The sequence below is a fragment of the Bacillus sp. WC2503 genome, assembly GCF_052682895.1.
In genome coordinates, this window is sequence record NZ_JBQYMD010000001.1 from 3714032 (window position 1) to 3944717 (window position 230686).

At 36.6% G+C, this 230686-nt stretch carries 243 protein-coding genes, 6 pseudogenes and 6 other annotated features (2 of these 255 cut by a window edge); of the genes and pseudogenes, 66 read left to right on the forward strand and 183 right to left on the reverse strand.

What is annotated here, in order from left to right:
* The 5 genes from racE to ACUN26_RS19065 form a co-directional block, all read right to left on the reverse strand.
* On the reverse strand, positions 1–450 hold the 5' portion of the coding sequence (gene racE, locus ACUN26_RS19045) for a glutamate racemase (RefSeq protein ID WP_000773999.1). 357 nt of this gene lie to the left of the window's left edge; the window shows 450 of its 807 coding nt (coding positions 1–450); its start codon is at positions 448–450; the stop codon falls past the left edge of the window.
* Positions 451–774: 324 nt separating this feature from the next.
* Positions 775–1446, reverse strand: a complete 672-nt coding sequence (locus ACUN26_RS19050; protein ID WP_002039695.1) for a type 1 glutamine amidotransferase domain-containing protein — start codon at positions 1444–1446, stop codon at positions 775–777.
* A 107-nt stretch (positions 1447–1553) separates the two neighbouring features.
* Positions 1554–1778 carry a spore germination transcription factor GerE gene (gerE, locus tag ACUN26_RS19055; protein ID WP_000659484.1) on the reverse strand — a complete coding sequence of 75 codons (225 nt, stop codon included), beginning with the start codon at positions 1776–1778 and terminating at the stop codon, positions 1554–1556.
* A 165-nt stretch (positions 1779–1943) separates the two neighbouring features.
* The gene (locus ACUN26_RS19060) at positions 1944–3239 is read right to left on the reverse strand and encodes a purine/pyrimidine permease (protein ID WP_000792687.1); all 1296 of its coding nucleotides are present in this window, start codon (positions 3237–3239) and stop codon (positions 1944–1946) included.
* A gap of 98 nt (positions 3240–3337) precedes the next feature.
* Complete coding sequence (locus ACUN26_RS19065; RefSeq protein ID WP_000219581.1) at positions 3338–4579, reverse strand: amidohydrolase family protein; 1242 nt, start codon at positions 4577–4579, stop codon at positions 3338–3340.
* Between the two features lie 189 nt (positions 4580–4768).
* On the opposite strand from ACUN26_RS19065, the gene ACUN26_RS19070 reads away from it, so the two are divergent.
* Positions 4769–4954 (forward strand): PspC domain-containing protein, encoded by a 186-nt coding sequence (locus ACUN26_RS19070; RefSeq protein WP_000038412.1) that lies wholly within the window; start codon positions 4769–4771, stop codon positions 4952–4954.
* Between the two features lie 68 nt (positions 4955–5022).
* Here ACUN26_RS19070 and ACUN26_RS19075 read toward each other — a convergent pair whose 3' ends face one another.
* Positions 5023–5595, reverse strand: a complete 573-nt coding sequence (locus ACUN26_RS19075; RefSeq protein WP_000658047.1) for a helix-turn-helix domain-containing protein — start codon at positions 5593–5595, stop codon at positions 5023–5025.
* A 100-nt stretch (positions 5596–5695) separates the two neighbouring features.
* Between ACUN26_RS19075 and ACUN26_RS19080 the strand changes: the two genes are divergently transcribed.
* Positions 5696–6661, forward strand: coding sequence for a DMT family transporter (locus tag ACUN26_RS19080; protein ID WP_001201663.1), 966 nt, complete (start codon positions 5696–5698; stop codon positions 6659–6661).
* Between the two features lie 141 nt (positions 6662–6802).
* Positions 6803–7468 (forward strand): aquaporin, encoded by a 666-nt coding sequence (locus ACUN26_RS19085; RefSeq protein ID WP_000913214.1) that lies wholly within the window; start codon positions 6803–6805, stop codon positions 7466–7468.
* A 59-nt stretch (positions 7469–7527) separates the two neighbouring features.
* Here ACUN26_RS19085 and ACUN26_RS19090 read toward each other — a convergent pair whose 3' ends face one another.
* The 3 genes from ACUN26_RS19090 to ACUN26_RS19100 form a co-directional block, all read right to left on the reverse strand.
* Positions 7528–7959 carry an Rrf2 family transcriptional regulator gene (locus ACUN26_RS19090; RefSeq protein ID WP_000512996.1) on the reverse strand — a complete coding sequence of 144 codons (432 nt, stop codon included), beginning with the start codon at positions 7957–7959 and terminating at the stop codon, positions 7528–7530.
* Positions 7960–8077: 118 nt separating this feature from the next.
* The gene (locus tag ACUN26_RS19095) at positions 8078–9304 is read right to left on the reverse strand and encodes an ABC transporter permease (protein ID WP_001224994.1); all 1227 of its coding nucleotides are present in this window, start codon (positions 9302–9304) and stop codon (positions 8078–8080) included.
* A gap of 2 nt (positions 9305–9306) precedes the next feature.
* Entirely contained in the window at positions 9307–10191 is an 885-nt protein-coding gene (locus ACUN26_RS19100; RefSeq protein WP_000058105.1) for an ABC transporter ATP-binding protein, read from the reverse strand.
* 342 nt (positions 10192–10533) lie between these two features.
* Between ACUN26_RS19100 and ACUN26_RS19105 the strand changes: the two genes are divergently transcribed.
* On the forward strand, positions 10534–11361 hold the full coding sequence (locus ACUN26_RS19105; RefSeq protein WP_000782780.1) for a 5'-nucleotidase, lipoprotein e(P4) family: 828 nt from the start codon (positions 10534–10536) through the stop codon (positions 11359–11361).
* A 29-nt stretch (positions 11362–11390) separates the two neighbouring features.
* Here ACUN26_RS19105 and motB read toward each other — a convergent pair whose 3' ends face one another.
* Positions 11391–12176, reverse strand: a complete 786-nt coding sequence (gene motB / locus ACUN26_RS19110; protein ID WP_001256739.1) for a flagellar motor protein MotB — start codon at positions 12174–12176, stop codon at positions 11391–11393.
* Complete coding sequence (motA, locus tag ACUN26_RS19115; protein WP_000344856.1) at positions 12166–12960, reverse strand: flagellar motor stator protein MotA; 795 nt, start codon at positions 12958–12960, stop codon at positions 12166–12168. Before motA ends, motB begins: the two co-directional genes overlap by 11 nt.
* A 264-nt stretch (positions 12961–13224) precedes the next feature.
* Between motA and ACUN26_RS19120 the strand changes: the two genes are divergently transcribed.
* The gene (locus ACUN26_RS19120; RefSeq protein WP_000720189.1) at positions 13225–14004 is read left to right on the forward strand and encodes a M15 family metallopeptidase; all 780 of its coding nucleotides are present in this window, start codon (positions 13225–13227) and stop codon (positions 14002–14004) included.
* A 38-nt stretch (positions 14005–14042) separates the two neighbouring features.
* Here the strand turns inward: ACUN26_RS19120 and ACUN26_RS19125 are convergent, their stop codons facing one another.
* From ACUN26_RS19125 to sdhC, 4 genes are all read right to left on the reverse strand, one after another.
* Positions 14043–14489: an acyl-CoA thioesterase gene (locus ACUN26_RS19125; RefSeq protein ID WP_000822752.1), complete on the reverse strand. Its 447-nt coding sequence runs from the start codon at positions 14487–14489 to the stop codon at positions 14043–14045.
* 90 nt (positions 14490–14579) lie between these two features.
* Positions 14580–15341, reverse strand: a complete 762-nt coding sequence (gene sdhB / locus ACUN26_RS19130; RefSeq protein WP_001291830.1) for a succinate dehydrogenase iron-sulfur subunit — start codon at positions 15339–15341, stop codon at positions 14580–14582.
* Positions 15334–17127 carry a succinate dehydrogenase flavoprotein subunit gene (sdhA, locus tag ACUN26_RS19135; protein ID WP_000676745.1) on the reverse strand — a complete coding sequence of 598 codons (1794 nt, stop codon included), beginning with the start codon at positions 17125–17127 and terminating at the stop codon, positions 15334–15336. Before sdhA ends, sdhB begins: the two co-directional genes overlap by 8 nt.
* Positions 17128–17140: 13 nt before the next feature.
* The gene (sdhC, locus tag ACUN26_RS19140; RefSeq protein WP_000678354.1) at positions 17141–17767 is read right to left on the reverse strand and encodes a succinate dehydrogenase cytochrome B558; all 627 of its coding nucleotides are present in this window, start codon (positions 17765–17767) and stop codon (positions 17141–17143) included.
* A 299-nt stretch (positions 17768–18066) separates the two neighbouring features.
* On the opposite strand from sdhC, the gene ACUN26_RS19145 reads away from it, so the two are divergent.
* Entirely contained in the window at positions 18067–18516 is a 450-nt protein-coding gene (locus tag ACUN26_RS19145; RefSeq protein ID WP_000042215.1) for a YslB family protein, read from the forward strand.
* A gap of 114 nt (positions 18517–18630) precedes the next feature.
* On the opposite strand, the gene uvrC is transcribed toward ACUN26_RS19145, so the two are convergent.
* The 8 genes from uvrC to ACUN26_RS19185 all read right to left on the reverse strand — a co-directional run bounded on the left by uvrC (position 18631) and on the right by ACUN26_RS19185 (position 27225).
* Positions 18631–20415 (reverse strand): excinuclease ABC subunit C, encoded by a 1785-nt coding sequence (uvrC, locus tag ACUN26_RS19150; protein ID WP_000544283.1) that lies wholly within the window; start codon positions 20413–20415, stop codon positions 18631–18633.
* A gap of 148 nt (positions 20416–20563) precedes the next feature.
* Positions 20564–20878: a thioredoxin gene (trxA, locus tag ACUN26_RS19155; RefSeq protein WP_000974757.1), complete on the reverse strand. Its 315-nt coding sequence runs from the start codon at positions 20876–20878 to the stop codon at positions 20564–20566.
* 211 nt (positions 20879–21089) lie between these two features.
* Positions 21090–22067 (reverse strand): electron transfer flavoprotein subunit alpha, encoded by a 978-nt coding sequence (gene etfA, locus ACUN26_RS19160; protein ID WP_000101960.1) that lies wholly within the window; start codon positions 22065–22067, stop codon positions 21090–21092.
* 36 nt (positions 22068–22103) lie between these two features.
* A complete protein-coding gene (gene etfB / locus ACUN26_RS19165; RefSeq protein WP_001029031.1) occupies positions 22104–22877 on the reverse strand; it encodes an electron transfer flavoprotein subunit beta in 774 nt (257 codons plus the stop codon).
* 79 nt (positions 22878–22956) lie between these two features.
* Positions 22957–23733 (reverse strand): enoyl-CoA hydratase, encoded by a 777-nt coding sequence (locus ACUN26_RS19170; protein ID WP_000911298.1) that lies wholly within the window; start codon positions 23731–23733, stop codon positions 22957–22959.
* 11 nt (positions 23734–23744) lie between these two features.
* Positions 23745–24332 (reverse strand): TetR/AcrR family transcriptional regulator, encoded by a 588-nt coding sequence (locus ACUN26_RS19175; protein WP_000742218.1) that lies wholly within the window; start codon positions 24330–24332, stop codon positions 23745–23747.
* A 106-nt stretch (positions 24333–24438) separates the two neighbouring features.
* A complete protein-coding gene (locus ACUN26_RS19180) occupies positions 24439–26124 on the reverse strand; it encodes a long-chain-fatty-acid--CoA ligase (protein WP_000414725.1) in 1686 nt (561 codons plus the stop codon).
* Between the two features lie 189 nt (positions 26125–26313).
* Positions 26314–27225, reverse strand: coding sequence for a BclA C-terminal domain-containing protein (locus ACUN26_RS19185; protein ID WP_000100314.1), 912 nt, complete (start codon positions 27223–27225; stop codon positions 26314–26316).
* Positions 27226–27581: 356 nt separating this feature from the next.
* On the opposite strand from ACUN26_RS19185, the gene ACUN26_RS19190 reads away from it, so the two are divergent.
* Positions 27582–28556 (forward strand): ABC transporter substrate-binding protein, encoded by a 975-nt coding sequence (locus ACUN26_RS19190; protein ID WP_000722817.1) that lies wholly within the window; start codon positions 27582–27584, stop codon positions 28554–28556.
* Between the two features lie 7 nt (positions 28557–28563).
* A complete protein-coding gene (fhuB, locus tag ACUN26_RS19195; protein ID WP_001087100.1) occupies positions 28564–30600 on the forward strand; it encodes a Fe(3+)-hydroxamate ABC transporter permease FhuB in 2037 nt (678 codons plus the stop codon).
* A gap of 36 nt (positions 30601–30636) precedes the next feature.
* Here the strand turns inward: fhuB and ACUN26_RS19200 are convergent, their stop codons facing one another.
* The gene (locus tag ACUN26_RS19200) at positions 30637–31305 is read right to left on the reverse strand and encodes a hypothetical protein (protein ID WP_001031134.1); all 669 of its coding nucleotides are present in this window, start codon (positions 31303–31305) and stop codon (positions 30637–30639) included.
* On the reverse strand, positions 31298–31852 hold the full coding sequence (locus ACUN26_RS19205) for a sigma-70 family RNA polymerase sigma factor (protein WP_033657338.1): 555 nt from the start codon (positions 31850–31852) through the stop codon (positions 31298–31300). The genes ACUN26_RS19200 and ACUN26_RS19205 overlap by 8 nt, the downstream gene beginning before the upstream one ends.
* A gap of 185 nt (positions 31853–32037) precedes the next feature.
* On the opposite strand from ACUN26_RS19205, the gene ACUN26_RS19210 reads away from it, so the two are divergent.
* Together ACUN26_RS19210 and ACUN26_RS19215 are read left to right on the forward strand one after the other, a co-directional pair.
* Complete coding sequence (locus tag ACUN26_RS19210) at positions 32038–32541, forward strand: DinB family protein (RefSeq protein WP_000284956.1); 504 nt, start codon at positions 32038–32040, stop codon at positions 32539–32541.
* 137 nt (positions 32542–32678) lie between these two features.
* Positions 32679–33011 (forward strand): YfjL-like protein, encoded by a 333-nt coding sequence (locus ACUN26_RS19215; protein WP_001093291.1) that lies wholly within the window; start codon positions 32679–32681, stop codon positions 33009–33011.
* Between the two features lie 62 nt (positions 33012–33073).
* On the opposite strand, the gene ACUN26_RS19220 is transcribed toward ACUN26_RS19215, so the two are convergent.
* The 7 genes from ACUN26_RS19220 to ACUN26_RS19250 all read right to left on the reverse strand — a co-directional run bounded on the left by ACUN26_RS19220 (position 33074) and on the right by ACUN26_RS19250 (position 38276).
* The gene (locus ACUN26_RS19220) at positions 33074–33769 is read right to left on the reverse strand and encodes an ABC transporter permease (protein WP_000902921.1); all 696 of its coding nucleotides are present in this window, start codon (positions 33767–33769) and stop codon (positions 33074–33076) included.
* Positions 33770–33795: 26 nt separating this feature from the next.
* Positions 33796–34668, reverse strand: a complete 873-nt coding sequence (locus ACUN26_RS19225; protein WP_000239293.1) for a DUF4097 family beta strand repeat-containing protein — start codon at positions 34666–34668, stop codon at positions 33796–33798.
* A 35-nt stretch (positions 34669–34703) separates the two neighbouring features.
* Positions 34704–35408, reverse strand: coding sequence for an ABC transporter permease (locus ACUN26_RS19230; RefSeq protein ID WP_000475553.1), 705 nt, complete (start codon positions 35406–35408; stop codon positions 34704–34706).
* A gap of 34 nt (positions 35409–35442) precedes the next feature.
* Complete coding sequence (locus ACUN26_RS19235; protein ID WP_000931273.1) at positions 35443–35604, reverse strand: hypothetical protein; 162 nt, start codon at positions 35602–35604, stop codon at positions 35443–35445.
* Positions 35597–36520: an ABC transporter ATP-binding protein gene (locus ACUN26_RS19240; protein ID WP_000221074.1), complete on the reverse strand. Its 924-nt coding sequence runs from the start codon at positions 36518–36520 to the stop codon at positions 35597–35599. The genes ACUN26_RS19235 and ACUN26_RS19240 overlap by 8 nt, the downstream gene beginning before the upstream one ends.
* 126 nt (positions 36521–36646) lie before the next feature.
* Entirely contained in the window at positions 36647–37582 is a 936-nt protein-coding gene (locus ACUN26_RS19245) for a HAMP domain-containing histidine kinase (protein WP_000183220.1), read from the reverse strand.
* 1 nt (position 37583) lies between these two features.
* Positions 37584–38276 (reverse strand): response regulator transcription factor, encoded by a 693-nt coding sequence (locus ACUN26_RS19250; protein ID WP_000018038.1) that lies wholly within the window; start codon positions 38274–38276, stop codon positions 37584–37586.
* A gap of 168 nt (positions 38277–38444) precedes the next feature.
* Between ACUN26_RS19250 and ACUN26_RS19255 the strand changes: the two genes are divergently transcribed.
* Entirely contained in the window at positions 38445–38618 is a 174-nt protein-coding gene (locus ACUN26_RS19255; RefSeq protein ID WP_001293579.1) for a hypothetical protein, read from the forward strand.
* Positions 38619–38813, forward strand: coding sequence for a YwbE family protein (locus ACUN26_RS19260; protein ID WP_001014310.1), 195 nt, complete (start codon positions 38619–38621; stop codon positions 38811–38813).
* Between the two features lie 39 nt (positions 38814–38852).
* On the opposite strand, the gene ACUN26_RS19265 is transcribed toward ACUN26_RS19260, so the two are convergent.
* Complete coding sequence (locus ACUN26_RS19265) at positions 38853–40052, reverse strand: class I SAM-dependent rRNA methyltransferase (RefSeq protein WP_001255942.1); 1200 nt, start codon at positions 40050–40052, stop codon at positions 38853–38855.
* A gap of 286 nt (positions 40053–40338) precedes the next feature.
* Here ACUN26_RS19265 and isdG point away from each other — a divergent pair, with 286 nt between their 5' ends.
* Complete coding sequence (gene isdG / locus ACUN26_RS19270) at positions 40339–40662, forward strand: heme oxygenase (protein WP_000587821.1); 324 nt, start codon at positions 40339–40341, stop codon at positions 40660–40662.
* Positions 40663–40728: 66 nt separating this feature from the next.
* Here the strand turns inward: isdG and srtB are convergent, their stop codons facing one another.
* From srtB to zapA, 13 genes are all read right to left on the reverse strand, one after another.
* The gene (gene srtB / locus ACUN26_RS19275; RefSeq protein WP_002093213.1) at positions 40729–41493 is read right to left on the reverse strand and encodes a class B sortase; all 765 of its coding nucleotides are present in this window, start codon (positions 41491–41493) and stop codon (positions 40729–40731) included.
* Between the two features lie 32 nt (positions 41494–41525).
* Positions 41526–42296, reverse strand: a complete 771-nt coding sequence (locus tag ACUN26_RS19280; RefSeq protein ID WP_000403763.1) for an ABC transporter ATP-binding protein — start codon at positions 42294–42296, stop codon at positions 41526–41528.
* Complete coding sequence (locus tag ACUN26_RS19285; RefSeq protein ID WP_001036848.1) at positions 42286–43269, reverse strand: FecCD family ABC transporter permease; 984 nt, start codon at positions 43267–43269, stop codon at positions 42286–42288. Before ACUN26_RS19285 ends, ACUN26_RS19280 begins: the two co-directional genes overlap by 11 nt.
* A gap of 27 nt (positions 43270–43296) precedes the next feature.
* Positions 43297–44178, reverse strand: coding sequence for a heme ABC transporter substrate-binding protein IsdE (isdE, locus tag ACUN26_RS19290; protein WP_002093211.1), 882 nt, complete (start codon positions 44176–44178; stop codon positions 43297–43299).
* A gap of 69 nt (positions 44179–44247) precedes the next feature.
* Positions 44248–47082 carry an NEAT domain-containing protein gene (locus tag ACUN26_RS19295; protein WP_001046178.1) on the reverse strand — a complete coding sequence of 945 codons (2835 nt, stop codon included), beginning with the start codon at positions 47080–47082 and terminating at the stop codon, positions 44248–44250.
* A 29-nt stretch (positions 47083–47111) separates the two neighbouring features.
* On the reverse strand, positions 47112–47570 hold the full coding sequence (locus ACUN26_RS19300) for an NEAT domain-containing protein (protein ID WP_000476169.1): 459 nt from the start codon (positions 47568–47570) through the stop codon (positions 47112–47114).
* A 23-nt stretch (positions 47571–47593) separates the two neighbouring features.
* The gene (gene isdC, locus ACUN26_RS19305) at positions 47594–48292 is read right to left on the reverse strand and encodes a heme uptake protein IsdC (protein WP_000714737.1); all 699 of its coding nucleotides are present in this window, start codon (positions 48290–48292) and stop codon (positions 47594–47596) included.
* A 488-nt stretch (positions 48293–48780) separates the two neighbouring features.
* Positions 48781–50106 (reverse strand): branched-chain amino acid transport system II carrier protein BrnQ6, encoded by a 1326-nt coding sequence (gene brnQ6, locus ACUN26_RS19310; protein ID WP_000842670.1) that lies wholly within the window; start codon positions 50104–50106, stop codon positions 48781–48783.
* 114 nt (positions 50107–50220) lie between these two features.
* Positions 50221–50476, reverse strand: a binding site (T-box leader).
* A gap of 108 nt (positions 50477–50584) precedes the next feature.
* Positions 50585–51274: a 23S rRNA pseudouridine(2604) synthase RluF gene (locus ACUN26_RS19315; protein ID WP_445540904.1), complete on the reverse strand. Its 690-nt coding sequence runs from the start codon at positions 51272–51274 to the stop codon at positions 50585–50587.
* 193 nt (positions 51275–51467) lie between these two features.
* Positions 51468–53828, reverse strand: a complete 2361-nt coding sequence (locus ACUN26_RS19320; protein ID WP_000893740.1) for an endonuclease MutS2 — start codon at positions 53826–53828, stop codon at positions 51468–51470.
* 19 nt (positions 53829–53847) lie between these two features.
* Entirely contained in the window at positions 53848–55566 is a 1719-nt protein-coding gene (gene polX, locus ACUN26_RS19325; protein ID WP_000867537.1) for a DNA polymerase/3'-5' exonuclease PolX, read from the reverse strand.
* A 55-nt stretch (positions 55567–55621) separates the two neighbouring features.
* Positions 55622–56161, reverse strand: a complete 540-nt coding sequence (locus tag ACUN26_RS19330; protein WP_000565405.1) for a CvpA family protein — start codon at positions 56159–56161, stop codon at positions 55622–55624.
* Between the two features lie 2 nt (positions 56162–56163).
* Positions 56164–56433 carry a cell division protein ZapA gene (gene zapA / locus ACUN26_RS19335; RefSeq protein WP_000082703.1) on the reverse strand — a complete coding sequence of 90 codons (270 nt, stop codon included), beginning with the start codon at positions 56431–56433 and terminating at the stop codon, positions 56164–56166.
* A 123-nt stretch (positions 56434–56556) separates the two neighbouring features.
* Between zapA and rnhC the strand changes: the two genes are divergently transcribed.
* Complete coding sequence (gene rnhC / locus ACUN26_RS19340) at positions 56557–57492, forward strand: ribonuclease HIII (RefSeq protein WP_000071616.1); 936 nt, start codon at positions 56557–56559, stop codon at positions 57490–57492.
* Between the two features lie 168 nt (positions 57493–57660).
* On the opposite strand, the gene ACUN26_RS19345 is transcribed toward rnhC, so the two are convergent.
* From ACUN26_RS19345 to ACUN26_RS19370, 6 genes are all read right to left on the reverse strand, one after another.
* Positions 57661–57795, reverse strand: a complete 135-nt coding sequence (locus ACUN26_RS19345; protein WP_000039591.1) for a YuzL family protein — start codon at positions 57793–57795, stop codon at positions 57661–57663.
* Positions 57796–57877: 82 nt separating this feature from the next.
* Positions 57878–58780, reverse strand: a complete 903-nt coding sequence (locus tag ACUN26_RS19350) for an SDR family oxidoreductase (RefSeq protein ID WP_000503914.1) — start codon at positions 58778–58780, stop codon at positions 57878–57880.
* A 177-nt stretch (positions 58781–58957) separates the two neighbouring features.
* Positions 58958–60349 (reverse strand): asparagine--tRNA ligase, encoded by a 1392-nt coding sequence (asnS, locus tag ACUN26_RS19355; RefSeq protein WP_000432186.1) that lies wholly within the window; start codon positions 60347–60349, stop codon positions 58958–58960.
* 52 nt (positions 60350–60401) lie between these two features.
* Positions 60402–60653, reverse strand: a binding site (T-box leader).
* Positions 60654–60829: 176 nt separating this feature from the next.
* The gene (gene pheT, locus ACUN26_RS19360; protein ID WP_000498202.1) at positions 60830–63250 is read right to left on the reverse strand and encodes a phenylalanine--tRNA ligase subunit beta; all 2421 of its coding nucleotides are present in this window, start codon (positions 63248–63250) and stop codon (positions 60830–60832) included.
* Positions 63251–63268: 18 nt separating this feature from the next.
* A complete protein-coding gene (gene pheS / locus ACUN26_RS19365) occupies positions 63269–64303 on the reverse strand; it encodes a phenylalanine--tRNA ligase subunit alpha (protein WP_000388224.1) in 1035 nt (344 codons plus the stop codon).
* A 43-nt stretch (positions 64304–64346) separates the two neighbouring features.
* Positions 64347–64575, reverse strand: a binding site (T-box leader).
* 62 nt (positions 64576–64637) lie between these two features.
* Entirely contained in the window at positions 64638–65435 is a 798-nt protein-coding gene (locus tag ACUN26_RS19370; protein ID WP_002039772.1) for a TrmH family RNA methyltransferase, read from the reverse strand.
* A gap of 82 nt (positions 65436–65517) precedes the next feature.
* Between ACUN26_RS19370 and sspI the strand changes: the two genes are divergently transcribed.
* The 3 genes from sspI (at position 65518) to ACUN26_RS19385 (ending at position 67314) form a co-directional block, all read left to right on the forward strand.
* Complete coding sequence (gene sspI / locus ACUN26_RS19375) at positions 65518–65727, forward strand: small acid-soluble spore protein SspI (protein ID WP_000009509.1); 210 nt, start codon at positions 65518–65520, stop codon at positions 65725–65727.
* 176 nt (positions 65728–65903) lie between these two features.
* Entirely contained in the window at positions 65904–66461 is a 558-nt protein-coding gene (locus ACUN26_RS19380; RefSeq protein ID WP_001189005.1) for an HD domain-containing protein, read from the forward strand.
* 139 nt (positions 66462–66600) lie between these two features.
* The gene (locus ACUN26_RS19385) at positions 66601–67314 is read left to right on the forward strand and encodes a CPBP family intramembrane glutamic endopeptidase (protein WP_001183253.1); all 714 of its coding nucleotides are present in this window, start codon (positions 66601–66603) and stop codon (positions 67312–67314) included.
* 27 nt (positions 67315–67341) lie between these two features.
* Here the strand turns inward: ACUN26_RS19385 and ACUN26_RS19390 are convergent.
* Positions 67342–67506: pseudogene (locus ACUN26_RS19390) on the reverse strand (DUF4179 domain-containing protein); the annotation flags it as partial.
* 62 nt (positions 67507–67568) lie between these two features.
* Between ACUN26_RS19390 and ACUN26_RS19395 the strand changes: the two are divergent.
* Positions 67569–67929 (forward strand): annotated as a pseudogene (locus tag ACUN26_RS19395) (ammonia permease).
* Positions 67930–67942: 13 nt separating this feature from the next.
* Positions 67943–68305 (forward strand): hypothetical protein, encoded by a 363-nt coding sequence (locus ACUN26_RS19400; RefSeq protein WP_000446231.1) that lies wholly within the window; start codon positions 67943–67945, stop codon positions 68303–68305.
* 22 nt (positions 68306–68327) lie between these two features.
* Here the strand turns inward: ACUN26_RS19400 and ACUN26_RS19405 are convergent, their stop codons facing one another.
* Positions 68328–70127: a DHA2 family efflux MFS transporter permease subunit gene (locus ACUN26_RS19405; RefSeq protein WP_000094769.1), complete on the reverse strand. Its 1800-nt coding sequence runs from the start codon at positions 70125–70127 to the stop codon at positions 68328–68330.
* Between the two features lie 12 nt (positions 70128–70139).
* Positions 70140–70793: an HlyD family secretion protein gene (locus ACUN26_RS19410; RefSeq protein ID WP_001071409.1), complete on the reverse strand. Its 654-nt coding sequence runs from the start codon at positions 70791–70793 to the stop codon at positions 70140–70142.
* 296 nt (positions 70794–71089) lie between these two features.
* Here ACUN26_RS19410 and ACUN26_RS19415 point away from each other — a divergent pair, with 296 nt between their 5' ends.
* On the forward strand, positions 71090–71707 hold the full coding sequence (locus ACUN26_RS19415) for a TetR/AcrR family transcriptional regulator (protein WP_000023657.1): 618 nt from the start codon (positions 71090–71092) through the stop codon (positions 71705–71707).
* A gap of 41 nt (positions 71708–71748) precedes the next feature.
* Here ACUN26_RS19415 and ACUN26_RS19420 read toward each other — a convergent pair whose 3' ends face one another.
* The 19 genes from ACUN26_RS19420 to ACUN26_RS19510 all read right to left on the reverse strand — a co-directional run bounded on the left by ACUN26_RS19420 (position 71749) and on the right by ACUN26_RS19510 (position 92068).
* The gene (locus ACUN26_RS19420) at positions 71749–72834 is read right to left on the reverse strand and encodes a M42 family metallopeptidase (RefSeq protein WP_000163548.1); all 1086 of its coding nucleotides are present in this window, start codon (positions 72832–72834) and stop codon (positions 71749–71751) included.
* 69 nt (positions 72835–72903) lie between these two features.
* Positions 72904–73395 (reverse strand): dUTP diphosphatase, encoded by a 492-nt coding sequence (locus ACUN26_RS19425; protein ID WP_000365050.1) that lies wholly within the window; start codon positions 73393–73395, stop codon positions 72904–72906.
* A gap of 441 nt (positions 73396–73836) precedes the next feature.
* Positions 73837–74193, reverse strand: coding sequence for a 50S ribosomal protein L20 (gene rplT, locus ACUN26_RS19430; RefSeq protein WP_001138362.1), 357 nt, complete (start codon positions 74191–74193; stop codon positions 73837–73839).
* A gap of 37 nt (positions 74194–74230) precedes the next feature.
* The gene (gene rpmI / locus ACUN26_RS19435; protein ID WP_001125945.1) at positions 74231–74431 is read right to left on the reverse strand and encodes a 50S ribosomal protein L35; all 201 of its coding nucleotides are present in this window, start codon (positions 74429–74431) and stop codon (positions 74231–74233) included.
* A 21-nt stretch (positions 74432–74452) separates the two neighbouring features.
* Positions 74453–74956 carry a translation initiation factor IF-3 gene (gene infC, locus ACUN26_RS19440; RefSeq protein ID WP_000973214.1) on the reverse strand — a complete coding sequence of 168 codons (504 nt, stop codon included), beginning with the start codon at positions 74954–74956 and terminating at the stop codon, positions 74453–74455.
* Between the two features lie 62 nt (positions 74957–75018).
* Positions 75019–75139 (reverse strand) — a sequence feature (ribosomal protein L20 leader region).
* Positions 75140–75349: 210 nt separating this feature from the next.
* Complete coding sequence (gene thrS / locus ACUN26_RS19445; RefSeq protein WP_000786076.1) at positions 75350–77287, reverse strand: threonine--tRNA ligase; 1938 nt, start codon at positions 77285–77287, stop codon at positions 75350–75352.
* 47 nt (positions 77288–77334) lie between these two features.
* Positions 77335–77563 (reverse strand) — a binding site (T-box leader).
* Between the two features lie 31 nt (positions 77564–77594).
* Positions 77595–78476 (reverse strand): putative sporulation protein YtxC, encoded by an 882-nt coding sequence (gene ytxC / locus ACUN26_RS19450; protein ID WP_000569605.1) that lies wholly within the window; start codon positions 78474–78476, stop codon positions 77595–77597.
* Positions 78477–78752: 276 nt separating this feature from the next.
* A complete protein-coding gene (gene dnaI, locus ACUN26_RS19455) occupies positions 78753–79691 on the reverse strand; it encodes a primosomal protein DnaI (RefSeq protein ID WP_000400118.1) in 939 nt (312 codons plus the stop codon).
* 33 nt (positions 79692–79724) lie between these two features.
* Entirely contained in the window at positions 79725–81125 is a 1401-nt protein-coding gene (locus ACUN26_RS19460; RefSeq protein ID WP_001171837.1) for a replication initiation and membrane attachment family protein, read from the reverse strand.
* 292 nt (positions 81126–81417) lie between these two features.
* The gene (gene nrdR, locus ACUN26_RS19465; RefSeq protein WP_001203687.1) at positions 81418–81879 is read right to left on the reverse strand and encodes a transcriptional regulator NrdR; all 462 of its coding nucleotides are present in this window, start codon (positions 81877–81879) and stop codon (positions 81418–81420) included.
* Between the two features lie 287 nt (positions 81880–82166).
* Positions 82167–82550: an adenosylmethionine decarboxylase gene (gene speD / locus ACUN26_RS19470; RefSeq protein ID WP_002003660.1), complete on the reverse strand. Its 384-nt coding sequence runs from the start codon at positions 82548–82550 to the stop codon at positions 82167–82169.
* A gap of 388 nt (positions 82551–82938) precedes the next feature.
* On the reverse strand, positions 82939–83967 hold the full coding sequence (locus ACUN26_RS19475; protein ID WP_000198973.1) for a glyceraldehyde-3-phosphate dehydrogenase: 1029 nt from the start codon (positions 83965–83967) through the stop codon (positions 82939–82941).
* 109 nt (positions 83968–84076) lie between these two features.
* Positions 84077–84679 carry a dephospho-CoA kinase gene (gene coaE / locus ACUN26_RS19480; RefSeq protein WP_000219291.1) on the reverse strand — a complete coding sequence of 201 codons (603 nt, stop codon included), beginning with the start codon at positions 84677–84679 and terminating at the stop codon, positions 84077–84079.
* A gap of 54 nt (positions 84680–84733) precedes the next feature.
* Positions 84734–85366, reverse strand: a complete 633-nt coding sequence (gene ytaF / locus ACUN26_RS19485) for a sporulation membrane protein YtaF (protein WP_000281731.1) — start codon at positions 85364–85366, stop codon at positions 84734–84736.
* Between the two features lie 72 nt (positions 85367–85438).
* Positions 85439–86269 carry a DNA-formamidopyrimidine glycosylase gene (mutM, locus tag ACUN26_RS19490; protein WP_001114492.1) on the reverse strand — a complete coding sequence of 277 codons (831 nt, stop codon included), beginning with the start codon at positions 86267–86269 and terminating at the stop codon, positions 85439–85441.
* A 12-nt stretch (positions 86270–86281) separates the two neighbouring features.
* Positions 86282–88915 carry a DNA polymerase I gene (gene polA, locus ACUN26_RS19495; protein WP_000412835.1) on the reverse strand — a complete coding sequence of 878 codons (2634 nt, stop codon included), beginning with the start codon at positions 88913–88915 and terminating at the stop codon, positions 86282–86284.
* A 281-nt stretch (positions 88916–89196) separates the two neighbouring features.
* Positions 89197–90960 carry a sensory box histidine kinase PhoR gene (gene phoR, locus ACUN26_RS19500; protein ID WP_001032137.1) on the reverse strand — a complete coding sequence of 588 codons (1764 nt, stop codon included), beginning with the start codon at positions 90958–90960 and terminating at the stop codon, positions 89197–89199.
* Positions 90953–91672 carry a two-component system response regulator PhoP gene (gene phoP / locus ACUN26_RS19505; RefSeq protein ID WP_001065218.1) on the reverse strand — a complete coding sequence of 240 codons (720 nt, stop codon included), beginning with the start codon at positions 91670–91672 and terminating at the stop codon, positions 90953–90955. The genes phoR and phoP overlap by 8 nt, the downstream gene beginning before the upstream one ends.
* Before the next feature lie 159 nt (positions 91673–91831).
* Positions 91832–92068, reverse strand: a complete 237-nt coding sequence (locus tag ACUN26_RS19510) for a hypothetical protein (protein ID WP_001267375.1) — start codon at positions 92066–92068, stop codon at positions 91832–91834.
* A 100-nt stretch (positions 92069–92168) separates the two neighbouring features.
* On the opposite strand from ACUN26_RS19510, the gene ACUN26_RS19515 reads away from it, so the two are divergent.
* Positions 92169–92300 (forward strand): hypothetical protein, encoded by a 132-nt coding sequence (locus tag ACUN26_RS19515; RefSeq protein ID WP_001241584.1) that lies wholly within the window; start codon positions 92169–92171, stop codon positions 92298–92300.
* Positions 92301–92356: 56 nt separating this feature from the next.
* Here ACUN26_RS19515 and ACUN26_RS19520 read toward each other — a convergent pair whose 3' ends face one another.
* The 5 genes from ACUN26_RS19520 to ACUN26_RS19540 form a co-directional block, all read right to left on the reverse strand.
* Positions 92357–92830 carry a MaoC family dehydratase gene (locus tag ACUN26_RS19520; RefSeq protein ID WP_000914174.1) on the reverse strand — a complete coding sequence of 158 codons (474 nt, stop codon included), beginning with the start codon at positions 92828–92830 and terminating at the stop codon, positions 92357–92359.
* Positions 92831–93046: 216 nt separating this feature from the next.
* Positions 93047–93985 carry a malate dehydrogenase gene (gene mdh, locus ACUN26_RS19525; protein ID WP_000153227.1) on the reverse strand — a complete coding sequence of 313 codons (939 nt, stop codon included), beginning with the start codon at positions 93983–93985 and terminating at the stop codon, positions 93047–93049.
* 19 nt (positions 93986–94004) lie between these two features.
* Entirely contained in the window at positions 94005–95297 is a 1293-nt protein-coding gene (icd, locus tag ACUN26_RS19530) for an NADP-dependent isocitrate dehydrogenase (RefSeq protein ID WP_000206907.1), read from the reverse strand.
* 160 nt (positions 95298–95457) lie between these two features.
* Positions 95458–96573 carry a citrate synthase gene (gene citZ / locus ACUN26_RS19535; protein WP_000216095.1) on the reverse strand — a complete coding sequence of 372 codons (1116 nt, stop codon included), beginning with the start codon at positions 96571–96573 and terminating at the stop codon, positions 95458–95460.
* A 421-nt stretch (positions 96574–96994) separates the two neighbouring features.
* Positions 96995–97456, reverse strand: coding sequence for a DUF441 domain-containing protein (locus ACUN26_RS19540; RefSeq protein ID WP_000625507.1), 462 nt, complete (start codon positions 97454–97456; stop codon positions 96995–96997).
* Positions 97457–97889: 433 nt separating this feature from the next.
* Between ACUN26_RS19540 and ytvI the strand changes: the two genes are divergently transcribed.
* Positions 97890–99014 carry a sporulation integral membrane protein YtvI gene (ytvI, locus tag ACUN26_RS19545; RefSeq protein ID WP_001081386.1) on the forward strand — a complete coding sequence of 375 codons (1125 nt, stop codon included), beginning with the start codon at positions 97890–97892 and terminating at the stop codon, positions 99012–99014.
* A gap of 533 nt (positions 99015–99547) precedes the next feature.
* Here ytvI and ACUN26_RS19550 read toward each other — a convergent pair.
* From ACUN26_RS19550 to dnaE, 8 genes are all read right to left on the reverse strand, one after another.
* Positions 99548–99937, reverse strand: coding sequence for an FxsA family protein (locus ACUN26_RS19550; protein ID WP_000871649.1), 390 nt, complete (start codon positions 99935–99937; stop codon positions 99548–99550).
* Positions 99938–100135: 198 nt separating this feature from the next.
* A complete protein-coding gene (pyk, locus tag ACUN26_RS19555; protein WP_001232683.1) occupies positions 100136–101893 on the reverse strand; it encodes a pyruvate kinase in 1758 nt (585 codons plus the stop codon).
* A gap of 53 nt (positions 101894–101946) precedes the next feature.
* Complete coding sequence (gene pfkA / locus ACUN26_RS19560; protein ID WP_000821156.1) at positions 101947–102906, reverse strand: 6-phosphofructokinase; 960 nt, start codon at positions 102904–102906, stop codon at positions 101947–101949.
* A gap of 128 nt (positions 102907–103034) precedes the next feature.
* Positions 103035–104009: an acetyl-CoA carboxylase carboxyl transferase subunit alpha gene (gene accA / locus ACUN26_RS19565; protein ID WP_000818790.1), complete on the reverse strand. Its 975-nt coding sequence runs from the start codon at positions 104007–104009 to the stop codon at positions 103035–103037.
* Positions 103997–104866 carry an acetyl-CoA carboxylase, carboxyltransferase subunit beta gene (gene accD / locus ACUN26_RS19570; RefSeq protein WP_000942864.1) on the reverse strand — a complete coding sequence of 290 codons (870 nt, stop codon included), beginning with the start codon at positions 104864–104866 and terminating at the stop codon, positions 103997–103999. Before accD ends, accA begins: the two co-directional genes overlap by 13 nt.
* Positions 104867–105051: 185 nt before the next feature.
* On the reverse strand, positions 105052–105696 hold the full coding sequence (locus ACUN26_RS19575; protein WP_000204451.1) for a FadR/GntR family transcriptional regulator: 645 nt from the start codon (positions 105694–105696) through the stop codon (positions 105052–105054).
* 14 nt (positions 105697–105710) lie between these two features.
* Positions 105711–106919, reverse strand: coding sequence for an NAD(P)-dependent malic enzyme (locus ACUN26_RS19580; protein ID WP_162148121.1), 1209 nt, complete (start codon positions 106917–106919; stop codon positions 105711–105713).
* 133 nt (positions 106920–107052) lie between these two features.
* A complete protein-coding gene (gene dnaE / locus ACUN26_RS19585; protein ID WP_000673709.1) occupies positions 107053–110379 on the reverse strand; it encodes a DNA polymerase III subunit alpha in 3327 nt (1108 codons plus the stop codon).
* A 42-nt stretch (positions 110380–110421) separates the two neighbouring features.
* Between dnaE and ACUN26_RS19590 the strand changes: the two genes are divergently transcribed.
* Positions 110422–110835 (forward strand): YtrH family sporulation protein, encoded by a 414-nt coding sequence (locus ACUN26_RS19590; protein WP_002034291.1) that lies wholly within the window; start codon positions 110422–110424, stop codon positions 110833–110835.
* Positions 110832–111335, forward strand: coding sequence for a sporulation membrane protein YtrI (gene ytrI, locus ACUN26_RS19595; protein ID WP_001265738.1), 504 nt, complete (start codon positions 110832–110834; stop codon positions 111333–111335). Before ACUN26_RS19590 ends, ytrI begins: the two co-directional genes overlap by 4 nt.
* Positions 111336–111386: 51 nt before the next feature.
* Here the strand turns inward: ytrI and ACUN26_RS19600 are convergent, their stop codons facing one another.
* Positions 111387–112319 carry a DHH family phosphoesterase gene (locus tag ACUN26_RS19600; RefSeq protein WP_000545156.1) on the reverse strand — a complete coding sequence of 311 codons (933 nt, stop codon included), beginning with the start codon at positions 112317–112319 and terminating at the stop codon, positions 111387–111389.
* A gap of 160 nt (positions 112320–112479) precedes the next feature.
* On the opposite strand from ACUN26_RS19600, the gene ACUN26_RS19605 reads away from it, so the two are divergent.
* Positions 112480–112785: a YtpI family protein gene (locus ACUN26_RS19605; RefSeq protein ID WP_001144760.1), complete on the forward strand. Its 306-nt coding sequence runs from the start codon at positions 112480–112482 to the stop codon at positions 112783–112785.
* 7 nt (positions 112786–112792) lie between these two features.
* Here ACUN26_RS19605 and ACUN26_RS19610 read toward each other — a convergent pair whose 3' ends face one another.
* On the reverse strand, positions 112793–113056 hold the full coding sequence (locus tag ACUN26_RS19610; RefSeq protein ID WP_000051060.1) for a DUF3949 domain-containing protein: 264 nt from the start codon (positions 113054–113056) through the stop codon (positions 112793–112795).
* A 154-nt stretch (positions 113057–113210) separates the two neighbouring features.
* Complete coding sequence (locus ACUN26_RS19615; RefSeq protein ID WP_000201581.1) at positions 113211–114524, reverse strand: DRTGG domain-containing protein; 1314 nt, start codon at positions 114522–114524, stop codon at positions 113211–113213.
* 244 nt (positions 114525–114768) lie between these two features.
* Here ACUN26_RS19615 and ACUN26_RS19620 point away from each other — a divergent pair, with 244 nt between their 5' ends.
* Positions 114769–114930, forward strand: coding sequence for a hypothetical protein (locus ACUN26_RS19620; protein ID WP_000976100.1), 162 nt, complete (start codon positions 114769–114771; stop codon positions 114928–114930).
* A 40-nt stretch (positions 114931–114970) separates the two neighbouring features.
* Here the strand turns inward: ACUN26_RS19620 and ACUN26_RS19625 are convergent, their stop codons facing one another.
* Positions 114971–115654, reverse strand: a complete 684-nt coding sequence (locus tag ACUN26_RS19625; RefSeq protein ID WP_000868935.1) for a metal-dependent hydrolase — start codon at positions 115652–115654, stop codon at positions 114971–114973.
* 149 nt (positions 115655–115803) lie between these two features.
* Between ACUN26_RS19625 and pepQ the strand changes: the two genes are divergently transcribed.
* Entirely contained in the window at positions 115804–116901 is a 1098-nt protein-coding gene (gene pepQ / locus ACUN26_RS19630) for a Xaa-Pro dipeptidase (RefSeq protein ID WP_000994035.1), read from the forward strand.
* Positions 116902–116930: 29 nt separating this feature from the next.
* On the opposite strand, the gene ACUN26_RS19635 is transcribed toward pepQ, so the two are convergent.
* Positions 116931–117293, reverse strand: a complete 363-nt coding sequence (locus ACUN26_RS19635) for a DUF3221 domain-containing protein (protein WP_000089306.1) — start codon at positions 117291–117293, stop codon at positions 116931–116933.
* A gap of 23 nt (positions 117294–117316) precedes the next feature.
* Positions 117317–117670 (reverse strand): hypothetical protein, encoded by a 354-nt coding sequence (locus tag ACUN26_RS19640; protein ID WP_002039748.1) that lies wholly within the window; start codon positions 117668–117670, stop codon positions 117317–117319.
* Positions 117671–117849: 179 nt separating this feature from the next.
* Between ACUN26_RS19640 and ACUN26_RS19645 the strand changes: the two genes are divergently transcribed.
* Positions 117850–118677, forward strand: coding sequence for a DUF2785 domain-containing protein (locus ACUN26_RS19645; protein ID WP_000941466.1), 828 nt, complete (start codon positions 117850–117852; stop codon positions 118675–118677).
* 13 nt (positions 118678–118690) lie between these two features.
* Here ACUN26_RS19645 and ACUN26_RS19650 read toward each other — a convergent pair whose 3' ends face one another.
* From ACUN26_RS19650 to ACUN26_RS19685, 8 genes and pseudogenes are all read right to left on the reverse strand, one after another.
* The gene (locus tag ACUN26_RS19650; protein WP_001248905.1) at positions 118691–118897 is read right to left on the reverse strand and encodes a hypothetical protein; all 207 of its coding nucleotides are present in this window, start codon (positions 118895–118897) and stop codon (positions 118691–118693) included.
* A 63-nt stretch (positions 118898–118960) separates the two neighbouring features.
* Positions 118961–119077, reverse strand: a pseudogene (locus ACUN26_RS19655) (anti sigma factor C-terminal domain-containing protein); the annotation flags it as partial.
* A gap of 143 nt (positions 119078–119220) precedes the next feature.
* Complete coding sequence (locus ACUN26_RS19660; RefSeq protein ID WP_002039747.1) at positions 119221–119565, reverse strand: DUF6176 family protein; 345 nt, start codon at positions 119563–119565, stop codon at positions 119221–119223.
* Between the two features lie 2 nt (positions 119566–119567).
* Complete coding sequence (locus tag ACUN26_RS19665) at positions 119568–120356, reverse strand: GNAT family N-acetyltransferase (protein ID WP_001208745.1); 789 nt, start codon at positions 120354–120356, stop codon at positions 119568–119570.
* Positions 120353–120685 carry a cupin domain-containing protein gene (locus ACUN26_RS19670; protein WP_000411489.1) on the reverse strand — a complete coding sequence of 111 codons (333 nt, stop codon included), beginning with the start codon at positions 120683–120685 and terminating at the stop codon, positions 120353–120355. The genes ACUN26_RS19665 and ACUN26_RS19670 overlap by 4 nt, the downstream gene beginning before the upstream one ends.
* 152 nt (positions 120686–120837) lie before the next feature.
* Positions 120838–121047: a hypothetical protein gene (locus ACUN26_RS19675; protein WP_000540692.1), complete on the reverse strand. Its 210-nt coding sequence runs from the start codon at positions 121045–121047 to the stop codon at positions 120838–120840.
* A 107-nt stretch (positions 121048–121154) separates the two neighbouring features.
* Positions 121155–122288: an alanine dehydrogenase gene (gene ald, locus ACUN26_RS19680; RefSeq protein ID WP_001219394.1), complete on the reverse strand. Its 1134-nt coding sequence runs from the start codon at positions 122286–122288 to the stop codon at positions 121155–121157.
* A gap of 214 nt (positions 122289–122502) precedes the next feature.
* Positions 122503–123294, reverse strand: coding sequence for an SDR family oxidoreductase (locus ACUN26_RS19685; protein WP_002039744.1), 792 nt, complete (start codon positions 123292–123294; stop codon positions 122503–122505).
* A 147-nt stretch (positions 123295–123441) separates the two neighbouring features.
* Between ACUN26_RS19685 and ACUN26_RS19690 the strand changes: the two genes are divergently transcribed.
* On the forward strand, positions 123442–123900 hold the full coding sequence (locus ACUN26_RS19690) for a universal stress protein (RefSeq protein WP_001066671.1): 459 nt from the start codon (positions 123442–123444) through the stop codon (positions 123898–123900).
* Between the two features lie 252 nt (positions 123901–124152).
* Here ACUN26_RS19690 and ACUN26_RS19695 read toward each other — a convergent pair whose 3' ends face one another.
* Together ACUN26_RS19695 and ACUN26_RS19700 are read right to left on the reverse strand one after the other, a co-directional pair.
* A complete protein-coding gene (locus tag ACUN26_RS19695; RefSeq protein ID WP_000250794.1) occupies positions 124153–124575 on the reverse strand; it encodes a VOC family protein in 423 nt (140 codons plus the stop codon).
* A 98-nt stretch (positions 124576–124673) separates the two neighbouring features.
* Positions 124674–125369 (reverse strand): hypothetical protein, encoded by a 696-nt coding sequence (locus ACUN26_RS19700; RefSeq protein ID WP_001252904.1) that lies wholly within the window; start codon positions 125367–125369, stop codon positions 124674–124676.
* A 95-nt stretch (positions 125370–125464) separates the two neighbouring features.
* Between ACUN26_RS19700 and ACUN26_RS19705 the strand changes: the two genes are divergently transcribed.
* Positions 125465–125644, forward strand: a complete 180-nt coding sequence (locus ACUN26_RS19705; protein ID WP_000342760.1) for a hypothetical protein — start codon at positions 125465–125467, stop codon at positions 125642–125644.
* Positions 125645–125688: 44 nt separating this feature from the next.
* Here the strand turns inward: ACUN26_RS19705 and ACUN26_RS19710 are convergent, their stop codons facing one another.
* The 3 genes from ACUN26_RS19710 to ACUN26_RS19720 all read right to left on the reverse strand — a co-directional run bounded on the left by ACUN26_RS19710 (position 125689) and on the right by ACUN26_RS19720 (position 128730).
* On the reverse strand, positions 125689–126030 hold the full coding sequence (locus tag ACUN26_RS19710; RefSeq protein WP_000470005.1) for a DUF3139 domain-containing protein: 342 nt from the start codon (positions 126028–126030) through the stop codon (positions 125689–125691).
* Positions 126031–126139: 109 nt separating this feature from the next.
* The gene (gene argH / locus ACUN26_RS19715; RefSeq protein WP_000041284.1) at positions 126140–127528 is read right to left on the reverse strand and encodes an argininosuccinate lyase; all 1389 of its coding nucleotides are present in this window, start codon (positions 127526–127528) and stop codon (positions 126140–126142) included.
* The gene (locus tag ACUN26_RS19720; protein ID WP_000412333.1) at positions 127525–128730 is read right to left on the reverse strand and encodes an argininosuccinate synthase; all 1206 of its coding nucleotides are present in this window, start codon (positions 128728–128730) and stop codon (positions 127525–127527) included. The genes argH and ACUN26_RS19720 overlap by 4 nt, the downstream gene beginning before the upstream one ends.
* A 167-nt stretch (positions 128731–128897) precedes the next feature.
* Between ACUN26_RS19720 and ACUN26_RS19725 the strand changes: the two genes are divergently transcribed.
* Entirely contained in the window at positions 128898–129215 is a 318-nt protein-coding gene (locus tag ACUN26_RS19725) for a hypothetical protein (protein ID WP_000417202.1), read from the forward strand.
* Between the two features lie 28 nt (positions 129216–129243).
* On the opposite strand, the gene ACUN26_RS19730 is transcribed toward ACUN26_RS19725, so the two are convergent.
* On the reverse strand, positions 129244–129438 hold the full coding sequence (locus ACUN26_RS19730) for a hypothetical protein (protein ID WP_000910296.1): 195 nt from the start codon (positions 129436–129438) through the stop codon (positions 129244–129246).
* Positions 129439–130276: 838 nt separating this feature from the next.
* Between ACUN26_RS19730 and ACUN26_RS19735 the strand changes: the two genes are divergently transcribed.
* A complete protein-coding gene (locus ACUN26_RS19735) occupies positions 130277–130939 on the forward strand; it encodes a YitT family protein (RefSeq protein ID WP_001244520.1) in 663 nt (220 codons plus the stop codon).
* 31 nt (positions 130940–130970) lie between these two features.
* On the opposite strand, the gene ACUN26_RS19740 is transcribed toward ACUN26_RS19735, so the two are convergent.
* Positions 130971–131804, reverse strand: coding sequence for an EcsC family protein (locus tag ACUN26_RS19740; protein WP_001256857.1), 834 nt, complete (start codon positions 131802–131804; stop codon positions 130971–130973).
* Between the two features lie 137 nt (positions 131805–131941).
* Here ACUN26_RS19740 and ACUN26_RS19745 point away from each other — a divergent pair, with 137 nt between their 5' ends.
* Positions 131942–132577, forward strand: coding sequence for a DUF1796 family putative cysteine peptidase (locus ACUN26_RS19745; RefSeq protein WP_001054282.1), 636 nt, complete (start codon positions 131942–131944; stop codon positions 132575–132577).
* 73 nt (positions 132578–132650) lie between these two features.
* Positions 132651–133085 (forward strand): NUDIX hydrolase, encoded by a 435-nt coding sequence (locus tag ACUN26_RS19750; RefSeq protein ID WP_000283515.1) that lies wholly within the window; start codon positions 132651–132653, stop codon positions 133083–133085.
* A gap of 23 nt (positions 133086–133108) precedes the next feature.
* Here ACUN26_RS19750 and ackA read toward each other — a convergent pair whose 3' ends face one another.
* The 5 genes from ackA to ACUN26_RS19775 form a co-directional block, all read right to left on the reverse strand.
* Positions 133109–134302 (reverse strand): acetate kinase, encoded by a 1194-nt coding sequence (gene ackA, locus ACUN26_RS19755; protein ID WP_000034585.1) that lies wholly within the window; start codon positions 134300–134302, stop codon positions 133109–133111.
* Between the two features lie 299 nt (positions 134303–134601).
* Positions 134602–135588, reverse strand: a complete 987-nt coding sequence (locus tag ACUN26_RS19760) for a class I SAM-dependent methyltransferase (RefSeq protein ID WP_000084373.1) — start codon at positions 135586–135588, stop codon at positions 134602–134604.
* 199 nt (positions 135589–135787) lie between these two features.
* Complete coding sequence (gene tpx, locus ACUN26_RS19765; protein WP_000024525.1) at positions 135788–136288, reverse strand: thiol peroxidase; 501 nt, start codon at positions 136286–136288, stop codon at positions 135788–135790.
* Positions 136289–136422: 134 nt separating this feature from the next.
* Positions 136423–136818 carry a GerW family sporulation protein gene (ytfJ, locus tag ACUN26_RS19770; protein WP_000350003.1) on the reverse strand — a complete coding sequence of 132 codons (396 nt, stop codon included), beginning with the start codon at positions 136816–136818 and terminating at the stop codon, positions 136423–136425.
* Positions 136819–136830: 12 nt separating this feature from the next.
* Positions 136831–137469 carry a DUF2953 domain-containing protein gene (locus ACUN26_RS19775; RefSeq protein WP_002093186.1) on the reverse strand — a complete coding sequence of 213 codons (639 nt, stop codon included), beginning with the start codon at positions 137467–137469 and terminating at the stop codon, positions 136831–136833.
* A 205-nt stretch (positions 137470–137674) separates the two neighbouring features.
* Here ACUN26_RS19775 and ACUN26_RS19780 point away from each other — a divergent pair, with 205 nt between their 5' ends.
* On the forward strand, positions 137675–138478 hold the full coding sequence (locus tag ACUN26_RS19780) for an NAD kinase (RefSeq protein ID WP_000785174.1): 804 nt from the start codon (positions 137675–137677) through the stop codon (positions 138476–138478).
* A 153-nt stretch (positions 138479–138631) separates the two neighbouring features.
* Here ACUN26_RS19780 and ACUN26_RS19785 read toward each other — a convergent pair whose 3' ends face one another.
* The 8 genes from ACUN26_RS19785 to ACUN26_RS19820 form a co-directional block, all read right to left on the reverse strand.
* The gene (locus ACUN26_RS19785; protein WP_000504002.1) at positions 138632–140203 is read right to left on the reverse strand and encodes an amidohydrolase; all 1572 of its coding nucleotides are present in this window, start codon (positions 140201–140203) and stop codon (positions 138632–138634) included.
* 87 nt (positions 140204–140290) lie between these two features.
* The gene (locus ACUN26_RS19790; protein WP_000600354.1) at positions 140291–140722 is read right to left on the reverse strand and encodes a VOC family protein; all 432 of its coding nucleotides are present in this window, start codon (positions 140720–140722) and stop codon (positions 140291–140293) included.
* A gap of 102 nt (positions 140723–140824) precedes the next feature.
* Positions 140825–142411 carry an acyl-CoA synthetase MbcS gene (gene mbcS, locus ACUN26_RS19795; protein WP_000817729.1) on the reverse strand — a complete coding sequence of 529 codons (1587 nt, stop codon included), beginning with the start codon at positions 142409–142411 and terminating at the stop codon, positions 140825–140827.
* Positions 142412–142587: 176 nt separating this feature from the next.
* Positions 142588–142785 (reverse strand): alpha/beta-type small acid-soluble spore protein, encoded by a 198-nt coding sequence (locus tag ACUN26_RS19800; protein ID WP_000124490.1) that lies wholly within the window; start codon positions 142783–142785, stop codon positions 142588–142590.
* Positions 142786–142865: 80 nt separating this feature from the next.
* On the reverse strand, positions 142866–144080 hold the full coding sequence (gene thiI, locus ACUN26_RS19805) for a tRNA uracil 4-sulfurtransferase ThiI (RefSeq protein ID WP_000989269.1): 1215 nt from the start codon (positions 144078–144080) through the stop codon (positions 142866–142868).
* A 6-nt stretch (positions 144081–144086) separates the two neighbouring features.
* On the reverse strand, positions 144087–145229 hold the full coding sequence (locus ACUN26_RS19810) for a cysteine desulfurase family protein (RefSeq protein WP_000638980.1): 1143 nt from the start codon (positions 145227–145229) through the stop codon (positions 144087–144089).
* A 234-nt stretch (positions 145230–145463) separates the two neighbouring features.
* On the reverse strand, positions 145464–147176 hold the full coding sequence (gene ezrA / locus ACUN26_RS19815; RefSeq protein WP_000377321.1) for a septation ring formation regulator EzrA: 1713 nt from the start codon (positions 147174–147176) through the stop codon (positions 145464–145466).
* A gap of 210 nt (positions 147177–147386) precedes the next feature.
* Positions 147387–148226, reverse strand: a complete 840-nt coding sequence (locus ACUN26_RS19820) for a LysR family transcriptional regulator (RefSeq protein WP_000362578.1) — start codon at positions 148224–148226, stop codon at positions 147387–147389.
* A gap of 124 nt (positions 148227–148350) precedes the next feature.
* Between ACUN26_RS19820 and ACUN26_RS19825 the strand changes: the two genes are divergently transcribed.
* Entirely contained in the window at positions 148351–149295 is a 945-nt protein-coding gene (locus tag ACUN26_RS19825; protein WP_001036046.1) for a DMT family transporter, read from the forward strand.
* An 11-nt stretch (positions 149296–149306) separates the two neighbouring features.
* Here the strand turns inward: ACUN26_RS19825 and refZ are convergent, their stop codons facing one another.
* Positions 149307–149945, reverse strand: a complete 639-nt coding sequence (refZ, locus tag ACUN26_RS19830) for a forespore capture DNA-binding protein RefZ (protein WP_000814925.1) — start codon at positions 149943–149945, stop codon at positions 149307–149309.
* Between the two features lie 147 nt (positions 149946–150092).
* Between refZ and ACUN26_RS19835 the strand changes: the two genes are divergently transcribed.
* Positions 150093–150572, forward strand: a complete 480-nt coding sequence (locus ACUN26_RS19835; RefSeq protein ID WP_000494323.1) for a GAF domain-containing protein — start codon at positions 150093–150095, stop codon at positions 150570–150572.
* Positions 150573–150631: 59 nt separating this feature from the next.
* Here the strand turns inward: ACUN26_RS19835 and megL are convergent, their stop codons facing one another.
* Positions 150632–151810, reverse strand: coding sequence for a methionine gamma-lyase (gene megL / locus ACUN26_RS19840; RefSeq protein WP_000726615.1), 1179 nt, complete (start codon positions 151808–151810; stop codon positions 150632–150634).
* Between the two features lie 399 nt (positions 151811–152209).
* Here megL and rpsD point away from each other — a divergent pair, with 399 nt between their 5' ends.
* Positions 152210–152812, forward strand: coding sequence for a 30S ribosomal protein S4 (rpsD, locus tag ACUN26_RS19845; protein ID WP_000135316.1), 603 nt, complete (start codon positions 152210–152212; stop codon positions 152810–152812).
* 244 nt (positions 152813–153056) lie between these two features.
* Complete coding sequence (locus ACUN26_RS19850) at positions 153057–154205, forward strand: type I restriction endonuclease (protein ID WP_000395709.1); 1149 nt, start codon at positions 153057–153059, stop codon at positions 154203–154205.
* An 87-nt stretch (positions 154206–154292) separates the two neighbouring features.
* On the opposite strand, the gene ACUN26_RS19855 is transcribed toward ACUN26_RS19850, so the two are convergent.
* On the reverse strand, positions 154293–154421 hold the full coding sequence (locus tag ACUN26_RS19855; RefSeq protein WP_000050940.1) for a hypothetical protein: 129 nt from the start codon (positions 154419–154421) through the stop codon (positions 154293–154295).
* A 150-nt stretch (positions 154422–154571) separates the two neighbouring features.
* Between ACUN26_RS19855 and ACUN26_RS19860 the strand changes: the two genes are divergently transcribed.
* The gene (locus ACUN26_RS19860) at positions 154572–154874 is read left to right on the forward strand and encodes a YjdJ family protein (protein ID WP_000154643.1); all 303 of its coding nucleotides are present in this window, start codon (positions 154572–154574) and stop codon (positions 154872–154874) included.
* A 78-nt stretch (positions 154875–154952) separates the two neighbouring features.
* Here the strand turns inward: ACUN26_RS19860 and tyrS are convergent, their stop codons facing one another.
* From tyrS to acsA, 6 genes are all read right to left on the reverse strand, one after another.
* Entirely contained in the window at positions 154953–156209 is a 1257-nt protein-coding gene (gene tyrS / locus ACUN26_RS19865; protein WP_000512079.1) for a tyrosine--tRNA ligase, read from the reverse strand.
* A 70-nt stretch (positions 156210–156279) separates the two neighbouring features.
* Positions 156280–156508 (reverse strand) — a binding site (T-box leader).
* Positions 156509–156585: 77 nt separating this feature from the next.
* The gene (locus ACUN26_RS19870; protein ID WP_001293783.1) at positions 156586–156831 is read right to left on the reverse strand and encodes a hypothetical protein; all 246 of its coding nucleotides are present in this window, start codon (positions 156829–156831) and stop codon (positions 156586–156588) included.
* The gene (locus tag ACUN26_RS19875) at positions 156812–157357 is read right to left on the reverse strand and encodes an RNA polymerase sigma factor (RefSeq protein ID WP_445540885.1); all 546 of its coding nucleotides are present in this window, start codon (positions 157355–157357) and stop codon (positions 156812–156814) included. Before ACUN26_RS19875 ends, ACUN26_RS19870 begins: the two co-directional genes overlap by 20 nt.
* Entirely contained in the window at positions 157338–157793 is a 456-nt protein-coding gene (locus tag ACUN26_RS19880) for a hypothetical protein (RefSeq protein WP_000066428.1), read from the reverse strand. The genes ACUN26_RS19875 and ACUN26_RS19880 overlap by 20 nt, the downstream gene beginning before the upstream one ends.
* A 66-nt stretch (positions 157794–157859) precedes the next feature.
* Positions 157860–158420 (reverse strand): maltose acetyltransferase domain-containing protein, encoded by a 561-nt coding sequence (locus tag ACUN26_RS19885; protein WP_002039724.1) that lies wholly within the window; start codon positions 158418–158420, stop codon positions 157860–157862.
* Positions 158421–158504: 84 nt separating this feature from the next.
* Positions 158505–160223 (reverse strand): acetate--CoA ligase, encoded by a 1719-nt coding sequence (gene acsA, locus ACUN26_RS19890; RefSeq protein ID WP_000862061.1) that lies wholly within the window; start codon positions 160221–160223, stop codon positions 158505–158507.
* Positions 160224–160399: 176 nt separating this feature from the next.
* Here acsA and acuA point away from each other — a divergent pair, with 176 nt between their 5' ends.
* From acuA to ACUN26_RS19910, 4 genes are all read left to right on the forward strand, one after another.
* The gene (gene acuA / locus ACUN26_RS19895; protein ID WP_000581398.1) at positions 160400–161032 is read left to right on the forward strand and encodes an acetoin utilization protein acetyltransferase AcuA; all 633 of its coding nucleotides are present in this window, start codon (positions 160400–160402) and stop codon (positions 161030–161032) included.
* A 17-nt stretch (positions 161033–161049) separates the two neighbouring features.
* Positions 161050–161694 carry an acetoin utilization AcuB family protein gene (locus ACUN26_RS19900; protein WP_000634566.1) on the forward strand — a complete coding sequence of 215 codons (645 nt, stop codon included), beginning with the start codon at positions 161050–161052 and terminating at the stop codon, positions 161692–161694.
* Entirely contained in the window at positions 161691–162857 is a 1167-nt protein-coding gene (gene acuC / locus ACUN26_RS19905; protein WP_000092817.1) for an acetoin utilization protein AcuC, read from the forward strand. Before ACUN26_RS19900 ends, acuC begins: the two co-directional genes overlap by 4 nt.
* A 198-nt stretch (positions 162858–163055) precedes the next feature.
* The gene (locus tag ACUN26_RS19910; protein ID WP_002093169.1) at positions 163056–163877 is read left to right on the forward strand and encodes an alpha/beta fold hydrolase; all 822 of its coding nucleotides are present in this window, start codon (positions 163056–163058) and stop codon (positions 163875–163877) included.
* Between the two features lie 122 nt (positions 163878–163999).
* On the opposite strand, the gene ACUN26_RS19915 is transcribed toward ACUN26_RS19910, so the two are convergent.
* The 3 genes from ACUN26_RS19915 to ACUN26_RS19925 all read right to left on the reverse strand — a co-directional run bounded on the left by ACUN26_RS19915 (position 164000) and on the right by ACUN26_RS19925 (position 166580).
* On the reverse strand, positions 164000–164287 hold the full coding sequence (locus ACUN26_RS19915; protein WP_000503083.1) for a hypothetical protein: 288 nt from the start codon (positions 164285–164287) through the stop codon (positions 164000–164002).
* A gap of 147 nt (positions 164288–164434) precedes the next feature.
* Positions 164435–165124, reverse strand: a complete 690-nt coding sequence (locus ACUN26_RS19920) for a response regulator transcription factor (RefSeq protein ID WP_002039721.1) — start codon at positions 165122–165124, stop codon at positions 164435–164437.
* A gap of 1 nt (position 165125) precedes the next feature.
* Entirely contained in the window at positions 165126–166580 is a 1455-nt protein-coding gene (locus ACUN26_RS19925; protein WP_000023853.1) for a sensor histidine kinase, read from the reverse strand.
* A 243-nt stretch (positions 166581–166823) separates the two neighbouring features.
* On the opposite strand from ACUN26_RS19925, the pseudogene ACUN26_RS19930 reads away from it, so the two are divergent.
* From ACUN26_RS19930 to mscL, 3 genes and pseudogenes are all read left to right on the forward strand, one after another.
* Positions 166824–167505 (forward strand): annotated as a pseudogene (locus ACUN26_RS19930) (ankyrin repeat domain-containing protein).
* 79 nt (positions 167506–167584) lie between these two features.
* Positions 167585–168511, forward strand: a complete 927-nt coding sequence (locus ACUN26_RS19935; RefSeq protein WP_001039683.1) for a Gfo/Idh/MocA family protein — start codon at positions 167585–167587, stop codon at positions 168509–168511.
* 128 nt (positions 168512–168639) lie between these two features.
* Positions 168640–169038: a large-conductance mechanosensitive channel protein MscL gene (gene mscL, locus ACUN26_RS19940; RefSeq protein WP_000267005.1), complete on the forward strand. Its 399-nt coding sequence runs from the start codon at positions 168640–168642 to the stop codon at positions 169036–169038.
* 50 nt (positions 169039–169088) lie between these two features.
* Here mscL and ACUN26_RS19945 read toward each other — a convergent pair whose 3' ends face one another.
* Positions 169089–169361, reverse strand: a complete 273-nt coding sequence (locus ACUN26_RS19945; RefSeq protein ID WP_000585028.1) for a DUF3917 domain-containing protein — start codon at positions 169359–169361, stop codon at positions 169089–169091.
* 225 nt (positions 169362–169586) lie between these two features.
* On the opposite strand from ACUN26_RS19945, the gene ACUN26_RS19950 reads away from it, so the two are divergent.
* On the forward strand, positions 169587–169823 hold the full coding sequence (locus tag ACUN26_RS19950; RefSeq protein ID WP_000637896.1) for a DUF3949 domain-containing protein: 237 nt from the start codon (positions 169587–169589) through the stop codon (positions 169821–169823).
* A gap of 13 nt (positions 169824–169836) precedes the next feature.
* Complete coding sequence (locus ACUN26_RS19955) at positions 169837–170199, forward strand: DUF4288 domain-containing protein (protein WP_000271416.1); 363 nt, start codon at positions 169837–169839, stop codon at positions 170197–170199.
* Between the two features lie 34 nt (positions 170200–170233).
* Here the strand turns inward: ACUN26_RS19955 and ccpA are convergent, their stop codons facing one another.
* The 5 genes and pseudogenes from ccpA to ACUN26_RS19980 form a co-directional block, all read right to left on the reverse strand.
* Positions 170234–171232 carry a catabolite control protein A gene (gene ccpA / locus ACUN26_RS19960; RefSeq protein ID WP_001103299.1) on the reverse strand — a complete coding sequence of 333 codons (999 nt, stop codon included), beginning with the start codon at positions 171230–171232 and terminating at the stop codon, positions 170234–170236.
* Between the two features lie 594 nt (positions 171233–171826).
* Positions 171827–172045 (reverse strand): annotated as a pseudogene (locus tag ACUN26_RS19965) (bifunctional 3-deoxy-7-phosphoheptulonate synthase/chorismate mutase); the annotation flags it as partial.
* A gap of 95 nt (positions 172046–172140) precedes the next feature.
* Positions 172141–173157 carry a CamS family sex pheromone protein gene (locus ACUN26_RS19970; protein WP_000738035.1) on the reverse strand — a complete coding sequence of 339 codons (1017 nt, stop codon included), beginning with the start codon at positions 173155–173157 and terminating at the stop codon, positions 172141–172143.
* A 117-nt stretch (positions 173158–173274) separates the two neighbouring features.
* Positions 173275–173601 carry a bacillithiol system redox-active protein YtxJ gene (ytxJ, locus tag ACUN26_RS19975; protein ID WP_001057464.1) on the reverse strand — a complete coding sequence of 109 codons (327 nt, stop codon included), beginning with the start codon at positions 173599–173601 and terminating at the stop codon, positions 173275–173277.
* Positions 173601–174113 (reverse strand): DUF948 domain-containing protein, encoded by a 513-nt coding sequence (locus tag ACUN26_RS19980; protein ID WP_033657337.1) that lies wholly within the window; start codon positions 174111–174113, stop codon positions 173601–173603. Before ACUN26_RS19980 ends, ytxJ begins: the two co-directional genes overlap by 1 nt.
* Positions 174114–174301: 188 nt before the next feature.
* Here ACUN26_RS19980 and ACUN26_RS19985 point away from each other — a divergent pair, with 188 nt between their 5' ends.
* Positions 174302–175417, forward strand: a complete 1116-nt coding sequence (locus ACUN26_RS19985) for an aminopeptidase (protein ID WP_000654730.1) — start codon at positions 174302–174304, stop codon at positions 175415–175417.
* 47 nt (positions 175418–175464) lie between these two features.
* Here the strand turns inward: ACUN26_RS19985 and ACUN26_RS19990 are convergent, their stop codons facing one another.
* From ACUN26_RS19990 to ACUN26_RS20065, 16 genes are all read right to left on the reverse strand, one after another.
* On the reverse strand, positions 175465–175647 hold the full coding sequence (locus ACUN26_RS19990; protein ID WP_044810179.1) for a hypothetical protein: 183 nt from the start codon (positions 175645–175647) through the stop codon (positions 175465–175467).
* Positions 175644–176048, reverse strand: coding sequence for a PH domain-containing protein (locus ACUN26_RS19995; RefSeq protein WP_001025037.1), 405 nt, complete (start codon positions 176046–176048; stop codon positions 175644–175646). Before ACUN26_RS19995 ends, ACUN26_RS19990 begins: the two co-directional genes overlap by 4 nt.
* Positions 176049–176113: 65 nt before the next feature.
* Positions 176114–176617 carry a GNAT family N-acetyltransferase gene (locus ACUN26_RS20000; RefSeq protein WP_001003144.1) on the reverse strand — a complete coding sequence of 168 codons (504 nt, stop codon included), beginning with the start codon at positions 176615–176617 and terminating at the stop codon, positions 176114–176116.
* Entirely contained in the window at positions 176614–177162 is a 549-nt protein-coding gene (locus ACUN26_RS20005; RefSeq protein WP_000494651.1) for a GNAT family N-acetyltransferase, read from the reverse strand. The genes ACUN26_RS20000 and ACUN26_RS20005 overlap by 4 nt, the downstream gene beginning before the upstream one ends.
* 56 nt (positions 177163–177218) lie before the next feature.
* Positions 177219–178124 (reverse strand): DMT family transporter, encoded by a 906-nt coding sequence (locus ACUN26_RS20010; RefSeq protein WP_000792466.1) that lies wholly within the window; start codon positions 178122–178124, stop codon positions 177219–177221.
* Positions 178114–178527, reverse strand: a complete 414-nt coding sequence (locus tag ACUN26_RS20015) for a MerR family transcriptional regulator (protein ID WP_000276596.1) — start codon at positions 178525–178527, stop codon at positions 178114–178116. Before ACUN26_RS20015 ends, ACUN26_RS20010 begins: the two co-directional genes overlap by 11 nt.
* A 170-nt stretch (positions 178528–178697) precedes the next feature.
* On the reverse strand, positions 178698–180008 hold the full coding sequence (murC, locus tag ACUN26_RS20020) for a UDP-N-acetylmuramate--L-alanine ligase (protein ID WP_000219459.1): 1311 nt from the start codon (positions 180006–180008) through the stop codon (positions 178698–178700).
* Positions 180009–180259: 251 nt separating this feature from the next.
* Complete coding sequence (locus tag ACUN26_RS20025) at positions 180260–181378, reverse strand: nicotinate phosphoribosyltransferase (RefSeq protein ID WP_000658377.1); 1119 nt, start codon at positions 181376–181378, stop codon at positions 180260–180262.
* A gap of 61 nt (positions 181379–181439) precedes the next feature.
* Positions 181440–185396: a DNA translocase FtsK gene (locus ACUN26_RS20030; protein ID WP_023441086.1), complete on the reverse strand. Its 3957-nt coding sequence runs from the start codon at positions 185394–185396 to the stop codon at positions 181440–181442.
* Positions 185397–185551: 155 nt separating this feature from the next.
* Positions 185552–186508 (reverse strand): N-acetylmuramoyl-L-alanine amidase, encoded by a 957-nt coding sequence (locus ACUN26_RS20035; protein ID WP_000874075.1) that lies wholly within the window; start codon positions 186506–186508, stop codon positions 185552–185554.
* A 40-nt stretch (positions 186509–186548) separates the two neighbouring features.
* Positions 186549–186893 carry a hypothetical protein gene (locus ACUN26_RS20040; RefSeq protein ID WP_000813345.1) on the reverse strand — a complete coding sequence of 115 codons (345 nt, stop codon included), beginning with the start codon at positions 186891–186893 and terminating at the stop codon, positions 186549–186551.
* A 270-nt stretch (positions 186894–187163) separates the two neighbouring features.
* On the reverse strand, positions 187164–187778 hold the full coding sequence (gene ytpR / locus ACUN26_RS20045; RefSeq protein WP_001006772.1) for a YtpR family tRNA-binding protein: 615 nt from the start codon (positions 187776–187778) through the stop codon (positions 187164–187166).
* Entirely contained in the window at positions 187775–188587 is an 813-nt protein-coding gene (locus ACUN26_RS20050; protein WP_000784599.1) for a DUF1444 domain-containing protein, read from the reverse strand. The genes ytpR and ACUN26_RS20050 overlap by 4 nt, the downstream gene beginning before the upstream one ends.
* Positions 188588–188666: 79 nt before the next feature.
* Complete coding sequence (locus ACUN26_RS20055) at positions 188667–188981, reverse strand: thioredoxin family protein (protein ID WP_000838192.1); 315 nt, start codon at positions 188979–188981, stop codon at positions 188667–188669.
* Between the two features lie 84 nt (positions 188982–189065).
* Positions 189066–189575, reverse strand: coding sequence for a DUF84 family protein (locus tag ACUN26_RS20060; RefSeq protein ID WP_000869945.1), 510 nt, complete (start codon positions 189573–189575; stop codon positions 189066–189068).
* Between the two features lie 268 nt (positions 189576–189843).
* On the reverse strand, positions 189844–190917 hold the full coding sequence (locus ACUN26_RS20065; RefSeq protein ID WP_001031519.1) for a M42 family metallopeptidase: 1074 nt from the start codon (positions 190915–190917) through the stop codon (positions 189844–189846).
* Positions 190918–191065: 148 nt separating this feature from the next.
* Between ACUN26_RS20065 and ACUN26_RS20070 the strand changes: the two genes are divergently transcribed.
* On the forward strand, positions 191066–191377 hold the full coding sequence (locus ACUN26_RS20070; protein WP_000118536.1) for a PepSY domain-containing protein: 312 nt from the start codon (positions 191066–191068) through the stop codon (positions 191375–191377).
* Between the two features lie 239 nt (positions 191378–191616).
* Here the strand turns inward: ACUN26_RS20070 and ACUN26_RS20075 are convergent, their stop codons facing one another.
* The gene (locus tag ACUN26_RS20075) at positions 191617–192471 is read right to left on the reverse strand and encodes a YtnP family quorum-quenching lactonase (RefSeq protein WP_000391955.1); all 855 of its coding nucleotides are present in this window, start codon (positions 192469–192471) and stop codon (positions 191617–191619) included.
* A 70-nt stretch (positions 192472–192541) separates the two neighbouring features.
* Entirely contained in the window at positions 192542–193195 is a 654-nt protein-coding gene (trmB, locus tag ACUN26_RS20080) for a tRNA (guanosine(46)-N7)-methyltransferase TrmB (protein ID WP_001239372.1), read from the reverse strand.
* A 231-nt stretch (positions 193196–193426) separates the two neighbouring features.
* On the opposite strand from trmB, the gene ACUN26_RS20085 reads away from it, so the two are divergent.
* Positions 193427–193705 carry a YtzH-like family protein gene (locus ACUN26_RS20085; RefSeq protein ID WP_001122853.1) on the forward strand — a complete coding sequence of 93 codons (279 nt, stop codon included), beginning with the start codon at positions 193427–193429 and terminating at the stop codon, positions 193703–193705.
* Positions 193706–193708: 3 nt separating this feature from the next.
* Here ACUN26_RS20085 and ACUN26_RS20090 read toward each other — a convergent pair whose 3' ends face one another.
* From ACUN26_RS20090 to pepV, 4 genes are all read right to left on the reverse strand, one after another.
* Positions 193709–194506 carry a phosphotransferase family protein gene (locus ACUN26_RS20090; RefSeq protein WP_002039786.1) on the reverse strand — a complete coding sequence of 266 codons (798 nt, stop codon included), beginning with the start codon at positions 194504–194506 and terminating at the stop codon, positions 193709–193711.
* 229 nt (positions 194507–194735) lie between these two features.
* Positions 194736–196877, reverse strand: a complete 2142-nt coding sequence (gene pulA / locus ACUN26_RS20095; RefSeq protein WP_002039785.1) for a type I pullulanase — start codon at positions 196875–196877, stop codon at positions 194736–194738.
* Positions 196878–197089: 212 nt separating this feature from the next.
* Entirely contained in the window at positions 197090–197635 is a 546-nt protein-coding gene (thpR, locus tag ACUN26_RS20100; RefSeq protein WP_000433244.1) for an RNA 2',3'-cyclic phosphodiesterase, read from the reverse strand.
* Between the two features lie 103 nt (positions 197636–197738).
* Positions 197739–199145: a dipeptidase PepV gene (pepV, locus tag ACUN26_RS20105; protein ID WP_001274245.1), complete on the reverse strand. Its 1407-nt coding sequence runs from the start codon at positions 199143–199145 to the stop codon at positions 197739–197741.
* A 357-nt stretch (positions 199146–199502) separates the two neighbouring features.
* Here pepV and ACUN26_RS20110 point away from each other — a divergent pair, with 357 nt between their 5' ends.
* Positions 199503–199724, forward strand: a complete 222-nt coding sequence (locus ACUN26_RS20110; RefSeq protein WP_000805512.1) for a DeoR family transcriptional regulator — start codon at positions 199503–199505, stop codon at positions 199722–199724.
* A gap of 82 nt (positions 199725–199806) precedes the next feature.
* Here ACUN26_RS20110 and ACUN26_RS20115 read toward each other — a convergent pair whose 3' ends face one another.
* Together ACUN26_RS20115 and ACUN26_RS20120 are read right to left on the reverse strand one after the other, a co-directional pair.
* Positions 199807–200535 carry a pseudouridine synthase gene (locus tag ACUN26_RS20115; RefSeq protein ID WP_001234943.1) on the reverse strand — a complete coding sequence of 243 codons (729 nt, stop codon included), beginning with the start codon at positions 200533–200535 and terminating at the stop codon, positions 199807–199809.
* A 41-nt stretch (positions 200536–200576) separates the two neighbouring features.
* Entirely contained in the window at positions 200577–202229 is a 1653-nt protein-coding gene (locus tag ACUN26_RS20120; protein WP_001284037.1) for a putative polysaccharide biosynthesis protein, read from the reverse strand.
* A 154-nt stretch (positions 202230–202383) separates the two neighbouring features.
* On the opposite strand from ACUN26_RS20120, the gene ACUN26_RS20125 reads away from it, so the two are divergent.
* Together ACUN26_RS20125 and ACUN26_RS20130 are read left to right on the forward strand one after the other, a co-directional pair.
* Positions 202384–203655 carry a BaiN/RdsA family NAD(P)/FAD-dependent oxidoreductase gene (locus tag ACUN26_RS20125; protein ID WP_000558856.1) on the forward strand — a complete coding sequence of 424 codons (1272 nt, stop codon included), beginning with the start codon at positions 202384–202386 and terminating at the stop codon, positions 203653–203655.
* A 171-nt stretch (positions 203656–203826) separates the two neighbouring features.
* Complete coding sequence (locus ACUN26_RS20130; protein WP_001228037.1) at positions 203827–205266, forward strand: MDR family MFS transporter; 1440 nt, start codon at positions 203827–203829, stop codon at positions 205264–205266.
* 31 nt (positions 205267–205297) lie between these two features.
* On the opposite strand, the gene ACUN26_RS20135 is transcribed toward ACUN26_RS20130, so the two are convergent.
* Both ACUN26_RS20135 and ACUN26_RS20140 read right to left on the reverse strand, forming a co-directional pair.
* Positions 205298–205621, reverse strand: coding sequence for an ArsR/SmtB family transcription factor (locus ACUN26_RS20135; protein ID WP_000098843.1), 324 nt, complete (start codon positions 205619–205621; stop codon positions 205298–205300).
* Complete coding sequence (locus ACUN26_RS20140; protein WP_000193760.1) at positions 205622–206053, reverse strand: SRPBCC family protein; 432 nt, start codon at positions 206051–206053, stop codon at positions 205622–205624. It abuts the gene before it with no gap.
* Positions 206054–207108: 1055 nt separating this feature from the next.
* Here ACUN26_RS20140 and ACUN26_RS20145 point away from each other — a divergent pair.
* Both ACUN26_RS20145 and ACUN26_RS20150 read left to right on the forward strand, forming a co-directional pair.
* Positions 207109–208240: pseudogene (locus ACUN26_RS20145) on the forward strand (RNA-guided endonuclease InsQ/TnpB family protein).
* Positions 208241–208393: 153 nt separating this feature from the next.
* Entirely contained in the window at positions 208394–208621 is a 228-nt protein-coding gene (locus ACUN26_RS20150; protein WP_000498976.1) for a DUF3973 domain-containing protein, read from the forward strand.
* A 186-nt stretch (positions 208622–208807) separates the two neighbouring features.
* Here the strand turns inward: ACUN26_RS20150 and ACUN26_RS20155 are convergent, their stop codons facing one another.
* Both ACUN26_RS20155 and ACUN26_RS20160 read right to left on the reverse strand, forming a co-directional pair.
* Positions 208808–208990 carry a sporulation protein Cse60 gene (locus ACUN26_RS20155; RefSeq protein WP_000621749.1) on the reverse strand — a complete coding sequence of 61 codons (183 nt, stop codon included), beginning with the start codon at positions 208988–208990 and terminating at the stop codon, positions 208808–208810.
* Positions 208968–209228 carry a DUF2553 family protein gene (locus ACUN26_RS20160; RefSeq protein ID WP_000510186.1) on the reverse strand — a complete coding sequence of 87 codons (261 nt, stop codon included), beginning with the start codon at positions 209226–209228 and terminating at the stop codon, positions 208968–208970. The genes ACUN26_RS20155 and ACUN26_RS20160 overlap by 23 nt, the downstream gene beginning before the upstream one ends.
* A gap of 264 nt (positions 209229–209492) precedes the next feature.
* Between ACUN26_RS20160 and ACUN26_RS20165 the strand changes: the two genes are divergently transcribed.
* Entirely contained in the window at positions 209493–209987 is a 495-nt protein-coding gene (locus tag ACUN26_RS20165) for a CarD family transcriptional regulator (RefSeq protein WP_000451448.1), read from the forward strand.
* Between the two features lie 71 nt (positions 209988–210058).
* On the opposite strand, the gene ACUN26_RS20170 is transcribed toward ACUN26_RS20165, so the two are convergent.
* From ACUN26_RS20170 to moeA, 7 genes are all read right to left on the reverse strand, one after another.
* Positions 210059–210844: a glucose 1-dehydrogenase gene (locus ACUN26_RS20170; protein WP_000286691.1), complete on the reverse strand. Its 786-nt coding sequence runs from the start codon at positions 210842–210844 to the stop codon at positions 210059–210061.
* Between the two features lie 12 nt (positions 210845–210856).
* Positions 210857–211714 (reverse strand): glucose uptake protein GlcU, encoded by an 858-nt coding sequence (gene glcU, locus ACUN26_RS20175; RefSeq protein WP_000350876.1) that lies wholly within the window; start codon positions 211712–211714, stop codon positions 210857–210859.
* A gap of 33 nt (positions 211715–211747) precedes the next feature.
* Positions 211748–212170: a DUF3888 domain-containing protein gene (locus ACUN26_RS20180; RefSeq protein ID WP_000717664.1), complete on the reverse strand. Its 423-nt coding sequence runs from the start codon at positions 212168–212170 to the stop codon at positions 211748–211750.
* A 93-nt stretch (positions 212171–212263) separates the two neighbouring features.
* Entirely contained in the window at positions 212264–212497 is a 234-nt protein-coding gene (gene moaD / locus ACUN26_RS20185; protein WP_000621781.1) for a molybdopterin converting factor subunit 1, read from the reverse strand.
* Between the two features lie 2 nt (positions 212498–212499).
* Positions 212500–212964: a molybdopterin synthase catalytic subunit MoaE gene (gene moaE, locus ACUN26_RS20190; RefSeq protein WP_000611223.1), complete on the reverse strand. Its 465-nt coding sequence runs from the start codon at positions 212962–212964 to the stop codon at positions 212500–212502.
* The gene (mobB, locus tag ACUN26_RS20195) at positions 212961–213482 is read right to left on the reverse strand and encodes a molybdopterin-guanine dinucleotide biosynthesis protein B (protein WP_002093154.1); all 522 of its coding nucleotides are present in this window, start codon (positions 213480–213482) and stop codon (positions 212961–212963) included. The genes moaE and mobB overlap by 4 nt, the downstream gene beginning before the upstream one ends.
* Entirely contained in the window at positions 213446–214735 is a 1290-nt protein-coding gene (gene moeA, locus ACUN26_RS20200) for a molybdopterin molybdotransferase MoeA (protein WP_000229711.1), read from the reverse strand. Before moeA ends, mobB begins: the two co-directional genes overlap by 37 nt.
* 83 nt (positions 214736–214818) lie before the next feature.
* On the opposite strand from moeA, the gene moaC reads away from it, so the two are divergent.
* Positions 214819–215304 (forward strand): cyclic pyranopterin monophosphate synthase MoaC, encoded by a 486-nt coding sequence (gene moaC / locus ACUN26_RS20205; protein WP_000094155.1) that lies wholly within the window; start codon positions 214819–214821, stop codon positions 215302–215304.
* Between the two features lie 35 nt (positions 215305–215339).
* Here moaC and ACUN26_RS20210 read toward each other — a convergent pair whose 3' ends face one another.
* From ACUN26_RS20210 to ACUN26_RS20235, 6 genes are all read right to left on the reverse strand, one after another.
* Entirely contained in the window at positions 215340–216353 is a 1014-nt protein-coding gene (locus ACUN26_RS20210) for a molybdopterin-synthase adenylyltransferase MoeB (protein ID WP_001158073.1), read from the reverse strand.
* Positions 216354–216369: 16 nt separating this feature from the next.
* Positions 216370–217383 (reverse strand): GTP 3',8-cyclase MoaA, encoded by a 1014-nt coding sequence (moaA, locus tag ACUN26_RS20215; protein ID WP_001157121.1) that lies wholly within the window; start codon positions 217381–217383, stop codon positions 216370–216372.
* Positions 217384–217584: 201 nt separating this feature from the next.
* Positions 217585–220365, reverse strand: a complete 2781-nt coding sequence (locus ACUN26_RS20220) for a BclA-related collagen-like exosporium protein (RefSeq protein ID WP_000796074.1) — start codon at positions 220363–220365, stop codon at positions 217585–217587.
* Positions 220366–220481: 116 nt separating this feature from the next.
* Positions 220482–220805 (reverse strand): hypothetical protein, encoded by a 324-nt coding sequence (locus tag ACUN26_RS20225; protein ID WP_001110863.1) that lies wholly within the window; start codon positions 220803–220805, stop codon positions 220482–220484.
* Positions 220806–220825: 20 nt separating this feature from the next.
* Positions 220826–221050 (reverse strand): spore germination protein, encoded by a 225-nt coding sequence (locus ACUN26_RS20230; RefSeq protein ID WP_000512461.1) that lies wholly within the window; start codon positions 221048–221050, stop codon positions 220826–220828.
* A gap of 78 nt (positions 221051–221128) precedes the next feature.
* Positions 221129–221434, reverse strand: a complete 306-nt coding sequence (locus tag ACUN26_RS20235; protein ID WP_000141215.1) for a rhodanese-like domain-containing protein — start codon at positions 221432–221434, stop codon at positions 221129–221131.
* A 199-nt stretch (positions 221435–221633) separates the two neighbouring features.
* Here ACUN26_RS20235 and ACUN26_RS20240 point away from each other — a divergent pair, with 199 nt between their 5' ends.
* Positions 221634–221816 carry a hypothetical protein gene (locus ACUN26_RS20240; protein ID WP_000171892.1) on the forward strand — a complete coding sequence of 61 codons (183 nt, stop codon included), beginning with the start codon at positions 221634–221636 and terminating at the stop codon, positions 221814–221816.
* Positions 221817–221865: 49 nt separating this feature from the next.
* Here ACUN26_RS20240 and ACUN26_RS20245 read toward each other — a convergent pair whose 3' ends face one another.
* Entirely contained in the window at positions 221866–222990 is a 1125-nt protein-coding gene (locus ACUN26_RS20245; RefSeq protein ID WP_001167598.1) for a homoserine O-acetyltransferase family protein, read from the reverse strand.
* A 153-nt stretch (positions 222991–223143) separates the two neighbouring features.
* Between ACUN26_RS20245 and ACUN26_RS20250 the strand changes: the two genes are divergently transcribed.
* The 5 genes from ACUN26_RS20250 to ACUN26_RS20270 all read left to right on the forward strand — a co-directional run bounded on the left by ACUN26_RS20250 (position 223144) and on the right by ACUN26_RS20270 (position 228512).
* A complete protein-coding gene (locus ACUN26_RS20250) occupies positions 223144–225345 on the forward strand; it encodes a spore germination protein (protein WP_080990484.1) in 2202 nt (733 codons plus the stop codon).
* A 16-nt stretch (positions 225346–225361) separates the two neighbouring features.
* On the forward strand, positions 225362–226456 hold the full coding sequence (locus ACUN26_RS20255; protein ID WP_000049096.1) for a spore germination protein: 1095 nt from the start codon (positions 225362–225364) through the stop codon (positions 226454–226456).
* A complete protein-coding gene (locus ACUN26_RS20260) occupies positions 226432–227511 on the forward strand; it encodes a Ger(x)C family spore germination protein (RefSeq protein WP_000411381.1) in 1080 nt (359 codons plus the stop codon). The genes ACUN26_RS20255 and ACUN26_RS20260 overlap by 25 nt, the downstream gene beginning before the upstream one ends.
* Positions 227512–227601: 90 nt before the next feature.
* Entirely contained in the window at positions 227602–227787 is a 186-nt protein-coding gene (locus ACUN26_RS20265; protein ID WP_000038783.1) for a hypothetical protein, read from the forward strand.
* Between the two features lie 302 nt (positions 227788–228089).
* Entirely contained in the window at positions 228090–228512 is a 423-nt protein-coding gene (locus tag ACUN26_RS20270) for a hypothetical protein (RefSeq protein ID WP_000180546.1), read from the forward strand.
* Between the two features lie 44 nt (positions 228513–228556).
* On the opposite strand, the gene ACUN26_RS20275 is transcribed toward ACUN26_RS20270, so the two are convergent.
* Entirely contained in the window at positions 228557–229450 is an 894-nt protein-coding gene (locus tag ACUN26_RS20275; protein WP_000677560.1) for a hypothetical protein, read from the reverse strand.
* Between the two features lie 160 nt (positions 229451–229610).
* Here ACUN26_RS20275 and ACUN26_RS20280 point away from each other — a divergent pair, with 160 nt between their 5' ends.
* Positions 229611–230039 carry a GNAT family N-acetyltransferase gene (locus ACUN26_RS20280; protein WP_001246766.1) on the forward strand — a complete coding sequence of 143 codons (429 nt, stop codon included), beginning with the start codon at positions 229611–229613 and terminating at the stop codon, positions 230037–230039.
* A 25-nt stretch (positions 230040–230064) separates the two neighbouring features.
* On the opposite strand, the gene leuS is transcribed toward ACUN26_RS20280, so the two are convergent.
* Positions 230065–230686: the final stretch of a leucine--tRNA ligase gene (leuS, locus tag ACUN26_RS20285; protein ID WP_000009469.1), read on the reverse strand. Its footprint extends 1787 nt past the window's final position; only the last 622 of its 2409 coding nucleotides appear in the window; its start codon lies beyond the right edge, outside the window; its stop codon occupies positions 230065–230067.

Sequence of the window (230686 nt, forward strand, 5' to 3'; positions counted from 1 at the left end):
TTCGACGAAAGGCGGACATGCTAAACTTTCTACCATAACACGGTTATTAATAGACTTTAACGCTTCTTCGTATGCACCACTTTTCACCGTTCCAATCGTACCAATAATCCCAACATGATACGTATTTGTCACTTTTAAAGCTGTACGTGATCCTGGGTGAATAACTCCCACTACCGGAATTGGTAATTGTTTCTGCATTTCTTCTAATACAACCGCAGTTGCTGTATTACACGCAATAACTAACATCTTGATATTTAAATCTAGTAAATGCTCCGTCATTTCCCACGTAAATTGACGCACTTCTTCTCGAGAACGTGGACCATAAGGGCAACGCGCTGTATCCCCTAAATATATAATACGCTCTTTCGGCAACTGACGAATTAATTCCTTCGCTACAGTTAAACCACCAACTCCTGAATCGATAACACCGATTGCTCTATTCAACTTCATCACCCGTTTTCTCATTCATCATCTTATTTTATCATTATATTTTACACACTTTAAGTTCGCTCACTTAAACTGCTTCTGTATGAAAATTTTCATTTGTACCTGTATAGACTAGGACCTTTTTTATTTTGCTCCTTTTTTTCATAATTTGCAAGACAGAAAAATAACCGACCTTCTATACGAAAGTCGGTTTCTTCTATATAAAGTGCATATTTACCTCGCTATTTGCCGGGCAGTAAGACCCCCACTAATTAAAGTTTCACTTTATTGCTCCATCTTTTTTTTGGAAAGAAGACATTCCTATTAATAAGAAGAAATGAGCAGAAATTAAAAGGACGATAATTTATTTACAGCCCTTTTTATAGCCTTACCTATTTCCACGCTAGACTGCGGATTTTGCCCTGTAATTAAACGACCATCCACTACAACATGTGGCGTAAAATTAGGAGCGACATAAAACAAAGCCCCTTCTTCTTTCAATTTACTTTCTAGCAAAAATGGAACTCGCTTTTCTAAATGTACAGCTTTTTCTTCATCGTTTGTATAACCTGTTATACGCTTACCGGCAACAAAAAACGAACCATCTTTATTTTTCACACCAACTAAAGAACTTACCCCGTGACAAACAGCCGCTACAATCCGGTTATTGTTATACATATTCTCAATTAAATTTGCTACATATGGATTACCTGGAAAATCTACAATCGCCCCGTGTCCACCACCAAATAATACCGCATCATACTCTGAAGAATGGACAGTTGAAATCACCCTCGTATTTTGCAATAAAGAAGCGACATGCTTAAATTCACGAGGTATGCCATTCGGAATAGATACTCTATCAATCGGCACTCTTCCGCCTTTTATAGAAACAATATCAACATCGAACTTAGCTTTTTTAAATAAAAGATAAGGAGCTGCGAGCTCTTCCAGCCACAAACCAGTCGGGTGTCCATTCATATCATGAGCACTTGTTGAAACTAACAGTATCCTTTTCAACATATCCCCTCCTTATTACCTATTTATGTATGAAACGTTTTTATCATTCATATAGCACGTGAAACAAACAGAAAAATAGCCGACCTTTCATATAAAAGTCGGCTGCTTTCTTATAGTTCGAGCTCTCCCATGCGAAGAAGCTCAACAACTGCTTGTGAACGTCCTTTAACCCCTAGCTTTTGCATTGCGTTTGAGATGTGGTTGCGAACTGTCTTTTCACTTATAAAAAGTTCACCTGCAATTTCTTTCGTTGTTTTATCTTGAACCAGTAATTCAAATACTTCTCTCTCTCTCTTTGTGAGTAAAGGTTTAGATTGATACGCTTTTTCCTTCAACTGGTATAACCCTCCTTGCTTAAGCCAGAGCTGTGTATGTGTAAGTTGGGTGTTTATTTAGTCAAGATATTGTATGAACGAAATGTGCAGGTGGTGAATAAAAATGGGCTTTATTTCCTATGTTATTTTAGACTTTTATACAGTGCGGACACTCTTTTTATCCATTTACTTTCCAGTACGCCATATTTGTTCTAGCAATATACTTACAACTGTACCTACAAATAAACCATTCCCGAATATATATTGCATAACAGACGGCAATGATTGGAGTGCTCCAGACGGTAAAAACATAACGCCGCTGCCAAATAATACTGCAACGCCTAAAATCGTTATATTCCTTTCACTCATCGGCACTTGTTTTATATTATTAAATCCAATTCCAATTAACTGTACGAACGAAGCCATTAACACTGCAGATGCGACAGCGGATGGCAACGATGCTAAGTAACGAATAATACTCGGAAACAGCGACATTACGACTAGTAATATGCATGCTAGTAAGAACGATCGTATATACTTTTGTTTTGTTAAACGTATAAATCCCGCTGTCGCCGGTAGCGGCACGACACCTACAGTTGAAAATACGGAAGAAATGATATGTGAAATCCCTCCAACCCACGTACCATCCTTCAACTGTTTTTGTTCAATAGTCGCTTTATGAATCGTAGCTTGATTAATCGCTATAATAGCTGCCACTGTATTTGAAACTAAAATACATACCATAACGAAACTCGATACAGCCATCCCTGTATTCCACTTCGGAAGACCCCAAGCAAATATTTGTGGAAGTTGCACAAAATGAGTTACTTGAGATGGGATTGTCACTTTCCCTGCAATGAGAAAAATAATCCACCCACTAATTAATCCTATTAAAACGGCATAACTTTTAACGAAACCTTTTCCAAAATTAGATAGTATAATAACGAACAGAAATATACCAAACGCGATTATTGCTGTAAATCCATCAATTTGAGAAATAGTAGCTGTAATTCCTAGCATTCCTTTTAAAAATACACCACTTAATTGTAAACATAATAAAAGTAAAAACGTCCCTGTCACAACCGGCGTAAATAAAAATAAAATACGTCCAATAAAACCAGTTACTCCTAATCCTATTAAAATAACACCGGAAATGATCATTCCTAATTCCAAAATTTGCAGTGTACTATGTAATTGATCCTGTCCGGCCGTTGCATAAGCAAGTACGGTAAATACACCAACCCAAGATCCAGCTGGCCCATCCGCAATTGGTAGTCTATGTCCAATCCATCCTTGTAAAAAAGAAGATATACCAACTACAAAAAACGTACGCTGCATTAAATAAAATATTTCTTCCGTCGTAAGATGAAATAACCCACCAACGACAATTGGTAGTGCGATTGAATTCGCTAATAAAAATATAAACCATTGCAAAGTTCCCATAATATGATTTTGGTTATGTTGATTGTCCAAATTTTTCATCCCTTCTAGCTTTCCTATACGAAATATATTGTAAGAATAAAAAAGAAGAGTTCTATATTCTCAATTAGAACCCTCCTCAAATTATTTAAACGATTCTTCTACACAAGATTATTTAATTCCACCTCATTTAAACTTCCAACAACAATATCCCCTTTATACACGACTAAACGCTTTTCTGTTTGACACGCTACCGCTTCAGCAGTACATGTTGCATTCGTTAAAACAAAGCTCGCTTCATCTCCTACATTTGGCCAAGCTCGTTTCCCTTCCTTGTTTAACGTTTCTTTTCCTCCCGTAATAAAGCGAAGTGCTTTTCCTAAAGACCTTTCGTCACTCCACCCAAAACGCTCTGCTAATCGATTTGCCTTTTGAAGCATATCGCCAGTTCCAAACGGCGACCAATGATCTGTAATACTATCATTTCCTAATGAAACTTTAACACCTTTTTTATCTAATAATGGAATTGGAATTACTTGTTTACCAATTGGCACCGTTGAAGTAATATCAATATTTAAAGCTGCTAGTCTTTCTGCCACTTCTTCAGCTTCTTTATCAGTAACACCACCAAGTCCAAGCGCATGACTAATTGTTACACGACCTTGCCACCCTGCTTCTTCTGTTAAGCTTGCCAACCTCTTCATCGTAAACGTTCCTAGATTATTCGCATCATGCAAATGAATATCAACATCTGCATTAAATTCTACTGCGATATCCATAATCGTATGTAATGATTTTTCGATATCATTATCCACTGTAGCTGGATCCACTCCACCGACTAGATTCGCACCCATACGCATCGCATCTTTCACAAGTTGTACAGAATTACTGCGCAATAATCCATGTTGCGGAAAAGCAACGATTCTACCAGACATCCGATTTTTATATGTTTCTAATGCAGCTAACGTCGCCTCCAAATTATGAAGTCCAATAATTGGATCAACATTACAATGCGTTCTAATATTCGTTGTACCATTTCGAAGTAGTAACTCTAGCATATTTTCCGCCCTGTCTTGAGCAGTTATTACTTGCTTTGGCAAAATCTTCTCTTCCTCATTAAAACGTGTAAAAATACTGTCTGCTGGCATACAAGCTTTCCAAGGCCCACTATAATATGTTTTATCAATATGAATATGCATCTCTTCGAAAGACGGCAAAATTAATAAGCGATTCACATCAAGAGTTACTATCCCTTCCTCTTGAACAATCCCTTCTATAATTTTTTTAATTCGTCCATCTTCAATGAGTAAACTACATAATTCTGTTTCTGTTCGTGAAATTGCCCCTTCTTCATATGTATACCTTGATTCAAGCATTACATTAGTCAACCAATATACTGTCATTTCTATTTCCCCACCCTTTATTAAAAATCGCCTCATACCTCTTACTATAAGTTTAATATCCGCTGAAAATTAAGACAATTAATATGATCGTTTCTCTAAAAAAATGTAATACAACCTCATAGTCTTCTCATAAATTTCCATATAGAATAGAAGTATATAGCTTCATATAAAAAAGGAGTTGATCGTTATATGTCAAAAAAATTATGTAAATCCGAAACTGATAAAATGCTATTTGGTATATGTGGTGGTTTAGGAGAATATTTTGATATTAGTTCTACTCTCATTCGTATCCTTTGGGTCATTGCTATTTTATGTTTTGGAACGGGATTTTTAGTTTACTTTATTTGTTTATTACTTATGCCACGTTCGTACTAATGGCATCACTTCCTATACTTAAGAAGAGCATATAAAAAATCACCTATAGAATTCTATAGGTGATTTTTTCATGAAGAGTATTTCATCGTTAAATGTAATACAGCCACTTCATCGTCTTCATTTTTATAGCTATGTTTCTTATTCGCTTCAAATTGAATGGAGTCAAACTCGTTTAATTCGTATACATCATTCTCCACTTGAATGGATACTTTCCCTTTCATTACCGTTACAAGCTCAATAGCACCTTCATGATGAGCTTCCGGTTCATATATACTATTCGCTCTTAAACAAGCACGGTGCATTTCCATCCCTGTTTCTTTCGTGTAACGGAACATCGTTTCTAAATGCCATGCTTGTCCTACATCTACTGCAAATCCTTCTCCGCAGCGCGCAACAGCTACAGGTTCTCCAACAACCATTAATCTCGATAAAGGTATCGATAACCCTTTCGTTATTTTCCAAATGACAGCTAACGTTGGATTCGTTTCACCTCTCTCAATTTTCCCTAATGTTAATTTACTAACTCCTGTTTTTTGGGCTAATTCTTCTAAACTTAATTTTTGTTCATTTCGAATTTGTCTTAATAGCTGACCTACTTGCTGAATGACTTCTTTCGTTTGCATATCTTCATGTTCTTTCATCTATAAAACCACCTCAAAGTATAAAATAGTTTACTTTTATTATCTTAAAGTATATTATACTATACATAATTATTTATTTCCAAAAGGAGTGTTATATTTCATGCGTGCAATATTATTAGGCCTCTTATCATCAGCCTTTTTTTCTGCAACTTTTATTATTAATAGAGCAATGAATGTATCTGGAACGAGCTGGGCTTGGACAGCTTACTTCCGCTTTTTATTCGCTCTCCCTATTTTATTCCTTATCGTTTTATTTCGCAAAAACTTAGGTGGGTTATGGGCAGAGTTAAAAAAACATCCATTCGCATGGATCGGATGGGGTTCCGTTGCAGGGATTGGTTTCTATTCTTTATTAAGTTTCGCAGCTGTCTTCTCTCCGGCTTGGCTCGTTGCCGGAACTTGGCAAGTTACGATATTAGCAGGTTTACTTTTATCACCACTATTTTTCGTAAAAATAGAAACGAAGTCAGGTACAAAACTTGTACGCGGAAAAATTCCGCTTCGTAGTTTATATGTAGCATTATTTATTTTACTAGGTGTAATTTGTATGCAAACAACTGCAGCTGGACACATTACAATAACTCAGTTCATTTCAGGGTTTTTACCTGTCGTATTAGCTGCTTTTTTATATCCGTTCGGCAACCGAAAAATGATGGAACTTGTGGGGGGACGTCTTGATACATTCCAGCGTGTATTAGGAATGGCAATAGGCAGTCTTCCTATTACAATTTTACTTGGTATATACGGATTTTCTACTACTGGTATTCCAACATCCAGCCAAATGCTGCAAGGATTTTTGTTAGCTTTATGTTCCGGCGTCATTGCGACGATGACATTTTTCTTTGCCACTGACTTAGCAAAAGACAACCTCGCTTTACTTGGTGCCGTTGAAGCAACACAAGCTGGAACGATGGTCTTTACAGTACTTGGTGAAATTGTGTTCTTGAACGGTTCATTCCCTGGTGGCCTTTCCCTATTTGGAATGATTATTATTATGTTAGGAATGGTTGCAAATAGTATTTTAAACCGTTCTGTTCCAGTCATTAAACAGAAAAAGTCAGCATAACAAAAGATATGGTTCTTCTTCATAGAACCATATCTTTTTTATTGTCCCCCTATTTCGCCTTATCAGAATAGTATTTCATTGGCTGTTTATACGAAAACCTATGTTATAATACGTTTCATGCGCATTAATAGGAGGTAAATTATGTTAAAAAAAGCAATCGCTGAATTTATTGGTACATTTGTACTTGTATTATTCGGAACTGGAGTAGCTGTCACTGGCGGCGGAATTGAAGGAATTGGAACATTAGGAATCGCTATGGCTTTCGGTCTATCTATTGTAGCTATGGCATATAGCATTGGAACAATTTCTGGATGTCACATTAACCCAGCAGTATCGGTAGCTATGTTCATTAACAAAAGAATGAACGCTATGGAACTTTGTTATTATGTATTAGCTCAAATTTTAGGTGGTTTATTAGGAACTGCAACGTTAGTAACGATTTTACGCTCTGCTAAAACACCTTTAGATAATTTAGGACAAAATGGTTTCGGAACTCTTGGTTTATCTGGAGCATTTTTAGTTGAGTTCGTTTTAACTTTCGTATTTATTTTAGTTATCATGGCTGTAACAGGTAAAAAAGGAAGTTCTTCTTTAGCGGGACTAGTAATTGGTTTCACATTAGTTTTAATTCACTTATTAGGAATTCCTTTAACTGGAACATCTGTTAACCCTGCTCGTAGTATCGCACCAGCTTTATTTGTTGGTGGAGAAGCACTTTCTCAACTATGGGTATTCATCGTAGCACCAATTCTTGGTGGTATCGTAGCAGCTATCGTAGGTAAATTCATTTTAAATACTGAAAAATAGAATTTTCAATATTTCTGAATAAAAAAAGGCGAGCCCTCATTATGAGGAAGCTCGCTTTTTTATTCTTTTATTTTAGACTTTAAATTTGTAACTAATTGCTCTACCGTTACATTTGCAAGTACGTTTTCCATCGCTTCTTGCGCTTGCATTAAAATAATTTCTAATACTGATTGAATATTAGCTCCTACTGGACATTCAATGTTGGGATTTTCATGGAAGGAAAATAGATGTCCTTCTTCTACAACTTCCACTGCTTTATATACATCAAGTAATGTAATTTCTTCTAAATCACGAGCAAGTGTCGTACCACCTTTACCGGCTTGTACATCAACAAGTCCTGCTCTCTTCAACATTCCTGTAATGCGACGAATCACAACTGGATTTGTATTCACACTACCAGCAATCCATTCAGAGGTACAGCGAGAGTTTCGATCTATCGCAAGTAAAGTCAACATATGAACACCTACTGTAAAACGACTACTAATTCCCATCTGCACACCCTCCTTTGTATTCATTCTATTAAAAGACAACTCTTACTATTATATACTATTTTTAATTTATACATAAAGAAAAAGCATGATTTCAATAGAAAATCATGCTTTTCTCTCATTATTGACGCTTAATAAATTTTGCTAAATCTTTAAATTTCACTTTGTCTGAGTAATTCATTACACCATTTACATAGATACGACTTGTAACAGCGTTTAATATACCAATCGTCGCCAATAAGACTACTAATGTTATCGTAATTTCTAACATGCCTGCTTCACCGGCTACAATACGTGAGAAGGTAACCATCGGTGTAAAGAACGGAACGTAAGAACTTACAACAACGATAGTACTATTCGGATCACTTAATGATTTAATACTAATGAAGAATGCAGCCATAATTAAAATCATTATCGGGAAAGATACAGCTTGTAAATCCTCCGTCTTAGAAACAACAGCGCCAGCTGCAGCGTACATCATCGCATAAAGTAAATATCCCGTAATGAAATAAACAAGGAACATACTTATAACTTTTGCATCTAATTTTGTAAAGTCAATTGGAATTCCAAATAATGAGGCGTTTTCTAAATCGACCCACCCTAACAAATAAGGAATAAGATAACCGCACGCTAATATGACCAGTTGTAATAAAGCTGTTGAAACAACTGCTAATATTTTCGCATACATCATCGTAAGCGGTTTTACTTTCGGCAGCATGACTTCCATTACACGTGACGCCTTTTCTGATGCAATATTCATTGCAATTGTATTTCCGAACGCGACAATAAACATATATAAAGCAAATGTAAAGAAATAGGCAATTCCGAAAGAAGAAGAGCGATCTTTTATTGCTTCTTGTTTCACTGAAATTTCAGTTTGCAATTGCTGTGCAATTTTTGGTGAAACATTATGCTTTGCAATTGTCACCATTGTATATTGTTGTTTGAAATAACTTGCCATGATTGCAGAAGTTGCTTGGCTAGGAAATCCATTATACATATACGTAACCTCTGGAGCTCCATTCTTTTCTATTACATGAAACAAGCCATCCAGCTCACCGTCTTCTACTTGTTTATGCAGTTTATCAAAATCTGCTTTTGAACCAACCGTTATTTTTGCTGATGGTAATAGCTTAGTTAACTCTTCTTTTTGTACGTTGTATGTGGAACTTTCTGTTACAACTGCAATTTTATCTTTATCCTTACTTTTATCATTCCCTGAAGTAAAATGATTAAATGCAAAAATCCCAAATACAACTAAAAATAATATAGCACTCGTAATTAATGATTTTTTAGATAAAAACGCTTCTCTAAAATAAAATGAAAATACATGAGAAAATTTACGCATCGTTATTTCGCCCTCTCTACAAAGATTTCATTTAACGTCGGCTCTAACATTTTAAATTGGCGCAAGGTAACACCTTGTTCTTGCAATTGTTGTAAAATCTTTAGAGCTTCTGCATCGTCTTGTACTTTTATATAAAGAAGGCCTTGTTGTTTTTCATATGAAACATGTATAGCTTCTAATCCCTTTTCATTCTCTGCTGTATCTTCAATCGTTAAATTACGGAAACCATATTCTTTCTTAATATCACTTAACTGTCCTTTGACAACTGCTTCGCCTTTTTTCAAAATACATACATGTTGGCAAAAAGCTTCTACTTGTTCCATACGATGACTGGATAAAATAATTGTCTTCCCGCTCTGTACTTGTTCTTCAATAATGCTAGCTAACATCCCAGCATTGACTGGGTCAAGTCCGCTAAACGGTTCATCTAAGATGAGAAGTTCAGGATTATGAAGAAGAGCAGCAATTAATTGAATTTTTTGCTGATTCCCTTTTGAAAGCTCTCCTGCCGTTTTAAATTTGTATTCTGGAATTGCTAATCGCTCTAACCAGTGGTCAATGGCAAGATCTACTTCTTTTTTCGTCATTCCTTCTAATCTACCAAAATATCGTAGCTGGTCTATTACTCTACTTTTTGTATATAAACCTCTTTCTTCTGGTAAATAACCAATCGTTACCCCACTAGTCCCAAATGATTTTCCATCCCATGTAATAGAGCCTTCATTAGGCGTTAATAATCCGAGAAGCATTTTGATTGTAGTTGTTTTCCCTGCACCATTTCGTCCAAGTAATCCTAGCACTTCACCTTTTGGTAACGAAATTTGCAAACCGTTAACTGCTTTTGATTCCCCAAATAGTTTCGTTAAGTTTTGAATTTGTAAACTCAAAGTATAAAGCCTCCCCTTTATTATCATTCGTACTCTCTTTCAAAGATTATGTTTATTTAGGATAAAATATAGCACTACGCTTCATCCTCTTATATATAACATTACCTTTAATCCATCATTTGTTCTATTTAGTTAAAATTGTAAATAATAAAGGTTTATTTGTCAATTATAATTGTCATTACGACAATAAAACCTGTCAAAATGACTATCATTATTTTGCTCATCTTTCTAATATAGGACACACTACTATATATACAAAAGACAATATGCAAATGTTCATAAAAAATTTTTATATTTTAATATATAATATAAGATGATTTTCTAACATCAAGGAGGATACATATGAAGATGAAGAGGGGCATTACCACTTTATTATCTGTAGCGGTTCTATCTACATCGCTTGTAGCATGTTCAGGAACGACAGAGAAAACAGCGGCCAAAGAAGAAAAAGTAAAATTAACAGAACAGCAATTAATGGCTGATTTATGGTATCAAACAGCTGGCGAAACGAAAGCACTTTACTACCAAGGGTACAATATCGGTCAATTGAAGCTGGATGCAGCTCTTGCAAAAGGGACAGCAAAAAAACCTGCTATCGTACTTGATTTAGATGAAACTGTTTTAGACAACAGTCCTCATCAAGCAATGAGTGTAAAGACAGGAAAAGGCTATCCTTACAAATGGGATGATTGGATTAATAAGGCTGAAGCTGAAGCCCTTCCAGGCGCAATTGATTTCTTAAAATATACAGAGTCTAAAGGTGTAGATATTTACTACATCTCAAATCGTAAAACGAACCAACTAGATGCAACTATTAAAAATCTTGAGCGCGTAGGTGCTCCTCAAGCAACGAAAGAACATATATTATTACAAGATCCGAAAGAAAAAGGGAAAGAGAAACGCCGTGAACTCGTTTCTCAAACACATGATATTGTCTTATTCTTCGGTGATAACTTATCTGATTTCACTGGTTTTGATGGTAAATCGGTAAAAGATCGCAATCAAACAGTTGCAGATTCAAAAGCACAATTTGGTGAGAAATTCATCATTTTCCCTAATCCAATGTACGGTGATTGGGAAGGCGCTTTGTATGACTATGATTTCAAAAAATCAGATACGGAAAAAGATAAAGTCCGTCGTGACAACTTAAAATCATTTGAAGCAAAATAAAAGAGGATGGCATTTGCCATCCTCTTTCTTTATTGCATATTTCTCGTTAAAGGTAAAATAAACACTTCTACACGTCTATTTTTTGCTTTTCCTTCCGGTGTATCATTTTGTGCAATCGAACGGTATTCTCCATAACCAATTGCACTAAATTTTCCTGGTTGCAAATCTTTATTTTGAAGTAATACCTGCATAAAATTAACGGCACGCTGTGTACTTAACTCCCAGTTTGATGCAAACTGAGCATTTGCGATAGGAACAGTATCTGTATGACCAGATACTGTAATCTCACGAGGTGATGCGGAAACAAGCAGGTTAGACATCTCTTTTGCAATCCCTAACGATTCTAATTTCACATCTGCTTTCCCCGAGTCGAATAGTACATTTTCTAATATTGTTACCATTAATCCTTTTTCAGTTAAATCGGTTTTAAAAGAAGACGATAATTGCTTTTCCTCAATATATTTATCAATACCTTTTTGTACCGCTTTTAATTCATTCATTTCTTGCTGCTTTACTTCAGCCTCAGCATTCTTTTTAATCTGCTCAGATTCTAAACTATTTGCTGACAACTCTTTCTCTTCATTCGGCTTCTGGTCACTTAAAAACTCTTTATTTCCTGTTCCACCTGCTAGTTCACTCCGAAAAGCTACTGCCATCTGTTTAAACTTCGCAGCATCTATACTACTCATTGCGAATAATACGATGAATAATGCAAATAACAACGTTAACATATCAGAATACGGAATTAACCACGTTTCATCGATATGCTCATCATGTTTTTTCTTTTTACCTCTTCTATTTTTTTTACTCCGCATTTTTTTCTGCTCCTATTTCTAGCTTTTTACGCTCAGTTGCAGAAAGTGCACCTAAAATACGGTTCTTCATAATAAACGGATATGTACCTTCTTGTAACATTAATAAACAATCAATAATTAAACGTTTTTTCTCGATTTCAGCTGCAGATTTTTGCTTTAACTTATTTGCAAATGGATGCCATAGTACATAACCTGAAAAAATACCAAAAATCGTTGCAATAAACGCACCTGAAATAGCATGTCCTAACTTGTCAATATCAGTTAAATTACCAAGCGCAGCTACAAGACCAATAACAGCACCTAAAACCCCTAATGTCGGTGCATACGTACCAGCTTGTGAAAAAATCGCCGCTCCTTTTGCATGCCTTTCTTCAATTGCTTCTAATTCAGCTTCTAAAATCTGCTCTAAATCTTCTGCGGATACGCCATCAATCACAAATTTCATACCACGTAAAAGAAATTCATCTTGAATTTTGTCTAATTGTTGCTCTAAAGACAAAATACCGTATTTTCTACTTTCAGATGTCCAATGAACAAATAATTCTAGCAACTGTTCGTAACTTAAATCCTTTTTATTTGAACCAAAAAGAACTTTAAATAATTTTGGAACCCTTTTTAGTTGATTCATCGGAAATGCAATACAAACTGCGGCAAATGTACCGATGAAAATAATTAATGCTGCGGCAGGATTCAATAAGGCTGTTACGTCAGCGCCCTTGACGACCATCCCTACTACTACCGCTACAAATCCTAAAATGAGTCCAATAATTGTTGCAAAATCCATTCTCATTCACTCCTAGTCTATACAAGAAGTTCTTTATTCTCGATAATCGCTACATCTTCTTATGTATATATATTACATAAAAAATTCAATTCATGAAAGATAAGAAATGAATTATATGAAAAAATACTACAATTTCACACATTTTCTGACATTTTCTTTGCATTTTCATTACGTTACGGCTCTTATATTTCTTTTTCAACAAACTAAACTTATAATAAAAACAATACATATTTTATTAAGAAAGGACTGTGATTACAAGGCATCATGAAAAAAATAATAATTATTTCTGCCGCTACTATTGTAATCGGTATCACATCTTTCGCTTATTTCAGTTCTGAATCACCATTACAAAATGGGGCGAAAGCTGTCGAAAGTCAAAAACATAGTAATCATCCAAAAGAAGAGATTCCTGCTTTTCCAAAAGCTGATCATAATGAAAAAAAACTAGATGATAATTTTTCCGTTGTAACAAATCCGGATTCTGCTCTTGTATTAGTCAATAAACATCGTAAATTACCAGATGGGTATATTCCAGAAGATTTAAAGAAACCGAACGTACCATTTACTAGTCCAAAAGATAAAGAGAAAACATTACTTCGTAAAGATGCTGCAGATGCGCTTGAGAAAATGTTCCAAGCAGCGAAAAACGAGGGGATAGAACTTACAGCAGTTTCAGGTTACCGTTCTTACAAACGTCAACAGTCATTACATAATACCTATATTAAGCGCCAAGGAAAAACTGAGGCTAATTCGGTAAGTGCAATTCCAGGAACAAGTGAGCATCAAACTGGTCTAGCAATGGATATTAGCTCAAAATCTGCTAAATTCCAATTAGAACCAATCTTTGGCGAGACAACAGAAGGGAAATGGGTTGCAAAACACGCCCATGAGTTTGGATTTGTCATTCGTTATTTAGAAGATAAAACAGAAACAACAGAGTACGCATACGAACCATGGCACTTACGCTACGTTGGTAATCCATATGCCACATACATATATAAACACCATCTAACATTAGAAGAGGCAATGAAGGATAAAAAATAAGAGAGCGATTCGCTCTCTTATTTTTGTATTCTCTTCTATTATTTTAGTAATTTCATCTTCCATTCTTCAGGCCATGGCTCGCCTCTTCCTGTTTTTTTCGATGCTTGTACCATCATACCGCGTCCAACTAAACAAACTTCCCCTTCTGCATTTTTGACCATATAGTGCAAATCTAAAGAAGAATTCCCAACTGTTTCTGCCTTTACATATACTTTCAACTGCTCATCAAAATATATTTGTTTGATGAAATTACATTGTAAATCTGCAACAACGATCATCGTTTCTGATGATTCATTTGTCCATTCTTGCATAAATCCAAGTTCTTTAAACAATGCGATACGTGCTTCTTCAAAATATGTAAAAGCAATGACATTATTTACATGTCCAAACATATCTACTTCACCGAAACGAACTTTTACAGGATTGTAAAACGAAAAACCACTTTCCCATTTCTTAAAGTCTTCAATATAAGAAATTCTCTTCATCGTTTTCTCTCCTTTTCAATTACTAATATACAGAATAAACTGAAAAATAATCTTATAAATATTGCCCCTTCAAATGAAGAGGCATATTTATTAATAGTTATTATCGCTACCAAAGAAATCTTTGAACGATTGAATTGTTGTATCACGGTTTAATGCTGCGATTGAAGTTGTTAATGGAATACCTTTCGGACATGATTGCACACAGTTTTGAGAGTTACCACAGTTTGCAAGCCCTCCATCTCCCATAATTGCACGTAAGCGATCTGCTTTGTGCATTTCACCTGTTGGATGCGAGTTGAATAAACGAGCTTGTGATAACGGTGCTGGTCCAATAAAGTCAGATTTACTGTTTACGTTTGGACATGATTCTAAGCAAACACCACATGTCATACATTTTGAAAGCTCATAAGCCCATTGACGTTTCTTCTCCGGCATTCTTGGTCCTGGACCTAGGTCATACGTACCATCGATTGGAATCCAAGCCTTAACGCGTTTTAATGCGTTAAACATACGACTACGGTCAACTTGTAAATCACGTACAACCGGGAATGTCTTCATCGGTTTTAAGCGAATTGGCTGTTCTAATTGATCAATAAGCGCTGTACATGATTGACGTGGTTTTCCGTTAATAACCATCGAGCAAGCGCCACATACTTCCTCTAAACAGTTCATATCCCATGCAATCGGAGTTGTTTGGTTCCCTTTTGAATCAACAGGATTACGGCGAATTTCCATAAGTGCCGAAATAATATTCATATTTGGACGATATGGAATTTCAAACTCTTGGTCAAACTCTTGTGCATCTGGTCCATCTTGTCTCGTAATGATGAGGCGGATTGTTTTCTCAGACATGTTGCTTATCCCCCTTCTCTTCACCCTTAGCAGCTACATCATGTTTTGAAGAATAGTCACGTTTACGTGGTTTAATTAATGAAACATCCACTTCTTCGTAATGGAATGCTGGTGCATTTCCTTCTCCCTCAAATTTTGCCATTGTAGTTTTTAAGAAGTTTGCATCATCACGATTTGGGAATTCCGGTTTGTAATGCGCTCCGCGGCTTTCATTACGGTTATATGCCCCAATTGTAATAACACGAGCTAGCTCAAACATATTTGCAAGTTGACGTGTAAATGAAGCACCCTGGTTACTCCATCTTGCTGTATCGTTAATGTTAATGCGTTTGTAACGCGCCATTAACTCTTCAATTTTTGCATCTGTTTCTAATAACTTTTTATTTTCACGAACTACTGTAACGTTATCTGTCATCCATTCTCCCAGCTCTTTGTGAAGAACATATGCATTTTCGTTACCATCAAGCGTTAAAATATTGTTAAATTTCTCTGTTTCGATTAATTCATTTTGCTCATATACACTAGAAGAAACAGCATCAGATGATTTAGAAAGACCTTTCATATACTCAATTGCGTTCGGTCCTGCTACCATACCACCGTAAATTGCTGATAATAGTGAGTTCGCACCAAGGCGGTTACCACCGTGCATAGAATAATCGCACTCACCTGCTGCAAATAAACCTGGAATGCTTGTCATTTGCTTATAATCAACCCATAGCCCGCCCATTGAATAGTGAACCGCTGGGAAGATTTTCATTGGTAGTTTACGAGGATCATCTCCTGTAAACTTCTCATAGATTTCAATAATTCCACCAAGTTTAATATCTAGTTCTTTCGGATCTTTATGAGAAAGATCTAGGTACACCATGTTTTCACCGTTAATACCTAGTTTTTGCTCTACGCAAACATCAAAGATTTCACGCGTTGCAATATCACGAGGTACAAGGTTTCCGTAAGCAGGATATTTCTCTTCTAAGAAGTACCATGGCTTACCATCTTTATATGTCCAAACACGCCCACCTTCACCACGTGCAGATTCACTCATAAGACGTAACTTATCGTCTCCAGGAATTGCCGTTGGATGGATTTGAATAAACTCACCGTTCGCATAATATGCACCTTGTTGATATACAGCAGACGCTGCTGTACCTGTATTGATAATAGAGTTAGTTGATTTTCCAAAGATGATACCAGGGCCCCCTGTTGCCATAATCACGGCATCAGCTTGGAAACTTTTAATCTCCATAGTTTGTAAGTCTTGTGCAACGATTCCTCGGCACACACCTTCATCATCAACAACAGCTCGTAAGAAATCCCAACCTTCATATTTCGTTACAAGTCCTGCTACTTCGTGACGACGTACTTGCTCATCTAATGCGTATAGTAATTGCTGTCCAGTTGTTGCACCAGCAAATGCTGTACGGTGATGTTGTGTTCCACCAAAACGACGGAAATCAAGAAGTCCTTCTTCCGTACGGTTGAACATAACACCCATACGGTCCATTAAATGAATAATACCAGGTGCTGCTTCACACATTGCTTTAACTGGTGGTTGGTTCGCTAAGAAATCCCCACCATAAATTGTATCGTCAAAGTGGATCCATGGAGAATCCCCTTCACCTTTCGTATTTACGGCACCGTTAATTCCGCCCTGAGCACATACAGAATGTGAACGTTTTACTGGTACTAATGAAAACAGTTCAACATTTACTCCTGCTTCTGCCGCTTTAATCGTTGCCATTAAGCCAGCCAAGCCACCGCCGACTACTATAAGTTTCCCTTTCATGCTCTCCCACTCCTTACTGGTTTGCTAGCTGTGGATCGATGAACGCTAATAATGCACTCACACCTACATAAGATAGACCTAAGAAAATAGCTAATGTTACATAAGTAGAGATTCTTTGTGAACGTGGAGACACTGTAATTCCCCAGCTAATGCAGAATGTCCATAGTCCATTTGCAAAGTGGAAAATTGTTGAAACAACACCAACTAAATAGAATGCAAACATAGCTGGATTGTTTAAAATATCTGCCATCATATCGTAGTTTACCTCTTTACCTAACATTGCTTGAATACGAGTTTCCCAGACATGCCAAGAAATGAAGATCAGCGTAACGATACCTGAAATTCGTTGGAAGACGAACATCCAGTTACGGAAATAACCGTAAGATACCGCATTGTTCTTAGCTGTAAATGCAATATATAAGCCATATATAGCATGGTACAGTATAGGTAAAAAGATGATGAAAATTTCTAGCGCATACCGGAATGGAAGGAGCTCCATAAAGCCTGCAGCTTTGTTAAAAGCCTCTGCTCCTCTTGTTGCAAAGTTGTTTACAATTAGATGTTGCGTCAAAAAGACACCAACCGGGATGACCCCCATTAATGAGTGCCACTTACGAAACGTATACTCGCGGCCTTTCATGTCCCCATTACCCCCTTGAATGTTTGACTGCTGTTTTCAGATTAATTTACAACAATAATGTTTTTTCACTATTGGCATAAGAAAAACTGAAAAAATTATTCGAAATATTTCAGCATAATTTGATACCAAGTTCATTTTACTCCTATTTTTGTCGAAGCGTCAAGAAAACGTATACATAATTTGCATATAATTTGCCAATTCTTTTTTTCTTCTTATATATTCAGATTTTCCTAAAGAAAAATCTGTTTTTATAAATGAGAAATGTTATATAATAAGCCCTATAGAAAGAGGGGAATATTGTGAGCAAAAATACAATCGATATAACATCTTTAGAAGATGTTTCATTGAACGCCTTCGCTTATGAATTGCTACGTGAAGAATTACTACCTGATTTAATTGGTAACGATTTAGATGGTATTTTATACTGGTCCGGTAGAAACCTTGCAAGAAAATATCCGCTAGAAACAATTGAAGAAGTCATTCAGTTCTTTGAAAAAGCTGGTTGGGGCACTTTAAGTATTATTGAGCATAAACGTCGTGAAATGCAGTTCCAACTTAAAGGCACTCTCATTGCTGAACGTCAAAAACAAAACAGACATTCTTCTTATCAATTAGAAGCTGGATTCATTGCTGAGCAAATTCAGAAGCAACGAAACGTCGTAGCAGAGTCATACGAAGAAAAGAAAAAACGTTCAGACTCTATTACATTTCTTGTGAAATGGGATATAAAAGATCTCATTGAAGTGTAGCCTTACCTACAGTCAACTAGACATATAAGTTTAGTTGACTTTTTTGTATTTTCATTCAGATGCGTTTATTTTAAATCTTCAGAAATTATACCAAAAAACAGAAGACGTTGTAAACTACAACGTCTTCTTATCTGTTAAATACGTATAAATTGTTTCTGCGACATTTTTCGGCATACCCGCTTCGACAAATTCTGCTACAGAAGCTTCTTTCATCTTCTTTAATGAACCAAAATGTTTTAACAATACCTTTTTCCGTTTATCACCGATTCCTGGAATATCGTCCAGTGCTGATTGAATGACAGATTTCCCGTGTAATTGACGATGGAATGTAATCGCAAATCGATGCACTTCATCTTGAATGCGCTGCAATAAATAAAATTCTTGGCTATTCCTCTCAAGTATCACCGGTTCAGGTGGATCCCCAATAATTAAATGGGATGTTTTATGTTTGTCATCTTTTACAAGGCCTGCCATCGGAATATATAACCCAAGCTCATTTTCTAGAACATCACTTACAGCTGCCAGATGACCTTTTCCCCCGTCAATAATGATTAAATCTGTTAATGGTAAATTCTCTTTAAGCGCCCTTGTATAACGGCGCCTCACAACTTCTCTCATAGACTCATAATCATCTGGTCCTTGAACCGTTTTAATTTTATATTTCCTGTACTCTTTCTTCGCTGGTTTCCCATCGATAAAAGCAATCATTGCAGAAACGGGATTTGTTCCTTGAATATTTGAGTTATCAAACGCTTCAATACGATACGGTGTTTCAATCCCGAGCTGCTTTCCTAACTGATCTACAGCTTTAATCGTTCGCTCTTCATCACGTTCAATTAAGTAGAATTTCTCTTCAAGTGCAATTTTCGCATTTTTATTTGCTAATTCTACAAGATCTTTTTTCTTACCACGTTTCGGCTGCGTCGCTTCAACTTCTAAAAAGCGCTCTACTAATTCTGAGTCTATACTTCCTGGAACAACAATTTCTTTCGGTTTAAAATGACTGCTGTTTTCATAAAATTGACCGATAAACGTTAAAAACCCCTCTTCTGGTTCATCATAGATTGGAAACATAGAAACATCACGTTCAATTAGCTTTCCTTTTCGAACGAAGAAAACTTGAACGCACATCCATCCTTTATCAACTGCATATCCAAATACATCACGGTCCACTAAGTCACTCATAATCATCTTTTGTTTTTCCATAATTGCATCTATATGAGCAATTTGATCTCGCAATTCTTTCGCACGTTCAAATTCTAGTTTCTCTGAAGCCTCATACATCTTTATTTCTAATTCTGAACGAATTTCTTTATGTCCACCATTTAAAAACTTAATAATTTCATCCACAATTTCTTTATTTTGTTCTTCCGTCACTTCTTTCACACAAGGTGCTAAACATTGGCCCATATGATAATATAAACACACTTTATCGGGCATGTTTGAGCATTTGCGAAGCGGATACATGCGATCTAATAGTTTTTTCGTTTCATGAGCTGATTGTGCATTCGGATAAGGGCCAAAATACTTTCCTTTATCCTTTTTTACGTTACGCGTAATGAGTAAGCGCGGCTGTTTTTCAGCGGTAATTTTAATAAAAGGATATGTTTTATCATCTTTTAATTGAATATTATATTTTGGATCATACTTTTTTATTAAATTTAACTCTAAAATAAGAGCCTCCAAATTTGAAGAGGTTACGATATATTCAAAATCTACAATTTCTCCTACAAGCCGAAGTGTTTTCCCATCATGCGAACCAGTAAAGTACGAGCGCACACGATTTTTTAACACTTTTGCCTTCCCGACATATATAACCGTTCCTTGCTTATCTTTCATTAAATAACAACCAGGTTGATCTGGTAAAATAGCCAATTTCTCTTTCAAATGTTCGTGCACTCGCCTACCTCCATTTCTACATGCTTATCATTGCAAATTCAAAATAAAAACATACAATGACAAAACACCCAACATACGTTCTTTTATTGTAACGGAAAGGTTTAAAAAAGGAAAATAAAAAAAGCTACCAAATGGTAGCTTCTTTCTTTTAGAAGTGTTTAGAAACTAATTCTACTAACGCTTCTTTCGGTTTGTAACCTAACGCTTGATCAACTACTTTACCGTCTTTTAATACGAAAAGAGCTGGAATGCTCATTACTTCAAATTGACGAGCAGTTTCTTGGTTTTCATCAACGTCTACTTTTACTACTTTTACTTTTTCACCTAATTCTGAATCGATTTCCTCTAATACAGGAGCGATCATTTTACAAGGTCCACACCAAGGTGCCCAGAAATCTAATAATACAACACCTTCGCTAGTTTCAGCTGCGAAGCTTTGGTCATTTGCGTTTATAATTGCCATTTTATTTCCTCCTTCAAGTATATTCTACCAAGAGTATATCATTAACTTATATACGTGGCGAATAATATGTATCGTTATGTATTGTAACAAAAAAATGTTCCTTTATACTATATAAAAATATGGATGAAATACTAAAAAGGTGAGGGACAGGGGATCCCTCACCTTTTTCTATATATAGGGGTACTTCACTTGGAACTCAAGGGTACTCAAATCATGAATGTACTTTTAACTTTTTAAACTCTTCTGTTAAAAGAGGTAAAACTTCGAATAAGTCACCAACAATACCATAGTCAGCTACTTTGAAAATACTTGCTTCTGGATCTTTATTAATTGCAACGATTATTTTTGAGTTAGACATACCAGCTAAATGCTGAATCGCACCAGAAATACCGCATGCAATGTATAGATCTGGCGTAACGACTTTACCCGTTTGACCAATTTGTAATGAGTAATCGCAATACTCAGCGTCACAAGCACCACGAGATGCTCCAACAGCGCCGCCTAGTACATCAGCTAACTCTTTTAATGGCTTAAATCCATCTTCACTCTTCACACCACGTCCGCCAGCGATAATAACTTTCGCTTCTGAAAGATCAACGCCTTCTGCAGTTTTACGGACAACATCTTGAATAATTGTACGTAAATCTTTCACATCTACTGTAATAGAAGACACGTCACCTGTGCGAGACTCGTCTTTTTCAAGAGTTGCAATGTTATTTGGACGCACTGTCGCAAATAAGATACCATCTGTTACAATCTTCTTCTCAAACGCTTTACCAGAGTAAATCGGGCGAGTGAAGATAACATTTCCACCTTCAACTTCTAAAGCAGTTACGTCAGAAATTAGACCAGCTTCAAGCTTCGCTGCTAATTTTGGTGATAAATCTTTACCAAGTGCTGTATGTCCAAATACGATACCTTCTGGCTTTTCTTCAGCATATACAGCTAAAAACGCTTGTGCGTAACCATCAGATGTATATGATTTTAATTTATCATTTTCAACTGTCACAACGCGATCTGCACCGTAATGAATCAATTCATTTGCAAAAGAGGCAACGCTGTCTCCAACTAGAAGACCTACCACTTCACCGCCTTCTGCAATTGTTTTTGCTGCTGCTACCGCTTCAAACGAAACGTTACGTAGCGATCCGTCACGAACTTCACCCATTACTAATACTTTACGAGCCATAGATTTTCCCTCCTGCATATATAATTTCGTATTTTATTAGATTACTTTCGCTTCTGTATGGAGCAACGATACAAGTTCTTTTACTTGATCTTGCAGCTCGCCTTGTAACACTTTTCCTGCATCTTTCTTAGGAGGCAAATAGATTTCAATTGTTTTTGTCTTTGCTTCCACATCATCTTCTTCTAAATCTAAATCATCTAATTCTACTTCTTCCAGTGGCTTTTTCTTCGCTTTCATAATACCCGGAAGCGATGGATAACGCGGTTCGTTTAAACCTTGTTGTGCTGTTACTAAAACTGGTAATGACGTTTCAATAACTTCTGTATCACCTTCAACGTCACGCTCAATCTTCACGTTTGTACCATCAATCTCAAGTTTTGTAATTGTCGTTACGTACGGAATATTTAGCGCTTCAGCTACGCGTGGACCAACTTGTCCAGATGCACCGTCAATCGCAACGTTTCCGCCTAAAATTAAATCTGCATCTTTATCTTTTAAATATTCAGCAAGTACTTTTGCTGTTGTAAACTGATCGCCATTTTCAACATCATCTTCAATATTAATTAATACCGCTTTATCACAGCCCATCGCTAATGCTGTACGAAGTTCTTTCTCACTATCTTCGCCACCAACTGTTACGACAGTAACTTCTCCACCTTGTGCGTCTCTTACTTGAATTGCTTCTTCAATCGCATATTCATCGTAAGGGTTGATGATGAATTCCGCTTCGCCATCGTAAATTGCACCGTTTTTAATTACGATTTTTTCTTCTGTATCAAATGTTCGTTTCATGAGTACGTAGATGTTCATTCCATTTACCCCCTTATTTTTTCAGAAAGATTCTATCAATTTTAAAGTTCTGTTAATTTATATTAAAAAAATAATTGAACTACCTACCACTAAACGAAGGCTTACGTTTTTCTAAAAACGCTGCTACACCTTCTCTTCCATCTTCACTCGTAAATACTTCACCGAAGATTTGAGCTTCGCGCTGTACACCTTCGTAATAATGAGACGATTTTGTCGTTTGCAATAACTCTAACACAGCACGAGTTGTTGCTAGACTTTTTCCAGCAATTTGTTTTGCAACTTTAAGTGTATCGTCTAAAAGTGTTTCTTCAGAAAACACTCCGTTAACAAGTCCCCATTTTAATGCTTCTGCACCAGTAATTGGTGTACTCGTTAACATCATTTCACAAGCTTTCGCTTTCCCAACATAACGTGGTAAGCGCTGTGTACCTGCAAAACCAGGAATTAATCCAAGTGTTAATTCAGGTAAACCAAGTTTTGCACTTTCAGTTACAAAGCGCATGTGGCAAGACATAGCAAACTCAAGGCCGCCGCCAAGTGCCGCTCCATGAATTGCCGCGATAACTGGTTTTGAACATTTTTCAACACGCTCAAATGTAACTTGTCCAAGCTGTGCTAATTCTGTCGCTTGCTTCGCTTCAGTAACAGATGTAAATTCTTTAATATCTGCTCCAGCTGAGAAGAAGCGCCCTTCACCGTGAATAACAACAACACGAATGTTATCATCCTTCTCCACTTGATCAATTAACTCAGTAACGTCATGCATAACTTGTGAAGACATCGCATTCGCTGGCCCGTGATTTAACGTCGCCACCGCAATATGGTCTTCAACTCTTACAGATAGGAATTTCAACATGATCCCTCCCATTATTGACGATAACCACAAGCCGCAATAAGTAGCCCATGTACCGTTTTTGAAAGTGCGACCAGATCATACTTATGATCGCTCATTACCCAATTGGTCACAACTTCATCTACTGTTCCAAAGATCATTTGTCTTGCCACACGAACATTTAAGTCCGCCTGAAACTCACCTTGCTTTATACCTGTCTCTAAAATTTCATCCATAACTTGTAAGTAGCCTTTTAATACTTCATTTATTTTAAGGCGCAAGTCTTGATTGGACTGTCTTAGCTCTAATTGCGTAACGATAGCAAGAGGATCATTTTGTGATAACAGCAAGAAGTGCGTTTCTACCAACATGAATAACTTCGCTACAGCGCTTTCAATTCCTGCTGTTTTTTGACGAATTGTTTCAACAAATTCTCCCATCTTCTCTTGGAATAAGGATATTAATATATCTTCTTTATTTTTAAAATATAAATAAATCGTGCCATCAGCTACCCCAGCTTGCTTTGCAATTTTAGAAACTTGCGCTTGATGGTATCCATTCTCTGCAATCACAATGACTGCCGCATCAATAATTTGATTGTATTTCGGTCTATTTTTCTTCACTTTACTGTCCCCTTCAAGAAGATGACTGAATGAATAGTCATTCATATTCTTATAATACTGACTATTTAGAAAAGTGTCAATCCTATTTTTTCAAAAAGAAAGGGCCTTAGCCCGTTTGCTCATCCTCATTCTTTCTCTTCTCTTCATCTATTAGGACGCGGCGCAAAATTTTCCCTACTGTCGTTTTCGGCAATTCATCTCTAAACTCGTATACTTTCGGTACTTTATAAGCCGCTAAATATTTACGTGCAAACTGATCTAATTCCTCTTCAGAACATTCAGCGCCTTCTTTCAAAACAACAAATGCTTTTACAGTTTCCCCTCTGTACGGATCAGGAACACCGATCGTCACTACTTCTTGCACCTTTTCGTGTTCATATAACACTTCTTCTACTTCACGAGGATATACGTTAAAACCGCTAGCAACAATCATATCTTTCTTACGATCTTTCACATAGAAAAAGCCATCCTCATCCATGTATCCTACATCACCTGTATGAAGCCAGCCATCTTGCAATACAGCCGCCGTTTCTTCTGGCTTATTCCAATACCCTTTCATAATTTGTGGGCCTTTAACAACTATTTCACCGATTTCACCTGGAGGTAATGCCTCTCCTGTTTCAAGTGACATGATGATTGACTCCGTATCTGGCCACGGTACCCCAATACTTCCTGGCACACGTTTTTCCCACAAGAAATTCCCATGTGTAACGGGTGATGACTCCGTTAATCCATAACCTTCTACCAGTTTACCACCTGTAACGCTCTCAAACTCCTCCTGTACTTCTACAGGAAGCGGTGCAGAGCCACTAATACAAGCCTGAATAGAAGAAATATCATATTCTTTTAAAAGAGGGCTATTTAATAGAGCAATATAAATGGTCGGCGCTCCTGGAAATAGTGTAACTTTATGTTTTTTAATTGCTTCAAAAACCATTTTCATATCAAACTTCGGAATAAGCACCATTTTATACCCTTGCATAATACTTAAATTCATTACAGCTGTCATTCCGTATACATGAAAAAACGGAAGGACACCAAGGATCACTTCTTCTCCCTCTTTACAATTATATAACCAATGTGCTCCCATTAAAGTGTTCGAAACGAGGTTTTTATGCGTCAGCATAACCCCTTTTGGAAATCCTGTCGTTCCCCCCGTATACTGCAAAAGAGCTAGATCATTTTCAGGATCACAGGGAACCTCAACATCAGCAGTACTTTCCCTTTCTACTGATTTCCATAGATGAATCGTTTCGCTTTCCGACACATTCACAACAAGATTCGCCTGCTTTTTTTGTACAAATGGATAAAGTAAATTTTTAGGGAATGGTAAGAAATCTGCAATACGAGTTACGATAATGTGCTCCAGCTTTGTGGCATTTTGAACATTAGTAACTCTCGGAAACACTAAATCAAGGCAAAGAATGACTTTTGCCCCAGAGTCATGAAGTTGGTACTCAAGCTCTCTTTCTGTATAAAGAGGATTCGTTTGTACGACAATCCCCCCCGCAAGCAAAGTACCATAATAACCGATTACAGATTGCGGACAATTCGGCAACATAATCGCAACTCTATCTCCCTTTTCAACACCAAGCCTTTGCAGATAATTCGCAAACTTCTTTACCTTGTCATGGAAATCTGAAAATGTAACATCTTTACCTAAAAAATGAAGCGCTTTCTTTTCTGGATAACGAGAAGCTATTTTCTCTAAATATCCATGAAGTGGCTGAATATCATAAGAAATAGTACTAGGAATTTCCTCTGGATAACTTTTCAACCAAGGTTTTTCCACCTTCATTCCCCCTTCAAATACATAAAAAATAAATGAATGTTCATTCATGATGGTTGTTTTCATTATATTATAGTCATAACAACGTTACAATCATAATATTCTGACTTTTATATAACTATGCTTTACCTCATTAACTTCTTATTATATGTACAAACTCTCTTACTCTTAAAAGAGTAAGAGAGTTATTATTTAACTTAGTCTTATAATTGTTAATACCGCTCCTGGAGTAGTCGTTGATAACGTCGCAACAGCTAACAAGCCAAATAATTGCAAACTAATTGCACTCCCCACCGCAAGAGTCGTAATAATTGTTGCACTAAACGATGTGGTTGCTAATGCAGGGGAATTGATCGTCCCAGCAAGCGGTGCCCCATTAATTGTAATTCGCGAACTGACTAATAATGAAGCCGTTATATTAATCGAATATGAAATATAATAATTCCCTGCATTTGCAGCCGTAAATACTGTGTTCCCCCCAGACACTGTAATACCTGGACCGATATTCTGATTGTTTGGAAGCGGGACATTTGTTCCACCAAGTAATACCGATATTGCTGTACCCGACGTATTATTTGCAAATGCGTATGTTGCCGTTATACTTGTGCCGGTTGCTCCTGTTGCTCCTGTTATCCCTGTCGCTCCCGTTGCTCCTGTTGAGCCTGTATCACCGGTTGCTCCCGTTGCTCCTGTTGAACCTGTTGAACCTGTTACTCCCGTCGGACCCATTGCTCCTGTTGAACCTGTTACTCCCGTCGGACCCGTTGCTCCTGTTGAACCTGTCGCTCCTGTTGCCCCCGTTGCTCCTGTCGCTCCTGTTGCTCCTGTTGCTCCTGTTGCCCCCGTTGGACCTGTTGCTCCTGTTATTCCTATCGCTCCTGTTGGACCCGTTGCTCCTGTTATCCCTGTCGCTCCCGTTGCTCCTGTTGGGCCTGTATCACCGGTTGCTCCCGTTGCTCCTGTTGAACCTGTTGCCCCCGTTGGACCTGTTGGATCAAGCTTAGGTACTGTCCCATCGCAACTAAAACAACATGAATCAACATGTACACCATTTTGATTATTACACCCACAATATCCATTTGTATTATTGAGCCATGAAGACATGTTGATCCCTTCCTTCAAATTCAATCTTTTCAGTACAAACAACGAATTATAAAACAACTATCCAATAATAAAGAAATACTTTATTCCGTACATTCTAATAATTATTACATGCGACACCCTTCCCTTTTGCTTGTACATTCGCCTTCCTGCTTAAACGAAATTCCTTTTCTGCATTTTCATATACATATAGATTTCAACCTCATATATTGAAATCTGTATAATTCGTTATTTTTCGTCAAAATTTTAAAAATATATTGACACTTAAAATATCATCATAGTATGATTTGGATGTTGTAATTGATAACGATTTTCAATATCGTACATTGCAAATTAAATAATTTATTTGGGGGCAGAAGATGAAGAAAATTCTCAGTATTTTCATAGTAATTCTTCTATTCGCTGTTGGATGCGGACAGCAAAAAGAGGAGAAAAAGGAAACAAAAGCGGACAATAAAAATCAAACTATAACAATTAAACACGCTGAAGGGGAAACGAAGTTAGATAAACCAGCGAAAAAAGTTGTTGTACTTGAGTGGGTATATTCAGAAGACTTATTAGCACTTGGTGTTCAGCCAGTAGGGATGGCAGACATTAAGAATTATAATAAATGGGTAAATACAAAAACAAAACCGAGTAAAGATGTTGTAGATGTAGGGACACGTCAACAACCAAACTTAGAAGAAATTAGCCGTCTAAAACCAGATTTAATTATCACAGCATCATTCCGCGGTAAAGCAATTAAAAACGAATTAGAGCAAATTGCTCCTACAGTTATGTTTGATCCATCAACTAGCAACAACGATCACTTTGCTGAAATGACAGAAACATTTAAACAAATTGCAAAAGCTGTTGGAAAAGAAGAACAAGGTAAAAAAGTATTAGCTGATATGGATAAAACATTTGCTGATGCAAAAGCAAAAATTGACAAAGCAGGCTTAAAAGATAAAAACATTGCAATGGCACAAGCATTTACTGCTAAAAACGTGCCAACATTCCGCATCTTAACTGACAATTCTACAGCTTTACAAGTTACAAAAAAATTAGGTTTAACAAACACTTTTGAAGCGGGTAAATCAGAGGCAGATGGTTTCAAACAAACAACTGTAGAATCATTACAAAGTGTACAAGATTCAAACTTCATTTACATTGTAGCGGATGAAGATAACATTTTTGACACTCAACTAAAAGGCAATCCTGCTTGGGAAGAATTAAAGTTCAAAAAAGAAAACAAAATGTATAAATTAAAAGGCGACACTTGGATTTTCGGTGGTCCTGAGTCTGCAAAATCTTTAGCAACACAAGTAGCAGATGTAATGACAGCGAAGAAGTGATTACACGATGAATAGCTTACAACATACACTTCGAGCAAGTCTTGTATTCGGAGGAGGAGCAGCTCTCTTGCTCCTCCTTTTCTTTATTCATATCGGACAAGGTCAAGCAAATATTTCCTATAGTATGATTATCGATGCTCTTATCTCACCGAACCAATCACTAGAGCACCAAACTTTAATCATGCTTCGATTACCTAGAGCCGTAATTGCTATTTTAGCTGGAGGTGCTCTTGCTGCATCTGGGGTCATTTTGCAAACATTAACAAAAAACCCACTTGCTGAATCAAGTACAATGGGAATTCACTCTGGCGCATATTTCTTTCTAGTAGCGGCTACAATTTTCTTACCGAAAGGTCTGCAAATTAACTCACTTCTTTTCACATTTATCGGTGGTGCTATTACTGCTTTATTTGTATACCGTATTTCTGGTGGGAAAAAGGGAACCCCACTTAGAATGGCATTAGCTGGGATGGTCGTTACATTAATGCTTTCTGCTTTTACTGGAACGATGCAGCTTTTCTATGAAAATGAAACGGCTGGTTTATTTTTATGGGGAGCTGGCTCTCTTATCCAAAATAACTGGGATGGCGTTCAATTTGCTTTTCCATTTATCATTATTTCTTTCCTAGTTTTACTATTTATGTCTCGTAAACTCAACATCCTCTTACTTGGTGACGATGTTGCTGTTTCTCTTGGTGAAAAAACAGCAGTAACACGTCTTATCGCCTTCATTGCTGCAATCTTTTTAACAGCAGTAATTGTCACTGTCGTTGGACCGATTGGGTTTGTTGGCTTAGTTGCACCACACTTAATGCGCCTTATTGGTTACCGGCAACACTTTACTCTTCTTCTTTCCTCATTCTTATGGGGAGCAGTATTATTACTTGGGGCAGATGTCGTCGGTAGATTAATAGATCCAACTGGTGCAGAACTTCCTGTTGGAGCAGTCACAGCAATGATTGGGTCACCTTGGCTTATTTATTTAGTGTATCGTATGATGAAGTCGAAACAATATATGAATGATAACGGTGCGAATGCAGCTGGAGCTAGTTCCCGCTATTACTCTTATAAAAAGGTAATCATCATATCTATCACGCTTTGTATTGTGACGATTGCTCTTGGTGTTACAATCGGTAGTAATGCTTATATCGAAAGCATTACAAATGTTATAACAGGGCAATTAACGCAATTTGATAAAAATATGATGATGAACCTTCGTTTACCAAGAATGCTCGTTGCCGCTATTGCTGGCGCATGCCTTGCAATAAGTGGGCTTGTCTTCCAAGGAATATTACGAAACCCACTTGCCGACCCTTCGATTATTGGTATTTCGTCTGGAGCAGGTGTCGGTGCTTTAACTATTATGTATGTTTTCCCTGCACTTCCAGGTTTCTTCCTACCAATTGGTGCATTTATCGGCGGACTACTTGCAGTTGGAATTGTCCTCTTCTTCTCATGGAAAGCAGGATTTAGTCCAACAGCTCTTGCTTTAATAGGGATTGGTATTTCGGCTCTCGGCTCAGCAATTATTCAAATCTTTATCGTTAGAGCGAATTTGAATGTTGCTGCTGCTTTAACATGGCTATCAGGCAGTACGTATGCAAGAGGATGGAATCACTTAGAAAATATCATTCTATATCCATCACTTATTCTTATACCAATTATCTTTTTCTTAATGAAACAACTTGATGTCCTTGTACTTGGAGACGATTTAGCAACTGGACTCGGACAGCCTGTAAATAAAACGCGTCTTGCTCTAATTGTACTAGCGACACTTCTTGCATCTATAAATATCGCGGCTGTCGGTACAATCGCCTTTTTAGGCCTTGTCGCTCCTCACTTAGCAAGAATTGTTGTTGGTATGAATCATCAAAGATTATTCGTTTGTTCCGCTCTGTTTGGAGCAATCCTTCTTTCTGTTGCTGACTTACTTGGACGTACAATCGCATATCCGAAAGAAATTCCCTCTGGCCTTGTCGTTGCTGTACTTGGGGCACCTTATTTCTTATGGTTGATGAGGAAGAGTGGGAAGAAAGTTAATTAAAAGACGGCTTCATATATATGAAGCCGTCTTTTCCTATTATGGCATAAAATTAATATAAGCTTTGTACAGAATATACATAACAAGTGCATACATGATTATATTGAATACACTTCGTTTTAAAGTTAACTTTCTCTTTAATTTCTTATCCTGTAATTTTAGTTCTATTCCATTTGCTACTTTCAGTCTACCTACCATTTTAAATAACTCTCTGTAATCATCAGCATTTCCCAATAATACGTACTCCTTATCATTTTTATACTTTATATGTAGAAATTCACTCCCACCTTTACGGTCTAATATTGTTCTCATAGAAGCTATTTCATTTAATACACATACTTTTATATCAACTTCATTATAATAACGATCCACAAAAAATACATACAACCGTTTATTTGTAACGATTAGCACAGTATTAATACCGAAGTTCATCGCAAGAACGCCTACCCCTAATGTCATGGCTGTGCCTGTCTGCCAATTTTTCACACGAGGATTTTCGACAAGCATACTATATAAAATCTCTTCGCTTCCCTGTAACTCTTCTTGTACAACCTCATAACAACGTTTCATTAAAATTGTTTTTGTTACAACTTCTTTTGTACGATTTATTTTCTTTTTATCTATTTTCTCATCATTTCTATAATCATCTACAAAATTATCGCTATACTGCAAGTTATTTAATTCCTGAAGTAACTTTTCTTTATTCATTTCTTCCCCCCCCCAACAGCTTCTTCAATTTCTTTCTCCCTCTTGAAAGCCTGCTATATACCGTATCTCGTGTCATACCGAATTCAAGCGCTATTTCTTGTACGCTATATTCATCTAAATACCTTTTTATAAAAATTTTCTTATCTTCTTCATTCAATTCTTTAATTAAAACGTAAAAATTATAATCTCGCTCTTCTTTTGTTAAATTGACATTTTTTCTATCTTCATATATTTCTTGCTGAAGCTCTTGTAATTGATAAGCCTTATTACTTTTTCGTTTATAATCAATAGCTTTAAACTTAGCGACAGATATAAGCCAGTTTCTAAACTTCCCACGATTTTCATCATAACTACTAATGTTGTACCAAACGATTAATAAAATATCGTCAACACATTCGTCCACTAATACCTTGCTCTGTGCCGTATCTAAAACACTATGAACCACCTTATAAATTAAATCCCCATATCGATCAATTGCTGTATGTAATGCTAACATGTCTTGTTTTCGAAGACCTTCTACTATTTCTATATCCTTCACCCTTATCACCACTCTTTATCCCCTTCTTTATTCATTATATATACGAATGAACACATTCGTTTCCTGACACTTTTACAAATATTTTCTAATTGTTTTCATATTGTAGCAAATACTTAATTAATTATTTCTTGTGGAACAGGGATTATATTATCTCTCACGAATTTAATCTATGAACAAAAATAGGAGGGATAACAATGTACCAAACAATTGAAGGCTTCTTTCAATCATGGACTTACGAAGCAGAGTCTACTCAGAAAATGCTTAATTCATTAACCGATGCATCTTTATCACAAGAAATTGCGCCTGGGCATTGGACATTAGGAAGAGTTGCTTGGCATATCGTAACGGCAATTCCTGTTATACTATCTGGCACAGGCCTAAAGTTTGAAGGAGAAACGAAAGATTATCCTGTTCCAACTTCTGCAAAAAAAATTGCAGATGAATACCATAAAGTGAATGCAGCTTTCGTTGAAGCACTTCAAAACGAATGGAATGATAAAGATTTAGCAACGATTAATGATTTCTTTGGTCGTCCTATGCCGAATTCTATATTTTTAATGACACTTATTAATCATCAAAATCACCACCGCGGACAAATGACGGTTTTAATGAGGCAAGCTGGCTTAACAGTTCCTGGCGTATATGGTCCTGCAAAAGAAGAATGGGCTGCCGCTGGAATGGAAGTTCCTAAAATGTAAAAACAAAAAAAGACAAGGTGTTTACACATCTTGTCTTTTTCTGTAACTTGTTTCATGTGAAACTATTTTTTCTAAATGGTTGTTTTATGGAAAAGATAGATTAAAATGAATATATATTACGAAGAGGAGTAACCAAATTGAATACAAAAAATAAAAAAATAGCTATGGGAACTATTTTACTAACTTCTATTATTGGAGTGATTAGTGTATCTCTTTATTTCACCTATTATGGCACCCCTTGGGGAAAACAAGCAGCAATTACGGAATCAAAAGAATATATTACAAAATATTTTAATCTAGATGCAGAAGTCAAAAATACTTCTTACGATGCTAAAATGAATAGCCATGCAATCTCCTTTGAAACAAGTACCGACGGAGAGTTTACTATCGAATATAAAAGTCCTAATAACTTTAACATTTCTCCAGGAGTGCAAGAGTATTTAAGCACACACTCTAAATTTACAGAGTAGTAACGAAGCATACATATACAAAAAAGAGTTGGTGTAACGCCAACTCTTTTTTCTTATTCTTGTCATACAGTTATATCTTCCTTCTCTATATTTTTAATTCCGTAATATGCAATCACAACTCCAATTGCTGCGAGTGCTAGTTGAAGGGGAAGAAAAGTTGCTATAGGAAACATTGGGTTGCCATTCATTGCAATTGATACAACGATAAGAGATGAAACAATTGTAGTTGGCACTGAACGTTTACGCATTCCAAAATATAATGGGATTAAACTCATTCCCGCAGTTGCAACGGCTAAAGGAACCAGTTTTATTCCTTCTTGCATCAATTGATCTACTGTAAATGAATTAGGAAGAATTGAAAAATAACTATCTATACCAAAGAAAACTCCTACTACTAAAATGTTAGATACAATAACTGTTATAAATGTTACTATTGCTGCAATAGCCAACTTACTAATCATCAATTTCTTCCGATTAATAGGATAAGAAAACATAAGTAGTATTGTTTTATTTTTATATTCACCAATTATTAGCCTTGCGATTAATACACTACCAAAAACAATAAACGTTGCTCTTACTATTGTGCTAGCCATTAACAATATCGTCTCTGGATTCCTTATTTCTGCATCACCTTCTACTTGAGCGATGATGCTCACAAAGATCATTAATGCCAGTATAACAATATTTGCAATAATTGCTCTCTTCACGTACCAACCAAGCTTAAACTTTTTCAATTCTAGCTTCATTAAATGTAGCATGATAGTGTCCTCCTTCCTCCTAAGATTTAATCAATATAAATGACTCCTGTTTCATTTAAAATCTTCGCTTCATTTTTTGCCTCACCAATGGTTCCTACTTTTATTTTTTCTGTACTTTTATCTTTCTTAAATCCTTTTAAATCCACTATTACGTCAGCCGAATTACTTTTAGCCATAAGCTTCAATGATGCCGGGACACCTTTATACCGTACGCCAATATCCCCTGATTTTGTTTCTACAAATAATGATTTTCCTTCTGTCATATCTTTCAGTAATACTTCCCCAGATGTTGAAGTGATGTTCATATTTTCGTTTTTTACATTTTTTACATAATTATCACCAGTAGTGGAAGTTATATTTACTTCTTGTAATGAACTATCTTTTAACATTAAATCCCCGCTTTCGGATGTAAATTCACCCTTCTCTGCCGATAGTCCTGTAATCATTCCATCTCCAGATTTGCCTCTTGTCACGATGCTTTTTACTACTATATCGTTTATTTTCACATCACCCGATTTATTATTTAATACAATTTTATCTATTTCTTTCTTCGGAATAGCTATAGATATACTATTTTTCTTCCTAAACGTAAAACCATAAAAAAATCTGTTCACCTTTTGTTTTTGCTTAATCACAAGTTTATTTTCATCATTTTCTATTTTGACGGGATCTATCTCTTTATCTGCTTGTTCACCTTGAGCGGAAATTACTATTTTATTAGCGTCTGTACTTTTGAATTCAATATCCCAGTTTTCATTGTCTACTTCTATTTCTTTTATATTATTGATTTCAAAAGACTTTTCTTTCTTAAAATCTTTCCCCTGAAATACCTTAATACCAAAAACTATACTAGCAATTGTAATGAATAATATTGCAATTACTATTATTTTTTTCACCATTCATACCCCAGTTCGTTTTTTGTTTTAGGCTTGCTTCACGCCACATCGATCTTGTCGATTTTACGAAACGATAGATAACTAATGAAAATTCCTAATAAACAGAGCACGATTGGGATAGCTATAAAATCAAACATACTTACTTGACCGTTTCCAGAACCAAAGTTACCACTAATCACCATACCAATTATTACTGCCGAAGTAATCGTTGTCGGTGTCGATTTCTTTCTCATTCCAAAAAACAAAGGAATTAAACTTATCCCAGATATCATAAATGCACTTATAATAGTACCTGGAACGATAGCTATTATTTCACCTATCGTAGCAGGTGTTTCAATCAGTCCCATCATTGGACTCACAAAATATACGAGCAAACTAATAATGAAAGTCGCGATAATCGTGCTCACAAAACAAAAACAAAAAACAATTGTTAATTTCGCACTCATTAGCATTTTCCTTTGTAGCGGATACATAAATGATAGTTGTATCGTTTTGTTCTTATACTCATCAATTACTAAACGTGATAAAATGACCGAACTAAAAATAATGAATGTTATCCTAATAAAAATATTTGCTAAAGCCATGTTCTGTGTGAAGTCAGAGAAGAGCACGTCTCCCTCGGCTTTCATTCCCAATGCCATAAGGCTTACTACAGCGAAAATTGCTATAATACAAATTGCTACACTTTTAAAGTAACTAGATAATTGATGTTTCTTCCATTCGAGCTTCATTAATTTAAACATATAAACCACGCCTCCATTCTTTATATACCTGTCTCTACACTGCTAACATTCTAATTCCAGCAGTAACTACGCTTAACATTCCTATCACTAGTAGAATTAACAACCATTTCCGCTCTGGTTTCCTATAATATAAAATTCCACTTATAAACATTACGATTAATCCACTTACCAGGTTCAGCCACAATTCATTAAGCATGAATGCCCTCTCCACCCATTACATTTAAGAAATATTCCTCTAAGGAACTATGTTTCTTATTAATACTTTCAATTTCCACATCATTCATAATAAGTGCTTTTGAAATGGCTTGCTGAGACACTGCCGTATCATACACACGAATCATGGTTCCACTCATTATTTTGTAGTTTTTTATACCAAGTTTATCTTCTAAAATATAAGCTGCACGTTTCACATCAGGAACAGTGATTTCAATGTACTCTGTTTGTTTTCCGTTAATACTCTTCATTGAAACTTCTTTTATTAGTTTTCCATTTTGAATCACACCAATTGTATCCGCCATTAGTTCCATCTCACCTAAAATATGACTAGAAACTAATAATGTAATACCGTATTCTTTGCAGAGCATTTTAAATAAGTCTCGTAACTCTTTAATACCAATTGGATCTAAACCGTTAATTGGTTCATCTAAAATGAGCAATTCTGGCTTTGTCACGATTGCCCTTGCAATACCGAGTCGTTGTTTCATCCCTAATGAAAAATCTTTTATTTTTTTATTGTCTATGCCGTGTAGTTTCACTAAATGTAAAGCATGATCAATGCCGTTTTTATCGTAATAGCCCATATATTCACAATGTAATTCTAGGTTTTCCTTCGCCGTTAATTTATCATAAAAGATTGGATATTCGATAATTGTTCCCATTCTTTTTAATACTTCATAAGATGTGTCTGTTAACTTCTCACCGAAAATTTCAATATCGCCGCTCGTCGGTTTTATTAAATTTGCAATCATTTTCATAATTGTTGTTTTACCAGCACCATTCGGTCCTAAGAAACCGTATATCTCTCCTTTTTTCACATGCATGTTAACGCTAGAAATAACTTCTTTTCCTTTAAACACTTTCGTTAACTGGTTCGTTTTTAATATATATGTCATGTCATTTTCCCCTTTCGCGCTGCTCTATATTTCTATAATAGAAAACGGAAATCTCTTTTTTCTTACTCGTTCCTTACAAATTCCTTACGCTGAAAAAAAAGCTTGTAGAATTTACTTCTCTACAAGCTAAAACTTCATCTTTGTTAATACAACTGTAAAAATCGTTTTTTCATATGGCTTACTAGAAAGATGAATCTTTCCATCCATCGCTTCCACAAGCCTTTTCGTAATCGTTAATCCCAGGCCGCTTCCTTGGTACAATTTATTTCTTGAGTCTTCAAGTGTATACATACGCTCAAACACTTTATCAATATGAGATTCATCAATTCCTTTTCCTTTATCCCATACGTCTATATACACACTCGTTTCATCATCTCTTAACGTCATACCGAGTGTCTTTCCAGCCTCTCCATATGTAATTGCATTTGATATTAAATTATTTAACACTCTGCCTAATACTTCTGTATTTCCAAGTGCATATATATTTCTTTCAGGTATATCAATATGAACATGAAATCCTTTCGTCGTCACTAAATCATAAAAAGATAAAATCTTCTCACGGCAAACTTCATTCATATTTACTTTTGTTATCTCTATTGCCTTGTCACCAGATTCTAATTTTGCTAAATCAAAGAACTTATGAATTAGTTCCATCACTTCCAGCGTTTTTATATGAACCTTTTCAAGTAATATTTTCTGTTCTTCTTCATTTATCGTTTTATCCTTATTTAACATTTCTGTATATCCAAGAATAACTGTTAGTGGTGTTTTCAAGTCATGCGAAATATTTGAAAGCATTTTTCTCATCGAAATTTCTACTTTTGCATGATCTGCATTCGTTTTCTGTTTTGCATCTAATAATTGATTAATTGCCACTAATAATTTTTGCAATTCTAGATCATCTGTCATAACGAGTAACGTCTCGCCTGTTTTTTCATTTACAATACTTTCTAATTTTTCATATGTGTATCTTAAGTTTTTGCTACTATTTTTTCTCATCTTATATTGTATGTAAATGATACATAACAATATAAAAATAATGCCCATTAACAGATTGGTCATATTACATCACTTCCAACTTATAGCCGATGCCCCATAACGTTTTAATATATTCTGGATTAGATGGATCACTTTCAATTTTCTCACGCAATCTTCTCATATGAACATTAATAACGTTATCATCACCGTAATACTCTTCATTCCAAACTAACGTATAGATTTGTGCTTTTGTAAATACACGATTTTGATTCTTTACGAACAGTTTTAAAATCTCAAATTCTTTTAAAGTAAGTTTGAGAGGGTTCCCGTTTTTTTCTACAGTAAAATTAATTGGATCGATTGTTAAATCACCAATCTGAATCATCTTTTCTGTTGTTTCCGTAGTCGAATATTTTGTAGACCTCCGAATACCCGCTTTTACACGTGCAGCTAATTCAATCATAGAAAATGGCTTACAAATGTAATCATCTGCCCCAAGTCCTAATCCAACAGCTTTATCAACATCTGTATCTTTTGCTGACATCATTAAAATTGGAACGGCACTTTTTTCTCGAATGATTCGTACAACCTCTAAGCCATCTAGCTTTGGCATCATAATGTCGAGGATAATCAAATCAAATGAACCTTTTAAATATGTATTTACTCCCTCTTCTCCATCAGACGCGATTGTAACTTGAAAGCCCTCTTTTATTAAATACTTTTCCACCATCTCTTGAATTGAGATATCATCTTCAACTAATAAAATATGATGTGACATATTTCTATCCCCTTTTTACAAACGTTAACAATTCAATTGTATCGTAACTACTACAGACTGGAAACAATTATATGAATTTTCAAACCAACTTCCCTTCCTTCCTTAACAATGATATGATGAAATTCACTACGATTGTTCATAATTAACTTTATATAAAGGAGACTTATCATGTCAGAGAATAAAAAAGTAAGCTTAGCTGATTTAATGCGCGAACAACTTGCTAAGAAAAAGCAAGGAAATGGAAATGGCCAAAATGCAAAAAGTCAAAGCCAAGAAACGAAAAAATTACAAAACCAACAAACGAAAAAAACAAACAACCAACGTAGACGTACAGGTGTATAAATGAACGGACAAAAACGTTCTAATATCGCACCCGGTCTTGAAGTTGATATTGTATTAAAACAAGATCAACGAACAGGCAAATTAACACGTGGAATTGTAAAAGATATTTTAACAAACTCCCCTTCCCATCCGCATGGCATTAAAGTGCGATTGCAGGACGGGCAAGTCGGTAGAGTACAAAATATCGTTCAATAAGAAAAGGAGCTCAAGTAAACCCGAGCTCCTTTTTCTTTATTAGCCTTTAATTTTTTCGATGAAAACTACTTTTAAGTAGTCTCCCTCTTTAAATTGATCAATTGTACGAAAATCTTCTGGTAAAGAATGTTCTTCTAATATTTTGTATTTACCGTTCATTTCTTTAAATGCAGTATCGATAAAGCCTTTAAACTTTTTCATATCAAATGCGCTACAATTTGTAGAAGCAACGATAATACCGTTATTTTCTGTAATCGCGATCGTTTCTTTTAATAAGTTTTTATAATCTTTCGCTGCGCTAAATGTATACTTTTTAGAACGTGCAAAGCTTGGAGGATCTAATACAACCATATCGAACTTCATTTTTTTCTTCGCAGCATATTTAAAGTAAAGGAATACATCTTCTACAATAATATCTTGTGCTTCGTAATCAATTTCGTTGACACTAAATTGTTCAATCGTTTTACTTAAACTACGATTTGCAAGGTCCACACTCGTTGTTTTAGTCGCTCCACCAAGTGCTGCAAATACAGAGAAAGCACCTGTATAAGAGAACATATTTAACACAGTTCTTCCTTGTGCATATGTATCACGAATTTGTTTTCGAACGTTACGCTGATCTAAAAATACACCAACCATTGCTCCGTCATTTAAATAAACCGCAAAGTTCACACCATTCTCTTTTACGATAAGTGGGAACTCACCGCGCTCTCCTGCTACGAAATCATCGCCTTCAATGTATTTCCCTTTCGTATCAAAACGCTTTTTCTCATAAATACCTTTAAAGTTTGCTACTTTTTGAAGTGCCGCTATGATTTCATCTCTAAAAGTATAAATCCCTTCACTATACCAGCTCACTACGTAATAACCGTCATAATAATCGATGATTAAGCCGCCAAGACCATCACCTTCACCATTTAGGACACGGAATGCTGTCGTATCATTTGATTTGTAAAACTGTTTTCGTTTATGTAAGGCAGATTTGATTTTACTTTCAAAGAAAGATTGATTAATTTGTTCACTCTCTTTTCTCGTTAAAATCCAGCCGTATCCTTTATTTTGTTTTCCATAATAGCCTTTTCCGATAAATTGGTTCTTCTCATCTACTACTTTGATGATTGTCCCTTCTTCACGAATATCGTTTAAATTTTGAATTGCATCTTTTAAAATAAGCGGATATCCACTTTTAATTTCTTTTATAAATTTCGGTTTTATTTTTATAGTTACTTCAGATCGCATGTAATGTCTTCCTTTCCATTTGAATGCTTTCTATTAGTAGGAAGCATGTAAAAAACGAGGCCGAAAAACAGCCTCGTTTCACTATACCATATTATCGCTTTGCTAGTACAACCCGCTCAGCCTTACACCTAATCGCAATATATTTACTAACTTATGAAATAAACATCATACTTTCAAAAAAAATTTATATATTTCATTATTGCCATTGACAATGATAATGATTTTCATTATCATTTAATGTATATGAGTTCTTGAAAATATAGCTAGATTTATAGGAGGAATACACATGATTATTGTTACAAATACAGCTAAAATTACAAAGGGAAATGGACATAAATTAATTGAGCGTTTTAATAAAGTAGGTAAAGTTGAAACGATGCCAGGATTTTTAGGATTAGAAGTTCTTTTAACGCAAAATACAGTTGATTATGATGAAGTAACAATTAGCACTCGCTGGAATGCAAAAGAAGATTTCCAAGGTTGGACAAAGAGCTCAGCATTTAAAGATGCTCACTCACATCAAGGCGGAATGCCAGAATATATTCTTGATAATAAAATTGCTTACTATGATGTAAAAGTTGTACGTATGCCAATGGCTGCAGCACAGTAAAAACAGTTATTTTTTAAGTATAGAATATGAGGAGCGCTATCACTTCTCATATTCTATACTTTTTCTTTAATTTCTTTTCACTAATTTTGCATGTACAACTAGCCTTCCAGCCTCTGGATCAAGCGCATAGTCACATGTAGAAAGTGTTACAATTTCATCATTAGCCGTCAATTCCGTATCCGTTTTGTACAGTGATTTTTCTTGAATTTCCTTTAAGAACGATGTATATGCTGCATCATTTTCAAAATCCGTTTCAATGTAATAAAAGTCCGTTGTTGTCGTATATACTGAAAAAACTTCAACATCGTATCCTTCAAATAATGTATCGTAATATAATTTACGATGGGACATGAAGAATTCTTCATCCAACATTTTTTTTAAACTACCAAACATAGAACCGTCTTTCATACGATGGCCATATAAAATCGTATTTCGATTTTGAGATTTCACATCATTACGATGGTCCATAAAAATGCTTCCTGCTCTCATATCTTCACCTTTGTAATTACGAAATAAATAGTAATCATTATCCTTCGCTTGAACGATTGGATAATTAATTTGTGTATCATCCATCGTAATCCATCCAACTATCTCCGGATTAATTTTTTGGAGAGCTTGAAACTGCTTACGTACTTCCCCACCCTCTGATTTTTCTTCCATTGGACTTCTCTTATAAATATGTTGCGCTTCAGCCATTACTTTACGATTTTCATAATAATCCATGAAAATCCCACCCAATTCATACATTGAATAGAAAAAGATTCCTAAAAACACAATGGTAAGTATGCGTTGAAAAAATGAATTCTTTTTCCGTTCTTTCTTACTATTCAAATTATCACCTCAAAACGGATTATGCTCAGCCTTTAGATTCCCATTGGTACCATGTATAGTCCTGTATCTTCATCCTGCTTTACAACGACATCTACACCATATATTGCTTTAACCATTTCTTCTGTTATTACATCATTAGGATTACCTTTCGTAACAATCTCTCCATCTTTCATAACGATAATATGATCACTGTAACGAATGGCTTGATTAATATCATGTAATACCATTACAATCGTTAGTCCATACACTTCATTTAACTCTTTCACTAACTCTAATATTTCTATCTGATAATAAATATCTAAATATGTTGTCGGCTCATCTAAGAAAAGCATTGGTGTATTTTGAGCTAATGTCATTGCAATCCAAACTCGCTGTCTCTCTCCGCCTGATAAAGCATAAATTGGCTTATCACGCTTACTTTGTAAATTCGTACATACTAGTGCACGCTCAATTGCTTCTCTATCTTCATCTGTTTGCGGAGAGAAAATATTTTTATATGGCATACGCCCAAAGCTTATTAGATTTTCCACTGTAATATCTGCTGGAGCCTCATTTTGTTGATGGACAACAGCTAACTTTCTAGCAAACTCTTTCGGTTTATATTCACTAATCGCTTTCCCATCAAGTATTACTTCTCCACTGCTAGGAGCGTGATTTCTAGACATAACACTAAGTAATGTTGATTTCCCACATCCATTTGGGCCAATAATTGTTGTAATTTTCCCAATTTCTATTTCACTACTAACAGACTTTAAACGATTTGTTACGTTATCGTATGAAAAGGTTACATTTTTAATTTCCATGAACTTTATCACTCTTTCTAAGCAAGAATATTAAGAATGGACCACCAATAACTGCCATAATTGTTGCTGCTGGAATTTCATTAGGTGGCACAATTAACCTTCCAATTGTATCTGCCGTCAAAATTAATAACGCCCCTGCAAGAGCAGAAAATGGAATTAATACTTTATGGTCTGAACCGACTAATTGTCTTGAAATATGCGGAACGAGTAATCCTACAAAAGCAATAACACCTGCAATCGCTGTTGATACTGCCGCTAAGAGTACTGCAATGGCAGAAATAATAAGACGAACTCTCGTCACGTGCAAGCCTAAGTTTTTCGCAGTCTTATCTTGTAGCGATAATAAGTTACACCAAGCTCCTACGAACAGAGCAAGAATAAGACCAATCGTTCCATAAGTCACCATTATTTCTACATCGCCCCACGTCTTCATTGTTATGTTAGAAGTCGTCGTTTGCTTAATACTCTTAATAAAATATCCACAAATCGTAACGAATGATTCATTTAATCCAGTAAACATTGCATTAATAGCAATACCAATTAAAATAATGCGGAGTGGACTTAATCCAGACTTCCATGAAAAAGAGTAAACGAGATAACACGCAAGCGCACCGCCTAAAAATGCGAATACTGGTGTCCAGAAAAAGAATTGTGGAAACAACGTAATAATAACGAGTGTCATAAAACTTGCTCCAGAAGATATCCCGATTACACCAGCATCAGCAAGTGGATTTTTCATAACAGCTTGAAAAAGCACACCTGAAACAGCCAGAGCTGCTCCAGTAAATAGTGCAATAATAATACGTGGGAAACGTAAATCTTTAATCACTTCAACATCTTCATTTCCCCCTGTAAATATCCCTTGTACAAGCTCAACAATACCTACTTCTAAACTCCCTTTCATCGCTGACAATGATGTCATAACAATAAGCAATGCAGTAACAATGAGGAAACTCCAAGTTTTTTTATTCATTCCACTCTTCCTTTATATTAAAATGCATCACGGATACATCATTTTTTTCAATTCATCTAACGCTTCAATTGCTGCTAAATTGCCTGTCGTTCCAAATAAACGCTCTTCTAAATCGTAAACACGGTTATTTTTAACTGCAGCGAAGTGCTTCCAAATGTCATTCGTTTTAAATTCTTTATCGAACATTTTTACAACTTCATCAGGCATACCATGAGCTGCTCGTAAAATAATATCTGGATCAGCTTTCTTTAAGTACTCTGTATTAGAAGCTAAATACTCTACTCGTTCACCTTGTACAATGTTTTTACCACCTAGTTGTTTCACTAAATCTCCAATATAAGAATGCTCTGTTGCTACTAAATAACTTCCTGGCACACCTAACAAAATAAGTACTGTCGGTTCTTTCTTTCCTTTTACTTCTTTTTGAATGCTAGCAACCTTTTTATCTAACTTAGTTACAACTTCTTCAGCCTGCTTTTCACGTCCATATTTCTTACCTAAATCGCTAATAGAATTTTGCATATTTTTCAAGCTTGTTAAATCTAAAAAGTTTGCTTTCATACCCACACCATCAAAAACTGGCTTTAATTCATATTCAAGTGTTGTCACAGATAATACTTCTGACGGCTTTAATGATTTTACCTTTTCCATATCTGGACTCATTGGATTCCCAACTTCAGGTAAACCTTTATATCGCTTTGGTAAAGTTTTAGAACTTGTTGGAACGCCGACTAAATCTACTTCTAACGCATCCATAATTTCAGTAACAGCCACTGTTGTTGCAACAATGCGCTCTTTACTCTCACTCTTTACCTGCTTTGCTGTTTCTTTTTTGGGTGATGAGCACCCGGCTATACTCATTAACAAAATGATAGCCATTAGTACACTTGCAATTTTCTTCACTCTCAATCACCACTCCTTTCCATACAATATGAAACAAGTCTTGATGCACGCGAACATGCATCAAGACTCCAAAAATTACAATCTACCCGCTCTATATTTACGAACTAGTAAAGCAAGTGAACCTAGCAGTAACACCATGTATAAACCAAGTTGTGCTGTATCTGCAGTTTTTGAGTTTTTCTCTTTTTTTGCATCATTATCTGTAGCATTGTTTTTCTTCTTATCATCTGCATTTCGATTAAAATCAGGATTACCTACTGTTTTTACATTATCTACTTTCGGTGTAGTCACTGGATTTTTTGGTTCATTTTTTGGATCCTCTTTAATAGTTCCTAACGCACCGATATTATTTGTATCAAATTGAATTTGTACATCGTAGAAATGATGGTAGTTCATCTCATCGATGTCTACCTTTACTTTTGCGTTTAATTTTTTAAATAGATCTTCTACTTCAAACTGTACTACTCGCGTATTTGCATTTTTATCTTCGCTTATTACTTTCGCATCAGCGAATAGCTCATTGTTTTCCGTTTGGAATTTCGTAATCCACACGCTATTTTTCAGCGTCATCTCAATGTATTTTTTACCATCTTTTACGATTAATTTCGCTGGATTTACAACATAGTCATGCATCTTTGAAATCTCATCTGTTTTATCTTTTAATACTTTAAATGTAATATCATATTGACCGTCTACTAAATTTTTCGGATCAACTATTACTTTCGGTTTATTATTTCCACCTTGGTTATCATTTCCGCCTTGGTTGTCGTTTCCACCTTGGTTATTGTTTCCGCCTTGGTTGTTGTTTCCGCCTTGCTTGTCGCTTCCACCTTGATTCCCTAAAGCTTTAATACTATCTTGATCAAATACAAATTGAACATCGTAGACATGGTGATAATTCATTGAATCAATATCTACTTTTACTTTTGCATTTAATTTTTTAGACAAATCGTTTACTTCTACTTCTACTACTCTTGTATTTTGTTCTTTATTTTCACTTAACACTTTTGTATTAACGAAAGAACCATTCTTCTCAAATTCAAATTTCGTAATCCATGTACTATTTGTTAATGTAAACGATACATATTTCTTACCATCTTTTACTTTTAATACACCTGGAATTTTTGTGTATGTGTTCATCATTGAGATTTCATCTGTTTGATTTTTTAACACTTTAAAGCCAATGCTGTATTCACCATCTTTAAGAGCTTTTGGATCAATTGTTGTGTTATTATCTTGGTTGTTGTTTCCGCCTTGGTTATTGTTTCCACCTTGGTTGTCGTTTCCGCCTTGCTTGTCGTTTCCACCTTGGTTATTGTTTCCGCCTTGGTTGTCGTTTCCGCCTTGGTTGTCGTTTCCGCCTTGGTTGTCGTTTCCGCCTTGGTTGTCGTTTCCGCCTTGGTTGTCGTTTCCGCCTTGCTTGTCGTTTCCGCCTTGGTTGTCGTTTCCGCCTTGGTTGTCGTTTCCGCCTTGGTTGTCGTTTCCGCCTTGGTTATTTAACGGCTTAATGCTACCTTTATCAAATGCAAATTGAATATCGTAAAAATGGTGATAATTCATTGAATCGATATCTACTTTTACTTTTGCATTTAACTTTTCCGATAAATCCGGTACTTCTACTTCCACTACGCGTGTATCAGCTTTTTTATCTTCACTTATTACATTTGCATCAACAAACGAACTATTTTTCTCAAATTCAAACTTTGTAATCCAAGCACTATTCGTTAACGTAAAGGATACATACTTCTTACCATCTTTTACTTTTAACACACCTGGACTTTTTGTATATGTGTTCATCATTGAAATTTCTTCTGTTTGATCTTTTAATGTTTTAAAATTGATGCTGTATTCACCATCTTTAATTGTTTCAGCATCTGGATTTTTATTATCGTCTGGTTTTTCTACTTCTGGTTTTTCTACTTCTGGTTTTTCTACTTCTGGTTTTTTCTCTTCATTTTTAATTTTTTCAAGTTTATCTTGTTCAAATAAAAGTTGTACATCATGCGTTTGCTTATAATTTCTTGATGCCATTTCGATAAATACTTTTGTATTTAGTTTTTTAGATAAATCGTTTACTTCAAACTCTACTACTCTTGTATCTTTTTCCTTATCCTCACTCACTACTTTTGCATCAACAAATGCACCATCTTTTTCCGTTTGGAAATTTTTAATTAATGAGCTACTTTTTAGTGTTATAACGGCTTTTTTCTTACCATTTTCTACTTTTAATACTCCTGGATTTACCATGTAACTATTCATCTTGGATTCTTCATCTGTTTGATCTTTGAACACTTTAAATGGAATGCTGTACTCACCATCTGTAATTGTGTTAGAATTTGGTTGTTGATCTGGGTCAGGCTTTTGGTCGGGCTTCTGACTCGGATCAGGTTTTTCATTTGGATCTGGCTTATTAGCTGGGTCCTCTTTTTCATTTGGCTTTTCTACATGAACGGGTTTAATGCTATTTTGATCAAAGACAATGCGCACATCATAGTCATGATGATAATTTAAAAAATCAATATCTACTTTTACTTTTGCATTTAATACCTTCTCTACATCTTCCACATCAAATTCTACTACTCTTGTATCTTTTTCTTTATCTTCACTAATTACATTTGTCTCAACAAGTTGGCCTGCTTTTTCTGTTTCAAACTTCGTAATCCATGAACTATTCGTTAATGTAAAGGATACTTTTTTTTTCCCATCCTTCACTTTTAAAGTTCCCGGGCTTACTGAATATTGATTCATCATCGATTCTTCATCTGATGTATCTTTTAAAACTTTGAAGCCAATTGAATATTCACCGTCAACTAACTTGGTAGCTGCTTGAACTGCAAGTGGTTGTAATGTTGATACGAATGTAAATATCATTAGACACATTGCAACAACAATCTTAAGATACTTGTTCAATGAAATAACGCTCCTTTATAAAAAATTAATTATTTAACACTGTTCCCATCAAATACAAAGCGAATATCATATGAAGCATTGTAATTAATAATTGGGATATTAATTTTCACCTTGCCGTTTAGTTTTTTTGACAAGTCAGCAACTTCAAATTCTACAACTCTAGTATTATCTGTTTTGTTTTCACTTAACACGGTTGTTTCTATAAATTGACCATCTTTTTCTACTTGGAAACTTTTAATAGAAGAACTATCTTTCACTTTAAATGAAATATATTGTTTTCCATTTTTAACTGTTAATGTTGCTGGGCTTTCAAAATAACTATTCATTCTAGATGATTCATCTTTATCGCCTTTCCATACAGTGAAAGCAATATTATATTTCCCATCAGCTAGTTTTGTAGCAGCCTTTGCATCTTGTGAACCTAGTGTTGCGATAAACGTAAATAAAACAGCAAATACGGCAATAATCATTTTAAATTGTTTAAACATATATTCATCACCCTTCGAAATATTTATTTGTTTAGCTTCACTTTACGAATTAAGAAAACACCTGAAACAAGAAGTAACGCTGCAAATAATCCGATACGTGCTTCGTCTCCTGTTTTTGGATTATCTGTTTTTTCAGCTTTTCCACTCTCATTTGTTTCTTTATTCACTTCTTTATTCTCTACTTTCGTTTTTTCTTCTTTTACTTGTGTATCTGTTTTCGCTTGGTCATTATTTTTTGTTGCAGCAACTACACCGTTATCGCCACCTACAGCTTTTACATTTGCATCAAACGCAAAACGAATTGTATAGTGGTGGTCATAGTTTGCACTTGGTACAACAACATGAATTTTTACTCCCAACGGCTTTGATAGATCATCAACTTTAAATTCAACCGTTCTTTTATCAGCCGCTTCGTCCTTACTCACTACTTTTGCATCAACAAAATTCCCATTCTCCGGTGCTTTAAATTCTGTAATCCAAGCACTATGGTTCATTGGAACTTGAACTTTCATCTCACCATTTTTTACAATTAACTTAGCTGGCTTTTCAAAATAATCATTTGCCATTGAAGCTGACTCGTTTTCCGCTTTTTGTATTACGTAGTTAATATCATACGTACCGTCAGCTAATTTTGCTGAAGCTTGTCCGAACGGCACTACAAGAAAAGCTAGCATACATACAAATGTCATAATAAAAGCGGGTAATACAGAAAACTTTTTCATTTTTCTTGTTTCCTCCTTATTTATCTTGCATTTCACTTTTTGAAAATGATAATTATTCTCAATTTATAAGAAAAAAATAATCTTTTCCACCTATATTTAATTAGCATTCTTTTATGTAATATAAGTATTATTGATTATCATTCTCATTGAATGTTAAAAATAATATCTCACCCTATTCCTTATACGAAGGCATAGAAACTGAGAAAAAATTATAAAACTTATTCATTGATTATCATTCTCAATATAAATCAAAAAAAAATAAACTATCCCTTCTCCTCCTCTTTCACCTCTTCTCATAACAACACTATAGTTATAGAAACCCCTTTCCTTCACTTCCCTTCCAATATTTCCACAACTAAGTCAATCTTAGCCTACTCATAAATTTTTTGTCAACTATATTACGTATAAATTTTTTAATATCTAAATTTCTCTATGTACGACTTTTTCTACAAAAAAAGAGACTTTCTATTATAGAAAGCCTCTTTTCTCTATTTTTCTACAGCAATTTCCTGCTTTTGAAACTTAGAAACTATATAACCAAATCCTATACCGATTATGCCTGGAACTAACCAACCAATCCCTACACTATATAATGGAATCTTATTTAAAATAGGTGCTAATGCTGCAATTTGAAGATTTGCATTGTGTAATCCATCAAAGAAACTAATTGCGAACGCTCCTACAATACCACCCACATACATCGCTAATGGAAGACGAACGTAGTTTTCAACAAGTGATAATACGATAAGAACGATTCCAATTGGATAAATGGCGATTAAGATTGGTAATGCTAATGCGTTTAACTGCGTTAAACCAAGATTGGCTACCATAAATGCTAATACACAGAAAATGAAAACGACTTTTTGATATGAAAGCTTTGGTAATAAGGAAGAGAAATATTCTCCACAAGCTGCAACAATACCTACAGAAGTTGTTAAACATGCTGCTGTAATTGCGATACCTAGTAATAATGTTCCGTAACTACCAAATAAATGATTTACAACGTTTGTTAAAATAATGCCTCCGTTTGCGCCCATTCCAAGCGATACACTAGAAGCTCCAAGATACGCAAGCGCTAAATACACAAGTAGTAAACCAAGTGCTGCAATAAATCCTGCAAAGATTGTTACTTTCGCAATGCTATTCTTATTTGTAACACCTTTTGCTTTTAAAGCATTAATGACAACATTTCCGAAAACAAGTGCTGCCAGTCCATCTAAAGTTAAATATCCGTCAATAAAACCTTTGAAAAGAGGAGCACTATACACTTCTGTCGGTGAACCAAATTCTCCAATTGGTGTAATAAGTGCTTTACCTACAATAATTGCAATAACAGCTAATAAAATTGGAGTTAACACTTTACCGATGCGTCCCACTAATTTTGAAGGATTTAAAGCTAAATAGAAAGTTACCGCAAAGAAAATAAATGTAAAGATAACAAGTGGATAGGATTGGCTAGCTATCTCACTTGGTAAAAATGGTGCAACACTCATTTCATAAGCAACTGTCCCTGTACGCGGAACGCTTACGAATACGCCTAAGCATAAATAAATTGCAGTGATAAAAACAAGTGCGAAGATAGGATGCACACGTCCTGCTAGCTCATTAATATCTCCCTTTAGAGCTATAACAATTACCCCTAATAAAGGCAATCCAACACCTGTTACGATAAAACCAAATAACGCGATCCATACATCTGTTCCAGCACCTTGTCCTAACGCTGGTGGAAAAATCATATTACCTGCACCGAAAAATAGTGCAAATAACATTAAACTTATTGCAAACACCTCAGAAAATTTTAAAGATGATTTCATTTCTACTAACCTCCTAAATGATTAATTAACAAAATATTCCGAATTAAAATCCGTCACATATCCTCTTTCAAGCATACTTCCCCGTAAAAGAACGCAAAAAACACCCGTCCCTAACAAAGGGACGAGTGTTGAAATCGTGGTTCCACCCTTATTCTAATAAAATGAATTTATAACGAAATAAGCTCATTTTATAGCTCGTGTAAATTGATAACGGTTTTATCCGCCAAGAATTACAATGCATCATGCATGCAGTTCACTCTTGAAGTTTAGAGGTGGTAAGATTGTCTTTTCGTATTAGGAAGCTCACAGCCTAAGGCTTCCCTCTCTGAGAATCGTAGAAAACAACTCATGTCCTCATCATTACTTTTATAAAATATCTTGTCGAAACTTGTTGTTTTTTATTATATGGGCTATTTTTTAAAAAATCAATAGTTTTATTTTTTCTGACAAAAAAATATAGGGAGAAAATTTCCCCTCCCTATAACTGCCCTATTAAAATTTCTAACTCTTCAGCTGTAACGCTCCGCCACTTTCCCACTTCAAGCTCATGTAATTCTATATTCATAATGCGCACTCGCTTTAGCTTTGTTACAGTAAACCCGAAAGCACGGCTCATTCTACGAATTTGCCTGTTCATTCCTTGTGTTAAAACGATGCGAAATGTAGATTGGCCGACTCTCGTCACTTTGCATGGCTTCGTCATTCCATCTTTAATCTTTACACCGCTGGACATCTCATCAATAAACCAATCTGTAAAAGGTTTATCTACCGTCACAACGTATTCTTTCTCATGCTCATGATCTCCGTGTAAAATTTGATTCGCAATCGCGCCATCATTCGTTAATAAAATAAGTCCATCCGATGCTTTATCTAATCGTCCAACGGGAAAGATTCGCTCTGGGTAATTGATATAATCAATAATATTATCTTCAATATGATCGGCTGCTGTACAAGTAATTCCAACTGGTTTATGAAAAGCGATATACACCTTTTCTTTCTCTTCTTTTGCAATAACCTGCCCATCAATCGTTACAACATCATCATCGCTCACGAGAGCACCGTGCGTACAAATTTCGCCGTTAATAGCCACGCGTCCAGCTTTAATAAGACGATCTGTTTCGCGTCTTGAGCAGGATTTTGCTTCGCTTATGTATTGGTTGATTTTCATATTTTGTTCCTTTTCGTATATTAAAAGCGTCAATCTATGGCAATATCATTATGCCATGATTGACGCTCCTTCACTTCGCAAAAACAACTAAATAAATAACCCCAATCACCAAAAATATTCCACAACAAGCTAACAATGCTTTTGCAAGTTTGTCCATAAACATATAATGGTTTCCCCTTTGTTTCGTTGTTTGCTATTTTAATTCGACAACTGTTACGCCTAGGCCTCCCTCGCCCATGTCACCGTAACGGTAGTTTTTCACGCCGCGATGTTTTTTCAAGTAATCTTGTACACCTTGGCGAAGCGCTCCTGTTCCTTTACCGTGAATGATTGACACACGAGGATAGCTTGCAAGCTGTGCATCGTCTAAATATTTTTCAACGCGCATCATTGCATCTTCGTAACGCTCACCGCGAAGGTCAAGCTCTAACGACACGTGATAATCTCTACCCTTCACACTTGCGACTGCTTTTTTCTCTGTTTGCTTCGGTGTATTAATGTATTCCATATTGGATTCTTTCACTTTCATCTTCAGAATACCAATTTGTACGCTCCACTCTGTATCACTTACTTTTTCAAGTAATTGACCTTTTTGACCGAACGTTAATACTTTTACTTCATCGCCTGCACGTAATTGTTGTTTTGGCGCTGTGTTTTTCACATTCACTTTTTGTTTTTTCACAAGCTCTGGCGCTGCACCTTCTAGGCGGCTCTTCGCTTCAATAAGCTCGTGATCTTTCACGTTTACAAGCTGCGCTTTGCGCAATTGACGAAGTTCGTGAATAATGCCCTCTGCTTCTTTCTTCGCAGCTTCGACTTTTTCTTCCCCTTCTTTTTGCGCTTTTAATAATTTTTCATCACGCTCTTCGTTAAATTCAATAATTTGACGCTGTAATTCACGATGAAGTTTTTCAGATTGCTTACGAAGCGCTTCTGCTTCGTTCCAGTCACGCTCTGCGTTCTTTTGACTTTCTTCTAACTTCGCAATCATATTTTCAATTTTATTTGTATCCGTACTAATATGGTTACGCGCTTGATCAATAACGCGATCAGATAATCCAAGGCGCTTCGAAATTTCAAAGGCGTTACTACGTCCTGGTACACCGATTAATAATTTATACGTTGGGCTTAATGTGTTCACATCGAACTCAACACTCGCATTAATAACTTGCTCACGGTTATATCCGTATGCTTTTAATTCCGGGTAATGCGTCGTTGCAACAACGCGAGCACCACGATTACATACTTCATCTAAAATTGAAATTGCTAGTGCAGCCCCTTCTTGCGGGTCTGTTCCAGCACCTAATTCATCGAATAAAACTAAGCTTTCAAAATCAGCTTTTTCTAAAATATCTACAATGTTCACCATATGTGAGGAGAACGTACTTAAACTTTGTTCAATCGATTGCTCATCACCGATATCAGCGAAAATATTTTTAAATACACAAATCTCTGACTCATCCATTACTGGAATATGAAGACCAGATTGCGCCATTAATACACAAATACCAACCGTTTTCAGCGTAACTGTTTTACCACCTGTATTCGGTCCTGTAATTACAATTGTTGTGAAATCTTTACCGAGCATAATGTTATTTGGCACAATAATTTCCGGATCAATAAGCGGATGACGCGCTTGTCTTAAATCCATGTAGCGCTCGTTATTTACGATTGGCTTCGTTGCTTTAATTCGCTTCGCATAAAAAGCTTTTGCAAAAATGAAGTCAAGATTTGCAACTACTTCTACGTTAGACAAAACAATATCAGCTTCTACTGCCACTTCTTCTGTTAACATTAATAAGATGCGTTCGATTTCTTGTTTTTCTTTCACACGTGCTTCTTGAAGTGCGTTATTTAATTCTACAATTACTTGTGGTTCAATAAATAACGTTTGTCCAGAAGCAGATTGATCGTGAACAATACCACCATATACACCGCGGTATTCTTGTTTTACCGGGATTACGTAACGTTCGTTACGGATCGTTACAATCGCATCAGATAACATCTTTTGTGCGTTTGAAGAACGCGTCATATTCTCTAACTTTTCACGAATACGGCTTTCCGCAGTACGAATTTGGTTACGAATACCACGTAGTTTATCACTTGCGCTATCGACTACTTCACCGCCATCACCGATACAATTTGTAATTTTCTTTTCTAAGTCATATAAAGATACAATTTGAGCGACGTGAGTTTCTAAAATCGGAAGCTCGACACCATTATCAACCATATCTTCGATAAAACGTTTCATATTGCGACTACCATACATCGTATTTGCAATATCAAGTAGTTCATTTGGGCTTAACATACTTCCGATTTTTGCACGCTTCACATTTGAGCGAACATCAGTAATACCACCTAATGGCGCACTCCCTTTTAAACGAATGACTTTCGCCGCTTCATCCGTCGTATCTTGTAGTTCTACAATTTCTTCAAAATCAGTGCTCGGTACTAAATTCTTCACTTTGTCACGACCAAGTGAAGAGGCTGTATGTTCAAGTAATTGTTCTTTTACTTTATTGTATTCTAATACACGCAACGTTCTTTCTAACATGTTGCAGGTCCCCCTTGTGTTACTTATTACGTTTAATATAGTCTAATAAACGTTCAATATCCCACGTGTTAATCACGTTATCTTTTTGAATCCAACCTTTACGTGCTGCTGCTACACCTGTTTCCATGTCTTCTAACATTTCAAGTGTATGAGCATCCGTATTAATCGCTACTTTTACACCAGCATCTTGTGCTTGTTTTAATAATTTCGCGCTTAAATCTAGACGGTTTGGATTTGCATTTAATTCTAAAACTGTATTTGTTTCTTTTGCGAGTTCAATTAATAAATCTGTGTCTACATCGTAACCCTCGCGACGTCCAAGAAGGCGTCCTGTCGGGTGAGCAATCATTGTAACATGTTTATTCTCAAGTGCAGCGCGAAGACGCTTCATAATCGTTTCACGATCTTGTGAGAAGCTAGAGTGGATAGCTCCAATAACATAATCTAATTCTGCTAATACTTCATCATCAAAATCAAGTGATGCATCCGGTAAAATGTCCATTTCAATTCCGCGTAAAATTGTAATGTCTGGATACTTTTCATTCATACGTTCAATTTCTTTCGCTTGTTCACGAAGACGCTCTTTCGTTAAACCGTTCGCTACTTTCAAGTATTGTGAGTGATCAGTAATCGCCATAAACTTATATCCACGGGCACGACATGCCTGTACCATTTCTTCAATAGAAAAAGCACCGTCACTCCACGTTGTATGCATATGTAAATCACCTTGTATATCAGAAAACTGAATTAAGTTTGGATACTCTTTAATTAATTCAATTTCTTTTCCATCTTCACGCACTTCTGGTGGGATAAATGGAAGACCGAAATGAGCAAAAAATTCTTCTTCAGTCTCGAATGTTTTTACTTCACCTGTTTCCAAGTTCTCTACACCGTACTCACTAATTTTTTCGCCTTTATCTTTTGCAATTTGGCGCATTTTTACGTTATGGTCTTTTGATCCTGTGAAATGGTGAAGCGTTGTAATAAACTCTTCTGGTTTTACTAAACGGAAATCGATTGAAATATCATATTCGTATTGAAGACGAACAGAAACTTTCGTATCTCCACTTGCAATTACTTCAATCATATTATCGAATTGCAATAAATGTTCACGTACTGCTGCTGGTTCTGTCGTTGCAATAATGAAATCTAAATCCTTCACTGTCTCACGAACACGGCGTAAGCTACCAGCGCGAGAAAAACGAATTACTTCAGCAATATTCGACAACTTCTCCTCTATTTCCCCGGCAATAGGTAATACCATCGCAATCGGTAAACGTTCTGGACGAGATCCTACTTGATCAATTGCTTCTAATATTTTCTCTTCTGTTTTCTTACCGAAACCTGCTAAAGCTTGTACTTTATTTTCCTCACAAACAGCTTTTAACGATTCCATATCCACTACACCAAGTTCTTTGTATAACTTAGCTACCTTTTTACCACCAAGGCCCGGAAGTTTTAATAACGGTAACAAACTGCTTGGCACTTCTTTTTCAAGTTCTTGTAATACTTCAGATGTTCCCGATTCTATATATTCTTGAATAACTGCTGCCGTTCCTTTTCCGATACCTGGAATCTTTGTGAAATCTTCAATTTCAGAAAGACTACGATCATCACTTTCTAGTGCTGCTGCTGCTTTACGAAATGCAGATATTTTAAATGGATTCGCACCCTTTAATTCCATAAAAAGCCCGATTGTCTCTAGTAATTTAATAACTTGTTTTTTATTTACTTTCATCATTGCCCCGCCTTTCTTTCATAGAAAAAAACTTCTCTTTCCGAAAAAAGAGAAGTTATACTCTGCTACCTGTCTGCCATAGCTCCTTCACCTTTTCAGAGAGAATCGGTGTATCGTCTACAATTATTTTGCTAATTGATGATTTTTGTAATGGTGTTTGTATTTGTTCAATCGGAAGAATATTTCCAACAATAATTAAAACAAACAAAATAATATATACTTCTAAAAATCCGAGGATTGCCCCCGCAAACGCATTTACTTGCTTTAACACCGGTATTTCTGCAAACATATTTAACAAATTACCAAGTAATGAAAGTGCGATTTTTGTAATAATAAATAATACGATAAACGCAATTGCTTGATAAAATACTGTCTCAATATTATTTGCATCAATCCATTCTGGAACAGATACATTTTTATCAAATGGATACGGAATAAATTTCGCAAGTGCTGGCGCTAAATCTTTACAGTACCAGTATGCAACAAGGTATGCGATAATAAAGCTTGTTAACTTTACAAGTTGTAAGATAAAACCTCTGCGTAATCCGAGGAAAAATCCCATAACAAGCAGTAAAATGATAATAATATCAATCATGTTTATTCCATTCCTTTTTTTGTCATACTTTCTTTCAACTTCTCATGTTCTTCTTTTAATTTTATGTAATCGTGTATGACGTTTACCGCCGTCAATACCGCTAGTCTACTCGTATCAAGCGAAGGATTCTTGGCATTGAGTTCGCGCATTTTATCATCCACAATCGCTGCTACCATGCGGATATGACTTGTACTTTCATCGCCAACAACTGAATACTGTTGGCCATATATTTCTACATTAATTCGACTTTTATTTCCCTTTTGTTGTGACAACTCACCGGCCTCCAATCACGTACAGAATCCTAAAGTTTATCATACCATGAACCATCATAATATGGAAACAGAAAGAACAATCCGATATGATAAAAATAACAATATAAAAAAGGAGCGACCATTTTGTCAAATTCTATCGTAATACAAACAAGTTCTACAGTAATTGAAGACATGAAACAACAATATAAACAAGCACTTAGCTCAAAAATTCCGCAAGGCGGTATCTTTATGGCAAAGGTGCCATCTTGCACGATTACAGCATATAAATCTGGAAAAGTAATGTTCCAAGGTGGACGTGCTGAAGCAGAAGCTTCTCGTTGGCAAACTGTCTCTCAAACACCGAAAACAGCTGTAAAAAAATCGGCCGATTCTCATCGTTTTGCACCGCCTGCTTCCATCGGTACAATGTCTATAGCAGGATCAGATGAAGTAGGTACTGGTGATTACTTCGGACCGATGACAGTAGTTGCTGTATATGTGGACGCAAAACAAATTCCACTTTTAAAAGAACTTGGTGTAAAAGACTCCAAAAACTTAAACGATGCTCAAATTACCGCTATTGCAAAACAACTACTTCACGTTGTTCCTTACAGCTCTCTCGTTCTTCATAATGAAAAATATAACGAGCTATTTGATAAAGGAAATAATCAAGGTAAGCTAAAAGCTTTACTACACAATAAAGCCATTACAAACTTATTAGCGAAAATTGCTCCTACAACACCAGAAGGCATCTTAATCGACCAATTTACGCAACCTGATACATACTATAAGTATTTAGCAAAACAAAAACAGGTACAGCGTGAAAATGTTTACTTCGCTACGAAAGGTGAAAGTGTTCATTTAGCTGTTGCCGCCGCTTCCATTTTAGCTCGTTACTCATTCGTAAAACAATTTGATGAACTAAGTAAAAAAGCTGGTATGCTACTTCCAAAAGGTGCTGGTAAACAAGTTGATATTGCCGCTGCTAAATTAATTCAAAAAGTAGGTAAAGAAAGATTACCTGAGTTTGTAAAACTGCATTTTGCTAATACAGAGAAAGCGTTTCGCTTATTGAAATAGTATCGACAAAAACAGGGGCTTACAAACTCCTGTTTTTTGTTTCATGTGTTCTCGATTCAATGTAATTGCATTTACTATTTTCCTCTCCTAACTATATCGCTAAATTAACTCATTTTTAGTAATTCCCCTATAAAAAAGGAGAGCCGCCAAGACTCTCCCTTTTTTATATTAGCTTCGTTTCTGCTTCTTATTTGATGAAGATACTTTATGAGAACCAGTTTCATGTGTTGTTGTCCCTTGCCCTTCCACTTCTGGAGAACCTAGGATTGATCTTGAATGGTCTTTTTTCACTTTTTTACTCATTGCACTCACCCCCAAGGTTACTTTTTACTTAAGGGTAAAAAACTATTCAACATAATAATCTGAACATATACTCGCTACTCTTTTACTCTCGTGTTTGGTTTTCGCTTATGTCCCATAGACGCTTTGCTGCATCCTTATCCAAGGCAGCTTCAGACATTTCCCCTACTTGTTTATCGGCATAGTAATAACCACTCTGATTAGTAAATCCAGTTGATTCTGCTAGCCATACTAAAGTTTCAGCACCTTTCTCCGGCGTACGGGAGAAAGGTTTCATTGCTGCCATAGTTAAGCGAGCAGCTAGACCATTATCCTGGTTAAAATTCGTATTCACTAGCCCCGGGTCAAAGCTATAAGCACTAACACCCGTTCCCTCCAACCGCTGTGCCAATTCAGAGGTGAATAAAATGTTAGCTAGTTTTGTTTGTGCATAACGCATTGTAGGACCGCCCATGAACTTCTTAATACCGCGATACAGTTGTTCTGCATCTAGATCATCGAAATCAATTCCCTTTTTAGCCATTTTGTGACCGTGAGATGCAGTGGTAATGACGCGAGCAGGAGCACTTTCTTTTAAACGCTCCAACAACAAATCTGTAAGTAAGAATGGACCTAAATGGTTTATCGCCCAGGTCATCTCCAAACCGTCCTCTGTAATTTGCCTTGTTTGAAATAAAGCACCCGCATTATTTACTAATATATCAATTCTCGGACATCTTTCTAAAATATTGGTAGCTACCTGGCGTATAGATTGTTGGGAAGACATATCAGCGAAAAATATATCTACCACTGCATTCCCATCCGTTATATTTTCAAGTTGAGTCATAACATCATTCGCTTTTGCTTCATTACGTGCAATGATTCCTAGCTTAGCACCGCTTTTTGCAAACACCTTAGCTGCCGCTAATCCAATACCACTTGTTGCACCAGTGATTACTATATACTTGTCACGCAATGTCCACTTTGTATGACTTGGAATTTCCCCCATTGTATAAAAACCCCTTCCCTATATAAATGTCGCATTCGTTTTACTTATATATGAAGTGGGAATTGAACTATGAACAACATCTTTTCTAGTCGTGAAATACTTTATAAAGTTCAGGTTGCAATTACAACCTTTCTCAATAAAAAAAGCGAGAGCAGTTGCTCTCGCTTTTTTTATATCTTAAAACTCAGAAGAACCTGGAGTTCTTGGGAATGGAATTACGTCACGGATGTTAGCCATACCAGTAATGTACATTAGGAAGCGCTCGAAACCTAGACCGAATCCCGCGTGTTTTGTACCGCCGTATTTTCTAAGTTCTAAGTACCACCAGTAGTCCTCTTCGTTCATGCCTAGTTCTTTAATTCTTTCTACTAAAACGTCCATTCTTTCTTCACGTTGACTTCCGCCAATTAATTCGCCGATGCCAGGAACTAGAAGGTCAGTAGCAGCTACTGTTTTACCGTCTTCATTCATACGCATATAGAACGCTTTAATGTCTTTTGGATAGTCTGTTACGAATACAGGGCGTTTGAAGATTTCTTCTGATAAGTATCTTTCATGCTCTGTTTGTAAGTCAATACCCCATTCTACTGGGTATTTAAAGTCAGCACCTGATTCTTGAAGTACTTTAATTGCTTCTGTATAAGTGATACGACCGAAGTCAGAGTTAATCACATTGTTCATGCGCTCTAGAACTGTTTTATCAACGAAGCTGTTGAAGAAGTCCATTTCTTCTGGTGCATGTTCTAATACATATTTCATTGCATATTTCAGCATATCTTCTGTAAGATCCATTACATCGCCTAATTCAGCAAATGCAATCTCAGGCTCAACCATCCAGAACTCAGCTGCATGGCGAGTTGTGTTTGAGTTCTCCGCACGGAATGTAGGTCCGAATGTGTATACATCACGGAATGCTAATGCATAAGCTTCAGCGTTCAGCTGTCCACTTACTGTTAAGTTTGTTTCTTTACCGAAGAAGTCTTTTGATTCATCAACTTGTCCGTCTTCACCTTTTGATACGTTGTTTAAATCTTGCGTTGTTACACGGAACATTTCGCCAGCACCTTCTGTATCACTACCAGTAATGATCGGTGTGTGAACATGTACGAATCCACGCTCTTGGAAGAATTGGTGAATCGCAAATGCTGCGATAGAACGTACGCGGAACGTTGCAGAGAATGCATTTGTTCTTGGGCGTAAGTGAGCGATTGTACGTAAGTATTCAAACGTATGACGCTTCTTTTGAAGTGGGTAATCAGAATCTGATAAGCCCTCGATATCAATTTTTTCTGCTTTAATTTCAAATGGTTGCTTCGCTCCAGGCGTTGCAATTACTTTACCTTCTACTTTAACTGAAGAGCTAAGTGGAAGTTTTGCAATTTCTTTGAAGTTCTCTAATTCTGTATCGAAAACGATTTGAACGCTTTTGAAGAAGCTACCGTCGTTTAATTCGATGAAACCAAATGCTTTTGAATCACGTAAGTTACGAATCCACCCTGATACTTGTACTGTTTGATCTGCATACTTTTCTGTATCTCTATACAGACTTTTTACTAATGTGTTTTCCATAGTGAAATTCTCCTTTGCTGATATATTTAAATACAAAAAAACCTTTCATCCATAAAGGGACGAAAGGTTAAACTTCGCGGTACCACCCAATTTGTCATAAAGACCAACTTTAACTCGTATGTAATACATACTTCCCGGTTTGTAACAGGCCGGATTCCCGTCTAAGTCTACTCTTGAATACAAGATTCAATTTCGGTTAGCAACTCCAAGGTGTTCTTCACATATACCGCCTCATCAGGCTCTCACCGTCCCTGACTCGCTATGGATTATAGTATATACTACTTTTCCTTATCATCGTCTTTCATTTTGTTAAACTAAAATTAATGTACTACATTCGAGGGAAAGATGCAAGACACCAGAAAATATATCAGCGATTTTCGCAATATATCGACCGTAACTTCAAATATATCGGCAATTTTTATAATATATCGACAATCGCATCATAAAAAAAATTGCCGGAATAGATCCGGCAATTTCTTATTACTTACGTAACTCCGCACCAAATTTCTCTTCTACCGTTGTTAATACACGGTTATGTGCTTCTGTTACCTCTTCGTCTGTTAACGTACGTTCTGCATCGAAGTAAGTCATAGAGAATGCAAGTGATTTCTTGCCTTCTTCCATTTTTTCACCTTCGTATAAGTCGAATAGTGTTACGTCTTTCAGAAGTTCTCCACCAGCTTCAGCAATGACTTGCTTCATTTCGCAAGCTTTTGTTTCTTTCGTTACAACAACAGCCATATCACGTGTCATCGATGGGAAACGTGGGATTGGTAAGTAGTAAGTTTCTTCCACGTCTGCACCGAATACTTTTACAAGAGATAGTTCGAATACGAATGTATCTTTCACATCCAATTGTTTTTGCGATTCTGGATGCAATTGACCGATGAATCCAATTACTTCGCCATCTAATACGATGTCAGCTGTACGGCCTGGGTGCATACCTTCACGTTTTGCTGGTGCATATGCGATTTGGTTTGCAACGCCAAGTACGTCGAATAATCCTTCTAGCACACCTTTCATAACGAAGAAGTCTACTACTTTCTTCTCGCCTTGCCATGCATGGTGAAGAGCAAGACCTGTCATAACACCCGCAAGATGTTGTTCTTCTTTCGGAAGTTCTCCTGCTTCTGTCGGTAAGAAGATAGAACCTACTTCGTATAGAGCAACACTGTCGTTTTTACGTGCAACATTGTATGAAACTGCTTCTAACAATTGTGGCACTAAGCTTAAACGAAGTTGACTACGCTCTTCACTCATTGGAAGCGCAAGATTTACAGGAGCTTTTTCGTTCGGCTCAACCATATATTGTTTCGCTTTGTCAGCGCTTGTTAATGAATATGTGATTGCTTCATATAAACCAGCACCTTCTAAGAAGCGACGTACTTTACGACGTTTCGTTTGTGCTGATGTTAATTTACCACGTGTCATCGTTCCAGAAGGTAATGTAACTGGAATGTGATCATACCCATACAGACGACCCACTTCTTCTACTAGGTCTTCTGAAATTGTAATATCAGGACGACGTGCTGGTACATTTACATGGAATGTTCCTTCTACTTCTGTGAATGGGAATTTCAAGTTTGTGAACATTGTACCCATTTCACTTGCAGAAATATCTGTACCTAATACACGGTTTACTTTTTCAGCCGTAACAGATACTGTACGCTCTTGTACTTGTAAGTTATCAGCTTCTACTACACCTTCAAGTGCTTCTCCGCCAGCATATTTCGCCATTAAAGCAGCTGCGTGTTGAATTGCTTCAAACGTACGTGTTGGATCAATTCCTTTTTCAAAACGTGCACTTGATTCACTGCGAAGACCTAAGTCTTTTGATGTACGGCGCACTGTTTGACCTGCAAAGTATGCAGACTCGATTAAAACGTTTACCGTCTCATTTGTAACTTCAGAATCAGCTCCGCCCATTACACCAGCAACCGCTAAAGCTTTTGTGCCGTTTGTAATTACAAGATGATGTTCTTGTAACGTACGCTCTTGATCATCTAACGTTTCAATTTTTTCGCCTTCTTTTGCAAGACGAACAACGATTTCTTTTGAACCTAATTTATCGTAATCGAATGCATGTAACGGTTGACCGTATTCCATTAAAATGTAGTTTGTAATATCAACTACATTGCTAATTGGACGAATGCCAGCTGCCATAAGGCGCGTTTGCATCCACATTGGTGATGGACCAATCTTTACGTTCTTCACCATTTTTGCAATATATAATGGGTTTTCTTCTTTCGCTTCTACACTTACAGAAATGTAGTCAGAAGTTTTTTCTGCTGTTTCTTGTAAGTCGATAGCTGGAAGTTTTACTTCACGGCCGTAAATAGCAGCTACTTCATATGCAACACCTAACATGTTTAAGCAATCTGCACGGTTTGGTGTTAAACCAAGCTCAAGTACTTCATCATGTAAGTTTAAAATTTCAAGTGCATCTGCACCAACTTCAGCGTCACTTGGGAAGATGAAGATACCATCTGCGTATTCTTTTGAAACTAACTTTCCATCAATGCCAAGCTCTTGAAGAGCACAAACCATACCATGAGAAGCTTCACCGCGTAGTTTTGCTTTTTTAATTTTGAAGTTACCAGGAAGTACAGCGCCAACTTTTGCAACTGGTACTTTTAAACCTTTTGCAATGTTAGCAGCACCACAAATAATTTGAACTGATTCTTCTTCACCGATATCGATTAAGCATTTGCTTAACTTATCAGCTTCTGGGTGTTTTTCACACTCTAATACGTGACCAACTACAACACCTTTTACACCTTTATTTAATACTTCAACACCTTCTACTTCAATACCACTTTTCGTGATTTTGTCTGCTAGTTCTTGTGCTGTTACATCTTTAATATCTACATACTCTTGTAACCAACGATATGATACGAACATATTTATCCTCTCCTTCCCTTACGCTCGTTTGAATTGTTGTAAGAAACGTACATCATTTGTATAGAAATGACGAATGTCATCTACGCCGTATTTCAACATTGCGATACGCTCTGCGCCCATACCGAATGCGAAACCTTGATATTCTTTTGAATCATAACCAGCCATTTCAAGTACGTTCGGGTGAACCATACCTGCGCCTAGAATTTCAATCCAGCCAGTTCCTTTACAAGTGCCGCAACCTTTACCGTGACACATCATACAAGAAATATCCATCTCTACAGATGGCTCTGTGAATGGGAAGAAACTTGGACGAAGACGGATTTCACGATCTTCACCGAACATCTTTTTCACGAATACTTGCAGTGTACCTTTTAAGTCACTCATACGAATGTTTTTATCAATTACAAGACCTTCAATTTGCATGAACTGATGTGAATGCGTCGCATCATCATCATCGCGGCGATACACTTTACCAGGACAGATAATTTTGATTGGGCCTTTTTCTTTATTATTTTCCATCGTACGTGCTTGCACAGAAGATGTATGTGTACGTAGTAACGTTTCTTCTGTAATGTAGAATGTATCTTGCATGTCACGTGCTGGGTGATCTTTCGGTAAGTTTAGTGCTTCGAAGTTGTAGTAGTCTTTTTCTACTTCTGTTCCTTCAGCTACTTCATAACCCATACCGATGAATACATCTTCAATTTGTTCAACAACAGCTGTTAACGGATGGTGACAACCTGTTTCAACAGGACGACCTGGCAAGGTAACATCAATTGTTTCAGTAGCTAATTTCGCTTCAATTACTGCTTTTTCTAAGTTACCAATTTTGTCATCTAAACGCGTTTGAATCGATTCACGTACTTCATTTACTAATGCTCCCATACGTGGACGCTCTTCCGCTGATAATTTTCCCATGCCGCGTAATACTTCTGTAATTGGGCCTTTTTTCCCTAAATACGCTACGCGTACGTCATTTAAGCCCTTTAGCTCTTTCGCTTCTTCAATAAGCTCTAACGCTTTTTGCTTTAGCTCTTTTAAACGTGCTTCCATTTGGAACCCTCCTAATTTTAAAAATAAAAAAACCTCGCTCCCAAAAAGGGACGAGGTAAATTCGCGGTACCACCCTAAATTGACAGAACAAGTCTGTCCACTCATTAGTTATAACGATCAATTCTGACCGGAACGCCTTTACATATACATGGTCCTGGCGTCAACTCCAGAGGTGAATTCACTTCCGTCTACCATAAGAATGCTTTCAGTCTACGGCATTCTCTCCCTATATGGCGATTTTGTCAGCTACTCTTCTCTATCAACGTTTTTCGTTATTTAACTTTTATTATATGTTCATTACGAACATGTACTTCAACTTATTATAAGAAGTTTTTTATTTGTTCGCAACCGGGCTTTGTAAATAATACGTTAAAATCCCTGCTGCAACCGCAACATTTAATGATTCTGCCCCGCCATAAATCGGAATATACAAGTTTTGATCCGTTTTCGCAAGAATTTCTTGGCGTACGCCGCTTCCTTCATTCCCTACAATTAATGCAAAACTTCCGGCTGGTGTTACTTCACCGTAAGGAGCTCCATTTTCAAGAGCTGTTCCATATACAGGAACACTATTTTCTTTTAACTTGTCTACCCATTCTTCTAAATTCCCTTTTACAATCGGTAAGTGGAAAATAGAACCTTGTGTAGAGCGCAGTACTTTACTATTGTAAACATCAACACAACCTTCTCCAAGCACAACGGCATGAATACCAGCTGCATCAGCTGTACGAATAATCGTTCCTAAATTACCTGGGTCTTGAAGGCCGTCTAATAAAAGAAATTTCCCATCAGTAAGAGCTACTTCTTTCTCATGCTTTTCACAGACAGCAAATACACCTTGTGTCGTTTCTGTTTCACGAAGTATTTTTACAATCGCTTCAGGCACGATATACATTTCAACATCATTCACTGTCCAATCTTTCGGAAGGTCTGTTTGATCTGAAACGATAAGTTCTGTTACAACTCCTGCCTTTAAAGCTTCCTCCACTAAGTGGAATCCTTCAACAAAGAACAACCCTTTTTTATCGCGTTCTTTTTTCGTTTGCAGCTTTTTCCACTGCTTCACACGCGGATTTTGTACTGAATCAATGTTTTTCATAATATGTATTTCCCTCTCTTCTTGTCTTATCATTATAGCCTATTTTTCATACATATTTACATAAAAAAGAACAAAAACTAACGTCAGTTTCAATTCTGAAGAAGAGGTGAAAGCAATGAGTTTTAATTTACGTGGTGCTGTATTAGCAAATGTATCTGGAAATTCACAAGATCAATTACAAGAAACGATTGTCGATGCAATTCAAAGCGGTGAAGAAAAAATGCTTCCAGGTCTTGGTGTTTTATTCGAAGTCATTTGGAAAAATGCTGATGAAAATGAAAAGCACGAAATGTTAGAAACACTAGAACAAGGATTAAAAAAATAAACAATAAAAGGTCACCTTAGAAAAAACTAAGGTGACCTTTTATGTCTATAAAATTTTTCTTCTCCTAAACATTTCTACTTTACTAACGCTGATTGATGGAGTACAATGTTCAAAATACATTTAAACCGATCGATTTTTCTTCATATACATCATTAGATAAAAGGAGTGAATGTTTTATGCAACGTATTACGCTTGAACAAGTTTTTAAACACCACATTACCCAAAAATATGTGAACCGTTCTGGAATGGTCCACGCGATTGCTGTCGCTTACCATGCGTTTCACTTAGCCAAAAAGCATCACGCCTCAGTCGATGCTGCGACAAAAGCCGGTTTCCTTCACGATATCGGACATCATACATGGTACACAGGCGGCGAATGGGACTATGACTTATATAAAAAGAATGATATACATGCAATTAAAGGAGCGGAAAGAGCTCATAAGTTATTAATCCGATTAGGCGAACATCCGAAGCAAGCCAAAGAAATTTCTGTTGCAATTCTATTGCATACTGATTCTTTCCTAGTAGAACAATCACTTGAAAGAACACCTCTACAAAACACTATTAAGTGGGCAGATGAAGCAGACGAAGAACCAGGCGGCGCACACCACTATCGAACTATCTCTTATGAAAAAGCACTAAAAGCAATTCAGCAGTTAGATCGATTGGTAGAGCGTGAATTGCAAATAGAGCAATCAAAATCAAATAACAAGGCAGAACATAGTTATCAATGAGAAAGAGGCATCACTATAGGGTGATACCTCTTTTATTATTTTATGGAAAATACACCTTTATATGTAATATTTAAATGTTACATATAAAAATAAAACACTTTATAATTAAATATATAAATATAAAGAGGTGATTCTACATATGCAACCCACTACACAACTTCCTTATGAACAGAAATACTCTATGTCATGGGGACAATTCATTAGCTCCGTTTTATTTGCTTTTTTCGGAACTGGACTCATTACTGTGTTCCTCGCAATGCCCTTAACAATTTATACAGCCGGACTCGAAAATAAAAAACAAATTGCCCTGTATGAATCTATTGCAAATACTGCAGGTATCGGATTACAACTAACCGTGTTGTTATTCTTCATTTTTAAATTCGAACCCGCAAAAAATTTACTATTAAAATCTTTTAATTTTAAAGCACTGAAAGAATGGCGCACATACGTATACTTACTTCTTTTCTTCGCTATAAGCATCGTGCTCAATTATATCTTTTTAAAATATGTGTTCCAAGACGCAACAAAGCAACAAGCTTCTGCACTAAACTTAGACGTATTTGAACAGTATCAAATATTATTACTTATCGGCTTTGCGATACTCACCCCAATTTTTGAAGAACTTATTTTCCGTGGTTTTTTACTCCACTTTTTCTCTGAACGCTTTCCATTTTGGATTGCAGCAGTCTTAACAAGTTTCTTCTTTGGTATCGCTCATACATACTCACTCGGAGTAATGGTAATTACTTTCTTCACGGGATTATTAATGGCTATTTTATGCAAGAAAACAAAATCCATTATTCCAGCTATGTTATTTCATATTATGAATAATATGTTAGCATTCTTAAGTTAAAAAGAGGTATCATCGCGATACCTCTTTTTACTCTTTTATAACAACTTCAAACTCTTCTTCCGTTAGCACTTTTCGATAATTCGTTTTCTTTTCTCCTTCTTCACCAGAAGTTAGGACAGGCGTCAGTATAATTTTTGTTACACTATCCTCTAGCTTTTCAAATCGCCAATAACTATTTTTCGATTTTATTAATAATATCCAAAATAAACCTCATGTAGTAAAATATAACTTAATTCACATAAAAGAGTTTACATATGTTCAGTATTATTTGGATGCTTTTTACGCCACTTCTCTTACTATGCGGGATTGCTGGTGGTATTTTTTAATGGTAACAGAAATTAAACATCGGAAATTACTTGTTACCTTAATGGGGATTATTTGCTTTTCATTCGTTATAATGCCTTTTACTTTTTTTAAACAAAGGTATCAATGGAGAGAACGTTCTCCACATTCCACCTGTCCTATATTGGATGCTTTTCTCTCTAGCTGGTTTATTAGCAGGATTGAATGGGGTACATTCAAAAATTAAGAGTATACGCAACATGGGACTCATTATTTTCTCAATAGGACTGTTTGCAGCTATTGTCCATGCCTGATTCATATTTTATTCATTAAGGAGTTATTACATATGGAATCTACTGGTTTATTTATTTGGCTTATCTTAGCCCCTATTTTGTTATTATGTGAAGGCATCGTTGGCATTTATTTAATTGCTGCCGGAATTAAATATCGAAAATCACTTATCGTTATAACTGGTTTAATTAGCATATCACTTATCGTTGTTCCTATCATTTGTATAGGTTATGGAATAGATTTAGAGGGAATGGTTCCAATTTCGGGAACTTTATATTGGTGCTTCTTCTCATTAGCTGGACTAGTAGCTATTATAAGTGGCAGACAAATATCAAGTATTCGTTCTATGGGGACGATTTTGGTTATAACAGGATTATGCTCTGTAACTAGTTATCATCTTTTATATCTAACTACATAAAAAACACAAAAAAGCAGGGAAATTAATTCCCTGCTTTTCTATTTGGTTTATTGCCTGATGGCAAGAAGAACGATAACACCCAAGCAATACCTGCGAGTATTGTTGCAATTAAGAAGGCATCGTTAATACCGTTAATTGCAGATAGCTTTGAGATTTGTCCGAATAATAGTTGCGTGCTCATCGCATCTCCCGCTTGAGCTGATCCAGCTAAAGCCGCTAAGCTTTGGCCCATACCATGTATTTTATCAACTAAAATTGGATTTGACGTTGTTAACATGTTGCCATAATCCGCTACGTGAGCAGTCGTTTGTTGCGTCATAAGTGTGATTAAGATCGCTGTTCCAATTGAACCAGCTACTTGTCTTGACGTATTTTGCGTTGCTGTACCGTGAGAAATTAATTTCATCGGCAGCGCGTTCATACCAGCTGTCATAATTGGCATCATAATGAATGACATACCAATTGAACGTATAATATAATCCGTCATAATAACGCTATACGGTGTATCCATCGATAATTTTGTAAATTCATATGTCGCATAAGTTGTAATTGCCAATCCAATTATCGCTAATGGACGAATGCCATATTTATCGAATAATTTACCTGCTACTGGTCCCATGATCCCCATAATTAATGATCCTGGAAGAAGTAGTAAACCAGATTCAATTGGCGTAAAGCCACGAATATTTTGTAGATATACTGGAAGTAATAACATACCTCCGAATAATGCCATCGTTACGATTGCGTTAATTACTAAAGTAAAAGTAAATACTGGATATTTAAACACTTGTAAATCAAGCATTTTATTGTCCGTTGTTAGCTCTCTCCAAATAAATACTGCAATACCTACTACACCAATGATAAGTGATATCACAACCTCTGCACTAGTCCAGCTATTATTTCCCGCTTCACTAAATCCATACAATAAGCTACCTAGTCCAATACTTGAACTAATAACACCGAATACATCTAGCTTTGTGTTAGATACCGGCTGAGCTAGTGTAAAGAATTTTAAAGATAGGAAAGTAATAATTAAACCAATCACAAACATTCCGTAGAACATTAAGTTCCAGCTATAGTTTTCAATTACCCATCCTGTTACAGTTGGTCCGATAGCTGGTGCTAAAATCATCGCTACCCCTAGTAATCCCATAGCTGCTCCTCGCTTATGAGGCGGGAATAATGTCATGAAAATATTCATACCAACCGGCATTAAAATACCCGCTCCAACCGCTTGAATCACTCGGCCCGTCATCATCATTGTAAAGTTTCCTGAAGTAGCACAAATGATAGATCCTACCGTGAAGAATAACATTGCCGCTACGAACAATTTACGATACGTAAATCGTGAAACTAAAAAGGCACTAATCGGTACTAAAATACCATTTACGAGCATGAAGCCTGTAATTAACCATTGTGCTGTTGAAGTTGATACATTAAATTCATTCATTAACGGAGGCAATGCAACGTTAATGATCGTTTGGTTTAAAATAGAAACGAACATCCCGAGAATTAATACTGTTACAACTGCTTTTACGTTCACATTCTCTATAGGCATAGACGTTTGTTTTTTCGGCATTTCTTTTTCTTGTTTTACTTCTTCTTGCTTACCTGTTTCTAACTCAACTACATTAGAAATTTCTGTTTCTTGCTTTCGTTCAATTTCTTTTTCTTCTGTTTCTACCTTACTTACTTCTATTTTACTTACGGCTGGGACTTGTTCTTCTCCCACGTTCGTTTTTTTCTTTCGTAAAAGACGATTTACAAGGAAGAAGACGATTATACAAAATAGTGCATATCCTGCAATTGCAATTGAGGACATCTCATCTCCCCCTTACTTATGAATACGAACTGTCACATTCATGCCAGGAACAATATTTACTGATTTACTATGATCTAAAGAAATTTTAACTGGTACCACTTGTGTTACTTTCGTATAGTTCGCTGTTGCGTTGCTTGATGGTAACATAGAGAATGTATTCGCTGTTGTTAATCCAACTTGCTCTACTTTTCCTGATAACGTCGTGTCTGGGTATGCATCTACATACACGTCTACATCTTGACCTTTTTGCACATCGTCAACATCTGTTTCTTCAATATTTGCTGTTACCCATAAATTGTTCATATCAAATGCATAAGCAATTGGGCTACCAGCTCCAACGAAAGCATTTGTCGTTGCGTTTGATTGTACAACTGTCGCGTTTTGCGGAATTGTTACGTCTACTGTTTGCTCCCCATTTGCTCCAGCTACAGTGACAGCACCTAATTTATCGTTCTCATTGTAGTTTTTTCCTACTTCAGCTTTCCAGTCAGTCAATTTACCTGCTGCTGGTGAAGCAATTGGAATTACCTTTCCATCAATTTTCGCATTTTCTGTTTTTAAATAGTTTTCCGCTTGATTGTAATAGTAATAACCGCCAATGCCGCCGCCAACTAGTACAATTAATGTGATAATGTTGATAATCACCATTCTTCGAAACTGATTCATTGCATTCCTCTCCTTATATCGCATATAATTTTTTTCTAAACTATTTACATCCTTATTGTTTATACTGTTTAATTGTTAATTATATTAACCTTTAAACAAAAAAAGCACACCTTCAGCAGCATAAACCGGATTTCGTCTACCTGCGAGTGGTGCTGATTTCTAAAGGACTATCGTTTATAATTATAAATAATTATTTCGAATCTACAACCGACAATTTAAGTATGAAATGTCGCTTAAACAACAATATAATAACGATTTGTTGTTTAAGTGTATAAAATGAAACGAGGAGAAGTAAAATGTCTATTAAAAATACAAATGATCCACGTGTAAAGCGGACGAGACAACTCATACAGGATGCTTTTGTCGCTTTAGTAGGCGAAAAAGGGTTTGAAAATGTAACTGTTCAACATATCGCAGAACGCGCTCCTGTAAATCGCGCTACATTTTATAGCCATTACCATGATAAATACGACTTATTAGACAAAAGCATTGAAGAAATGTTAGAGAAGCTAGCAGAAGTAATCAAACCGAAAAATAAAAATAAAGAGGATTTTCAACTTACATTCGATTCACCACATCCAACATTTTTGGCTCTGTTCGAACACATCGCAGAAAACGTGAACTTCTATAATGTTATGCTCGGGGATAAAGCTGCAGGAAACTACTCTTATAAAATGATGAAAACAATACAAACGCATTTAACATTAAGCTTATCAATTTCACAACCAGATGATAAAGATCTTATGGTTCCTCGTGATATTCTAATTAGTTATGTGACAGGGGCTCACATCGGGATGATTATGTCATGGTTAAAAAGGGGGATGATATATACCCCGCATTTTATGGCCATGCAATTAACTCGTTTAATTATTTTAGGGGCCCATACTGCCGCAGGATTAGAAAGACCTTTTTAACACATAAAAAAGCGAAGGAGATTCTCCTTCGCTTTTTTCTATTAATTAAATGTAATGTTATGTACAGCCTCTTTATCAAGACGTTTAATAACTTCTACAATTAACTTCACTGCATTTTCATAATCATCACGGTGTAACATTGCCGCATGCGAATGGATGTAGCGTGTCGCAATCGTAATTGCCATAGACGGAATACCATTTACAGAAATGTGAATCGCACCTGCATCTGTTCCCCCGCCAGCTACTGAATCATATTGGTATGGAATTTGTAGTTCGTCAGCAACATCAACTACGAAATCACGTAAACCTGTATGTCCAATAACAGAAGCATCATATAAAATAATCTGCGGTCCATCGCCCATTTTACTTTGCGCCTCTTTTGACGTTACACCCGGTGTATCTCCAGCGATACCAACATCTACTGCGAACGCGATATCTGGTTTGATATAATTCGCAGATGTTTTTGCACCACGAAGACCAACCTCTTCTTGTACAGTTCCAACGCCGTATACAACGTTTGGATGTTTTTCATCTTTTAATTGTTTTAATACGTCAATTGCAATCGCACAGCCGATTCGGTTATCCCATGCTTTTGCAAGTAACATTTTTTCATTCTTCATCACTTGGAATTCAAAGTAAGGTACAACTTGATCTCCTGGTCGTACGCCCCACTCCATTGCCTCTTCTTGGCTAGAAGCACCAATATCGATAAACATGTCTTTAATATCAACTGGCTTTTTACGAGCTTCTGGAGGTAAAATGTGTGGTGGTTTTGAACCAATTACACCTGTTACATCTCCTTTACGCGTTACAATTGTCACGCGCTGTGCAAGCATAACTTGTGACCACCAGCCACCAACTGTTTGAAAACGAAGGAAGCCTTTGTCATCAATTTGCGTAATCATAAAGCCAACTTCATCTAAATGACCTGCAACCATAATTTTCGGGCCGTTTTCTTCCCCAACTTTTTTCGCAACTAAACTTCCTAAATTATCAGTAGAAAGTTCGTCCGCAAACGGCTCAATATATTTCTTCATTACTTCACGTGGTTCACGCTCGTTACCAGCAATACCACGTGCATCTGTTAACTCTTTTAGCATTGTCAATGTCGCGTCTAATTTTGTCATTGCCAACACCCTCCTTTTTCTTCAGTCACCTTATTATACAAAAGGAAATTGAAATATTCAAAAATTAAATTAGTATCCTTGTGTTTGACGCTGATGATTTACTTCATTTTTATCTAAATACGCTTTTTCAATTTCTTCTTGTTCAAATTCAAGTGCTTGTCCAAGTCGAAGATAGCTTGTAAATAATTCAATATAGTTCGTGATAGATGGTTGATCTGTAAAACGAATTACTTTCGCATATGTGTCTAAGAAAATTTCCACTTGTGTTTTATTCGTTTGTGCACATTTATAGAATAAGAAGTTTTTATCAATACCTAAATCGATTCCGATTGATAAAATAAAATGCAAACCATCTACGTATTCTTCTAATATTACTTCACGTTCTGATGCTGGTTTATTGCTCCAATATTTAAAACAGCGTGTTTCATTTGCAAGTTCTCCAATTTCTACAAGAAGAGCTAGCATTTTTTCTTTTAACAACTTTTTCGGTTGTAAGTCATGTTCTTTTGCAATACGGTCATCTAATTCTTTTTGTAATTTAAATAGTTGTAGTAAGTCCATTCTATTGTCCTCCTCCAACATCGCATTTTATGCAACAATGTTGTTTCATCTCAAAGTTCATTATTATGTTTCAGTTCTTATGAATAAGTCAGCTATCTACCTCTTTATAAAATAGCTTGTCCTTAATTTACAAATACGTTTCAGTCATCGCTCGTATATTGTTCATCTGATGAAAGTTCCATATCATCTTTCCATTATAGCAGTGTCGTTTCGGCTAGGAAAGATACTCTTCTTTCCAAACGAGCATAATTGAAAAAAGCCAGGAGAATTCTCCTGACTTCATATGCATATTCTTCTATATCGCTATAGTTTTTATGTTGATTTTGTCATATCGATAACGATGCGTCCATAAATCTTTAGAGCTTCATTCACTTCAAACTTCTCTTTGAAAACAAACAAAAAACCTTAGAAGAAAATTCTTCTAAGGTTTCAACTAATTAATTAGTTAATGTTGTTTTTTGCAACTGTTGCTAATTCAGCGAAAGCTTTTTCGTCATGAACAGCTAAGTCAGCAAGCATCTTGCGGTTAACTTCGATGCCAGCGTTTTTTAAACCGTGCATTAAGCGGCTGTAAGAAAGACCATTCATACGAGCTGCTGCGTTGATACGTGTGATCCATAATTTACGGAAGTCACGTTTCTTTTGACGACGGTCACGGAATGCATACATTAGAGATTTCATAACCTGTTGGTTAGCAACCTTGAATAATGTATTTTTAGAACCGTAGTAACCTTTTGCTAATTTTATAACTTTTTTACGACGTTGACGAGTAACTGTACCACCTTTTACTCTTGGCATAATATTACCTCCTAATTGTTCTATATATCAGCCGAACTTATTTTAAGTTGTCAAGCATTTGACGAATGCGTTTGAAGTCACCAGCGCTTACTACACCAGCTTTACGTAGTTTACGTTTAGCTTTTGTAGATTTGTTAGCGAATAAATGGCTTGTGTAAGCGTGAGAACGTTTCAGTTTACCTGATCCAGTCTTTTTGAAACGCTTTGCAGCGCCGCGATGAGTTTTTTGTTTAGGCATAGGTATTTCCTCCTCTATCTATTACTTATCGTTTTTCGGTGCTAAAACTAAGAACATACTACGTCCTTCCATTTTAGGCTTAGATTCAATTGTACTAACTTCAGCACAAGCTTCTGAGAAGCGATCTAAAACACGTTGACCGATTTCTTTATGAGTAATGGCACGTCCTTTAAAGCGAATTGACGCTTTAACCTTGTCGCCTTTCTCTAAAAACTTGATAGCATTACGAAGTTTTGTGTTAAAGTCGTGTTCATCAATTGTTGGACTTAAACGAACTTCTTTCATGCTAATTACTTTTTGATTTTTGCGCTGTTCTTTTTCTTTCTTCTGTTGCTCAAAGCGGAATTTACCGTAGTCCATAATGCGGCATACTGGCGGTTTCGCATTTGGAGCAACTAATACTAAATCAAGATTAAGATTTGCAGCTAAGTCTAAAGCGTCATTACGAGACTTGATTCCAAGTTGATCGCCATTTGCGCCAACTAAACGTACTTCACGTGCACGAATTTGCTCGTTAATCATCATATCCTTGCTAATAGTAAGCCACCTCCAAGGTTTTCTCAGAACATATTTTGTAGTCATAGAACCCGACAAAAAAAGTGCGGGCATACGACACCCACACTTGTAAAATCTTAAGTAAGAAATACATTTACCTGCTAACTGCGAATGCGTCCATCAGGTGAGAAGCGGGTGCTTCTACTTGTTCCACAAAACAATATTCTATTATCCTTGATGAGTTTATCATAGGACATGACGTCTGTCAAGAAGACGCGATGTGTTTTACTAACAACAAGAAATATTGTAACAAACAACTAGCATACATGCAATACTTTTTTATGATAAGAGTTACATGGTTATTTTTTCTAGTTTTTCTCTTTTATATTAAAAAGAAAAGCCGCGGTATACCGCGGCTCTTTCTTATCTTTTTCCTTCTACTTTAATCATGTCAACAAAAGCATCTAATGCGATTGTTTCTGATTTTTGTTCACCATATTTACGTACGTTTACGCCATTTTCAGTTACTTCATTGTCACCTACTACAAGCATGTACGGAATTTTTTGCATTTGTGCTTCACGGATTTTGTAACCAATTTTCTCTTCGCGAGTATCTAATTCAACACGAATACCAGCACGGCGCAATTCATCTTGTACTTTCTTCGCATAGTCTAAATGCACTTGCGGAGAAACTGGAATTACTTGCGCTTGAACTGGAGCTAACCAAGTTGGGAATGCACCTTTGTATTCTTCAATTAAGAATGCTACGAAACGTTCCATAGTTGATACAACACCACGGTGAATTACAACTGGACGATGTTGTTTTCCATCTTCACCAACGTAAGCTAATTCAAAGCGTTCTGGAAGTAAGAAGTCTAATTGTACAGTTGAAAGTGTTTCGTCTTTTCCAAGAGCAGTACGAACTTGAACGTCAAGTTTTGGACCGTAGAACGCCGCTTCACCTTCAGCTTCGTAGTAATCAAGACCCATTTCATCCATAGCTTCTTTTAACATACCTTGTGCTTTTTCCCACATCTCATCATCAGCATAGTACTTTTTAGTATCTGCTGGGTCACGATAAGATAGACGGAATGAATAGTTCTCTAAACCAAAATCTTTGTACACTTCTAGAGTTAAGTTTACAACACGTTTTAACTCTTCTTTAATTTGATCTGGGCGTACGAAAATGTGCGCATCGTTTAAAGTCATTCCGCGTACACGTTGTAATCCAGATAACGCACCTGACATTTCATAGCGGTGCATTGTTCCAAGTTCCGCAATACGGATTGGTAATTCACGGTAGCTGTGAATATCGTTTTTATAAACCATCATGTGGTGAGGGCAGTTCATTGGACGAAGAACTAACTCTTCATTATCCATTTCCATTGATGGGAACATACCATCACGGTAGTGATTCCAGTGACCAGAAGTTTCATATAGCTCTCTGCTTCCTAGTACTGGAGTGTATACGTGATCATAGCCTAAGCTTGCTTCTTTATCAACGATGTAACGCTCGATAATACGACGGATCGTTGCACCTTTTGGTAACCAAAGTGGTAAACCTTGTCCTACTTTTTGGCTATTAGTAAATAGTTTTAATTCTTTACCTAATTTACGGTGATCGCGCTCTTTCGCTTCTTCAAGCATACGTAAATGCTCATCTAATTCTGCTTTCTTAACAAATGCAGTACCGTAAATACGTTGTAGCATTTTATTATTGCTATCGCCGCGCCAGTAAGCACCTGCAACGCTTAATAATTTAAACACTTTAATTTTCCCTGTAGATGGAAGGTGAACACCGCGGCAAAGGTCGAAGAATTCGCCTTGCTCATAGATTGAAATAACTGCATCTTCTGGAAGATCGTTAATTAAATCTAATTTTAACTCATCGCCGATTTCTTCAAAGCGACGAAGTGCTTCTGCACGTGGTACTTCATGACGAACGATTTCTAAGTTCTCGTTCACGATTTTTTGCATTTCTTTTTCGATTTTCTTGAAGTCTTCAACTGTAATTGCTTCTTCCATATCAATATCGTAGTAGAAGCCATTTTCGATTACTGGGCCAATGCCAAGCTCAAGCTTAACATCTTTATATAAACGTTTTAACGCTTGTGCTAAAAGGTGGGCTGTTGAATGGCGTAAAATGTATAAGCCATCTTCAGAATCTAATGTAATAATAGAAACTGCACCATCTTCTTCGATTGGTGTAACAAGATCAATCATCTCATCGTTTAATTTTCCAGCCACAGCTTTTTTCTTTAAGCCTGGGCTAATAGAAGCTGCGATTTCTTCAGTTGTTACGCCTTTTGGAAACTCCTTCACAGCTCCATCAGGGAAAGTAATTTTAACTACATCTGCCATCACTGGTCACTCCTCTTTTTCTCAAAATAAAAAACACTCATCCCGTAAAAAGGGACGAGTGTTGAATTCGTGGTTCCACCCTTGTTCCAATTAACATGATTGTTAATTGCTCAAGTTCAACATAACGGTGTTGTCCGTTAGCAATTACTAAAAAAATCGTTCACTGCTAAAGTTTAGAGGTGGTAAGTAATAATCCCGTACTAGGAAGCTCACACCCTAAGGCTTCCCTCTCTGAAAATCGTAGAAAACTACTCATGTCCTCATCATGACATTTCAATATATTTCATTTATGTAGGTAATTATATGCTCAAAAACTTAGAAAATCAAGGGCGTTACCTTTATTTTTTAAATTTTTCACATTGCGTTCAAACTCATGTAATCCGTGTATTTGTATCCGTTCTTGAAATACGTTTCGCAAAGTAATAATCATATTATGGTCTTGTTCTTTCGTATACAAATAGATTTTTTTCGGTGAAATAGAAAGAAGTGGTGCAATTACTTTTGTATCAATATATACATCTTTTTGCTTTAGCAAATCTTCATCTATATATTGGACCAATTTCTCCTGTTTTAAACGTCTACCTTTATCATCATAGAAAATAAAACTTTCATCAAAAATAAGATGCATACAGGACAAACGTGACTTTCGATTACTAACTTGTTGCCGGAGCGTCTCAATGAACATTTGATATTCTTGTTCCATCTTATACTCATCAATTGCCACTTCAGTAAGCTTAGCTACCATTTCCCTATATGTACGAAGACGAAAACGAACATATGATGAAAACGAGAATGAGAGCGGATCACAAAGCCAATTATTTAAAGAAGACTTAATATACGATTCAAATGTGTAACGTGTTAACTCACGAGCAACCCCTTTTCTTCTTCCCTTTAAAACTTCTTGTGCTATATGCAATATTTGATGACACTCTTCTTGTTCTTCATAAAAAAACTTTTCTTTTAAAATTGTATAAATCCACTCATTTTGTTTCACATTCACAATGAAATATACCATGACTGGCAATAAAATCTTTTCAATATAGTGTGATTCACATACTGGTATGTGAATTACAACTTTTTGTTCCTGTAAATATACACTCGTTTCTTTATATAACACTTCCGCCCTTTTCAGTAGTTGTTTATATACGTGCATAGCATCATTTTTTTCTTCGAAGCAAATTTCAATCACTTTTGTCCCCCCTTTTATCCCCGCTCTAAAGGATTGTATCTATACGTTACAAATCCTATAAGAGTTTGGCCCGTGGAAGTTCACTCTTAGTAGAATTGCATTTCCTTTCGTTAGAAAATCCACTCGATATGGCTTGCTAATTTTATATATATTAAGGGAGGGAGAAAAAAATGATACAAGCTACTATGAATTTTCCATAAGAACTGTTCGTTTTACAATTCGACTACGCTGAAAAGCATTCAAAACAAAAAAAGAACAAGCTTCTCAGCTTGCTCTTTACTTATGACGGCGGTTTTTCCCACCGATTGTAATTGGTTTCGCTAAATATTTAATTCGTTCCATAATACGGGCCGCTTTCATTTCTTCTGCTTCACCGCGCTGTGTATACGTTAAGTGATGTTCCAACTGTTTGAAATCAAAATTAGACGTAAAGAACGTTGGTAAGTTTTCTAGCATACGGAATTGTAAGATTGCACCGAGTACATCGTCACGTACGAAACTAGACATCGCTTCCGCTCCGATATCATCTAACATTAAAACTTGTACCCGTTTAACCGCATCAATCTTTTCTCCAATTGAATTATCTTGAATCGAACTTTTAATTTCACGTAAAAATTCTGGGAAGTATACGAGCATGGAACTTATTTTCTTTCGAGCAAGCTCATTCGCAATCGCCCCTAAAAGATATGTTTTCCCTACACCAAATTTACCGTAAAGATATAGCCCCTGTACTTTTTTACCCGGTTCATATGTGCTTAAAAATTCATTCGCTGCACCAATTGCATCAATACGTGCATTTAACTCTGAAGGGTCTAAATTTTCCATAGTCGCCTGTAAAATATCCGTTGGCATATATACACTTTGAACGAGTTTTTCATATTTTTTTCTCTCATCATATGCTACTTTTCTAATGCAACGATCGTATTGAATATCAATCATCTTACCTTGGATAACGAGCTTCGGTTCATATCCTTGCAGCATATTTTTACATGTCCCTAGATCCGGACAATCTGAACAACCTACACATTGTCCAATATATTCATATAGCTTCACAAGACTGCGCTCAATCATAGAAGTCGTTACTTCGCCTTTATGCTCGTCTATAAATTCTTTCACACGCGGATGTGCCATCACTTCCGCCTTTAATACTTCATATCTGTTTTTAAAATTTTCATTTTCCATTAATTTTGTAAATGAATTTTGAATATGCTCCATTTTCTCACCTCAAAGAGCGTTCATTCTCTTCTATTAATCACGCTTATATTTTTTCAACACTTCTTCTAGTCGTTTTCGTTCATCTTCTAACGTACTTGTATCTTTTTCCGCACCTACATCATTTTTCACAGTTTCTTTTTCTTTCGGCTCTTCTTTCAACCAATCTGGTACCATTTCTTTTCGTACTGTTTTCTTCGCTGTACGACCTTTTTTCTTCGTCTCAGCCCATTCTTGGTATTGACGGTTTTCTTCTTTTGCTAGCGCCATTGCTTCAGCTACTGTACCGACCTTTTTACGAGCCCAATGCCCAGCAATCTTCTCCACATACGTTTTCGCAAGTTTCATATCTGAGCGTAGCATAACGTAATAAATAAGTACATTCACAACTCCTGGCGTTAATTTTTGATTGATCATAACATCCTCAACAATTTGCAAGTCCGCTTTCGTCGCCTCTGCACCACCAGAAATCTCTTTCAATAGTTGTTTTGGTGAGATTTCTTCTAATTGTTTTATAAGCATCTCTTCTTGCGATGAAGGCTCTTTCTCTTTCATCGTACGTGCAGCGTGTGGCTGTACTCTTTCACTTAATATTGGTAACGCTTGACCATTTTCGAATTGGTACCAATCGCGCGCTCCTTTTCTAAGCCTTTCCATATCAATTGTTTGCATCTCTGTCACCGCACCAAGAACGATATTTTGCATCGATAACACATCCACACCATACACGTAAGCAAGTGTAATGACACATTCTCGCACTTGATCTGTAATCGCCTTTTTAGGAACAAGAGCGGACAATCCGTCTACAAATAAGGAGAAATCAAAGAAATCGTTCCAAACTTTAGGAGCATCTCCCTTTTCATTATTTGGCATCATTGTCGCTTTTGGAATACGGAGTTCTTCTTGCGCATGCTCAAGCTGTCCTGGATTAAACGAATCAAACACCTCATTAAAAGAACGTGTAATATTTTCATAAGAAGCAAAATCAAATTCTTCTTCTAAGAAATATTGTTTTACTTGATTATATTTTGTCCGACTCAATCGATTGTATAAAAAGATACTTAAAACAATATCATCAAAAAACTGCTTTGGAGATAAAGGTGGTTGCAATTCGTATATAAACATTCGAATATCTTTTTCTTTCTTAATATATACCTTTAAAAGCCCAATTGCCTCTAGCTTTACTCGTTCCTCATATATTTCGGGAAGTTGCATTTGCATGGTCACCATAAGGGAATGATGTGTATTCTCTTTTCCAAATACACGATCTTGCTCTAATGCCCCCCATAGCGTCATGTACAAGCTAAAAGCTCTACTACCTATTAACGGCTGATACAACATCGTTAACACTTTTCGGTCGTAATTATGTAGTAGTCCTTTCGTACTTACTTTATAACGATCAATCGGCAATAGCTCCATCCATGACTGTTTTTGCATTCTTGCTTTTCCTTTCTCTCATCCAATCTATCCTCTAATTCATTCGTTCTATCTTCATTATATATTTTATCTCGCTATTTGCGGGCAGTAAGACTCCCGCATCAAAATTCGGCGAATGCACGGAAGTTTGGCAGGAGATACCTTCCCGTAAATGCCCGATTGGTGAAGGCTAATAATCATTTTGGGATGAACAAAATCCCCAATGATTATTAGCGAAAAAGAGCTATTAGCTTACGCTTCTAGCTCTCTTACCTCATTACTTACAGTATGTAAAGAGAATTGAATACAGCTTCTATTCTCTTTCTTTTTGCAGTATATCTTTTAATTCTTCAATAAATACATTTAAATCTTTAAATTGACGATATACAGAAGCAAAGCGTACGTAAGCAACATCATCGATATCACGAAGTTCTTCCATAACAATTTCACCAATCATATCACTTTTCACTTCTGATATACCTAAATTACGAAGTTCACGTTCCACACTTTGTGTTACTTCCTCTAATTGTCTTAAAGATACTGGTCTTTTCTCACATGCTTTAATTAAACCGCGTAAAATCTTTTCTTTATTAAACTCTTCTCGTGTGCCTTCTTTTTTAACAACGATCAGAGGTGACTCTTCTACTCTTTCAAATGTCGTAAAGCGACTTAAACAACTTTCACACTCTCTCCTTCTTCGAATAGAGCGCCCTTCGTCTACCGGACGCGAATCTAACACTCTTGTGCCATTATGAGAACAGGATGGACAACGCAATTCATTCACTCCCTTACAATTTGATTTTTATTTTTCTCTACTTCATTCACGTAAAAATATATATACAATATTATATAACTCATTCTAATGCTCTTACCACTCTAAGTTTAAATACATGATTTCATCATCTATTTTCCAAACAAAATAAGATGGTTGATGTAGCACTAACTTATGTGTGAGAGCTCCATTTAACTAACTAATGAACACGTTATGTTTTTCCTTTTTTATAAACTAAAAAAGAGGTGCATTATACACCTCTTTACATTTTAAATCAATTATGTTCTTTTTTAAAGAGCTTTTGTTTCTCTCTGCTTAATTTCGAAGCTACCGGTGCCTCGAGGAAGCTCGATACTCTCACGCGTTTTCGCGTTTAAACCTTCTGCAATATATTCTGCAGCAACATTTGGATCAATACGATCCCCACAAGTATAAACATCAATACTTGCGTAACCGTGCTCCGGAAAGCTATGAATTGTTAAATGTGATTCCGAGATAATTACTACTCCACTTACACCTTGTGGTGCAAATTTATGGAAAGCAACCTCACGCACTTCAGCACCAGCTCTTAGTGCTGCATCCACAAATAATTGTTCAATATACGGCATGTCATTAAGCTTGTCGAAATCGCAATCCCAAAGTTCAGCGATCACGTGACGACCCATCGTATCCATAGTATCCATTCTACAGTTCCCCCTTGTAAATTTATTCTAACTGTTCGAATTGAAAACTAATTTGCAATTTGGCTTGCTCCACTACCACGGGGGAAAGTTAGTCCAGAGAGGTCCTAACCCTTTAAGTAGTGACTACGTACCTCAGCTCTTAAGTTTACGAGTGTTAGTATACTTTGTTTATTTTCATTTTGCAACAACAGTTTTTTCGATTTTCTGTCATATTTTCCTCTTTACTTTTCCCTAAAAAAAAGAAATGATTCACAAATACAGTAATAACAACGCTTCGTGGTATGTCCACTTTCCAAAATATACTCATATAATTTTTTTCCTTTTCAGAAAAAAATAAAAAAAGAGAGGGCAATATTCACTTGCCCTCTCCCTTATTCACTTAAATATGTTGCACATTTTTTTGTTTCGCTAATTCGTCAACAACTAACGTTACAAGATCTACAACACGACGAGAGTAGCCCCACTCGTTATCATACCAAGCAAGTACTTTTACTTTACGATCACCCATTACCATTGTAGATAAGCCATCAATAATAGCTGAGTGTGTATTTGTATTAAAGTCAATAGATACTAAAGGCTCTTCGCTAAATTCTACAATACCTTTTAACGCACCGTTTGCTACAGTTTTGAATGCATCGTTAATAGCTTCAACTGTCACATCACGTTTTACATCTACTACTAAGTCAACAAGAGACACGTTTGGTGTTGGTACACGAAGTGCCATACCATGAAGTTTTCCGTTTAAATGCGGAAGAACTTTTGCTAGCGCTTTCGCAGCACCTGTCGTTGTCGGAATGATTGATTGTCCGCAAGCACGTGCTCTTCTTAAATCTTTATGTGGATTATCAATATTTTTTTGGTCATTTGTATAAGCGTGAACAGTCGTCATTAAACCGTTTTCAATTCCAAACTGCTCATCTAACACCTTCACAACAGGCGCTAAACAGTTTGTTGTACAAGATGCATTTGAAATAACGGTATGTTTTGTAATATCTAATTGGTCTTCGTTCACACCAACTACAATTGTTACATCTTCATTTTTACCAGGCGCTGTTAAAATAACTTTTTTCGCTCCAGCTTCAACGTGAAGAATTGCTTTTTCTTTTGAATTAAATTTACCAGTTGCTTCAATTACAACTTCAACACCTAGATCTGTCCAAGGCAATTCCTTTGGATCGCGGTTGTTTAAAAGGCGAATCATTTTCCCATCAACTAATAAGTGATCTTCAAATGCTTCTACTGTTCCGTCAAACTTGCCGTGAACTGTATCATATTTAATTAAATGTGCTAACGTTTCAGATGGATAGCTTGCATTGATTGCTACAATTTCGAATGCGCTTTCTTTTATTGCCTGACGAAATACCATTCTCCCAATACGTCCAAATCCATTAATTGCCACACGAGTCATAATATGTTATCCCCCTTGAATGCGTTATACTATTTATCTCCAATCCCAATAATAGTATAACACAAAAAGGGGATATGTCACTAAGCATTTTCATTAATTTCACAATTTTTTAGTCAATAATGTTCCATTTCTTTAAAATTCCCTGTAATTGTGTTTTCGTTCCCATAATTGTGCCATCATTATTTATTACTTCATCCGCATGCTTCACTTTTTCTTCTAACGGCATTTGCGATTGTATACGTGCTTTTGCTTCTTCTTCCGAAAAATTATTTCGCTCCATTAAACGTTTTAATTGCGTATCAGGCGTGACAGCTACAACTAAAACGCGGTCAACGAGACTTGTTAATTTACTTTCAAACAAAAGAGGGATATCTAACACAACCGCTTGCATACTTTCTTTTATGTACATTTCCTTTTGTGCATTCATTTCCTCACGTACTGCAGGATGAACAATTTTATTTAACTGCAATCGTTTTTCTTCATTATAGAAAACAACATTTCCTAATTTCGGCCGATCCAGTTCTCCATCTTTTTGTAACACTTCCGTTCCAAATACTTCTACTATTTTGTTATATGCTGGTTTTCCTCGTTCTACAACTTCTCTTGCAATAACATCTGCGTCAATAACCGGTATACTTAGCCCACGAAACATTTCTGATACCGTACTTTTTCCGCTTGCAATTCCTCCCGTTAATCCAATTACCACTGTCATAATACTTCTCCTCCTCATAATAAAAGGCGCGAAACTAATGTTCCACGCCCATACTTACATTTTCCAAATTCCAATAATAATGAGTAATACCCCAGGCAGGAATGTAAATTTTTGTAACCATTTCATATTCGATAAAACTGTACCCAGCTTCATTCCAATAAACAAAAATAAAGAACTCATAACTGCAACTAATATTGCCATCATAGCGGGTGCATAACCTAATAAAGATGCACCAATTCCAGCACCAAACGAATCCACGGAAAGTGCGATACCAAGAAGTAGCGCTTCTCCTGCAGAAATAGTTCCCGATTTATCAAAATCTGCAACAGTCGGTTTCCGTAAAATTTGAATTACTAACCCAAGTGAAGCAATTTCTAGTTTCCAAACCTTCTCTTCTTGCTTCGGTTCTTCCTTTTTATCACTCCGAAAAAATTGATATAATACCCAAATCCCTATTCCAATAAGAACAAGCCCACCGATACGCGTTGCGATAACAGGTGAAAATATTTTCGCAATCATATGTCCAATTCCCATTGAAACAAGCATAACAGCCGCTGAACAGATTCCGATAATTATAATTGATCTTAGTGGAATTCTTACGCTTCTCAAACCATATGTCAGCCCTACACTACAGCTATCTAAGCTTAATGTAAAAGCTAATAAAATAAGAGATAAATAAAGGTACATCGGTAAGCTCCTCCCTTATACATAGCTCTGCTGTATGTATATGACAAATGCCTATCCGATGTTATCTCTTTTCTATATTCTAGGCTGACAAATTGGGCAATAATGCGTCCCTCTTCCGCCAACAACTGTTTTTTCTAATATCGTGCCACAAGTTACACATGGTTCTCCCTTTTTCCCATATACATTTAAAAGTTCTTGGAATGAACCAATTTGCCCTTGCGAATTCATATACGTTCTAATTGTGCTTCCGCCTCGCTTCACTGCTTCGCCTAGCGTTGTAACAATTGCTTCGTAAATTCTTTCGATTTCTTCTTGCGTTAAAGATGCAGCTTCTCGCTCTGGATGGATATGAGAACGGAATAAAACTTCATCTACATATATATTTCCAAGCCCTACTAAAAGACGCTGATCTAATAATACGACTTTTATTTTACGATTTGTCTTTTGCAATTTTTCTTGTAAATACTGTGGTGTCAATTCAGCATCAAATGGCTCTGGACCTAAGTCAACAAGAGGCATTTGATTTAACTCTTCACCTTTTTTAAAGAGATGCATCGTACCAAACTTTCTCACATCTTTATAATGTAATTCAGTTCCATCTGTAAATAAGAAACGGACGTGCGTATGCTTATCAATTGGCTCATCCTCTTGATGCAGTAAAAACTTTCCTTCCATACGCAAATGTGAAACGATAACATAATTCGTTACATATAAAAGCAAAAACTTACCTCTTCGCTTTATCGTTTCAATTTTCTCGCCTCTGAGCATTTCTTTAAAGATTTCCGCATCATCTGGTCGTTTTACTATTTTTGGATACGTAACAATAACATCTTCAATCGTTTTTCCTGTTACAAGATTTTCGAGTGTCCGTCTGACATTTTCAACCTCTGGTAATTCAGGCATTTCATCACTTCCTTATTTTGCGTCGTACCAAGTTGGACCGTAAGAATAATCAACTTTCAGTGGAACTGCGAGTTCAATTGCATGCTCCATTACTTCTGGTACAAGCTTCTCTAATTTTTCAATTTCTTCTTTTGGTGCTTCAAAGATTAATTCATCGTGTACTTGCAGAAGAAGACGCGCTTGTAATCCTTCTTCTTCTAAACGATCTGCCATAATAATCATAGCTATCTTTATAATATCTGCAGCACTACCTTGAATTGGTGTATTCATAGCTGTACGCTCAGCAAAGCTACGTAAATTGAAATTACGACTCGTAATTTCCGGAATGTAACGGCGACGATTTAATAAGGTAGCCACATACCCTTTTTGTTTCGCATCTTTTACGATGTCATCCATATATTCTTGTACACCAGGGAAACTTTCTAAATACTTTTCAATAAATTCCGCTGCTGCTTTTCTTGTAATTCCTAAGTTTTGTGAAAGACCGTAATCACTAATACCATACACAATTCCGAAGTTAACAGCTTTCGCTTGTCGTCTCATATTCGAAGTTACTTCATCTTTTCCAACACCGAATACGTCCATAGCTGTTTTCGTATGAATATCCATATCATGTTGGAACGCTTCAACTAGCCCTTTATCATTTGCAATATGAGCTAATACACGAAGTTCAATTTGTGAATAATCGGCCGCATACATAATCCATCCTTCTTCTGATGGAACAAATGCCTGACGAATCTTTCTTCCTTCTTCTAATCGAATCGGTATATTTTGCAAGTTCGGATCTGTTGAACTTAATCGACCTGTTTGTGTTAAAACTTGATTAAAGCGAGTATGAATTTTCGATGAATCTTCATGTACAACTTTTAGTAAACCTTCAATGTAAGTTGAATTTAATTTCCCTAACTGACGATAATGTAAAATGTTTGGAATAATTTCATGATGATTCATAAGTTTATCCAGTACATCAGCTGACGTAGAATAACCTGTTTTCGTCTTTTTAATAACTGGTAAGTTTAAATTCTCAAACAGAATAACCCCAAGTTGCTTCGGTGAATTAATATTAAATTCTGTTCCCGCAAGCTTATAAATTTCCTGTTCCATTTCCTTTAATCTACCCGCAAGTTCTTCTCCCATATTACGAAGGCGCTCCGTATCAACTTTTACACCTTTTACTTCCATATCAGCTAGTACACGTGCAAGTGGTAATTCTAACTCTGTAAACAATTCATATTGCTCGTTCTTTTTTAATTCTTCCAAGAACGTTTGCTTTACATCATATAATACATGCACTTTTCGAGCTACATGCTCCGCTACTACTTCTAGCTCTGGAACAGCACGCTTCGCACCTTTTCCATAAACTTCTTCATCCGATTTCACGGCATGCGTTTCTTTCATTTTCGCTACAGTACGGAAATCTTTATCCGTATCAGCTGGATCAAGTAAATAAGCAGCAATTAATAAATCAAAGTCGATTCCTTGAATATCTATACCCTTCCATTTGAGTGCAACGATAGCTCGCTTCGCATCAAATGTATGCTTTCTCATTTCTCCATTTGCAAGCCATGCTTTGAAAGCCTCGGATGCAAGAGCTATGTCTGTCTGAATAAAGTAGCAACCATTTTCATTTTGAATACCAAAACCTTGAATGTCCGCTTTATGATAGTTATCTTCTTGTACTTCTATAATAAGTGCACTATCTTGCTGAAGTATTTCTTCTGTAACTTCTTCCACAATATCAAATGTAATATCATCTAATTCAGCTGGAGCTGTTTCTTCTGGCGTAACACCTAATTTATTCAAAAGAGATGTAAATCCTAAATTCTCGAACATTGGAATCACATCACTTGCTTCATATCCTTTATACTCCATATCATCCACATGCACTGTAATCGGCGCATCTGTAATAATAGTTGCAAGATCTTTACTCATAAGAGCTTGTTCTTTATTCGCTTCTAGTTTTTCTTTTAATTTCTTCCCGCTTACTTGATCGATATTTTCATACACTGCTTCAACCGTTTCAAATTGCGTTAACAATTTAATTGCAGTTTTTTCACCAACTCCTGGTACACCCGGAATATTATCTGACTGGTCCCCCATTAAACCTTTCATATCGATAATTTGCTTTGGTGATAAACTGTATTTCTCAAATAAAGCTTCTTTCGTATATTCATCTACTTCTGTAATCCCTTTTCGAGGTATACATACAAGCGTATTATCAGAAACAAGTTGAAGTAAATCTTTATCTCCTGAAATAACCTTAACATGAAACCCTTGCTCACTCGCTTCTTTCGCTAACGTCCCCATAATGTCATCCGCTTCATAATTTTCTAGTTCATAACGCGGTACATTAAATGCATCAAGCATCTCACGAATAAACGGGAATTGTTCTGATAACTCAGGTGGAGTCTTTTGACGTCCTCCTTTATACTCGCTATACGTTTTATGACGGAATGTCGTTTTTCCTGCATCAAACGCAACAAGCATATGCGTTGGCTTTTCTTCCTCTAATATTCTCATTAACATCATTGTAAAACCGTAAATTGCGTTCGTATGTATACCTTTGTCGTTATTTAAAAGCGGTAGTGCAAAGAAAGCACGATACGCGATATTATTACCATCTACTAATACGACTTTTTTTTCCACAATAGAAACCTCCCCATACAAATTTGAAACGATTTTCACATAGAAAAAAACCGTTCCTTTCCTCTCTCTATATTAACATGACTAATAGAGAGAAGAAAAATAACGGTTTTTTCTTTCATATATATCAAACTTATATTGGCATAAAGGGAAGTGACGAGAACAGCATAACTATTCTCGTCCAAAATTACTCCTTGGATGAAGGGGTTTTCATGTATTATATTAACAGAGCTTTATTAATATTTAATTAAGCCATTGTTAATATATTGTAAATATCCTTCATCCTATTTTTCAGTTGCCGATTTCGGTAAAACAACTGTAAATGTTGTCCCTTCCCCAACTTCACTATCCACAGTAATTGTACCGTGATGTGCCTCAACTAAATGCTTTACAATCGATAATCCAAGACCTGTACCACCAGTATTTCTACTTCTCGCTTTATCCACTCGGTAAAAACGTTCAAAAATACGTGGGATTTCATCTTTACTAATGCCAATTCCAGTATCAGATACTTTTATATAAGCATTGTATTTATCTTCTGCTAATTCAACAGAAACAACGCCTCCAGCCGGTGTATATACGATTGCATTATTAATTAAATTAATAAAGATTTGTTTCAAACGACCAGGATCTCCAATGACAGAGACACGTTTTAATACATTCACTTGTAAAGAGATTTCTTTTTCGCCTGCTTTATTGTCAAGCACCATATGAATATCTTCAAGAATTCCCTTCATATCAACGGTTTCCATATTTAATTTAAACCCTTGTTGCTCGATCTTTGACAAATCTAATAAATCTTCAATTAACCCTTGCATGCGTTCACTTTCTTTTAAAATAATGTGTAAGAAATGTTCGCAGAATTTCTTATTATCCATCGCTCCATCCAAGAGCGTTTCTGAAAAACCTTTAATAGAAGTAATTGGCGTCTTTAGTTCATGAGAAACATTGGCTAAAAAGTCTTTTCTCATTTGTTCTAATCTCTTTAACTCTGTTATGTCATGGAATACGAGAACAATCCCTTTCCATTCATGGTTCGTCCCGATAATCGGCGCTCCATATACTTCGAAATGCTTTCGCTCAATTCCAAGTGGCAATAGCATTTGTTTACGCACTTTCACTTCTGTCATAAAGATTTCTTCCACAAGCTCAATAATTTCTGTATGATGGAACGATTCATAATATAAGCGATCTAAATACTCTTCATCTGTTACGTGGAAAGTCTCTTTATAAGAACGGTTTACAAGGTTTATATAACCGCGGCTATCAATTAAAATCATTCCACTTCCCATATTTTCGATTAACGTATGCAGACGATCTTGTTGCATTTCTTGTTCGAGTGTCATCTCTTGTAAATTACGAGCTAAAATATTAATCGCTTTACTCAGCATTCCTGTTTCATCCGAATGACTTTCATAAGCACGTGCTTTATAATTTCCCTTCGCTAATTCAATCGCAACTTTCGTAACTGATTCAATTGGCCTAATATATTGCCCTGTAATTTTCATACCTAAAAACACGACTACAAGACAAGCGATAACAAATCCGATAATTAATAATCCCCACGTTTTTTGATGAACATCTTTCAAAGGCTCAATTGTACTTTTCACCAAAATGTATCCTTGTTTCCCTGTTACATCTTGAACGAACACCGCATGATAAAATTCATTCTTCTGATCCGTTTCTTTCGTAATGACTTTATTTCGTTGTTTCGCTGTTTCGGCAGAAAGTTCTTTAATCATCTCTTGACTAAATGCAGATTGTTGCCCTTTGCCATATTGAACTTTCTTTTTTTCATCTACAAATATAATAGAAGCTGGTATTTTTTCTTCTAACTTTTCAAATACATACGGCCTTTTTAAAACATCCTCAAAACCTTGTTCTTCTGCTAATACCGCAACATATCCTGTTTCTTTTACCATTCTCTCTTTCGCATGATCTATATAATAGTTTTCAAACACGGTTTCTAACAGTAAACCTAGTCCAACTAAAATAAACACAATAAGAGAAACAAATGTAAAAAGAAGCCTGGAACGAAATTTATTCATCCCCTTTTGGCTCCTCTAATTTATATCCTAAACCACGTATCGTTTTAATGTACGTCGGTTTTTTCGTATTTTTTTCAATTTTATCGCGCAAGTGGCTAATATGAACATCAACAATTCGTGTATCACCAGCAAAATCATAATTCCATACAGCACTTAATAATTGATCACGCGTCAACACGCGACTTTTATTTTTCGCAAGATAAACAAGTAGTTCAAATTCTTTTGGGGTTAATTCAAGCTTTCTTCCTTGGAAATAAGCCTCATAAAACTCCGGTAAAATTTTAAGGTCTGCAATTAGGATGCTATCTTCATCTGGCGCTTCTGCAACTTGCTCTTCTTGCTGTAATTTCGTACGACGTAAAATCGCCTTCACACGAGCAACAACTTCCCTTGGACTAAATGGCTTCGTCATATAATCATCCGCCCCAAGTTCAAGACCTAGCACCTTATCAAATTCATCATCTTTTGCTGTTAACATTAAAATCGGCGTCATAACACGCTGCAATCGTAATTCTTTACAAACTTCCATACCATCCATTTTTGGAAGCATTAAATCTAATATAATTAAATCCGGACGTTCTGTTGTCGCTTTTTGAAGCGCCATTTCTCCATCCATCGCTGTTATAACTTCAAAACCAGCTTGTTGTAAATTAAATTCAATTAAAGTTAAGATAAATTCCTCATCATCAACTACTAAAATACGATTGTTCATTCTTTTCCTCCAAGTTATAGACTTGAAACCTTCTTCATCCTAGTATTTTCCCCGTTATTCTCATCATACTAGAAAACAGGTCCCCCCTCAATATAATTGTCTATTCATGGATTCAGATTATGCCCTCGTTATCTCTAAAAACAATTACACTCGGCTCAATTAACGTGTTACTATCCACACTTTATACAATTCTATATTCTCATTACATTCTACTTCCGTATGAACATTGAATTCTCGATTTTGCGCTAAGAAAAAAGATAGAACATACGCTATTTTATAGTCCGGTGTTTCATATCCATCAAATACCCTTCCGTATATTTCATTCGCGATCCCGTCTGCCCACACTTCAGCTTCTCTTATCGTTTCAAAAATAACGTCTTCCCTTTTCCATCTCACTTAAAAAATCCCTCCTTCAATTGACTTCAGTTATTAAAGTATGTGATAATTTCATATAATAATTAATATATATGAATGTTATATGTACGGAGGTTCTATTATGCGACTAGTACTACCTATTCTAACTTTAGTAGTAACATGTATTCTTACTTTTAACGCTCCAAGCTGGGATACGATTAAAACGGGTTGTTCAGATTTTGCTGCAGGGTTCGCTGAAGGATTCTTCAACTAAAAATAGCGCTAGCTCCCTTATTAAAGGTATGCTAGCGCTATTCATATTTTCATGTTTTAAAAATTATCTAATGCTTTTTCCATAATGGAAACAGATTTAAAAGGTGGCGTTACCGTTAATGAACCTTTAACAACCGTTTCTCCTTTTTCATCATGAGCAGATACAAGCATATCAATTGTATGTGCCTCCTCAGAAACAGCCACAACTTCAAAGTGGATTTGTAACGTTTCATAATGGTGAACATGCTTCACGAACGTAAGGTCCTTCCTAATAATATGACTACCTGGACCTGGTAAATATTTCGTAACCGCCGTTGTAATCATTCCCGTTAGCATAATGCTTGGTACAATCGGCTTTTCATACGGAGTTTGGGATGCGTAATCATGCTGAATATATAATGGATTGGCATCATTCGTTAGCCCTAAATACAATAACAAATCTTTATCCTCAATTTTTTCAGTGATAGATAGTTTCTCTCCTACTGTAATTTCATCCATTTTACGACCAATTTGAACTTTTTTCTTTAACATGTTACAACCCCCTCCGATTTTTTCACCTTATTATCCTACTAAAAGCGATACCTTATCCGAAATTTACTATGATGAGGGCAATGTATAGTATAAATCTACAGTTTCATTATAGGATACTACAAATGATAGCGTTTTCATATTATTCCAAAAAAACATTTCATTAAATAGTAGAAAAAGATTCGGGGCCCCGAATCTTTTTCCGCTTATATTTAATTATTAAACAAGAACTTTCATAACGTTACGTACAGATTCTACAGAGCGATCTAACGCTTCTTTTTCCTCTGCAAGAAGTTCTAATTCAATAATTTTTTCAATTCCGTTACCACCTAGAATTACTGGTACCCCTAAGTAAAGGTCACTATAACCATATTCACCTTCAAGATACGCAATAGCCGGTAATACACGGCGTTGATCTTTTAAGATTGCTTCTGTCATTTCAACTAAAGAAGCCGCTGGTGCGTAATATGCACTACCGTTTCCTAATAAGCCTACAATCTCTCCGCCACCCTTACGTGTACGTTCTACAATTGCCTCTAAACGCTCTTTCGGAATTAACGTTTCTAACGGAATGCCACCCGCATAGGAATAACGTACAAGAGGTACCATGTCGTCACCGTGTCCACCAAGAACAAATCCTGTAATGTCTTTCACAGAAAAATTTAATTCTTGTGCAATGAATGTACGGAAACGAGCTGTATCTAATACGCCCGATTGCCCGATAACACGCTCTTTCGGGAATCCTGCTTCTTTAAATACAGAATATGTCATTGCATCAACTGGATTTGTTAATACAACAATAATCGCATTTGGTGAATGTTTTGCAATGTCGCGCGTAATACTTTTCATAATTTTAGAGTTTGTTGCTACTAAGTCATCACGGCTCATACCAGGCTTACGTGCAATACCTGCTGTAATAACGACAACGTCAGAATCAGCAGTATCTGCGTAATCAGATGTTCCAATAATGTTAGCATCAAAACCTTGTACTGGGCTCGCTTCTAACATATCTAACGCTTTCCCTTTTGTTGGATTTTCCAGTTGTGGAATGTCCACTAATACAACATCTGCAAGTTCTTTTTGTGCTAATAAGAATGCTGTTGTTGCTCCTGTAAATCCTGCACCGATGACTGAAACTTTCTTGCGTTTGATTGTCATAATTTACCCCCCACTTTAATTATGCGTTTTTGATTATCGCTACATCCATGTTTTTAATAAGCTCATTAGCAAATTCAGAACATTTCACTTCTGTTGCGCCTTCCATTAGACGAGCGAAGTCGTATGTTACTACTTTTGATGCAATTGTTTTCTCAACTGAATCAGTTACTAATTTCGCAGCTTCATTCCATCCTAAATGTTCTAGTAATAATACACCAGAAAGAAGAACAGAAGATGGGTTTACTTTGTCTAAACCTGCATATTTTGGAGCTGTACCATGTGTAGCTTCAAAGATAGCATGTCCAGTCACATAGTTAATGTTTGCACCAGGTGCAATACCAATTCCACCTACTTGTGCAGCAAGTGCATCAGAGATATAGTCACCATTTAAGTTCATTGTTGCAACAACATCGAACTCACGTGGACGAGTTAAAATTTGTTGTAAGAAGATATCTGCAATAGAATCTTTTACGATGATTTTTCCAGCCACTTCTGCGTCTGCCATCGCTTTATTCGCTGCATCTTTGCCATCTTTTTCAACGATGCGATCATATTCAGCCCAAGTAAATACTTTATCGCCAAATTCTTGTTCCGCAACTTCATAACCCCAGTTTTTGAAAGCACCTTCTGTAAATTTCATAATGTTTCCTTTATGAACTAATGTAACAGAAGAGCGTTTTTCGTTAATTGCATATTGAATTGCAGCACGAACAAGACGCTTTGTCCCTTCTTCTGAAATTGGTTTAATACCAATACCAGATGTTTCTGGGAAGCGGATTTTATTAACACCCATTGCTTCTTTTAAGAAAGCAAGAACTTTTTCTGCTTCTGGAGATCCTTGTGCATATTCAATTCCAGCATAGATGTCTTCTGTATTTTCACGGAAAATAACCATATCAGTATCTTCCGGACGTTTTACAGGTGAAGGAACACCTTCAAAATAACGAACTGGACGTAGACATACGTATAAATCTAATTCTTGACGAAGCGCTACGTTTAGAGAACGAATACCACCGCCAACTGGAGTTGTAAGTGGACCTTTAATTGCGATTAAATATTCACGGATTAAATTTAAAGTCTCTTCTGGTAACCACTCGCCTGTTTGGTTGAATGCTTTTTCCCCTGCAAGCACTTCTTTCCAAACGATTTTCTTCTCACCATCATAAGCTTTTTCTACTGCTGCTTCTAGTACGCGAGATGCAGCTTCCCAAATATCAGGACCAATTCCATCTCCTTCGATAAATGGAATAATCGGATTGTTTGGTACATTCATAACACCATTAGTTACAGTAATTTTTTCACCTGTCGTCAATGTGATAACCCCCATGTTTGAAATTTCATATGTATGAAACTGAGGGAATAACCCCTCAGTTCAAACCGTTAGTCAAATTAAAATATTCTAATCATTACATCTTCCCAAAAAAATCAGACTTTTGAAAGCGTATTTTTACTATCGAAATAGTGTTTTTCGCTTATCGTTGTGCAATTGGAACATATACTTGATGTGTTGGTCCATTATAATCAGCACGCGGACGGATTAAACGGTTGTTTTCATATTGTTCTAGAATATGAGCTAACCAGCCTGACATACGGCTAATTGCAAAGATAGGTGTAAATAAGTCATGGTCAATTCCTAAACAATGGTATACAGAAGCTGAATAGAAATCAACATTTGGTGGAAGACCTTTTTCTTTTGTTACAATGTCTTCAATTTTGATAGACATATTATACCATTTCTCTTCTCCTAAAAGCACGCATAATCTCTTAGACATTTCACGTAAATGTTTTGCACGTGGATCACCTTGCTCATACACACGATGACCAAAGCCCATGATTTTCACTTTATTTTGAAGAGCATTATGAATATATGATTCTACATTTTCTTCTTCGCCAATTTCAGTTAACATCTTCATTACATTTTCATTTGCCCCGCCGTGAAGAGGACCTTTTAACGCACCGATTGCTGCAGTAATACCAGAATATACATCTGAAAGTGTAGCTACGCAAACACGTGCAGTAAATGTAGAAGCGTTTAACTCATGATCTGCATGAAGTACAAGCGCCTTATCAAAAGCTTCAATTTCAACTTCATTTGGCTCACGATCATTTAACATGTACAAGAAGTTTGCAGCTAATGATAAATCTTTTCTCGGTTCAACAATATCTAAACCTTTACGGATTCTTGCATAAGCGGCAATTAAAGTTCCCACTTGAGCTTGTAATTTAACCGCTTTCAAATAATTGGACTTTTCATCCATAATTTCAGCGCTCTCATCGTATAATGATAGCATGGAAATTGCAGTTCGTAAAACAGACATAGGATGTGCGATCTTTAAATCTACTTGTTTCAAATATGTTAAAATTTCACCTGGCACTTTATAGTATTCTGATACAGTTTCATTAAATTCCGCTAGTTCTTGTTCGTTAGGAAGCTTACGGTGCCATAATAAGTACACTACTTCTTCAAATGTAGCATTCTCAGCTAAATCATCAATATTATACCCAACATAAGTTAATGTATCATCAATAATAGAGCTCACAGATGATGTTGTTGCTACTACCCCTTCTAAACCTCGAATAACAGTCATGACATTCTCTCCTTTTCCTGAAAAATTCTCCCAACCTTGCTCCTTATATCTATTTGCTCCCCTTATGAATTATGAACGCCCGTTCACTCTTTAGGCAAGCAAAATGCACGATCATGCACATTTGTTGCGATGTTCCCCTCTTAATGTCCATTGCTTACATGGAAAGCATGAGCGTGAATGTCTCCCCGAATCCTCACGCTCAGAACAACAAGTTAGTGAGGAAAATGAATTCCGAAGAGTTTTATGATAAAAACAACATAAAACAATATCATTATAAAATTGTTTTATGTTGTTTTTATTTTATCTGGTGTAAAGTCTCTGCTGTTATGTAACTTTTCAAAGTTTCTAATTCTATTATAAACAATTATCTGACTTTTGTGAACAGAAAGAATTCAAAAATTTTATATTACTATAAAATTCCTTATTTAAACATTTGTATAATACTCATAACTGCATAGGCAATTCCAGCCCCAATTAATGGGCCTACAGCCACCCCATTAAATAAGGCAACCGCTATAATCGTCCCAAAAACAAGCGCAGTTGTAATATGAGGGTCCGTCGTCAATAATTGTACGCCGCCTTTCGCTAACAAAGCGACCGCCACACCTGAGGCTAAAGCAATCCATGCATAATATGATTTCGCTGCTTCTCCGAGTTGTTTAAAGCCTATTTCCCCTGTCGCAATCGGTACGAGCACTGCTATTGTAATGACTGTTACACCAAGGTTAATCCCTTTCGTTTGTAAATAAGGAAAGACTTTATCTCCTAAAAACGTAAACTTCAATAAGAATAACACTCCAATGGCTACAGTAAGCGATTGGTTTTTAGCAATAAGTCCTATAATAAGTAGTATGAATAAAAATAACGTTGACTGACTAATCATGTTTGCACTTCCTTTCTGAAAATAATGAACTCGCTTCCAAACAAAAATACCTTTAAACCTATCGTTATACATGTCATATCGATGTCTATTTGCCAATGAGAATAAGCCAACAATTTCATTTTTGTATGCATTTTTAACTTACAAAACGAGACTGTAACCCAAAAAAATCAAAGCATATATACATTTTTGAAAACGATGGTCTCTCCTTTCTTTTCTAACAAGAAACAGGTAAAATAAAAAGAAGAGAAAATGAAGTTTTTACCATATAGTAGAAGCATCATCAACAAGCTTTTACAGTCGTTCATGTACTGAAAAAGCAGGGAAAATCCATCATTCCACTATAACATAAAAGTGAAACTTTAATCAGTGAATGCTACTCGTTATAAGTTGAACGAATTAGGCTAATACAAATTGGAATGGGAGGTATACATCTTTGAACCGAAACTTACTATATATGATATTGCGACTCATATTTGTCATTGTAGCAACGGTAGCTGGGTTCTATGTATTACTATACATGTCAGGACTTATCTATCCTTTTATTATCGCTTTTGCATTTGCTTATTTGATTAATCCTGTCGTCAATTTCCTTAATCAAAAACTACAATTCCCTCGCGCACTAGCAGTACTCGTTAGCTTAATTCTCGTATTCGGAGCTATCGTCGGGCTTGTTACATACCTTGTAACAGAAGCAATATCTGCCACAACATACTTACTACAACTTGTTACAGTAAAGTTTCCGGATATCGTTAAATTCGCAGAGCAATTTGCACTTAATCATATTATGCCTCTCTATGACGATTTAATTTCTAAATTTAATCATCTTGGAGAACCGCAGCGTTATACAATTACACAAAACATCCAAAACTTAGGAACTGAAGCAACAACACAAATGAAAGAACTTTTAACAGCTATTATAAGTGGATTAACAAATTTCATTAGTGCATTACCAACAACTCTAACTGTTCTTGTATTCATTTTATTAGCCACTTTCTTCATTAGTTACGATTGGCACCGTCTTGCTCAAAAAGCAAGAAAACTTCTACCGAATCGTGTACATGGCTACGGAAAAACTATTTTTGTCGATTTAAGAAAAGCTTTGTTCGGTTTTGTTAAAGCGCAACTTACACTCGTATCTATGACAACCGTTATTGTACTAATCGGACTTTTAATATTACGCGTACCATACGCCATTACTATCGCGATTATTACAGGTGTTGTAGATTTACTCCCATACTTAGGGACAGGAGCCGTCTTCGTCCCTTGGGTTATATACGTATTTTTCACTGGCGACACCGCATTCGCCATCGGTCTTCTCATTCTATACATCGTCGTGATTGTCCAAAGACAAATTATGGAACCTAAAGTACTTTCATCTAATATTGGTCTTGATCCATTAGCGACACTAGTCGCTCTATTTATCGGCTTTAAGCTCTTCGGTTTCTTAGGATTAATCATCGGTCCAGTCACATTAGTACTACTTAATACATTACACAAAGCTCATGTCTTCCATGACTTGTGGAAATACATTAAAGGTTCACCCTCTTCAAAACAATAATTTCTAATTCACACAAAAAACTTAAGGAATAATGAGTGCAATTTCCCACTCATTATTCCTTGTACTTCTTTTTCATACTAACTACATGCAAAAAGAGAATTGCCCAAAAAAGGATAATTCTCTTGTTTTTTTGCATATAAAAACGGATTTTTCAACCTAAAATACATTTTTATTCTATTTATTTTATAATTATTACTTACATTTATTACTTTTTATGTAAATGAATAAATATACAAATCAGTATAAGATAAGGCTTCAACTAACGATTCCCCTGCTTTTATCAGATTTCATTACGTTCCTCGATCCTTCATACACAAAAATAAAACTTCAATATAGCGGATTTTTTCTACATCCTATTCATTAAGAACAAATAGTATCCAATTTACATGTTCAATCAGAAATATATATCCTACACAATAAAGTGAAACTTTAATCAATCAGGTTTTGTTCATCCCCCACTAATTATTAACCCGTACCAATCAGGCTTTTTGCAGAATAAAAAAAGTAGTGCTTAGATCGCTATAATCTAAGCACTACTTCTGAATAATAATAGTAGATCTCTTTCTAAACTTCCATTCCATCCACTTCATAACAAGCGGCTTCAATAAAGCCCTAGTAAAAGGGACAACAAAAATAAACCCCATTACATCCGTCACATATCCAGGAAGCACTAAAAGAATACCTCCTACAAATACAAAAATACCATCTAGTACTGCCTCGCCTGGCATTTCTCCTCTATTCAACTTAGATTGAATCTCTCTAAGCACTTTAAACCCTTGCCTTTTCGCCAAATATACACCTACAACACCAGTAAATACAATCATAGCGAACGTAGACCATAACCCTATTACATGACTCGACCCAATTAATACCGTAATCTCAACCGCCGGTATTAAAATCAACAAGAATAACAACCATTTCACAGTTCTGCACCCCTTTCACAAATCGCTTTAAAGACCCCTAAAACGCTCATATAGACTAAACAGAAGTAAGACATCCATTCACATTAAACTTCATAACAAGCAGCTTGTAAAAGCAAATTTAGACGTTTTAAAATAGTTCTATCATGTTTTTGTGTAAAAAAAAGAGAAGGACTCCGCTCCTTCTCTCCGTATTACTTCTTATAGCACTTCCGCATGTCCATTATAAACAATTCCGCGTGCCGCATCAACTGTTACTTCTTGGCCATTTTTTAAAGTTGCTGTTACGCCGTTTACACCAACGATAACAGGAATACCGATTGATACGCCTACAACAGCTGCATGGCTAGTTAAGCCACCTTCTTCTACAACTAAAGCAGCAGCTTTTTCGATTGCAGAAATCATATCTTTATCAGTGCTTGTTGTAACAAGGATATCACCTTCGTTTACGTTCGCTACAGCTTCAGCAGCTGTTTTCGCTACAACTACTTTACCTTTTGCAGCTTTACGACCGATTCCTTGTCCTTTAGCAACTTCTTCACCAACAACATGGATTTTCATTAAGTTTGTTGTACCAGTTTCAGCAACTGGAACACCCGCAGTGATTACTACAGTGTCTCCAAGTCCGATTAGACCTGCATCCATACCTGTTTGAATCGCAGTATCTAACATTTCGTCAGTAGACGCTGCACGTTTCCCAGCCATAAATGCTTGTACACCCCAAACAAGTGCAAGACGACGTCCTACTTGCTCGTCAGATGTTACAGCTACGATTGGAGATTTCGGACGATATTTAGAGATCATTTTCGCAGTATGTCCACTTTCTGTTGGAGCTACGATCGCAGCTACATCAAGAGCAAGTGCTGTATGCGCAACAGATTGGCTAATTGCATCTGTAATTGTTGGAGTGAACTCTTTAATACGTTTTTTGAACATATCTTCGTATTGTAATGATTTTTCAACACGTACTGCAATGTTAGCCATCATTGTTACCGCTTCTACTGGATATTGACCAGCAGCAGTTTCACCTGAAAGCATGATTGCATCCGTACCATCGAAGATTGCGTTAGCTACGTCACTTGCTTCCGCACGAGTTGGACGTGGGTTACGTTGCATAGAATCTAACATTTGCGTTGCAGTAATAACTGGTTTACCTAATACGTTACATTTTTTGATTAAACGTTTTTGCACTAAAGGTACTTCTTCTGGTGGAATTTCCACACCCATATCACCACGAGCTACCATTAAACCGTCAGAAACTTCTAAGATTGAATCGATATTGTCGATACCTTCTTGGTTTTCGATTTTCGGTACGATTTGGATGTATTGAGCATTATGCTCTTCTAGTAATTCACGGATTTCTAATACGTCAGATGCTTTACGAACGAAAGATGCTGCGATGAAATCAACTTTTTGCTCGATACCAAAGATGATATCTTTTACGTCTTTTTCAGTGATACCAGGAAGCTTAATGCTTACGTTTGGTACGTTAACACCTTTTTTATTTTTTACAGTTCCACTGTTTAAAACTTTTGTACGGATATTCCCGTCAGCTTTTTCGATTACTTCTAGCTCGATAAGACCGTCATCGATTAGAATGCGAGAACCTGGGTCTACATCATCATAAAGACCAGCATAAGATACAGAGAACTTCTCTGCAGTACCTAATACTTGTTCAGTAGAAAGAACTACTTCTGCACCTGTTACAAGTTCAGCTTGTCCGTCTACGAAGTCGTGAGTACGGATTTCTGGACCTTTTGTATCAAGTAAGATACCAACTGTTTTACCAGTTTTCTTTGAAGCTTCACGAATGTTTTTAATACGAGCGCCGTGCTCTTCATGGCTACCATGAGAGAAGTTTAAACGAGCAACGTTCATACCCGCTTCCATTAATTGTTCTAATTTCTCAATACTTTCACTAGCAGGACCTATTGTACATACAATTTTAGTTTTACGCATATTGCACCTCCGAAAATTATGAAACCGTTCCCAAATATCCGACATTACGCCGATTAGATGGATAATTCTTTAGATAATTGATACATATCTTTATCGATTGTATGCTTTTGAGCTAACGCTTCGATAATGTCATGATCAACAAGTTTATTATCTTGAATACCTACACAGCGTCCACCTTTACCAGCAATTAACAACTCAACTGCTCTTGCGCCAAGACGACTTGCTAATACACGGTCTTGTGCACTTGGTGATCCACCACGTTGTACGTGACCTAATACAGTTACACGAGTATCAAAGTTTGTTGCTTCTTCAATATGCTTACCGATGTCAATTGCACTTCCAACACCTTCAGCTACAATGATAATACTGTGTTTTTTCCCACGTTCGCTACCGCGTTTTAGACGAGCGATTACATCATCCATGTCATACTCTTCTTCTGGAATTAAGATCGTTTCTGCACCATCAGCTAAACCAGCCCATAATGCGATGTCTCCAGCATGACGTCCCATTACTTCGATAACATATGTACGTTCATGAGATGTAGCTGTGTCACGGATTTTATCAATTGCATCAATAACAGTATTTAAAGCTGTATCGAAACCAATTGTGAAGTCTGTTCCAGGAATATCATTGTCGATTGTACCTGGTACACCAACACATGGGAATCCTTGTTCAGTTAATTTTTTAGCACCTTGGTAAGAGCCATCTCCACCAATAACAACAAGTCCTTCGATACCGTGTTTCTTTAATTGCTCGATACCTTTTAGTCGTACTTCTGGGTCTTTAAACTCAGGACATCTTGCTGTGTATAATTTCGTACCACCGCGGTGGATAATATCGCCAACAGAACCAAGTTCTAATTTTTCAATGTGACCAGAAATTAATCCAGCGTATCCATGGTAAATACCATATACTTCAATATCATGGAAAATCGCTTTACGAACAACTGCACGAATGGCAGCATTCATACCAGGTGAATCTCCACCACTTGTTAATACACCAATACGTTTCATTTGTACTCACCTCATAAAGATTATTTGCCTTATAATAAAATAACACGAAAAAATATAAAAACACAATGGAGAAGATGTGTCTTTTCATAATAAAAACGTGCATTCGCGAAGAGGAACGCACGCTTTTCTTATTTTATCCCAATGGAAGCGTTTGAAAACGAAACTTGCCCAATTTTCATATATTTTTCATAACGTTTTTCGATTAATTCATCTTTCGAAATTCCGTTTAATTGTTCAAAAGTTTTTCTAATCATTAAGTCTATATTTTCTGACTGTTTTAAAAGATTACGGTGAGCTCCACCTTTTGCCTCTGGAATAATTTCATCAATTACACCTAATTCTTTCAAATCTGCTGCTGTAATTTTCATTGCTTCTGCAGCTTCCTTCGCTTTTCCTGCATCTTTCCAAAGAATTGCCGCTGCACCCTCTGGTGTAATAACAGAATAAGTGGAATTTTCTAGCATATGAATGTAATCTCCTACTCCAAGACCTAGCGCACCACCACTACCGCCTTCACCGATAACGATACAAATAACTGGTACCGTTAAACCTGCCATCTCAAATAGATTGCGGGCAATAGCTTCACTTTGTCCACGTTCTTCAGCTGCTTTACCAGGATAAGCTCCCTTCGTATCGATGAAACAAATAATAGGACGATTAAACTTTTCCGCTTGTTTCATGAGACGCAGTGCTTTTCGATATCCTTCTGGATGAGGCATCCCAAAATTACGACGAATATTTTCTTTCGTATCTTTTCCGCGCTGATGCCCAATTACAGTTACAGGCATCCCCTTATATTTCGCAATGCCGCCGACAATCGCTGCATCATCGCCAAATAGGCGATCTCCATGACATTCAAAAAAATCAGTAAATAAGTGCTCAATATAATCGAGCGTTGTCGGTCGTTCTGCATGACGAGCAATTTGCACACGGTCCCATACTTTCATATTGCCGTATATATCTTCCTCTAAATTTTCTAGCTTGTCTTCCAAAATACGAATCTCCTCACTGAAGTCCATCTGGCTGTTTTTCGTATAGTCTTTCAGTTCACGGATCTTATTTCTTAGCTCAACAACTGGTTTTTCAAATTCTAGCTCTGCCATACAGCCATTTCCCCTCCTTGATGAACTTCTAAAATCTTACGAAGTGATTCTTTCATATCATCACGATGCACAACCGCATCTAATTGACCATGGTCTAGTAAAAATTCTGCCGTTTGGAAATCTTCCGGTAGTTTCTCACGCACTGTTTGTTCAATTACACGTCTACCAGCAAATCCGATAAGTGCACCTGGCTCTGCAAGATTATAATCACCAAGTGAAGCAAAACTCGCTGAAACCCCGCCCGTCGTTGGGTGAGTCATAACAGAAATAAATAACCCTCCTGCATTACTATGCTTTTTCAAAGCTACGCTTGTTTTTGCCATTTGCATTAAACTTAATATACCTTCTTGCATACGGGCACCACCCGAAGCAGTAAAGATAATAAATGGAACTTGTAAGTCGTATGCCTTTTCAACCGCACGGGCAATTTTTTCTCCTACAACAGAGCCCATGCTCCCCATTCGAAAACGAGAATCCATTACTGCAACAACAACAAGCATGTCATCAATTGTTCCTTCACCAGTTACAACCGCTTCATTCAATTCAGTCTTCTTACGATCGTTCTCTAATTTCTCTTCATATCCTGGAAACTCGAGTGGATTTAATGAAACCATTTCTTTGTCATACTCACGGAATGACCCTTCATCCAATATACTATCAAGGCGCTCCCATGCATTCATAGGATGATGATATCCACAGTTCACACATACTTTTAAATTTTTCAGAAGTTCTTTCGTATACATGATTTTTTTACATTTCGGACATTTTGTCATAACGCCATCTGGTACATCTTTTCGTACTTGTTCTGAAGGTATTGCAGCATACTTTTTCTTTTTCACGAATAAATCTCTTAGCACAATTTGACCCCCTTCGTTGAGAGCTAAGGTTAGCGTAAGAAGAAAATGGGGCTAACACCAATGTTTGATGTTAGCCTTATCTTCTCAATCTGTCTAATAACCTCTCTCTTTACGTTTAACTTTAACCGCTATGCGGTAGAATGTTTGTCATAACGTGTCATGGTCATTTCGACAAATTTTATACATTACGAGTGAAACTGTATATTCTCTACTAATTCATCGTAAATTTTTAGTGCATCATTTTCTTGTTTTTCTTCCAAAGTAGCATAAAGCTTTCTATACATATCGATAGAATCTCCTGAAACTTTACAAGAAAGAGTTGCTACGTAATCATTTACGATCATCCAAATGCGATATAGTAAATAATTATCGACTTGTTCAATTAGTGTTTTAAAGAACGTTTGGTGAAGCATTGGAATCGAACTTTCATTTTCTTCAAGCACTTTCTGTAATCTACTTAGCACTTTAGAAAATGTTTCTTTCGGTAAATTACATACAATTCGAATCATATCTTTCTCAAGCAATCGTTTTGTTTGTAATAAATCACGAATTGTTTTCTCATCTTGCAATAGAAACGGAGCAATTAGTTGTACAAGACCGTTATCGTAAAAGTTTCGAATAAACGTCCCTTCACCCCGTCTCGTTTCAATTAACCCTACCAGTTCTAAAGCACGCAATGCTTCTCTTACAGATGAGCGTCCTACGTTTAAGCGTGAACTTAGCTCCCGCTCAGACGGCAAACGATCCCCTGCTACCAATCCATCCTCTTCCATAATGGAACGGATTTTTTTTACAATTTCGAGATATACTTTTGTATTTGATGATGTCAATGGAAATTCCTCGCTTATTCTTTACCAATCAGCGCTAATTGTTTTGTTTTCTCAGCAACTTCATTTGGATCTACTTGACGACGAGCTACTCCTGTCTCCATTGCTGCTTTCGCAACGTAAGCTGCCACTCGAGGCGCTACACGCGCGTCAAACGGTGCCGGAATGATATAGTCTGCATTCAACTCATCTTCTGCTACAAGCTCAGCAATAGCCTGTACAGCTGCCATCTTCATTTCTTCGTTAATTTGTGTCGCATGTACGTCAAGTGCACCGCGGAAAATACCAGGGAACGCTAGTACATTATTTACTTGGTTCGGGAAGTCAGAACGACCTGTTCCAACAACAGCTGCGCCCGCTGCTTTTGCCAATTCTGGCATAATTTCCGGAACCGGATTCGCCATTGCAAAAATAATCGCATTGTCATTCATTGTACGAACCATCTCTTCTGTTAATGCACCTTCTGCAGATACACCAATGAATACGTCCGCACCTTGTACAACATCAGCTAAAGAACCTTCTATACGATTCTTATTTGTATATTTTGCAACTTCATCTTTCACTGGATTCATACCAGTAGGACGACCATCATAGATTGCACCTTTACGGTCACACATAATAATGTCGCGTACTCCATAGCGATATAAAAGTTTAATAATTGCAATACCTGCTGCACCTGCGCCATTTGCGACAACTTTAATGTCAGACATTTTCTTTCCAACTAATTTCAGCGCATTCACAAGGCCCGCTACTGTTACGATAGCTGTTCCGTGTTGATCATCATGGAAGATAGGAATATTTGTTTCTTTCTTCAAACGTTCTTCAATAATGAAGCAGTTTGGTGCTGCGATATCTTCTAAGTTAACGCCGCCAAAAGTTGGCTCCATTAATTTTACAGTTTCAACAATTTTATCTACATCGTTTGTATTTAAGGCGATTGGGAATGCATCTACACCAGCAAAGCTCTTGAATAATACAGCTTTACCTTCCATTACTGGAAGAGATGCTTCAGGTCCAATGTTACCAAGACCAAGTACAGCCGTTCCATCCGTCACAACTGCTACCATATTTCCCTTCATCGTATATTCATATACCTTACTTTTATCGTCATAAATTTCTTTACAAGGCTCTGCAACCCCTGGAGAATATGCAAGACTTAAATCTTTTGCATTTTCTACTTTTACTTTTGATACAGTTTCTAATTTTCCTTGATGCACTTTATGCATGTGAAGTGCTTCTTCACGAAGTGTTGACAAACTATCCACTCTCCTCAAATTATTCTAGCTGGTATCAATTTCTCCAAGTGGTCTGACCACGAACACTACTACTATAATAATCGAAGTGTAGGGAAATTGTCCATTATATTTTCACAACTACATTCTCTTCCCCGACAATTTCACGAAGTGTTCCTAAGCATTTTTCACTTGGATGAATCGATAAACTTCGAGATAATTGTACCATTTTATGTTCCTTTTCATAATAAATTAGTACTTTCGCAAAACCCGAATAGTCAAACAATATTTTTGTAACCTGATTCAAAAGCTTTTTTTCATACTGAGACGGCAATTTCACGTAAACAGATGCATCTTTCTTTTCTTCATAAACATCCATTTCTTCTAACGGATATAGTCCGTTTACAATCCATTGCAGCTTATGATTTCTTAGCTCAATCGTACCGTCAACTAAAACAATTGCCCCTTCTTGTAACTTGTCTGAGAAATGTATATACGTGTCCGGGAAAACAACCGCTTCCATTTCATCATTTTGATCACAGAATGTAATAAACGCCATCTTTTGCAATTTTTTCGTACGAATGACTCTCACACTTGTTATATACACGATAGCCCTTTGTACTTTTTTCTTATTTCGCATCGCCTGAGCGAGAGATGGAATTTCTAATTCTTTTGCTAACTTCACATACTGCGCTGTCGGATAGCTTGATAAATAAAAGCCAAGTGCTTCCTTTTCTTTATTTAACTGTTCAATAAAAGAGAGCTCTTCTCCTTGTACATATTTTGATTTTGGAACAGCATCCCCTAAATCACGGGCAAGATTTGCGTACTCTAACGCTCCTTTAAGGCTTTTCCATAAATTCGTTCTCGAAATACCAAAATCGTCAAAACATCCCGACCAGACGAACGCCTCTAAATTTCGTTCTGTTACAAACTTCGCTGGCATACGAAGACAAAATTCAAATAAATCCTCAAACATTTTGCTCTCTCGTTCTTCTAACAATGCCGTCACTGTAGCCATTCCGATATTTCGAATTGAAAGTAAGCTGTAACGTATCGCATTCCCTTCTATTTGGAAGTTGTAACCACTCTTCTGAAGTGACGGTGGCAAAACGTGGAAACCTTTCCGCTTCGTTTCTCGTATATACTGCACAATCTTATCTTCATTTCCAATTGCACTTGATAATAATGCTGTCATAAATTCCAACGTATAATTCGCTTTTAAGTAGGCAAGCTGATATCCGATCATACTGTAAGCCACAGCGTGACTTCGGTTAAAACCGTAATTCGCAAATCTTACAATCAAATCGTAAATTTTATCTGCTGATGTCTCATCGTATCCGTTTCGCAAACAACCTTGCACGAAATGCTGACGTTCCTGATCTAAAATATCACGATTTTTTTTACTCACTGCTCGGCGTAATAAATCCGCTTCTCCGAGCGAAAATCCTGCTAACTTCGATGCAATTTGCATAATTTGTTCTTGGTATACAATTACACCGTATGTTCTTTCTAAAATCGGCTTTAAATCCGGATGTAAATATTCAATTTTTCTTTTTCCGTGCTTCGATTCAATAAAGGTTGGGATTTGCTCCATCGGTCCTGGTCTGTATAACGAGTTAACAGCGACAATGTCTTCAAACTCATTCGGTTTTAATCCGCGAAGTACATTTCGCATACCACCTGATTCAAGCTGGAATACCCCCGTTGTATCCCCTCTCCCTAGCAATTGGAACGTCTTTTCATCTTGGAGAGGTAAATTCCTTATATCAATTTCTTTCCCCGTTTTTTTCACAATAAACTTTATAATATTTTCAAGTAACGTTAAATTACGTAAGCCTAAAAAGTCCATCTTGAGCAACCCGAGTTCTTCTAATGCATCAGCAGGATATTGCGTAACATAAACATCGTTATGTCCTTCTTGAATTGCTACACTACCCGTTAACGGTTCTTGACTCATAATAACGCCAGCGGCATGAATAGACGTATGACGAGGTAAGCCTTCTACACGTTTTGCAATTTCAAACACACGCTCATGAAGAAGATTCCCTTGTATAAACTCACGGAGTGATTGTGATTCTTCATATGCATCTTTTAACGTTATACCAAGCTTTGATGGAATAAGTTTTGAAAATATGTCAATGTCTCGCGGCGGAAGTCCCATTACACGAGCAATATCTCTAATTGCTGCTTTCGCTGCAAGCGTCCCAAACGTTACAATTTGCGCCACGCGGAGCTGACCATACTTATCTTTCACATATCGGATCATCTCATCACGTCTTATATCTGGAAAATCGATATCAATGTCCGGAAGGGTCACACGTTCGGGATTTAAAAATCTTTCAAATAACAAATCGTATTCAATCGGATCAATATCTGTAATTTCTAATACGTACGAAACGAGTGAGCCAGCTGCCGATCCACGGCCTGGTCCTGTTAAAATATGATTTTCATGTGCATACTTCATAAAGTCCCATACGATGAGAAAATAATCACTAAATCCCATACTAGAAATGACGTTTAGTTCATGATTCAAACGCTTTATATGCACTTCTTTTGGCGTACCATAACGTTTATGCAAGCCTTCTTCACAAGCACGGCGTAAGTAAGTATCATTCGTCTCGTTAGATGGAACAGGAAATTTCGGTAATTGATTTACATGAAACGGTATTTCTACTTTACAACGTTCTGCAATTTTTACAGTGTTGTAAATCGCCTCTTCCGTGTGAGAAAATAGTGCTTCCATTTCATCCGATGACTTTAAATAATATTGATCCGTTTTGAGCCTCGGCCTGTCTGGATCAGTCATTTTCGTTCCACTTTCAACTGATAGTAAACATTCGTGAACGAGCGCGTCACTTTGATTGATATAGCGCACATCATTTGTTGCAACGACTGGGACATTTACCTTACTAATAAATTCAGGTAATTTTTCTTGCAGGAGCAGTTCATCTTGAATCGCATGATGCTGCAAACACATATAAAAATTATCGAACATATTTTGATATGTACAAGCTACTTCTTCCGCCTGATCCTCTTTGTCTTCTAATAATAATTGTTCAATTTCCCCATCTTTACCTGGTGAAATAGCAATTAATCCTTTCGCATAATGCGCAAGCCACTTCTTCGGAATACCCTCTTTTGACTTCGTCATAATGCTACTAGAAATCTTTAATAAATTTTGATAGCCTATTTCATCTTCAGCAAGTAAGACGAGCGGATAAGACTTCTCTTCTTCTTCACTAAAAATAGAAGCTGTTAAGCCGATAATAGGCTGTATACCATGTTTCTTACATGCTTTATAAAACGGAATAACGCCATACATAACATTTTCATCCGTAATAGCCAACGATGAAAAACCAAGCTCTTTCGCCCTGACTACAAGCTCATCAATTTTACAAGCACTCTTTAATAAACTAAAAACGGTTTGACATTGTAAATGCACAAACTTCACTGTTGTACCCTCTCTTTACCTATTTGACTACTTTCATTATAGGTGATGAGGAAAGCGGAAATCAAAACATACTTCTCATACTTTGTCCATATATATGAAGAAGAAAGGGGAATGACGATGGATGTAAGAGAACATACTTTTTTCTCTCTGCTTATTATTAGTTATTTTATTGCCTTTGGGGTTATACTTGGCGGTTCATTAATTGGTGGATTTGGTGCGTTTCTTATCGGAAAACCAGCTCTAACTTACATTAATCAATTCGCCCAAAATTTAAGAATTTGGGCACTCGTTGCAGCAATCGGCGGAACATTTGATACCTTTTATAGCTTTGAAAGAAGCTTCTTTGGCGGAGATATGAAAGATATCGTAAAACAAATTCTCCTTATTTTTTTCGCAACTGGCGGCATGCAAACAGGTCTTATTATTATTAAATGGCTAACGCAGGAACATGTATGAGAGTGCCAAGTGCCAATACAGCAAAAAGATGGTACTTAGTTTTAGCTGGCGCTGCTGTTGGAGGCGTGTTGAGCTGGTTTATTTTTTTGTACATATACGGTGTTTTTCAAGAAGAACAATCTAGTAAAATAGCAGAGCAACGAGAAATTATAGAAAAACAAGAAGCAAAGCTCCACGTCCTTCTCGAAGATCAAGAAAAGTTGAACACAGAAAATAAACGTCTCTTAACAATTCAAGAGATTAAAATAAAAATAATAAATCGAGAAAAATATGATTTAGACAATCTAACACTCGAAAATATGACCACTTCTATCCATAATGACCTCCAACATCTTTTAACGAAAAACATTCAAAGTATCGCAAAAAATAAAGACCTACTCAAAAAAGCAATCGAAAACAAAACGTACAAACATTACGATCGTATATACCGCTTTAAAGTCGATACAATTTCTTTTGATACTGTACTTGAAATTAGTATTGATATAGAGAAAGAAAAATAAAGAAGGAGGGCTTAAGTGCCGCTCCTTCTTTTCGTTTTAACATATACTCTCTTATTTACAAATATCACGTAAATCAGCAAACAGACGATCCGCTTCTTCCCAAGAAGATGCTTTTGCACCAGAAGCCATCGGATGTCCTCCGCCGTTATATTGCATTGCTAATTTATTTATAACTGGCCCTTTTGAACGAAGGCGAACACGAATTACATCGTCTTCCTCTAAAAATAGAACCCATGCCTTTAATCCGTCAATATTACCAAGCGCTCCAACAACACCAGATGCTTCAGAAGGAAGTACATCAAATTCTTCTAATACTTCTTTCGTTAATTTAATGTAAGCTGCTCCTTCTTCTACCATCGTAAAGTTTTGTAAAATATAACCGTTTAAACGAGCGATTTTTTCTTTTGTCTTATACATTTCATTGTATAAATCTGTGAATTTCACACCCATATCAACAAGCTCACTTACGTAAAGGAGTGTTTTTGCTGTTGTATTCGGGAATAAGAAACGACCTGTATCTCCAACAATCCCTGCTAAAATAAGGCGAGCTGCTTCTTTTGTTATTTTTAATCCTTTATCTTTTCCATAGTTATAAAACTCATAAATCATTTCACTTGTAGAACTTGCTGTCGTATCTACCCACGTAATATCTCCGTACGGATCTTCATTTGGATGATGATCAATTTTGATTAACATCTTCCCTTTTGTATAGCGTTGATCGTCAACACGTTCTTGGTTCGCAGTATCACAAACGATAACAAGTGCATTTTCGTATACGCTATCTTCAATATTATCCATTACTCGTAAGTATGCTAGTGACGGTTCATTGTACCCAACCGTATAAATATTTTTCTCTGGAAACGATTCTTGCAAAATCGTACCAAGACCGCCTTGTGAACCTAACGCATCTGGATCCGGACGCACATGACGATGAATAATAATTGTCTCAAATTCTTTAATTACTCCTAAAATTTGCTCATGCATATGTATAATCTCCTTTTTATTCAACTTCTTCACTTTATCCTCCATTATAACGGAAAGTATTTCATACATGCGAACAATTGCTTTATAATAAAAATTAGAAAGTTTAGATATTTCTTTTTTCTTCACTATAATTTTTCACAAAGCGATGGGAGTGTGCATTATGCCAGTATTAGTCTTCTGTATTATCGTCTCATTTATGTTGTACCTCTTCTACAAAACAAAATACTTTCGTACAAACCGCCCAATGGAAAAAGGTTGGCTCTCAGGAAAATCCGCAATGGCACTCGGTTCATTCATCTTATTCTTCGGGATAAACCAATTCTTTTTAGAACTTTCAACCGCTCGTATGATCGTCGGTGTTTTATTCGTTCTATTTGGTAGTGCGAGTGCATTTAATGGATTTCGCCAATATAAACATTTCTTTCCATTAGCAGTTAAAGAAGCAGAAGCTTATGAAGCAACGTAAAAAAGCATCACCATTGTGATGCTTTTTTACGTCCTCTACTTTTTAAAATCATATATGCAACAAACGCAGAAGGTATATTAAATAGGTTGCCTTGCACATGAAAATGTAATTGTTCCTCTTCAAAAGACATTTTTTCATATAGTTCTCGCTGAGATAATCCTGTACGTTTCCTTTTTTCATGTAAACCTTGTAAATATAAATATTGGATCGGTATCATTACAAGAAAGTAAAATAGTGCGATACCACCAAAGAAGATTATTTCTAATGACATATTGCATACCGCCTCCTCAAAATCCATTTTCTTACAATATAATTGTAACATAGTCTACCATCTAAATAAATTAATATTCTGTCATTTAATATTATATAAATCACTCTCTACATAAAAAAAGATGGAACAAATCAAAACGATTTGTTCCATCTTTTTATTTATCAATCAATTGCACCATAAGTAATGCTTTTCCAACAACATTACCTTCATGGTGTACTTCTACATCAACCTTACCAAATTTACGGCCAATTTCTAATACTTTCGGATGAACGGATACAACATTATCAATCTGAACCGGCTTTACAAAATAAATTGTTAAGTTCTCAACAATTGAATCACTCTTCTTCTGAGCACGAATGACACGGTTTGTTGCTTCTGTCACAATTGTTGTAAATACACCGTAAGATAATGTTCCGATTGAATTCGTCATTTGTGGTGTCACTGAAAATTGATACAAATGCTCATTTTTTGCTTCTTTCGGCGTCATAAATTGATTCGTTACAATATCATCAATCGTTTCACCAACTTGTGGTTGACGCTGAATCATCTGTAATGCCTGAAGTACATCTTGACGACTAATGATACCTTGCAATTTATTTCCATCTTCCACAACAGGAAGTAATTCAATACCTTCCCATACCATCATACGCGCTGCAGCTGCGACAGACATCTTTCCATTTACCGTAATAGGGTGTTTCGTCATCACTTTATCAATTGGTGTATCTTTCGCAACACCAATCATATCTTTCGAAGTTACGATACCTAACACCTTTTTATTTTCATCCACAATTGGATAACGTCCATGCATCGTCTCTTCATTGTACTCATGCCATTTCTGCACGATATCACTAGGCTTTAAATATAGTGTTTCTTCAATCGGTGTTAAAATATCTTCAACGAGTACAATTTCTTTCTTAATAAGTTGATCATAAATCGCGCGGTTAATTAACGTTGCGACCGTAAATGTATCATAGCTACTGGAAATAATCGGCAACTTCAATTCATCTGCTAACTTTTTCACATGCTCTTCTGTATCAAATCCACCTGTAATTAATACAGCGGCCCCTGTTTCTAATGCTAATTGATGTGCATTCGTACGGTTCCCGATGATAAGCAAGTTCCCCGCTTCTGTATAGCGCATCATCGCTTCTAATTTCATAGCCCCGATTACGAATTTATTTAATGTTTTATGTAGTCCTTCTCTGCCTCCAAGTACTTGACCATCGACAATGTTAACGACTTCTGCATATGTTAGTTTTTCGATATTCTCTTTCTTCTTTTGTTCAATTCGAATTGTTCCGACACGTTCAATTGTACTAACATATCCTTTATTTTCTGCATCTTTAATCGCACGGTAAGCTGTCCCTTCACTTACACTCAAATCTTTCGCAATTTGCCTTACAGAAATTTTATGCCCTACCGGTAGGCTATTAATATGTTCTAAAATTTGATTATGTTTGGTAGCCAAATGGTTTCACCATACTTTCTTTTCCCTAAATTCTTCATGTGTTGTATTCCCAGTATACTATATTTTCAAAACTGTTACACTCTCTCTTTGTATATCTGTACTATTTTTTTTATAACAAAATGCCCCTTACATTCCACTAGTCATTCCATTACAACAATGTAATGCTATTGTCATCTCGTTCGATAGTTCGTCCACACACTTCCATATACAATTAAGACAAGAAATGAAACAAAGGAGCGAATACATGATGAAAAAAATTTTAGAGGTTATAGGCGCAGTATTTTTAGCTTGTGTAGATGGGAAAAAAGTTGCAATGGATTTGAATGAAACTCCTGAACAGCCGCGTTCAAAAAGAGAAGAGTCAACTAAACAAATACAGACTTTAAAAGCTGTACTACACGCATAAAAAGCCCTTCACTTGTCTTTTCAAATGAAGGGTATCTGTTTTATAGCGTAATACTTTCTCCAACTTCTAATACTTTCCCTGTACAATTTTGTAGTTTTTCTACAAATTGATATGGATCCTGTTCAATAACTGGGAACGTATTGTAATGCATCGGTACAACAGTTTTCGCATGAATCCATTTTGCTGCTAAAACAGCATCTTCTGGTCCCATTGTGAAATTATCACCAATTGGTAAAAACGCTATATCTATATCATTCAGTTCCCCAATTAACTTCATATCAGAGAATAGAGCCGTATCCCCTGCATGGTAAACCGTTTTCTCTTCTGCTGTAAATAAAATACCCGCTGGCATACCTGTATATGTAATCGTCTTATTTTCTTCATCAATATAACTAGAGCCGTGGAATGCTTGTGTAAACTTCACTTTTCCGAAGTCAAATTCATGTGAACCACCAATATGCATCGGATGTGTTTCTACACCTTGCCAACTTAAAAATGTCGCTAGTTCAAATGGCGCCACAACAACTGCATTATTTTTCTTCGCAAGCTCTACTGTATCTCCAACATGATCACCATGACCGTGCGATAAAAGAATTGCATCTACTTTTACATCTTCAGCCTTTAAATCTGTTTTCGGATTTCCCGTTAAAAATGGATCAATTAAAATCACTTTTCCATTCGTTTCAATCTTTACAACTGAATGCCCATGATAAGATACTTTCATTATTACATTCCTCCCCTATTCACATTCTCACTTTTTATTCTACATGATTTTTCAATTCCCTGTCTTTTCTAACATCTATTTACTTGTCATAACGCTTTCTTCCGAGGTAAAGTTATATTTGTAATTAAATATCTCGGGGGTGCCAATCGATGAATGCTAGATTAGAAAATTTAATGCAATGGCTAAAAGAAAAAAACGTAGAAGCCGCGTTCTTAACTTCTACACCAAACGTTTTCTACATGACAAACTTCCACTGTGAACCACACGAAAGACTACTTGGTATGTTTGTATTCCAAGAAAAAGAGCCTATTTTAATTTGCCCTAAAATGGAAGAAGGCCAAGCACGTAACGCTGGATGGGCACATGAAATTATCGGATTCACTGATACTGACAGACCATGGGATATGATTGCAAAAGCAATTAAAGACCGTGGCATCAATGCAAATGCAGTTGCAATTGAAAAAGAACATTTAAACGTAGAACGTTACGAAGAATTAACAAAATTATTCCCAAATGCAGCTTTCAAATCAGCAGAGGAAAAAGTTCGCGAGCTTCGTTTAATTAAGGATGAAAAAGAACTTTCTATTTTACGTGAAGCAGCTAAAATGGCAGACTATGCTGTTGAAGTTGGGGTAAATGCAATTAAAGAAAACCGTAGCGAACTAGAAGTATTAGCAATTATTGAACACGAATTAAAAACAAAAGGCATACATAAAATGTCATTTGATACGATGGTATTAGCAGGTGCTAACTCTGCTCTTCCACACGGTATTCCAGGTGCTAACAAAATGAAGCGCGGCGATTTCGTACTATTTGATTTAGGCGTAATTATTGACGGTTATTGCTCTGATATTACACGTACAGTAGCATTCGGTGAACTTTCTGAAGAACAAACTCGCATTTACAACACTGTACTTGCTGGACAACTACAAGCAGTTGAAGCATGTAAACCAGGCGTTACACTTGGCGCAATTGATAATGCTGCTCGTTCTGTTATCGCGGATGCAGGTTACGGAGACTTCTTCCCGCACCGACTTGGTCACGGACTTGGAATTAGCGTTCACGAATATCCAGATGTAAAAGAAGGCAACGATTCTCTATTAAAAGAAGGTATGGTCTTCACAATCGAACCAGGTATTTACGTACCAAACGTAGGTGGCGTTCGTATTGAAGATGATATTTACATCACAAAAGACGGATCAGAAATTTTAACGAAATTCCCGAAAGAATTACAATTTGTAAAATAAGAAAAAGGCAGCTTAATTGCTGCCTTTTTCTATTTTTCTACTACTTTAAATTTCTCTACAATCATTTGTCCTGGGTAACTTTCAAGTATGTGAGAAGACCATACTTTTATTTTATCTCCTGTTTTTAATCGATTAGATGCGTTTTTCTCCTTAAAGCTCAACACTATATCTGATGGATGTTCTTTATTCATTTGTTGTTCTATATAATGTTGCAACTCTACTTTTGTATTAAACGTTTTATCACCGACAAAAAATACCGCATCATTTCTTACTATGACATACCCTTCTTCAGGTACTTTTTTTACCTCTACTTGTTTTGTAGTACACGCTGATAATATGATTAGAAATACACTAAAAAATATATACATAGAAACTCTCATATTCCTACTCATTTTTATCCCTCACTCTATGTTTGCTATTTCCGCTTTAAAACCATCTTCTCTTCATACTTATCATCCCATTTAATCACAATCTCTATCGGTTCATCTTTAGATAGAGGCGCACAACTTACACAAGAAGATTTCATTTCAATCCTTGCTCCTTTATGAACTTCTGACGTTTCTGTCATTGTACTAAAGGTCCCATGAATAGAAATCTCCAAATTTTTAAATTCTGTATTTCCATCTTCACTGTCATCCTTAATATGCCCTTTATATTGCCCCGTCCAACTTTTGCTCTCGCTAGAAAAAGTAACATACGAAATCGAACAACTTCCTAAAAAGAAAATACTTATAAAAAAGAATAATGTTCTCTTCATAATGCCCTCCATTCAAAAGCACTTATTTATCCCGCAGTAACGGGCAGTAAGACCCCAACCTCAAAATTCGGTGAAAGCAAAGAAGTTAGTTGGGGGATGACCCCCCCACTGATTAAAGCTTCACTTTATTGTCTATTTCTTCCTTTTATTATATTATTAAAATGCAGAATTTTCTAAAATAGGAGGTTTATATGTTACAACAACAGTTAGAAGAAATTCGTAATAATAATTACATACTGGACAACACAATTCATATTGATTCTTTAAGTTCCAATATGCTTGAACATATCGGTGTTACTGATAGTTATTTAAGGGATAAACTTATTTACTCTACTTTTTATCATCTCATCAAGAAGGGCTATATTTCACACTCACACTTGCAGAAACTATTATTAGAAAGCATCAGTGATAAATATTTATTGTATAAGATTCATTCGGATGACGAAGATGCGGTATTTACCCGTGCATTTACGACATTATTAATTGCGCTCATTATTGATGCGGATACAAATCATAATTTCTTATCACAGACTGATATATTAAATGTAAAAGATCAATTAATTTTATATATGAACAAAGAGCACGACTTACGAGGCTATGTCCAAGAACGTGGCTGGGCGCATAGTGTCGCTCATGCTTCCGATACATTTGAAGCGCTTGTGAATAGTCCTAAACTGGAAAATTTATATTACGAAGAAATATTACAAACTTTATTAAACAAAGTTTGTGTTCATTCCATCTATTACAAATACGAAGAAGATGAGCGTCTCGTTTATCCAATTGTCGCAATGCTGCAAAATGGCCTAAAGGAAGAAGTACTCATATTAGCCCTTCGTGATTTAGCAACTCAATTACAAGTTCAAAAATCAACACTACATATTGAATCATACGAATTTCTATACGGAAATATAAAAGCTTTCTTACGTAGCTTATTTTTCAGATTACGTACAATATCTATATGTAAGGAAACTGAATACGAAATTGAAAAATTACTACAAGGACTTCGCCAATATTACTAAAAAAGAAGGCCCTTTAAAAAGTGCCTTCTTCTATTTCACTAATATTTAATTGAAATTTTACGATCCAAACTGAGAAAAGGTGGACAAGAAGCGCAAACGCCATACATGCTCCGCTTAAAAAAGTTAGTATAGGATGCGAATACACGTGCCCCAATCCATAGGATATCGCCACGAAAAACATTGTTATGTAAATATAAATTGCTCCATGTATTTGCCTCATATAAACCTCCTTTTCCCATATTATAACATAAATTTTCTGATTATTCACATTAATTACTCGTAATCAATATTTCTCAACTGTTACACCTCTAACAGCAACCTTAATATACGGTAACCCTTGTAAACTTTGTAAATCCTCTATTTTTCCTGTTACGACTACACCGTATATTGGTAGGTCTTTTCATTATAGTTTGTCCTAAAATGCTCTTGAAATCCCCCTTTATTTTCACTTGAAAATATCTAAATACAGCTTTTCTTTTTTAAAATTTTGCATAATAAAAAGCACATCTATTTTAATGTGCTTCTCCAAAAAACACTATTCTATTATTTAATCGCTCCCTTCACAACATCTTGAATCATAACAACTTCTGTTTTCATATCAACAGACGGTGCTTCTTCATCAATACACTCATACCAAAACGCTACATGCTTTTTATCAATTTCATGATGAGAATTTTCGACAAGAGCCCCGCCTTCTCCTTGCACAGAATACCAATATAAGTATTCTTCTCCATCTCTTATTTCCCGGAAAATTGTCTCTACGTACATTTTCTCGTCGTTTAGTGTCAACAGCACTTCTTTCATATTGTCATTAAGAAGCTGCATCCATTCATCTACACGATGACTTTTACCTTGTTTCACTTTAAATCTCGTTAACTCCACATTCATTTTCATTCCCCCATTCTCTTACGTACAAACAAACCATATTCTATTGGATGATGAAAATTTAATTTACTAGCTAATTTTTGCGAAGGAATATTGTCTACATAACAATCCCAACACGGTGTAATATCATTTTGTATACAATGTTCAATGAAACGTGTTGCGACAGCTTGAGCTAACCCTTTCCCTTGATACGCTTCATGCGTCACGATATCAATTTCAGCAAATCCATTCCCACTAAATATCGAAACACATTCCGCTACAGTCATCCCATTTTGTTCTATACAAAATCCAAAACCATCATTCAAAAATGCTTCATTTGATCCCCAATATTCTTTATAATACGCCTGTGTAAATTCATTACTTCGTTCTATATCTCTTCTATCAATACGCTTCACTTCATATGTATTTTTGTTACAATCTCGCTTTCTCTCTTCAAAGGTTACTCTTTGAAATTTCATTCGCGGGATTTTCCGAAGCACATTACTAAAACGCTCTTCTAACATCATTTCCCACTCTTCACTCGAAGTGAACAATGTAAATCTCTTCTCTGTTTTTTCAATGGCCGTTTTTATATACGAAAATACATCTTCGTTATAACTTTCATCTTGCGTATTACCAAATAAATAATGAATGCCATTAGCTGTGATAATTAGTCCTGCTGTTAACTCCTCGTTTGCAAAAACCCTACCATCTATCGTTTGATCACATACTGCATAAGCAAAAGTTGTGGTTCTTGTATTACTTTCTAAAATCGAAAGTATTTTTCTATACTGGGCTACAGATAATTCCCTCATAATTGCTCCACTATAATCGTATCAGCCTCTATATTTTCAAAACAAAGATTTACAGTTCTCTTGAATGCTCTCGTTCTATGAATCGTACATGCTGGAATTAAGATAGAATCATTCGGCTTTAAAACCGCTGTTTCTCCGTCTTGAAAATCGATAAGTAATTCTCCCTCTAATACAATAAATAACTCATCCGAATTAGAATGATAGTGCCAATCATATTCACCAGTAAATACAGCGATTCGTAAGCAATGACTATTTACATTTGAAACGACGAAGTTTTTATGTTGATCTTTTATATCTTTTGTTAAATCTATTAAATTTATCTTTTCCATAGAATCCCCCTCTTTACACCCCTTTATATACTTATCTTTAAATTAGCATAAGAGGCATTTTACTAACAAGAAAAAAATTCCATATGGAAAATTCAAATAAAAAATGACCTCCAATCTCTCCTAACTATAAGAGAAATTAAAGATCATCCTTTCTATTTTATCGGAAATGCACTATCTCCAGCAGAAAGTACACCTTCCATGTAACCTTTTGCAAAATCTGGTAATCCAATGATAAGTACTGCAGTTACAATCCCAATACCAATCCCTCTTAATTTCAGATCATTTTTCTTTTTGCCTACAACCATTGTAATAATTCCTGCTATAAGCAAACCCACTGACAAAATATCATAAATATACCCCATATTGCCCCTCCTATTTACATCTTTATTTCTTTTTATTTTAATTGCACAATGTTTTCCCCTTAAATAAAAGCCCTCCTAATAAAAGGAAGGCTCTACATATATTTCTATTATGATAAAGCAGGAGCTTTTTCAAGAAGCTCTTTTGCATCAGCGTATTGTAAGCCGTGTGCTTCTGCAACTGCTTCGAATGTTACATATCCATCTAATGTGTTAATACCTTTTAGTAATGCAGAATTGCCTAAGCAAGCGTCTTTATAGCCTTTGTTAGCAATTTGTAATGCATATGGTACTGTTACGTTTGTTAATGCAAGAGTTGATGTACGTGGAACCGCACCTGGCATATTTGCAACTGCATAATGAACAACGCCATGTTTTTCGTAAGTTGGGTTGTCATGAGTTGTAATACGGTCAGTTGTTTCGAAAATACCACCTTGGTCAATCGCAATATCTACAACGACAGAACCTGGTTCCATTGATTGAATCATTTCTTCTGTTACAAGTTTTGGCGCTTTTGCACCTGGAATTAATACCGCACCAATAACAAGATCAGATTCTCTTACTGCTTCTGCAATGTTGTAAGGATTAGACATTAACGTTTTTACTTGGTTACCGAAAATGTCATCTAATTGACGAAGACGTTCTGCACTTAAGTCGATGATTGTTACATCTGCACCTAAACCTACTGCAATCTTCGCTGCGTTTGTACCAGCTTGACCACCACCGATAACTGTTACTTTGCCGCGTTTCACCCCTGGAACGCCTGCAAGTAAAATACCTTTACCACCTTTGTTTTTCTCAAGGAACTGTGCACCGATTTGTGCAGACATACGACCAGCTACTTCACTCATAGGTGCAAGTAATGGTAAAGAACGATTGTCTAATTGTACTGTTTCGTATGCAATTGATACCACTTTGTTATCAATTAATGCTTTCGTTAATTCTGGTTCTGGAGCTAAGTGTAAGTATGTGAATAAAATTAAACCTTCGCGGAAATTACCGTATTCACTTGCAACTGGCTCTTTTACCTTCATAACCATATCTTGGTTCCATGCTTCTTCAGCAGTTTCAACAAGTTTCGCACCAGCTTGTACATATTCTTCATCTGTAAAGCCAGATCCTAAACCTGCTCCTTTTTGAACAAAAACTTCATGACCATTTTGTACTAAATGTACTGCTCCCGCTGGCGTCATTGCCACACGGTTTTCATTGTTTTTAATTTCTGTTGGAATACCGATACGCATTATTAGTTCCCCCTTGAGTTATGAAATGACCCCTGAATCATTTTTTAAAGCGCTTTCTACGCCCTTATATTCTAACATAATATCTCAATATTTGACAAAAAAATAACACAAGTTTTCCGATAGATTTAATATTACATGAAAGGACAGTATTATCCGCATCTCTCAGTATGAAGGATAAACTGTCCAATTATTTAAAACTCCATTTTATTTTGTTCTATCGATGTCTATGAATAACATCCACTGCACCAGTCACTTCAATAATTGTACCGGTAATCATATCGGAATCGTCCTCACATAAAAACGAAATCGTTCTTGCGATATCTTCACCTGTTCCAGATCTACCAATTGGTGTGTTATGACTTTTCAGCTGGCGTGCTTCTTGAATTGTCGCCTCTTTCATTTCACCAATAATATCACCAGGACATACCATGTTCGCAGTAATACCGTATTCCGCTTCTTCGTAAGCAACTGTTTTCGTTAATGAAACAAGTCCTACTTTTGCTGCCGCGAAAGCTGAGCGATAAATCCATCCCGGTGCACTATCTGCCCCTTGAAATCCGTAATTAATAATACGGCCAAAGTTCTGTTTTCTCATGACCGGAACGACAAGTTTTAATAAATGAAATACCGCTGTTAAATTGCCCTGAATCATTTCATTCCATTCTTCTTCTTCATAATCGACTAACTTTTTCCGTTCAAATACATATGGACCAGCATTATTAATTAAAAAGTCAATTTTGCCAAAACGGCTCATCGCTTCTTCTACTATTTTATGTAAATCTTCCTTTTTCGTGACATCCGCTTGCACGAATTGTAGACGCTCTTCCATATTTTTATATGTTTCTTTCATCGTTTCCATAGCCGTTATATCGCTATGATATGTTACTGTTACTGAATAGCCTTTAGCCAATAATTTTTCTGTTACTTGCTTTCCTAAACCTTTCGTACCGGCTGTAATGAGCGCATGTCTCACAAAACTGCCCCCTTTTAAATTGCTATAGTTCATATGTAACAAGTTCTCGCACCAATTACAACTAAAATGAATTAAAACAAAGTTTTCAAAATTCTGTAACGTTTCCGACAAGCACATTACCAAAATTTGTTTTATAATAAAGTTGTAAAAGGTAATAAAAATGATTGGGAGGAATTTACTATGAATAATACATATACAAATATTTTAATCGCGGTGGACGGTTCTAAAGAAGCAGAAAAAGCCTTTAAAAAAGCAATTCAAGTCGCAAAACGAAACAATGCAAAATTAACAATTGCTCATATCGTTGATGTAAAAGCATACTCAGCAGTAGAAGCTTATAGCCGCGCAATTGCTGAACGTGCAAATCTATTTGCAGAAGACTTATTAGAAGACTACAAAAAAACTGCGCTTGAAGCTGGCCTTGAAAAAATTGAAACTGTATTAGAATTTGGTAATCCTAAATCTAAAATTTCAAAAGAAATCGCTCCAAACCATAAAGTAGATTTAATTATGTGTGGTGCGACTGGTTTAAATGCTGTTGAGCGTTTCTTAATCGGTAGCGTCTCTGAACATATTATTCGCTATGCGAAATGCGATGTCCTTGTTGTTCGTGGTGATGAGGAGCAAGGTGATCTTTAATTCATAAATAAAACACCGAGTCCACATGTTTTACCGAAGGATACGGAAAATTAAGTTCGAGGCCCGAATGAACAATAAATACATGTTGTTAAACAATGATAATAAACGAAAAAGGAGTGGGTAATCCACTCCTTTTTTTCACGACATGCCTTTATTCATAGGAATAAGTCTGCTCTGTTTTTTCTCTATTCTTGCATGGATTTTAAAATCCTCATTTTTCAATTGATTGTTTAATCAAGTTTACACTGTATTCTACTTAATTCTTTGAACAATTGGATGGTCGTCTTTTAGTTGCAACAAATCCCATAAATTCCCGTATAAATCCTTGAATACTGCAACTATTCCATATTCTTGCTCTTTCGGCTCTCTTACAAATTCTATTCCTCTTGAAATCATTTCATTATAATCTCTCCAAAAATCGTCAGTATTTAAGAAAAGAAAAACTCTGCCGCCTGACTGGTTACCAATAAAAGAATCTTGCTCCGGTTTAGATGCTCTAGCCAGTAATATTGTGGTGCCGACTGAACCAGGAGGTGATACCACTACCCATCTCTTGTTTTGCTCTGGCTGATATATACCTTGGACTAGTGTGAAATTTAGTTTCTTTGTATAGAACTCTATTGCCTCATCGTAGTCTTTTACTACTAATGCGATATGAACTATTGATTGAACCATTATTATCCCTCCTATTATTACTGAATAAGCAAATTATAGTATAACATTTCTTACTTTAATCTATCTGTTAGTTTAATAACATAGGCTCTTGTTTTTCTTCATTTCACATACTTCACTATAAATACAAGACAAACAACCACTACAACAGCTACTGCCAACACATAAGGCGGAAGAAACTTCAAAGACCATAACGCCATCATGATTGTCGCAATCGTTAAGTACGCTTGCTTTGCATCTTCTGTCATTTTTTTACGAAGTAAGAAAACGTACAAATAGCCAATTGGCGGCGTAATAAAGCAAAGAACGTATATGATTTTTGATTTTAAATACCACTTTTGTTCTCCAAGTTTCTTTATATCCCCTTCAATTTTCTTACTCTCTTGTTCTCTCACTTCTTCTACAAGCGGGACTTCCTCTTCTCCTCGCTTTTCTTTCATATAAGGAAGAAAGTGCATAAAAAAATAATATGCGAATACGAACGCTCCAAATCCAATATTTAATCTTTCTAATGGAATATGTTCACTAAAAAAAGCAGCAGTAAGCACTAAAGACAAACAGTACGTCATCATCCAAAATGAACGTTTTCTCTTTTTCCGTTCCATTTCTTTTTTGCCTTGTATATCTTTTCTTTTCGAAAGCCATATAGAAATAAAGCAATCTACTACAAATAGAGCAAAAATAAATATCACAACGTGTACTGTTTCTACATCCTCAAATGAAAAGATATTTGGGAATGCAACATGTAATACAATTAATGTGTACAAAATTAGCCCTATAAAATAAATACGTCTCATTTTCCATCCCTTTCTTATTTCCTAACATTACGTTAACATACATTTTTTAGAAATAGACGGACAAAATATATATGTTGAAAAAAGGAGGATGCTATATGGATGATTCTGAACGCATTATTTTAGACGTGAACGGCAAAGAAATTGAAATGCTAGATACGATTCGCACTCATTTTAAAGAGAAACACGGCGTTGAACTAAGTAATGGTGCATTACTTCGTGATTTGATGGATATTGAGTATATTCGAATTACAGAAGATCGACATAAGTATGATTAAAAGAAAAACGACTGCAGGCGAATGCCATCAGTCGTTTTCTTTCTTTATTTAAGCTCTTGATGCTTCCCGCCCATACCACCTGGCTCATTGCTATCTTGGTGTACAGTTAGTTTATTTGTTTTCGCATCTTTTAAAACTCTATATGTATATGATTCATTTGGTTCATCTTTAAACTGCACATTCATACCATACGAATCCATTTTGCTATAAAAGGCCGGTTTTATATATAAAATATCACTTTCTTTATATCCTTTATCTTGCAAATGCCACATCATTGCGATAATTGCTTCTTCTCGCTTTTCTTTTTCACCAACATACATATATTTGTCCAAAAGAAACACTTTAGCATTTGCAATTAAGCTAATTAACAATACAATGATAAACACTATTTCTTCATAGATTTCCCCTAAATTGTTATTTTTTACTACATTGTAACTTAAATGCTAGTAAAAAATAAAGTACGCCAGACTTTAATAGACTGGCGTACTTCCCAACTCAATTCTTAATAACTTCTTTCGTTAACCCCTTCGCCTTCTCCAAAGCGTTTTTGATTTGCTCAAACCCTGTCCCACCAGCACTATTACGGCGCTTTACAGCCGCATATGGTGAAAGAACTTCATACAAATCTTCTTCAAATAAAGAGCTCATTTCTTTATATGTTTCAAGTGGGACATCTAATAAATAAATTCCTTTTTGTGTGCAATGTAGAACTAACTTCCCAACAATTTCATGAGCTTGACGGAATGGTAGTCCTTTGTTCGCTAAGTAGTCCGCAATTTCTGTTGCGTTAGAGAAATCTTGGGTCACAGCTTGCCCCATTTTTTCTTTGTTTACAGTCATCGTTTCCAGCATGCCTGCCATAATATGAAGGCATCCTTCTACTGTTTTTACTGTATCAAACATTCCTTCTTTATCTTCTTGTAAGTCTTTATTGTACGCGAGCGGTAATCCTTTCATTACTGTAAGTAAACTGAATAAATTACCGTATACTCTGCCTGTTTTACCGCGGATTAGTTCCGCCATATCTGGATTTTTCTTTTGCGGCATAATGCTGCTTCCCGTTGCGTATTGATCGCTCATTTCAATAAATTGAAACTCTTGGCTACTCCATAAAATAAGTTCTTCGCAAAAGCGTGATAAGTGCATCATGAGCATAGATGAGTTACTTAGGAACTCCAATATGAAATCACGATCGCTTACTGCATCTAAACTATTTTCATAGATTCCATTAAATCCAAGAAGCTCCGCACTATATTCACGATCAATCGGGAATGTTGTCCCAGCTAACGCTCCTGCTCCTAATGGCGAAATGTTAATACGCTTTAACGAATCTTCATAACGATTCACATCACGCTCTAACATCCAAAAGTAAGCAAGAATATGATGTGCAAATGATATAGGCTGCGCACGTTGCAAGTGCGTATAGCCAGGCATAATTGTTTCAATATTATTTTCTGCTTGATGAACAAGAACAGTTTGCAATTGTTTTGTAGCTTTTATAATATCTTCTACCTTTTCTTTTATATACAAATGCATATCTGTTGCCACTTGGTCGTTACGGCTTCGGCCTGTATGAAGTTTCCCTCCCACTTCACCGATTTTTTCAATTAACATCTTTTCAATGTTTAAATGAATGTCCTCAGCTTCAACTGAGAAATGTAACTTATTTTGTTTCGCTTCTTCTAATAAATATTGAAGACCTAGCTTTATTTTCTCGGCTTCTTCTTTCGTAACGATCCCTTGCTTTGCTAGCATCGTTACGTGTGCAATACTCCCATTTATATCTTGATTGACTAATTGTTGATCGAAGGAGATGGACGCTCCAAACTCTTCAACCCACGCTTCCGCTTCTTCTGTAAAACGTCCGCCCCAAAGTTTGCTCACGCTTCCACCTTCTTTTGATTCACTTGACTGTATACTTTCGTCGGTAAACCGAATAATGAAATGAATCCAACTGCTGCATCATGATTAAATTCATCCTGGGCAGTATACGTAGCTAATTTCTCATCATATAACGAGTATTCAGATTTACGCCCTTCTACAATCGCATGACCTTTAAATAATTTCACACGCACTGTACCTGTTACATGCTTTTGCGTTTCTTGTAAAAATGCATGAAGCGCTTGTTTTAAAGGAGAGAACCATAAGCCATTATAAATAAGTTCCGTTATTTTCTGTTCAATCACCGGTTTAAAATGTGCTACTTCTTTCACGTGTGTTAAATCTTCCAACTCTTTATGCGCTGTAATTAACGTCATTGCTGCTGGGCATTCGTATACTTCACGAGATTTAATACCGACAAGACGATTTTCTACGTGATCGATACGTCCAACGCCATGTTTTCCAGCAAGGGCATTTAACGTTTTAATTAGTTCTGACAGTAAATATGAAGTGCCATTTAAAGTCGTCGGTACTCCTGCTTCAAATCCAATTTCTACAAACTCTGGTTTATTCGGTGTATCTTCTAATGCTAATGTCATTTCGTATGCATCTTCTGGCGGCGCTGCCCATGGATCTTCTAAAATTCCACATTCGTTGCTGCGTCCCCATAAGTTTTGATCGATTGAGAATGGGCTATCTAAATTAATTGGAATTGGTACATCGTTTTCTTTTGCATATGCAATTTCTTCTTCACGTGACCACTTCCATTCACGTACAGGCGCAATCACTTCTAAATATGGATTCAATGCTTGAATAGAAACTTCAAAACGAACTTGGTCATTCCCTTTCCCTGTACATCCGTGTGCAACTGCAGTTGCGCCTTCTTGTACTGCGATTTCTACTAATTTTTTCGCAATAAGTGGACGAGATAATGCAGAGACAAGAGGATATTTCCCTTCGTATAACGTGTGTGCTTGCATCGCCATCAATGCATATTCATTCGCGAATTCTTCTTGAACATCAATCATATACGATTTAATTGCACCTACTGAAAGTGCTTTTTCTTTTACAAACGCTAAGTCTTTTCCTTCTCCTAAATCTAAACAAAGCGCGATAATATCATAATTCTTCTCTTGTAACCATTTAATTGCAACGGAAGTATCAAGACCTCCGGAATATGCTAATACAACTTTTTTCTTCTCCATTTTACATCCCCCTAAAGAATAAATATTCATTATTTCTTATAATAATTCAAACTTTAACACCTTTCATAAAATGAATCAAGGGGAATTCATAATTTTTTTTCAAACAATTTCGTCGAATTTCTTTCTTTTTTTATGTAAAATAGAGGCAGGAAATTGGAGGTGTGTCTATGGAAAAGTATTTTATATACAATGAACATCTAGGAATTGCAGTGCCAAACATACAAGAAGAATGGGAAGACATCTCTGAAAAAACACAGCATGGTATTTTATTAAAATGGGAGCAAATTCGCGGAAAAATACCTGATCGTATAAAAGAGCTTGAACATTACATTAATCAAAAACAACATCGTTTAAATAACGAAGATAATTTTGAAATTTCCTGTAGGCTTAATTCTGAAATAGCTGATTTAGCCTCTATTATTAACGACCTTTGGCTTTGGTATCGCCTCACCCAAAATGTATCTGAGGGAAAAGCACACCAATGAAAAAAGCATGCCCCTCATTCACTTTGGGTCATGCTTTTTTGTCGTAACAAGCTTTGCAATATATTTCTTGCGCCGTTTTTGCTAAACATACATCAAACGGACCTACTAATATACTTCTTTCTTTCGGCAACTTCACAAAAGCAACTAGCTCTTCTTCATATTCAATCTTTTTCTGACATGAAACGCATTTTAATTCTCTTCTTTTAAACATGTCTTTTAGCATATCTCCACTCTCCCTTTCATCTATCTATATTAATATAATATGTAAAAAAATGACACATTACAAAGTAAGATATTCATATACTATGTACAAAAGGAGGCCTCAAAATGATGCGAGCTTTCATTATTATCGCTTTAACATTTTTAAGTGTGATTAGCTGGGATGCATTTTTTAAAGATAAAGGTGACGAAAACAATACAACTGAATAAAAAACCATCTTTGCTTACTTATTGGACAAACTTCTAAAAACTGTCCAATCCTACAAAATAACTTAGGCTTTTCTACAAAAATATTTAAACATAACAATTTTTGTAGATTCCCTCCGTTTATTGTCGGTTTCCATCCGCATACATTTTTTGAAAGTATGATATAATAATATAAATCTTGAAGGAAGGGATTTTGATATCATGATCGCTCGAAGGAGCATGTGGCATCGTATTGACGAATCATACACGTAGCGTATTTTTCAGCTCAGATACTTTAGTCTAGCGAAAAAAATACGAGAGTGGGGAAATTATGATTGCCCGAAGGATAATTTGGCAAAAAAAAGACTCTTCTTACACGTAGCGTTTTGTTTAGGACTTAATTGTTATTAGCTAAACAAAACAAAGAAGAGCAGGATTGCTAAATGACGAATCCTACTCCACGTTTTGTTTAGTCGTTTTAAGACTTAAACTAAAACGAAGGTAGGGAGAATTGATGGACGAGAGGATTATTCGTTATTTCTTCAGCGACATATAGCGTAGTTAGTTTTTTCGTAAACTAACTGAAAGCTACATGTGAGCTCGTAGTTAGTTTACAACACAAAAAGGACTACTAACTACGGAAAGAAGGAATAACGATGAGGAACATCCAAAGTCGACAAATTATTAAAGAAGTTTTTATGGTTTTAATCGGTTCATTTATTTTAGCGGCAGCGCTATATCACATTCACTTCCAAAACCACTTAACAGAAGGTGGATTTGTAGGTATTGCACTATTCATCCAAAATTTTTATGATATTTCACCATCTATTTCAACTGTAATAATGGATATCCCAATTATTTTACTGTGCGCTTCATTTTTAGGTAAAAAAATGGTTGGCTATTCATTTTTAGGTTCAATTTCATTCGGAGTATTTTATTCCCTTATGGAAAATTATTCTCCATTTACGGTAGATTTATCAAACAATTTATTTATAGCTGCAATAGTTGGCGGTGCTTTAGCTGGTATTGGACTCGGTTTTATATTGCGATTTGGCGGTGCAACCGGTGGAGACGATATTTTAACAATTGTATTAAGTAAACGAACTCGTTTTACAATTGGGCAAATTTTCTTCGTCTTTGACGCGATTGTTCTTGCGCTTTCATTATATTATTTAAATTGGACAGAAATTGCTTTTACTATTCTTTCAATTGCCGTACAGGCAAAAACATTGGATTTAATTTATTATCCAAAAGCAGAAAAAGCAGCAGAAAAGCAACCAGTATCTATTCCAATGACCAAAAAACATGCAACAAATTAAAAAAGCGAAAGGCTTCGGCCTCTCGCTTTTTTTATGATTTTTTTTCTTTCTCCATTATGTGGCGCACTTGATAAAATCGATTGGCAAATTCAGTAACATTTCTTGTTAAACGATAATTTACTGTAGATCCAATTGCCATTCCGATGACTGGGATACCTTGGAATAATTTACGACGAAGAGCATAAATTGAAAATGTTTTCAAAATTTGCTTTAACAAAACTTCGGTAGAGGCTGTTTGTAACACTGCTTCGTCTCCTTCATAAAAGAACGAATCTTCTTGCTCCAGCTCTCGTAGCAAGTTGTACCAAGCGTATTGCTGAAGTCTTCCTGGCAATAATGACGCATGAAACACCTTTAACGCCAGCATCATTTCATAAGGCTTGTTCACATCATGCCCAAACGATGTTGCAATAAGTTGGACAGCCTTCACATTTAACGCAATCATAACCGGAAAATCAGCTGTCAATAATAATAATCCTCCAGCACCCGTTGCTCCGCCTTGCACGAATGAATATAGACGATGACGTGCTGTTTGTTGCTCTGCTATGTATGTTAACTGATCAATAGATAATGCTTTCAAATCTTCAAGTTGTTCAATTGATTCATTAAATAATCTTGATGTTCCTAAAATACGATTACGTGCATCTAATTGTGATTGTGAACTTTGAATCAGTGCATGCAAATGAAAAAGCCATCCATCTGCTTTCGTAAAGAATTCTTTTCGTTTTTTCTCAGGTAATTTCGCAACTGTAGTATGTAACCATTTATCAAACACTTTTTGAAAATCGGTCGCTTCTTGCTCAACTAATTGCGCTTCCCATTCCTTTATATTGTCTAAAATGGCTTGTTCTCGCTTCGATCGCATCGTAACAACCACCTCGTTCGATTTTTTTCTATTGTAACATATTTCTGCTTATTCTTTGCAAATATGCTTGTCTATCTCCATTCACATACCATTTTTTAATGACATAAAATATTAGCAAAAAGGATGAGATGAATCACATGAATCTATCCAATATAAAACAAAAGTATAATGCTGTATTTAGCTTAGGACAAAACTGCTGGCCTGCTTGGGCTTTATATCAACTAGGATTATCCCCATTTTTTGGCGTTATTGATTTTATGCTAAGTCCTTCATTAGAGAAAGTAAATTTATTATTACAAAATCGCTTTCACCGTTTTTTAGAATTAGAAAATTTGTCCTTCATCTCATTTTGGGATGATGATGCGAAATTAAGACTACGAGACAACATTTATGAAATTGACTCCTGCCATGACTTTAAAACAGATGTAAATACACCAACTTCTTGGCCTTCTTATACAGATATTAAATTAAATTATGAGCATCGGATTAATCGTTTTCTAACTACAGTAGAAATGGAAGAATCCATATTGTTTATTCGAACCGGGGGAACATATGAAGAAGCACTTTTTCTTGAACAAATTTTATCTCAAATGGTCAAGCATAACTTCTCCGTCCTTTCATTACTTCCTGCCGATGTACCAACTATCACTGAAGAAGATTGGGGATTACAAAACATTTGCGTTATAAAATGCCCAGTGATGGATATATACCAGTACAATGAAGCATTTTGGAAAGAACTATTAGACGGTATTACAATTAGCTCAACAACGTGAATAAAAAGGTGATTTTCTCTATATTTCAACTTATAATTATCCACATATAAATGAATAAGGAGCGATCATATTCATGTACCCACGTGCAAAATCCTTTGGTATTGTTATACATCACAATCGACTTCTACTACAAGAATATAATATAGACAATGAAACCTATTACCGTCCTCTTGGTGGATCAATTGAACTCGGAGAAAAATCAGATGAAACAGTTATTCGAGAGTTTAATGAAGAGCTTCATACAGAAATAGAAATTATCGATTATTTAGGTTGCTTAGAAAACATCTTTCATCTAGATGAGGAAATTGGTCATGAGATTATTCAACTATATTCTTTGCGTTTATTAGACAGATCACTATATGAAATGGAAATAGTGAATATACAAGATGAGCAAACGGCGTCATATGCAAAATGGGTTCCCATTACTGCATTCATTCAGAAGGAAAAATTATTATATCCAGATGGAATTTTAAAATATATTAAAAAGAAAAAAGACGAAATCCTATAGGATCTCGTCTTTCTTTTCATATATTAACCAATATCTCCAAGACGTAGTACGTCACGAGCAATCATAACTTCTTCGTCAGTTGGAATTACGATAATTTTTACTGGAGAGTGAGGGAAGCTGATGAATGCTTCTTCACCGAATACGTTATTGCGTTTTGCGTCGAAGTATACGCCCATGTACTCAAGGCCTTCTAATACGCGCTCACGAATAATTGCACTGTTTTCACCTACACCAGCTGTAAAGATGATAGCGTCAACGCCTTTCATACGAGCTGTGTAAGAACCGATATATTTATGGATACGGCTTACGAACACGTCAAGTGCTACTTTCGCACGGTGGTCGCCTTCTTCTTCTTTCGCAATGATGTCACGTAGGTCACTAGAGTAACCAGTAAGACCTAACATACCACTCTTCTTGTTTAATACGTTAACTACTTCTTCTACAGTTTGGCCTGTTTTTTCCATGATGTATGGAATTAACGCAGGGTCAATGTTACCAGAACGTGTACCCATTGTTACACCAGCAAGTGGAGTGAAGCCCATAGAAGTATCGATAGACTTACCGCCTTCTACTGCTGCGATACTTGCACCGTTACCTAAGTGACAAGAAAGTAGGCTTAAGCTTTCAATTGGACGACCTAATAATTCAGCCGCACGCTCAGTTACGTATTTATGAGAAGTTCCGTGGAAACCGTATTTACGGATACCAAATTTCTCATAGTACTCATACGGTAAGCTGTATAGGAATGCAGATTCCGGCATTGTTTGGTGGAATGCTGTATCGAATACTGCTACTGCTGGTACGTTTGGTAATACTTCTTGGAATGCTTTAATACCAACAAGGTTTGCTGGGTTGTGAAGTGGTGCTAAATCGCTTAATTCTTCGATTTCCGCTAATACTTCATCAGTAATTAAAACAGAATCCGCAAATTTTTCGCCGCCGTGTACAACACGGTGACCGATACCGCCAATCTCATCAAGAGATTTTACGATTCCATTTTCAGTTAATTTGCTAAGAAGCATGTTAACTGCTACTGCGTGATCTGGGATGTTTGTAATTTCTTTTTGTTTTTCGCCATCTACAGTAATAGTGAAGATACTATCTTCTAAACCGATACGTTCTACTAAACCTTTTGTTAATACTGTTTCACTTGGCATTTCAAATAATTGGAATTTTAAGGAAGAGCTTCCTGCGTTAATCGCGATGATTTTTGACATCTAGTCTTTCGCCCCTTTTTCTCTTGGTAGTTGTGTGGATCATTCCACAAACCGCTCGATTTTATCTAATTAAATTCACTCACTATGAAAACGTTTCATCATCAGTAAATTTTATACTCACGATTTTAATTTAAACATCGTCCGACATATATTTCAAGTGAAAAAATTGTAACACCAAGAAAAAAAATATATTACAGATTTCAAAAAAATTCAGTTAAATCTTGTATATATTAAAAAATATGACATATTCTATACAACTGTACTACATTAATCACTAACCCTGTTACATATATATGGTGTTACTTTTGTGTTGCAAACCAAGTATTTAATTGATCCATAATGTTCTCCATAGCCTTCATATTAGAGAATTTAGGTAATTCCACTAGTAGTGCCTGTTTCGGCATTGTTACACCTTGGCCTTTCTTTTGGAGAACAAATATACTTTTTGCATTTTTCTCGTTTTTAAACATGGAAACAGGTAGCTGTAACAAACCTTGAATAAAGCATGTTTCTTTAATAAATGCATGTAGTTTCGGCGCTTGATCACTTTCAAAAATAAAGTTTGGTACTAAGAAGAATAAATACCCGCCTTCTTTCGTATGTTTCACACTTTGTTCAATAAATAAGTGATGCGCATATGACATTCCTTGATCTGCTTTTAACTTATATTCACTCGCACTGATTTCGTTTGGATAATAACCAATTGGTAAATCTGAAACGACTGCATCAACTGGATCAATATAAAGTGGTGCTAGTCCATCTTGATGGAAGAATTCGATTCCATGCTTTTGTAAATTTGCATTTACTAAAGCAAGTTTAATTAGCACTTCATCCACTTCTACACCAAATCCACTCATTGCTAGCTCTTCTTTAGCGCTATTAAATACTGTAGTCATTAAATTACCTGTTCCAATTGCAGGATCTAAAACAGTAATTTCTGTTTTGCCTTGCATAAATTTATGGAATAAGTAGCTCATGAACATTCCAACTGCATCTGGCGTCATTTCGTGATTTGCTTGTACGCCCTCTTTCATTCCTTTTAAAATGGCTAGCTGAAATGCTTTACGAATTTCTTCACCTTTATATGTTTCTTCATTAAACGTACTATATTCACGATTCAACCTTTCAATTGTTGATTCGGATAATTCCTCTTGTAAAATCGCACCTTCAAACAAGTTATCACCTGTTTCTACAAGCGCCTCTAAATATGTTACATCTAATTCTTTACGTAAAACTACCGTAGAAGAATCAAAAATAGAAAATAATGTTTCCACTGTCTGACTCACGTACATTCCTCCTTCTCTCTTTTACACATAACTTATATCATACCACAAAGTGATTTTTTCCAAAAAGAAAAAGCGACCTCCTGTAAAGAGCTCCCTTTCAAGTTATGTATGATATAACATTTTTTCTCATCTATCGTTACCATTCGTAGCAATAGATGAGAAAAAACGACCTCTTTATAAGAGGTCATTTCCTTCCTAATTACTTTGCAGATTTAGCTGCTTCTAATGCTGCTTCATAGTTTGGATGGCTTGTACCTTCGCTTACGTATTCTGCGTAAACTACTTTGTCATTGCTATCTACTACGAATACTGCACGAGCAAGTAAACGAAGTTCTTTCATTACTAAGCCGTAAGCTTCACCGAATGAAAGGTCACGGTGATCAGAAAGTGTTACAACATTTTCTAAACCGTTTGCTGCACACCAGCGTTTTTGAGCGAATGGTAAGTCAGCGCTAATTGTTAATACTTTCGCGTTTTCAATACCTGCTGCATCTTGGTTAAAACGACGTGTTTGTGCATCACATACACCTGTGTCGATTGAAGGTACAACACTAATTAATTTTACTTCGCCTTTGTATGTTTCTAAACTTACTGGAGATAAGTCGTTTGCTAATACTTGGAAGTTTGGCGCTTGATCGCCAACTTTAACTTCTGTTCCAACTAAAGTCATTGGATTACCTTTAAAAGTTACGTTTGCCACTTGAAAATCCTCCCTTATTTAAACAAAATATGTACAATGTAAATGATAGTTTGTCCCCATCGATAATGCAAATAAAATCGCTTTATTTACAAAAAAATTAAAGAAGCTAATCCATTGATTAGCTTCTTTATTCGTTAAATTTGAAATTCAGGATCATCTTCTTTTCGTTTATCCATCATTTCTTTCACTTTATCAACAGCTTGTGGTGCTAATTCAATTATTTTATCAATGACGTGTGTCTGCTTATCTAAGTGTAATACTTTCACACCATCTCCATTTATAACAAGAAAGGCAACAGGATTAATAGAAACTCCTCCACCACTTCCCCCGCCAAATGGATGACGACCTGAATGTTCTACTTTACCAAATTCACTTCCACCAGCAGCAAAACCAAAGCTTACTTTCGAAACAGTAAGAATTACACTTCCATCTGCTGCTTTAATTGGATCACCAACAATTGTATTTACATCAGTCATTTGTTTTAAATGCTGCATTGCGGTTGTCATTAAACCTTGAATTGGATGGTCCACTCTATATCCCCCCTATGCTTGAACAGATTTTTCTGTCATACCAGATTTTTGCTTTCTCATAAACATGAGTAATTTGAATCCTGTTTTTATAGCACGAAATATACGAAAAGATGCTGTTAACTCGCACCTTGATGCAAATCCCTTCCCTTGAAAAACAGGGATAATTTCAAATTCTGGTACATCGACAATATGCATATATTGTCCTATAACTCCAGCAGCCATTCCTTTTGTCCCCCATGCATATCCAGTGACAATTCCAGTACTAGCTGCGTCGCCTGCTCCAATTTGCGTATGCCATTTCCAACCATTGATTTTCACTCGTTTGAGAAAATCTTTAACGATAGTATGAACTTTTTGAAGCCTTTTTATCAGTTCCCCGATGCTGTCAAGTTGCGCCATAATTTTATTATCTATTCCACCGTCCTTTTCAGCTTTTTCGATTTTCTGCCCTGTCTTTTTCTGCTGTTTTTCAATTCTTTCCAACACATCAAATGTATATCGAATCATCCATATTTTCACTTGAAACAAACATTGCTTTTCCATTTCTGAATATAAAAATGTCACTTTAAGCTTTATTTTCGACAATAGTATAAGCAAAATAAAAAGGAGAAGAATTATTATTCCAATTACGAGCCACTTCATACGTATCATCCTTTCACTCCGTACCCATTATCGACAAGTTTATTCATCATTAAACAGAGTTCCGTAAGATTGAATATAAAAATTTTTCTAAAAATAAAAAGGTGTTTTGACAATTTATATCGAAATATATTATTTGAACATATCATCAGGGAACGGACTCTAATGATATGTAGCACGAAAAACAGAAAATTTAACTGCAGTGGAGGGATACATAATGGCAGATCGTCGCAATTTATTTTTCTTTTATGGTGATGACAAAGCAACGTTCGTTGAAAAGATGAAACCAATCTATCGCATTTTAGAAGAGAATGGATTTACCATATTAGATCAACCAAAAAATGCAAACGCTATCGTCAGTGTTGGAGATGATGCAACTTTCTTACAAGCCGTTCGTAAAACTGGTTTTAGAGAAGATTGCTTATACGCAGGGATTTCTACGAAAGATGAAATTTCTTTCTACTGTGATTTCCACATTGATCACGTTGATACAGCCCTTCAAGAAATTACAAAAAATGAAATTGAAGTGCGAAAATATCCAACAATTCAGGTAGATGTAGATCACGGTACATCTTTCCATTGTTTAAATGAATTCTCATTACGTTCTAGCATTATTAAAACATTCGTTGTAGATGTTCACGTTGATGATTTATATTTCGAAACATTTAGAGGTGACGGTTTAGTTGTTTCTACCCCAACAGGAAGTACAGCTTACAATAAATCATTACATGGTGCCGTTGTCGATCCGCTTATCCCATGTTTCCAAGTAAGCGAACTAGCATCTTTAAATAACAACACATACCGTACGCTCGGTTCACCGTTCATCTTAAACCACGAACGTACACTAACTTTAAAACTTAAACCAGACGGTAACGATTATCCTGTTATCGGCATGGATAACGAAGCGCTTAGCATTAAACAAGTTGAAAAAGCTGTTGTACGCTTAAGCGATAAACAAATTAAAACAGTAAAATTAAAAAACAATTCCTTCTGGGAAAAAGTACAGAGAACATTTTTATAGTATTAAAATAACCGCAAAATTATGGGGATCCCATAATTTTGCGGTTATTTATTTATCCCGATTGGCGCGGCCAACAATCTCTCGCTATCCGGTCGCTATTCTTGTCAGTTTTTGTCGGTAAGTCGATATATTCCGAAAATCGCTGATATATTTTTACGCATCTTTTCTATAGGCAACCTGGCCATCAATGACGGTCATTTCCGCTTGTACTTCTTTTATTTCTTCTGCCTCTATTTCAAATATGTTTCGATCTAATATCGTAAAGTCTGCTTCATATCCTTTTATAATTTGTCCTCGCTTCGCTTCTTTTCCTATTGCATAAGCACTTCCTGTCGTAAATAAAGAAACAGCCTCATATGCCGTTAATCTTTCCTCAGGCATATAGCATACACTGTCAATAAAACTTCTACGTGTAACAGCGCTATATATGCCTAAAAACGGATTCACTTGTTCAATAGGAGCATCTGAACCACCGTTGCAATGTAAGCCTGCGTCCAGTAACGTCTTCCAAGCATACGCGTAACGAAGACGACGCTCGCCTAGTTTTTCAATGACTGATGGAAAATCTGATGAAACAAAGACCGGTTGAATATCAATAATAGCTGGCAAGTGTTTCACTCTTTCAATCAACTCTTCACGAGCTAGCTGGCAATGAATAATACGGTCACGCACCCCTTCTGCTGGTGGATATAATTCGAGTGCATCAATGACATATTCAAGCGATAAGTCACCTATAGTATGAATGGCAACTGACATATGTAAATCACGTGCTTTTTTCACTAAACATGCAAGCTCTTCACGTGAGAAAATCGCAACTCCATTTGTTTCCTTCGCATCTTCATACGGTTCACTTAATAAAGCAGTTCTTCCGCCAAAAGAACCGTCAGAGAAAATTTTCATCGCACCAAATTCAATATAGTGCTCATTTTCATATTCTTTTCTTTCATTTGCTACTTCATGATGAACGAGTAAATGCGCTTTAAATGGCATTTCTTTTATAACGTAAGAAAACGCATTATACGTTTTTCTAAAACCACCATAATAATTTAAATCTTCCGTATGCCCACCAACGATTCCGTATTGCCAGCAGTCTTTAATCGCTGTTTGCAAAGCTCTTTGTAAATAAGCTTCATCAATTTCAGGCTGAACGTGTTTCATTAATTCTTGTCCTTGTTCATATAAAAGCCCTGTTAACTTATTTGATGCATCCCGGCCAATTTTCCCGCCTTTCGGATCTTGCGTCTCTTCTGTTATGTTCGCTTCTTGCAGTATGTATGAATTCACCCATGTAACGTGACGACAAACTCGTTTTAATAAAATGGGATGTTCTTTCGAAATTGCATCTAAATCACGTGCGTGAACATCTTTCGTATCTGTAAAGTTATTTTCATTCCAGCCTTCTCCGATAATCCAACAACCTTTTGGCGCGTCTTCTACTTGCTTCTGAACAAGAGTAAGTACTTCGCCATAAGATGTACAATTTGATAAATCTAGACGGAGTAACCTCTCTCCATGCCCAATAAGATGCATATGACTATCAACGAGACCTGGAATCATCGTTTTGCCTTCTAAATCGTGCAATTTAACCGTAGTAGCATATCGGTCTTCTAACTCTTCTTTACTCCCGACATCAACGATCACACCGTTTTCAACATAAACAGCGTCTACTTTTTCATTCTCTTCTCGCATCGTGTAAATGGTGCCGCCATACCAAATTTCTCCCATATGCTCATCCCCTTTTTCCCTTTAGTCTACGAGATTAATCCGTATAAAAAAAGCACCATTTGAATTAAAAATGGTGCTTTCCCAAAATTATTTTTGTTCAGTAGTAGACGTTGTAATTTGCCATTCAATGCTAAATTTATCTTTTAGTTGTCCGTATGCTGGGCTCCAGAACGTTTCTTGAAGTGGCATAATAACTTCTCCACCCTCTTGTAACTTTTCGAATACTTCTTTTGCTTTTTCTGCATTACTAATTTGAATTGCGATTGTTACTTGAGATCCGATTGCATGCCCTTGACCTGGGAATGTATCAGAAATCATAAGGTCCGTATTACCAACTTTTAAAGTAGCATGTAAAACGCGCTCTTTCGCTTCAGCTGGAATCGGGTATTCTGGATTTTCAGGCATGTCACCAAAAGTTTGCATTACTTCTACTTTTGCGTCTAATGCCTCTTTGTAAAACTGTACAGCTTCTTGCCCACTACCATCTAAAACTAAGTACGGATTAATACCTAAAATCATACGGACACCTCTTTTTTTAGTTTATAAAATCGAACTTGTGTTCGTTTTTATAATATCATCGTTTTACATTTCATTCAACTATTTACTTGTCTATTTTCAAAATTATTTGGAAGGGAGCTCCATCTCTTGTTTTCTAAGTTCAATACGACGAATTTTTCCGGAAATCGTTTTTGGTAGTTCATCTACAAATTCAATTTTGCGAGGATATTTATATGGTGCAGTGAGTTCTTTCACGTGTTGTTGGAGCACTGGAATTAATGTTTCTTCGTTCTTTTCTATATTCTCTCTTAATACGATAAATGCCTTCACGACACTCCCTCGAATTTCATCCGGACTTGCGACAACCGCACATTCTCTTACGTAAGGATGTTTTACAAGTGCATCTTCAACTTCGAACGGCCCGATTGTGTAACCAGAGCTAATGATAATATCATCTCCGCGCCCTTCAAACCAGAAATAGCCGTCTTCATCTTTTTTCGCTTTATCACCCGTAATATAATAATCACCACGGAATTGCATCGCTGTGCGTTCATCATCTTTATAATATTGCTTAAAGAGGGCTGGTGTTTCAATATGAACTGCAATATCGCCAACTTCTCCTACCTGCACTGGGATTCCTTCTTCATTAACGATATCAACATGGTTTCCTGGCGTTGGTTTCCCCATTGATCCCGGTCTAATATCCATCCCTTTCATTACGCCAACAAGTAATGTATTTTCCGTTTGCCCATAGCCATCTCTTACTGTAATATCAAAGTGCTTTTGGAACGTTTCAATGACTTCTCTATTTAACGGCTCACCTGCGGATACAGCGCTATGTAACGCTTCTAAATTGTACTCAGTCAAGTCTTCTACCTTTGCCATTAATCTATACTCAGTCGGTGTACAACAAAGCACATTCACCTTATTATCGTCTAATAAATTTAAATACGTTTTCGGTTCAAACTTACCGTTGTATACAAATCCTGTTGCCCCTGAACCGAGAGTGGCTAAAAACGGGCTCCAAATCCACTTTTGCCACCCTGGGCTAGCCGTTGCCCATACAACATCATTCTCTTCAATTCCGAGCCAATTTGGGGCGCTCGTACGTAAATGAGCGTATGCCCACGCATGCGTATGAACAACTCCTTTCGGGTTTCCTGTCGTCCCTGACGTATAAGATAAAAAGACCATATCTTCTTTATCTGTTTTCGCCATTTCTAACATGTCACTTTCTGTTTCTAATGCTGTTTTTAAATTGATCCATCCGTCTACTGACTGCTCGCTCAGAACGAACTTTTGAAGAGGTTCCATCGCCCCTATGTTATCAAACTGTCCGATATATGGTTCATAACTTACAATCGCTTTTACTTCTCCGTGTCCAATGCGGTATTCAATATCTTTTTTACGCAACATTTCCGAACTCGGAATTACGACAAATCCTGCTTTAATCGCAGCGATATACGTCATGTAAGCTTCAATTAAACGCGGCATCATAATAAGGAGCTTGTCCCCTTTTTGTAAGCCACTTTTTATAAAAGCGTTTCCAATTTTATTTGCACCTTGCATTAATTCAAAATATGTAACTTCTCGTCTATTCCCTTTATCATCTTGCCAAATTAAAGCAAGCTTCTCTTTATCGTCTGTATATTTCTCTATTTCTGAAACTAAATTATAAGATGGTGGTGCCAACAATTCCTCTCTCTTCATAAACATCCTCCTTTTTCTTTATGCCTCCCTTATATAATAAAGAATTTTCAGTAAATTTTGAACCCTCTTCTTTTGACAATTTTTTTATGCTTTTGTCGAAATGAATTTATACTAATACGAACAACAAAAAGAAAGAGCGGGGAGAACCCGCTCTTTCTAAGCCATTGTATATGGAATTATTTTTGGAAACCGCCTAATTGTTGCTCAGCTAGTGAAACTAGACGTTTCGTAATTTCGCCACCAACAGAACCGTTAGCGCGAGATGTTGCATCCGCTCCAAGTTGAACACCAAACTCTTGAGCGATTTCGTATTTCATTTGGTCTAATGCTGATTCAGCACCAGGAACCGCTAATTTATTTGTGCTACGTGCCATGTTATATCACCTCCTTGTGAGTATAGAGTGTGATAAATAACATGACTTCATACACATTTTAGATATGGTAATTTATGGTTTTAGAAAAGTTCTTCGAATTTTTCTTCTTCCGCTACTACTTCTACCGTTTGTAATACCATTGTTTCTTTGTTTGCTACAGCTTCTTCGATTAATGGTGTGAAATCATATTTCGCTTCAAAACGATTCGCTTTTTCACGCTTCGGCTTCGTCGCTGGGCTTGCTGGTGTGAATACTGTACAGCAATCTTCGTATGGACGAATTGAGATATCATATGTGCCGATTTCTTCAGCGATTTTAATAATTTCTAATTTATCCATCGTAATAAGCGGACGAATAACAGGATAGTTTGTCACTTCATTAATCGTATGCATACTATCTAACGTTTGGCTCGCTACTTGTCCAAGACTTTCACCAGTCGTAATTGCAAGTGCATTACGCTCCTCTGCAATCTGCTCTGTAATACGCATCATCATACGACGCATTACTGTCATAGAATAACTAGATGGAATTTCTTTATTAATCGTTTTTTGCACTTCAGTAAATGGAACAAGGTGAAGTGTTACACGTTTACAGTATTTCGTTAACTCTTGTGCTAAATCGATTACTTTTTGTTTCGCACGCTCACTTGTGAAAGGTGGACTATGGAAGTGAACTGCCTCCACAGATACGCCGCGTTTCATCGTTAAGTACGCTGCTACTGGGCTATCAATACCACCAGAAAGAAGTACCATTACTTTTCCGCCAACGCCAACTGGTAAACCGCCAGCTCCCATGTGCTCACCACACATAATATAGCTGTAACCACTGCGAATTTCTACACGTACATTCACATCTGGATTATGGACGTCTACTGTGATATCCTCTGTATTTTCTAAAATGTGCCCGCCAATTTCTGGAAGTAACTCCATCGTCTTCATTGGGAAACGTTTATCAGAACGGTGCACTGTAATTTTAAATGTTTTCACATCATCTTTTACTTGTAAGAAAGCTGCTAATGCACCTTTTTTAATATCTTCTAATTCTGATGGTACTTTCATCGCTAAATTAAACTTATGAATACCAAATACATCTTTCAATCTTTCAGCAATCGCTTCATGGTCTTCGCCATTTAACTGAATGTACATACGGTCATGTGTTGCATCGATTTTAATGTTTGGGAATTTTTTCAGTTTGAACTTAACGTTATCTTTTAATGTGCTTACAAATTTAGAACGGTTCTTACCTTTTGTCGTCATTTCTCCGTAACGTACTAAAATATATTCATATGTCATCATATTTCTTTACCTCATCACTTCATATAATTTTGGCATTGTCTCTTTTACAATACCTTCAAATTGTTTTACTTCTTCCCTCGTGTTGTCTGGTGCTAGACTAATACGAATAGCGCTTGCAGCAGCTGCATGCGGTACTCCCATTGACACTAACACTCTGCTCACTTCATTTGCTTTTGAAGAACAAGCAGACTTCGTTGATACATATACACCGTGTTCTTCTAAAGCATGAACGACCACTTCCGGTTTTAAACCGACAAACGACACATTTAAAATGTGTGGTGCTGCATATGCAAGCGACGTATTAATTGTTACATGTTCCATTTCTTTAAAGAAACGTACAAGCTCTGTTTGTAAACTTTGCAAATGAGCTATCTTTTCTTTCACTTGTTCCATTGTCATGCGAAGTGCTTTCACCATCGCTACAATGCCAGGTAAGTTCTCTGTACCAGAGCGATACTTAAGCTCTTGTTGACCACCTGATAAAATCGGATCTAATCTTACGCCATCACGCACGTAAAGAAGACCTGTTCCTTTTACACTGTGGAATTTATGTCCAGATATTGAGCAAAGGTCAATATGCGAAGCATATAAATTAAGCGGTACTTTTCCTATCCCTTGTACATGGTCCACATGGAATCTTATTTTCGGATAATTCGATAATAACGTTCCAATTTCAGCAACGGGCTGAATTGCTCCAGTTTCGTTGTTCACATGAATAATTGAAACAAGAATTGTATCTTCACGAAGCACTCGCTTCACATCCTCTACCGATACAACACCATGCTCGTTAACCGGTAAATATGTTACATCAAACCCGAGTTCTTCTAATTGCTTATATGCCTCAAACACAGACGCGTGTTCAATATTTGTTGTAATGATATGTTTGCCGCGCGAACGATTCCTCATCGCTATCCCTTTAATCGCAAGGTTATTCCCTTCCGTTCCACCCGATGTGAAAATAATTTCGGAAGGTTTTACGTGAAGAAGCTGCGCTGCAATCGTTCTTGATTGTGTTAATAGACGCTCTGCCTCTCCTCCAAGCGAATGAATAGAAGAAGGATTTCCAAAATATTTCCCAGCAACCGTTACGTACGATTGAAGGGCTTCTGGATATGGCTTCGTCGTCGCACTATTATCAAAATAGATCATCGTTCTTCCCCTTTCAGCGCTATCACATCATATAATCATATCATAAATACGTGTAATTACGCTAAGACTACACAAAGGTTCCGTTTTATCCCGATTGGTGAAGGCTAGTAATCAGTGGGGATGAATCCCCCCACTGATTACAGTTTCACTTTATTTTGAAACGAATAACCTTACTGTATTCCGCTATTCATTATAGCAACATCGCCTTCAAAATTACACAAAAAAACAAACCCTTTATGAAAGGGTTTGTTCATTGTCTACATATTCAGCTATTTTTTGAACAACGCCAGGTTCAAGTTGCTCTAGTACAGAAGCCGCTTGTTCTAAAGCTGCATCGTATTGATATTCACGGAATAATTTCTCTGCATAATTTAAGCTTTCTGCAAGATTTTCATCATGACTGCGGTAACGGTTTCCGTATTGAATTAATTTTTCAACTAAATACGCTTGTCCAATTAACTCTTCTGTCATTTCAGCTACACCGTTAACAGTTGTGTATGCTTCTTCTAAACTGCTATTTACAGCATGCATATTTAGCGGTTTTATTTCTAATTGCTCATATACAGCTTGCATTGCCATTTGCCCTCTTTGTAAATCTTCCATAATACTCTCTGGAAGACCTGGCAAATTCGACTTTTGCATAAAGCGTTTCGTTTCAAAAATTGTATTGCGCATTTCCTGCAACTTCTCACGCGCTTCAAATTCTTCTTTACGCATCGTTTGTAGCATTTCTTTATATTCTGCATGAAGTACTTTTAAAGTTTCACATTGCTCATAAACCTCTTCTAGTTCCTCACGAATTATAGAGAATGCAATATCTTGTTCAGCAACGCGTAATTGCATCACTTCAAAACGTTTCATTAAAATGTGCATTTGCTTTTCAATTACTTTTTGAGACTCAATATCCTTATCTTGTAACTGATAGCTTTGTTTCACAAGTTGCGTTTCTGCTTTCGTTTCAATTGTTTCTTCACGAAGTTCTTCTAAATCTTCATAAACAGAAAGTGTTTTTTGCTCTACATAATGTCTCGCATGCACTTCTTGTTCTAGTTGATCATAAAAACCGTCTAAACGAGTTTTTAATTTTTCTACTTTTTCAGCCGCTTCCGTTATATGAAGCTCCTGTATATCCATTAAACATGTTTGTAGTTGTGTCGTCATATCGCGAACTTCTTTAGGGATTTCCAGGTAATCTAATACATAACCTTGTCTTACCATATCATTATGTCCGTGTAATAAATCTTCCAGTTGAACTGGTAACGTTGCTTGACACTCTACCAATAAATCTGGAATTTGGTGAATAATGATTTCTAAATTAGCTAAACCTTCTTCCAAACTAATAACAATTTCTCTCGCTTTTAAATAGTCGCCATTATTTGTTGCTTCTTCAAAACTATTAAATTTATTAGATTCGGCATCTAGCATCTCTTCAATTCTCTGCTCAGCTGCTCCATACATGTGTCGATGAGCAAGAACACTCTTTTTCATACTACGATATGTATCACGTAACCCTTCAATTTCCGAGCTATTTTTTTCATGGCTTTCTAACAGTTGCTGTAATTCATTTAAAATGTCTGTAATACGATTATCAGCGTCATCTAAACCACTTATGGATTCGTTCATCGCATGCTTTGCTTTGCGGAAGGAGAATTGCGAGGCGAATTTTCGCGCTTGCCCTAAATCTTTTTCAGCTTTTGGAAGAGTTGTTGATACGATTTCATCCCACTCTTCACGCCATTTACCAAACAGTTCTTCTGTTTGACCTGTCATGTTCAAATCTTTTACTCGCTTTAGTTCATCTGCTACAGGTTTATCTTTTATTTCTTGTTTCCACTGCTCCAGTGCTTCAATATCTTTATATGAACGATTTCTTATCACAAGCTCTATCATGAGCAGCACTAGAATAGAGCTTACTACAATGATAACGATCGTCAGGATAGAATCCATGCAAAAAAGCCTCCTAGTTATATCTCTTTTTTTGTCCGTTCCGTTTATGAAATGGAAGGCATTATGTATAAAAAGGGAATTCCCCTATATTTAACAACTAACAATGTACTAATCATACCATGTAATGACGTGTTTTTGACCTAGTTTTTTTTAAAATTTCATGTTTCTTTAAATGCAATTGTAATCTTTCTTAATCTTCCGCCCGCTTCACTACCTATCCTCAAATGATTGCCATAACGGGCACTCTTTCATATGAGATACGAAATAGATTTTGCGCATGAGTGGAGGTTCAACAGAAATCACATGCACATTCCCCTGCTTTACCGCTTGCTCCACTGACATTTCTGGAAGTAAAGTGATACCAAGTCCAGCTCCGACCATCGCAAGCATCGGTTCTGCATAAGAAGTTTCAAACGCAATGATTGGTTTCGCACCTATACCTTGAAACATGTTCATAATCATTTTCCTTACATCACATATTTCTGGGTACACAATTAATTTCTCATGTTCCAAACCTTCCATTCGGATTATTGTTTTCTCTTTATAAGGATGATCATTTGAAACTACACAAACAATTTTTTCCTCCCGCATTTCTTTTATATATGTAGCGCCTTCTACTACTGAATCAATGAACATCGCTTCAATCTTCCGCTCTTTAAACAATTCCATTAATACTTTCGTATGCTCAATTTTCCATTCTATTTCGAATCCATCACCTAATATATCTTTGCATTTCGATATGTAACGCGCCGCTAAACTTGGCAATATACCTATAGAGATTTTCCGTTTTTCTTGATATTTCTTCATTTCCGTTTTCACTTCATGTATTCGTTCCAAAATCGGTAACATTCTTGCTATAAATATCTCACCAGCCTCTGTTAACTCCACTCCTTGAGCAGAACGCTTGAGTAAAGTAACCTCTAAATCCGCTTCTAATCTTTGGATTTGTTTACTAAGCGCTGGTTGTGAAATATGTAAAAGCTTACTTGCCTTTGATAAACTGCGCGTATGCTTTACTTCCATAAACGATCGTACTGCCTCTAAATCCATCATATACACCTCTAACAAAAAGTTATAACTGTTATAAAAAATCGATATTTCCTTCTATAAATCATTACTCTTTATACTTATTTCATCAACTTACTATAACGAAATGTAAAGGAGAATGGTACTCTTGAACAAAAAACAAATGCTCTTCGGATCCCTCCTATGCTTACTTGCCGTAACTGCCTGGGGATTTATGTTTCCTGTAATGGCAAATGCCTTACAATTTATCGATCCGTTCTTTTTCACAACTATCCGCTACGGATCTGCAGCTATTATTTTTCTTATTTTGCTATTAATCACTGAAGGGACACATTCGCTCCGCTTAGAAAAACGAACACTTTCTTTATTTTTTTACGGAACAGTCGGTTTCGCTGGATATGGTTTTCTCGTTTTCTACGGACAACAACTTGCCGGACCTTCTGGAGCAATCCATGCAGCGATGATTCAGTCTCTCATGCCACTAATTGCCTTAACATTACAATGGATAACAAAAAATAAGCGTCCACAAAACTACACTTTTCTTTGTATGTTCGTTGCATTACTCGGTGTTATGCTTGTCATTTCAAAAGGAAATATTCACTTATTATTTGGAGCTGCAAGTCACTTATCTACGAATATATTGATGTTATGCGGCGTTACTTGCTGGGTCATTTATACAAATGGCGGTGCTCGTTTTCAATCTTGGTCACCACTTCGATATACAACGTTAACTTGTTTGTTCGGTTCAATGTCACTCATCGTTATTGTCACTTTATTAACTTACACAAACGTCATTACTGTACCATCATTACGCACAATTGTGAGCGTTCGTTTTGAACTCTTTTATATGTCGATTATTGCAGGTGTTATCGCTGTGTTTTGCTGGAATATGGGGAATCGCTATATTTCATCTATTAACGGCATATTATTTATGAATTTAGTTCCTGTCCTTGCACTTATCGGTTCCATATTTCGAGGTTATACGGTCGACAAAATCGAACTTGCCGGAGCCTCATTAACAATTATTGCGCTATTATGTAACAATTTATGGCAAAGAAAAGAAACTACAAAAATCCCCACCTCGGTTCGTTAGGTGGGGATTTTTCACATATGAACAGCTCTTGGCCATTCCTGATACATATTCGTTTTACATAATGCTTGTTCCATCCATTGCTCAATTTCCTTCGTATACATTTCTAAGAAAAATGTTTCGGATGGAAATGAATGTAATACTTCTGATATATACTGTGGATATAAAAACGGCATATTTATCATGCCTTTTAATTGCGTCATAAACATTGTAAAAGATACCTTTCTAAACTCTTTCTTCATTTGTCCTTCTCTAATGATTTGTTCGATATAATATCTTTCTTTAGAAAAATAAACGGTCATCACTTCACGAATTAATGTCGTATCAAGCGAAAGCTCTCTATAAAAAAAACGTGTCAGTTCCCTATTTTCAAATTGATATCGTAAAATCCCGCGTACCATTTGCACCATCACATCTTTAGCCGACAAATACTCTCTCTGTTCAAAGGACGTTTCAATCACATGAATATATCCTTCTAAAAAATCAGTAATAAGCTGCTCTAATAGGCCTTGCTTTCCAGCAAAATAGTATGAAATATTCGCTACATTCACATCCGCTCGCTTTGCAATGTCTCGCACTGATGTCCCGTCATAACCTTTCGTATTAAACAACGATATTGCCGCATCAATTACTTTTTGTTTCGTCTGCTTCATGCGCTCACTTCCTCTCACTGAACAGCTATAGTTTAAATTTCTTGACTTTTAAGACAAATTCCTTTAATTTTCTATCGACAAAGTCATGTGAAATACATCGTATTTTGCTAATATTTTACACATCTCGATAAAAAGGGAGTTGTTTCCATGTTTACAAAAGAAAGTTATGCAGGTTCTCGTGAAAAGCAGTATGAGACAGTAATTAAACAACTGGATGCATTATTAACTGGCGAATTAAACGTAGTCGCAAACTTATCAAATGCGTCCGCATTATTAAACCAATTTTTAGATCGCGTTAATTGGGTTGGCTTTTATGTAACAGAAGGAAATCAGCTCGTTCTCGGGCCATTCCAAGGAATGCCAGCATGCGTACGTATTCCATTCGGACGCGGCGTTTGCGGCGTAGCAGCTGAAACGAAAACAACGCAACTTGTAGCGGACGTTCACCAATTCCCAGGACATATCGCTTGCGATAGTGCCTCTAATTCGGAAATCGTTGTACCGATTATAAAAGACGGAAATGTCATTGGTGTACTGGATATTGATAGTCCTGAAAAAAATCGTTTCGATGAAGTAGATCAGCACTATTTAGAAAAGTTTGTGGAAACACTGTTAAAACATATATAAGAAAAAGAGTGAGTTATCGATTAAGTACGTAATGTACGAAACCGATAGCTCACTCTTTTTTATTGATTACTAACAATAGATATTTTCTTTAACGCTTGCTCCAAATCAGAAACGATATCCTCCCACGATTCTAAACCGACAGATAAACGTATTAAATTATCGAAAATACCCATTTCTTTTCTTAGTTCCGCTGGAATCGCAGCATGCGTCATCGTTGCTGGATGCTGAATTAACGTTTCTGTATCACCTAAACTTACCGCGATCGTAATAAAGTGAAGGTCATTGATAAACGCTTGCGTTTCCTCTTTCCCGCCTTTGACAGAAAAAGAAATAACGCCACCGCCCCGTTTCATTTGGCGAGATGCTAACTCCCCTTCTGGGTACCAAACCCCTTCTACTACATCATGATTTTTTAGGAACGATACAATTTTTTCTGCATTATCACAATGACGATCCATTCTTACTGCTAATGTCTTTAATCCGCGTAATAATAACCACGCATCAAACGGCGCCATAATACCGCCGATATCTTTTCGCATCGGACGAATTTTTTCAGCTAACACTTTCGTTTTACAAATTGTTACACCCGCTACAACATCACCATGGCCACCAATATATTTTGTCGCACTATGCACAACAGCATCACAACCAAGCTCAAGCGGTCTTTGTAAATAAGGTGAACAAAACGTATTATCAACAATGACAAGTAAGCCATTTCGCTTCGCAACCCGAATCACTTGTTTTAAATCGATTAATTTCATCGTTGGATTAATCGGTGTTTCAACGAAAATAAGCTTTGTATTTTGGCGAATCTTATTTTCAATATCAGTCTCTGTCTCCATATCACAAAACGAATGTGTAATCATAAATTTCTCTTCTAACACTTCTAAAAATCCGTACGTGCACCCATATAATCCGTTTGAACAAATAATATGATCTCCAGCTTTTAGAAAACCAATTAACGTTGCTGAAATAGCTGCCATTCCGGATCCGAAAGCAAGTGCTTCTTCTCCCCCTTCTAACACAGCCATACGTTCTTCAAATAATTTTACAGTTGGATTTCCAAGTCTTGAGTAAATATAAGACGGATCTACTCCCGCAAAACTCGCCTCTCCTTGCTGCGCAGTCTCAAATGTAAATGTAGACGTTTGAAATAACGGTGGTGTTAAACTTCCTTTATGTTCCTTAGATGTATAACCGTGATGAATTAACGCTGTCTCCATATGCTTCTTTTTCATAAAAACATCCCCTTTATGTTTTTATCCCGCATATTCACCAGTAAAAAACTGATGAATGTTTTTACTACATTTTATGTAAGCGTTTTATTTGTGTTTCTATCTCTTCTTTTATATTGTTTTAAATTCCTTCTTATATTAATTTCCAAAATTTATATGCATAAAACAAAAACGTACTCGCTTGACGAAACTCTGGGTAAAAGATATAATAGCGTTTGTGTAAAATAAAAAGGCAGCCTTGTAATGTGAGTTTATCGTTTGTATTTTGTTCCTCTACGGAGGTGTATCTCGTAACTCCCTGCTGCTGGAGCGAAGGTACATGAAAACAAAATGCCCGTAAATATCGATTACGTCTGTTTTTATTTTACGTAAATAAAAACATTTTTAAAGGAGGAGTCAACTATGGCTCGTTATACAGGTCCAGCTTGGAAACTGTCTCGTCGTCTTGGAATCTCTCTAAGCGGCACAGGAAAAGAATTAGAAAAACGCCCTTACGCACCAGGTCCTCACGGTCCTAACCAACGTAAGAAACTTTCAGAATACGGTTTACAATTACAAGAGAAACAAAAACTTCGTCACATGTACGGCATGACTGAGCGTCAATTCCGTCGCACATTTGACCAAGCAGGTAAAATGCCTGGTAAGCACGGCGAAAACTTCATGATCCTTCTTGAAGCTCGTCTTGACAACTTAGTTTACCGTATGGGCTTAGCTCGCACTCGTCGTGCAGCTCGCCAATTAGTAAACCACGGTCACATCATGGTTGATGGCGCTCGCGTAGATATCCCATCTTACCGCGTTAAACCTGGTCAAACTATCAGCGTTCGCGAAAAATCTAACAGCCTTGTTGTTGTTAAAGAAGCGATCGAAGTTAACAACTTCGTACCAGAATACTTAACTTTCGATGCTGATAAATTAGAAGCTACTTACACTCGTCACGCTGAGCGTTCTGAGTTAGCAGCTGAAATCAACGAAGCATTAATCGTAGAGTTCTACTCTCGTTAATGACAAAAAGCCAATCCTCTGGATTGGCTTTTTTCAATTCTCACCATAATTTTTTATATCCCACGTAACATAAAAATCCCAATACTCTATACTCCCACCTAAAACAAATATGTTTTATCTAATCTAATCAAATTCAAATATAAAAATAACCTTCCTATTTTCACACATAACTTATGTTATATTATGAATTTTTAAATAATAGTATTAATATTAAGTTTAAACTTTATAACGAGGAGACGTTGATATGGAATTCAGAAATGATATAAACAAAATAGCTAACCAAATTTTAGAACGAAAAGAGTATATAACTAATGAAGAAATGACCAAGCAATCATTAATTATTCCTTTTCTTCAAAAGCTAGGTTATGACGTTTTTAGCCCTTTAGAAGTTAGACCTGAGTATATTGCAGACTTTGGAACTAAAAAGGGAGAAAAAGTCGATTATGCGGTTTTCAAAAATGGAGTTCCAATTATTTTAATTGAGGCAAAATCTGTAACAGAAAATCTCCTTAAACACGATGCGCAACTATCTAGGTATTTCAATGCCTTACCTGATGTCAAAGTAGGAGTACTAACTAATGGTGTAGAATACAAATTTTATACTGATTTAACAAATGACAATGTAATGGACGAAAAACCTTTCTTCACATTCAGTATGGATAGTTTAAGTAATTTAGATATTGAAACGATTGAAACTTTTACAAAAGAGAATTTTGAAGCTGAAGAGATTGTAAAATATGCCGAAGAGCTTATTTATATGACCAATTTAAACTCCACAATTAAAGAGTTATTTAAAAATCCTTCAGATGACTTCCTTCGTTTTCTAATTAAAGACTTTAGCTCAACTAGAATTACAAATAACGTTTTAGAGCGGTTCCGACCAATTGTTAAAAAAGCAATTAATCGAACACTATTAGAAATAATCAGTGATGGTTTAACACCAAAAGAAACAAAAACATCGGAGAAAATAGAAACAAGCCTAGTTGCAGCCGCTTCTGCCGAAATAATGGAAGACATTAGCAAAGAAGACAAAACAGATAGAGTTTTCACTACCGAAGATGAACTGACTGCCTTTAACATTGTTAAAGAAATATTAACTGAAAATCAAAGAGACATCAGTGACCTTAAATATAAAGATACTATTAGTTATTTTTGCATCATGAATCGTGTAATCACAAAATGGTTTATACGTCTTTTCCTTGATGGAGATGCAAAATCCTTAGTTGTAAGACTAGATTTAGAAGCTACTAAACAGCTCTGCCCTAATTTCGTTGTTGAGCAAGCCCCAAAATCACAGGGAGTAAGTAGAATTTTCATTGATAATGTTAATGATTTAAAAGATTTGGAACCACTTATTATTTCATGCTATGATCAAATTTTATCTAATGTTTAAAAAGAGGGATTTCTCCTCTTTTTCCAACGTAATGACAAAAAGCCAATCCTCTAGATTGGCTTTTTGTCATTTATATATAAAATAAAGTTATTTATTTTCCTCTTTTTGAACATATACATAAGCATCTTTTTGCTCTTTATGTATATCCACCTTCGAATTCTCTGCAAGCTGACCCGCATTTAGCAAAGAAAAAATAATGAGCGCTTCTAGTGACATTTTGTTTTACCACTCCTTTCTATTTGTTATACGTTTATCATACCGCTTACATGTGATTTCCGTATGAACTCGAAAAGGAGATTACAACAAAAAGGTTACAGGAATACGAATGCACGCTATAATAACCATAAAATAGGAGGTAGATTTCTTTTGACAATAAACCAAATGGTTCAATTGGGCAGTGCATGTATGCTTTTTATTACTTCAGCACTTATGAGTTGGTATCAGGGGAGTAATTTAATAGATTACCCTGATGAATGGAAATATAGCGCTAAGTTTACGAATTATTTTAAAGGCACCGTTTCAAATTACCAAGATATTTATCAAATCGATTTCTTTATATATGCAGCAAAATTTTATCCAACAGCATTTATTGTTATGCTCATTAGCTTACTTTATATGCTCGTATTAATTCTTCATATTCTATTTACAAGAACTCGTAAGGTAATCTAAATTCATACATAAAAACCCCGAATCATAAACTTTTCAGCCTACAATTCGGGGTACTATTTGTTTTATATTCGTTTCTGATTAGTAACGAATTAAGAAATATTTCTTCTTACCGCGGCGAATGATTGTGAATTTACCTTCGATGCGGTCGTTTTCTGTTACAACATAGTCTAATGCTTGCGTACGCTCACCGTTTACGTAGATTGCACCGTTCGTTACATCTTCACGTGCTTGACGTTTTGATGGAGAGATTTTGCTTTCTACAAGTAAGTCGATTAATACTGTATCTTCTGCAGTACGTTCTACAGATGGTACGTCTTTGAATCCTTGTTCGATTTCATTTGCAGTCAGTTCTGCTACAGAACCGCTGAATAGTGCAGCTGAAATTTTAATCGCTTGCTCTAATGCTTCTTCACCGTGAACAAGTTTTGTCATTTCAGAACCTAACGCTTTTTGTGCTGCACGTTTTTCTGGCGCTTCAGCTACTTGCTTTTCAAGCTCAAGAATTTCTTCATGAGATAAGAATGTGAAGTATTTTAAGTATTTAACAACGTCGCGGTCATCTGTGTTAATCCAGAATTGGTAGAACTCGTAAGGAGTTGTTTTCTCTGGATCTAACCAAATTGCGCCGCCTTCTGTTTTACCAAACTTCGTACCGTCAGATTTTGTAACAAGTGGAATTGTTAAACCGAATGCTTTCGCATCTTCTTCTGATTTACGGATTAATTCAAGACCAGCTGTAATGTTACCCCATTGGTCACTACCACCGATTTGTAGGCGGCAATTATGGTGTTGGTATAAGTTTAAGAAGTCGTATGATTGTAAGATCATGTAACTAAACTCAGTGAATGAAATACCCGTCTCTAAACGAGATGCTACTGTATCTTTTGCTAACATATAGTTTAAACCGAAGTTTTTACCGATATCGCGTAAGAATGAAATTACATCTAAGTTACCAAGCCAGTCATAGTTGTTAGCCATTGTTGCTGGGTTGTCCACGTTTTCAAACTCTAAGAAGTTTGAAAGTTGGTTTTTAATGCTTTCTGTGTAGTAAGCAACTGTATCTTTCGTATTTAATGTACGCTCTGCTTTTTTACCACTTGGGTCACCGATCATACCAGTACCACCGCCAACAAGTGCGATTGGTTGATGACCAGCTAATTGGAAACGACGTAACATTAATACTGGTAACATATGACCGATGTGTAAGCTATCCGCTGTCGGGTCGAAACCACAGTATAATTTAACGCTTTCTTTTTCTAATAATTGCTCAAGGCCCTCAGCATCTGTTTGCTGATTAATTAGACCGCGAAATTCAAGATCTTGTAAAATACCCATATCCTACATACTCTCCTTTAAGTTCATTACTGGCGTGAAAGTTGAAAACATAAAAAAATCGCCCCTTCAAATAAGGGACGATTTTGATTATCGCGTTACCACCCTAGTTGCAGGCAAAAAAAGCCTACCACCTTATTTACATAACGGCTTAGCACCGTCTTTTCCCTTTTGAATACAATTCAATCGAAAAAAGATGCTCTAGGGGCGTAATTCGCGATCATCTATGTGCTGATTTCCACCGACCATCAGCTCTCTAAAACAGGGAAATGATCACTACTTCTCCCTTTCCACGCTCAATTATTCATATACTTTTCTTTATACCATCATTTATATAGGCGTGTCAAATAGAGGCCTGGTTTCTCTCCTTACCAATCCTTTACAACGTCATAAAGAGTATCGTAATAAGAGAAAGAATTGGAACCCCAACTAATAACGATACATGAAACACAACCGATAAATCATTCCCAATGGTCGCCTCCACAGGATCTTTCGCTGGGGAACCAAGAAACCCGATTAATCGATCGAATCGACTTACCGTTTTTGGAAAGTCTGGTATTTCTACATGATCACTATCTAAATGTTGCTTTAACTTATATTCACTCTTAAAGGGATTTTCGCTCAATTTCGTCCACCTCCAGCAATTGTTTCAATTTCTTTATCCCGTTATGAAGTCTCGATTTCACCGTTCCAATCGGAATGTTTAATATCTCTGCAATTTCTTTTTGCTGCATGTCATGATAATAATAAAGGATTAGGACCGCTCTTTGCTCTTCTGGAACTTTCAAAATTGCTTCTCTTACTGTGAGCCGATCTTCGTGAGAAAATTCTTTTTCCGGAATCGGCACTAAAAATGGCAAAAGCGTACGCCACTTTTTTCTCCTATTTAATTTATTAATCATAAGACGATAACCAATTTGAAATAAATACGTTTTTATTTTACCTTTTTCAAGTTCATACATATGTTTCTTACGCTCTAGCGTCAAAAACGTATCTTGCACAAGATCGATACTTAATTGTTCATCTCGGTTAAATCGATATAAAAATGTGTATAGCGCTGGTTTGATTAAAACATATAGTCTTTTTCCCGCTTGTTTATCTCCACTTTGATACGCAAGCATGAGCTCCTCCTCAATCCCAATCTGCGCCATGATTTTTGATCTCCTTTATTCCTTTTAACGTTAATGAAATACGGGAAATTAAATATGCAATCGCAATAAAAATCCACAATTGTGATTGATTTGTAAAAAATTGCACATATGGGTTTTGAATCGTAAATCCCATTGCAACTAAAATATTTAACGCTTGCACACATATGCATGCATACAACGCAAGGCAGACAGAAATAGTATCAAATACATTCCAGCGAAAATACACTTTTGTTTTTGTAAAATCAATTTTATATCCATTTTTCCGTACTATATGTTTTCTATCAAATGGAATAATGATTGAAAACAGAACACCCATTATAACTCCAGCTGTAAGCATTGATACTCTATATCCAATTGGTATCGGTAAGAAAAGACCACAAGAAAATACAACTATAATTCCAATTAAAGCAAAAGCAAGAAGTAATTTATTAGACATAAAAAAGCCTCCCTCATCTATTCTTTCATAAATGTATACAGACGAGGAAGGCACTTCGTTCAAATATTATTTTAGTTTTTTTATAATCTTTGCAGGATTCCCGCCAACTACTACATTATTAGGCACATCTTTCGTTACGACAGCACCAGATGCGATCACCGCATTGTCTCCAATTGTTACACCTGGATTAATAATTGTTCTTCCGCCAATCCATACGTTATCGCCAATTGTAACTGGTTTTCCGTATTCTGATCCGCTTATACGCTCAATTGGATCGAGTGGGTGCGTTGCTGTATAAATGTGAACACCTGGAGCTAACATACAGTTCACTCCGATTGTTACCGGGCATACGTCTAAAATCGTACAGTCAAAGTTCGCGTAAAAATTTTCACCGACATGAATGTTATAGCCGTAATCACATCTAAAAGTAGATTCAAGATGAATATTATCTCCTGTCGTTCCGAATAATTCTTTTACGATTTCGCTACGCTCTTTCAATTGCTCTTCTGGCGTATCATTTAATTTTCTCGTTAATATACGTGCTTGCTCTCTTTCTTGTACTAAAACTGGATCAGCCGGTATGTACATTTCTCCTAGTATCATCTTTTCTTTTTCTGTTTTCATCATACTATCCCCTTCAACTTATATATATAAGTTCATGATATCCTAAAAAAGAAAGGCCTGAACATTTTTCGTTCAGACCTTTCTCTCTTAATCTTCCATCGTTGATAAGTCACCTGTTGGTAAGTTTAACTCCCACGCTTTTAATACGCGGCGCATAATTTTACCACTTCTCGTTTTCGGTAATTTATCTCTAAATTCAATTTGTCGTGGCGCTGCATGAGCTGCTAGGCCTTTTTTTACAAATTGACGAATTTCTTCTTTTAATTCATCAGATGGTTCGTATCCTGCTCGAAGTGCGATAAACGCTTTAATAATTTCGCCGCGCACCGGATCAGGAATACCAATTACACCAGCTTCTGCAACAGCAGCATGCTCGATTAGTTTACTTTCTACTTCAAACGGTCCAACTCGCTCACCTGACGTCATAATTACATCGTCAATACGTCCTTGGAACCAGAAGTATCCGTCTTCATCCATATAAGCTGAATCACCTGATACATACCAGTCTCCCGGCATAAAGTATGACTCATATTTTTGCTGGTTATTCCAGATTCCACGCATCATAGCTGGCCAACCTTTACCAATTGCTAAGTTACCCATTGTGTATGGAGGCACTTCATTTCCTTCATTATCAACAATCGCTGCTTTCACACCTGGAATTGGTTTACCCATTGAACCTGGACGGATTTCCATACAAGGATAGTTACAAATAACTTGTCCACCTGTTTCTGTCATCCACCACGTATCATGAATACGAAGTCCAAATGCATTCATACCCCAGCGAATTACTTCTGGATTTAAAGGCTCACCTACGCTTAATACGTGGCGTACTTGTGATAAGTCGTATTTTTTAATTGCATCTTGTCCAGCTCCCATTAACATACGGAACGCTGTCGGTGCACTATACCAAACTGTTACACCGTAATCTTGCAGTGCTTCATACCATGCATCTGGACTAAATCGTCCACCTAAAATAACATTTGATGCTCCGACTAACCACGGTGCAAAAATGCCGTAAGCAGTTCCCGTTACCCAGCCCGGGTCAGCAGTACACCAATATACGTCATCTTCTTTTAAATCTAATACCCATTTCGCCGTTTGATAGTGCTGAACCATTGCATTTTGCGCATGGAGAACACCTTTTGGCTTACCAGTAGAACCAGACGTATAGTGAAGAATTAAACCGTCTTCGCGGCCTAACCATTCGATATGTAATTCTTTTGAAGCTTGTTCAAATAAAGGATTGAACGCTACTGTTTTACCGCCTTCTTCTACATTATCTCCAACAAGAAAGACTGTTTTTAAAGCTGGTAAATCATTTAATGGTATACGCTCTAACAATTCAGGAGTTGTAATTAACACCTTTGCTTCGCTATCTTCTAAACGATCACGAACTGCGCCTTCCATAAATGCTTCAAATAGCGGTCCAACAATTGCTCCTAATTTCACTGCACCTAAAAGCGCGAAATATAATTCTGGAGAACGTGGCATAAAAATAAAAACGCGATCGCCTTTTTCAACATCGCCATAATTTTTTAGGACGTTTCCTGCTTTATTAGAAAAATCCTTCATTTCCTTAAATGTATATTTCTCTTTTCGCGATCCATCTTGATAATAAAGGGCTACTTTATTTTTTCGATCAGATTTCGCATGCTTATCAATTGCTTCATACGCCATATTTACTCGGCCTGTTTCATTCCAAGTAAAATGTTTATTAACCTCTTCCCAGTTAAAATTCGCGTATGCCTCTTCATAATTCGGCAAATTATTTTCTCCTTTAATGACAGGAAGCGTTTCTACTTTCATACTTTACATCCCCCTCCTATGTATTCTATTATCTATTATAATGATATTATTTAAAATTTTCAGTATATTTGTTGATTTTTAGACAAATTTTTAATGACAAAATTCGATTCACATCGCATATATTATAAAGTACGATATTAATAGATTCACAAACCCTCAAGGTGGTGAGCAATACATTGATTCATAAAAAAATATATAATGCTAGAAACTTAAAAACAGCGAAAGGCACTTTAATTATTGAAGGTCCTGTCTCTACCCATAATCTTGAAATGTATGAATTCCATCCAGATTTAGTTGCGTTTCGTCCTGCCGAGCAGCAATATAAAGCAATTGTCGAAATTTCTAAATTACCAGAAGCACGTCTTATTATTGCTAGACATGACCAAACGATTGTTGGATATGTTACATACTTGTATCCTGATCCGCTCGAACGATGGTCAGAAGGAAAAATGGAAAACTTAATTGAGCTCGGGGCAATTGAAGTCGTCCCAGCCTTCCGTGGGTGCTCTGTCGGAAAGAACTTATTAGAAGTTTCTATGATGGACAATTATATGGAAGATTACATTATATTGACGACTGAATATTATTGGCACTGGGATTTAAAACAAACAGGCTTAAATGTTTGGGAGTACCGAAAAGTAATGGAAAAGATGATGAATGCTGGTGGTTTACAATGGATGGCTACAGATGATCCTGAAATTTGTTCACATCCTGCCAACTGTTTAATGGTCCGCATCGGTAAACGCGTCGATACGGATTCTATTCAAGCATTTGACCGTCTACGTTTTCACAATCGTTTTATGTATTAATAAAGGGGGCAACTGGAATGATTGTAGAAGAAATTATGAATCAAGATGTGGTGACACTACATCCAAACGATACAATCGAAACAGCAATCCGAACGATACGCACGAAAGGCATTCGGCACATTCCAATTGTCGATCAAAATAATCATGTTGTAGGCATTATTTCTGATCGGGATGTAAGAGATGCAAGTCCGTCTATTTTAGATGAACAAGTTTCACTCGATATGCTGAAGCAACCACTTGAACTTATTATGAAACATCCTGTTATGACTTGCCATCCTCTCGATTTCGTTGAGGAAATTGCTACTTTATTTTTTGAAAATAAAATTGGCTGTCTCCCTGTTACAAAGGCTGGAAAGTTAGTTGGAATTATTTCTGAATCTACTGTACTGCACACGTTAGTAAAATTAACAGGAGCACATCAACCAAGTTCGCAAATTGAAATTCAAGTAAAAAACGAACCTGGTATTCTTGGAAAAGTCGTTGCTATTTTTAGTGATTTACAAATCAATATCGTGAGCGTTCTCGTCTACCCAGCAAAAGATGAGAATGATAAAGTACTCGTTTTCCGCATTCAAACGATGAATCCTCTAAAAGTGATTGATGCACTTGAAGCAGAAGGCTACCGCGTATTATGGCCAAACATCATGGGGATGCAAGCATGAGTAGCGCGTTTATTTATTCGGATGACTTTCGGGGCTATTCATTTAGCCCTGATCATCCTTTTAACCAACTGCGCGTCACACTTACGTATGATTTATTACAAAAGGGCGGTTTCATCTCTCCCTCTCAAATCATCTCACCACGGATGGCTACAGATGAAGAGATTGCCTATGTTCATACAGAGGAGTACATAAATGCGGTAAAATGTGCTGGAGAAGGAAAGTTAGAAAAATCAATTGCGATGACATATGGACTCGGAACAGAAGATACACCGATGTTCCCAAATATGCACGAAGCAAGCGCACTGCTCGTTGGCGGTACGTTAACAGCTGTCGATGCTGTTCTTTCTGGAAAAGTAAAACACGCACTTAATTTAGGCGGCGGCTTACATCACGGCTTCCGTGGCAAGGCATCTGGTTTTTGTATTTATAACGATAGTTCTATCGCAATGAAATACATTCAAAAGAAATACGGTTTACGTGTTTTATATATTGATACTGATGCTCATCACGGCGATGGTGTACAATGGTCATTTTACGATGATCCTAACGTATGCACCATTTCATTACACGAGACCGGACGTTATTTATTCCCTGGAACTGGCGCTGTAAATGAACGTGGACAAGGTAATGGCTATAGTTATTCTTTTAACGTTCCACTCGATGCTTTTACAGAAGATGAATCGTTTCTAGAATCATATCGAACTGTCGTAAAAGAAGTTGCCGCATACTTTAAACCGGATATTATTTTAACGCAAAACGGTGCAGATGCGCATTATTACGATCCACTTACACACCTTTGTGCAACGATGAATATTTACCGTGAAATACCGAAGCTTGCTCGCGAAATCGCTAATGAATATTGCGACGGTCGCTGGATCGCTGTCGGCGGCGGTGGCTATGACCACTGGCGCGTCGTCCCAAGAGCGTGGGCGCTCATTTGGCTCGAAATGAACAACATCCAAAACATCTCAGGTTATCTCCCTCCAGAATGGATTGACGCTTGGAAAGGACAAGCAGAAACAGAACTTCCCCTCACATGGGAAGATCCAGACAACATGTATAAACCTATCCCCCGTAAACCAGAAATTGAAGAAAAGAATGCATTAACTGTAGCGAAATCCCTTGAAATTATTCGGAATAATATGACAAAATCTTTGTACTAAACGAAAAGGAGGCTCGTTTTTTAATAGCCTCCTTTTATTTATTGTCGATTTCTGTCAGTAAGTCGATATATTTTAATAATCGCTGATATATTTCGAGTTGCGCCGATATATTCTAATAATCGCTGATATATTTTCATTTCATAACAGCCTGGCCCAACTTTTACGAGAAAAGGTCGTGATATTATGTGGAAACGACAAATGCTCCGCACGAAACGTGGTACATTTGAACTCTTTACAAAAGGGAATGGTGAACCGCTTTGTGTTACACACCATTATTCACAATTTAATGAAACTGGTGATTACTTTGCGGATGTTTTTACTGCTACGCATCGTGTATTTCTCATTAATTTACGAGATGCCGGTAGCTCTGTAACCGCCCAGTCAGAAAACAAATTAAGCATGATTGAAACAATCCACGACTTAGAAGCAATACGAGAAGCATTACAACTTCCAACATGGCATTTCGCCGGTCATTCAACAGGTGGTATGCTTGGAATTTTGTATGCGATTACATATCCGAATTCCTTACAATCATTAGTCGTAACCGGAGCTGCAGCAAGTGATTATACGAAAACATCAAACTGTATTTACCATTCCTACCATCCACAATTTCATTATATGCAAGAACTAATCGAGAACTTGAAAAACCCTCATCTTACAAATGAAGAGCGAAAGGAACTATCTACTAAGAGAACAAAATTATCATTGTATAAACCAGAAAACTATAACTTTTATTTTTGTAGACCGATCAAAAAAACAATGTCCACCAGCCGCATGAACGCTTTCGCTCATGAATATTCTTCATTTGATTTAAGAGAGTCTTTACCTTCTATTAAAACAAAGACACTTATTATGTGCGGACGACACGATGTGCAGTGCCCAATTCAATATTCTATCGAGATGCATGAGGGTATACGTAATTCTATCTTTATTCCATTTGAGGACAGTAACCATTATCCTTTTTTAGAAGAGGCTACCCACTTTATTTCTATCACACAAGAATTTTACAAAACGTTATAACAGGGAAAATCCAGTTTTGAGTTCAGTTACTATTAAAAAAATCTAAATAAATAACATATGAATTCACAGACTAATGTACTAATAAAAGCTCAAAGTCTCTATATGACTTTGAGCTTTATTTTTTAGAAGAAAAACTTCATACTATAATAAAATAAAAGATAAAAAGAAAAAAGGACTAAACCTAAATCAATAAATACTGACTTTTTATCTCCTTCTTTTACGCTGATCGTAATACCAAACATACTTCTAACCATCCAAAAAGCCACCAAAAATAATCCACCTAAATGGTCATTTGTATAATCTTTATCATAAAACATTTGTATTGCACCAATAATTAATAAAATAAGTATGATATTAGTCCCAATCTTTAAAGCCTTGTTTGATTTAATATTCTTTCGTACATCCCCCAAAACCTAACACTTCCTCTCAAACCATCCTGCGTTTTATTTCTCTTTATATTTTAACACGAATTACCTAATATTCCCTTTAAAATTCAAATCATAAGTGTAATACACTATTACGCATATAAAAAACCTGTCAACACTTTGACAGGTTTACTACACATTAAAACGATAACCAGCTCCCCATACCGTTTCAATATATTGCGGGTGGGCAGGATCTCTTTCAATTTTTTCACGTAACTTTCTAATGTGAACGACAACAGTAGCTAAATCGCCAGCAGAATCTAATCCCCAAATACGTTCAAATAACTGTTCTTTATTTAATACTTGGTTTGGGTGCGTTACAAAAAATGTTAATAAATCAAATTCCTTCGTTGTAAACGCGATTTCTTCATTGTTTATAAAAACTTTCCTCGCTCGTTGATCGATAGAGATTCCATGAATATATAACGTATCACGTTGCTTACTTACATTTCCTGATAATCTTTCATAACGAGAAATATGTGCCTTTACCCTTGCGACTAATTCACTTGGGCTAAACGGTTTCGTTATATAATCATCCGCTCCTAATCCGAGTCCGCGAATTTTATCTATATCTTCTTTTTTGGCTGAAACAAGTAAAATCGGAATATCTTTTATAGCACGTATTTGTTTACAAATTTCGAATCCATTCATTTTCGGAAGCATAATATCTAAAATAATTAAATCATAGTCTTCTTGCAGAGCCATTTGTAAGCCTATTTCTCCAGAATGCTCTACATCAACTTGAAAATCACTAATTTCTAAATAATCTCGCTGTAATTCTGCAATACTTACTTCATCTTCTATTAGTAAGATTCTTTTCAATTTACTCACCACATTTCTCTACTTTTTCCAATGAGAAGAAAATGCTTGTGCCTTCTCTAGGCTCACTTTCCGCCCAAATTTCTCCGCCATGTTCTTCCACAATTTGCTTCGCAATCGCTAAACCAAGTCCACTTCCACCTGTGCTAGAGTTTCGAGATTGCTCTGCACGATAAAACCGTTCAAAAATATAAGGAAGTGTATCAGATTCTATACCTGATCCATTGTCCATCACTTTCACAATAACTTTATCGTTATCACTCGATACTGTTACAGCAATTTTTTTCTCTTCTTTATCCATGTATTTCACACTATTATGAATTAAATTTGATATCACTCTATTTATCTTTTCGCAATCAGCCGTTACATATAGTGGTGATGGATGTAATTGTAAGTACACTTCTATACCTTCTTCACTTAAATCCATCTGCATCTCTTCTATTAATTCCTGCATAAACATATTTAATTCAACCGTTTCAAACTGGAATGGGACTCGATTCAAATCGAGCTTCGAAAATAAAAATAGTTCATCAATGAGTGTATCCATATGTTTTGCTTTCGTATGAATCGTTGTTAAATACTTATCCATTTTTTCCGGGGTATTTGCTACCCCGTCCTTTATTCCTTCCACATATCCGATAATAGATGTAATCGGTGTTTTCAAATCATGGGAGATGTTTGAAATGAGCTCTTTTCGATTTTCTTCATACTGCGTTTGTACTTCAATCGACTCTTTTAACTTCTTCCTCATTTCCTCAAACCCTTGATTCAATTGACCTATTTCATCATGTGATGTAACTGGAATTTGAAATTCTAAATTCCCTTCTTTAATTCTCTCCGTCGCATCTTTCAATACAAAGATTGGTTTTATCACACTTTTTGAGACGAAATAGCTTACTAACCCAATGAGCAAAATGGCTAACAGTAAAAGTGCTACGAACAAAATCGGAAATAATTTTTGTGTAAGATCTACAAACGAACTTTGCTTTTTTAGTACAAATATACTCCCTTCTTCATTATTTTGAAAAGAAAAATCAAATTTTACATACCGATAAAATGTATCGCCTAGTTCCGTTGTACCACGACTATTAATATTTGCTGCTTCAAATTTCGGAAGGGCTTCTGTTACAGTCGAACTTTCAAAACCCTTTGTAGCATAAGAAATGGTTTCTCCCTTTCTTACAACTATTTTCACACCTTCTTTTTCAAGTGATGCAACGAACGATTCATCTAATAGTTGATATTGATGTTGCTTTGCCGCTCCTTTCAATTCAAGATACGCATTCTCTTCTTCTGGAGTCAGCGGCTTTTGAATATAAGAACTTTTATAAAAATTTTTCACTGCTTCCAAGTCACCTGTTATGGAAAATACAATTAAAAATCCCGCAACTAAAATAAGCGTAATGGAGACGAGAATAACAGCGATATAAGAAAATAAAAATCTTGTTTTAATAGACATCATTTACATCCTCACTTTATCACGCTATTTGTGGGCAGTAAGACTTCCACCTCAAAATTCGGTTAAAACAAAAAGTTAGATGAAAGTCGGGCTACCCGTAAACGCCCGATTGATTCAACTTTCATATTCATAAGCATAAAAATATATGTTCAATTACTCAAGCGATTTTATAGTAATTTTAGCGTCAGTTTATAAAAATTTAATGTTCTTATTTTACAGTTGAAATTAGGAGGTTGAAATTCCATGTTCAAAAAAACATTAAGCATGATATGTTGTGTAATTTTTTTACAAGGATGCTCGCAAGAACAAGAAGTAAAAAAGGAGATGACAAACATGGAGACTGCACTACTAGCAGCTACTGAAAAAAAACGAAACGAACACTGTTATATCTTTATTAAAACAAGGAGCAAATATAAATGCAACGGATAGTCAAGGACGCACCCCGCTTATGATTGCCACATACAAAAATGATATAAAGACCGCGAAAGCTCTTATCGATGCTGGCGCCGATGTAAATATCCAAGATAATATAAAAAACAATCCATTTCTATACGCCGGTGCGGAAGGTTACTTAGACATTTTAAAACTAACAATTGATGCTGGTGCGGATCCAGCACTTACGAATCGTTACGGTGGAACAGCTCTTATCCCAGCCTCAGAACATGGCTATATTACTGTTATAAAAGAACTCCTCACGCGAACAAATATCGATGTAAACCATGTCAATAATCTCGGATGGACAGCTTTAATGGAAGCTATCGTACTAAGTAACGGCGATGAAACACAACAACAAGTCATTCGCCTGCTCATTGAACACGGCGCAGATGTAAACATTCCCGATAATGATGGTGTCACCCCACTAGAGCATGCTCGTGCTCATAATTTTGAAGAGATAGAGAAGATTCTAGTAGAAGGACGTAAGTAAAAAGCTAACTTTTGCCTTCCTCCCCCACCCTATGCTACATTTAACCCGTTACATCAATATTGATAGGGTGGGAATACAAATGAATAAACCTAAAATTGGGATGATTGGACTTGGAAGTATTGCACAAAAGGCATATCTTCCAACACTTACGAAAGAATTAGATTGGCATTTTGTTGGGGCATTTACACCTAACGCGGAAAAAAGAAAACAAATTTGTCAGCAATACCGTATTCAAGACTTTCATTCTATTGAAACGTTAGCTTCAGAATGTGATGCAGTTTTCGTTCATAGTTCCACTGCTACACATTATGAAATCGTTTCTGAACTTCTGAAAAAAGGAATCGATGTTTATGTAGATAAGCCGTTAGCAGCTACAGTAGAACAAGCTGAAAAACTAGTCGAATTGAGCGAAAAATACAATCGAAAATTAATGGTCGGATTTAACCGCCGCTTCGTTCCTATGTACGTTGCTGCAAAAGAACAGGCTAATGCTATTTCATGGATTCGAATTGAAAAACACCGTACAAATAAAGTGGGGCCAAATACGTACGACTTTACTATGTTAGATGATTATTTACATATTGTAGATACTGCTCGCTGGTTAGCTAATGATGACCTTAACGTCGTTCATAATATGATGCAAATAAATGAGAAAAATGAACTTCTTTACGGCCATCATACATATACAACAACAAACGGACTATTACTTTCAACAGCAATGCACCGCCATGCTGGTACAAATTTAGAACAAATTGAACTTGTAACAGCAGGAAAAATCATTCGCGTAAAAAATATGAATACATTTGAAATCGAACAGGAAAATTCCGTTTCACAAAGCGGTTCTCCCTCATGGGAAACGACGTTAAAGCAGCGTGGTTTTGAAGATGCTGTTCATCATTTTATTGAATGTGTACACGGAGATACGAAGCCTGTTGTAGATGGATTAGAAGGATTAAAAACGCAACAAATGCTACAAACTCTACTTGACAAAGTAAATAAAAATTAAAACGGATACATTTTTCAGAATTTACTTTCATTCCCATTTCCCCTTTATTTCTCTCGTAAATTTCTATAGAATATGTTGATAGGAATTATAAATTTCATAATGAAACGTGGAAAGGATGGGATTAACACATGTGGAACGAGTTTAAAAAGTTCGCTTTCAAAGGGAATGTAATTGATTTAGCTGTCGGGGTTGTAATCGGTGCTGCATTCGGTAAAATCGTTAGTTCTTTAGTAAAAGATATCATCACACCATTACTTGGTATGGTATTAGGTGGCGTTGACTTTACAGATTTAAAAATCACATTTGGTAAGTCATCTATTATGTATGGTAACTTCATCCAAACAATTTTTGACTTCTTAATTATTGCAGCAGCTATCTTTATGTTTGTTAAAGTATTCAACAAACTAACTTCTAAAAGAGAAGAAGAAAAAACAGAAGAAATTCCAGAACCAACAAAAGAAGAAGAACTTCTTGGCGAAATTCGCGACTTATTAAAACAACAAAATTCTTCTAAAGATAGAGCATAATTGAACGGATAAAAAGGCATGCCCCTCTCGGGACATGCCTTTTTTATATGTTATAACGTTTCCGAATTCATATGAATAAATAAAATAATACCAGCAACCATAAGTACCATAATACTACCTGCAAATAGTGTAATACCGATGAACATTAAACTTGTGCTCATGTCCACTGATACACTTTCAGTAAAAATAGAAATTACATACGTGATAAGGGCAATTCCTGCAAGAATACTTCCTGGAACAAATCGCTTTAAGCCATTTTGTTTTAACGTCATATATGCAAAAAAAGCAGTCGTGCAAAGCGTAATTATCCAAAGAATGATCATCTTTTCTCCCCCCTCACAAACCTTTTCTTTCTATTATACATGACATTGCCCTATAATAGTTGAATTTGCACTTATGTGACATATAACAAGGGATCCTATTCTATATTATAGCCTAGAATAACATTGCAGGAAGAAAATCGATTTTCGTTACAAATAAATGGTTGTTTTTCCCTTTTGTTGATATAATTGTTATATAGAAATATTCTTTGTAAGGGAGTGTTCATAATGATATGGATTTCACTAATCGTATTAGCCTATTTCATCATTCTCGTCCCAATACAGTATAACTACATTAAGATGTTCAAAGAAAAACAGCAAAAAATGAATGTCGCACAAAATGAACTATACGACAAAATGTCTTATGAAGAATCCCAAGTACATTACCATTATCAAAGTAACGTATTTACAATACCAGCTTCACTTGTAGCAAGTATTGTTTATAAAGTGAAACATTCGGCATAAGGAGATTTCCCAAATGTACGCTGTAAAATTATTGTTTGAATCTGTTCATTCAGGTGAGCCTAATCCTAGTAAGATAGATGAGCATTATGAAGAGAATCACGATACGCTTTTTGAAGAAAGTATCATTCTCGTTAAAGCGAACAGTTTAGAGGAAGCTCATGATCTAGGGAAAAAGATCGCTATACAATCAGAAAATACGTACGATAATGTATACGATCAACAAGTAACATGGAAGTTTCAAAAAGTACTTCATGTTTTTGAGTTAGATGAAACGCCATTTGAAACAGGAAAAGAATTGTACGCAAGATTTTTACACGTTAAGAAAAATGAAACTGTAGATACAGTAGTTAAAAAATACTATCCTGAATATGAATAAAAGCTCACAGCAATCGCTGTGAGCTTTTTTATACTTACTTCGTTGAATCTCTAAATTGGATACGGTGAGGTAAGATAACAGTGTGATCTTCCACTTTTTCTTTGTTCATATACTTTGTTAATAAACGCATTGCTACTGCACCGATATCATACATTGGCTGTACAACTGTTGAAAGCTGCGGGCGTACCATTAGTGCAAGGCGTGTATTATCGAAACCAAGTACTTCTATATCCGTTGGTACGTTTAATCCAGCATCTTGAGCTGCGTGGATTACACCTAGTGCCATTTCATCAGAAGATACGAAGATAGCTGTTGGCTTTTCATCCATACTCCAAAGCTTTTCGAATGCTTCGATACCTGAATCATATGTGTAATCTCCATCGATTACAAGATTTTCATCATATGAAATACTTGCTTCTTCTAAAGCTTTTTTATAACCTTGTAACTTTTTAGCGCTTCCCGCTTTATCAATGAAAGGACCAGAGACGAAACCGATACGTTTATGTCCTTGCTCAATAAAGTGCTTCATTGCATCGTAAGCTGCTTGTGTATAATCAATATTTACTGATGGCGTTTCATTTTGCTCATCAAATGATGCTGCTAATACAATCGGTACTGGAGACTTTTTAAATTCTTCAATGTGAATGTCTGTAATATCTTCACCCATGAAAACAATTCCGTCTACTTGTTTTCCAAGCATCGTATTTAATAAATGGAACTCTTTCTCTTTGTTTTGGTCAGAGTTACTTAAAATGATGTTATATTTGTACATTGTTGCGATATCTTCAATTCCACGAGCAAGTTCTGCATAAAACGTATTTGAGATATCAGGAATAATAACACCCACTGTAGTTGTCTTCTTACTTGCTAGTCCACGTGCTACCGCATTTGGGCGGTATCCTAAACGATCAATTGCTTCTAATACTTTCTTTCTTGTTGTAGGCTTTACATTTGGGTTACCGTTCACAACGCGAGATACGGTAGCCATTGAAACGTTCGCTTCGCGCGCTACATCATAGATTGTTACGTTCATCTCATCGCACACTCCTTCTATTTTTGTTATCTATTTTTATGTATCGGTTACTTGAATGAAAAAAAGACATCAACTCTATTTGCAGATGCCACCAATCGTCCCGAGTTCTTCCTTTTACTAATGATACGATAAAAACGCAGGCTCATACAATATTTTCCCGCAAAAGTTTCGAAAAAATTCGCTTCTTTTCTCGTATTTTCGTATTTTTTATGAAAAAAAGGGTATTTTTTGTAAAAATATAGATGTTTCATAAGTAGAAACCGTATTTTAAACCGTACGATAGTAAATGAAATTGATATGAGCGATTTTTCAAATATATTGACCACACCTCAAATTATATCGGCGATTATCCGCATATTTCGACCACAACTCAAATTATATGAGCGATTTTTCGCATATATCGATTACAACTCAAATTATATGAACAATTTTTTAAACATATCGATTTACCAACAAAAATCGAACACAACAGGCACTATATAATAGAGAGGAAACTGTTCCAAAATGTTTTTTGGAATGCTTATTTCTTTTTTGTGATTTACTTCCAAATACTTTTAATTCTTTCATAAAGTCATTGAACTGTGAGATATTCATTTACTGCGCTGCATCTGCACCAATTGCCATCGCTGCTTTTGCAGCTGGTGGCAGAAGGTCACGTTGCCCTGTAGAATGCGTAACATCGACAACGATAGGTAAATGTGTTTCTTTCTTTAAAATCGATACAGCGGAGATATTAAGCGTATTACACGTCGCTCTTTCATACGTGCGAATACCTTGTTCACATAAAGACAACTTATTATAGCTGGTACATATACAATTATCACACGATATACCGCAATGAATTACTATAAAAAAACATCGAACATTTTCACTCACAATAAAAAAAGACAGTTTAAAACTGTCTTTTTTTACAAGAAGGAAACAAACGGTTTATCGCTGTTTTTCTCTTTTACAATAACTGCCTCGATTTTACTCTCGGACTTTATTTGTAATTGTACTTTCGCATCTTTAGGCAATTTCTCTAACATACCTTGAGCAGCCATTTGAGTAAGAGCCATTAATTCTGTTTTACCATTATATTTAATAACAATATTCATATTTAATGTATCCATTTGATTTTTCTTATAAGTAACTTTAGCATTAACTGGGATAAAATCTCCAGGAGAAAACTCTTTTATTGCCTTACCAAATTCACTTATTTTTGTATTATCTTCTCCATGTGCTTGTGTAAATTCATCAGAAGGATATGAATACGCTTTTTCATCGATTGTATTCCAACTTCCAAGGTTCGTATCATTTTTTTGAACGGTAGCACTAGCAATATACGTACCATTTTTTAACGAACTTGTACTTTCTTGTTTAAAAATAGCAAACGTAATTGGAGATTTGTTATATTTATCATTTTTATTAATAGCTTCTATAAGTTGTTTAGCAACTTCAGTACCTTTAGAAATGGCTTCTTCATTTGATACACTTGTAGACATAGATAAACCAATCATGACACCAGATAAACTTAATTCATTTGAATTCTGTTTCCCGAAATAGTCTTGTTCTATAATATTCGTTAAAACTGGTGCTTCTACTTTCGCGACTAGTTCATCAATTAACTTCTCTGGAATATACTGATTTAATTGTAATACGTGATTTTCTGTATCAAATTGTTGCATTGCAATATTCATTAAACCATTTTCATACTCTGCTAAATCTAATTTAGAATTTGTTTTTATATTAGCTGTATTAATAACCTTTTGTTCTTTTAAAGGAATAACAGTTCTATAATAATCTTTAGAAACAGCAGTTCTCGGAATCATACTTTTTTCTTTTGTATCTTTTTGTATAACTTCATCCTTCTTGCTAATCGTATTATTACTACAAGCTCCCAGTAATAAGCTTACGACTGCGAAGGATAATGCCATTTTCTTCATTACTTAAAACCCACTTTCAACAATCTAATTATTTAGTTTGAACTATTCATAGTGTACCATTAAATATATTTCAACAAAAACAAAAAAAAGAAGCAAGCACCTTTAGCTTGCTTCTTTTTACTTTATATTCTCTTCTAAAGCATCTTTTTTAATATTCCAATGAGAAGTATTCCATACTACTAGCCCATCTTTTATGTATAACACTTGTGGTGATTCGTGCTTAATACTGTACTGTTCTGCAACACGATTCGAAACATCTCTCGCATCTTGCACGTATAAGTAATACGCTGGTACTTCTCTTTCTTCATTGCAGTACGCTTGAAACTCTGTGTATGCACCATGACTAATCGGACATGTCGTACTATGTTTAAAAAGAACATAAGGCTCGTTCTTTTCTACTAAGACTTCAAGCTCTTCAATTGTTTCAAGTTTTGTCATATTCATCAAGATTCACCTCTCATACGAAATCTAGAGCGCTTCTCGTTCTTTTCAGCTTTTTTCTCAATTTTTTCTAATTTACGCTCTTCTTTTTCAACCTTCTTCTCTTGTCTCGATGCACGGTAATGATTGTATACTTCAATCGCCGCACTACTCCACTGTACAACTTGCGCTACTTTATCTGCATTATTTTCAATTTCGTCCGTAACAGACTCTGATACATTACGAAGTTTCGTATTTAAAGAATGGATTGTTGTTCCAATTCCATCTACACCTGCTACCACTTTATTTAATGATTGCGACTTCTGTTGAATATCATCAGCTAACGCATTTGTTTTATGTAATAATTGCTCCGTCTCTACACTAATTCCTTGCATTTGCTTTTCTAAACCTTCTAACGTGCTCGCAACGTTTTCTAACGTCTTCTGAACCGATAACAACGTTCTACATACATACACTACTAACACAGCAAAAGCAACCGCGATAATAGCCGCACTTACATATAAAAGAACTTGCATTTCATCACTTCCTTTATCTTTTTTCATACTTTATCCTATTATACAATCATTTTCCGTTTCATTCTAATCCCTATCTTTTCATTAGAATTTTCATACTTATTCGTTAACTTTAACATAAATGATTCAACAAATTCCACTAAGTAGGTTACAATAAGAAAGGATACATAATTAGTAGGGAGGCTTTACATATGAAAGATCCACGCATTGAAAAGTTAGCATACAATTTAATTAACTACTCTATTCGCTTACAAAAAGGCGAGAAAGTATTAATTGAAAACTTTGGCTTACAAAAAGAACTTGTAACTGCACTTGTAAAAGAAGCATATGCAGCTGGTGGTTTCCCATTCGTTTCTTTAAAAGATCATCAAGTAGATCGCTCTTTATTAATGGGTGCTACTGAAGAACATTTTGAACAAATCGCCGCATATGAAGCGAGCGTAATGAAAGATATGGACGCTTATATCGGGCTTCGCTCTGGCGACAACATTAACGAACAAGCTGACGTTCCAAGTGAGCGCATGAAAGTTCACGGTCAAACAGTTGGTAAAAAAGTTCATAGAGACATCCGTGTTCCGAAAACACGCTGGGTTGTTCTTCGCTACCCAAATGCTTCTATGGCACAGCTTGCTAAAATGAGCACAGAAGCTTTCGAAGACTTCTACTTCGAAGTATGTAACTTAGACTACGGTAAAATGGATAAGGCGATGGATAGCCTTGTTACATTAATGAATAAAACAGATAAAGTTCGCCTAACTGGTCCTGGAACTGACTTAACATTCTCTATTAAAGACATTCCAGCTATTAAATGCTCAGGTCATTTAAACATTCCAGACGGTGAAGTATACTCTGCACCAGTTCGTGATTCTGTTAACGGTACAGTTTCTTACAACACACCATCTCCTTACAACGGTTATACATTTGAAAATGTACAACTTAAGTTTGAGAACGGCCAAATCGTTGAAGCAACTGCAAACGATTCAGAGCGCATTAACAAAATCTTTGATACAGACGAAGGTGCACGCTACGTTGGTGAATTCGCAATTGGCGTAAACCCATACATCTTACATCCAATGGGAGACATCCTATTCGATGAAAAAATCGATGGTAGCTTCCATTTCACTCCTGGACAAGCTTACGACGATGCATGGAACGGCAACAACTCTAACATCCACTGGGATTTAGTATGCATCCAGCGCCCTGAATATGGCGGCGGCGAAATTTACTTCGACGACGTACTAATCCGTAAAGACGGGCGCTTCGTTGTATCTGAACTAGAAGCTTTAAATCCTGAGAACTTAAAATAATAATAAAAACGCTCGGGATTTTTTCCGAGCGTTTTTTTATCTTCACTCTATATTGAGCTACTTTTCTCCCTTTTTGTTTGCTGGAAGTGAAAATAATACAAAAGCGCCACTGCAATAGTACCAATCAATATCGGAACATATAAAGGCAGATCCCATTTCATATATACTCTAGTGCAGCCAACAATCACGAACAAAATTTCCAAGCAAAACAAAGGTTTTACATATTTCATTTCTTCCCTATCATTTCTATTTTCACATTTGGATTTTCTTTTTCTACAAGTGATACAAACTGCGTCATATCTTGCGGCATCGCAATCATATGTACTTTGTATGCATTCGTCGTAATTTCAAGGGACTTCCCAACTTGACGAATTATTCTTATCTCTTTCAATACGATATCATCATTTAAAATACCGTACTTTAGCACGCCATTTTCTACTTTATGTTTTTTAATAAATACTTCCCAAACGAGTGGTACATTTACAATAAAGCATAAACCCATCCCAATTAATGCTGACATCCACTGCTCTTTATTTGCGAAAAGCATGACAAGTGGATATACGAACATAAAAACTAACGTGAGACAAACGAAAATTACTACCGACTTACTTCTTTGAATCGGAATGTTCATACACGCACCCCCTAACTTAAATTATAACATTTTTTTCCATTTTAGTTCGTAAAAAAAGGCCATTTCTACATCACCTTTTTCACAATGTACCTATAAAATTTCTTATCTACCTGTAACACTGGAAAGTTTTTCGGCAACTTGTCTATACTCACACTTTGAAAACCATTCTTTTCATAAAAACGATGTGCAGCTAAAAATTTCACTGTTGTTCCTAAGTAAATATCCTTCAATTTTTTATCCTCAGCCCATGAAATTGCTTTTTGAAGCAACATATGTGAGGCGCCCCATTCTTTTCCACGAAACTCTTTTTGTACGAACATTTTTCTTAGCGCTACTTGATGATTCTCAATATCTAATAAAGCTACTGTTCCAACTACTTTACCATCATAAATTGCTACCCAAAAGTTTCCGTGATCCTTTTGATAGAATGTTTCTATTTCAAGTAAATCAGGTTGCTCTTCTTTCGTAATGGGAACATTATACTCTTTTTGCTGAATATGAACGATAAGATCTACTACTTCCTCTTGAAACGTACTTTCATACGGAATAATACGAATCTTCTCGTTCATCGAATATCCTTCCATTCTGAAGCTAGTAAACTATATACAGCGATATCATGAAAATGATCATATATCCATTCATCATCTCTTAAAATACCATCTAATGTAAACCCTAAACGTTCTGGAATCGCGCGGCTTTTCACATTTTCAACACCGCACCTGATTTCAACTTTATTCAGCTTTAAATTTTCAAATGCATAATGAAGTACAGCCTTTACGCTACGCGTCATAATGCCTTTCCCACCAGCATCTTCTGTAAGATAATATCCAAGACTCGTCGCTTTCTTCCCCCAGCTTACCGGATGAATTCCTACCATTCCAACGAGCTTTCCTTTGTAACGTATACCACTTTCAAAACCGTTTCCCTCTGCAAATTTCTTTAACCACATCGGAAAAATCTCATCATAAGCATCAGCAGATTTCGTTCCATCTACCCAAGGGAGCCATCTTCTTAAATGGTTACGATTTTGATCTAATAATTCATATAATTCCTCTTTATGATGTTTTTCTAATAGTTGTAGTTCAATTTCATCATCTACTCTGAGTGTGAACATGTTTTTTAACCCCTTTTTATTTTTCTTATTATTCTAACATCTCAAAATAAAAAATGTTAAATATTCACACTTTCTTTTGATTTTATTTGTATAAAACCGGAAGAATACAATACTCCCGTAACAACTAATATCATCCCTATACATTGTGCGGGTGTTATATTTACTCCTTCTATAAAAGAAATAAGCATTGTAACAACAGGCACTAAATTAAAAAATAAAGATGTTCTCGCTGCACCAATTTGAACAATTCCATTATTCCACCATAAGTAACCAAGCACACTCATTCCCATTGCCATGAAGAGAATCGCTCCCCAAGCTAATAAAGGAACCTCCGAAACGGGTACTATACTTTTTTGCGTGGAAGATATCATAATAAAGGCAAGCGCACCAATCGTCATCGTATATGTCGTCGTTTGTATTGGGCTACCAGCTTTAATAAATCTTCTGCCTAGTACACCGTATAACGCCCAACAAATATTCCCTAGTATAATATAAAAATCCCCTTTAGAAAATGATAAATGTTGTAGTGCGGTAAACGAGCCTTGTGTAAGCACAAAAACAACACCAAGTAGCGCAAGTAACATTCCAATTACTTGGCTCTTCACTATTTTCTCTCGTAAAATGACACTTGCTAATAACGTCGTAACGAGCGGATTTGTCGACATAATAAGTGCACCATTCATAGCTTCTGTATATTTCATTCCTAAAAAGAAAAAGAAGTTAAAGCCGAATACACCAACTATACCAAGCAAAAGGTAATAAGCCCTATTCTGTCTCCATACTTCCCACTCAAAATCTTTTCGTATTTTTAATAGACATAACATCACAAGTGCAGCAATTCCAAAGCGCCATGCCGCTATATGAATCGCTTCGAAATACTGCACCGCATATTTCGAAGCGTTAAATGTCCCACCAGTAAATATCGCAAATCCTAACAGCTGCGCATATACTTTATTCTTCATTGTCAGCCTCCGAGTTTTTCTCTTCTAAAAAACCGTAATAAATTTCTAATTTCTCTTCTGTTAGTTGAACTACTTTTTGCAATTGTTCCTGTTGTTCTTTTAACCGCTCTAAGTGAGTTGTTAAAATTAAAATTCTCTTTTTTACTTTCGTAGGTACTTCCTCTTTCCGCTGCTTGATTTCCTCTATAATACATCCATCACTTGCAAACTCAGCGATTTCTTCTAATGACATTCCAGTTTGCTTTAATGAATATAAGAATTTTAATAGACGCACATCACCTTCTGTATACTGACGAATGCCGCTATTTCGCGTTGGTGGTGGTAATAAACCTAACTTCTCATAATAGCGCAAAGTATGAATCCCCATCCCTGTTAACTCTGCTACTTCACCGATTTTATACATGTTCTCTCCCCCTTGTTTTTACATATTTATCTTACAACCTAGAGTTAACTCTAGGTCAATACGCAAATAAAATGAAACTTTAATCAGTGGGAGTTTTACTGCCCACAAATAGCGGGATAAAATATGAACACAACAAAAAAGACGCACAGCCAAGCTATGCGTCTTTTCTATTACTTCTCTGCAACTTGAACTTCTTTTACGTAAGCTGCTTCGAATTTTTGGATGTCTCCTGCGCCCATGAAAATTAGAACGCCGTTTTTATGTTTCTTTAATACATCCGTTGTTGTATCTGTAATTAGTTCTGCACCATCAATACGCTTTTGCAGATCTTCGATTGTTAAGTCACCTTTTTTTTCACGTGCTGATCCGAAAATATCACATAAGTATACTTGGTCAGCTTTGCTTAGGCTTTCTGCGAACTCATCTAAGAACTTTTCTGTACGTGAGAATGTATGTGGCTGGAATACAGCGACAACTTCACGCTCTGGGTGTTTTTGACGAGCAGCTTCAATCGTTGCGTTAATTTCTGTCGGATGGTGTGCGTAGTCATCGATGATAACTTGCTCTCCCATCGGCTTTTCATTAAAGCGACGTTTTACGCCTTCAAAAGTTGTTAATTGATGTTTAACTGCTTCTACATCAACATTTTCGTAATGGCAAAGCGCAATTACTGCTAATGCATTTAATACGCTGTGGTTGCCGTATCCTGTAATTTTGAACGTGTCATAGTACGTATTACGAACGAATACATCGAATATTGTACCATCTGTTCTCTTTTGAATGTTACGTGCTTGGAAATCATTATCTTCTCCAAATCCATAGAAAATAACAGGTACTTTCGCTTGAATTTTTTGAAGTTCTTCATCATCACCACATGCAATAATACCCTTTTTCACTTGCAATGCCATCTCTTGGAATGCACCAAATACATCATTGATGTCTGCAAAATAATCTGGATGATCAAAATCAATATTTGTCATAATTGCATAGTCTGGATTGTAAGACAAGAAATGACGACGATACTCACAAGCTTCAAATACAAAATACTTACTATTTTCTACCCCATGCCCAGTTCCATCTCCAATAAGGTAAGATGTCGGGTGTGCACCTTGCATTACATGGGCTAACAAACCTGTTGTTGATGTTTTTCCATGTGCACCAGTTACAGCAACACTTGTGTATTGGTTCATAAGGTCACCTAAAAAGTGGTGGTAACGATGTACTGGGATGTTTAATTCTTTCGCTGCTACGATTTCTTCATGCGTATCAGGGAATGCATTTCCTGCAATAATCACTTGTCCTTCTTTAACATTATTTTTATCAAAAGGAAGGATTGAGATATTACGCTTTTCCAACGCTGTTTGTGTAAAGAAACGCTTTTCATAATCAGACCCTTGAACAGTATGCTTCATGTCATGAAGAATTTGTGCTAATGAACTCATTCCTGTTCCTTTAATTCCTACAAAATGGTAAACTGTCATCTTAAAGAACCTCCAACATTTCGAACTAATACAACGGCCTATCTATAAGACAGTATATGAATCTTTTCTTATTTTGGTAATCATCATACATTTTGATGTAGTGAAGTTATTCTTTCTCTTCACTTATCAGGATAAACTCGTACGTACTTCTTTGTATGCCCATATCAAGTCCATTATAGCAAAAAAGAAGCCGCTATACTATGATAACAGAAAAACTGATAGGGTCAATCACCTATCAGTTTTTCTCTCTTTTACATATCTTCTCTTGTTTCTAATTGAACACGCTCTAGACGTGGGTTTGGACGATATTTACGGCCAGCTTTCGCTTCTGGTTTTCCATTTAATTCTACGTTATCACCAGTAAAGCCAATATTCATTTTTAATAAGCTACTTCCTACCCCGTATATATCCACAGGCACGTTTTGAGCTTCAAATTCACGAATACGCTTCTCATCAAATCCACCAGTTACAACGATGTCTACATGCTGGAATCCTTCCTCATCAAGTGCTTTACGAAGTGCAAATACAAGCGATGGGTTTACACCACGTGGATCGAATGTTCCAAGTACTTCTGGGTGACGAATGAAGTATTGATCAATCATTGTACGAGACGTATCGACACGCACGCCTTTTAATGTTGATCCAAATTCACGCGCTACGCGAAGTGCATCTGTAATGACATCATTATTGTAATCAATTAATACAACTAATTCATCTTCTGGGAATTTCTTATGATATGCTTTTGCGGCTTCCACAACATCACCATTAAACATTTGAATTAATGCGTGAGGCATCGTCCCCATACCACTTCTGCCCCACCATTCATTCATCGCATGCGTCGCTTGTGCGCTCATACCTCCGATGTATGCTGCATAACCGTCACCAGCTTGTTGTGTATAATGATCGTCACGGTCTCCCATGAAAATAACTGGTTTTTCTTTATCTACACTACGTGCAGCTTGGACAACGTTATATACGTTTGTCGCAACCGATGTACGACGAGCTAAAATCCCATCAATGACACCTTCTAAAAATCCGAAATTTTCATAAGGACCATGAATTGTTAACACTGTTTCAAATGGACTAATATTATCGCCATCTTTTAAAGAGTTAATTTCAAGTTCCTCAGGATTTTTAGCGAATGTTTGCAGCAATGCAATTACTTCATCTGTTCCGCAAAGAACTGCATTTTCCTTTTGGAAAAATTGCATCGTTACAATACTTTTCGGGCGAAATTCTTCAATGATTTCTCTAGTCTTTAAAAAGTAAACGGCAGAGAACCAACCTTCTCCAACACGTTCGTCAAATTTAAATGTTCTATTTGTTAGTCTATTTATTTCACCTTTTAATTTTAATTCAATTTCTTTCATGTCGCTTTACTCCCTACTTTACTATCCAACATTTTCTCTTAGTATACAGCAAAACCGTTTACTATATATTTGTTTCCTGCATAGCAGCGAATTCATCCTCAGAAATAAGGACATCTCTCGGTTTCGTTCCTCTTCCTTCAGAAATAATCCCTTGCGATTCCATCTCTTCAATGAGACGTGCCGCGCGATTATAACCGATGCGGAATTTTCGCTGTACAGAAGATGTGGACGCTCCCCCTTGTTCTACAACAAATTGACATGCATCTAAAAATAGTTCATCTTCCGACTCACTCTGTTCTGATTTTGCTAATAAATCCTCTTGCTTAAATAAGTAATTCGGCTTCATTTGCTTTTTCACATGATCAACTGTTTTTTCAATCTCATCATCCGATACATATACACCTTGTACACGAACTGGCTTAGATGTACCGTTCCCTAAGAATAACATATCACCACGGCCAAGTAATTTTTCCGCGCCACCAATATCGATAATCGTACGCGAATCAACTTGAGATGATACAGTGAACGCTATACGCGTTGGAATATTTGATTTAATTAAACCTGTAATAACATCTACCGATGGACGCTGCGTCGCAACTAATAAGTGAATACCACAAGCACGAGCTTTTTGGGCAATACGACAAATCGCTTCCTCAACATCACCAGGTGCCACCATCATTAAATCAGCTAACTCGTCAATGACGATAACAATGTAAGGTAATGTCTCACCCGGAATTTCTCGCTCGCTTACAATCGTATTATAACGCGTTAAATCACGAGCACCAGCATGCGCGAACAATTCATAACGGCGTTCCATCTCTTCAACTGCCCACTTTAATGCAGCGGTAGCTGCTTTTACATCCGTAATAACAGGTGCTACAAGATGCGGAACAGAATTATATGGTGCAAGCTCAACCATCTTCGGATCAATTAGTATTAACTTCACTTCATGTGGCTTCGCTTTATATAAAATACTCGTTAAAATTGCGTTAATACACACACTTTTACCAGAACCCGTTGCACCCGCAATAAGTCCGTGTGGCATTTTTCGAATATCGGTTACAATTGGATCACCAGAAATATCAAGTCCAAGCGCAACAGTAAGTGGTGATTCACTCTTTGTAAACACAGGACTTCTTAAAATTTCACGAAGAAATACTGGCTTACTTTCTTTATTTGGAACTTCAATTCCAATCGCACTCTTCCCTGGAATTGGTGCTTCAATACGAATATCTTTCGCAGCTAAACTCAGCTTAATATCATCACTTAAGTTTGTAATTTTATTTACTTTCACACCTGGATCTGGCTGTACTTCAAAACGAGTTACTGCCGGCCCTTGCGATACATTAATAACATGTGCTCCAACATGGAAATTATTAAACGTTGTATCTAACAATTCTTTTTGCTCTTCCAACCATTCCGTATTATCTAACGCTGACTGTTGCGGGATTGACAATAATGCTAATGGCGGAACGGTATATGTTGGTGGTGTTTGTAATACATTTCGCATATCGTTCTCTCTTTGATTTACAACATATGCTTTCTCTTGTGGTTCTGTACTTGAACTTGGCTTTTGTACTTGCCCTGCAACCATTTGTTGTACTGGTCTTTCTTCCACTCGTGATTCTACTACCATTTGTTGCACTGGTTGTTCTTCCATTCGTGATTCTACTACCATTTGTTGCGCTGGTTGTTCTTCCACTTGTGGTTCTACTACCACTTGCTGCATTGGCTTTTCTTCCACTTGTGGCTCTACTACCACTTGCTGCATTGGCTTTTCTTCCACTTGTGGTTCTACTACCACTTGCTGCATTGGTTTCTCTTCCACTTGTGGTTCTACTACCACTTGTTGCACTGGTTGTTCTTCCACTCGTGGTTCTACTACCATTTGTTGCGTTGGTTGTTCTTCCACTCGTGGTTCTACTACCATTTGTTGCGTTGGTTGTTCTTCTAATTGGTGTACAGGCTTATTCTCTACTCGCTCACTCATAGAAGATTGCATTGCACTCGTTCTAGCCGCATGTCTTTCCATTAATCGCGTTCTGTCTTGTTTCAACATAACAACATTAAATGGTACATGACGCTTTTTCTCACGTTTTGGCTCTTCTTTTTGCACAATTGGTTGTTCTTCAGCGGCTGGCCCTTCTTCTGCAACTGGTTGTTCTTCAGCGACTGGCCCTTCTTCTACAACTGGTTGTTCTTCAGCGACTGGCCCTTCTTCTGCAACTGGTTGTTCTTCAGCGACTGGCCCTTCTTCTACAACTGGTTGTTCTTCAGCGACTGGCCCTTCTTCTACAACTGGTTGTTCTTCAGCGACTGGCCCTTCTTCTACAACTGGTTGTTCTTCAGCGACTGGCCCTTCTTCTGCAACTGGTTGTTCTTCAGCGGCTGGCCCTTCTTCTGCAACTGGTTGTTCTTCAGCGGCTGGCCCTTCTTCTGCAACTGGTTGTTCTTTAGCGACTGGCCCTTCTTCTACAACTGGTTGTTCTTCAGCGACTGGTTGTTCTTCAGCGACTGGCCCTTCTTCTGCAACTGGTTGTTCTTCAGCGGCTGGCCCTTCTTCTGCAACTGGTTGTTCTTCAGCGGCTGGCCCTTCTTCTGCAACTGGTTTACTTTCCTCTGTTTCTGCAATTAAAACATTCGCAAAACTTTGGACATCTTCCATCGTTTGTTCATCAGCCTCAGCAACATGTATGAATTTATTTTTTTGTTCAATTGCTTCATCTAATACCATTTCTTGCTGCGTTTCCTCAAGTTCTACAATTGCTTCTACTTCAGACCCCTCTGTTTCTGCAATTACTTCTGCTTCTTCAGTTTCTTCCATTTCCGCCATTACTTCTGCTTCTTCAGTTTCTTCTGCTTCCACCATTACTTCTGCTTCTTCAGTTTCTTCTGCTTCCACCACTACTTCTGCTTCCGCCACTACTTCTGCTTCCGCCATTACTTCTGCAACTTCTCCAAGCTCTTCTGGTATTTCCACAATGATTGTTTCTTCAAGTTTTTCTTCTGCTTTGACAATCACTGATTCTTCTGGAGCTTGCTTTTCTACTTCCATAATAGGTTGTTCTATTTCTGTATTACATTTAATTTCTTCTGATAATATTGTATCCTCGTGCTCTACTTTGGAATCTACTAATTCCTCTTGTAAAATGTTTTCATTTAGCACCACTACATCTTTTTCTTGCTCTGCATCTTCCATACGCTCAGCTACCGTTTTATGAAGTAATTCATCCGCTGAAACTTCCTGCGGTGTATTTATTTCTTGAATTACTTCTTTTTCTTCTACTACTGGCTCTTGGCGCTCAATTTCATAACCGTTTTTCTCGAGCCATTGATCAACAACTGACTTTTCTTCCTTTTTACTCTGTTGACCTTGCTGATCAACGTCTTGATGACTAGAAGAAGTCGGTGCTTTTCCTTCTGAGAAATAAGATAATGTATACCCTTTTTTCTCTAACCATGCATCAACGACTGATTTGCCCTCTACAGATATTTCAAGATCTTCTCTTTCCTTTTCTTCCTCCTGCTTTTCTTCCTTTTTCTCTACTGAAGGACGATTATATCCATAAATCGGCGAAATCATTTCTGTTGGACGAAATGGTCTACGGCTACTTTCTTGCGGCGATACAGATACTTTTTTTACGACTGGCTCTGGATCCGGTTCATATTGCACTTCCGGCTCTTCGTATGTAGAAACTGCATTCTCCACATACTGCCGTCTACTTCTCTCCACTTTTATTCCTCTTTGAGTAGGCTGCTCTTCGTATATACCTCTTTGAACAGGTTGTTCTTCAAAGTGAGGTAATTCTCTTACGTCATCCTCATCAAATCCATCATCTGGTATTAATGGAAAACGGCATTTACCTGCATTTCTGCTTGCCATTTGTGCTTCTCTTGCTTCAGTGTAGTGGTTTACACGAGGAATTTTCGGCTGACTTTCAATTTGTTTCATTGCTTCTTTATTCATCGCTGTTTGTTCTTCCTCTTTGTTAAACAGCTTTTTCATCCAATCTAACATGCTTACCACTCTTTCTACTAAATAGTAACATCCTTTATTGTATCAGCATTCGGCAAAAAGTGCAGGTAAAATTAAGCATGTCATATTTATCCATAACATTCTAATTTACGATTGTTTTCATATAGAAAAAAGCAGCCTTCCATGTAAGACTGCTTTTAAGCTTTACTCTTCCGATATTCATCTACACTATCTGTTACACTTTGCAGTAAAGAATTTACATACTGCGGGTCAGATAATTTTTTATCTTCATCCTGATTGGACATAAACCCGAGCTCTAATAGTACGCCAGGAACTTTCGCCCAATTAAATCCAGAAAGGTCATCCCTAAATTTAATCCCATTTACTTTCACCTGATTGTTTTCTCTCATTTTATTTACTATCTTTTGCGAGATTTGAAGACTTTCTGCATAAATCTCTTTCGTATAGGGACTTCCTTCTGCTGGCGTCAATACAGCAAACCCACTTTGATTTGGATTTTCAGAACCATCTGCATGAAGGCGTAAAAATAAATCTGCCTTATGATCGTTTGCGAATGTCGCACGTTCTTTATTGCTTATATCAACATCTTGTGACGTTCTCGTCATTACTACTTGTATCCCTTTTGCTTCAAGCTTTTCTTTTAATAAAAAAGACATTTCTAATACAAGTACAGCCTCTCTCTTTTTCGTCACAATACCCGTTGTACCATCTGTCACTTTATATTTTTGCGTCGTTGCCCCTGGTCCAATCGGTTCTAAATTTAAATTTGCTTTTTGTTGATGCCCTGGATCAATAACGACGAGAAACTTTCCTTGTTTTTCATTACTCTCTACTTTTTGTTCATTATTTTGCATAAGTTGCTCAGTTGGCTTCACCGGCGTATTTTCCTCTTTCTTTTCCTCGGCCGATACTTCCTCCCGCTTAGTTTCTACTTGTTCATTCGTTTGAATTGTTTGCGATTCTTCTTTTTTTTCTTGTTCTTCTTGCTGCTTTTCTACCGGTGCTTCTTTCTTATCATCTTTACTATTTTCTTGTGTAGAAGATAATGTTTCTTTTTTCGACTGTTCTTGTGAACAACCTCCCATATATATTCCAATGAATGCAGTCATGACCATTATTTTTATATACTTCATGCTTCTCTCCCATCACTTTGCACCGGACTCAAAGTTTTTCTTATAATTGTTTTATAACCTCATCCATATTTCCAATATAAACAGGCTGCCACGTTTCTGTACCACGCTCTGCCGTATAGACTGGATAAGCGTCATCATCCACATTCACGAAAACTGGATCACCCATATCTGTTTCATATCCAATAACAATCCATTCTTCTTGCCATTTTCCACTTTCATTGCTTATTAATGAATTTTTATGTTTATCATATCGATAACCGATCTGCCCTTTTTCCAGTTCATCTTCACTAAATACATATATTTCATAAGTACCTAGCTCAACATCTTGCTGTTTTGAAGTTTCAATTCGTTTTAGAAGTTCTGCGATTTTTGGTTGTTGTTTCATACGTTTATCCCCTTCTATTTTTCTAAATTTTAACTAGATTGTTTATAAAATACAATATAGATTTTTTTTAAAAAGGTGACACCCTTATCATATTAACGATTTTTTGAGTATATCTATCACAACTCTCAATATATCAACGATTTTTTAAATATATCTATCACAACTCTCAATATATCAACGATTCAATACGAAATTTCGACTTACCGACAAAGAATGATAAAAAGAAAAGAGAGGCTGTCCAAAAGGACAACCTCTCTTTTCTTATATCAATTAAAATTTAAACTCTTGTCCAACTTCAAAGCTATCTTCTAATACAAGAATACCTTTTTCTTGTGGAGCGTCTGGAAGCTCTAATTCACGTGCAGAGCAGATCATTCCAGAAGAAGGAACACCGCGAAGCTCAGCTGGCTTAATTAACATACCACTTGGCATAACAGCGCCGATTTTTGCAACGACAACTTTTTGTCCTGCATCAACGTTTGGTGCACCACATACGATTTGTAATGTTTCTGTACCGATTTCTACTGTACAAATGTTTAATTTATCAGCATTTGGGTGCTTTTCTTTTTCAGCTACATAACCTACAACAAATTTTGGAGAAAGATCCGCTTCTACTTTTTCTTCAAAGCCGTTCTTCGCTAAAATTTCGTTGATTGTTTCTACAAGCTCTTTCGTTAATGTCAGGTTACCTGTTTCTTTTACTTCTAAGTAAGAAGATGCATTAAAGATGTTGAATCCTGCTGTTACATTGCTTTCACGATCGTATACGCGTGCAACATCTCCTTTGCGATCAAAAGTACGGTTCTCTAAAGTAATATCTTGTAAGGCAACAATTAAAGTGTCACCAATTCCTTCAAGGTTATAAAAAACGTTCACTTCGTTCATCCTTTCTCTTTTCCATCTGTCTTCTTCCGATTCTTCGCTAAAATAAAGATTGGTTCAAAGTCCCCATCTTCATAAACGAATGAAAGTGATGTAATCGGAACATGCCCTTCGGCAAAAAATTTCATTGTCATTTGTGCAATAATATCATAACCGATTTCGTTGACGATATCAGCAATAATTAATACGTCTTGGTGAGGAACAGCAACAACCATGTCACCAGAGATCTTTTCACGCATCGATTGTAGTAACGTTTCGTTTAAAATACGACTCGCATCATACCCATCATTTGTGTTTAAAAAGTAGAATGTATTATCCGCTACTGTGTCCTGCTTAAATTCATAACCTAATGAGCGAGCATTAAATAATGCCATCTCGCGCACTTGCTGCTCTGTAAGCTCTAATTTTTGTAATAAGCGCTCATCAATTAGGCGATACGTTTTATTAGAATCTAGCGCGTAATAAATACGTGTTTCCGCCGTATGATCCGTCATAATAAACGGATTTCCTTCTTCTGATTGTTTTGGGAAAGAAGTAGAGCGAATAACAGGTAAAATTTTCGCCGTGCTATTTTCTTCTCTATGCATTGCAATTAACGCTTCTTGTACATAATAAGCAACCTCTTCAATCGCCTTTTCTTTGTTCACTTCCCATTTCGCTACTACTCCTGGAAGTGATACGTTAATACCTTTTTTCGAGTTTGTTTGTTCAATACGAAGAACTTCTTTCTCGCTATCATAATGAAAATCCCATTCTGGTCGAGATAATTTCTTCATTAACTCGTCTTTCATCTTTTTACTTGTCATTTTCATCTCTTTTTCCTCCCTTCCAAAAAAATAACCTCCCCCGCGAAGGTAGAGGTTGTTTTTACAATTCAATTGGCTAATTGTTTTATTTTAAACCTTCAATAAACTCTTCGATTTGCTCTTGTGTTTTACGATCTTTGTTTACATAGCGTCCAGTTTCTTCACCTTTATTGTACGCTACAAAGCTCGGAATGCCAAATACGTCTAATTTTACGCATAGATCAATAAACTCATCACGATCTACATAGTAAAATGAGAAATCACTATACTTCTCTTCTACTTCTGGCATAAATGGATCAACGAAACGGCAATCTGGGCACCATTCTGCTGAGAACATGAAGACTACATTCTCTTCATTTTTTAATTCTTGGAATTGTTCCATGCTTTCTAATGATTTCATCTATATTTCCTCCTCTAATGCGTGCACTTTTTTCACACTATAATCTTTTCTTTATACTACCATACATCGTACACGGTGCAAGGTTTATGCTTGCTTTTTATCATACTTATATTGCCCAACGAGTAACTTAACAACGTGTACAAATAATTCCGTTCGATCGACATAATCGTCTGTAAAAATACCGATAGCACCTTCGTGACTACGAATATCTTTCCGCTCTACAAACTCTTCCATCACTTCACTTAACTCTTTACCATCTTCAAGAGGCGTTAAAAAATCGTCTGGTAACTTAATACGTGCTCCTCCGGCAACGAATATCTTATCGTCACTCGTTGCGAGTGCGCCCCAGTTACACATAAATAAACCGTGATCCGTTTTCATCACGCCGCCTTCTAACCCAATACCAATTTGAGCTTCTCCTTCTTGCAATGCTCGCTTCGCTCTATTAATTGCTCCTTGCATCGTCTCTTCATCTGAAAATGGCTGTGCCGATACTCCCGATGGGACAGAAAGAGATGTAATTTCAGCATCTTTCCATACCTTCTCCACAGCCCCAACCTTCGTTTTATTCTTCGATCCAACTACTACCTTCATTTCGTTCACCTCTATAAGAATTCATTATTCTGTTCTAATATCCACTTCAGCACAAATGAAGTGCCAACCACTACCACACACCACCAAGGAATCCCTTCTACCTATAGTAGAAGGTGACTTCCCACAATATTTTTGGTCCCGAACACAAAAACATTCTTCCGCGGTCTTCATGCATTATTCGAGCACTAATTAAGCACTGACCGCTACTACACATCGCTGGGTCATCTCTCCTACCTAAAAAAAGAAAGAGCTCTGCAGCCCTTCCTCTTTACGCGTTATTCTTAATTGTTTCTAACGTCGTTTTGTCCGTTGTTCTTACAAGCTTTGTAATAAGTTCTTTTGCTGCTGCATAATCATCAACATGTAAAATAGAAGCATGCGTATGAATGTAGCGAGCACAAACACCAATTACTGCTGATGGGATACCTGAGTTACTTGTATGTACACGGCCCGCATCTGTCCCACCTTGTGAAATAAAGTATTGGTACGGAATATTATGTGTTTCTGCTGTATCTAAAATGAATTCGCGCATTCCTCGATGAGTTACCATCGTACGATCGTAAATACGAAGAAGAGCACCTTTTCCTAATTGACCGAACTGCGTTTTATCACCAGAAGCATCGTTTGCTGGACTTGCATCAAGCGCATAGAAAATGTCTGGTTGAATCATATTAGCAGCTGTTTGTGCTCCGCGAAGACCTACTTCTTCTTGTACAGTAGCACCAGAGTATAATGTATTCGGTAATGTTTCATCTTTTAATTCTTTTAATAACTCGATTGCCAGGCCACATCCATAACGGTTGTCCCAAGCTTTCGCCATAATTTTCTTCTCATTTGCCATCGGTGTGAACGGGCAGATTGGCACGATTTGTTGTCCTGGTTTTACACCAATTTCAATCGCATCTTCATAACTATCTGCACCTATATCGATTAGCATATTTTTTATATCCATCGTTTTTGCACGTTGCGCATCACTTAATAAATGAGGAGGGATAGAACCAACAACCCCTATAACAGGACCATTCTTCGTCATCACTTGTACGCGCTGCGCTAATAGCACTTGGCTCCACCAGCCGCCTAACGTTTGAAAACGAAGCATTCCGTTTTTCGTAATTTGCGTAACCATGAAACCTACTTCATCCATATGACCTGCTACAAGAACACGTGGGCCAGTTTCGTCCCCTTTTTTCAGACCAAATACGCTACCTAAACCGTCTTGCACAATTTCATCAGCATATTTGCTTAATTCTTGCTTCATAAAACGGCGTACATCATGTTCAAAACCTGACGCACCTTGTAATTCTGTTAACGTACGAAATAATTGTAATGTCTCTTTATTCACGAAGTCCCCTTCTTTCAAACCTTAGTAGAATACCTTTTTTATTGTAACGAAATTTTCGAAATGTTTCTAGTTTCTTCTTTTTTAGCTGCATTTGCTTTATAATTATTATCGGTACACTATTTTTATTTTATAGAATTGAGGTGAATATATGAGCTGGAAAGGTTTAGTAGCAGGTCTTGGCGTTGGATTTGCAGCTGGTTATTTCGTTGCAAACAAAGTACAAGAACAATCCCATATTTCTTCAGAAAAAGCATTGAAAATGGTGAAACAAGCATTAAATCATAAAGGTGAAATTACTGGCTCTTGGGTACATATGGTTCCAGAGACATTTGAAAAATATGATGTTGCGTATGAAGTTTATCGCGGCGGTCTTACAACAATGTTAGATGATATACAAGAACGATTTGAATTTTTAGTTGATGCTAAAACAGGTACTGTTTTAGAGGTAATAGCAGCATAAAAAGAGGTTTCCCATTAGGTGAACCTCTTTTTTTTGAAAAATTGCGGATAGTGATTAAAATTATATCGGCGATTTTCCGAATATATCGGCGCAACTCGATTTATATCAGCGATTTCCCAATTATATCGGCGCAACTCAAATTATATCAGCGTTTGTTTAAATATATCGACTTACCGACAAAACCCGACAATAAAAAAGAGGCTGCTCCAATAAATATGATGGAACAACCTCCTTTTTTTTTAAGCTTCTATACTCGTTTTTCTCTCAATTTTTTCTACAATATGTCCTTCCTCATTCCACTTCACTGCACGATAATATGCGTCATGATAAAATGAAAACCACGCATCGTTTTCAGCACCATATTTCATCCACTTTTGCTTATTTTCAATCGATGTCATCGGATAATCATCATAAGCCATGACCCATAATACATTTTGATGTGCGTGTGTCGGCAATAGGTCTGCTAAATGCAGCATCGTTTCTCCTTTGCTTTCTAAAGCAATGACTGCATGTCCATCACTATGTCCGCCTGTATGCGCCATCTTTATTTCATCCGTAATTTCGATTTCTTGTTGAAACGTAACAACTTGCTCTACAATCGGCTCCCAATTTTCCTTCCAATACGTATTACGGGATCTAATATTTGGGTTCCTCATTTCATTCCACTCTGTTTCACTTACATAAACTTTCGCATTCGGAAACGCCGGTACAAGGTGATCCCCTTCCCATTTCGTTAAACCAGATGCATGATCAAAATGAAGGTGCGTCATTAAGACGTAGTGAATATCTTCAGGCTTTAATCCCAGTTTTTCTAAAGATTCATAAACCGATGACTCTTCCGTTACTCCTTGATTTCTCTTCATTTTCTCATTCAATTTACCGTTTCCTATTCCAGAATCAATAAGCATATTTCCATCTTTCGTTTGCAAAAGTAACGGATCTGTTCGTAAATATATATGATTTGTATCGTTATGTTTATATTTTCGTGACCAAAGTACTTTCGGCACAACGCCAAACATTGCCCCGCCATCTAAATGTGTGTTCCCACCTTTTAACCACGTCACTTTTATATCTCCAATTCGTAATTCTTCCATCACACATCCCCCTTTTACATTAATTTTAACATAAAATTCTGATTATTTTAGTTATAAAAAAACCTATGCATTACTGCATAGGCTCTGTGCGATACTTCGCTTCAACTCGATAAATACGATGACCTTTACTAGAGAACTTCTCTTCGTACTCAGTCATAATATTACCTTCAAAATCACTGTTATGAAGATCTAGGCTTAAGTAAGTTAGTAACATACCATACTCAGCCATACTCATTAGAGAGTATTCAAATAACCCTTGGTTATCTGTTTTGAAATGAATTTCTCCGCCCTCTACTAACACTTCTTCATAATTGCGTAAAAACGTTTTATACGTTAAACGACGCTTCGTGTGACGATTCTTCGGCCATGGATCTGAGAAGTTTAAATAAACACGATCAATTTCACCTTTTGCAAAGAAAACTGTTAAATCTTCAGCATCTTTATTTATTAACTTTAAGTTCGGTAATTCTTCTTCAATTAATTTATCAAGTGCATCTACAACAACACTCGTAAATTTTTCAATTCCAATATAATTAATATGTGGATTTGCTTTTGCCATATCGTACATAAAGCGGCCACGACCTGTACCTACTTCAATGTGAATGGGTTGTTCATTTCCAAATACTTCTTTCCAATTACCCGCGCGCTCTTCTGGGTTTCCAATTACGATATGTGAATACTCATTAATTCGATCTAATGCATATGGTTTATGTCTTAAACGCATAGATGTCTCCCTCTCTTTACAAAGCTATTTTAAAGGAATGATTCCTTTTTTCTGTTTTAATCAATCTACCAAACAAAAAACCAAGTACGTACGAGCACTCGGTCCGTTTCTTTCAAGTATAAGATGTACCATTTTGATAAAAACTACATACAGCATTAAACATTCCATGACGACGTAGCTTTTTCTCTTACATTCCGAGAAGAGAAAAACAATCGAAAGGATGATCCGTTCATGCCAATTAGTCAACAACATCAATTAGAAGTGCTGAAAGATATTTTAGTCAATCACCAAAGCGATTGCTGTGGGACAGTTTCTGAATGCGAGCAATTAGAGCGCCTCATTCAATCGTTACTCGCAAACGATAATATAAGTAATGACGCTAAAACAATGCTAAACGATGTATATTCTTATAGTCAATCGGGTAAATCTTCCTCTAATTTGGACAACCATATTTCCAATAATCAAGAACAACTTACTCAGTGGATTGCTGGAATGGACAATTTTTCTTAAGTATTATTCTGAAGCAAGTAGTTGCTGTAAATATTGATGCCAATATTCAGCTTCTGCTTGTTGTTTTTTTGTTGTGTGCCATTGAATAGATAAAATCGTTTGTGCTATTACATACCATCTCATACGCCTAAGCAATGATTCATCCATTTCAATATCATAATACCCGAGCCACTCACTCCATTCATGACGCGGAATGTACCAGTATAATAACATACCTAGGTCTAGAGCTGGGTCAGCAATGACAGCTCCATCCCAATCAATTAAAAACAACTCATCTTCGTCCGACAATATCCAGTTGTTATGGTTTACATCACAATGGCATACAACGAATTCATTGTATTCAATACTTTTTAATGAATCCGTTAAATATTGAAGGCCTTGCTGAATTGTTTCATCTACCCTTATATCTCCCCTTAAAACAAGTTGCAATTGTTGTAATAACTCTTGGGCGTGAAGCGGCTGCTTCCCAAGTCTTTGAATCATCTGCACAAGCGCTTTAGAGGAGTGTATTTTCTTCAAAAGTTTCGCAACACGTTCTAGTTTCATATCCTCTGGCTCTAGCTTCTGTCCCGGAAGCCATTTTTGAGCAGAAATCACATCACCGTTCGTTACCCTTCTTGTCCAAAGTAATTTTGGAACAATTCCTTCTGCTGACAATACCGCTAAAAAGGGCGATGTATTCCGCTTTAAAAATAACTTCTGTTGTCCGTTTTGCGCAATATATGCATCGCCCGTTACTCCACCAGCCGGTACAAGACTCCACTCTTTTCCTAATAATTGTTCCAACCATTCCATATTCATTACCCGTTAACAAATCCTTATCTTTTATAGTTATGAAAAGAAAAACCGCAACATTTCTACACATGTTGTGGATTCATATATATTTTACTGTAAATGAAAAGAAAACTTGGCATAAGCCAAAAACTCTCTATTTTATTTTACAAAACCACTCATAGAATGACAACTTATCAAAATCGTCACCTTTGTCAATTCTACATTTATTACATTCTCATCGTCAAGTAGCGATTTGTCACATTATCGTCAATATATACGTGCTAATGGGAGCCAATTGAAGTTCCTTTCCTCTAAATGAAGAAATTGGCTCTATTTTCGCTTGCTTTTCGTTTACTAACACATGCCACGTTCCTTCTTTTGGAAGCTGCACCGTTTTAGCTTCCAAACCGCTATTAAATAAAACGACAATTTCTTTCCACGGCCCAAACAATTCTACATGCTCTAGGTGGTATGCAAGTACTTCTGTAGATGTTTGCAAAAAAGTCATATGCTTTTTTATAAGATCTGCGTTTTGTAATCGGAATGCCCCGTGCTCTTTGCGAATCGCAATTAACCCTTTTATATAGTTAACTGTCTCCATCTCTTTCTCTTTTTGATCCCAGTCTAATCGATTTATTTCATCATTTGCATTATAACTATTTTCATTTCCATTCTTCGTACGATAAAACTCTTGTCCTGCGTGTAAGAAAGGAATTCCTTGCGAAAGAATAACTATTGCGCTTGCTAGAAGGTGCCGTTTTTTCAAAATCTCTTCCGGTTCTTCATTACTGTGCACTAGTTTATCCCACATCGTCATGTTGTCATGACATTCTACATAGTTAATACTTTGTACCGGTTCTAGAAATAATCCTGTTTCTTTCACACTTAAAAGACTACCTGATGCTATATACTGTAAATGCTGACAGTCTACATGCCCACCAAACGCAAAACCACGTTTATTTACATTAAATGTGCTACCTTTTATTCCATCACGAAATTGATCATTAAACTGCGCGATATGTGGCATTTTTCTTGCATTATTTAACGCTGCTTTTTCCTCAAGAGGAAGCGGTGTTTGTAAATCCCATCCTTCTCCTAATAACAATGCGTCTCGCTTTATGTTTCGCACTTCTTTTTCTATTATGTTCATTGTATCAACATCTAAAATCCCCATTAAGTCGAATCGGAATCCATCAACATTGTATTCCGTCAGCCAATATAAAATAGACTCTATAATGAATTTCCTCATCATTTTCCGTTCAGACGCTATATCATTTCCAACTCCCGTCCCATTAGAAGGCATACCATCTTCGCCATGGCGAAAATAATAACCTGGAACAAGCTTTTCAAATGATGATAGTTCTCTTTCATAAACGTGATTATATACAACATCTATAACTACTCGGATACCGTTTTCATGAAATGTTTCAATCAATTGCTTACACTCTACTATCCTGTTATACGGATCAGCAAGGTTTGTAGCATAAAACCCCGTTGGTGTATTGTAATATAATGGATTGTAACCCCAATTATATGCGCCGGAAGGATTTGCCTCATCTACACCACCGAAACAAGATAACGGTAATAATTCAACATGTGTAACACCTAAATCTTTTATATGAGACAATCCTGTTAACGTCCCATTCCGTCCCGTCGTTCCCTCTTCCATCAACCCTCTATATGTTCCTTTTTTATTCACTCCACTATTTGGGTGAATAGTCGCATCACGAATATGCAGTTCATACAATATAGCATCTGTCATTGACTGTAATGGTGGTAATTCCTCTCGTCTCGTTACATTCGTCTTTTCCAAATCGATAACAACACCGTATTTCCCATTTGCAGTCGTTGACTTTGTGTATGGATCCACCGCTTCATTCCATATTAAATTAATACAGACGAGGAAGGTATATCGAGCCCCATCATGATCCCCTTGTAATGCATGAACCCAAACACCATTTTCTTCTCTATGCATGTCATAATCGGTATATTCTTTATCACTTTTATAAAATCTTACTTTTGCAAGCCTCGCAGTTGGAGCCCACACTTTAAATGTTGTTGCTTCTTTTTTGTATACAGCACCTAGATCTGTGCCTTCGTAATAATACTTCTCATCAAAAATTGCCGTTCGAATAACAGCGCCTATTTGTAAATCCGTTTCTTCGTTCCGTTCATCTCGTACTGTATAATACTTCCCCACATCTAGTGACTCTTCTATAAAGCACTCATACTTTGTTGCATCCGGAAGCGCAATAGTATGAGCAATCGGTAAATCTTTCACATTATTTCCTTCTTGCAAACGAAATGTCCGACTTGTTCCATACGCATGTGGGAGCAAAATTGTAATTTTATTCATTTCATCTAAATAGGCATCAAATGGACGTTTTACTTTCAACATAAAAAAATCACCATCATTCTCAAAATTAAAATAAAGTGAATCTTTAATCAATTCGGAGTATCCCCTGCTGATTATTAGCCCCCACCAATCGGGCCTTTGTGTGAGTATACGAGCTGCAAATAATAAAACTTTTCTTATTAGCAAGACTCTATACAGTAACTCCATTATTCTCTATAGTATATTCACCTGTATAAAAAACGTTTTCATACATTCTATTTTTGTAGTTTTATTTCAGCAATCGATTTATATTTCGGCGTTTCCTTCACGTGAGATTCGTATAAAGTAATTGTATCCGCTTGAAATGATACTTCAGGCACTTCTTTTATATTTTCCAAATGAAACTTTTTTTCTCCCATCCATTTACGAGCAACAGTAATATGTGGATGATACGGACGTGTTTCTAAAGAAAACCCATTCCCTTCACAAATCGCATGCACTTGCTTTTGTAGCTGAAACAACTCATGATTCTCACTTACTTTCGCCCAAAAAATACGTGGCCTGTCTTCCATGCCAAATGTTGAAAATCCTTGTAATGTGAAAGGTAGTTCCTTTTTTTCTATAAGTGTTTGTAATCCATTCTTTATTCCTTCTAATTGTTCCTCTGTCGCACTTCCTAAAAAGGAAAGGGTAATATGATAGTCTTCCTTATGTACCCACGAGCGAAATGGTAATTCCTCCTCCATATCCTCTTTATAATTAGAGAGCACTTCTTTTATATAATTTGGTAAAGTAATTGCGACAAAATAATGCGGCTCCATTTATATCATCTCCTTTTTTTTATTGTTGCTTTTCTTTCTTATCTCATTCAGTTAAAAAGAAGCCGCCCTCTAAAGTAGAGAGCGGTCATTATTCATATATCCTTTATTTCGCTAACTCATGAATTGCTTGCGCGTAAATTGCTGTTGCTTTTAATAAGTCTTCAATTTCAATGTACTCATCTTTTTGATGCGCAAGTTCTTCTTTTCCAGGGAATAGCGGGCCAAATGCAACGCCAGCTTTCAATGAACGGGCGTAAGTACCACCGCCGATTGCTAATAGCTCTGCTTTTTCTCCTGTTTGTTCTTCATACACGCGCTGCAGCGTACGAATTAATACGTGGTCTTTATCGACGTGATGCGGACGAGAGTTAGAATAATCCGCTACTTCAAATCCATGAATACTAACGTATTCTTTTAACTTCGCAATCATTTCTTCAAAGTTAGTCGTAACTGGGTAACGTACGTTTAACCCTAAGTTGCCACCGTTTTCTTTCGTATAAGAAAGGCGACCGACATTCACTGTTAACGGACCGCTAACTTCGTCTTTATAAGCAATAGTAGCTTTTTCACCAAAAATATCACCAGTAAATGTTTTTGCTGCAAATGTCGCAAATGCATTTGCTTTTCCATCAAGTGAAACTGTAGTTAAGAAGTTTGCTAATAGTAAACCTGCATTTTCTCCTTTTTCTGGAGTAGATCCGTGTGCTGAAATTCCTTCTATTTGCAACGTCACTGTATTTCCTTCTATAGTTGAGTTCCCTATTTTTTTAGCCGTTTTTAAATACTCTTCATATGCTACTGTAAGTGCATTTACATCTTCTCCTGTAATAACCGCTTTTGCAAAATCAGGAACCATGTTTAAACGGCGGCCTGACTCAAATGAAACGAGTTCATATACACCTTTTTTCTCTTCACTACCATTTTGCACAACTTGTATATCAGAAATTCCTTTTTCTGCATTAATAATTGGAAAGTCCGCGTCTGGCGCAAAACCGATTGTTGGCATTTCTTCGTTTTTAAAGTAGTGATCTACACATTTCCAGTTACTTTCTTCATCTGTTCCTAAAATCATACGAACGCGTTTTGAAAGAGGCAACCCTAATTCTTTCACAATTTTCATCGCATAATAAGCTGCCATCGTTGGGCCTTTATCATCAATTGCACCACGTGCAAAAATCTTTCCTTCGCGAATATCTGCACTATATGCAGGAGTCGTCCAGCCATCTCCTTCTGGTACAACATCAACATGACAAAGAATACCTACTAGTTCTTCTCCTTGTCCCATTTCAAGATGACCTGCATAACCTTCTAAATTTTTAGAAGAAAAACCTTCTAATTCTCCTTTATGTAACATGAAAGATAAAGCTTTTTCTACACCTTCACCGAACGGTGCGCCCTCTTTCGCCGACTCTTCTTCCCACACACTTTTAATTTGCAAAAATTGTTGTGTATCACGAATTAAATCATCTTTTCGTTTTGCAACTTCTTCTGTCCAATTAATCGCTGACATCACGCATCCATCCTTCGCTATATTATCTCTTTCATCATAGCAAACCGAAATCCCTTATGCCATACACGAAAGTCAAATACCGAACAATTGTAATATTTCAGATATTTCCCATTAGTTTTTCTTTTATTTTTTCAAAAAATTTTGCAGGAATTTGGCGTTTTACGTAGAATTTTAAGTGTTAGTTGACTGATCATATATACAATGTCAACTACCAATATTTTTCTATATGAAATTTTGTTAAACTTTTGTAAAATTTAAGTAGATTAAAGCATGAATTTTATCATGTAGAGTACAATGGTAGTAACGACCTTCTTTCCTGAATGGGGTCAAAAAAACTAGTAGAGGAGTGGTTTTCTCTTGAAACCTACAACTACTCGTATGCTAACACGCATTAAATCAATTTATATGTACATCAATGAAAACGGAACGGTAACGACGAAAGACCTTGTAGATGAGTTCGGGATCACACCGCGAACGATACAACGTGATCTAAATGTGTTGCAGTTTAATGAACTCGTGTATAGCCCTTGCCGCGGTAAGTGGACAACAACAGGAAAGAAAGTGAGAATGACCTCATAACGAAAAAATAATTGTATGTAAATAAATACATACCCCTTTCTAACTCATTAGAAAGGGGTCTTTTCTGCGCCTAAAAACAGGACTACTTCTCAGTATCTACTTGATATGTTTTTAACATTTCTACTTCTTCATCTGTTAGCTCTCGGTATTCTCCAAGTTCTAGTTCTTCATCTAATACTAACGGACCCATCTCTGTTCTCTTTAGGTAAACAACCTTTTTCCCTACTGCTTCAAACATGCGCTTCACTTGATGGAATTTTCCTTCTGTAATCACAAGCTCAATTTCAGAAACATCATCGCTTTTTAATATTGTAAGTGCACCTGGTTTCGTTTCATAACCATCGTCTAAAATAACACCTTTAGCAAACTCTTTTACATCCTCTTCCGTTACAACTCCTGCAACGTGTGCATAGTATTTTTTCGGCACATGCTTTTTCGGAGATAATAATTGATGTGATAACTTCCCGTCATTTGTTATCAATAAGAAACCTTCCGTATCGATATCAAGTCGTCCAACTGGGAACGGATCAAAGATTGCATCTTCTAGTTCTAATAAATCTATTACTGTTTCGTGATTATCATCTTCTGTAGCTGAAATTACACCTTGTGGCTTATGCAGCATTAAATAAACAAACTCTTTATATTCTACAACTTCACCGTGAATCATAACTTCTTGCTCTTCTACATTTACATGAACCTTTGCATCTTTCACCGGCGTTCCATCAATCTTCACAACGCCGTCTTTCAATAATTTCTTTACTTCTTTTCTACTTCCGTATCCCATATTCGCTAATAATTTATCTAATCTCACGTTTTTCACCTTCTTTATTTATCATAGAAAAGGGGACGTATTTACGCCCCTTTTGATTTCAACTTTATTTTGAATCTACTGCCAAGTTTACGCTGAATTTTCTCTAACGCTTCTCCGCCAAATACTCTTTCAAGTACTCCTGTGCGAATTGCTAACAGACCGTAAACAAGACCACCAACACCTGCACAAATCGCAACTGTAATTAAAGCACCAATACGGCCATCTGGCGAAATCATGAAGGATAGAATCCACTGTGATAGTTTTACCGCCACGACCATTACAAGTGTTAATACTGCAATTTGGAATGTTCTCTTATATACAACACCAAATGAATAGTGTGCATGTTTTTGGATTTGTCTATTCGTATACCATACGGAAGCTAAAAAACCGACTGCAGTAGCTAAAATCGCTCCTACTGTACCGAAATATCGAATAAAGATTACGTTACATACAAATTTCAAAATAACACCCATAACAAGTGCGACAATCGCATGTTTTTGTTGATTAATCCCTTGCAGAATCGCGGCTGTTACCGTAAATAAAGCAAATAACAATGCAACTGGTGCATACCACATTAACACTTGTCCACCTAATGGATCTGAATCGTAAAACGCAGTGTAAATTGGATAAGCCAGTGTTGAAATACCGACAACTGCTGGCAATGTTAAAAACATATTCGCCTGGAATGTTTGTGTAATTTGTAATTTTAAATAGCGATATTGTTTTTCCGTAAATGATTTTGTAATCGCTGGTACAAGCGTTAAACTAAACGCTGTTGCAAGCGATACTGGAATCATAATTAATTTATGCGTCCACATTGTGAAAATACCGAGCGCTCGCTCTGCGATATCACCTTGACCAATTGCCTGCATAATAGAGTTAAATGTCAATGTATCAATTTGTTGATATAAAGGAATTGTTAACCCAATTACAACGTAAGGAATTGCATACGCAAATAACTCTTTAAACAATTGAACGGTACTTACTGTCGATTCTGGTACAGTTTGTTCAATTAAATATTGATCCAAATATTTTTTACGTTTTAACCAGTACCAAATTAATACGCCGAGTGCTCCAACTGCTGAAACGAATGCAGCGAATGTCGCAACTCCGACTGCTGTTGCTACTGTACCGCCAAGTATTTTAATAACGATGAAACTACCCGCTAGTAAAAAGACGATACGAATAATTTGTTCAATAATTTGTGACACCGTAGTCGGTCCCATCGATTGGTGACCTTGGAAATAACCACGAATCAAACTTGCTGCCGGTACAACAATAAGTGCGAAACTTACGAGGCGAATAATCGTCGTAACTTCTTCTACCTTATTTTGTAAACTTTGTTTACCAAGCATTGCTTCTGCAAATAATGGTGCGGTCATGTACAGTACTAAAAAGGAAAGAACTCCTGTTACTATCATCATAACCATTCCCGAGCGGAACATTCTTCGGCTCGTTTTATAATCTCCAAGTGCATTATATTTGGAAACAAACTTTGAAACAGCAAGCGGCACCCCTGCCGTTGCAATACTTAAAAATATCGTATATGGAATATATCCATATGTATAGAGCGTTCCGCCTTCTGTGCCTACTAATGCATGAAACGGAAAGACGTAAATCATGCCTAAGAACTTTACTAAAAATGTCCCTAACGTCACAATAAGCGTTCCGCGCAGAAATTTTGAATCGGACATACGAAAATCCTCCTACTTCCTATATAACGCTGAACTCTAACTTTTGTATTGTACCACAATTCTCCCCTCAAGCAGTACTTCACTCTATTTTTCTTTTAAGGGAAAACATGCTATTCTTTTAGGCAGGAAATGTAGAAAATGAGGTCGATATATTATGCATTATGATGTTATTGTAATCGGTGGCGGGCCTTCTGGGCTAATGGCTGCAATCGGTGCTGCAGAAGAAGGCGCAAATGTCTTACTTCTTGATAAAGGAAATAAACTAGGGCGCAAACTTGCGATTTCTGGTGGTGGTCGTTGTAACGTAACGAACCGTCTACCACTTGATGAAATCGTTAAACATATACCAGGAAATGGCCGCTTCTTATACAGCGCTTTTTCTATTTTTAATAATGAAGATATTATTAAATTCTTCGAAAATCTCGGGGTAAAATTGAAAGAGGAAGATCATGGCCGTATGTTCCCTGTATCAAACAAAGCGCAATCGGTAGTAGACGCACTTTTAACACGATTAAAAGATTTAGGTGTAAAAATCCGTACAAATACACCTGTTGAAACGATTGAATATGAAAATGGTCAAACGAAAGCAGTTGTATTACAAACAGGCGAAGTGTTAGAAACGAATCACGTCGTTATCGCTGTTGGCGGAAAATCTGTTCCTCAAACTGGTTCTACTGGAGACGGATACGCTTGGGCTGAAAAAGGTGGTCATACAATTACAGAATTATTTCCAACAGAAGTACCAATCCTTTCAAACGAGCCATTTATACGTGATCGCTCATTACAAGGTCTTGCTTTACGTGATATAAACTTAAGCGTATTAAACCCGAAAGGAAAAGCTATCATTTCTCACAAAATGGACATGCTCTTCACTCATTTCGGCCTATCTGGTCCTGCTGCTCTTCGCTGTAGTCAATTCGTCGTGAAAGCACTGAAAAAGTTTAAAACGAATACAATACAAATGAGTATTGATGCATTACCAGAAGAAAATAGTGAACAACTATTCCAGCGCATGCTGAAACAAATGAAAGAAGATCCGAAAAAAGGAATTAAAAACGTGTTAAAAGGATACGTTCCCGAGCGTTACTTCCTATTCTTATTAGAAAAAAATGAAATTGACGGTAGCGAACAAGCTGGACAAGTTTCTCATGAAAAGATTCGTGCACTTGTGAAAGACTTTAAAGAATTTACTGTGAATGTAAATGGTACGCAGTCAATTGAAAAAGCATTCGTTACTGGCGGAGGCGTATCTGTTAAAGAAATTAATCCGAAAGAAATGTCTTCTAAATTCACGAATGGCTTATATTTCTGCGGAGAAGTTCTTGATATTCACGGTTATACGGGCGGTTATAACATTACATCCGCTCTCGTTACTGGTAGAATTGCTGGAACTACAGCTGGAGAAAATGCGAAAATGCAATATTAAAAAAGAAACAGCATTCCTGTTTCTTTTTTTATAGATACATGAAATTATGTCGGCTATTTTTCAAAAACATCCCCTCCCCTAACTTCCCATTACTTATTTGTTGCTTTATATACCTTAGTACCTTTATATTTTATATTGTTGAATATTTAAAAAAGGGTAAGGGGAAAACATATGAGAAAAAAAGTCATGGTGTCTTTAATGCTAATGACGTTTCTTTCTGCCGTAGAAGGAACGATTGTTAGTACAGCAATCCCTCGTATAACGAGTGATTTGTCAGGCGTCGAACTTGTTAGCTGGGTTTACGCAATTTATATGCTTGCCACAGCGGTTTCGACTCCAATATACGGAAAATTGGCTGATTTATTCGGTCGTAAAAAAGTTCTACTTATCGGAGCTACAATCTTTTTAATCGGCTCTGCACTTTGCGGTGTCGTTACATCGATGGAACAATTAATCTTCTTCCGTGCTCTTCAAGGTATAGGTGCTGGCGCTGTTATGCCAATCACAATGACGATTATTGGAGACTTATATAGCGAAGCGAAAGACCGCGCGAAAGCACAGGGCTGGATGAGTGCCGTTTGGGGTGTATCTGGTGTTGTCGGGCCGTTAGTAGGTGGTTTTTTAGTTGATTCTCTTTCTTGGCGCTATATTTTCTTCTTAAACGTTCCTTTCGGAATTATCGCTTGCTTAATGTTTGCCACTTCTTATAAGGAATCTGTTAAGTCTGCCGCCAAGCAGCATATCGACTATCTTGGTGCGACAGTCTTCTCATTAAGTACAATTGCTTTACTATACGCATTATTAACAGGTAGCAGTAAGCAAAACTGGGGAGACATTACAATCATCGGTCTATTAATCTTTTCGGCTGTGTCATTCATTATTTTCTTATACATCGAGAAAAAATCTCCGGAACCATTAATTCCGCTAGCACTTTTCTCTAACCGTACATTATCTACGATAAACATATTAACTCTTATTGCCGGTGCGATGATTATTAGTATTACAATGTACCTTCCAATTTGGAGCCAAGGTGTATTAGGAAAAAATGCGACAGAAGCTGGACTCATTTTAATGCCAATTCCTGTTATGTGGACGTTCGGTGCTATGTTCTCCGGTAACTTAGTTGGCAAATTACAAACGAAACAAATTATTTTACTCGGAGCTAGCATTTTATCAGTTGCTACCTTCTTATTATTTACATTGTCAACAAATTCACCATCGTTCCTTATTTATGTTGCAGTCGGATTATTCGGCTTAGGCATGGGGCTTGTGACACCTATTTACATGGTAACAATTCAAGCAGCCGTACCAGCTCATACACGCGGAACAGCCGTTGGTTTAAACACATTTATTAATACATTTAGTCAAACGTTAGGTGCTGCAATATTCGGTACAATCTTCAATACGATGATTCACGCACGTGGTATTAAAAACCTTGATCTTGTATCTGGCGGACACGGCGGAACTACAGCAAACGTAGCAACTGAATCACAATCTGCATTAGCAGCAAGTGTACACGTTATTTATATGAGTACTTTCGTATTAGCAGTATTTACATTAATTATTGCTTGGCTCTTATTAAAACCAGCTACACAAACAAGTGAGCAATAATAAAGAGGATGACCCAAATGGTCATCCTCTTTTATTCTTCATTCTCCACAATATGTTTAAGCACGGACAATTTATTATCCCAAAATCGTTCATAATATGAGAGCCACTGCTTTAATTCTTCTAACGGCTCCGGCTGCAAACAATATATCTTCTCTCTTCCACTCTTTCTTCCACTTACTAAATTCGCTTCTGAAAGAATATGAAGATGCTTCACAACAGCCGTACGACTCATCGGAAAATGATCCGTTATTTTTGAAATCGGTAACTCTTTATCACTTAATAACCGTAACACTTCTCGGCGGGTCGGATCAGCAATTGCTTGAAATACATCATATTTCGCTGCTGACGAAGACATTTATCCTTCAACAACCTTTTTCAGTTTTTCATTTACAATCGCTACCCAGCCGCCATTCATTCTATCGCGAATAATAGAGCTCTTCGCATTCGCTTTCGGCAGAATTTCATCAGGATGTTTCCAACCGCCGTGAATTAATGTAAATTCTGTTTTATTTTCTCCTAAGTCTCTCAAATGGAATGAAACAACCCAGCCATCTGTGTCCCATGAGAAAGATAAATGGTTTGGTTCATCAATTTCTAACACTTTACATGGTGACGGTCCAAATGGTGATTGAACATGAAACTCATGTCCTACCTCTAATTCAAAATCATTCGGCATAAACCATGATTCAATTCCTTCTGCAGTTGACACTACATTCCATACTTTTTGAATAGACGCGTTAAAAACGATTGTTTGTTTAATATCGTTTAATGTATTTTGTTGAGTCATTTTTTTAGCCCCTTTATCCAGCATTAAAACATAACACCTTTTAGTTGTATTTGAATAATATAACACCTTTTAGTTTCATGTCAACACTAATTCTTTTTACCGTTGAGAAATTCTCAACATTTTTTCAACAGGACAAACACCCTCTCAGCATTCCCTCATAATATACTCACAAAGGCAATAAAAAATAAAAACTTCTCTCAACATGAAACTCCATCATTCATATTGAAAGAAGCGCCTTACTTATATCATGCGTACATCGCCTCTCCTCCTTCCCTCAAGAGGCAATACGCAAGATATAAAAAATCAGAAGGAATATGCCCACCATTTGAGTAGGTAGTTATTTCTCTTCTCCTCAACATTTCCTTAGGAGCGAAATGACTACCGACTCACTTTTTTCAAACAAAATAAAAAGGGTAACTAACTGTTACGATTTATTTAACCAATTATAACCAAAGTTAATTAAATATATCAGTAAGCCCTGCTAGTCAAGTGATTGGCTAGTAGTGAGGGTTAACTGCGGGCAATCCCTAAAGCTGATTGAACTACAACGTGGCTAGAAATAGCGAGCGTGAATGTCGCGAAAGCAGAAAAAATCAATCAGATGATGCAAGGTTAAATCCTAAACATTAGAACAATGGGTCTTCCGCCTCGAATCATCTAAGTCAAAATGGATAAGATGAACGTTCAACGACTATCTCGTATAACTGACGAGAGTACACCACAAGCCTATGGTGGTGGAAAAATCCTCTATCTCTAAAGAGATAAACATATAGTCTGCGCTCATGTGAAAACATGAGAAGTTCATAAGAGAACTGGCTAAGGAATTGCGCCCTTAGTTGAACGAGATACATTTAATTAAATCTATCAAACCTCATTGAATCTATCGAACGTATGTGCTATGTTAAATTCAATGAGGTAAGGATAATAATGAAATTTTTACGAGTTAGTCAAGTATCAGAATTAACAGGTTTGCATCCGAGTGCTCTCAGGAGAATGCTAGTGGAACACGCTACTATTCAGAAGAACAAATCTTTCATTAAAGGAGTTAAATTCTGATGATATTGGCGAAGAAAGTCAGACTAATTCCAACGCCTGAACAAGAAAAAGTGCTTAGAAACCATGCTGGCGCTGCAAGATTCGCTTATAACTATTGTAAAAGAATGAGTGATAGATACTATAAGCTATTTGGAAAATCTGTTTCACAGTTAGCTTTACAGAAACGATTTACAAAGATCAAGAAGCGAAAGAGATATGAGTGGTTAAATGACATCAACGCACAAGTTCCTAAACAGGCTTCAAAAGATTTTGATAAGGCGAGAAAAAATTCGTTCAAAAAGTACAAAAATGGTTTTCACACTTCTTATAAATCTAAAAAAGATTTAACCCAGGGATTTTATGCCAATTATGAAAGACTGATTATAGGAAAAAAAGTAGTTCATATTCAGTCTATTGGAGAAGTGAAAACAAGCCAACAACTACCAAGGAACAAAAAAAACATCCAATCCAAGAGTTACCTTTGATGGTCGTCACTGGTGGATTTGTGTAGGGTTTGAAGAATCCTTTGAATTCCAAGAACTAACCCATGAGTCGATTAGTGTGGATGTTGGTTTAAAAGAGCTTTTTGTAGCTTCTAATGGTATGAAAGAACGAAATATAAACAAAGATGCTAAGGTTAAAAAACTTTTGAAAAGGAAAAAGTCAGCACAAAGAGATATGTCTAGGAGATTTAAAAATGGTGTAAAAATTCAGTCTGCCGGATATGAAAAAGCGAAAGCTGAGCACCTGCGGTTATCTAGGAAAATTACGAATATCCGAAATAACCATATCCATCAAGCAACAGCTACATTGGTGAAAACCAAACCAATGAGGATTGTTGTGGAAGACTTATCTATCTCAAACCTGTTAAAAAACAAAAAACTATCGAAGGCACTTTCCTTTCAAAAATTAAACCTCTTCTTTCAATGTTTGTCATACAAGTGCGAGAAGTATGGCATTGAGTATGTAAAAGCTGATAAATGGGTCGCTTCAAGCAAGATTTGCTCATGTTGCGGAGTTAAATACGACCATTCAGTTCAATCAGAAGGACAGTGGAGTTTAAAGATTCGTGAGTGGCGTTGTGTTAGGTGCAATAGCCATCATGATAGGGATGTAAATGCTGCGATAAATTTATCAAGATGGGTAAAATAAATGCTTGATAATAGGAGGTAAGGATACTGCCTCGTGTGGAGTGTTATACCCCTCGTCCCTTCGGGGTTGCGAGAACACGATGAAGCACTAACTTGTGTAAATTTGATTGAATTATATAGATTTAGTTAAGTTTATCGTATCGGGATGAAAACTATGTTCTATTGCATTAACTGTTCTGACATTCACCATGAAAAACATCCGAATGATAAAGTATTCAAAAACGGTTTTTATATTGATCCATTTTTAGGTGATCGTTATCACCTTGGTATGTGTAAAGATGCCCAAGATCATGAAACAGAGGCAAACCTTTTAACGACAAAGAAATTAGGCGCACCCCAATCTATTATGAACGTATTACCAACCCATGTTGTCCCAACATAAAGTGAAACTTTAATCAGTGGGGGGTTTTATTCATCCCCCACTGATTATTAGTTGAACCAATCGGGCTTTTACGGGCAATTGCCTCCCACCTAACTTCCTCGTATGCGCTAAATTTTGAGGTGGGAGTCTTACTGCCCGTTAATGCGGGATAAAGCATAAAAAAGAGCTGGCTCACCCAGCTCTTTTTTATGCTTTATAAACAATCATTGCTGAAAAACAATAAATTTGGTTTTCATCATCGTTAATAGAAACACCAACTTGGTACTTAATATCTACAAAGTGACTATCATCAATCTTTTTCAAAAACACATTTACAGCGTCTTCTAAGTCTTTTTCGTGACTTTCATCAAACACTTTCACACGAATCATGTTCACACCATCCTAGATCGCAGCCCTCCGCCGCTTGATTATTGCCACGGTGCGTATCTATGATGCGATAAAACTTTCCATTTTCATATATATATCCGTCTTCTAACACATATTGTTTATCTTCAGTATAGACATAAAACTTACCTATCATAAATTTACTCGTATATAATTCCAAATAATTTGATCTAAATTTAGCTACAACTTTATTTGTAATATCAATTTTTATTGTGTGCCCCACCTTCTCTCCCTCCTTTGCAAAGAACGGATTTAGGTATATTGTATTAGCGATTTTACATTTTATGCTTAAAAATAAGTGGATATGCCCCTTCTTCACCCTGTACTATTTTTCTAAAAAAGTCACCTATATTTATTTCACATAAAACCATAAAAAAATACATAAAAAAAGACCTTTTACATATTGACTCAAATGTACTCAATATGGTATTATATAAAATTTGACATTTTTATGAACTTATGTTATCATTAAAAGTGGTTACCACATATGGAGGTGGATGATTTGTTTCAAATTGGTGATAAAATCGTTTATCCAATGCACGGTGCAGGGATCATCGAAGCAATTGAGGAGAAAGAAATATTAGGTACTTCGCGTCAATATTGTGTGATACGCATCCTTAGTAAAGATATGCAAGTAATGCTTCCGATGGATCAATTACAAAAATCAGGTATTCGTTATATCGTCGATAAAGGTACGTTAAATGATATACTTCTTGAATTTCAAAATGGGGAATCAGACCCATCACTCTCATGGAAACAAAGATATACAATGAATATGGAAAAAATGAAAAACGGCAATCTGCAAGATAGTGCAGAAGTTGTTCGGGATTTACTTCGCCGTAATAAAGAAAGAGCATTAAATGCGAGCGAAAAACAAATGCTAGATAATGCACGTAAAATGATGATTAGTGAAGTTGCGCTCGTACAAGACGTTTCTGAACATCAAGCGACAGAATTTCTTCAAGAGACAATTAATCATTAAATTTAAAATAGCTCGCGCTATTTTTTTTTGCCAAAAAGGACAAAGAGATAAAACTCTTTGTCCTTTTCATATTATCCACGCCCAGCTTGAAAAGATGGGTATAAAGTCATTCCACCATCTGCAAATAACGTAATTCCAGTTACGTAACTCGCCTCTGATGAAGCGAGCCAAGTTGCTACTGCTGCGATTTCTTCAGGTTTTCCAATATAGCCCATCGGTATCATACTTTCTACGTCAGCACGCTGCTTTGGATCAGCAAACTTTTCAGCATTAATTGGCGTATTTATTGCACCTGGTCCAATATTATTTACTCGAATACCTTTTGGTGCATACTCTAACGCTAACGTTTCTGTCATAAGTTTAATACCGCCCTTACTTGCTGCGTAGTGCACAAATAGTGGCCACGGAATTTTCTCATGAACGCTAGACATATTAATGACAGATCCTTTAATGTCGTGTTCCACAAAATATTTAATCGCTTCACGGCTTCCTAAAAAAGCGCCTGTTAAATTTGTATTGATTACTTTATTCCAATCTTCTAACGGCATTTCATGCGACGGTACCGCGTTTTCTATTCCTGCATTATTAATCATAACGTCGAGCGTACCAAACTCTTTCACAGCAGATTGAATGAGATTCATAACATCTGCCTCGACCGTCACATCACCTTTTACAGCAATCGCTTCTCCGCCTACCTTTTTAATTTCTTCTAACACATCATTCGCTTCTGAATCTCGTGAGCGATAGTTAATAACGACCTTTGCTTTCTCCTTAGCAAACCTTACTCCCATCGCTCTTCCGAGACCCGTTGCTGATCCTGTAATAACGACGACTTTCCCTTCTAAATCACTATACATTTCAATACCTCCTTAACCTTTTGCAATTCCTAACATAATTCCAGCTGCAATAATAAAAACGATCCCAACAACGATACCTGTTAATTGACGTTTCGTTTTTCTTTCGCCTAATATAAGAATCCCGCCAAGCGTCGAAATAACAATTCCCATTTGCGATAGTGAAAAGCTTGTTGCGACTCCGACACGCGGCTGCGAAATGAATAAAAACATATTTCCAGCTGCCCAAATTAATCCTGGAACAATATTTCGTATCGCATATTTATTAAATGGATGATGTTTAAACGTAAGTAAAATACCTCCTAACACCATACCAACTGCTTGTGGTAATAAAGCCGACCAACCATCTACGTTAAATAGCCTAATAACTACTACGTAAACTAAATAACCGACTGTTGAAATTAATAAAATTATGATGCCCCTTTTAAAATTTGCTGCTTGCTCTGCATTTTTTTCTTCTTCACTTTGAAGTGACGTTAAAATAACACCGATAAGAATACAAACGAGCGCTAAAATTCCAAGGACGACTGAAATTGTCGTGGACCATTCATGAAATACGATAACGCCAAATAAAGTCGTCGCAACTAATTGCAGTCCTGTTGAAATTGGCATCGTCCTCGAAACACCCATTAAATCAATACTTTTCAATTGATTCGCCTGACCAAGTGCCCAAAATAAACCTGACACAATTCCAACTCCAATAACGGTAGGAGTTAATACTGGCTTTACAAAAATATAAACAACAATCGAGAAAATAAGTGCACCAAGCGTTGTGCCAAGCGTTTGACTATACGGTCCACCGCCCAGTTTCACGTTAAATAGCACAATACTTCCCCAAAATATGGCTGGTAAAATCGCTAAAAATATATCCATGGCTCATTACCTTTCTTTACGAAATGTCATCAGTTACCGCTCTACACTGTTAGAGTGTGCTTTCATTTTTTCTTTCGCTTGTGCGCAAACCTTTTCTGCGATCGCACTAGAAACATTTTTTTCTCTTTCCACTTTCTTGATCTTTATGTGATCTAAATTATCTTCCAAAGTAAGTGTAACTTTGTCATTTGGCGGATTATGTGCACCTTGAAAAGTAAGAAATTGTAGCGTCACTTCAAATCGAGGAACGAATTCATCTTTCTTGCCGAGACGCTTTATATTTATAACTGAATCACATTCATATTGATCTTCTGTCGCTTGCCTTATAACGGAGTAATATCGATTTAAGAGCGCACTCTCTAAAAGTTGTTCTTTCGATTCTTTCGCCAAAGAGTCGCTTGGAGAAAAGAGAAAGATAGAACATATCATCGTCATCATTACACATATTTTTTTCATAATGCCCTCCTTGTTCTATAAATTAGTGTTCTCAAAAATACCATAAAAAAACGACTTCCCCTATTCAGGAAAGTCGTTTTAATGAATCCAATATTAACCACCGCTCACCGGCGGTATGAGTGCAACAACATCACCAGATTGAATTTTATCATCTTCATTTGCGTATTCTTCATTAATTGCAACCATAATTGGCGCTGATACTGGTACATTATATTCATTGGCAACAATATCTTTTAACTCTGCAACCGTAATATTTTCTTTCTCTATTCGTAATTCACTTGTTCCTGCTTCTTCTTGCAAGTGCGCAAATAACAATACTCGAATCATACTTATAACTCCTTCCCAGGCTCTCCCGCCGGATATGGCGTTTTTTCTAATTGGTCACCAATCCACGAGTCACCATCTTCCCAAAACTCCTTTTTCCAAATGGGAACGATTTGTTTTATGCGTTCCATAATATATTCATTCGCTTCATAGGCCGCTTTACGATGCGGTGTTGAAACAGCCACAACAACCGCGATATCAGAAATTTGCAATGTACCGATGCGATGCGTGATCGCAACGTGTGTACCTGGCCATTTCTCCTTCACTTCTGAGCCGATTTTCTGTAGCATCTTTTCTGCCATCGTCTTATAAGCGACATACTCTAAGTATAATGTACGACGCCCTTTCGTAAACTCCCTAACCGTTCCAATAAACGTTGTAACAGCACCGCATTCACGGCGAATTACTTTCTTCGCTACCTCTTCAATCGAGATTTCTGTATCAATTACTTCATAATATGTATTTATCATTTCGCACTCCTAACCGTTTGTAAAAACCAGTCTATGTACAACTTTTCTTCTGTTATATGAAATACTTTATATTCTTCTCGTAAATTTACCGGCGCATTATACCACGTAATGACCGCTACTACATTTTCTACTTTATGTACAAGTTCAACGTCTTCCGCAGAACGAAGTAACACTACTTTCGGATAGTTCTCTTTTTTATAGCCCTCTATTAAAATTGTAGCCACTTCAAAAAACTCATATAAGCGAATAATTTCTTGTAAGGACCATTCCTCTCTTAACGAAGAAAGTGAAAGTAATCCCGCACCTTCTACACTACTTACGACAGCACCGGCTTTTCTGTGTCTTTCACTATCTTTTTGTGCTACTTCTGGAAAACCTCCGTGCCCGTGATGTTTAATTGTAGCAACTTTCATTTCGCTTTCGGCTAAAGCATGCACAACTTTCTCTACAAGTGTTGTTTTCCCGCTATTTTGATACCCTACTATTTGTATGATTGAAGAGGCTTTTCCCAAGGCCAATCACATCCCTCCGAATGCTCTAACAATAATACGGATACTTTCATCCCTGCCTCAAATCCTCTCGTTCCTCCAGGCAACACGATAAACGCATTTGCATCCGCAAGTGAAGATACCGCACTCGATTTATCTAAACCGACCGGCATCGCTTGTAATGCCCCATCCACGATCGTCACGTTTGCTCTTACGAAACGAGTAAATGGATTTGGCTTTGGAAAATCTTTTTGTAAAATAGCATCAGCTCTATATACGTGAGGCTCCTTCGCATACAAATACGTTTTTATAATCGGATGCACAAATAATTCAAAGCCTACATAACAAGCAGACGGATTCCCTGATAAACCGAAAAGTAACTTTCCATCAACTTCAGCTACTGTCGTTACACTTCCTGGTCTCATCGCTATTTTATTAAAGAGGACATTCGCCTGTAATCTTTCATATATAGCTGGTAAGTAGTCATAATCTCCTACCGAAACACCGCCTGTTGTAATTAAAATATCAACCTCATCCATCGCCGATTGAACAGCTGTAAAACATGCATCTAGCTCATCAGCCAGTTGGCCATAATATCGGACCTTTCCACCAGCTTTCATAATTTGAGCGGCAATCATATAAGAGTTACTGTTTCTAATCTTTCCTGGTTCTAACGACTCGTGTACTTCTAGTAATTCACTCCCTGTCGTTACAATACCGACAACAGGCTGTTTTACAACTTTCACAGTACTATATCCAAACGTCGCTAATAGCGCAGCAACACCTGGATTAATTGCAACACCTTTCTTAACGAGAACTTGATTTTGTTTTATATCTTCTCCTTTAAATGACACATTGTCACCACTATTAAAAGGACGCTTTAACCTCATATATGTTTTTCCGTTCTTCTCAAATCCTTCTGTCAGTTCTAGCATTACGACTGCATTGCAATTCTCTGGAATAGCTGCTCCCGTCATAATACGAACTGCTTCAAAAGAACCTACCTCTTTTACAAAAACAGACCCCGCTCCAATTTCTCCTATCACTTCAAATTCAACTGGATTCTCTTGATTCGCTTCTTTCGTATCTTCTGCTCGAATTGCGAAACCATCGTAAGGAGAACGATCAAAATGAGGAACGTCATGATCTGAGACAACACCTTCCCCAAGAATTCTCCCGTAACTTTCCGTAATAGAAACTTCTTCTACTTCACCATGCTTCGCATATTTCATTACCCGCTCTACTGCCTCAGCAACTTGAATTGGAATTCGTTTTTCTACCATCGTTTCTCACCTCATATTTGCAATTTTTTTTATCTCGATTAAACTTTATATATTAAACAGAAATTACTTCAAGGAGGAATTCCATGTCTTCATTCACACACTTTAATGACCAAGGACGCGCGAAGATGGTTGATATAAGCGACAAAAAAACAACCGTTCGAACAGCAATTGCGTGCTCTAGCATTGTAGTTACGAAAGAAATTTACGATAAAATCTCTCACAATGAAATTGGGAAAGGTGACGTATTAGCAGTTGCCCAAATCGCAGGCATTATGGCTGCAAAACGCACTTCTGATATTATCCCAATGTGCCATCCTTTATTATTAAAAGGTGTTGACGTTTCTTTCGATTGGCAACAATCAAATGAACAATATCGATTACTTATTGAAGTAAAAGTTAAAACAGAAGGTAGCACTGGCGTTGAAATGGAAGCTTTAACAGCTGCTTCTGCTACGGCTCTTACCGTGTATGATATGTGTAAAGCTGTTGATAAAAGTATGATTATTGGTGAAACGTACTTACTTGAAAAAACAGGTGGAAAAAGTGGCGATTATACGAGAAATTCGTAATCCTCTCCGTTGAACCTAAAGGATTTCCTTTAGGTTCAACCTATATATCTTGCATATAAACTTTTCGCTACATTCATATCATTTGTCCCATGAATAAACGCCCTACCATCTGTAAATAGAACAAATCGATATTCTTCTATCGGGAATGATAATAAATAAGGTGTTGCCTTTACCTCTACACTTTTTTGTAAGCGCTTTTTAGTTTCTTCTAAATTAAAATCTTTCCGCATCCCTGGACGAATTTGTACTGTATTCCGCCCACATAACACTTCCGTTTTCGTTTGTGCTTCAAATGTTAAACTCGGATATGTACGTAATCTTCCACAAGATAAACACGTATCTTTTTTCTGCCTATTCACTTTAAATGCCATCTGCTGATTATTCCAAAGGTCAAACGATAGCATCGTTTCACGAAGCGCACCAAAGTCTTCTACTAATATTTTCAACGCTTCTGTTATTTGATGCGCAACTACTAACTGCACCGCTGGCTGTATAATACCAACTGTATCACATGTTGCTCCACTCGCCGGATGCTCCATTAAACAGCGGAAACACGGTGTTTTCCCTGGTAAAATTGTATAAGTCACTCCGTAACTTCCGACACAACCACCATATATCCACGGAATATTATACTTTTGTGAAATATCATTAATGAGAAGACGCGTTTCAAAATTATCTGTCGCATCTAATATTAAGTCTACACCATTCACTAGTTCTTCCATTTCTTGCACCGTTACATCAGTTACAACTGGATTAATTTCCACCTCAGAATTAATCGCTTTTAAATGTTCTGCTGCCGCTACCGCCTTCGGTTTATACTGCTTTGCATCTTCTTCTGTATATAATTGTTGTCTTTGTAAATTGCTCCATTCTACATAATCGCGATCTGCAATCGTTACTTTTCCAACACCTGCTCTAACAATCGCTTCTGCATTTGCCGCACCTAGGGCACCAGCGCCGATAATAAGCACATGCTTCTCTCTTATTTTTCGCTGCCCTTCTTCTCCAACACCAGGAAATAATATTTGTCTTGAATATCGCTCCTGCATACGATAGCCCCCTTCCTTATCCTCCTATATAAGACATTTCAATTTTCGGACGATTTTTTGCACTTTCTTCTGTCCGTTCATCTGAATATCTATCTTTTCTATTCATCCATACATCTTGTATAACATGTAATAGCTCTTCATCCGAAAGATTATCTCTAAGAAGTTCCCTTATATCCAATCCTTCCGTCGCAAACAAACAAGTATAGAACTTTCCATCCGCCGAAATTCTCGCTCTCGTACAAGAAGAACAAAACGACTCAGAAACAGAAGTAATAAAACCGACCTCTACATTTGTTCCAACATACCGATATCGTTTCGCAACTTCACCAAAATAATGCGCTTCAGCTTGCTCAAGCGGATACACTCCATGAATTGTCTCAATTAATTCCCGCTTCGTAACTACTTGATCAAAATTCCATCCATTCGTACTACCAACGTCCATAAACTCAATAAATCTAAGCGTGATTCCTTGTTCTTTAAAATATGCAGCCATCGGTAGTACTTGATGATCGTTCATCCCTTTTTTCACAACCATATTTACTTTTACTTCAAGCCCTGCCTCTTTTGCTGCTATAATGCCCTTAATCACAGGTTTCGTATTAATATTTCGACCATTAATATTTCTAAATGTATCATCATCTATCGCATCTAAACTAACATTCACTCTATGTAATCCAGCTTCTTTTAATGCCTTCGCTTGCTTCGTTAAATGAATTGCATTCGTCGTTAACCCTATATCTACTAGCCCGTCAATTTTCACGAGACATGCAATAAGTTTTGTTAAATCTTTACGAAGCAGTGGTTCGCCACCAGTAAGTCTAATTTTTCGTACACCGATGCTAACAAACACTTTTGCCAAACGTTCAATTTCATCAAACGTCAGTAAAAACTCATCTTTCAAAAAAGCATAATCAGGCCCAAATACTTCTGCTGGCATACAATATGTACATCTAAAATTGCAACGATCAATGACAGATATGCGTAAATCTTGAAGTGGGCGTCCAAAAAAGTCTTTAACCATCTCCTGCATCGCCACCCTCCCTTTCTGCCAAATTTCTTTCTTTTCATTCTATTATAATATATTTTCGAACTGCGATGTTTTTGCTAAGGTGAATAAAGTGAAACTTTAAACAATAGGAAGTTATCCATTCCCCTCTGATTAGCGAGAGTTACTCTCAAATACTGGGATAAAAAAACCTTGAAACATAAAAGTTCCAAGGTTTTCTACTTATTAACTTAATCTAATAATCGTTAGAGTAGCTCCTGGCGTTGCCGTAGATAATGTAGCCAGTGCAACTACTCCAAATAATTGCAAACTAACGGCAGCTCCAGCAGGCAAATTAGCAATTATTGTTGCACTAAATGAACCAGTAGCCACTGCTGGGGAGTTTATCGTTCCCGCAAGCGGACTTCCATTTACAGTTATACGCGAACTTACAAGTAATCCTGCTGTTAAATTAATTGTATAGGCTATATAATAATTCCCTGCATTGGCAACTGTAAATACAGTATTTCCACCACTAACGGTTATTCCTGGTCCAATATTTTGATTGTTTGGTAATGGGATATTTGTACCGCCTAATAAAACAGAAATAACACTTCCTGATGTATTATTCGCAAATGCATACGTTGCAGTTGTACTAACTCCAGTCACCCCGGTCGCTCCAGTGGCTCCGGTTGCTCCAGCTCCGGTTGGACCTTGAATTCCTTGCGGGCCTTGAATTCCTTGTAGCCCTGTTGCTCCGGTTGCTCCGGTCGCTCCCGTGACTCCCGTTGGTCCTTGAATTCCCTGTGGGCCTTGCGCTCCTGTTGCACCCGTGTCCCCGGTTGGGCCTTGTGGACCTTGTAAGCCTTGCACTCCTTGAGGACCTGTTGGACCTATTTCCCCTTGCACTCCTTGTATTCCAGTTGGGCCTTGTGGACCGGTCGGACCTTGGATTCCTTGTATCCCTTGAATTCCCTGTGGTCCTTGTGCTCCCGTCGCCCCGGTTACTCCTTGTATCCCTTGTAGACCTTGTTCTCCTTGAATTCCTTGTGGTCCAGTTGGCCCTTGAATTCCTTGAGGACCTTGTATTCCTTGTGGACCTTGATCTCCCGTCGCCCCAGTTACTCCTTGTATCCCTTGTGGACCTTGAATTCCTTGCGGGCCTGTTGGACCTATTTCTCCTTGCACACCTTGTATTCCTTGTGGACCCTGTAAACCCGTCACTCCGGTTGCTCCCGTTTCTCCTGTCGCTCCTGTCACTCCAACCGGCCCTGTCGCTCCGGTATCTCCGGTTGCCCCTGTCGAACCGGTTGCTCCGGTCGGTCCAGGTGGCCCACCGGATGGACCTGTCACTCCTGTCGGACCTGATGGTCCCGTTGGGCCAGTCGGTCCTGCTGGTCCTCCTGAAGGTCCCGTTACCCCTGTTGGACCTGTTGTTCCAGTTGGACCTGTTGTTCCTTCCCCTGTCGCCCCAGTTGCTCCCGTATCTCCTGTCGCTCCCGTCGGACCTTGTATCCCTTGAATTCCTTGTGGTCCTTGCACTCCTTGTGCACCTGTTGCTCCTTGAATCCCTTGAATTCCTTGCACTCCCTGTGGCCCCATCGGACCTGTTGGACCAATTGCCCCTTGAGCACCTTGCACTCCTTGCGGGCCCTCTGGACCGGTTGCTCCTATTTCCCCTTGTATCCCTTGAATTCCGGTTGCTCCTTGTGCTCCTGTTGCTCCCGTTATCCCTTGCACACCTTGTATTCCCTGTATTCCTTGTGGGCCTTGTGGGCCCGTTGCTCCTACCGGTCCTTGTATGCCTTGTATCCCCTGTGGCCCCTCTGGACCCGTTGCTCCAACTGGACCTGGCACTCCTTGTATTCCTTGCGGGCCTTGAAGTCCCTCTGGGCCTTCTGGACCTGTTGGGCCTATCTCACCCATCGGACCTTGTATCCCTTGAACTCCTTGTGGTCCCGTTGCTCCTGATGGACCTGGTACTCCTTGTATACCTTGTGGACCTTGATCTCCTGTTACTCCTGTTACACCTTGAGGTCCTATAGCTCCCTGTATACCTTGTGGGCCTTGATCTCCGGTTGCTCCCGTTATTCCTTGAATCCCCTGAACACCTTGGATCCCTTGCTCACCAGTTACTCCCGTCGGACCAGGAATACCTTGAATTCCCTGTGGCCCTTCTGGACCTGTTGGGCCAATTGGCCCTTGAATTCCTTGTATCCCTTGTAGCCCTTGTAGCCCCTGCGCACCTGTTTCTCCTGTACTTCCTGTCGGACCGGTTAGCCCCTGACCTGTTGCTCCAGTATTTCCAGTTGCTCCTGTTGGTCCTGTCACCCCTGTACTTCCACTCGGTCCACCCCCAGGACCTGTTGCTCCTGTCGGGCCAGTTGGACCTGGAGGGCCTCCTGAAGGTCCAGTTATCCCTGTTGGACCTGTTATTCCTGTCGGGCCTGTAATCCCTTGACCTGTTGCTCCTGTTGTTCCCGTACTTCCACTCGGTCCCTCTGTCCCTTGGATTCCTTGCACTCCTTGAATCCCTTGTGGACCTGTTGCTCCCGGTATCCCTTGCACTCCTTGGATTCCTTGAGAACCCTCAGGTCCGGTATCTCCAATCGGACCCTGTAATCCCTGTACACCCTGTATCCCTTGTACTCCAATCGGACCTGTTGGACCAATGGGCCCTTGTAATCCTTGCACACCCTGTAAACCTGTCGCTCCAGTTTCTCCTTGTGGACCTCTCAATCCTTGTGGCCCCTGCTGTCCTTCTGGTCCAGTTGCACCTATTGGCCCAACTGATCCTTGTATCCCTTGCACACCTTGAGGTCCTGTCGGGCCCATCTCCCCCATCGGACCTTGTAATCCTCTTGGTCCTTGAGGTCCTGTTGGGCCTTGTGGACCGGTTGGACCAGTAATCCCTATACCTGTAAATCCAGTTGGAACAGGGGGAAAAGTAGGCCCAATAAGTTCGGGTGGAATTCTAAAATTAGAGCTTAACGAATTTTGCTTCCGATTATTATCACGATTCTTCACACTTTCACCACCTACAAACCGTCTTTTTCATAATAAATAAGCCTCTTCTTAATCTATTTACAAAAATAATTTCCAAGACTATTTTTATTTTAAATAATAAAAACTCCCTTAATTCCTTAAGGGAGTCCAGCAATTGAATCCATATTATCTGTATTCGGGACAGCTTGCGCTATACTCGATGCATTTACACTTTGCCCCATATTTGTTCCTGTTACAGTACCAGCAGGAGTACCTCGTGTATATGTTGTCGTCACAGAATCACCCGGCTGTAAACAAAGCTTCGTCTCTGTTCCTATTACTGTAACAACATCAATCCAAGTACACCCCATTGAACCACTATACGATTTCGTAGCAGTAAATGAAGTATCACTCAAATTGTCACCTGTAAATATATTCCCAGTATTATTAACAATAACAAACTCTTTTATATGCGCAGGCATAATTACACTCTACCTTTCCTCTACGAACCTAATGTACGTGTGCTCGTTGCTAATGGCGGAAGGAATACTGATGTTCTAATCACCGCTTCTGGCTGCCTTTTTCCATTTAAAAAAATAGCCGCACTCGATCCTCCAGCACCCGCGTATATTTTCGCTACAGCTAAAGGTGAGATATCATAACAGTCGCCGACATTAACAGCTCCTGTATTATTAATAATTTTTACTTTACGCAAATTAATCCCCATTTCCCCCTCCTCCTTTTGTATACTGTATGCAAAAGAAAAAAACTTGAAACAGACTCGTTTCAAGTTTTTAGTAATTAACTATTTCATTTCGCCTTCATATTGAAGCATACCGCCAACCATATTCACTGTTTTAAATCCTTGCTCATTTAAATAATGGCATACATTCTCACTGCGCATTCCCGAACGGCAAATAAAGATATATTCATTCTCTTTATTAAAGAAGTCTACTTTATTTGGGATATCACCCATTTTAATATGTACCGCTTCTGGAATTTTCCCTGCTGCTACTTCTTCATCTTCCCTTACATCTACTAAAAATAACGTTTCTCCATTTTCTAAACGTTCTTGTACTTCTTCTGTTGTAATTGTTTTTACTTCTGTCATATGTCGTTCCTCCTTATATACAATAAAACCTTTCGTTTCTTCTTTAAACAACCATTTCTAATCAATTTTAGCATGCAAAAGAAGGAACGCAAAGAATGGAGAATTTATTTCTCAATTTCTCCGTAAAACTTATTCTTTACAAACATCTCTATCGCATTGTATCCTCAATATACTTGTTTTATGAAAGGAGTCGATTAAAATGACACTTTTTCTTTTCATTATGAGCATTATTTTTTTAACCGCCGCAATTATTGTACTCAGCATGAAAAATAATAAAAAGTTAAAATCTCCCCAAGAAATGTCATTCTTATTTCTATTACTTAGTATAGCGTTCTTCGGTATAGCAATCGCTACATATATTTTCCGTCTACAAATCATGTAAAAAAAGGTGCCTACTACACATATTGCACCTTTTTCACATCATTTATTTTCTACACAAAACTAGACACTTTCCGATTTAAAAATTCATAAACTTTCTTTTCAAATAAATGGATATCTAACGCTCCCGCCATATGCCCATTTATACTTTCTATTTCATAGACCTCCGCATACTTCCCTTGTTTTTGCAAAATGTCTACCATTTTATAATTGTAACGAGACGGCTGAAGTAAATCTTGTTTACACGGAATCATAAGTACATTCGCTTTTATTTTAGAAAGAGCCTCTTCCAAAGAAGAAAATCCATGCGCAATATCATGCAATAAAACTGCTTTCGCAGTGTACATCCACGAATTTGCATCTACTAACTCTATACTTTTGTATGTCACTTTATTTATCTCTTTCTCAAATGATGTTAATGTAGAAAACTTTTCATAAGGTTCTACCTCAATACTGTTACGAGGAAATTCCGTTTCATAAAAATGCTCATCAAAAGCGTTCATAAACATCATTCTGTTTGCTAAATGAAGCCCCTGCATTGGCTGTGTTTCTCCATATTTCCCGCCCTTCCAACTTGGATCTAGTTGAATTGCTTCAATCGCATTTTGCGCTACATTTACTGACGTTATAATTGGATTTTGCGGGTTCGTAATAACGCCAATCATTCGCTCTACCATATGAGAGTAGTGAACAGCCCATTGCTGCGCAATCATTCCACCCGCCGACGGCCCTATTACAGCATGTAACCTTGAGATTCCCATATTTTTTATTAACTCATATTGTATACGAGCTACATCAAGAAAGGTAAACACAGGGAAATCCATAACATACTCTTCCCCTGTTTCTGGATTAATCGACTTCGGTCCCGTTGTAATTACATACGGGTTCTTCACCTGTACATTACAAAGATTATCAGTACATATAACAAAATATTTATTTGTATCAATCGCTTTTCCAGGTCCAATTAGCCCAGCCCACCAACCAGACTCCTCATCATGCACAGTATATTTTCCTGCTGCATGACTTGTTGCACTAAAATAATGACAAACCAAAATGGCATTTGACCTTTCTCTATTTAAAATACCATACGTCTCATATCCCATTTGAACAGGAATTTCCCTACCATTTTCAAATGTAAACTCATTTAATGCAAACTTCTCTTTTTTTACAATTTGCACAGACTCTCCCTCTTCCCGTTATAGTATGAACTGCTTACTAAAGGTTTTTTTCTATGCAAATCAATCTCCTTCTTCTTTTCATAAATAAATGAATAATATACAAAATTAGCCACAAAATAGCACTATATTACAAAAATCAAAGAGGGCATACATATGATTTGGAATTGGCTACGTAAGAAAAAAAAATCAAATTCAACAGAGACAAAAGAAGCAGATAACCCGAAGCAGCAGCCTAGTAATCAAGAGATTGTGAACAAAGATCAGACTAGAAGTATGAAACATAATAAAGGTGATAGTAGCGAGCAAAAAAACTCGAAACAAGATGATTACTCTCATAAGAAACAGCAAAATTCTAAAAAAGATGATCCTTCTCATGAGAAACAGCAAAATTCGAAACAAGACGATTCCTCTCATGAGAAACAACAAAACTCGAAACAAGACGATTCCTCTCATGAGAAACAGCAAAATTCGAAACAAGACGATTCCTCTCATGAGAAACAACAAAACTCGAAACAAGACGATTCCTCTCATGAGAAACAACAAAATTCTAAGCAAGACGACTCTTCTCATGAGAAACAACAAAACTCTAAACAAGACGATTCCTCTCATGAGAAACAACAAAATTCTAAGCAAGACGACTCTTCTCATGAGAAACAACAAAATCCTAAACAAGACGATTCCTCTCATGAGAAACAACAAAATTCTAAGCAAGACGACTCTTCTCATGAGAAACAACAAAATCCTAAACAAGACGACTCTTCTCATGAGAAACAACAAAATTCTAAACAAGACGACTCTTCTCATGAGGAACAGCAAAACTCGAAACAAAATGATTCTTCTCAGAATAAACAACAAAGCTCTGGAAGTAATAGTATTTATGATTTTTCGAAGCCAGAAAAAGACCGTATTCATTCACTACAAGATTTAATAGAGAAGCTCAAGAAGTCTAGTGATTTTGTTAATTATCACACATCTGATGATGAAACGATGCCATATTGGATTTCTTACTATCGTCCTTCACTTGATGGGGAGAAATTGCAAAAGTATTTAATGCCTACTCTTTTGGAACGACCTAATGCTTCACTAGAAGAACTGAAGGAACATATTCCGATGAGTGGTATCACAATTACGAATGACTTACAAAAAATTGAGGACATGGTTTTAAAAGGACATGCAATTATTCAATTGAAGCAGCAAGATCAAAAATGTATGCTTGCAAACATTGCAATTGATAATTATCGTGCACCAACCCCTCCTTTAAACGAATCAACTGTTATTGGACCACAAGAAGGTTTCGTAGAGGATATTGATACAAACATTAATTTAGTTCGAAAACGTCTTCCTGTTTTAGATTTACAAACAAAAGAAATGATTATCGGCGAGTTTTCCAAAACAAAAGTTGTCATGATGTATTTAGACAACCTCGCTGAAAAAGATAATGTAGATTTTCTCGAGGAATCATTACGCGCTCTTGAATATGATCAAATTAATGATAGTGCTTATATACAAGAATTGATGGGTGAAAAATCGATTTTCCCTCTCTATATCAATACAGAACGCACTGATAGAGTTACAAAAGCACTCATTGATGGAAAAATCGCTATTTTTGTTGATGGTTCTCCAAGCGTGCTACTTACTCCAGTATCCTATTTCGATTTTTTCATTTCACCAGAAGACTATAACGTCTCCTGGATGTACGCTACATTTTCAAGGATTTTAAGATTAATCGCCGTTCTATTTTCAATCTGCGCTACACCGTTATACGTTGCAGTTTTAAATTATCATTATGAACTCATTCCAAGTGACTTACTTGAAACTTTGATTTTATCAAGGGCACAAGTACCGTTTCCACCTTTAATTGAAGCGCTCTTTTTAGAACTTGCAATCGACTTATTAAGAGAAGCTGGTGCGAGGTTACCGATGAAAGTTGGTCAAACGCTCGGTATTGTAGGCGGTATCGTAATCGGACAAGCATCTGTACAAGCTGGTTTAACGAGTAACATTTTATTAATTATCGTTGCACTATCAGCACTCGCTTCTTTTATTACACCTATTTATAAAATGGGTAACGCTGTTCGATTACTACGCTTTCCTTTTCTTATGTTTGCAGAAATAGGAGGACTTTTCGGGATTTCTCTTGGATTTATCTTTTTATTTACTCATCTATTTAGGCTTACTTCCTTACGTAAGCCGTACGCTTTGTTTTATCCGACAAGACAACAATCCGTTAAAGATTCTTGGATTCGTTTCCCTTTAACAATGATTGATACAAGAGATGTACAAGCAAGACCACAACATGTAAAAAAAGCAGCGAAAGGAATTTCAACAAAACATAGATCGGACTTCGATGATTAAGAAATGAGGTGCATTGATGAGTAAAGTTCAAGAAAAATATCAAATATCTCCTGTCTTTGTTTTCTTCTTAATTCACAGTGCACAATTTGGTGCCGGAGTTCTCGGATTCGCTCGAATTATTGCAAAAGCTGCTGGATACGACGGTTGGATGGGAGTTTTAATCACAGGATTCTGTATCCATGTTCTTATATGGATGATGTATGTCTTATTAAAAGAAACAAACGGTAATTTAATTGATTTACATCGGCAAACATTTGGAAAATGGCTTGGGGACGGTATTAATATCATCTTTGCTGCTTATTTTTTAATCGTCAGTATTTCCGTCATTCGAACATACGTTGAAATTATTCAAGTGTGGATGTTTCCTACCGCTTCAACTTGGATGTTAACACTTTTTTTATGCTTAGTTAGCTACTACATTATTTCTTCTGGCTTTCGTGTCATTACTGGTATTTGTGTTATATCTGTTGGTGGTACATTGGGATATTTATTGCTTAGCCTATTTGTTTTGAAATACTCACATTGGGATAATTTACTTCCTATATTCACCCATTCTTTTTCAGATATTTTAAAAGCCTCTCAACTGTCTATCTACAGTATGACCGGTTTTGAGATTTACCTCATGGTTTATCCATTTGTGAAAAAACCTATGCAATCTCATAAATACGCTCAATACGGGGCACTATTTTCAAATCTTCTATATTTATTTAGTACCCTTTTAGCCTTTGCATTTTTTAGTGAGAAACAATTGTTAAAAACGATATGGTCGCAACTTTCTATGACCCAAGTAATCCAATTACCATTTATAGAAAGACTAGAATATATTGCAATTTCAGGCTATGCACTTGTTATTGTTACAAGTTTTATTCTTCCCTTATGGGCAGCGACAAGAGGAACGCATGAAATATTTCGTGTAAAACAAAGAGGAATTTTAATCGCTTTTATCCTTATCACCCTCATTGTTTCACAACTTTTAACAAACAGACACGATATTAATAACTTTATTAGTAATGCATCAAAAGTTAGTTTTTGGCTCATTTATGTATACATCCCAATTCTATTTATTATTGTGTGGGTGAAAAGAAAATGGAAAAAATCAAAAGCAAATTAATACTTATTTCTTGTATAACATTCTTCAGTTTAACTGGATGTTTACAAAAAAATATTATCGATGATGTACAACTTATTCAAGGAAGCGTTTTTGATGTAGCAAAAGGTAATAAAGTAAAAGTGACATTCGTTTGTCCCATTCAGAAAAAAGGAAATAAAGTTCAAGTTTTTGAAGGTAGCGCAAATGCGGTGAAACAAGTAAAAGCAGACACATCTTTAGAGTCTTCTCAACCGTTTGCTAGCGGACAAATGCGTGTCGCTCTATATACGATAAGACTTGCAAAAAAAGGAATGTCTACTTCATTCGATACATTACTTCGAGATGTGAATATAGGAAACGCTTTATATGTTGCTTTATTAGAGGGGAATGGTACCGAACTTTTAAAAGGCAAATATACAACTTCATATAACGTTGCAATTTATATAAAAAAGTTGCTAGAACATAATATGGAGACCGGTCCTTTACCAACGGATAATCTGCATGTAGGAGCATTCCGTTATTATCAAGAAGGGCAAGACTACTATATTCCAATTTTAAAGAAACATGGTGATAAAATAAACATCACCGGAATTGGTCTTTTTAAAAAAGATAAATATATCGGTAAAATTGCGCAAAAAGATATGTTCATATTTAAAGGACTGTTAGAAAAACATAAATTAGATTCACATGAATTTAAAACAGATTCTGCGTACGTAATGATTAATAATATTCGTTCTGTTCCAACTTACGATATAAAGATTAAAAACGGAAAGCCTTCTTTTTTCATTCACGTTCATCTTGATGCACGTATTCAAGAATTATCAAAACAAATTAACTTAGAAAATAACAAGAACACAAAAAACATTGAAAAAAATGTACAAAAGCAATTGGACGTACAGGCTGCCAAATTAATTAAGCAGTTCAAATCTTTAGGCGTCGATCCCCTCGGGCTAGGAGCAAAATATAAACACCATTATCGCCCCTTCAAATTAGAAGAGTGGAGACAAATGTACAAAGATGTTCCGATTCATATAAAATACACCGTAAACATTACAAATTCTGGTGTAATTGAATGAGAAATGATTGAACTCCTCTCTCCGGCATGATACAACGGATAGAGGAGTTTTTATTTTAGATAGAGAGAGAAGATATTTATGGGGGAGCTTATGTCTAAAAAATTAGTAAAGCCTATTTTAAACGGTATTTTATTTCTCGGCGTCTTTTTATTTGCTCATACATACTTAAAAAATGTTTCCTTCACACGTTATTTACTTGTCGTTATACCGATGTTACTCGTTGGTATGTTCGGCATCGACCTTATTTTATCCATTTTAATAAAAAAAGAAGAATAACGAGCGAGGATGTCTCATAAGTCGAGATTTTTGACTAGATGACATCCTTTTTATTTTCTATTTTGGAATCAGCGCTACAGTACATGAATTTATATCAACGATTTTTCAAATATATCTACCATAACTCAAAATATATCAACGATTCGACACAAAATATCGATTTACCTACAAAAATTGACAATAGTAACAACCCATACTAAGAAGAGAATGTTTCAATATATTTTTAGAACATCCTTTTTTTATTTAATAATCACCTTATGTTACAATGAAATTCGGCACAAAGTGAGAAAGGATGAAACAACATGACAAACGAAAAAGGTTTAGATAAAGGGTACGAGCTTGTTGCAAAAATGCATGAAGATTTCGGACATCCTGTAACAAATACTCCAACAAAACTAACAGAAGAGCGCGCAAAAATCCGTGCAAGTTTTATGCAAGAAGAGCTAGAAGAATTTCTAGAAGCAACTACTGTTGAAGATCAATACGATGCACTTATTGACCTTATTTACTTTGCATTCGGAACGTTTGCAGAAATGGGCGTACGTCCAGATAAAGGATTCGAGATTGTAAACAACGCAAACATGGCAAAACTATTCCCTGATGGGAAACCTCGATTCCGTGAAGGCGACGGCAAAATTTTAAAACCAGAAGGCTGGCAAGCACCAGAACCACAACTTCGTGCTGAAATTGAACGTCAGCGCCAAGAAGCTGAAAAAAACTGCTAGGATTTCCTAGCAGTTTTTTATTATGTCTTTTTTTCTGCAGCTCATTAATGACCCACGTGCCCCGCGTGTCCTGCTGCTCCACTAATACTAGCTGCTCCTGCTGCTGCCCCTGCTCCTCCTGCTCCAATTCCCCCTGTCCAAGGAGACGATTGTTGCTGTTGTTGATATTGCTGATATTGTTGGTGCTGTTGGTGCTGTTGACCTTGGTGTCCATGATGTTGGCCTTGGTGCCCATGATGACCGTGTTGGCCTTGATGACCTTGGTGATGGTGGTGACCTTGGTGTCCATGATGTTGGCCTTGGTGGTGATGTCCATGGTGACCATGTTGGCCTTGATGACCGTGTTGGCCTTGGTGAGTTTGATAAAGAACAGCTTGCGGATGAATGTGGTGGTGACCTTGGTGATGTACTTGTTGTTGGTGATGACCATGATGGCTGTGTTGACCTTGATGGCCGTGTTGACCTTGATGGTGGTGATGACCTTGATGGCCATGTTGACCTTGATGGTGGTGATGACCATGATGGCCGTGTTGACCTTGATGGTGGTGATGACCGTGATGGCCATGTTGACCTTGATGGTGGTGATGACCGTGTATGACTTGCGGATACCCACCTACTCCTCCTGCTACAACACCTACTCCTGGTACAGGGAATCCTGTCTGTCCCCCTCCAACGAAAGAAGGAAATGTAGTTGGTACTCCTACTGGAATTCCAGTTTGTGCGCCAGCTACTGATGTCGGAAATCCTCCCGTTAACGTTGGAATTCCAGTTTGCATGCCTGCTACTGATGTTGGAAATCCTCCATGTGCTCCACCCATCCAGCTCGGAATTCCACCGTATCCTTGTTGCCCTGCTCCTCCCATTAACATCATTTGTTCATAACTATCCGATCCACCTCCGAAGAAGCCATGCGGTGCATTATTGTCCATCCCTTTCATTCCTTTCACCCCTTGTTTTCAATTTAACCTACCTTTTGTATCATATTTCCTAGTTAAAAATAGGTGTTTGTCTGCATAAGAATTCCTAACCTTTTTCCTCATTCGTGATAGAATCAATTGACTGATTATTCTTTCACCACTTTAAAAGGAGGCATTTCTATTGAGAAACGTTACAAAAGCTTCAAACGACGATTTAGATTCAATCTTACATATAGATATTGATGTAATCGGAGACGATAGTAGACGAAATTATATTAAACACGCTATTGATGAGGAGAAATGCATCATTGTAAAAGAAGACAATTCTATTTTAGGTTTTCTGACGTATGATACGAACTTCTTTAGCTACACGTTCCTCTCATTAATCATTGTTTCGCCAACAAAAAGAAGACAAGGCCATGCAAGCTCATTAATCTCCTATATGTTAAGTAATTCTCCTACGCAAAAAATTTTTTCTTCAACGAACGAATCGAATGCAAATATGCAAAAAGTTTTTAAAGCGAATGGATTTATGCGTAGTGGAATAATTGAAAACTTAGATGAAGGTGATCCAGAAATTATTTTCTATATAAAAAAGCTCAGAGCATAAAGGCTCTGAGCTTTTCTTTCATTCATTAGTTTGCAACAACGTTAACAAGTTTGCCAGGAACGACAATTACTTTACGAACTGTTTTTCCTTCGATTTGTTCTTTAATTGCTTCAAGTGCAAGTTGTTCCATTTCTTCTTTTGATGCGTCTTTACTCATTGTTAATTTTGCGCGAACTTTGCCCATAATTTGAACAACGATTTCAACTTCATCTTCTACAAGTTTAGACTCATCAAATGTTGGCCAGCTTGCATATGTGATTGTTTCATTGTAACCAAGCTTGCTCCAAAGTTCTTCCCCGATATGAGGTGCAACTGGTGCAATCATTTTTACGAAACCTTCTACATATTCTTTCGGAAGTGTATTAGCTTTGTATGCATCGTTGATGAATACCATCATTTGAGAAATCGCTGTGTTGAAGCGAAGCTCTGCATAGTCTTCTGTTACTTTCTTCACTGTTTGATGGTAAGCTTTTTCAAGCTCTTTATTTGGTGCATCAGTAATTTTCTCACTTAATTCACCGTTATCTTGAACGAATAGGCGCCATACGCGGTCTAGGAAACGACGAGCTCCGTCAAGACCATTTTCAGACCAAGCGATTGAAGCATCTAATGGTCCCATGAACATTTCGTATAGACGAAGTGTATCT

Bases quoted from the DNA above. Each gene is read 5' to 3' on its own strand.
- ACUN26_RS19050 (WP_002039695.1), bottom strand. From the start codon at position 1,446: ATGTTGAAAAGGATACTGTTAGTTTCAACAAGTGCTCATGATATGAAT.
- ACUN26_RS19060 (WP_000792687.1), bottom strand. From the start codon at position 3,239: ATGAAAAATTTGGACAATCAACATAACCAAAATCATATTATGGGAACT.
- ACUN26_RS19065 (WP_000219581.1), bottom strand. From the start codon at position 4,579: ATGACAGTATATTGGTTGACTAATGTAATGCTTGAATCAAGGTATACA.
- ACUN26_RS19070 (WP_000038412.1), top strand. From the start codon at position 4,769: ATGTCAAAAAAATTATGTAAATCCGAAACTGATAAAATGCTATTTGGT.
- ACUN26_RS19075 (WP_000658047.1), bottom strand. From the start codon at position 5,595: ATGAAAGAACATGAAGATATGCAAACGAAAGAAGTCATTCAGCAAGTA.
- ACUN26_RS19080 (WP_001201663.1), top strand. From the start codon at position 5,696: ATGCGTGCAATATTATTAGGCCTCTTATCATCAGCCTTTTTTTCTGCA.
- ACUN26_RS19085 (WP_000913214.1), top strand. From the start codon at position 6,803: ATGTTAAAAAAAGCAATCGCTGAATTTATTGGTACATTTGTACTTGTA.
- ACUN26_RS19090 (WP_000512996.1), bottom strand. From the start codon at position 7,959: ATGGGAATTAGTAGTCGTTTTACAGTAGGTGTTCATATGTTGACTTTA.
- ACUN26_RS19095 (WP_001224994.1), bottom strand. From the start codon at position 9,304: ATGCGTAAATTTTCTCATGTATTTTCATTTTATTTTAGAGAAGCGTTT.
- ACUN26_RS19105 (WP_000782780.1), top strand. From the start codon at position 10,534: ATGAAGATGAAGAGGGGCATTACCACTTTATTATCTGTAGCGGTTCTA.
- motB (WP_001256739.1), bottom strand. From the start codon at position 12,176: ATGCGGAGTAAAAAAAATAGAAGAGGTAAAAAGAAAAAACATGATGAG.
- motA (WP_000344856.1), bottom strand. From the start codon at position 12,960: ATGGATTTTGCAACAATTATTGGACTCATTTTAGGATTTGTAGCGGTA.
- ACUN26_RS19120 (WP_000720189.1), top strand. From the start codon at position 13,225: ATGAAAAAAATAATAATTATTTCTGCCGCTACTATTGTAATCGGTATC.
- ACUN26_RS19125 (WP_000822752.1), bottom strand. From the start codon at position 14,489: ATGAAGAGAATTTCTTATATTGAAGACTTTAAGAAATGGGAAAGTGGT.
- sdhB (WP_001291830.1), bottom strand. From the start codon at position 15,341: ATGTCTGAGAAAACAATCCGCCTCATCATTACGAGACAAGATGGACCA.
- sdhA (WP_000676745.1), bottom strand. From the start codon at position 17,127: ATGAAAGGGAAACTTATAGTAGTCGGCGGTGGCTTGGCTGGCTTAATG.
- sdhC (WP_000678354.1), bottom strand. From the start codon at position 17,767: ATGAAAGGCCGCGAGTATACGTTTCGTAAGTGGCACTCATTAATGGGG.
- trxA (WP_000974757.1), bottom strand. From the start codon at position 20,878: ATGGCAATTATAAACGCAAATGACCAAAGCTTCGCAGCTGAAACTAGC.
- etfA (WP_000101960.1), bottom strand. From the start codon at position 22,067: ATGGCTCGTAAAGTATTAGTAATGGGTGAAGTTCGTGACGGATCGCTA.
- etfB (WP_001029031.1), bottom strand. From the start codon at position 22,877: ATGAACATCTACGTACTCATGAAACGAACATTTGATACAGAAGAAAAA.
- ACUN26_RS19170 (WP_000911298.1), bottom strand. From the start codon at position 23,733: ATGTTGAAATTCCTATCTGTAAGAGTTGAAGACCATATTGCGGTGGCG.
- ACUN26_RS19185 (WP_000100314.1), bottom strand. From the start codon at position 27,225: ATGTCTTCATGGCTCAATAATACAAATGGATATTGTGGGTGTAATAAT.
- ACUN26_RS19190 (WP_000722817.1), top strand. From the start codon at position 27,582: ATGAAGAAAATTCTCAGTATTTTCATAGTAATTCTTCTATTCGCTGTT.
- fhuB (WP_001087100.1), top strand. From the start codon at position 28,564: ATGAATAGCTTACAACATACACTTCGAGCAAGTCTTGTATTCGGAGGA.
- ACUN26_RS19200 (WP_001031134.1), bottom strand. From the start codon at position 31,305: ATGAATAAAGAAAAGTTACTTCAGGAATTAAATAACTTGCAGTATAGC.
- ACUN26_RS19210 (WP_000284956.1), top strand. From the start codon at position 32,038: ATGTACCAAACAATTGAAGGCTTCTTTCAATCATGGACTTACGAAGCA.
- ACUN26_RS19220 (WP_000902921.1), bottom strand. From the start codon at position 33,769: ATGCTACATTTAATGAAGCTAGAATTGAAAAAGTTTAAGCTTGGTTGG.
- ACUN26_RS19225 (WP_000239293.1), bottom strand. From the start codon at position 34,668: ATGGTGAAAAAAATAATAGTAATTGCAATATTATTCATTACAATTGCT.
- ACUN26_RS19230 (WP_000475553.1), bottom strand. From the start codon at position 35,408: ATGTTTAAATTAATGAAGCTCGAATGGAAGAAACATCAATTATCTAGT.
- ACUN26_RS19235 (WP_000931273.1), bottom strand. From the start codon at position 35,604: ATGCTTAATGAATTGTGGCTGAACCTGGTAAGTGGATTAATCGTAATG.
- ACUN26_RS19240 (WP_000221074.1), bottom strand. From the start codon at position 36,520: ATGACATATATATTAAAAACGAACCAGTTAACGAAAGTGTTTAAAGGA.
- ACUN26_RS19245 (WP_000183220.1), bottom strand. From the start codon at position 37,582: ATGACCAATCTGTTAATGGGCATTATTTTTATATTGTTATGTATCATT.
- ACUN26_RS19250 (WP_000018038.1), bottom strand. From the start codon at position 38,276: ATGTCACATCATATTTTATTAGTTGAAGATGATATCTCAATTCAAGAG.
- ACUN26_RS19255 (WP_001293579.1), top strand. From the start codon at position 38,445: ATGTCAGAGAATAAAAAAGTAAGCTTAGCTGATTTAATGCGCGAACAA.
- ACUN26_RS19260 (WP_001014310.1), top strand. From the start codon at position 38,619: ATGAACGGACAAAAACGTTCTAATATCGCACCCGGTCTTGAAGTTGAT.
- ACUN26_RS19265 (WP_001255942.1), bottom strand. From the start codon at position 40,052: ATGCGATCTGAAGTAACTATAAAAATAAAACCGAAATTTATAAAAGAA.
- isdG (WP_000587821.1), top strand. From the start codon at position 40,339: ATGATTATTGTTACAAATACAGCTAAAATTACAAAGGGAAATGGACAT.
- ACUN26_RS19280 (WP_000403763.1), bottom strand. From the start codon at position 42,296: ATGGAAATTAAAAATGTAACCTTTTCATACGATAACGTAACAAATCGT.
- ACUN26_RS19285 (WP_001036848.1), bottom strand. From the start codon at position 43,269: ATGAATAAAAAAACTTGGAGTTTCCTCATTGTTACTGCATTGCTTATT.
- ACUN26_RS19300 (WP_000476169.1), bottom strand. From the start codon at position 47,570: ATGTTTAAACAATTTAAAATGATTATTGCCGTATTTGCTGTTTTATTT.
- isdC (WP_000714737.1), bottom strand. From the start codon at position 48,292: ATGAAAAAGTTTTCTGTATTACCCGCTTTTATTATGACATTTGTATGT.
- brnQ6 (WP_000842670.1), bottom strand. From the start codon at position 50,106: ATGAAATCATCTTTAAAATTTTCTGAGGTGTTTGCAATAAGTTTAATG.
- ACUN26_RS19315 (WP_445540904.1), bottom strand. From the start codon at position 51,274: ATGAAAATCAACCAATACATAAGCGAAGCAAAATCCTGCTCAAGACGC.
- ACUN26_RS19320 (WP_000893740.1), bottom strand. From the start codon at position 53,828: ATGTTAGAAAGAACGTTGCGTGTATTAGAATACAATAAAGTAAAAGAA.
- polX (WP_000867537.1), bottom strand. From the start codon at position 55,566: ATGAAAGTAAATAAAAAACAAGTTATTAAATTACTAGAGACAATCGGG.
- ACUN26_RS19330 (WP_000565405.1), bottom strand. From the start codon at position 56,161: ATGATTGATATTATTATCATTTTACTGCTTGTTATGGGATTTTTCCTC.
- ACUN26_RS19345 (WP_000039591.1), bottom strand. From the start codon at position 57,795: ATGAGTAAAAAAGTGAAAAAAGACCATTCAAGATCAATCCTAGGTTCT.
- ACUN26_RS19350 (WP_000503914.1), bottom strand. From the start codon at position 58,780: ATGGGGGAAATTCCAAGTCATACAAAGTGGACATTGCGTGACAAGTAT.
- asnS (WP_000432186.1), bottom strand. From the start codon at position 60,349: ATGGAAAACACATTAGTAAAAAGTCTGTATAGAGATACAGAAAAGTAT.
- pheT (WP_000498202.1), bottom strand. From the start codon at position 63,250: ATGTTCGTATCATATCGTTGGTTACAAGAGTATGTAGATATTAAAGAT.
- pheS (WP_000388224.1), bottom strand. From the start codon at position 64,303: ATGGAAGCACGTTTAAAAGAGCTAAAGCAAAAAGCGTTAGAGCTTATT.
- ACUN26_RS19370 (WP_002039772.1), bottom strand. From the start codon at position 65,435: ATGATAAGACAAGAAGAGAGGGAAATACATATTATGAAAAACATTGAT.
- sspI (WP_000009509.1), top strand. From the start codon at position 65,518: ATGAGTTTTAATTTACGTGGTGCTGTATTAGCAAATGTATCTGGAAAT.
- ACUN26_RS19380 (WP_001189005.1), top strand. From the start codon at position 65,904: ATGCAACGTATTACGCTTGAACAAGTTTTTAAACACCACATTACCCAA.
- ACUN26_RS19385 (WP_001183253.1), top strand. From the start codon at position 66,601: ATGCAACCCACTACACAACTTCCTTATGAACAGAAATACTCTATGTCA.
- ACUN26_RS19400 (WP_000446231.1), top strand. From the start codon at position 67,943: ATGGAATCTACTGGTTTATTTATTTGGCTTATCTTAGCCCCTATTTTG.
- ACUN26_RS19405 (WP_000094769.1), bottom strand. From the start codon at position 70,127: ATGTCCTCAATTGCAATTGCAGGATATGCACTATTTTGTATAATCGTC.
- ACUN26_RS19410 (WP_001071409.1), bottom strand. From the start codon at position 70,793: ATGAATCAGTTTCGAAGAATGGTGATTATCAACATTATCACATTAATT.
- ACUN26_RS19415 (WP_000023657.1), top strand. From the start codon at position 71,090: ATGTCTATTAAAAATACAAATGATCCACGTGTAAAGCGGACGAGACAA.
- ACUN26_RS19420 (WP_000163548.1), bottom strand. From the start codon at position 72,834: ATGACAAAATTAGACGCGACATTGACAATGCTAAAAGAGTTAACAGAT.
- ACUN26_RS19425 (WP_000365050.1), bottom strand. From the start codon at position 73,395: ATGGACTTACTACAACTATTTAAATTACAAAAAGAATTAGATGACCGT.
- rplT (WP_001138362.1), bottom strand. From the start codon at position 74,193: ATGCCAAGAGTAAAAGGTGGTACAGTTACTCGTCAACGTCGTAAAAAA.
- rpmI (WP_001125945.1), bottom strand. From the start codon at position 74,431: ATGCCTAAACAAAAAACTCATCGCGGCGCTGCAAAGCGTTTCAAAAAG.
- infC (WP_000973214.1), bottom strand. From the start codon at position 74,956: ATGATGATTAACGAGCAAATTCGTGCACGTGAAGTACGTTTAGTTGGC.
- thrS (WP_000786076.1), bottom strand. From the start codon at position 77,287: ATGGCAGATGTAGTTAAAATTACTTTCCCTGATGGAGCTGTGAAGGAG.
- dnaI (WP_000400118.1), bottom strand. From the start codon at position 79,691: ATGGAGCATATTCAAAATTCATTTACAAAATTAATGGAAAATGAAAAT.
- ACUN26_RS19460 (WP_001171837.1), bottom strand. From the start codon at position 81,125: ATGCAAAAACAGTCATGGATGGAGCTATTGCCGATTGATCGTTATAAA.
- speD (WP_002003660.1), bottom strand. From the start codon at position 82,550: ATGGATACGATGGGTCGTCACGTGATCGCTGAACTTTGGGATTGCGAT.
- ACUN26_RS19475 (WP_000198973.1), bottom strand. From the start codon at position 83,967: ATGACTCGTGTGGCAATTAATGGATTTGGACGTATTGGGAGAATGGTA.
- coaE (WP_000219291.1), bottom strand. From the start codon at position 84,679: ATGACAGTGGTAATTGGATTAACGGGAGGAATTGCAAGCGGAAAAAGT.
- ytaF (WP_000281731.1), bottom strand. From the start codon at position 85,366: ATGTACCTTTATTTATCTCTTATTTTATTAGCTTTTACATTAAGCTTA.
- mutM (WP_001114492.1), bottom strand. From the start codon at position 86,269: ATGCCTGAATTACCAGAGGTTGAAAATGTCAGACGGACACTCGAAAAT.
- phoR (WP_001032137.1), bottom strand. From the start codon at position 90,960: ATGAATAAATTTCGTTCCAGGCTTCTTTTTACATTTGTTTCTCTTATT.
- phoP (WP_001065218.1), bottom strand. From the start codon at position 91,672: ATGAACAATCGTATTTTAGTAGTTGATGATGAGGAATTTATCTTAACT.
- ACUN26_RS19515 (WP_001241584.1), top strand. From the start codon at position 92,169: ATGCGACTAGTACTACCTATTCTAACTTTAGTAGTAACATGTATTCTT.
- ACUN26_RS19520 (WP_000914174.1), bottom strand. From the start codon at position 92,830: ATGTTAAAGAAAAAAGTTCAAATTGGTCGTAAAATGGATGAAATTACA.
- mdh (WP_000153227.1), bottom strand. From the start codon at position 93,985: ATGACAATCAAACGCAAGAAAGTTTCAGTCATCGGTGCAGGATTTACA.
- citZ (WP_000216095.1), bottom strand. From the start codon at position 96,573: ATGACTGTTATTCGAGGTTTAGAAGGGGTAGTAGCAACAACATCATCT.
- ACUN26_RS19540 (WP_000625507.1), bottom strand. From the start codon at position 97,456: ATGATTAGTCAGTCAACGTTATTTTTATTCATACTACTTATTATAGGA.
- pyk (WP_001232683.1), bottom strand. From the start codon at position 101,893: ATGCGTAAAACTAAAATTGTATGTACAATAGGTCCTGCTAGTGAAAGT.
- pfkA (WP_000821156.1), bottom strand. From the start codon at position 102,906: ATGAAACGTATTGGTGTATTAACAAGTGGTGGAGATTCACCTGGTATG.
- accA (WP_000818790.1), bottom strand. From the start codon at position 104,009: ATGGCAGAGCTAGAATTTGAAAAACCAGTTGTTGAGCTAAGAAATAAG.
- ACUN26_RS19580 (WP_162148121.1), bottom strand. From the start codon at position 106,919: ATGCATAAAGTGCATCAAGGAAAATTAGAAACTGTATCAAAAGTAAAA.
- ytrI (WP_001265738.1), top strand. From the start codon at position 110,832: ATGAGAGTGCCAAGTGCCAATACAGCAAAAAGATGGTACTTAGTTTTA.
- ACUN26_RS19600 (WP_000545156.1), bottom strand. From the start codon at position 112,319: ATGCATGAGCAAATTTTAGGAGTAATTAAAGAATTTGAGACAATTATT.
- ACUN26_RS19605 (WP_001144760.1), top strand. From the start codon at position 112,480: ATGCCAGTATTAGTCTTCTGTATTATCGTCTCATTTATGTTGTACCTC.
- ACUN26_RS19610 (WP_000051060.1), bottom strand. From the start codon at position 113,056: ATGTCATTAGAAATAATCTTCTTTGGTGGTATCGCACTATTTTACTTT.
- ACUN26_RS19620 (WP_000976100.1), top strand. From the start codon at position 114,769: ATGATGAAAAAAATTTTAGAGGTTATAGGCGCAGTATTTTTAGCTTGT.
- ACUN26_RS19625 (WP_000868935.1), bottom strand. From the start codon at position 115,654: ATGAAAGTATCTTATCATGGGCATTCAGTTGTAAAGATTGAAACGAAT.
- pepQ (WP_000994035.1), top strand. From the start codon at position 115,804: ATGAATGCTAGATTAGAAAATTTAATGCAATGGCTAAAAGAAAAAAAC.
- ACUN26_RS19635 (WP_000089306.1), bottom strand. From the start codon at position 117,293: ATGAGTAGGAATATGAGAGTTTCTATGTATATATTTTTTAGTGTATTT.
- ACUN26_RS19640 (WP_002039748.1), bottom strand. From the start codon at position 117,670: ATGGAGGGCATTATGAAGAGAACATTATTCTTTTTTATAAGTATTTTC.
- ACUN26_RS19645 (WP_000941466.1), top strand. From the start codon at position 117,850: ATGTTACAACAACAGTTAGAAGAAATTCGTAATAATAATTACATACTG.
- ACUN26_RS19650 (WP_001248905.1), bottom strand. From the start codon at position 118,897: ATGAGGCAAATACATGGAGCAATTTATATTTACATAACAATGTTTTTC.
- ACUN26_RS19660 (WP_002039747.1), bottom strand. From the start codon at position 119,565: ATGAATGTGGAGTTAACGAGATTTAAAGTGAAACAAGGTAAAAGTCAT.
- ACUN26_RS19665 (WP_001208745.1), bottom strand. From the start codon at position 120,356: ATGAGGGAATTATCTGTAGCCCAGTATAGAAAAATACTTTCGATTTTA.
- ACUN26_RS19670 (WP_000411489.1), bottom strand. From the start codon at position 120,685: ATGGAAAAGATAAATTTAATAGATTTAACAAAAGATATAAAAGATCAA.
- ACUN26_RS19675 (WP_000540692.1), bottom strand. From the start codon at position 121,047: ATGGGGTATATTTATGATATTTTGTCAGTGGGTTTGCTTATAGCAGGA.
- ald (WP_001219394.1), bottom strand. From the start codon at position 122,288: ATGCGTATCGGTATTCCAACAGAAATTAAAAACAATGAAAACCGTGTG.
- ACUN26_RS19685 (WP_002039744.1), bottom strand. From the start codon at position 123,294: ATGAACTATAGCAATTTAAAAGGGGGCAGTTTTGTGAGACATGCGCTC.
- ACUN26_RS19690 (WP_001066671.1), top strand. From the start codon at position 123,442: ATGAATAATACATATACAAATATTTTAATCGCGGTGGACGGTTCTAAA.
- ACUN26_RS19695 (WP_000250794.1), bottom strand. From the start codon at position 124,575: ATGGTTCAATCAATAGTTCATATCGCATTAGTAGTAAAAGACTACGAT.
- ACUN26_RS19700 (WP_001252904.1), bottom strand. From the start codon at position 125,369: ATGAGACGTATTTATTTTATAGGGCTAATTTTGTACACATTAATTGTA.
- ACUN26_RS19705 (WP_000342760.1), top strand. From the start codon at position 125,465: ATGGATGATTCTGAACGCATTATTTTAGACGTGAACGGCAAAGAAATT.
- ACUN26_RS19720 (WP_000412333.1), bottom strand. From the start codon at position 128,730: ATGGAGAAGAAAAAAGTTGTATTAGCATATTCCGGAGGTCTTGATACT.
- ACUN26_RS19725 (WP_000417202.1), top strand. From the start codon at position 128,898: ATGGAAAAGTATTTTATATACAATGAACATCTAGGAATTGCAGTGCCA.
- ACUN26_RS19730 (WP_000910296.1), bottom strand. From the start codon at position 129,438: ATGCTAAAAGACATGTTTAAAAGAAGAGAATTAAAATGCGTTTCATGT.
- ACUN26_RS19735 (WP_001244520.1), top strand. From the start codon at position 130,277: ATGAGGAACATCCAAAGTCGACAAATTATTAAAGAAGTTTTTATGGTT.
- ACUN26_RS19740 (WP_001256857.1), bottom strand. From the start codon at position 131,804: ATGCGATCGAAGCGAGAACAAGCCATTTTAGACAATATAAAGGAATGG.
- ACUN26_RS19745 (WP_001054282.1), top strand. From the start codon at position 131,942: ATGAATCTATCCAATATAAAACAAAAGTATAATGCTGTATTTAGCTTA.
- ACUN26_RS19750 (WP_000283515.1), top strand. From the start codon at position 132,651: ATGTACCCACGTGCAAAATCCTTTGGTATTGTTATACATCACAATCGA.
- ackA (WP_000034585.1), bottom strand. From the start codon at position 134,302: ATGTCAAAAATCATCGCGATTAACGCAGGAAGCTCTTCCTTAAAATTC.
- ACUN26_RS19775 (WP_002093186.1), bottom strand. From the start codon at position 137,469: ATGATACGTATGAAGTGGCTCGTAATTGGAATAATAATTCTTCTCCTT.
- ACUN26_RS19780 (WP_000785174.1), top strand. From the start codon at position 137,675: ATGGCAGATCGTCGCAATTTATTTTTCTTTTATGGTGATGACAAAGCA.
- ACUN26_RS19785 (WP_000504002.1), bottom strand. From the start codon at position 140,203: ATGGGAGAAATTTGGTATGGCGGCACCATTTACACGATGCGAGAAGAG.
- ACUN26_RS19790 (WP_000600354.1), bottom strand. From the start codon at position 140,722: ATGATTTTAGGTATTAATCCGTACTTAGTTTTAGATGGTAGTGGGCAA.
- mbcS (WP_000817729.1), bottom strand. From the start codon at position 142,411: ATGAAGAGAGAGGAATTGTTGGCACCACCATCTTATAATTTAGTTTCA.
- ACUN26_RS19800 (WP_000124490.1), bottom strand. From the start codon at position 142,785: ATGGCACGTAGCACAAATAAATTAGCGGTTCCTGGTGCTGAATCAGCA.
- thiI (WP_000989269.1), bottom strand. From the start codon at position 144,080: ATGATGACATATGAATATATTTTAGTACGTTACGGAGAAATGACGACA.
- ACUN26_RS19810 (WP_000638980.1), bottom strand. From the start codon at position 145,229: ATGATCTATTTTGATAATAGTGCGACGACGAAGCCATATCCAGAAGCC.
- ezrA (WP_000377321.1), bottom strand. From the start codon at position 147,176: ATGGATTCTATCCTGACGATCGTTATCATTGTAGTAAGCTCTATTCTA.
- ACUN26_RS19820 (WP_000362578.1), bottom strand. From the start codon at position 148,226: ATGGATTTAGAGGCAGTACGATCGTTTATGGAAGTAAAGCATACGCGC.
- refZ (WP_000814925.1), bottom strand. From the start codon at position 149,945: ATGAAGCAGACGAAACAAAAAGTAATTGATGCGGCAATATCGTTGTTT.
- ACUN26_RS19835 (WP_000494323.1), top strand. From the start codon at position 150,093: ATGTTTACAAAAGAAAGTTATGCAGGTTCTCGTGAAAAGCAGTATGAG.
- megL (WP_000726615.1), bottom strand. From the start codon at position 151,810: ATGAAAAAGAAGCATATGGAGACAGCGTTAATTCATCACGGTTATACA.
- rpsD (WP_000135316.1), top strand. From the start codon at position 152,210: ATGGCTCGTTATACAGGTCCAGCTTGGAAACTGTCTCGTCGTCTTGGA.
- ACUN26_RS19850 (WP_000395709.1), top strand. From the start codon at position 153,057: ATGGAATTCAGAAATGATATAAACAAAATAGCTAACCAAATTTTAGAA.
- ACUN26_RS19855 (WP_000050940.1), bottom strand. From the start codon at position 154,421: ATGTCACTAGAAGCGCTCATTATTTTTTCTTTGCTAAATGCGGGTCAG.
- tyrS (WP_000512079.1), bottom strand. From the start codon at position 156,209: ATGGGTATTTTACAAGATCTTGAATTTCGCGGTCTAATTAATCAGCAA.
- ACUN26_RS19875 (WP_445540885.1), bottom strand. From the start codon at position 157,357: ATGGCGCAGATTGGGATTGAGGAGGAGCTCATGCTTGCGTATCAAAGT.
- ACUN26_RS19880 (WP_000066428.1), bottom strand. From the start codon at position 157,793: ATGTCTAATAAATTACTTCTTGCTTTTGCTTTAATTGGAATTATAGTT.
- ACUN26_RS19885 (WP_002039724.1), bottom strand. From the start codon at position 158,420: ATGATGAAAACAGAAAAAGAAAAGATGATACTAGGAGAAATGTACATA.
- acsA (WP_000862061.1), bottom strand. From the start codon at position 160,223: ATGAAAGTAGAAACGCTTCCTGTCATTAAAGGAGAAAATAATTTGCCG.
- ACUN26_RS19900 (WP_000634566.1), top strand. From the start codon at position 161,050: ATGATTGTAGAAGAAATTATGAATCAAGATGTGGTGACACTACATCCA.
- acuC (WP_000092817.1), top strand. From the start codon at position 161,691: ATGAGTAGCGCGTTTATTTATTCGGATGACTTTCGGGGCTATTCATTT.
- ACUN26_RS19910 (WP_002093169.1), top strand. From the start codon at position 163,056: ATGCTCCGCACGAAACGTGGTACATTTGAACTCTTTACAAAAGGGAAT.
- ACUN26_RS19925 (WP_000023853.1), bottom strand. From the start codon at position 166,580: ATGTCTATTAAAACAAGATTTTTATTTTCTTATATCGCTGTTATTCTC.
- ACUN26_RS19935 (WP_001039683.1), top strand. From the start codon at position 167,585: ATGAATAAACCTAAAATTGGGATGATTGGACTTGGAAGTATTGCACAA.
- mscL (WP_000267005.1), top strand. From the start codon at position 168,640: ATGTGGAACGAGTTTAAAAAGTTCGCTTTCAAAGGGAATGTAATTGAT.
- ACUN26_RS19945 (WP_000585028.1), bottom strand. From the start codon at position 169,361: ATGATCATTCTTTGGATAATTACGCTTTGCACGACTGCTTTTTTTGCA.
- ACUN26_RS19950 (WP_000637896.1), top strand. From the start codon at position 169,587: ATGATATGGATTTCACTAATCGTATTAGCCTATTTCATCATTCTCGTC.
- ACUN26_RS19955 (WP_000271416.1), top strand. From the start codon at position 169,837: ATGTACGCTGTAAAATTATTGTTTGAATCTGTTCATTCAGGTGAGCCT.
- ccpA (WP_001103299.1), bottom strand. From the start codon at position 171,232: ATGAACGTAACAATCTATGATGTAGCGCGCGAAGCGAACGTTTCAATG.
- ACUN26_RS19970 (WP_000738035.1), bottom strand. From the start codon at position 173,157: ATGAAGAAAATGGCATTATCCTTCGCAGTCGTAAGCTTATTACTGGGA.
- ytxJ (WP_001057464.1), bottom strand. From the start codon at position 173,601: ATGAATATGACAAAACTTGAAACAATTGAAGAGCTTGAAGTCTTAGTA.
- ACUN26_RS19980 (WP_033657337.1), bottom strand. From the start codon at position 174,113: ATGCAAGTTCTTTTATATGTAAGTGCGGCTATTATCGCGGTTGCTTTT.
- ACUN26_RS19985 (WP_000654730.1), top strand. From the start codon at position 174,302: ATGAAAGATCCACGCATTGAAAAGTTAGCATACAATTTAATTAACTAC.
- ACUN26_RS19990 (WP_044810179.1), bottom strand. From the start codon at position 175,647: ATGAAATATGTAAAACCTTTGTTTTGCTTGGAAATTTTGTTCGTGATT.
- ACUN26_RS19995 (WP_001025037.1), bottom strand. From the start codon at position 176,048: ATGAACATTCCGATTCAAAGAAGTAAGTCGGTAGTAATTTTCGTTTGT.
- ACUN26_RS20000 (WP_001003144.1), bottom strand. From the start codon at position 176,617: ATGAACGAGAAGATTCGTATTATTCCGTATGAAAGTACGTTTCAAGAG.
- ACUN26_RS20005 (WP_000494651.1), bottom strand. From the start codon at position 177,162: ATGTTCACACTCAGAGTAGATGATGAAATTGAACTACAACTATTAGAA.
- ACUN26_RS20010 (WP_000792466.1), bottom strand. From the start codon at position 178,124: ATGAAGAATAAAGTATATGCGCAGCTGTTAGGATTTGCGATATTTACT.
- ACUN26_RS20015 (WP_000276596.1), bottom strand. From the start codon at position 178,527: ATGTATAAAATCGGTGAAGTAGCAGAGTTAACAGGGATGGGGATTCAT.
- murC (WP_000219459.1), bottom strand. From the start codon at position 180,008: ATGACAGTTTACCATTTTGTAGGAATTAAAGGAACAGGAATGAGTTCA.
- ACUN26_RS20025 (WP_000658377.1), bottom strand. From the start codon at position 181,378: ATGAAAGAAATTGAATTAAAATTAAAAGGTGAAATAAATAGACTAACA.
- ACUN26_RS20030 (WP_023441086.1), bottom strand. From the start codon at position 185,396: ATGTTAGATTGGATGAAAAAGCTGTTTAACAAAGAGGAAGAACAAACA.
- ACUN26_RS20035 (WP_000874075.1), bottom strand. From the start codon at position 186,508: ATGAAGTATATAAAAATAATGGTCATGACTGCATTCATTGGAATATAT.
- ACUN26_RS20040 (WP_000813345.1), bottom strand. From the start codon at position 186,893: ATGAAACAACAACCAAAAATCGCAGAACTTCTAAAACGAATTGAAACT.
- ytpR (WP_001006772.1), bottom strand. From the start codon at position 187,778: ATGAACGAAGTGAACGTTTTTTATAACCTTGAAGGAATTGGTGACACT.
- ACUN26_RS20050 (WP_000784599.1), bottom strand. From the start codon at position 188,587: ATGAAAATGACAAGTAAAAAGATGAAAGACGAGTTAATGAAGAAATTA.
- ACUN26_RS20055 (WP_000838192.1), bottom strand. From the start codon at position 188,981: ATGAAATCATTAGAAAGCATGGAACAATTCCAAGAATTAAAAAATGAA.
- ACUN26_RS20060 (WP_000869945.1), bottom strand. From the start codon at position 189,575: ATGAAGGTAGTAGTTGGATCGAAGAATAAAACGAAGGTTGGGGCTGTG.
- ACUN26_RS20070 (WP_000118536.1), top strand. From the start codon at position 191,066: ATGAGCTGGAAAGGTTTAGTAGCAGGTCTTGGCGTTGGATTTGCAGCT.
- ACUN26_RS20075 (WP_000391955.1), bottom strand. From the start codon at position 192,471: ATGGAAGAATTACGAATTGGAGATATAAAAGTGACGTGGTTAAAAGGT.
- trmB (WP_001239372.1), bottom strand. From the start codon at position 193,195: ATGCGTTTAAGACATAAACCATATGCATTAGATCGAATTAATGAGTAT.
- ACUN26_RS20085 (WP_001122853.1), top strand. From the start codon at position 193,427: ATGCCAATTAGTCAACAACATCAATTAGAAGTGCTGAAAGATATTTTA.
- ACUN26_RS20090 (WP_002039786.1), bottom strand. From the start codon at position 194,506: ATGAATATGGAATGGTTGGAACAATTATTAGGAAAAGAGTGGAGTCTT.
- pulA (WP_002039785.1), bottom strand. From the start codon at position 196,877: ATGTTGAAAGTAAAACGTCCATTTGATGCCTATTTAGATGAAATGAAT.
- thpR (WP_000433244.1), bottom strand. From the start codon at position 197,635: ATGGAGCCGCATTATTTTGTCGCAATTACTTTACCAAATTATATAAAA.
- pepV (WP_001274245.1), bottom strand. From the start codon at position 199,145: ATGTCAGCGATTAATTGGACAGAAGAAGTTGCAAAACGAAAAGATGAT.
- ACUN26_RS20120 (WP_001284037.1), bottom strand. From the start codon at position 202,229: ATGTCCGATTCAAAATTTCTGCGCGGAACGCTTATTGTGACGTTAGGG.
- ACUN26_RS20125 (WP_000558856.1), top strand. From the start codon at position 202,384: ATGCATTATGATGTTATTGTAATCGGTGGCGGGCCTTCTGGGCTAATG.
- ACUN26_RS20130 (WP_001228037.1), top strand. From the start codon at position 203,827: ATGAGAAAAAAAGTCATGGTGTCTTTAATGCTAATGACGTTTCTTTCT.
- ACUN26_RS20135 (WP_000098843.1), bottom strand. From the start codon at position 205,621: ATGTCTTCGTCAGCAGCGAAATATGATGTATTTCAAGCAATTGCTGAT.
- ACUN26_RS20140 (WP_000193760.1), bottom strand. From the start codon at position 206,053: ATGACTCAACAAAATACATTAAACGATATTAAACAAACAATCGTTTTT.
- ACUN26_RS20150 (WP_000498976.1), top strand. From the start codon at position 208,394: ATGTTCTATTGCATTAACTGTTCTGACATTCACCATGAAAAACATCCG.
- ACUN26_RS20155 (WP_000621749.1), bottom strand. From the start codon at position 208,990: ATGATTCGTGTGAAAGTGTTTGATGAAAGTCACGAAAAAGACTTAGAA.
- ACUN26_RS20165 (WP_000451448.1), top strand. From the start codon at position 209,493: ATGGAGGTGGATGATTTGTTTCAAATTGGTGATAAAATCGTTTATCCA.
- ACUN26_RS20170 (WP_000286691.1), bottom strand. From the start codon at position 210,844: ATGTATAGTGATTTAGAAGGGAAAGTCGTCGTTATTACAGGATCAGCA.
- glcU (WP_000350876.1), bottom strand. From the start codon at position 211,714: ATGGATATATTTTTAGCGATTTTACCAGCCATATTTTGGGGAAGTATT.
- ACUN26_RS20180 (WP_000717664.1), bottom strand. From the start codon at position 212,170: ATGAAAAAAATATGTGTAATGATGACGATGATATGTTCTATCTTTCTC.
- moaD (WP_000621781.1), bottom strand. From the start codon at position 212,497: ATGATTCGAGTATTGTTATTTGCGCACTTGCAAGAAGAAGCAGGAACA.
- moaE (WP_000611223.1), bottom strand. From the start codon at position 212,964: ATGATAAATACATATTATGAAGTAATTGATACAGAAATCTCGATTGAA.
- moeA (WP_000229711.1), bottom strand. From the start codon at position 214,735: ATGGTAGAAAAACGAATTCCAATTCAAGTTGCTGAGGCAGTAGAGCGG.
- moaC (WP_000094155.1), top strand. From the start codon at position 214,819: ATGTCTTCATTCACACACTTTAATGACCAAGGACGCGCGAAGATGGTT.
- ACUN26_RS20210 (WP_001158073.1), bottom strand. From the start codon at position 216,353: ATGCAGGAGCGATATTCAAGACAAATATTATTTCCTGGTGTTGGAGAA.
- moaA (WP_001157121.1), bottom strand. From the start codon at position 217,383: ATGCAGGAGATGGTTAAAGACTTTTTTGGACGCCCACTTCAAGATTTA.
- ACUN26_RS20225 (WP_001110863.1), bottom strand. From the start codon at position 220,805: ATGCCTGCGCATATAAAAGAGTTTGTTATTGTTAATAATACTGGGAAT.
- ACUN26_RS20230 (WP_000512461.1), bottom strand. From the start codon at position 221,050: ATGGGGATTAATTTGCGTAAAGTAAAAATTATTAATAATACAGGAGCT.
- ACUN26_RS20235 (WP_000141215.1), bottom strand. From the start codon at position 221,434: ATGACAGAAGTAAAAACAATTACAACAGAAGAAGTACAAGAACGTTTA.
- ACUN26_RS20240 (WP_000171892.1), top strand. From the start codon at position 221,634: ATGACACTTTTTCTTTTCATTATGAGCATTATTTTTTTAACCGCCGCA.
- ACUN26_RS20250 (WP_080990484.1), top strand. From the start codon at position 223,144: ATGATTTGGAATTGGCTACGTAAGAAAAAAAAATCAAATTCAACAGAG.
- ACUN26_RS20255 (WP_000049096.1), top strand. From the start codon at position 225,362: ATGAGTAAAGTTCAAGAAAAATATCAAATATCTCCTGTCTTTGTTTTC.
- ACUN26_RS20260 (WP_000411381.1), top strand. From the start codon at position 226,432: ATGGAAAAAATCAAAAGCAAATTAATACTTATTTCTTGTATAACATTC.
- ACUN26_RS20265 (WP_000038783.1), top strand. From the start codon at position 227,602: ATGTCTAAAAAATTAGTAAAGCCTATTTTAAACGGTATTTTATTTCTC.
- ACUN26_RS20270 (WP_000180546.1), top strand. From the start codon at position 228,090: ATGACAAACGAAAAAGGTTTAGATAAAGGGTACGAGCTTGTTGCAAAA.
- ACUN26_RS20275 (WP_000677560.1), bottom strand. From the start codon at position 229,450: ATGAAAGGGATGGACAATAATGCACCGCATGGCTTCTTCGGAGGTGGA.